Source organism: Paenibacillus vini (assembly GCF_018403325.1).
Lineage (GTDB): Bacteria > Bacillota > Bacilli > Paenibacillales > Paenibacillaceae > Fontibacillus > Fontibacillus vini.
Genome location: NZ_BOSL01000009.1, coordinates 1 through 230,686 on the forward strand (window position 1 = coordinate 1; position 230,686 = coordinate 230,686).

Here is a 230,686-nt window from a genome sequence, read left to right on the forward strand (position 1 = left end):
GTCCTCTTCGGTAAATCTCTTCTTGCTCATGCAATCCCCCCCCCCCGATGCTTATTCCAGTATACAAAAAGGTACCCACAGCCTGAACACCTTTTTTCAAAGTGTCCAAACTATGGGTACCAGTTTATTATGGGGGAGGCTGTTTTTTTCATGCCGTTGTTATGTCTCGCTCAGATAGCCGCTATCCGATGGTTTGCCGCCAGTAATCGTACAGCATGGCAATGCCTGTCCGTATTTCATCCGGTTCGAGGTGTCCGTAACCCAGCAGCAGTTTGTCTGCGTGTTTTCCGGGGGTGAGGGAATACTTATCGACAACGGAGATGCGGATTCCCCGATCTCTCGCCCCTTGAATAAACCTCTCGTCAAAATGCCCCTCCGCAAACTGCAAAGCCAGGTGCAATCCGGAAACGTCCCCCCAAACTTTCACAACGTCCCGCCCAAAAATCTTATTCACCTCTTCAAGCAAAACTTCACGCCGTTGTCCGTACAGTTTGCGCATGCGGCTAATATGGCGATCCATCTTGCGCGTCCGTAAAAATTCCGCCAAAGCAGCCTGTTCAGCGACAGGGCATTGGACATCGGCATACACACGTAAATGCTTCCAAACCTCCTGCAATGCCTCCGGTAAAATAGAAAAGCCCAGACGCAGCGCGGGGAACACGGTTTTGCTGAACGTCCCTACATAGATCACCCGCTCCGGATCGAGCGCATACAGCGGAGTTACCGGTGCTCCTTGGTAGCGGAATTCGCTGTCATAATCATCTTCGATAATGTAAAAAGACTTCGCCCGTGCCTGCCGGATCAGAGCCGTGCGGCGATTCGCCGGGAGTATGCCGCCGAGCGGAAACTGATGGGATGGGGTCACGTACACGGCGGAAATGTCCCCGGCATCCCAGTCCATATCTGTTCCTTCCAGAATCAAGCCTTGGTCATCCACCGGGGCGGACCTATAGGAATAACCCCGGTTCCGAAGCAAGGTGGGCACCGCGGTATGACATGGATCCTCCAGAACAAATTCCCGGTCATCGCGGTGCAGCAAATCCGCCAGCAAGCTTAACGACTGGGTTGCTCCTGCGGTAATGAAAATACTCTGCGGATCCACGCGCAGCCCCCGGCTCCGGAAAAGCCAATCCGCGATTTCCTCCCGAAGCGGCGGGTAACCGTCCGGCCCGCTGTACCCGAGCAGCTCTGAAGGTAATTGGCTAAACGCCTCCGAATGCAGCCGGCTCCAAACATATTTGGGAAAAGGCCGCAGGTCGGGGCGCCCGGTTTTGAAATCGGCCGTGATCCGGGTCGCAGGTGCTTGCAGTTCATTCAGGACAGGCTGGTGCCCGACCGCGCTGGACAGGCCTAGGCGGAGATTCCCTGCCACGCGGGTCGGTGCTCCTTGCCTGCTTACGACATAACCTTCCGTAATCAGCATATCGTAGGCTTCGCTGACCGTATGGCGGGACACGGCCAACGCTTTGGCAAGCTCGCGCGTCGAAGGCAACGCCTCATCCGGAGGAAGGGTCCCATCCAGGATAGAGCTGCTAATCTGTTGAAAAATTTGGCGAGCCAACGAGGGACTTCCATCACCTCGCTGTAAATGAATTCCCCACATACTTCCTCCTAACTGGACTGGTATTAATGCCGCTAAACCGGCACTTGGATGGATCCAGTTATCGAATAAGATTATATCATGATCATTTTCAGGAATTAAAGGAGGGAGCATCCAAATCATGAATCAACAGCAACAGGGAAACATTTTTTTGTTTCTGGCTTTTTCATTAGCCGGGACTTCCGTAATTGCGGCACGCCTGGTGTCGGACCGGCTCGGCTCTTTTACGATTACCGCGCTTAGCTTGCTGCTCGGGCTGCTCATTCTGGTTCCCTTATACGGTGCCCGGCTGATTCCTGCAATCCGGCAGATGAAGTTAGCCGATTGGAAGATGGTAATTTTACAGGCCTTTTTCGGAATCTTTTTGTTCAGAGCGCTGCTGCTTGGCGGGCTGAATCTGACCAGCGCGGGAGAGGCGGGCCTATTAACCGGTGCGGCTCCGGCAATTACTGCCCTGTTAGCCTGGCTGGTGCTGCGTGAAAGATTGACAGCCGGAATCGCGGCCGGGACGACTTTTACCGTGGCGGGGATATTCCTGATTCAAGGGGTGGCGAACTTTGGCGGAGGCTTGCTTTCGGCAAGTCATCTCGCTGGGAATTTGCTAGTCTTGGCGGCAGCGGCCAGCGAATCGACGTTTAATATGTTGTCGCGGCTAGGGAACCGTTCCGGTAACACTGACTCCGGTCTGGATCCCGTTGTACAAACGACGCTCGTCACGATCGCCGCATTTGTCTTTTCAGTTGTGCCGGCATGGATAGAGCGCCCGATCTCTTCTCTGTCGTCCCTGGGCTTAACCGGCTGGCTTGCCTTGGCTTGGTACGGGTGGATTGTCACAGCACTCGCCTTTATTTGCTGGTATGCGGGAATAAAGCGCTCATCCGCTTATACTGCGGCTGCTTTTTCGGGAATGATGCCTTTGACCTCGATGGTATTGTCCTTCTTCTTGCTGAATGAGCATGTAGGCTACGGGCAGACGGCGGGCGGGTTAGCCGTAATTATCGGCATGTGGCTCATCGGCCGCCGCCCTGAAAATTCTGTGGCACAGACAATATAATAACGTGCTATATCTATATAGGTAATAGGGTATGCTTCCTCCTGCCCGACTTTGAGGTTAGAACGCTCGAATTCTAAGTTCTTTGGACAGGGGGTGCGACCTTAAAAGCTGGTTTTTACTGGGGCCAAATGCGGCCGCCGCCCGACCTATTCACAACCCGCGAAAATTGTGGTTTTCTGGATAATGGTAACTATATTGCTGCGTACGCAGCTTGCCATTATATAATGCAGGAGGCCTAATTAATGAAAGAAAAAAAAGATAATCAGCTTGGACCGGTTGTCTTAACATTTCGGATCATGCTGTCGCTTTGCTTGCTAACCGGCTTGTTCGGACAAGCTTTGGCAGCGGACGTGAGAGCGGCGGGGGCAGTATTCACCGACATCAAGGGACACTGGGCGAAGCCGGCGATCGAGGAGATGGTGCGCCAAGGTATTTTGGACGGATATCCCGACGGCAGTTTCCGGCCGGGCGAACCGGTTAAAGTGGATCAATTCGTTAAAATGCTGATCCTGTCCTACAGCGAGCAGCACCCCAATCAGGAAAGAAGCTGGCGGAACAGCTTTCTGGATTCGCTGACGGAGGAAAACCGGACGATTTTAAAGCAGGACTACCGTTATTTTGACTTCAAGCCTTCATTAACCGGTTATTGGGCCAAGCCATACATAGACGTCGCAAGTGACTTGAACTTCCTGAACAAAAGCCGCTATAGCGATTTTCAATCGGACATGACCCGCGAAAACGTAGCGGAAATTCTGTTCTACACATTGCAGGAAACGGAATATTTGGAGGACGCGGATTTTAGCCGTTCCGTGGCACAGTCGTATGGAGATCTGACCAGCGCCAATGAGCGCGAACAGAAATTTATCGCGGAATCGCTCATCAAAGGTATCATGGAGGGTTACCCGGACGGAAACTTCGGGGTGGGCCGGTACGTTACACGGGCCGAGGCGCTTGTCATCCTGAACCGTTTGACGGACAAGACGAAGAGGCTTCCGGTTCAGCCTGAGAAAGAGAAGCTGCAGCGGCTCGTGCCGACCATTGGCGGCGGGCAAAAGATCGTCGCATTCCCGGATCAGAAAATGTGGGATGCCTACGATACGCTGAAGCAGGCCGGACAGCTTCGCGGAACGAACTATGATTTGCTCGATACGACGCTGCGCCTGTATAAGGACGAGAAGGAGAAAAAAGCGGTCCAGCAGGCGGCAAGCGCCGGAGCATTGGGAGCCGGAGCAAGCGCGAACGCGGCAAAAGAAGAAGTCGCGATCTGGCTGGATCCGACTTACAATACTTACGGCATCACGGTCCGGCTGCGCGAAGGAACGCTGGCTCGCAACAAGGAGCCGATCGAGCTGTTTGCGAATCAGCTGTTTACTTACGACGCCATCGCGTTCCACCGCTGGTTCGACGCCATCTGTACGGAAGTGGAGGCGGACAGGCCGCTGGCTTCCAAGCAAGCGACCCTCGGGGATTATACGGTCAATGTACTGGTGGACAACGCAGCCAAAACCGTCGTCTTCTCCGTAGCGGCAACAAAATAAGGGGCGAGGAGCGACTTAAGAATTACGTAGTACGGAAATGCAAATTTCATTAGAGCATGATTGATGTTCCGGAAATGTATCCGGAAATGAATCAGGAACTGAGATCCGGGAAATGGAATAACCGTTAGGGCCGATATTTTATCGCCTTGGCGGTTATTTTTGTTTAGTCATTCGGCCGACTCTGTGTATCCTCTAACGGACATGAGAGACCTTATTCCTCGAAAATAAGCCCTTTTCAAATTCTAACGGTCACCACGGCCGTTATTTGAGCATAATGAGCTGGTTTGAGGCCTAAAATGGCAAAATAGCGTCTCCTGTGTCCGTTAGCTGTAAAAAGTCGAAGATTCACGCGGTTTAAGGTCCGTGGTGTCCGTTAGCTGGCGGGTGATGGAGGTGATCTGTTGATCTAGCTGATAGAGAAGATCGGATGATTGAGACGATTGAGGTGATCCGGGTGAACGAGGTATCGGGTGATCCGCTGAAAGGTGAACGAGGTAACAGTGGTGATCGAACTGATCGAACTGATCGAACCAAACGGATGCTCAAGGTGATTAAATTGATCGTCATGTTCGTGACGACCATGATGAACGCTTGATCAAGCAGATCCCTCTCACCTAGAGAATATCTACAGAAGCCCAACTGAAACGGCCGGAGCTAATTGTAAAACTTTATGCAAATTTTAGCGTCTATTAAATATAGCATCTATGGAAAAAAGAGGGGGCTGCAAGGATGAGACCGAGTGAACGCATGGAGAAGACGTCCGAAACCATCATTATAAATAATCAAGCGACACGGTACGCGTGGATCCGCCGATTAAGTATAGGAAGTTGTGGACTTGCCTCGCTGGCCATTCTATTGTTGACGCCAACTGCGTCAGCTGAGGTTATAAAGGAAGCTACCGGGAAAGCACCGGGACTAACCATCCCCGAACTTGGCACGAGGGGACTTGCCGCACCGGGAAATGCCGCGCCAGAAAGCATCCTGAAGGACACGCCACTGATCCCTGGCTCACCGGGAGCTGCCAGTGGGATCGGGGCCTTGGCCCAATCCGGGTTGTTTCGCACACTGCCGAAGCAGGGCGACTCCATCGTCATCGGACATCAAGCGCCATTATTTTCAGGACCTCTTAACGTTAAAAGCAATCCGCGAGACATGCAGGTCATGTATCTCGGCCAGTCCGGAGAAAAAATAACGGTCAAATCCTTATCCGGTGAGATGCTGTCCTTTCAGACGTACGATAAAGGGACGCTCTGGATTCCGCTCTGGTATGTTTCGGAAGCTTCCGCAAAGGCCGTGAGCCTTGCACCGCAATATGTAACGCTGCGTCCTACTGCCAAGCTGTCGCTAGCTCCGTCCAGTTCGGTTCAGTGGAACCAAGCGGACAAGGCTGCTTCAGAGTCAAGCCAAATGGTGGCGATGGCCAAGTGGAATGACTGGTACGGGGTCGTCGTGGCTCCGTCGGTTTGGCATGAGGGATATGAAGTGTACCGCCCGACCCTGCTATGGGTCCGGGATAAAGATGTAACCGGTGTGACGCCGGTACAGACTCCCTTGTTTGGGGCGGATCCCCAAGCTCCGCTAGATACAATCCGCGGCATCACTGAACATTCTCTAAAGCTCGGCGATGACAAGAAAACGGTAGAAAAGCTGCTTGGCGCTCCGACGTTTACGGAAACTTCCGAAGATTTGCAAACGGTGGGCGGAGACCCGATGATTCTCGGAGAGGCCTGGAGATATGAGCGTAAAGATGCTCATTATATAGTTACATTTTCTCCTTCGGGCAAGCTGGTCCGTACGCATTGGATCATTCCCGCTGAAGGAGAGCCATGGAACCGACTCTATGCGGGAGACGATTATTTGTTCTCTCAAGATTATGTCGTAACGCCGCTTCCGCAGACATTTGATATAAAACCTGAGTGGAGAAATCAGGGAACCCTTGGTTTTACTTATTTACTCGGCGCGGGAACAGATACGCTGCTCATCAAAGGAGATGACGGAGGATTTAGCGGCATGCATTATGCTTCTTCCTTGTATGCCGTCGGCCGTTCGGACGGAGAGACGCGTTGGCAAGTGGATGCGGGATTCGGCGTCCTGAACGCAGTACCGGAATCCTCCGGCGACTATGCGTACGTCTATACTTCCTATAATCCCGCTGAACAGAAGTATGTCAACCAAATCCGGCGCATCCGGATGTCCGACGGTAAAACGATGTGGGAACAAAAATCAGGCGACGAAAACCAAATGGGCATGTGGGCGGCCAAAAACTCGGTCATCTTGGTGACCTGGAAGGACACAGGGGAGGAAGACACCTCCGTTCCCTCGGTATTAAGCGTGCTCGACAGCGAAACCGGCAAAGAGCGTTGGCGGAGGGACGTAGCTAGGGAGGCTCAGATTCTGAATCAAGGTTCCGATGACCCCTATGTGTTAATTCGGGACAAAAACAAGCTTGAAGCTCTTGACCTCACGACGGGAAAAACGGCATGGCAGGTCAAGGCCGAAGGCGATCGAACGGGCGACCCTAGCTTCGAGCCTTATTTTGCAGGCGGGCCCCAAATCGACCCGTTCGCGGGTCCCGATTCCGATAAGCGCTGGATTCTAACGGGCGATGCTTGGCAGTTGCTGGAGTTAAAAACGGGCGCAGTCCATGGCGAATACAAATCATCGCCCGGAGAGCGGTTCGAAGTGCTGAATGAGCAGTATTTGCTTGTTCAGCATCCATTGGACAACAGAGAATATTGGAGCGCGACGCAGTTCGAGACAAGGCTGTACGACTTAGCGACGAAGAAGACGAAGCTTACGATTCCGGGAAAAGGCTCCAAAGGTACGATCCAAGATGGGACACTTTACCTTGCCGTAGACGGAATACCGGCCGCTATCAATACGAATACGGGAACTTTCCTTTGGCGCATGTCCAATACCTCGGCGAAAGATGTGGATTTGTCACGATATACGGCCGGAAGCTTTGCAGTGCTGGATCATATCCTGCTGTTTCCGCATGGTTCGGACTTGCTGATTCTTGGCAAGCATGACGGCTCCGTGATCGGAAGACTCCGGGACGCAAGAACGGGATATGCCGAACTGCGCGAACTGGACCACCGGAACGGGACCGTGAACCGGCATGGCGACGAGCTGTATATCGGTACGGCGAACGGCGGATTTTTCAGGTATGATGTTGGGGCATTTACCGCTGTGGTACAATAATTTTATATTTTGGCGGGATGCGGTGGAGGAAGTTATGGAAGCTAAACGAAGAGTACTGGTGGTCGAAGATGAAGCCGACATGGCTAGGATTATGCAGGATTATATTAGAGTCCATGGGTACGAAGTCCATGTGGCCGGCGACGGAAAAACAGCGGTACATTTGATCGATGCGGTGCAGCCGGATTTTATCATCCTGGACATTATGTTACCCGACGCGGACGGAATCGAGCTGTGCCGGCAAATCCGCGAAAAGCTGGACACGCCGATTCTGATCCTTAGTGCCAGAGGCAGCGATACGGACAAGGTGCTGGGACTCGGGTTCGGGGCAGATGATTACATGACTAAGCCATTCTCCCTCAGTGAACTGGTAGCCAGAATCAGCGCGCATTTGCGGAGAAACGAGCGTTTGATTCATGCCGCTGCCCGGCAAGAAGATGTATTGACCTTTGGAGATCTTGTGATCGACAAAAAAGGGTACCGGGTCGCGGTTGCGGATCGGGAAGTTTCGTTCTCGGCCAAAGAGTTCGAACTGTTGTTTTTTCTTGCAAGCCATAAAAATCAGGTGTTCTCCAAGAGCAGATTATTGGATGAGCTATGGGGATATGGGGCATACGGCGATGAGAACACGATCACGGTATACGTCCGCAGAATCCGAGAAAAAATCGAGGCCGATCCGGCTCATCCCGTTTATATCAAGACCGTTTGGGGCGTGGGCTACAAGTTTAGCGACGAACAGGTTACGGGAGCGAGTGAAGCTTAGATATGGATTTGAAAACTTGGACAAAACGATGGATTATCGCCGCGATGGTATGTATGGTCATCATTACCGCATGCGGCGGTTATTTGCTTATGGGGCTGCTGCGTTCGGAAAATCCCGGCGAGACCGCGGCTATTAATCAGGCCCGTTTGACCGTCAGCGATTTGATGGTTTATCTGGAAAAGAATCATGAGCAGCTGTCCCGGGACGAGTCGGTTCGGGAATCTTTGAGCGACTTATCGACCCAGCGCGGTGTGAGCCTTCTGTTTGCCGGGCTGGACGGCAGCGTGATTTTTAACTCCTCTCAGAGCGGATCTCCTACCCGCATTAATCCGAAAACTTCGGTTCATTTTGATTTATCCGCTGCCCGGAGTGGGCAGGGCACCTACAAGATCGCTTTCCCGGTCGTGGATCCCGACAGACAAACTCAAGTCGGCAATGCCATATTTGAGTTGCAAGCGCATGAAGCCTTACTTACGAAAAAGGTCTCGCACGCGATATTGCCCGGCGTAATAATGCTGCTGGCTTTTATCGTGCTGTCAGGCCTGCTGTTTGTATTACATAGACAAATAAATCGCGGAATGATATCACCTGTGACCAGGCTGAAGGATTACAGCGAAGCTATTCTCACAGGGGACTATGGCCAAAAGGTGGAGTATGACCAGGCTGATGAAGTCGGCGAAATGTATGCGGTATTTGATCAAATGCGACTGGAGATTATGGACCTGCACCGCCGAAGGGACGAGGGGGAACAGTCCAGAAAAGAATTGATATCGAATATCTCGCATGACCTGAAAACACCACTGGCTACCGTGAAAGCCTATATCGAGGCCATCAGGGACGGGGTCAGTCCGGATATGGAAACCGTACGCGAATATGCTGATGTCATGCATACCCAGAGCGATAAAATGGCCAAATTGATTGACGATCTGCTCCTCCATGCCTTAAGGGAGCTAGGTCAGATCTCGATCCAACTGACAGAGCAATACAGCGGGCAAATGTTTGAAGAGATTTTGCAGCCTGCCCGGCATCTTGTTGAAACGCGTGGCATCACGTACGTTGGTCCTGCAACGATCCCCGACGTTCTGATTTCGGCGGACGCCCGCCGGATGGAGCAGGTAATCTCCAATCTCATTGTTAATGCGCTAAAAGCTACCCCCGCAGGCGGCCAGATAAGCATAAGTATCGAGCTTGAACCCGGGCAACTGCGAGTTTCCGTAGCGGACACGGGAGATGGTATTCGGCCGCAGGATATGCCCTTTATTTTCGAACGTTATTATCAAGGTAAGAGCGGGCAAGAGGGAGGCCATTACAGCCGTACGGAAGGCGCGGGGCTAGGTTTGTCAATCTGCAAAACGATTGTAGAAGCGCATGGGGGGATGCTTTCTTTTCGCAGCAACAAAGGACAGGGGACGGAGTTTCATTTTACCCTCCCGGTGGATTAGGAAGAGGCAGTAATACTTTATTCATAAATCGATAAGAGGATGGTAAGAAATGCCCTCTACAATGGTTGTATAACCACGAAATAGCAGCTGTTCGTAGCAAGATTGGGAGGGTGTCTATTGAAGAAGCAAGCGATTATTGAAGCGGTGAATTTGTGCAAAACCTATTCCACCGGAAGCGAACAATACCATGCTATCCGCAATTTAAGCCTGGAGATTTACGAAGGCGACTTTACGGTGATCATGGGCAATTCCGGATCGGGGAAATCCACGCTGTTGTACATGCTCAGCGGACTTGATACCGTGACCGCCGGTGAGGTTCATTTCCGCGGAGAGCGGATCGATACATTTAACGAGAAGAAAATGGCGGATTTTCGCGCCAAAAGGATCGGTTATATTTATCAAAGCATCAATTTGGTCCCGGATTTAACCTTGTTCGAGAACATCACTCTGCCGGGACATATCTCGGGTAATCCCCCAAAAGAAGTAAATGGCAAGGCAGAGACTCTTATGGGCGCGATGGGCATCGGGGATTTGAGGGGCCGTCTGCCTTTCCAGACCTCAGGGGGGCAGCAGCAGCGCGCGGCGATTGCAAGGGCGTTGATCAATGCTCCGGAAGTGGTTTTTGCGGACGAACCGACAGGGAGCCTGAATTATGAGCATGGCGTCGCTGTGCTGAACATTTTGACGGAATTGAACCGGAAGGGACAATCGGTCGTCATGGTCACGCACGACATTCAAGCGGCTTGCCGCGCTGACCGGCTTATATTCATCCGGGACGGGCAAGTCGGCGGATTGCTGGAATTCGGTAAATTCGATGAACGGGATATGGAAACCAGAGAGTCCGTCATCTTTTCCCTTGTTTCGGGAAAGGGGTGAGGAAATGAAACCGATCTGGATCATTTGCCGTTCCTATTTGCGGAGGAAGAAGATTCAAAACGGACTTATTGCTCTGCTCATTATGCTGTCCACGCTGCTGCTGACGACGGCGTCCCTTGTTTTTGCCAATACGGGGAACCTATATAAGGATATGCATAACAAGACTGCCGGCGCTCATCAAATTTTAACGATGGGGGATGAGCTTCACGATCCAAGGCTGGTTCATAAGTGGTGGGATGAGCAGTCCGATGTTCAGGCGACCGCACTGATACCGTTTCGAAATCTTGACGGATTAACCTATAACGGACAAGAGATTTCCAATATCTATATGTTTATGATGAATACGCCGGAGCAACCCGCTAATGTGGATAAATTGATTTTTGCCCAAGGTACCGAAACGATGACTCCCGCCAAAGGAACGATATGGATACCCACCTCCTTGGCCTACACTCACGGCATTACAGAGGGAGATATCTTGACCTTTCAGTCAGGCAGCCGCAGCTTCGAATTGTCGGTGTCGGGTATCGTGGTTGACCTGGCCTTTGGTTCGCCGTTCACGATAAATGCCCGGATTTGGATGAACAGCGAGGATTACGACCGGGAACTGGCTTCTCTGCCGGGGAGCGACAAATATATGATGGGGCTGAGATATGAGAATTACAGTCAAAGTCCGGTGATCTGGGAACGATTCGAATCTTACCTCGGCACGCCCTATCTGGAGACCAAAAGCGAATTCGAGGAACTATCCTCATTTTATCTGATTATTAATAAAGTCATCGGATTTATCATGATATTTCTCGGATCGGTTATGATGCTCGTAGCTTTGTTTACGGTCGCATTTACCGTTTCGGAGGCGATTATGACCCATTATCGGACGATCGGCATTGTTCGTTCACTGGGTCTGACTTCGAAACAAACCGTAGCGGCTTACGTGCTGCAATATGGCCTGATTGCTTTGGCGGCCGTTATACCCGGAGTTTTGATCAGCAGGCTGCTGGCTGTCGGCATTGTGAGCAGATCGCTGCAGTATTTGAAAACGGGGGATAACTTATTACAAATACAAGGATTGTCCTTGGGATGGGCTGTCGGTTGCTTTATTTTCCTGCTTGTCTTGATCAGCGTATGGTTATACGCCCGGAAGGCCCGTAAGGTACAACCGGTCCAGGCAATCCGGTACGGGATGTCCGAAGCAGAATACAGCCGGATGGCAAGACGCCTGAATCCCCGGAACAAGAACTCCCGGCTCAGTTTCGGGAGAATACCGGTGACCGGCGTAATTGCGCTGCGGAATTTAAGCGGCAACCGAAAGGCAGCCGCGGTGATGCTGCTGCTGACAACCGTTAGTTCAGCCGTGCTTGTATTAGGGTTTGTCCTTCTGTATAGCATTATTAACATCGGACGGACCTCAGCTTTGTGGGGTTATGACGATGCGCCTGCCGTTGTTACGGTGTTTAATCAAGCCGCATTCTCCGGGGAGCGTTTCGAAGCGGATATGAAGTTGGACTCCAGAGTGAAATCGATCGGCTGGAACGACGATATGACCGGGGTATTTCCGCTGGATGAATCGGAGGTGAAGGATGACCCATCCCGGTCGCTGAACGTTTATGTCGGCGTACTTGAAGGCGGGTATGAGGAGTTCGGTTTCGCCTCGATTCAGGGAGATAACCCGCGCAACGGGAATGAAATCGCCCTAGGTTTCAACTTGGCGCGAACACTGGGGAAAGTGCCGGGAGACATGGTCGAGATTTACCTCGAAGGACACAAGCTCACGCTTACGGTGAGCGGGATTTACCAAGCGATTTCCAATATGTCGTTTTCCGCCAGAGTAACCGCGGACACGGTGAGAAGTTACCAGCCGGATTACCGTGAAATGGAGATGGGTTATCTAAATCTGTACGACAAGTCACAAGCCGACGAAATCGTGCAGGACCTGAACCGGAAGTATGGCGACTCGTTGTCGGCCGTGACTCAACAGACGCTGCTGGATTCGGTTTACAAAGAGGCGGAGGTTGTTTTGATCGCTCCAATGGGCTTTATGGGACTGCTGTTTTGTCTGGTCACCTTTCTGATCATTTATAGTTTCTGCCGGATTCAAATCAGAAAAGAGAGCAAAACGTACGGAATTTACAAATCGCTCGGCATGACTTCCTTTAAAATCAGAGCCGCCGTCAGTCTGGGGATTGGGGTCCTTTCACTGATCGGAGCATTTATCGGCTCAGTATGCGGCGTATATCTGCTTCCTCGGCTGCTTGAGCAAATTCTGGTCTCCTACGGCCTTGTCCGCCTTCCGCTTCTTTTGAATGGTGGAGGAATTGCCGTTGTTGCTCTCGTGAGCGTAATAGTAGCCCTCCTGGGATCTTGGTTGTCATCAAGAATTGTAGTCACTACCTCAGCTAGGGATTTGGCGGCCGAATAAAAAGATCTGAAGCTTGAAATAAATGTATGAGCCCGCATCGCCGTACCGGCGGTTATCCGTAATTGGAGAACCTCCGGTAATGGCGATGGGGGCTTTTTTTGCACTATAAATTGCGGAGAAAATTTTAGATGCTCACGGTTATGTAAGCGCTTCAAAAAATGCTTGTTATTTAAAATAAGGTTTGTTATACTGCACTTGAAAAGCTTTTCAAAAAAGGAAGTAGACATAATGAAACCAACCATTCGGGATGTTGCCAAGATGGCGGGAGTCTCCATCAGCACGGTATCCCGCGTAATGAACGCACCGGAAACCGTAGTGGAGAGCAAGCGTCTGAAAGTGCTCGATGCGATCGAGGAGCTGAAGTATCAGCCGAACTCTTTTGCACGAGGTCTTATTTATCGAAAGTCTTTTACGCTCGGCTTGCTTATTCCGGATATTGAAAACATGTATTACGCCGGCATGATTCGGGGGATGCAGGATGCCTGCATCAAGCTCGGGTACAGTCTCATGATCTGTAATACGGATCGGGATCCGGAGCGCCTGTTGTCGTATATCGATGCTTTTCATGAAAAGCAGGTCGACGGTATCGTATTCGCCAGCGATATGCTGTTTCCCGAATACTACGACAAGCTGGTGGGCTGCCGGATTCCCTTTGTGATGGTCTCGTCGCATTCCGACGAGTACGACATTCCCAGCGTCGAAGTGGACGACGAAGCCGCAGCTTACGATGCGGTCAAGTTTTTGATCGAGTTGGGTCACAAGCAAATTGGAATGCTCGGCTTCAACGATGTGAATTCAATTGCGGGACCGCCCCGTATTGAAGGGTTTGCCAGAGCGCTTAAGGAATTCGGTTTGGAGCACAACCTTGAGAAGGTCAAATACGCGAGTCACCGGTTTGAACATGCTTATGAAGCGTCCCACGAACTTTTTTCAGAGTATCCCGATACCACCGCCGTATTCTGCGTCGCCGACGAATTTGCTATGGGTGCAATTTCGTACTTGAAGGACCGTAATGTGCTGGTACCCGGTCAAGTATCCGTCGTCGGATTCGATAATGTCCGTATGGCCGGCATGTTCATTCCGAAGCTCACGACGATCGCCCAGCCCATTTACGAATTGGGCTACCGTTCCGCGGAACAGCTGCATGAACTGGTAACGACGGGAAGCGTGAAGGTCACCCGGGAGAAGATGAAGCATAGACTGATCGTAAGGGAATCTACCAGGGAAAGATGAAGCACCTCGCCTCTTTTCCGTAGAGTTTGAAAAGCTTTTCACAATGAAGCTGGATCTAATCTATATCCTGGCGGAAATGCAGAGAAGCTTTTAGGAATAGATCAAAATGCAAACGCATACATAGTATGTGGCGACAGGATGAGAAGAAGAGGAAGTAACAGAAATGCACAATTTTTCATGAAAAATAGAGATTGATTTGTTATTTTGAATAGCTTTGCAAGCTTTTAAGGAGGTGATTCGCCTTAGCATTGCCGGGACATCAAGACCCTCAGAGGATGGCTGGAAAGTTGGAACTGCTTCTAAAAAATCAAAGGGGATGTTGAAAAGATGAAAAAGACTTCTGCACGCAAATGGTCACTGCTGCTCGTACTTTGTCTTTCATTCACGATGGTTCTCAGCGCCTGCGGAGGCGGAAATAATGCCTCGAAGAACGAACCGCCTGCTCCTGCTCCGAGCAACAACGAGGCTTCGGGCAATAATCAGGACGGAGCGAATAACGGCGGTGACGGCGGCGGGTCCCCGCTGGATTTGGCAATGAAGGGCGAATATAAAGGCACCAAGGTCACGATGTTCGGTCCGTTTGTGGACGCAGACCAGGTGAAGTTTGAGAATAGCATTAAGGAATTTGAAGAGAAAACAGGCATCGATATTCAATATGAAGGCTCCAAGGAGTTTGAAGCAACGATTAACATTCGGGTGGATGGCGGCAATGCTCCTGATATTGCGGATTTCCCGCAGCCGGGATTGCTCGCTTCGATTGCCAAGACCGGCAAAGTTATTGATCTGACCAACATTCTGGATCAGGAAAAGTTGAAAGCCAACTACAATCAAAGCTGGCTGGACATGGGGACGATGGACGGCAAAGACGGCAAAATCATGGCCGGCATCTGGAACCGCAGCAACGTGAAGAGCTTGGTATGGTATCCGAAAAAGCAGTTTGAGGAAGCCGGTTACGAAGTTCCACAAACCTGGGATGAAATGATGGCTCTGACCGAGCAAATCGCCAAGGACGGGGACGCGGCTTGGAACATCGGAATTGAGAGCGGCGCGGCCACCGGCTGGCCTGCTACCGACTGGGTGGAAGACATCATGCTCCGCACCACGTCGCCTGAGAACTATGATAAATGGGTAAAAGGGGAACTTCCTTTCACCTCTCCTGAAGTGAAGCATGCGGTAGAAGTCATGTCCGAAATCTGGTTGAACAAGGACTATGTATACGGCGGCACCAAATCGATCGTGACAACCGCCTTCGGCGACGCTCCGTCACCAATGTTCGATAATCCGCCGAAATCCTGGTTCCATCGTCAAGGTAACTTTATCACCAGCTTCTTCCCGGAAACGGCCAAAGTGGACGTGGACTATGACTGGTTCTACCTGCCGCCGATCGATGAGCAGTACGGCAAACCGGTGCTCGTAGCAGGCGACATTTATGCGATGTTCAACGATCGTCCTGAAGTTCGTGCGGTAATGGAATTCTTTACGACCGGCGAATCCATCAAAACCTGGGTTCAATCCGGCGGCGTAATCGCGCCAATGAACGACGCATCGCTGGACTGGTACAGCTCGGAATCCGACCGCCGCATGGCGAAGCTCGTTCAAGAAGCTTCCACGCTGCGCTTTGACGGATCGGACCTCATGCCAGGCCAAGTCGGCGCAGGGACGTTCTGGAAAGGCATGACAGACTATGTGAGCGGAACGGCGACTTTGGATAAAGCGCTTGAGCAGATCCAGGCAGGCTGGAAGAATTGATTTTTGTGCGCTGGGCCTGTGGTTTGACCGTCGCGTTTGGCGGTAGGTCACGGTCGACGGGTGGGCACGCGGGGGATCCCGGACGGCGGCTCGTCTCATCTAGAGGTTCGTCTCAGATAGTTCGATCTCAGCCACATTGGTCTCGTCCGCGATTGGTTCCTCCGCGTTAATCTCGGCCGTAGTTTCGGCTAACGGACACCACAGCCCTTAAAACGCCGAAAACACAGCATTTCAAATTCTAACGGACATGACGGCCCTTAAATGCTGGTTTAACGCCTGTTTTCGGGTCAATGGAGTGAGTTAAGGGCGCGTGTGTCCGTTAGATTTACAAAGCAGCCATTTTCGGCTCAATAGAGTCCCTGGTGTCCGTTAGATTGGGGCTGAGAGGGGAATGGGACTGGTGAATGGGATTGGCGAAAGGTTCCGGAACTACCGAAGGGCAGTGAGTGTGCCGAAAGGTACCGGAACCGGAAAAACAGGAGAGGGGCTGACTTAAATTTGAGCGGGCCCCTCTTTTTTTCATCAAAGCCAACAGATTATTGGCGATTGCTTATGAAAATCAGATGTCAGTTTTGCTCCGCAAAACGAAGTGAACGCTTACGATGTGAGTTTTGCTCCGCAAAACTTTGAGGAGGAGCCATTATGAGTGCACAAGCGAAGCAGGGAGTTAGCCTGAAAGCCGTGCTATTGTCGGTTGTTATCCTTTTGGGCAATCTCGTGGTTCATGGCGCGATCTTTATGTTTTTTCGCGATTCGACGTTGAATCCGCTGGTGACGGCCGTGCTGGCGGTCATATGGGGCGTGCTGGGCGTATATCTGCTGTACTTTACGCTGAATCTCGCGGCCGAACAATACCCCGAACGGGTGCGCCGAAGAATTCTGCCGTATATTTTCATCGGGCCGGGGGCGATCTTGCTGGGCTGGCTGCTGGTCTTGCCCGCACTGCGGACGCTGTACCTGAGCTTTTTCAATGCATCCTCGGAAAAATTCGTCGGCCTCGCGAATTACGCAGCCATCTTCAGCGATCGCTTGATGGGCATTGCGCTGCGCAATAATTTGCTGTGGGTGTTTGTCGGCACCTTGGCCTGCGTTAGTCTCGGTTTGCTGATTGCGATTCTGGCCGACCGCAGCAGCTTCGAAAAACTGGCCAAATCGATCATTTTCATGCCGATGGCCATTTCCTTCGTGGCCGCCGGGGTCATCTGGAAGTTTGTCTACTACTATCAGCCGGGTGACGAGCAAATCGGCATGCTCAATGCGATCGTTACTTTTTTCGGGGGCGAACCGCAGGCCTGGACGAGTATGATTCAGCCGTGGAACAACTTTTTTCTCATTCTCATTCTGATCTGGATGCAAACCGGTTTTGCCATGGTGATCTTCTCCGCGGCCATTAAAGGGGTTCCCGAGGATATTCTGGAGGCGGCGCGTGTGGACGGGGCTGGGGAAGTGAAAATCTTTTTCGGCATCATGATTCCTTACATCTCCACGACGATTCTTACGGTAACCACCACGATTATCGTCTTTACACTGAAAATATTTGACGTCGTCATGGTCATGACAGGAGGTCAATACGATACGGAAGTCGTTGCCACGCAGTTTTACCGGCAATTTTTCATGTACCGCAATTTCGGATACGGTTCCACCCTGGCGATCGTGCTGCTCATTGCCGTCTTGCCGGTGATCATCATTAATCTGCGCCAGTTCCGCAAACAGGGGGGATTCTAATGGTCGGGCGAAAAAAGAGAAAAGGCAGCAAAACGCTAGTTAATATCATTCTCGGATTCATTTGCCTGCTATGGCTGATCCCTACGCTCGGCTTATTCATTTCCTCATTTCGGCCTGCGGCGGACATTCTCCAGACCGGCTGGTGGAACGTGTTCCCTCACCAGGATTGGAAGAAATCCGGCGAGAGTGTCCAGCTACCCAAAGAGACGGATTTGCGGCAGCCGATCGAAGTGGGCGGTAAAACGTTCACCGACGACCAACTGAAATCCGGGGTGACTGTGGACGGCGACCGTCTGATGTGGGAGAACCGCAGAGCCCGCACGCTAAGCGTGATGGAGAAGGGCTGGGAGTTCAAGCCGGCGCTTACGCTGGACAACTACAAAAACGTACTCTCCGGCAAGGAGTATAAGCTGAAAAATGCCGACGGCAGCGAGACGGTGCAAAAAGGCAGCGGCTTGTCCCAGGCATTCTGGAACACACTGACGATCGCGGTTCCTGCTACGGTGATTCCGGTGCTGATCGCTTCTTTTGCCGCTTATGCATTTGCATGGCTGCGATTCCCGGGCCGTAAGACGCTGTTCGTCGTCATTATCGCGATGCTAGTTATTCCGCTTCAAGTGGCGTTGATTCCGGTCCTCAAAGATTACACGGCGCTCGGGCTCAACGGGAGTTACTTAGGAATCTGGCTGGCGCACACGGCCTTCGGCCTGCCGCTCGTCATTTATTTTATGTATAACTTTATCAGCCAACTGCCGAAGGATTTGTTCGAATCTGCTTTTATCGACGGGGCGAGTCACTTCACGATCTTCTCCAGGCTGATCTTGCCGCTGTCCGTACCGGCTTTGGCTTCTATCGGTATTTTTCAATTCTTGTGGGTGTGGAACGATTATCTCGTTTCGCTCATTTTTATCGGGAACCAGCCTGATGTACAGGTCATGTCGATGAAAATCGCCGATCTCGTCGGCTCGCGCGGGAACGACTGGCACTTGCTGACCTCGGCCGCGTTCATTTCGATGCTGATGCCGCTCGCCATCTTTTTCCTCCTGCAAAAATATTTTGTCAGAGGGCTTATGGGCGGTTCGGTAAAGGGTTGAATTCGTTGTTTGTACGAGAAACCAGTTTCGTTTCGGGAGGAGCCTCATAGCGATGAAAACCAAGAACAACATGGAGCAGGGAACGCACTCGGAAGCTTTGTATCCTTACGAAGCGTGGCATATCCGGGAAGAGGAATATTCGGAGAAAAACCACCAGAGAAATGAGAGTGTTTTTGCCCTCGGAAACGGTTATATCGGAATGCGCGGCAATTTTGAAGAAGGGTACCATGGAACGGAGGGCGGCTCGGTTACCGGCACCTATTTGAATGGATTTTATGATTCCGAGCCGATCCATTACCCTGAAGGTGCTTACGGATATCCGGCGCGCAACCATGCGATGCTGAATGTGCCTGATGCCAAAATCGTGCGGCTTGAGATTGAAGGATACCCCTTCAGCTTGCAGAGCGGGACCGCCCACATACACAGCAGGGTGCTGGATATGAAGGGGGGGCAGCTGCATCGGCAGGTGGAATGGGAATCGCCGGCCGGCCATCGGGTCATGATCAGGATCCGGCGTCTCGTCGCCTTGCAGCGCAAGCATCTGGCTGCGATCTGTTATGAAGTTACGGCGCTCAATTTTGATGGAGAGCTGAGGTTGATCTCGCTGATTAACGGAGAGGTCGCGGGAGCGGAAGGAGGTTCTCCGGGCGATCCGAGGGTAGGGGCGCGGCGCCTGGAGCCGAGCCTGCTGCTGGAACAGAGCGGCAGGGAAGCGGCCGGATGCTGGATGAAGCATCGGACGAGGAACACCGGATTTTCGCTGGTGACGGGAATAAGACACTCCATGGATGCTCCGGGAGAAGTGGAAAATAGAGTGGTCGCGGATGGTCCACGCAAAGGAATACAGTATGTGTTTCCGCTCGAAACCGGGGGGACGGCGCGGCTCACCAAGTATATTGCTTACCACACCTCCAAGGACTACCCGGAGGAGGAACTCGTCCCCCGTAACATCAAGGTGCTGACGGACGCAGAGCAAGCGGGTTTTGAGGCGCTAGCTGCTGAACAGCGTGTCTTTTTGGACCGGTTCTGGAGCCGGGGAGATGTGGAGATTGAAGGCGACCCCGCGCTTCAGCAGGGAATGCGGTTCAATGCCTACGGCTTGCTGCAGTCGGTGGGGCGGGACGGGGTTACCAATATCGGGGCCAAAGGGCTGACCGGCGAAGGGTACGAGGGGCATTATTTTTGGGATACGGAAATGTACATGCTGCCTTTCTTTACGTTCACCCAGCCGGAGATTGCCCGGGCATTGCTGGAGTTTCGCTATGTGACACTGGACAAAGCGCGGGAACGCGCGGCGGAGATGTCGCAAAAAGGGGCGCTATATCCTTGGCGTACGATCGCCGGTGAGGAGAATTCGGCTTATTTTCCGGCGGGAACGGCGCAAGCGCACGTTAATGCGGATATCGCTTACGGAATTCGGCAGTATGTGCTGGCGACGGGGGATTTGGATTTTCTAGCGGAGAAAGGTGCAGAGATTCTGTTTGAGACGTCCAGGTTCTGGGTCGATCTCGGTCACTTTAACCCGGCTCGGGGCGGGGCGTTTTGCATCGATGCCGTAACCGGACCGGACGAGTACACGGCCATCGTCAATAACAACGCCTACACGAACCTGTTGGTCCGGGAACAGTTGAATTATGCCTGCGAAACGGCGGACCTGCTGCGGAAGAGCTATCCGGAGCATTACGCTCGTCTGCAGCGGGAAATCGGACTTACGGACACCGAGATGACGGAATGGAAGAGAGCGGCGAATCTTATGTTTGTTCCTTTTGATGAGGAACTCGGGATTTATGCGCAGGACGATACGTTTTTATCGAAGAAAAAGTGGGATTTTGCGGGCACGCCAGCGGATAAATACCCGCTGTTGCTGCATTACCATCCGCTCGTGATTTACCGCCATCAGGTACTGAAGCAAGCCGACTTTGTGATGGCGATGTTTTTGCTCGGAGACCGGTTCACTTTGGCCGATAAAATCCGGAATTACCGGTATTACGAGCCGCTGACCACTCATGATTCCTCCTTATCGCCCTGCATTCATAGTATCGTGTCCGCTGAGATCGGTGATCTGGAGGAGGCTTACAAATATTTTAACCGCACGGTGCGGATGGATTTGGACGACGTCAATCGGAATGTAAAAGATGGTCTCCATACCGCCGCGATGGCGGGCTCCTGGATGTCGGTCGTCAACGGATTCGGCGGTCTGAGGCTGTACGGGGACGGCATCCTTTCGTTTTCGCCTGTACTGCCGCCGCAGTGGAAGAACTGCCGGTTCAAAGTGGCGAACCGCGGCAGATTGCTGGAGGTTTGCATAGGGCACGATGAAGTGGCGTACACGCTGCTTGAAGGTGATGCTTTTACAATTCGCCATAAGGGAGAGCTGGTCCATTTGCCGCCCGGGAAGAAAATTGTAATGTCCCTGGCCGCGCGGCTGGAGGCAGTAATTTTTGACTTGGACGGCGTGGTTACGGACACGGCGGAGTATCATTACCTTGCCTGGAAGGAGCTTGCGGACGAACTTGGCATTCCATTTGACCGGAACGTCAATGAGCGGTTAAAGGGCGTTAGCCGGAGCGAATCGCTGGACATCCTGCTGGAGAAAAGCAGCCGTTCCTGGACCGCCGCGGAAAAGGAAGACGTCGCTGCGCGGAAAAACGATCGCTACCGCGAGCTGATCGGTCAGCTGACGCCCGGCGATCTGCTGCCGGGCATTGGTGAGCTGCTGACCGCGTTGCGCGAGCGGGGGATCGCCGTTGGGCTGGCCTCGGCCAGCCACAACGCCCCGCTGATCCTGGAGCGGCTGGACGCCGGCTCCTTGTTCCAGGCGGTGGCGGACCCTGCGGGCGTCCGCAAGGGCAAGCCGGACCCGGAGATATTTCTCCGGGCGGCGGAGCTCCTCGGCGTACCGCCGGAGAACTGCGTCGGCGTTGAAGATGCGGCCGCAGGCATCGCGGCGATCAACGCCGCCGGGATGAAGTCGGTCGGCATCGGAAGCGCCGACCGGCTCGGCGAGGCCGACTTGCTGCTCGCGTCGACCGCCGAGCTAAGCGCGGAACAGCTGCTGGCGCTGTTCCGCTAGCCTGGCACGCGTGCTGCGACCTTGCAGCGCAGCACGCCGAGGGAACCCTTGCGCAGCTGCCAGTCCGGCTCGCATCACTTCAAAGGCCGCTTCGTCCGACAAGTTGTCGGCTGACGAAGCGGCCTTTGACTTTGACTTCGCTGAGCGCGAAATTTTGCGCTTCACAGGATAATTAACTGTAAAACCTACAGTTAAATTGTGCTTTAAATCGATTTTTTAAGAATTAGCTGTAAAACATACATCTAATCAGACCGATTTCTCCCGATTCGTCAAATTGGTCCCGAAATAGCTGCAGTTTTTCCAGTTAAATCGTGCAACAATGCCTTATTCGATAAATTAACTGTAGTTTTTCCAGTTAATTTTACCATCCGGGCGCTAATAGATTTACTCTTAGTTAAAGTTACTTCCACTCCCCAGCAACCCGCATCCATCCACCTCACCCGAGCGACACCGCCGAACAAGTAACTAGTGCTCTGATGCTTCTATGCACCCGAGCTCACACGAGCTGCACCGCCAAACAAGTAACTATCACCTCTGAGCTTAAGCTACTCCCACTACCCGCAGTCCCATCCATCCAACACACCCAGCCTCGCCGAACAACCCAACCCTACTCAGAGCCCGGCCCTATTCGTCCAGCCCCCTAATTACTTCGTCCTCTCGCACCTCACCGCTCCTCCCCTTAGGGAGCGGAGCTATTGATGACCACCTTGCCGGTATCGGTGAAAGGGGGGACGGTTTCGCCCCGGGCCGCTTGCAGGAGATGGTCGATCAGGAGTCGGCCCCAGCTTTCCTCGTTCTGAGAGAGAACCGAGGTGATCTGGCCGTTGCGCAGGCTCTCTTTCATTTCGGGCGTCATGTTGAAGGCGGCGGCGTAGCGGTTCAGGCCTTTGGCTTTCCAGACCAGGACCGAATTGGAGCTGGAGATGAGGTCTACGGATACCAAGGCATCAAAATGCGGATGAGCATCAATCATGGCTTCAAGGTCGGTTAGCGCTTTGTCGCTGTCGCCTTCGTTATGCCGGACTTCAAGCACTTGAATGCGGGTTTCGTCACGCAGATAATCCAGAAGTCCTTGAAGGCGCCTCTGATGAAGCTCCATCCGCTGCACGCCGGATTCCACCAGAATCATGCCCTTGTTTTTTGTCATTTGCTTGATGATTTTGCCCATTTGAACCCCGGCATCGACGTTATCCGTACCGATGTAGGATGACCGCTTGCTGTTCGGTACGTCCGATTCGAAGCAGATGACGGGGATACCGGCTTGAACCGCCTTATCGATCACAGGGCCCAGCGCTGATGAATCGATAGGCGAGATGGCGATAGCGTCCACTTTTTGCTGGATCATCGTCTCCATCATATGGATTTGCTGCTCCAGGTTTACGACTTCCGGCGCTTTGACGACCAGCCGGACCCTCTCCGGGGAAGCGGCTTCTTCCGTCAAGCGGGTGATCTCTTCATAAAAAGGATGCGCCATCGGGTAAATGATGCCGAAGGTATATAGCGGCGTCTGGTCCATGGACGCTTCCGAAGGAGACTCGGATAAGCGAGCCGAGTTGGCGGCCGGAGTGGCGACTGATCCTGGGAGGCCTTTAGAAGATAACCTTAACTCCGTTTCCGAAGTTATGCCTCCTCCTGTCCCAGAGCCTCCACCAGAAGAACCCGACGTATGCATCGTTATCTGCTTCCCTTCGGAAGCAGACTGCCCTTGGCATCCAGCCAACGCTATCGTCAATGCGACGATCAGTCCCAAAGCCAAGCCAAATAACTTGAAATTACGCAAAAAACGAAGCGCGTTCATCTTGCTCTCCTTCCGCCAGACCGAAAGACACCGCGGCCGTAGACGATGCGCCTTGCTTGCGGAATTCCGTCGTCGTCATCCCGGTGACCCGCTTGAACAGGTTGGAAAAATAATGCGGATCGCTATAACCGACCTGAAAGGCAATTTCATAGGTTTTGGCTTGAGTAGATTGAAGCAGCTCCATCGCTTTATTGATGCGTGTCTGCGTCAGGAACTCGATAAACGTCTGTCCCGTTTCCTGACTGAATATTTTGCTGAGATGGCTGGGACTCATGTTGATGGATTCAGCGGCATCCTGCAGTGAAATATGGTCCTTATCGTAATTGGACGTAATGTATTCCTTAACCCGGAGCAGCAGATGAGCATAGCGGTCGGAAGAATGAGAACGCCAATGCCAGAATTGCTCTACCAGCCGGATTAAATAATGACAAGCCTCACCCCAGTTGCGGATCGATTCGATCGATTGCTGAAAATCAACAAGCCGTTGTCCGTCAGCTTCAGATCCCCGGTACCATTCCTCGGCGGTTTTAAATACCTCGAGCGTAAGATCGTTTAATAGATAATAGCCGGTGAGCGAAGCGTTCCAGTCGATCGGAGCAAGCGCGGAAGCAAACTCGGGAATGAATGATTCCAACTGACGGGGAGTTCCGATTTTGAGAAACCGGATAAACGCCTGACGGTCTAGGAAAATGCTGTGATGGATCGAACTCCGGGTCGCTTCCAGCAAATTCTTCCGATTTTGCCGTGAGAGGCGCTGCCAGTGAAGACCTTCCTCCGCCTCCAGAAAAGAAAGATGAATCCCCTGAAGGCGCTCTTGCGCCGATCCGATTCCAAGGGATATCTCACAGTAATGAGACTCTGTCTCAAGCTTGTTCTGCATCTCCCGGAATGGCCGCAGGAAAAGCTCCAACGTTTCCTTGTTGTCGCCTTTTACGATCCAGACCGTCTTCGTGAGACTGGAGCGGTATTCCAAAATTTGCTCGCGTCCGTCTTCGACATACTGTTTCAGCGCCGATAAAGGGACATCCAGATCATGACTATTCTCCGGGGAAAGACGCAGATCCATAAGGACGACGGCATACCAGCGTGCCACCAGCCGGAGGGATAAGGCCTCCGCGGTTTGGATCGCCTCCGTCGTTGACAGCAGCCCCCCGCACAAATCGTTAAGCAGCTTTTGCCGGGAAAGTTCGGTTTTCTCGTGCTCCCGCTGCATCAGGCCCGCCAACTGTTCTTTTTCGCTTCGTTCCTTGTCGATTTTGTCGCTAACCCGGCGAAGCAGCCTCATCAGATCCGAGGAGCTGATCGGTTTGAGACAATATTCCACGACACCCATGCTGAGCGCCTTCCTTGCATATTCAAACTCCCCGTGCCCGCTTAAAATAATGATTTTCACGTCGGGCATCCTGCTGCGTACGATTTTGCTCAACTCAAGCCCGTTCATGAACGGCATCTTGATATCCGTGATCAGAATATCGGGCTGCATCTGCTCGATCATCGGAAGGGCCACTTCGCCGTCAGAGGCGTCTCCCAAATACTGAAACCCTTCCCGTTCCCAATGAATGCAGTCCCGAATCGTTTCTCTGATGAGAATTTCATCGTCGACGAGCAGTACTTTCTTCATCCGTTAATCCCCCGCTTTCATCGGAATTGAAATGGTTACGATCGTACCCTCTTGCGGAACGCTGTCGATCCGCACCCCGTATTGATCTCCGTAAAAAAGCTTGATCCGCTGATGCACATTATGGAGCCCGAATCCGCCCGACACCTCTTCTCCGGTTTCCGCAGGCATCCGGCGGTTAAGCAAATTGCGCTGCAGCTGCTCCAATTTCTCGGGTGTCATTCCGCAGCCATTGTCCCGGACTGTGAGCAGGAGCTCGTTCGTTTCCGTCTTCCTGGCGCTGACCTTGATCAGTCCTTTGCCGCGTTTGTTTTTGATACCGTGGTAAAGCGCATTTTCTACGATTGGCTGTAGCGTCATTTTGAGGACAGAACAAGACCGTAGCTCCGGGTCCGTTTCGATTTCATAATCGAGAATGTCGCGGTACCTCATTTGCTGGATGACCAGATAGCTATGCACATGCTCGATTTCTTTTTCCAGCGTGATCCAGTCCCGTCCTTTGCTGAGGCTGATCCGGAACAGCCGGGAGAGCGATTCCACGAGGGTGATGACCCGGTCGTTTTTTCCCGCTTCCGCCATCCAGAGAATCGAATCCAGCGTATTGTAAAGAAAATGAGGGTTGATTTGGGCTTGCAGCGCCCGTAGCTCCGCCTTTTTGATTTCCTCCTGCTCCCGTATGTTTTGTTCGAGCAGGCTTTTTATTTTTCCAAGCATAATGTTGAAGCTTCGTCCCAGATCGGCGATTTCATCCTTGCCCGACGGCGTGACCTTCGATTCGAGAAAACCGGACGCCGCAAGCTTCATTTTATTCTTCAGGAGCTTCAGCGGACGAGTGAGCCGGGAGGATATGAAGAAATGCAGCGATACGGCAAAAAGAATGCTGAGCGCCACACTGACGATAATGAGCTGACGGATCGAATCGGCCTCTTTGACGATTTCTTGCAAAGGAACCTGACCGATGATTTTCCATCCGGTGGCTTGTGAGGAAGAAGCGAAAATGAACTTCGGGACGCCCTTCGATTTATCGACGTAACTGCTCAAAGTGCCGGAGGCCAAGGAGGCGAGCATGTCGCTATCCGGAAGAATGTTGTCCCGGTCCAGCCGGGAAGGGGTGAATATCGGACGGCCGCTGGCATCGATTACATAAAAAAATCCCGTTTCGCCAATGATCACCTCGTCGCAAAACCGGCCCACCTCGGAATCGTCCAAGTCAATAATGATAAAGCCGATTACCTCATGCGTAATCCTTTGTTTTACGGCAGCCATAATGGAGATCCCCGGCTTTTCCTGCAAACCGTCCACCCGGTCCAGCGGCTGAGAGTCAAGCGGAGGAATGTTGAGCACGGAATCAGGGTGGTTGATCAAATAGGTGAAGTGAGGATTGCGCAGCGGATTTTTGTCGAGTTGGAAGACGCCGCGCCGTTCGCTGATGCCCCGTCCGTACAAATTGATCATCGTAATGTTGAGAACGCTCTCATATTTGTAGGTTTGGCGGTACGAATCTATCGTTCTCAAAATCTCTTTGGCATCTTCATAGGTATCATTTTGCGAATATAGAAAATGGAGCACTCTCGGGTGACTCCCGAGTTCCAGCAATTTGCCGCTGTCGATGAACAGGGTTTCCAGGTTTTGAGCCAGCTGGTCTGCGGTGAGCACGGCGCTGGCTTTACTATTTTCATAAACGGTATTGTACGATTTCTGATAAGAAACCAACCCGATTCCAATTAACGGGATGACGGTTAAGCACAGGAACATCATCAACAGCTTGGCGCGCAGGCTGGAGGAGATCCAGTTGATCAGTTTCATCGGACGTCTGCCTTTCGAAGGAGGATGTCGGCATCGGCAATGCAAAACCTTCTCTTTTGTTCCAAATTATGAAGGATCGCCTATGAAAACGCAATCATTAATAAAAAATTGAACTATTGGCGCAAAAAAACAAACCAAGATCATGTTCTGTAAGAAAATCCGCCCAAAAAAGGCCATCGACAAGCGATGAAACTCCGTATCCTCCTAAATTGGAAGCGTTTTATAATCGAGTCACGCCAGGCTATGGTGAACCAAAAAAGGGGAGGAAACAAGATGAATTCATTTAGAAGATCGGGCCTGATCCTGGCCGCTTCATTGATGCTGCTGTTCTCGGCAGCTTGCGGCGGGGGGAACGGGGCTGGAGGAAATGACAAGGAGCCTGCAAACGGGGGAAATCAGGTAAAGCAAACCAATGCGGAGAGCAATGGGGAGCAAAAGGATACGTCATCCAATAAGAAAATCACGCTCGGATTCTCGCAGGTAGGAGCCGAAAGCGGCTGGAGAACGGCCAACACGAAATCGGTCCAGGATTCGGCCAAAGAAGCCGGATTTGACCTGAAATTCTCCGACGCGCAGCAAAAGCAAGAGAACCAGATCAAAGCCCTTCGTACATTCATTCAGCAAAAAGTGGATGTCATCGCCTTTTCTCCGGTCGTGGAGTCCGGTTGGGACACCGTGTTGAAAGAAGCGAAGGATGCGGGCATCCCGGTCATTTTGACCGACCGTGCCGTAGATTCGGCCGACACCTCGCTGTATGAAACGTTCATCGGTTCCGACTTCGTTGAAGAAGGACGCCGTGCCGGCCAATGGCTAGTGGATCAATATAAGGATTCCACGGAAGAAATTAATATCGTTGAACTGCAAGGGACGACAGGGTCCGCGCCAGCCATCGACCGGCAAAAGGGCTTTGCCGAGGTGATTGCGTCGAATCCGAATCTGAAGGTGATCGCATCGCAAACCGGCGATTTCACTCGGGCCAAAGGTAAAGAAGTTATGCAGGCGTTCCTGAAGGCTAATAAGAAGATCGACGTGCTGTATGCACATAACGACGACATGGGTCTTGGAGCGATTCAGGCCATTGAAGCGGCCGGACTTAAGCCGGGCGTAGACATCAAGATTATTACTGTCGATGGAGTAAAAGACGGATTCGTTGCAGCCAGCGAAGGCAAAATCAATTTTATCGTGGAATGTAATCCGCTGCTCGGTCCGCAATTGATGCAAGCGGTGCAGGATGTGGTTGACGGCAAGGAAGTGGAGAAGCGGATCGTTACGGAAGAAGGCGTATTTACTTCCGAGGATGCGAAACGGGAACTGCCGAATCGCCAATATTAAGAAATTGTTTGTTCGAAATGGTTCTGCATTAAGATATGGCAAGTAACAGGAGGAGGGCAGCTTCGCGCGGGCGTTTGGGCTTCGCCGGGGCTGCCTGTTCTCTTGGAGGGGAGAAGAGCAGAATGAAGGAACTGCAACCGATATTGCAAATGACCGGGATTCAAAAGCAGTTTCCCGGAGTGAAAGCCTTGAGCGGAGTGGATTTTCGTCTGTTTCCCGGAGAGGTGCATGCCTTGATGGGCGAAAATGGAGCGGGCAAGTCGACGCTGATCAAAGTGCTTACCGGCGTCTATACCGCCGATCAGGGAAGCGTGGAGATGGAAGGACATGCCATTGCGGTGCACAGTCCCCAAGAAGCGCAGCGGGCGGGGATCAGCACCGTATACCAGGAGGTGAATCTGTGCCCGAATCTGTCCGTCGCGGAGAATATTTATATCGGCAACGAACCCTGCCGCTTGGGCCGGATTCGCTGGAAAGAAATGAACCGGAATGCCGAACGGCTGCTGCAGGAAAGGCTTCATCTTCAGATCGACGTGACCCAGCCTCTGGAATCCTATTCGGTGGCGGTGCAGCAGTTGATTGCGATCGCCAGGGCGCTCAGCATATCCGCCAAGGTACTGATTCTGGATGAACCGACTTCCAGCTTGGATCAAAGCGAGGTCCGGCAGTTGTTTGACATCATGAGAAAGCTGAAGCAGGATGGGCTGGCCATTCTGTTCGTCACACATTTTCTGGATCAGGTGTATGAGGTTTCGGATCGGATTACGATTTTGCGGGGCGGAGAATTCGTCGGGGAATACCTCGCTGCGGACTTGCCGAGAATCGAGCTGGTCTCGAAGATGATCGGTAAAGAGCTGGTGATGCTGGAGAAGCTTGAGACGCTATCGAATGAGTCGGACAGCAACGATAAGAAGGATGACGTCGTAATGCTGGAAGCGGAAGGGCTTGGCCGGCAGGGTGCGATTGAGCCGTTCGACTTGCGGATCCATCAGGGGGAAATTCTCGGCCTGGCCGGACTGCTGGGCTCGGGGCGAACCGAAATGGCCCGGCTGTTCTTCGGGGCGGACCGGCCGGACAAGGGCAGTCTCCGTTTAGCGGGAAGCGGTGCCGGGAGTATTCATACGCCAAGGCAGGCGATCGATCAGGGCATCGCCTTTTGTTCCGAGAACCGGAAGACGGAAGGTATTATCGACGACTTGACGGTTCGGGAGAATATCGTGTTGGCGCTGCAGGCCTCCAAAGGCTGGTTCCGGAGAATCCCGCGCAAACGGCAGGAGGAGATTGCGGAGGAGTATATTTCCTTGCTGAACATTAATCCGCGGGACTCGGAGCAACTGATCCGTCATCTCAGCGGTGGGAATCAGCAAAAGGTACTACTCGCCCGCTGGCTGCTGACGGAGCCGAAGCTGCTCATCCTGGATGAGCCGACCCGGGGGATCGACATCGGGGCGAAGGCGGAAATCCAGAAGCTGGTGCTCTCACTTGCGCAGAAGGGAATGTCGGTCATCTTTATTTCTTCCGAGCTCGAAGAAGTGCTGCGGGTGAGTCATCGGATCGCCGTGTTGAGAGATCGCAGGAAGGTGAAGGAAATGACGGGAACGGAAATGAACCAGCAGCTGGTGATGCAGGCGATTGCAGGAGGGGATAAGGGATGATGAAGCATCGTTTGTTTTGGCCATTGATGGTGCTTGTGGTGTTATTGTTATTTAATTTGATCTATTCGCCGGATTTTTTCTCCATTAAAATGCGGGATGGCCACCTGTACGGTAGCCTGATTGATATATTGAACTTTGGCTCACCGCTCATTCTGGTAGCGATCGGCATGACACTGGTGATCGCTACCGGCGGGATCGACCTGTCTGTCGGTTCGGTCGTGGCGATCACGGGAGCGATGGCCTGTCTCAGCATCAGCCGCGCAAACGATCAAAACGGCCTGGTCGCCGTGCTTGGAGCGGTAGGCATTGCGCTTGTTTTATCGGCTGCGCTCGGCCTTTGGAACGGATTTCTCGTGGCCCGCATCGGCATACAACCGATTATCGCCACTTTAATCCTGATGGTGGCCGGACGGGGCATCGCTCAATTGATTACGAACGGGCAGATCATTACTGTACTCAGCCCGAAATATCAGTACATCGGGGCCGGCTCGCTGCTGACGCTGCCGTTTTCGATCTTTATCGTCGCGGCGATGTTCGTGATCGCCTCGCTGCTCACCCGGAAGACCGCGCTCGGGCTGTTTATTGAAGCGGTCGGCTGTAAGCCGACGGCCAGCCGGCTCGCGGGTGTCCGCTCCCGGACGGTAATGCTGGCCGTGTACATGTTCTGCGGCTTGTGCGCAGGCATCGCCGGGCTGCTTCTCAGCTCCAACGTTTCCAGCGCTGATGGCAACAATGCCGGGCTCTGGTATGAGCTCGACGCGATTCTGGCCGTTGTCATCGGAGGGACCTCCCTGACCGGCGGGCGCTTCTATCTCGCGGGTACGCTGGTCGGTGCGTTAATCATTCAGACGTTGACGACTACGATCTACATGGTGGGCGTTCCGCCGGAAATTACGCTGGTGGTTAAAGCGTTGGTCGTGCTGGCCGTCTGCCTGGTTCAGTCCGAGAAGTTCCGCGGGTTGCTGCGCGGTAGGCCGAAGGCCGGTCCTTTGCAAACCGCGAATCCGGAGGTGAAACGCCATGCTTAAACGACAGTACATTCCGCTCTGGGTAACGATCGGCCTGTTTCTGTTGATCTTTATCGTCGGTTCCTTCCGCTATACGGGTTTCTTTTCGATGCAGGTGCTGCTTAACCTGTTGATCGACAACGCCTTCCTACTGATCGCGGCTGTCGGCATGACCTTCGTGATCGTTTCAGGTGGAATCGACTTGTCCGTAGGCTCTATGATCGCTTTGACGACGATGGTATCCGCGAGCCTGCTGCAGCAAGGCTGGCCGCCAATGATCGTTATCCTGCTCGTCTTGATCATCGGCGTATTGTTCGGAACCGCCATGGGGGCGATTATCCATTACTTTAACATCCAGCCGTTCATCGTAACTTTGGCGGGGATGTTTCTCGCACGGGGGCTCTGCTATGTCATCAGCATTAACACGATAACGATCGATAATGCTTTTTACACGTCGGTTGCTCAGACGAAAATCAAACTGCCGGGCGGAAGCTTCATTTCGATCAGCGTCCTGATCGCGCTGGCCGTGGTAGCTATGGGCATCTATCTGGCCCACTATACGAAATTCGGTCGCAACACCTACGCCGTCGGCGGCAGCGAGCCGTCCTCGATGTTAATGGGATTGCCCGTGGCCCGCACGAAAATGATGGTGTTCGGCTTTAGCGGCTTCTGCTCTGCGCTGGCGGGCATCGTGTTTACCTTCTACATGCTGTCCGGCTACGGACTGCATGCCAACGGCATGGAGCTCGACGTTATCGCGGCGGTCGTGATCGGAGGAACACTCCTCACCGGCGGCGTCGGATACGTGGTGGGCACCTTCTTCGGCGTCCTGATCCAAGGCGTCATTCAGACGATCATCAGCTTTGAAGGGACGCTCAGCTCCTGGTGGACGCGGATCGTGATCGGCGTGCTGCTGCTGCTGTTCATCCTGCTGCAAAGGCTGCTGGGCGAGCGCCGCCTGACGGGGCGAAGCTCGGGGTGAGGATGGAAGTTTGCGCTAAGTTGGCTAAATATGGGGAGATACTGGCGCAAAGTATAGGCTAGATTTGAGGAAATTGGGGTAAGTATGGATTCGGAATAAGGTAGGTATGGGCGGATATAGGCAATGGGTGGATTAGGAATAGGCTGATTTCGGCAATGTCTGGTCGAGGGTGCTAGGTATGGATTCCAAGGTATTCAATCGATGATTGGATATTATCCAATGAAATTAGCTCGAAACTAAGGAATCCCTTCGTTGATTGGACTTTTTCCAATGACCGGAGCCAAGATTCCCCCAAAACACCTCTCTTCGGTGATTCTCATTGGAAATTATCCAATGAAAATCCACTTAGCTGCCCTTTTCCATTATTCTTATTGGAAAAATTCCAATGAGACTTACAAATAGGGAACTGCAACAGCCTGGGGAAATCGACTAAGGGTGAATATTGGTGGCAACGACCAATCCGGTCCTGGTCAACCCCGACCGAGCTCTACGGATACCCCGGTTTACCGATAGAAAAAACCTGATGCTCCAGTCTCAGGTTTTTTCGCTCTTTTCTCCAAGGCTGGCTTGTGGTAAGAATGGCTTATAGATACTTGATCAGGGAGGCGAGCGGCTTGAGCGAACAGAACCCGAAGCAATATATAGAGCATTATTCAATACTATTCACAACGCAATCCCAAGCGCATTCCCATAAGCCTTCCATAACGCAACATACTAGACGTTTCCAAGTACATATCCTGCTTCCTCTTTTTACGCTGCTCATATTGGCTGGATTTGCCATTTTGGCGGGCTGCGAATCGCCGGGGACTCCGGCTTCACAGACAGGGGCCGGTACCGGCGGTGTCGATTCACCCCTTACTCCTACGGTCGGAACGGTGCCGGCGGAGGGGCAGCTCACTACGGGCAAACGGCAAATTGTGCTCGGTTTTTCTCAGCTTGGCACGGAGAGCGACTGGCGCAACGCCAACAGTCAATCGGTCAAGGAGGCGGCGGAGGAGGCGGGAATCGAGCTCATTTTTGAAAACGCGGAGCAGTCGCAAAAGAAGCAATTTGAAGCGGTCCGCGGCTTTATTTCCCGTAAGGTAGATGTGATTGCGATCGCCCCTGTCGTTCAATCGGGCTGGGATCCGATTCTGGATGAGGCGCAGCAGGCGGGGATTCCGGTCATTATTGTGGACCGGGCGGTTGATGTGGAAGACGCGTCGAAATATGTGACCCTCATCGGTTCGGATTTTTATGAAGAAGGGGAAAAAGCAGGGAAATTCCTGGTGGACAAAATGGCCGGGACGGAAGGGCCTGTCGGCATTGTGGAGTTGAAAGGGACAGCGGGCTCCACCCCCTCCATCGACCGGGGACGAGGGTTTGCGGATACGCTTCAGGGGCACGCCAAGTTTAAGGTGCTGCAGAGCGAATACGCCGATTTTACCCATGAGCAGGGAAGGGAAGTTATGAAATCGTTTCTGCAAGAGTTCGGAGACGGCATCGGGGTGTTGTATGCCCACAACGATGATATGGCGCTGGGCGCGATTGAAGCGATTGAAGCATACGGACTGAAGCCGGGGAAGGACATTGTAATTACTTCCGTGGACGGTACACGCAGGGCGCTGGAGAGCATGATCGCAGGCAAAATTAATGCAGTGGTGGAATGTAACCCGCTCCTGGGACCGAACCTGATGCAGGCGGTGAATGAATTGATGGAGGGACGCACGCTCCCGAAAAAAATCGTCACCCCGGAAAGCGTCTTTACCGAAGTGACCGCCGAATTGGAGGTAAACAACCGCAAATATTAGATATGGAGGGCACGGGGCGCTATACTATTTTCAGGAACCATTATAAATATCGTCTGGAGAGAGTAACCCTATGGCAAATATCCATGAAATCGCCAGGCTGGCCGGCGTATCCGTATCTACCGTCTCCCGTGTGCTGAACCATCACAAATATGTATCGGAAGAAAAGCGGACCGCGGTCCTGAAAGTCATTGAAGAAATGAACTACACACCCAACCGGAATGCCGTCGATTTAATCCGCGGAGAGACGAAGAAAATCGGGGTCATTATCCCCTATACGAATAATCAGGCATTCGATCAACTTTTGCACGGGGTGCTCAACCGGTCCGTGGAGAACGATTACGCAATCATGGTGCTGCCCACCAAATATAATCCGGATAAAGAAATCGAACACTTATTTATGCTGAAAAATAAATTGCTGGACGCCATCATCATCACGTCGCGGGCCAACCCTTGGGAGAATATCCTTCCTTTTACCGAGTACGGATCGGTGATTTCCTGCGAATATACGGAACATCCGGAAATCGGCTGCTCTTATATGGACCGGTACGCCGCGTATCTTGAAGTTTTTCAATTGTTAAAAAAGATGGGGCACCGGAACATCGCCTTTACCACCGCACGGGGCACCGAAAGCGTCAGCACCCGTCAAACGATTGCGGCCTATGAGAAGGTGTTCGGACAGTTTGATCCGGTTTACCGGCAGTCCGATTGCTTCAGCTTTGAAGACGGAATGGCGGCGGGCCAGCGGCTGCTCGGAATAAATCCGAGACCGACGGCAATATATGCGAACGGGGATGAGGTTGCCGGCGGAATCTACAAGTATGCCAGATCGGTTGGCTTGAGTATCCCGGAAGATCTGGCCATTATCGGGCAAGAAAATCAGCCGGTCGGCGTCGGACTCGACATTTCTACCTTAGATCATCAACTGGTTAAGGTCGGGGAACAAGCTTTTGATCTGGCCATGATCAAATCCAAAGCCAAAGTGGAGACGCCTTATAAAATGATCCTTCGCTCCTCTATTTAGGGATTGACCTGAAATCCATTTCATCTTTTATGCTGGAATAGGTTTGAAGGAAGGCATACCAATAGCGGGAGGATGAGAAAAGATGTACACATCTATTATTTATGACGTTGACGGTACTTTGATCGATACGGAACACGCTGTTCTGGGATCGCTGCAAAAAATGCTGTCCCTCGATTACGGGATCGAGATGGATACGCAGGATCTGAGGTTTGTCCTGGGCATCCCGGGAGCTGTAGCGTTACCCAGACTCGGTATCATCAACATTGAAGAGGCTAATGACCGCTGGAACCGTTACATGAAGGATTTCTATTCCACCATGAGCGTATTTGACGGGATTTCTCAAGTGCTGAGGACGCTGAGTCAAAGGGATTTTAAACAGGGAATCGTAACTTCCAAAACGGGCGAGGAATTGAGAGATGACTTTATACCGTTCGGGCTGATGGAGTATTTACCCTACAAGGTCTGCGCCGAGGATACTGAACAACATAAACCCAATCCTGAGCCTTTGCTAAAATATTTGGAGATTTCAGGTTCGGATCCTAAAAGCTCCATTTATATCGGTGATACGATCTATGATTGCGAATGCGCCAGAGATGCGGGAGTTGATTTTGCCCTGGCTCTGTGGGGGTGTAACAATCACGAGTCTATTCCAGCTAAATATAAATTGATCCGGCCCGAGAGCCTACTGGAACTCCTGGTTTAATTGCAGGAATTCGTAGGCCTCAGGCCTTTTTTTATGCGTTGGGAGGGTTAATCCCGCTTTAATCTTCTTCCCAGAACAGATCATTTAACGTCCTGGACAGTGCCTTGCAGATAGCGACGCATAAACTGAGAGACGGGTTGTACTTGCCGAGTTCGATAAGACCGATCGTTTGCCGGGACACGCCCACCAGCTGGGCCAATTCATCCTGGGACAGATCTTTTTCTACCCGGGCCATCTTTAACTTGAGATTTTTCATAAGGCTATATCCGATCCCTTTCTTCAAGAATCCAGCAGATCATCATCGGAGGCTTTTTTGCTTGCTTTGTTAGCTAAGGAGTGAGAGACGGCAAGAAAGCCGATAAAGAACGGCAGATAGATCATGAGCGAAGCCATAAAGACAATGAAGAAATACCAGGCTTGGTTCAAGAAGGTGCCGTCTGCGTACAGAATCGCACTGCGGATGCCGAAGAACAAGGAGATCGCAAGGCCGATGCCGAGGCCGGTCAAAATATTTTTGAGACTGTAGGACATTTTACTCCGGTTATCGTGAGCCTCGACCTCGTCAGAATAGATCCCGAGCATGACGGTACGGATCGTGTAATACAGATTGCCCGCCGACACAATCACGAGTTCGGTTATAAAGGACTCCCAACCGCTCTGGAATACCAGCACTTTCAAGAATAAGGAAAGATTGCATATGACCATTACCACCAAGTAGGACTCTTTGAAAATTTTGTTTCTAAGATGGAGAATGCGCTCATCGACCAGCTTGTTTTTGGCGAATAACTTCATCGTGATCAAAACCCCTTTCATGGGTATAATTCCTTTTTTGAAGGTTATGGTTGAATTATAATAATATAATCACCAAAATGCAATATATATATTGCAAAATAGTTAATAAAAGTTGCAGTGTTCATTACGCGAAGAGAAGATGCCCAACTAATGCGGCAGGAATCCAAGGGTTTTTGCAGAATTGAAATAATGGAGCATCATAACCCTGTAACAATACAGGCTTGAGAGGAGACCATGGCAGTGTTGAATATCGACTTAACGGGAAAAATCGCGCTGATTACCGGAGCCACAGGACAGCTTGGCAGAATCATGACCCGGACATTGGCTCAGTGCGGAGCGAAAGTAGCCATCCATTATATGAGCAACGCAGGAAAAGCACGCGAATTGCTTCAAGAGATTGAAGAAGCCGGTGGACAAGCCATGATCGTCCAAGGCGACATTACGAAAAAAGAGCAGATCGAGAACATGAAGGCACAGATTCGCGAGCAGCTTGGCGATCCCGATATCGTGGTTGCGAATGCCGTTGTGCAATACGGATGGACTTCCGTTTTGGAACAGTCGCCGGAAGATTATGTGAGCCAGTTTGAATCCTGCGTCATGCAGAACGTATTTTTGGCCAAAGCTTTTATTCCGGGGATGATCGACAAAGGTTGGGGACGAATGATCGGGATCAATACCGAGTGCGCTATGCAAAACTTCCCGAGCCAATCCGCCTATACGGCAGGCAAACGGGGGATGGACGGCGTGTATCGCGTCTTGGCCAAGGAGGTAGGCGCGCATCAAATTACCGTAAACCAGGTTGCTCCGGGATGGACGATCAGCGAAAAAGATCGCGGTGCACACGACCTGAATGACGCCGCTTATGTGGAACAGGTACCTCTGAAGCGCAGAGGTGAGGATCAGGATATCGCGAATGCGGTCGCTTTTTTGGCATCCGATCTGGCCGGATTTATTACCGGGGCTTACATTCCGGTCAATGGCGGAAACGTAATGCCTGCGATCTGATCCAACTAAAATGACATAAAATTGTAAAGAATCTTTGACTTCCGTATCGGCGGGAGTTCAAAGGTTCTTTTTTTGTTGGAAATTTTGCAGGTGCCAGCATTCGACAAAATCACCTTATTTCCACCTCTTCCTTATATAGTAAAAAATTGCTATCATGAAGCAAATATAGGATTTGGCCAAGCCAATACTGTCGGAAACCATTAAAGAGCGGGATCAACGTGAGGAGTGAGAATATGATAAACTCTGCCAGCCAAGAGGAACAGCTCAGGGACTCAGTTGTCTGGATCAAGAAATTGTCGAATTCCGCTTTTGAGATCGATTCGAAGGGAATCATCCTAGCCTGGAATGGGGGGATGGAGCAGTTGACCGGGATTGGAGCCGCCAAAACACTTGGCATGCCGTGCAGAGAACTTTCCTTGTTTTGCGATGCCCAGGGCCGCTGCGTTTGCGATCAGGATTGTCCGATCCATCAAGCGGCTAAAACGATGGGAAGTTATCTGGGAAAGCGCCATGTCTATTTGAATGCTCGCAACCGGGCGATCCCTGTATCCAAAACAGTATTTATCAGCCGAGGATCGGAGTCGACGGACCGGGTGGTTCATGTGGTGTTGGAGCGAGTGCAGGAGATGTGGCCGTCTTTCGGGCTCACCCCTAGCGAGATGCGGGTTTTAAGGTATATGTGTCAAGGGTATTCGACGGAAGAAATTGCTACCGGCATGAACATCACCTATAACACGGTACGCACTCATATTCGCAATGTGCTTAGCAAACTTGGTGTTCACAAAAGGATGGAGGCCGTTTCCATGGCCATGGGGGAATATGCCAAGCTGCCTTTGGAAAGAGAAGGGTAGAGTTAAGGCTGCTGGAAAAGGAACCTAAGCTGAATATTGCTTTATCACACTGCCGCGGCGCTTGGTATGATTTTTAGGGTGTACTCTAGCTGCGAGGTGTTTTAAATATCTCGCTGTGTTTTTAACCGCTAGATATGCTTTATACGTAGAGATGTGCTTTAAACGTGAGACGTACTTCGAACATAGCGATGTGCTTTTAAACATGGGATATGCTTTACCCATGAAATGCGCTTTAAACATGAGATATGCTTTAACCACGAGATGCGCCTTAACCAAGAGATGTGCTTTAACCGTCTGTGTGTTGTGGTCGCATGACCTTTTTGCCACAGCCTTAATTCTAACGGACACAGGAGCCGTTAAACGTAACAAATCCGGACTTTTGAACCGCTAACGGACACAGGTGACCTTAATCGCTCAAATTGAGTCAGAAATTGGCCGATTTAGCGTATTTAAGGTCTTTGGTGTCCGTTAGAATTCAAAGAGAGCAATTTTGGGCATTTTAACGTCCGTGGTGTCCGTTAGAAATACATGGGATAGTCCGACGCTACACCAAGTAACTAGTTTTTGGATATCGCCCCCGTAACACCATCCTTCACTCAACTGATCATGTTACCACCTAGCTCCATCAAACCTTCGCCTCGCACCTTATCCCCTCGCACATTCCCGCATACCTCCATCAAACCTTTGCCTCGCACATTCCCGCATACCTCCGTCAAACCTTTGCCTAGCACCTTATCACATATCTCCATCAAACTTTCTTCTCGCACCTTACCGCATACCTCCGCCAAACGTCCTCTTACCGTTTTTAATTACCTCTCACGCCCACCATATCTTCTTCCCACAATATAACCCCCATGGAACTCCCCCATTTCGTTTTCGCATATTCATCCGTTCTTCCGGCATATTCCGTTTTCGCCTATTCTTTCGTTCTCCCCGTAACATTTTGATTTGCGATTTTTCACTCCTATCTACTTCAAATGGACGATGAGCGGAAAAAGAAGGTGTGTTACTTTGAAATCAGCTGGATCAGGGTTGGAGAAATATGGCAGTCATCTGACGGAAGGAGGATAAGTGTGTGAGTGTGCTTGCAACGATTCAAGACGAATTCAAAGCCCCTTTCTACCTGGTATGGGAAATTACGCTACGGTGCAATGCCAAGTGCGTGCATTGCTATTCCGGAGCCGGACTGGCTCATCCCATGGAGTTTTCGACGGAGGAGGCGTTGTCCGTAGTCGATCAGCTTGCGGACGCCGGTGTTTTGATTTTGGGATTGTCCGGAGGGGAGGCGCTGCTACGCCCCGACTGGATGCAGATCGCTTCACGCGCAAGCGGTCGCGGCATGATGGTGTCTGTCGGAACGAACGGTGCCGTCATCAACGACACGATGTGCGGAAAACTGAAGCAAGCGGGAATCCAGAGCGTTTGCGTCAGCATCGACGGTGCAACGGCGGAGGTGCATGAACAGGTCCGCGGAGTACCGGGATTGTTCAACAAAGCGGTAGAGGCCGTGGCATGCCTGGTACGCAACGGAATCAGCGTGACCGTAGGTTATACGCCGACGAAGCTGAATTTCCGGGACGGCAGAAACGTAGTGAAGCTGGCGGCGGAGCTGGGAGCCAACGGCGCGAATCTGTCGGAATTTATACCGACGGGCCGGGGAGACCGCGATTTGGCTCTATCGCCGGAGGAATTAAAAGGCGTGATCGAGGAATGGATCGAGATGCAGGAGGAATATGCCGGCAGAATGAAAATCTACTGGCACGACTGCCGGGTCGCTTTGATGCTGCCTCCAAAAGAAGGCGCCATGTACATCGGCTGCGGAGCCGGCCGGGTAACGGCGAGAATTACGGTGGAAGGCAATGTGACCCCATGCGTAACACTGCCGATGGCGGCGGGAAACTTGAGGGAATCTACGTTTGACGAGATATGGAATCATTCCCCGCTGCTTGCCGGTATTCGCGACCGCAAGTCCAAAACCGAGGGGAATTGCGGAACTTGCGAGCACAAATTTGTTTGCGGCGGCTGCCGCTCGGCCTCGCTGGCCTATTATGGAGACCCGGCGCTCGGCGATCCGTATTGCTGGATCGTACCGGAAACCGCCGCGGCATTATAGGAGGAAACCGTGATGAGTATTATCAACTCGAACAGTGTAGTCAGCCGCACTCCGGGGGTTGTTACCCGGAAAGAGGAAAACCGGAAATTCATCGTATACAATCCCGCGACGGATGAAATTCATTTGCTGCAGCCCGTGGCCCATGCCATTTTGAAATTATGCGAATATTCCTGCGAGGTTGATAAGCTGGCGTCGATCGCTTCCGAAGAAATACCCGCTTTAGGCTGTGAAGAAGGAAAGATGGCGGTCTGGAAGCTTTTGGAGCGACTGGAGCAACGGAAACTGGTTACGATTTCGAACTAATCCTCTCTCGGCTGGGAAAGGAGGTGAGATCATGGAACAAAATAAAGAATTGCTGCTGGAAACGGCTAGGGCTTCATTATCCGAAATGAAAGAATGCGACCTGCTTTCGGCTGTGGACTACATGGATATTGTGGATTTGGGCGAGCTGTCGCTGATTGCCTGGCGGGTAATCTGACCGGCGGAAGGAAGGGACCTTTCTTCACAGGGAGGTCCTTTTGTCTCCATCTATTTCAAGGAGCGATGGCCATGGAAAATAGCGGCTTATTTTTGCGGCGGTTGACTAACGGATTATCTGTAATCGCGATGCCGCAAGCAGATGTAGAAACCGTTTCGGTCGGTTTGCTGACAGGCGCCGGCGCGAGACTGGAAGAACCGTGGGAACTGGGCAGTTCAAGGATTCTTGAATATTGGATTTGGGACGGCCTTTCCACCGAACTGGCCGATCTGGGAATCCATAAAAAGTCCGCTCCGAACATAGAGTGGACCCGATATTGGGTCACGGCTCTCGCTCCGTATTTTGCGCAGACGCTGCGGACGTTGCTTCAAGCGGTATCAGCACCGGGCTTGCAGGAGCGTTCCTTTGCCGCGTTTCGATCTCTGGCGGCTCATCAGGCCGCGGCCCGCGAAAATGAGCCTCAGGCATGTACGGCCGATTTGCTCAGACAAGCCATGGGCGGTACGCAGCCGATTTCCAGGTCGGCGTATGGCCGAAGCGACGGTTACGGCATTTTGGACCCCGGGACTGTCCGAAACGTTTACGAGCGGTTGTATCAGCCGGCTAATTGCGTACTCGCTATTGTCGGGAACTACTCAGAAGATCATTTAGAAAAACTGCTGGATGATTGCCAAAATAATTGGAAAGGTAGTACGTCTTCGGCCTGCTTCCCGTCCGAGCAAGCTCCCTTATGGACGCCGGGAATCATCGCCAAGGAACGAGATGCGAATCAAGCGTACCTGACGCTGGGGATTCCCGGTGTTCCGTATGACGATGCCGATTTTTTTCCGCTCGCTGTCCTGGTTCAGATTATCGGCGGTGGGGACGGATCCCGGCTGTATGAGGAAATCCGGCAGCGCCGGGGGCTCGTTTATCAGATTCGCAGCAGCCTTACTTCTTTCCGCGACGCCGGCCTGATGACCATTCAACTGGGTTCCCGGAAGGAGTCGGCGCTGGAGGCGCTGGAACAAATCATTCTGGAGCTGTGGCGTCTTGAACGCGATGGAGTGACGGAACGGGAAGTGCAATCCGCCAAAAACCAATTGATCAAGCAGATGGTGATGCGTTCAGAAAGTACGGTTGCCCGGATGAATACTTTGCTTACCTCGGGTTGGTATCCCAAATATCCGAGTACGCTGGAGGCTATGCGCCGATCGATTGAAGGAGTGACGACAGGGGCGGTCTCGGAGGCGATCTCAAGGCATGCGCTGACGAATTCCCTAGGTATTGCCAGCATTGGCCCGTTGGCGGCAAGCGATCTTAAGGCGGGAGCGATTCATTGAGGAGGAGATTCCATCATGGAGCAACGATCGGTTACGCTGCCGAATAATCTTCGGGTATTGCTGCACCGGATGCCTTCCATGGCAACGGTGTCGGTCTGTTTTTACGTTTTGAGCGGGGCCCGCGACGAGAGTCCAAATCAAGCGGGGGCCGCTCATATGCTGGAGCATATGCTGTTCCGGGGCTCCGAAGCATTTTCGGAGGAAGACATCCGGCGGGCGATGCGGGAAACCGGCTCGGACATGAACGCTTTTACGGCTTGGGAAGGGACATGCATATACGCCCGGATGCTGCCCGAGTATTTCGGCAGCCTGTTTCCGGTGCTGGCGGATATGGTGCGTCATCCCAAGCTGAATGCAGCCGACTATGAAGTGGAGCGAAGTGTGGTTCAGGAGGAATTGGCGAGGCAACTGGATGAGCCGCGCAGCGTAATGCTCCATGAGCTTCACCGGTTAAGCTTCGACGACAGGATAGGCGGCATCCTCATCGGCTCGAAGGAACAAATTAGAGATCTGGAACTTCAGGAGTTACGCGCTTTCCATCGAAGTCATTACGTCCCCGACAATACGCTCGTCATTATTACGGGCGCCTACGAAGAGAAACAGATTGATGAGGCGCTGACTTCGCTGGAGGATTGGCGGCCGGGCGCAGACGGTCTTCTGTCCGAAGCGGTCCGGCAAAAGCGAAGCATGGGAGGATCGATTGCCGGGCCGGAAAAGCGTACCTCCAAACTAATGGCCCCTCTTTTCCGCAAGGGCGCGGGAATTTGGGGATGGCGGCTTCCGCCGCTGCAAGGTGCGGATCATTATGCCGCCCATCTTTTGTGCACGCTGCTCGGCGACGACAATACGCTGGGCTCAAGATTTGAAACGGTGCTGGTGCGGGCGCGGATCGCGGAGCAGGCAAACGCGGTATATACCTCTTTTTCCGGAGGAGGCATGTTGAAAATTTACGGTACGTTTCCTGCAGAACAAGAGGAGAAGGTCCAGGGTATCGTGATGGATGAACTGAGGCGCTTGCATGAAGGAAAAGGGAATCCTGGCGAACTCCGGCGGGCTAAAAATAAAATCAAGACCCAACTCGCGGTAGATGCTTCCACTACGGATAGCAGAATGATCTCGATGGCGCAGGCCTGGCTTCCAGGGCGGGAGATGGTTCCCCTGCAGGAAGTACTGGAAAGGATCGACGCCTTGACGGATAGGCAGCTCACAAAACTGGCCGGCCGCCTGCTGGCAGAACCGCCATTCCGGGTGATTGCCGGACCGCCGGAACACGCGAAACTATCATAAAGAAGAGGAGGGGTTTCATGAGTCTCATACTCCGCTATCCGCTGCATATGGTCTGGGCGGTCACAAATCTCTGCAATGCCCACTGCGTTCACTGTTCCTCCAGCGCGGGCTGCCGCTTGCCCGGGGAGTTGGACACGAAAGAGGCTCTCGGTCTGATTGACCAACTGGCCGAATTGGGCGTCGTGGATTTGGCTCTGTCGGGTGGCGAGGCTCTGCTCAGGCCCGACATTGACGAACTGATTTCCCATGCGGTGAAAAGAAACATGCAGGTCGGACTCGGTACCAACGGCTGGTGGATTCAAAAGGAACGGGCGCATGAACTGAAGCGGCTCGGTTTGCACCGCGTCCAGATCAGTCTTGACGGACTGGGACCGGTCCATGATCAAGTGCGCGGTTTGCCGGGATTGTTCGAAAGGGCAACCGCAGCAATGCATGCCTGCCGGGAGGCGGGGCTGCAGACGCATGTTTGTTTTACTCCGCACCGGGACAATGTGCAGGATTTGGAGCATGTTATTCAATTCGCCTACGAGCAGGGCATTCATTTGTTCAATCTGTCCCAATTCGTCCCGGTCGGCCGGGGCAGCCAGGCCATGGATCTCTCGGCCGAGAAATGGAAGGAGATTGCCCGCCTTTGGGCGAAAAAACGCCGGGAGTATGCGGGCAGGATGAAGTTTACCAGCCATTTGGCGCAAATGGCTTTGGTCGATTCTTCGTTGGCGCGCCAGGAAGCATTCCGCGGCTGCCAGGCGGGGACGGGCCAGGGGTATATTGCCCCGGACGGCACGGTTACGCCTTGCGTGATGCTGCCGGTAGGCATCGGGAACGTGAAAGATAAGCCTTTCCGTGAAATATGGGACGAGTCCTCCGTCATCTCGGATTTACGCGATCGCAGCAACCTCGGGGGCAAATGCGGAAGTTGCCGGATCCGCGAGCGCTGCGGCGGTTGCCGGGGCGTGGCTTACGGTTATTATCAGACCCATATGGCGGAGGATCCGCATTGCTGGCTTCCTCCGGAGGCGGCCCAGGCAAAGGAGCGGATCGATAGCGGTCTTTTGGCCACGTGATCTTGAAGGCAAGCTCCAGAAAATTAAAAAAAGGAAGCGATCTTCATGTATTTAACCAGAGAAGAGGATATTCGTTACGTCATTTTGTTGTCCGTGATTCCCGGCAAGGAAATGTCGGAAGATTTGATCCGGGCTCATGTCGGGCATTTGAAGGAGCTGGACCGTCAAGGCAAGCTCGTGCTGTGCGGCCCGTTCACCGATTACCGAGGCGGGATGGTCATCATTAAGGCAGCCAGTTACGAAGAAGCAAAGGCGGTTGCCGAAAAAGACCCTTACGTGCAGGCCGGGGTGGAATCCTACGAGCTGAGAACGTGGGAATTATCCTGCGAAGGCAACAATCATATGGGAATGGGTTAAGATGAAACGATTCTTTGCTTCTCTATCCCAATACAATGCCGTGATCTGGATACGGGTGTTCGGAACCGCTTTATGCGCCACGACTACCTTTATGCTAAGACCGTTTTTCGTTTTTTATTTATCGGATAAGCTGAATGGTTCGATTCTGCTCCCGCTGTTGATCGTGGGTTTACAGCCTCTTGCCGGCATACTGTTGAGCTTTTGGGGCGGGGGAATCGCCGATCGATACGGGCGGAAGCCGGTGATGTTGTTTGCCCTGCTGATTCAGGGGGCCTGCATGCTCGGCTTCGTTTTTACCGACCAGGTCTGGGAGTTCGCCGTGTTGTCCGTGATTAACGGAATGGGCATGCCTATGTTCCTGCCGGCCGCCAATGCACAGGTCGCTGACGTGGTCCCTCCCGAGAAACGGGGGGAAGTGTTCGCCCTCATACATACCGCGATAAATGTAGGGGGAGCGGTCGGTCCATTGCTGGGGTTGCTTATTTACTCCTGGGATCAGAGTACCGTATTTTCGGTTTCGGCGGCTTCATTCCTGTTGTTTGCCATGCTGGTGTGGTGGAAGGTGCCGGAGACGGTGCCCGCTCGTTCAGCTGAAGGCAGTCTGCCGCAGAAAGCGGCAATACCCAAAGTTACGTTCCACGACCACCGCTTGCTGTACTGGTTTACCTTGTTCACGCTGCCGGTGGGCGTGCTGTATTCCCAAGTGGAGACGACATTTCCGCTGCATTTGAAAGAACATTTCGCCAATGCATCGTCCCTGTTTGCCATTTTGATGACGATTAATTCGGTAGTCGTCGTGGCGGTGATGGTGTGGGTTGCCAAAAAAACAGAGCGGCGTACTCCGCAGATGATGATATTGCTGAGCTATGTCCTGTTTGCCGTCGTTGGTGTCGGTTATGGCTTTGCCCGTCATTTTTATATTCTGATATTGATTGAACTTATATTTACGGTAGCGGAAATCATCGGCATGACCCATTTGCAAAAATACGTCTCCGTAATCGCTCCGGCCAACATGCGCGGAAAATATAACGCGATCTTCGGGATGTACATGTCGATTCCCAAACTGCTAAGCCCGCTGCTATTCGGTCTGCTGTTTGAATATTACGGCGGCGGCGTGATGTTCTCGGCGGTTGCCTTGCTGCTGCTGTTGGCCGGTCCGGCGCAATTCCGGCTGATTCAGAATCATCGGAAGAGGGAAGATGCCGTTCCGCTTCCTGCGGACAAAAAGCCCGTGCTGGCAGAAGCTTCACAAGGTTAAACACGAGTCAGTCATAGACCGTAGGAACGGAGGAGATGGATGGTGCTGACATTATTGTCGGTCAATATCGGACAGCCGGCTAGGCTGGTGTATGAAGGCAAAGAGGTCATTACGGCGATTCAGAAATATCCGGTGCAGCACGATCTCCAACTGACCAAACTTATTCTGGAGGGAGACGCCCAGGCTAACCGCCTTCGTCACGGCGGTCCGAATAAAGTGCTCAGCATGCACTCGGCGGAGCATTACCGCTATTTTTCCAAGGTGCTGAATCAGGAGTTGAATTACGGGGACTTCGGCGAAAATATGACGGTCGAAGGAATAACCGAACACGATGTATGCGTCGGCGATATCCTGACTTGGGGCGAGGCCGTGATTCAGGTTTCGCAACCGCGCCCGCCGTGCCACAAACTGGCCAAGCGGTTTGCATCTCCGCAGCTGCCTCTGTGGTTTCAGGAAACCGGCTTTACCGGTTTTTACCTGAGGGTGCTCCGGGAAGGCAGGGTGAGTATCGGACAACCGCTGGCTCTAATGGAGAGGGATCCGGCGGGAATCACGCTGGAAACGGTCAACCGCGTTCTCTATCATGACCGGATGAATATGGAGCTGATCTCCGCTATTTTGGCGGTGGAGGCCTTGTCGGCAAGCTGCAGAATCACGCTGGAAGAACGGCAGAGAGGAATCGACAACGATACCGAGCGGAGATGGATCGGCGGCTGAAGAGGCGTGATATGACCATGGCCTGATTTGAATATTAAAAGGGTTGCTCTTACGGAAATGACGTTCCGCGGGGCAGCCCTTTTTATGTGTAACGATGCGGAATCCATAATAATGCACCTTTTTTCCATACAAACGCACACCGGAGTGAAAGCGCTTTTAACTTAAGATGGAGAAGAAAATACCTATAAGATAAAGGAGGTCAATGCAAATGAAAAAAATCAGGCCGATGATTGCGGGATTGCTTGCCGTATTGTTGATATGGTCCGCATTCCCCGCATATCCGGCACAAGCGGCTGCAGGCGGTACGGGAGCCGGAGACATTCCCGCAGGAAAAGTGATGATCAAGAACAAATGGAAAAGCAATTATTTGTACGAGGATTCGAACGGTATCGTTCGGTATGGGCTCACCAATCCCAGCGACGAGTCGGCTCACTGGATCGTGGTGACGGAAGGCGGCATTTCGCGAATCCAGAACAGCAAGACTGGCAACTACATATCTCTGGCTCGCACGACGCAGCGCAATCAGCCGCTAACCACAACTGCATCGTCGGATACCGCTGCGGAACAATGGATCATAGACAAATCCAACCGGGACGGGTTCATGGTTGTCCGCAGCGCAAGCGTGCCGGAAGGAAATCTGGTCATTCACGAAGAAGACCAGCTTGGCTTTGCCGAAGCCAGTTCGGACATTAACATTACGTTTGAAAGCCCGCAGTGGGCTTTTATCTCCGTCGATGATGCAGCGGTTCGTATCGAAAGTTTGATGCGTCCCGGGAGTGTCATTTTTGAGCAGGACGGACAAGTCAAACACGGCGTTAAGGCGGCCGATGATCCATCCGCCCAGTGGCTCTTCGAACAGAACGACAGCGGGAAGATCACCATCCGCAATAAGGCGACCGGACATGTAATTTTGCAGAATGAAACGACTTGGGCCGGGATCTTAACCGGTGATCCCTTACCGGATAAACCGGGCTTAAGTTTGTGGAATATGAGGGATGCGACCGGCCAGCCGGGGTTCGTCGTGTTCGAGAACGCAGAAATGCCCGGAAACTATATGAATCCGCAATTCCCGGACGATGATGACGTCCGCTCTAACGATTGGGCGGGCGGAGCCGACGGCGTAAACGCCTTATGGAAGGTCAAGCCGGTGTCGGAGTTACCGGCGGTCCGGATCGGGGCTTATAGTGATGCCAAAGCGGCCACCGATTTTCTTTATGAGGATAATGGAACGGTGAAGCATGGCGCCATTAGCGGCGGAAGCGGGTCTTCCGACGACCGGTATTTATGGATCGTGGAGGATTATGATACAAGCAAGCGAATCCGGAATGCCGCCAGTAATCATTATTTAATCACCGACGGTAATCACCTGCTGACCGGTCCCGTCAGCGTGACGGATGCGACGTATACATGGTCGCTTACGGCATCGGAAGATTACGATGATTATCGAACGATCGAAAACAAAGGACTGCCCGGACAGTATATTACACTCGGAGCTGGCGATAGCGTGATTGTCAGCGGAGATGCCGGAAGCCTTGGAGCGCAATGGGAAATGATTGATCCGTCCCTGCCGGTGGATGGGTCAGACGCTTACATTCGCATTCAAAATTCCTGGCAGCCTTTTTATCTCTATGAAAACCAGGACGGAACGCTGAAATACGGAAATTCCCGGGAGGACGACCAGCGTGACCAGTGGCTTGTAGTCAAGCATCAGGGACGCAAGCTGTTCCAGAACCGGGAGACCGGACATTACATGAATATTGCCGATATGCCTGACGGTCATATCCAGGTAACTGCGCTCGCAGATCCCGGAAACGTACCTGAATCCTATATTTGGAGCGCCAAAAACCTCGGCGGCGGTACTTTTGTAATCAGCAGCGTGACCGATAAAGTGCCCGGGGAACCTTTCAGCAAATTCATTTCGCTGCAAAATCTGACCAAGTATGCGGAGTACAGCGTCATTAATCCGAATTGGGGCAGCCCGCAGTGGAGATTTATCCCCGTAACGGAGCAGACCAATCCGTATTTCCGTTTCCAATTGAAGAATAGCGGTGGGCTCTACTTAAAAGATTCGGAAAGTGCCCAGTCCGTTGCCGATGCGACATATGGGGCGCCGGACGACTATTCGGTCTGGTTCTTGCAGCAGTCAGGGGGCAGCGGTGCGGTCATCATGAAAAATAAAGGCAGCGGGCGATCCCTGTCCATACAAAATCTGGCCGATGCGCAGGTGGAAGCCGAGGACGAGCCGACGCTTCCGGTAGAAACCCGAACCGAGGTATACGAGGTCTGGGGAAGCATTAAATGGGTGGTCGAACCCAAGCCGGGAACGGATGAAGTGACCATCAAAAGCGGCTGGACCGGACATTACCTGTATGCAGCCGAAAATGAAGAAGGAAGTCCGGTTTTCAAAGTGAGCAGGGCACCCGGAGCGGGTGAACGGGCCGAAGCTGCTTTTATCGCCGAACCCGTGACGATTCCGGAGCAGCCTATTCCGGATACGCCGGTAAGGATCAAGAGTGTAACGGGCGACTCCTATTTGTATGAAAACCCGGGAGGCGTGGTGCTGTACGGGAATTTGGAGGCGGACAACGGGTATTCCCATTGGACGATCCTTGCACAGGATAACGGTACAATGCTGATTAAGAACCGGGCGACGGGTCATTATCTAACCTTGACCGAAGACTATACTTTTTTGGAGAGCAGCTCCGATTCTCCAGCAGTTGACGGCGCGTCATCCTGGTCGGTGACGCGGGCCGAAGACGGCGTTAATGTGACGATGCGCAGCCAGTATGGCAATTACGACGACGAATATATCCATGTGCAAAATAATACCGGATATGCGGAACGCGGGCTTCTCCCGTCCTCATGGGGCTCGGTGCAATGGAGTCTCGTCCCGGCGCCGGAAGAATTCGAGACGCCCGAGATGGCGGAGCCGCGTAATCTGAATACGGCTACTCCAACACAGGACGATACAAACAAAATCATGATTTCGCCCAAGGATCAAAGCGGTAAAGTCCTGGCCGACTCAGGCGGTAAATTGGTCTACGCCGACGCGGCAAGCGCAAAGACGTCCGGCGAATGGCTGATGCAGGATTTCAATGGCCGCCATTTGATCAAGAACATCGCCACGGGGCATTATCTGGCGCTGAATGATAAGAACGCGCCAGCAATTGCCGCGTCCGGCAAATCCTTGGATTCGCAATGGGTTGTCGAGGAGAAATTAGGTTACTTCACATTATCGAATTCAAAAGCCTCGGGGAAATTGCTGGACACCGCGCAAGGAGCGGATTATGGAGAAGGCGCATCCCAAGCGGAAGAATTATGGCGGTTTGAAGCCGTGGCTTCGGACGTGAAGTATCTTGCCTCGGATGCCTTTAACGGCGACAATGTTCTTCGCTTTGCCGTCCATAGTGATCAAGCCGGGGAATACGACGGCATTATCCGCTACCGAAATGTCTCTGGTGCAGAGGGGCGGCTTCAACTTGTCGTCAACGGCTATCCGCAGCAAGAGTTGTCTCTCGCGCAGGAAGGCGGGTGGAGAACGGCCGGGGTGAAGCTGAATTTGCGCAGCGGCATGAACTCGGTTTCGCTGGAAGGTACGCAGGGAGGTCAAGACATTACAGCCATCGACTCCCTAACGGTGAAAAATAGCGTGAACAAAAAATATCGCGGAGCTACTGTGTCATATACCAGTTATGAAGCGGAGGATGGTGAGAGTAACGGCACGATCATCAAGCCTTCGCGTAAATTCCGCAGCATCGCTTCCGAGGCTTCCGGACGTCAGGCTGTGAGCTTGAATCGGAGCGGCGATTTCGTCGAGTTTTCACTCGCCAAACCGGCCAATTCCCTGGTGCTCCGTTATTCGATTCCGGACAGCGCCGACGGGCAAGGCGCGGATGAAACCTTGTCCTTGTACGTGGACGGCGTATTCAAACAAACTCTGCGTCTGACTTCCAAATATGCCTGGGAATACGGCAGCTATCCTTGGTCGAACGATCCGCGTCAAGGCAGCGGACACCGCTTCTTTGATGAAATTCATGCGCTGATCGGGGACGTCCCTGCTGGTGCGGTCATCAAGCTGCAAAAAGATGCAGGTGACCGGGCGGAATCCTACGTCATTGATCTCGTGGAAATGGAACAGGTAGAGGATGCGTATGGAATGCCTGCGGAAGGATTCTTGTCCGCAACCGATTTTGGGGCGGTTCCGAATGACGGCATGGAGGATACTGCGGCATTTAAAGACGCCCTGGCGGCTGCGGCGAGCCAGGGGAAAGGCGTCTGGTTCCCGGAAGGCACGTTTGATTTCGGCGATGAACTGCTGGATCTGGAATCGGCGGTGATCCGTGGTGCGGGAATGTGGCATACGACTTTGAACGGGGCTAAATTTATGGGGCATGGAGGCAAGGTTGAGGTCTACGATTTGCTGATCGACGGCGGTATTAACGTCCGCGATGACGAGGCTATCACGAATGCGTTCCATGGGGCGTTCGGTCCGGGTTCGGTCATCCAGCATGTATGGATTGAGCATACGAAAGCCGGTCTCTGGCTGACACAGCCGATCGGAGAGGCCGCTCGCACGAACGAATTGTACATGATGGGACTTCGTATCCGCAATCTGATGGCGGATGGCATCAACTTCGCGGTAGGTACCGGAAACAGCATGATGGAGCAGAGCGACATCCGTTACCCGGGGGACGATGGCATTGCCATGTGGTCGTTCACCGACCCGAAGCTTAGCGAAGTGAACGGGGCGGAGCGGACGCCTAGCGTAAACAATACGGCGCGCTTTAATACGGTTGCCTTGCCGTGGTTGGCCGATAATATCGTCATATTCGGCGGTAAGGACAACAAAGTACAAGATAATCTAGTAAAAGATACGGTAACGAATGGGGCGGGCATCGCGGTTTCGACCCGATTTAACGCGGAACCGTTCGAAGGAACCACGGTAGTGGAGCGCAATACGCTAATCCGCACCGGCAGCTACGATACCGGATATGGCGTTAGCCTGGGGGCGTTGTGGTTATTTGCCGGGGAAAGCAATATGAATGGAAAAATCGTCGTTCGTGACAATGTGGCGAAGGACAGCACGTATTCCGGTCTGATCGCGCATGGGGATTTTGCGATGAACGATGTGTTGCTGCAAAATCTGGTCATCGACGGTGCGGGCACCCATGGCGTTGAGGTAACGCCGAACCTGAAAGGCTCCGCCACGGTCGACAATGTCATCGTACGCGGCGACCGGATGAAGATGGTGTCTAATCCGGCGGGGGGATTTTCGTTCAAGGAGATCAACCAGGGCTTTGCTTCCGCTAAGAAGCCGGACATTGATCCGGGCGGTCCCGAGCAACCGGGAAACCCGGGGAACAACGGCGGAGGCAACGGTAGTGGGGGCGGGGGTGGCAGTTCAGCTACGACGCCATTAACAACCGGGACCACTTCCTTTGACGACCAATTGAAAGCAGCTCTTGCATCCGGCCAAAGCCGGATTGAAATTAAGACGGACGATCAAGGAAATGTAAGCTTCAATGCGGGCGCTCTTCTTGCAGCAGTTTCTTCCCGTCCGGACGCTATTCTGTCGGTAGTCGATACCGCAGCGAAGGCGGAGGTTCGCTTTCCGTTAAGTTATGTGGAAGGCATTTTGAACCAGGCTGGGGTTGGCAATGCCGATCAGGCGGTCGTGAAGTTCAGCTTGACGAAGCTTACGGATATTGAGCAAGTGCAATCAGGCATTACTCAAGCAGCAATCAAACAAGGCTTTAAGCTGCAGGGAAATGCCGCTGAATTTAAGGTTTCTGTAACTGAGGGCGTAAAAGAAACGCCGATCTCCCGATATGCTCCCGGATCTGTCCAACGTCTGCTTACGCTGGAAGGAACCTGGAATCCGCAGACCGCGGTCGGTCTTCGCTACGATCCTTCCACCGGTACGCTCCGTTATGTGCCGGCCTTGTTCCAGGCCAACCCGGACGGATCTACTACGGTTACGTTCAAGACCGACGCGAACGGAATATTTACCGTGGCGGTGAACGAAAGGACGTTCTCCGACCTGACCGGCCACTGGGCAGGCGGGGATATTGGGAAGCTTGCTTCCCGGATGATCGTAAACGGCTTCCCGGACGGCCGCTTTGGACCTGGGCAATCCGTGACGCGAGCCGAGTTTGCGGCGATGCTGGTACGGGCGCTGGATCTGCGCAGCGATCCTGACAGTGGCCGCTTCGGGGATGTGAAGCCGGGCGACTGGTTCCAGGAGGCAGCTTCTGCGGCCGCCGAAGCCGGCCTGATTCAGGGATATGCCGACGGAACCTTCCATCCAAACGCCGCAATTAGCCGTGAAGAGATGGCAGTCATGGCGGCGCGGGCCTTGAAGCTGCTTGATGCGAATGGCGATTTGCCACCAGCCGCCCGTCCTGGCAGCTTCCAGGACGCTGCCCGAATTCACGATTGGGCGCGCGAAGACGTGCAGACCTTGCTTGATGCAGGAATTATGCAGGGGCAATCGGAGGAACGGTTCGCACCGCAAAGCATCACGAGCCGTGCGGAAGCGGCAGTCGTATTGTCGCGCCTGCTGGTGCGGGGACAGTATATGAATCCGTGACAGGGCGGAAAATCCATCCGCCGTCGCCAAAAATGAAGAAAGACCGCCGGAGCAACCTGCTCCGGCGGTCTTTTTGTTAAGTATCTGCTAAGTTTGCGGAGCAAACTAACATCTCTCAATCCCAATCTAACGGACACCAGGGCCGTTATTGGATCGAAAATGGCTGCTTTGCAAATCTAACGGACACAGAGGCCCTTAACTCTCTCCATTGCCCCGAAAATAGGTGTTCAACAAGCATTTAAGGGCCGTCATGTCCGTTAGAAATTGAAATGCCTTGATTTCGGCGTTTTAAGGGCCGTGGTGTCCGTTAGCCGAGGCCACGCGGAGGAACCAACCGCCATTAGGGATTGACACTTACTTTCCATGCCTTTCGGCTGCACCTTGCACTCCCAGCGCTAATCTCAATCTAACGGACACCAGGGCCGCTAATGGAACGAAAATGGCTGTTTTGCGAAGCTAACGGACACACAGGCCCTTAACTCTCTCCATTGCCCCGAAAACATGCGTTCAACCGGCCTTTAAGGGCCGTCATGTCCGTTAGAATTTGAAACGCCGTGATTTCGGCGTTTTAAGAGCCGTGGTGTCCGTTAGCCAAAAAAGTCTGTTCAAGCCTCACTCGGTCAATTGGCCTGGATTATTCGTAATTGAGCGGAACGAGTTCATTGCGAAATTGCTCCAGTGATTCCGTGAGTTTGTATTTGTTCTTTGCTGCTTCATCCATGAAGGCCTTCAGCTCATCCAACAGCGGACTAGATCCGGAAGCGGCTTCTTTAAGCGCCGATTCGTAAGCTTTTTGAGCGTCCGGTTCCATTTGTTTATTGTCGTACCCGAATAACGGGGTATTGTTCGCACCGTAAAATACGGTCGTCGTGTAATTGATAAGCATGGCCTTCACTTCTTTAATTCGCTTGGAGTCCGGGTATTGCTTGGTGAAGTTTTCGGCGGCAAGTGCCCGGGTCAGGAGTTCATCCCAACCGATGACAAGCGCGGCGTCCCGAAGCGAACGCTCTCCGGATTCCTTCGCCTTTAACTGCAAATAATCCTTTACATCTCCGGTGGCTTTGTTGGCGTACGCCGCGGCTACTCTGTAATCGGGATCCGGATTGAACATGCCTTCGGTCGGATCAAGCTGGTAGCCGCTGTTCTTGGTCTCCGTAAACAGGGCCTTCAGTTTTTCGTCAGTTGCCTTGCCGATCAATTCGTCCAAAGAATCGCCGATCTCGAATATTTTTCCAATCCTCTCCTGAGTATCCCCTTCGTAAAAACGGTCCGCGAGGCCTCCCAGCGCCGCAATCTGGGCATCTTCCACCGACAACAACAGATGGGAAACCCGCTCAGGGGTTAAGCTGTTCACATGCTTTTCAATAAACTCGAAAGCTTCCGGAAGCTTGTTGCCTTCTTGTTGGAGCAAGGCGTCAAATTCGGCGACCAATTGATCCTGCGCCGCTTCCGATTCCTCCCCGGCAGCACCGTTATTTCCTGCTTTGTCGGAATTGTCGTTTGGAGCGGATGGGGTGTTTTCTTGAAGCGTATTTGTGTCGTTGTTTTTTGTTTCCGATTTATCCCCGCATGCACTGAGGGTAAGCGCGGCGGAGAGAATCAAGGCCGCAATGAGCTTGCTTTTTTTCAAGTTGGTCATGTTGAAATTCTCCTCCTTGGGTGTTGGTTTCTTAAGTATTCTTTAAACGCATTACGGATAATAAATGTTTCAAAGTTTATTTTATATATGAAAATATAGCTCACTATTAGTGACACAGAAACTATAATGAACTATAATCAAAAGGAATTATTCGTTATAACAGTTTTAAAAATTAATAATACAATTATCTCTGGAAAATGTGGTGAGGTGTATTGCATGATTTCGCTTCATGAAGTCAGTAAAAGCTACAGTTCCGGCGAGGGGATCTTTAAAGCCGTCGAATCGGTTTCCCTTACGATCCGTGAAGGAAGTATTCACGGAATTATCGGCCCCAGCGGTGCGGGCAAATCGACGCTGCTGCGCATGATGAATGTGCTCGAGCCTCCCGACAGCGGAAAAGTAATTGTCGGCGGACAGGACCTGACCCGGCTTCCGGAAAGTCAGTTAAGGGTGGCTAGACGATCCATGGGCATGGTATTCCAGCAGTTTCATCTGCTCCATAACCGGACAGTAAGCGGAAATGTTGCCGTCCCGCTGGAACTTGCCGGGATGAGCAAGCGGCAGCGGAAAGAACGGGTAGAGGAATGTCTGCAATTTGTCGGTTTGCAGGATAAGGCGAAGCAGTACCCGGCCCGACTCAGCGGCGGACAGAAGCAGCGTGTAGCGATTGCCAGAGCGCTCGCCCATCGTCCCGCCGTGCTGCTTTGCGATGAACCGACCTCTTCCCTGGATTCCGTCACGACAGGAGAAATTCTGAATGTTCTGAGACACATCAATGAAACGCTGGGGGTAACCGTTGTTATCGTCACCCACGAAATGGATGTCGTGAAAGAGATCTGCCATGAGGTGTCGGTAGTGGAGCAAGGGCGGCTAACGGACGGCTTCGCGCTGGAGGAGCGTACCGCAAGGAATGTCCCACGCCATAAGCCGTCCTACCGGGAGTTGTTGCTTGGGAAGGCAGGGGTGTCTGATGTTTGACTTTTCCTTGATGCTTGAGAAGTTCATGGACTTTCGAATCCAGATTGCCGAGGCGGTCGGTGAAACGTTTCTTATGGTCGGAATCTCGGTCATGGCGGCCATATTGCTGGGACTTCCGCTGGGAACCATGCTGTATCTTACCGCCAAAGGCCAGCTCCGCGAAAACGCGACCTGGTCCATGATTCTCAATGGGTTCGTGAACATCGTTCGGTCGTTTCCGTTTCTGCTGCTTGTCGTTTTTATGATTCCCTTCACCAGATTCCTGGTGGGAACAGCGATCGGGACGATTGCAGCCTCCGTGCCCTTGGCAATCGTGTCGATTGCAATTTATGCGAGGCAGGTGGAGCAGTCGCTGTTTGAGGTCCCTCGCGGGGTAGTGGAAGCCGCTCAATCGATGGGAGCCTCGAAGCTGAAGATCGTTTATAAATTTCTCTACGTCGAAGCCCGTTCCGGCCTGGTGCTGGGACTCACAACATCGACTATCAGCTTTATTTCATACTCGACGGTGATGGGCGTTGTGGGCGGAGGAGGAGTCGGCGATTTTGCCATCAGGTACGGGTATCAGCGATTTGAGACAGAACTGATGGCGGCGGTCATCGTGCTGATGATCGTTCTGGTTCAATTGATCCAGTTTACCGGCAGCCTGATTTCGAGATGGCTGGATAAAAGATAAATGGTAAAAGACAAAAGATAACTAAACCATTGGAAGGATGTTGGAGATGCTGAAAATGAACAAAAAGTGGATGTTAGGACTGTTAGTTCTGGTAATGGTAGCCGTAGCCGGTTGCGGTAACGGAAATACCAAGGGGGCGGGGAACGCAGAGCAAAACGGCGACACCTCTACGGCTCAAAAAGGGGACGGCAAGGAGGTAACGTTGAAGGTAGCTACGCTGATCCCGCCGATGACGGATATTCTGGAATTGGTGAAGCCGCTCCTGAAAGAGGATGGCATCAATTTGGAGCTGGTGGTGCTTTCCGACAATGTTCAGCCGAACGACGCGCTTGCAAACAAGGAAGTGGACGCGAACTTTTTTCAACATGTGCCTTATATGAATCAATATAATGAAAGCACGAACAGCGAGCTTGTAGCGGTACAGCCTGTCTATCATGCGGTCTACGGTGCATACTCGAAACGCTATAAGAAGATGGAGGAACTTCCTGAAGGAGCTACGATCGTCATTGCGAATGATGCGACCAACGCCGGACGCTCGCTCGTCATGTTGGAGAAGGCCGGTATCATCAAGTTAAAAGAAGGCGTGGGAATTAACGCTACCGTTGCCGATATTACTGAAAATCCGAAAAAATATAAATTCGAGGAAGTGGATCTGTTGATGCTGGCCCGGATGCTTGATGACGCCGATATGGTGCTGATGACTCCGGCCTATGCGAGTCCGATCGGCCTGACGCCTAAAAAGGATGCATTGCTGGTCGAAACGACGGAATCGGAATTTGCGATTACGATGGTTGCCCGTGCGGACAATAAAGATTCCGAGCCGATCAAGAAGTTGGCGGAGCGCTTGTCCGGTCCTGAGGTGAAACAGTTCCTGGAATCACAATACAGTGAAATCGCCATTCCGGCATTTGAATAAACCAGCTCACTTTCAAAAAAATAGTGGGTTACAAAAATAAATTATAATGCTATAATGGTTGCAAATAAGGGTTATTTTCATAAAATAAGTCATATATATTTTCAATGTGATGATTGTTACAGAGAATGAGGATATGGTGCAGTAATATGAAGGCAACCTTTGAAATTTAAAAAATAAAAATACAATGAATATGGATCTTCGGGGTAAGGTGAAATTCCTGACCGGCGGTGATAGCTATTTTGAACGATAGCTTTAGCCCGCGACTCGCTATTCCTTTTGGAACGGCGACTGACTTGGTGAAATTCCAAGGCCGACGGTAAAGTCCGGATGGGAGAAGATCATTAATGAGCATGCGGCATAGAATATGCATTCCGCAAGCTTATTTGATCAGCCCCCGTTTATGTTGACCTATGTCAATTGGCGGGGGCTTTCTGCGTAGACCCCATATTCGAGAAGGAGTCGGGAATATGGAAAATGCATCAAGTGTAAGGGTACAAGTCAAGCCGCTCGCTAAGGCGCAAGGGACCTCTGCAAAAAGCGGGTTCTGGCTGGTCGTATTGGGGGCCGCTCTTTGGGGCGTTGACCCGTTGTTCCGTCTTATTTTGCTCAAATCGATTACTTCGGCCCAGCTGGTCCTGCTGGAGCACATATTGATTGCACTGGTGGTAGCTCCGATCTTGTGGAAAAACCGCCGCGAACTTCTCGGCGTCGGCTGGAAGCAAGTTGGGGCGCTGCTCTTTATATCATGGGGCGGTTCCGCGATCGCCACAATCCTGTTCACGATGGGGCTGGCGAACGGAAATGTCAATGCGGTTCTGCTGCTTCAGAAGCTTCAGCCTCTGTTCGCCATCATCATGGCCAGATTTTTGCTTAAGGAATCCCTGCCGCGTCATTTCTCGCTGTTATTCATTTTGGCGCTGGGCGGCACCTACTTGCTGACCTTCGGCTTCTCCATCCCGTTTGGACACTGGAACGATTTTATCCAGGTCGGAAGCTTGTTATCGATGGGCGCTGCGGCGCTCTGGGGCGGATCGACGGTTATGGGGCGCTTGATGGTCGGACAGATGAAATACGAAACGGTTACGTCGCTTCGCTTCATATTGGCTCTGCCGCTCTTGCTTGTTGTGACATGGAATGAAGGAGCTGCCTGGCATTTGCCGGGGAGCGCATCCGGAATTACGGCCTTTTCCTTGAATCTGCTCGGGCAGGCGCTTTTACCGGGATTGCTCAGCCTCTTGGTTTACTATAAAGGATTAACAACAACCAAAGCATCCGTAGCTACGCTGGCCGAACTCAGCTTTCCGATGGTGGGCGTGCTTCTTAACTGGATCGCTTTTCAACAAATCATCACCCTGGCCCAAGCGGTTGGATTCATTCTCATCTGGGCGGCATTATTCGCCATTTCCAGACAAAATAATTCTTCACCGGCATAATGGGAATCATATAAGGTTAAGCAAGGCTTTCGACAGGAAAATTGTCGGAAGTCTTGTTTTTTATTTATACTGGTTATTAAAAAGAAGGACTTTTCCTGTATTATAGCGAAAGGTTTGGGTATTATTTCCGTTTTATTTGCATAAACTTCCGACTTGGATAAGAAATGGATGATCTGAACATTATGCCTTTAAATTTAGACATGAAAACCGTGTTCATTTTGCTTGCTCTTGGTCATTTATTTACGGTAGTGCTCATAACCGCATATAGGCACAGGCAGCCGAGAGATACGGCGGTGAACACCTTTTATGCGGCGAAATGGTTCCAAGCGGCCACATGGGGAATTCTCGCTATTCCGGTACTCGGCTCTCAAATGCTTTTTATTTCACTGGCCAATTCGATTTTTCTGCTCGGTACAGCTTTAGAGACGATGGCGCTGCTGAAAGTAACGGGCGGATTCGGCAAAAGGTCCGGACGGTATTATTTGATCCTTACTTTGATATCCATTCTGAGCTATAATTTCGTGGTTCTGTTTTACAATACGGAAGGTCTGCGGATTTCGATCGTTTCGGTGGCGTCAGCGGCGTTCCTCTACCCGCCCGTTTACCGAATGATCACTTCGCCGGAGCGATCGTCCCTAAGCATTCTCATCGGTTATATATATCTTCTCATGACCGTCGGACTGCTTGTCCGAACCGGCATGTCCTGGTTTTCCGTCGAAGCGGTGACGATGTTTGAACCGAACTTTTATCAAAGCTTGTCGTTTCTGTCCTTGTATCTCATTATGACCCTGGGAAATGCGGGGTTTGTTCTGCTGTCCAAAGAAAGATCCGACAGGGAATTGCTTAAGCTGGCCAGTTACGATGATTTAACGGGAGCGTTGAACCGTAGAACGTTTATTTTGGAAGCGAAGCGGAATTTATCCCTATATGAGAAAAAACAAATGCCCGTATCCTTCATCCTGCTGGATCTTGACGATTTCAAAACGATCAATGATACATACGGCCATGATATAGGCGACGAAGTGTTAAGGGATTTTTCGGATAAAATGCGAGGCCAACTAAAGGAAGCCGATTTATTCGGGAGATACGGTGGCGACGAGTTCGCCATTCTGCTGCCGGGAGCGGATGAGCTGAAATCCGATGAGGTGGCGGAATCGTTGAAGCTTTCGGTGGAACAGGCCTCTTGCGGGGGCCGGCCATTCGAATACTCCATCAGCATAGGAATCATTACCGTGATGCCAGGGCCGGAGGTGCCGCTGGAAAGGCTGTATCAATCAAGTGACAAGGCGTTATACAAGGCCAAACAGGCAGGAAGAAACCGCGTGGCTCGCACCCGGCTTGAAGCTGAAGAAAACCAGAAGGGTACGGAAGAGTGGGCAAAACGATAAACCATAAGCAGGGACCGGTCCAGTCATTGTGATGACTGGGGATCCGGTCCCTTTTTTATAGTTATTTCATATTCATTTCTATAGTTGATAGTCCGTTAATGACCCGGTTGTTCATCCAGCCATAGAATGGCGGTTACACCGCGGGGATAATACCGGCTGCCGCAGATAACTCCGGCGAGCATCTGGTCGCTCCAGCTCCAATAAGCGTTCGAATCGGATGTCAGCCATGCGGCATGAGCGGCATCGGCGGCTGCCCCTTGCTCATCCCAAGGGAGTCCCAGAATGTGGCGGGCGATGAACTGGCACAGATAGATTTTGCTGAGCCAGGAATTGTTGCTGGTCGAGGACAGCTTCCAACCGCCGTCTTCGAACAGACAGCTGCCGGGAACCAGCACAGTCTGAAGATGCTGTTTCAGTGCGGCGATATAAGTCCCGAACCGCCCGTTTGCGTCAAGTGCTTCTTTGCATCCTGTATATAGTGGAAACACAAGGCCTTCGATCGCCGGGATAATCCGGGAGTCGTTATTTTCCCCGATCACCGCAGGAATGTAGCCGCCCGGCAGCAGATGCGCGGAGATCGTGCCGGCGCAGCGCTCGGCTTGTTCGCCGGCAAGCTTGGCGTGATCAAGACGCCCGGTTTCCAGAAATAGCTTCTCCATCGCAACATAAGCCGCCCAGCTTTTGCCCGCCAAATAAATGTTGTTACGGGCTTGGCCGAGCGAGACGTCCAGGCTGTCGTAGGTCGTAATTTCCGCGCCGCCCATCGTCCGGGAGCTGTCCAGCCCCATAATACCGCTGCGCTGCGCCGGGTCCGGATGGTCCCGGTTGACCATGCTGTCCAGACATTGCTCGAAAATACCCAAATTGCGGTCCAACCATTCTTTATCCCCGGTTTGTTCCACATAGACGGAGGCGCACAGCACCCAGTTGACCAGCTGCTCATGAGTCATATGGGAGAAGCAATCCTTAATCGCATGCAATTCATAGGACGAATAGCCGGGACGCGAAAAAGAATTGGCCACTCCCATATCATGCGTGAAGCTGATGCCGCCGGGATAAATGGCGTCGTCGCCCGGAAGGGAGACGGTGTCCTCATAGCTGTAACGGTTCACGAAGAGATCGAGCTCGTTTTTAACCGTCCACGGATTCATTTTCAGTTCATAAAACAGCTGATCCACCGTCAAATCGAACGTGTTCATCATCCGGTATTCGCCCTCATTGACGATCCACAGCGCCTTGCCCTGATGGTCCAGGAGCTCCGTCGAACCGTAGTAGCTGCGGATGGCATGGGTCAGCATAAAACGCTGATCCTCATTCAGATGGGATGCTCCGGCGATTAATTCATCACTTCTGCGGGCCGACTCCACTTTTTCCTCAAAATGCTCTAACGCATAGGCTGCCACTTCTTCGATGTTGGCGAAATAACGGGTGTAGTAATAGGAAGCATCCAGTCCTGTAGTCACGTAACCGGCTCTATAGAAGCAAAGCGCAAAGCGGTAGGTGGCTTTTTCGCCTGCCGGCGTATCCATCAGCAGGGCGCCCACGGGTCCCAGTCCGAACCGCAGGTTCTCCTCCGTTTTAGGCTCGAGAATGGCTTCCATCGTGAAAAATCCGGCGCTCTTCACCCGTCTGTCGTTGGTCGCAATCGCGGTATGCCGGCCTTGACCGACGCCGACAATGTCTCCCCCGGTCGTATCTTCCAGTCGTCTGACGGAGGAATAAGGGTCGTTGCCCTGGAAACCGAAGAAGGCTTTGCGGTCAGACGTTCCGCGAGTGTTGTCGACCGTGATTTCCGCCAGTATGGCGGGCATCAGCGCGAAAGCCAATTCCTTATCGTCCGCGGAAGCCGGATCGGGAACGCTGCCGAAAGGCGAGTACAACCGGAAGGTCAAATCATCGGCCTGCCATTCGTCCGTGGCCGCGCCGAACCGGCGTGAAATGGACTCGCGGGGAAAAGGGAGGATCAAAGCGTCGTCTTGATTGCTGCCGTTATCATCGGCATCGTCGTGTTCCGAGGTATAACGGTCACGTTCGTCCTGGCCTTCCCCATAAAAAGGCAGGGCCCGATACCGCTGCTGCCCCTCCTCCTGAAGCCCGATATATATATTCTGGTTTGGCGGGCTGCCAAGCTCCAGATCAAAACCTCCGCTCTTGCCCGGATAACCCAGCGTAAAGCTGGCAAAGGCTCCAACCGGGGAGTGGTGGGCGTTGAAAAAATTATTTTTACCCATCTTGATTACCTCCTGTTCTAAATGTAAGCGTTATGATAACTTGATTATATCAAGGGTAATTATGAAGTCCTATGTCCAAAGCGTTTATCAATTTATCCAAATCGTTCAGATTAATTAATTTATCGGATACAGGAGGGGCGGGATTATGAATATTTCGGAGGAACATCACATTGCTGAATTTATGCTGCCGGACATGGATTCCACCTTTCGGATTTTTGCGGCTCATTTGCGCACCGTGACACAGGATTGGTCTTATCCGCGTCATACCCATCCGCTGTTTGAAGTGAATTTACTTCTGTCGGGCAGACAGGAAATGATCGTAAACGGACAGCGTTTCGTACAGGAACCTGGCGATCTTATGCTTCTGCGGCCGGAGGATGTGCATGAGAGCCGTGCGGCGAGTTCCGAGAGGATGACCTATTATTGCCTGCATTTTAATGTGGATGATCGCGTGCTTCGCGAAATGCTCTGTCAGGGAGGAAGATTTCACTTCGAGGAAAACAGTCCGCTGGTCAAAACGATTCGGCCCAGCCTGGATAAATTAATACAGCTTACCTCCGGCGAAGGCACGGTGAAGCTCTCCAATAGAATGCGAGCGCTGTCCGCCGTATTTGAATTGTTTGCGGGCCTTGGCGAAACGCTTGTTGAACAGAATCGGGTGGAAACTCCTAACGGCAGGATGGCGCGGATCGCTGCCGAGATAGCGGCGGGACTGGAGAAAAGCGTGGAAGCGCCGGAATCGGAGTGGCATACCGATGCCGATGTCGATGGGGAAGAACCTTCCGACCCCTCGCGGGAAACCGTGGCGGCCGTGACCGAAGGCTTGGGATACAGCGCTTCTTCCTGCAACCGGATGTTTCATCGGGTGTACGGCATGTCCCCGCGCCAATATTTATCCGCGCTGAAGCTCAAAAAGGCCAAGCTGCTGCTGATGGAATCGGCGCTCTCGGTGGAGGCCGTCTCCGCGCGGCTAGGATACAAGGATATCGCTCATTTCAGCCGCCAATTCAAACGCTGGACCGGGGAGCCGCCGGGCAAGTTCCGTGCCAGATTCCATATTTGATAGTCGCGGAAAACGAAGTGAAGTAAAATGAAATTCAACTGATTTAATAATTTTGGAGGCGTTGACTATATGATGCATACACCCGATGACCAATTGAAGGTCCCGGAAAGAAAACGAATTGTATTTTTAGGCGACAGCATTACGGAAAACGGAGCTTACATCCGTTATCTTGACGCCTATTTTCTCAAGTATTTTCCTCGTCACAGCCTGGAATTGATCAACCTGGGCGTCAGCAGTGAAACGGTGGCCGGCACGCATGAACCGAGTCACCCGTTTCCGCGTCCATGCTTGCATGAACGGCTGGAACGGGCGCTCGAGGAGAGTAAGCCGGATTGGGTGTTTCTGTGCTACGGGATGAACGACGGGATTTATCATTCGTTTTCGGAGGAGCGTTTCGCGCTATTCCGGAACGGAATGAAGAAGGCGGTCGAGCGGATCGGACAGACGGGGGCCAGGGTGATTTTGATGACTCCGCCGCCGTATGACGTGCTGTCGATCAACGGAGAGGCGCAGCCGGACGGATTGCAGGAGTATGCTTTTGAAACGCCTTACAGGGATTATAACGGTGTGCTTGGAAAGTATGCGAACTGGGTGACGGAATACGGAGCGGAGCAAGGCTATACCGTGGTGAATCTCCGGGAGCCGATGATGTCCTTTATCGCCGGACGGAGAGAAGCGAATCCGGCATACAAGTACAACGACGGAGTCCATCCGGAAGATGACGGCCACTGGGTAATGGCCCGCGCGATTCTTAGCGACGTCTTCGGTATTGAGCCCGAGCGTACGCCGGAATGGGCCAAGAGTATGGACGGAGATTTTATCCGTGCCGTATCCCGCCGCAGGGATGTGCTGAATGCGGCATGGCGCGAGCATGTGGGCCACAGCAATCCGGATAAATTCGAGGCGTTGCCGTTGGCGGACGCCTTAAGGCTGGCGGATTCCATCCTTGAAGACATCCGTATGGCAGCGGAGCAAGCCTAAATACCGAGGATTGACTTGAATGTAATTTCAAGCAATCCTCTTTTTTACATAAGTCCTTGATAAAAAGGAAGTTCCGATAACATTCCCCCGGTACACTCAAGGTTAAAATCATACGAATATGGGGGAATGGTTTTGAAATCGAAGACGGTTAGCTTGATTTCGCTGCTGCTGGCTGCGGAAATGATTCTGGGATCACTGGTACCGGGTATCGTTCGGGCCGAGGCGATACTGCCGGCAGCTTCAGAAGCGGGACCCGGAGTGATTTCCGGTGATATGGAGACTTCTGCGTTTGCTCTTGTAGATACCGATGCGGATGCGGCTGCCGAATCAGGCAATGAAGGACAGGCAACCCAGGATTTCGGATTATCCGACGTTGCATTGCCTGCTGCTCAGGCAGCGAAATTCTATAGCGTCACCCTGGACGTTTATGGAGGACAGGCTCCATACAGTTATGAGGCGGAAGGGCTTCCGACAGGCCTGATTTTGGGAGCGGCCGAAGGCAAGCTGGAGGGAACACCTGAGCCGGGAACGGAAGGAACTTATCCGGTTACGGTTAAAGTTACGGACGCTTCCCTTCCCGCCCGCAGCTTCAGCAGCACGCTGGTGCTGGAAGTGAAGCCGGAGGAGACCGGAAGCGTCCTTCAGCCGGCTATCGATACTTTGCAAATCAGCAAGATCGCCGGATATGCTGTCGGAACTACGAATAAAGACGGCGGAGTAGCCGAAATTGTGAGATTCAACCGGGATAACGGAAAGTTTTATCTGGTGAACGGATCCACGACCCCGCCATCCATCGATATCGTTCCGCTTACGGGGGACGGCACGCTCACAAAGGAGACAAGTATTGACGTCAAGGCGCTCGCTGAAACCGGAGGCTTTCAGTTTGGAGACCTGACCAGTCTGGACATCAATTCCGCGACAGGGACAATTGCTGCGGCGGTGCAGGAAGCCGCGTATGACAAGAACGGGAGAATTCTGCTGCTCGACTATGACGGGAATTTCTTGCAGTCCTATGAAGCCGGGGTTCAGCCCGATATGGTGAAATATACGTCAGACGGCCGGTATATTTTGACGGCGGATGAAGGGGAACCGCGCGAAGAGGGTGTAGACCCCGAAGGCAGCGTGACGATCGTCGATACGCAAGAGGGTAAGGTTACCCGTGTTAAATTTGATGATCCAAGCGTGATTGAAGATCTCGTACACATTCGCGGCACATCGGATGCGAAAGGGAAGATTACCGGAAGCGGAGATAAGGCCGACGCTGTGCATGATCTTGAGCCGGAATATATCGCTCTTTCCGCCGATGAGTTGACGGCTTATGTGTCGCTTCAGGAGAACAATGCAGTGGCGATTATCGACATCCCCTCCGGTAAAGTGGTCGGTGTTCACGGACTAGGGTACAAGGACCTGAATGATCCGCGAAATGCGCTCGATCTGGTGAACGACGGAGCGATCAAGCTTGAAAATGTGCCTTTCTATGGCATGTATATGCCTGACGGGATCGCTTCTTACACGGCGAGTGGACAGACTTATCTGTTGACCGCCAATGAAGGAGACGTTACCGAATGGCCAGGCCGTGAGAACGGCAGCAAAATTTCGAAGCTGGTCGACTTGAATCCGAATTCGGAGGCGGCACTCTTTTTACAGGGAAAAGAGGCTGTCTATGGCAAGACCGAAGTCGCCGGGGATATGGGAAATGACGGGGTTTATCTCTACGGCGGACGTTCGTTCTCCGTTTGGAATGCGGGTGATCTGACCCAGGTTTATGATAGCGGAAACGACTTTGAACGAATTACCGGGGAGCGCTTGCCGGACTATTTCAATGTCAGCAACAGCAAGGTGGAGAAGGACGACCGCAGTGCCAAAAAAGGGCCTGAACCGGAATACGTTGCCGTCGGGGAGGTCGGAAGCAAAGTCTTTGCGTTTATCGGACTGGAGCGGATCGGCGGGGTGATGACTTATGAAATTACCGATCCGGAACATCCGGTATTCGTGAATTATACCAACACGCGCGATTTTGCCGCCGGCCTGAACACGGATTCGGGTCCTGAAGGACTGGAATTCATTCCGGCTTCCGACAGCCCGACGGGCCGTCCGCTTCTGCTTGTAGCCAATGAGGTTGGCGGAACGGTAGCCGTTCTGGAACTGAAAGTTACGAAGGTTTCGCTCGATAAGACGGCTTTGTCGCTGACGGTCGGCGGTCCCGCAGGCAAGCTGAATGCTTCGGCGGAAACCGGTGACGGTGCCGGTGCGGAGGTTCGGTGGAGCTCGGCGGACCCGCAAGTGGCTGAAGTTGATAACGAAGGAAACGTAATGCCAAAGGCGGCAGGGCAAACCGTGGTCACAGCGCGGAGCGAAGATGGTTATGGAATGGCGGAAGCCGTCGTTACGGTAAGTGAAGCTGACGCGGATACATGGAAGCTGACAGTGATGCATACCAACGATACGCATGCTCATTTGGCCGAGGTGGCACGGCGTGCGACGCTGGTGAAGCAGATTCGCGGCGAAGGGGGCAACAGCCTGTTGCTGGATGCCGGGGATGTTTTCTCGGGGGATCTTTATTTTACGAAGTGGCAAGGGTCCGCAGATTTGACCTTTATGAACTATTTGCAATATGACGCCATGACGTTCGGAAATCATGAGTTTGACAAAGGAACCGGGGTGCTGGCCGAATTTGTGAAAAATGCACATTTTCCGCTGGTCAGCTCAAACATTGATTTCAGCAAGGATAAGAATATAGCGCCGCTGCTTAAAGAACCTGTCTCGTTCGGCGCCGGTAAGGATGGATCGGGTGTCAAATCGGGGGTATATCCGTATGTCGTTCTGGAGGTTGACGGGCATCGTGTCGGTGTGTTCGGCATGACGACCGAGGATACCAAAGAAACGTCCAGTCCCGGAAAAGACGTAGTGTTCCGCAACGCCGAAATTGCGGCGGAAGAGACGGTTCGGGCTATGGAAAAGGAAGGAATCAACATCATCATCGGACTATCGCACTTGGGATATGCGCGGGACAAGGGATTGGCCAAAAACGTAGAAGGCATTGACCTGATTGTCGGCGGCCACACGCATACGAAGCTGGATACTCCGGACGTAGTCATCGATGAAGTTCATCAGACGCCTACACTGGTTGTTCAAGCGAACGAGTGGGGGAAATTCCTCGGTCGCGTCGACCTGGTATTCGATAGTCAAGGCAACGTATTGACGGGCCCGGGGCAAACGGGGGGCGGTTTGATTACCGTTGACAGTAAAGTAGAAGAAGATTCCATAGTCAAGGAAATGCTGGCCCCATACAATGCGGAGCTGGAGGAATTGAAGAAGCAGGTTGTGGGGGTCGCGGCTGCCGTTCTGGACGGGGAACGCGCTCAGGCTCGGTCGAAGGAAACGAACCTCGGCAACCTGATTGCTGACGGAATGTTGGCCAAGGCGAAAGCGTTGAAGGATGCGGATATCGCTCTGATGAACGGCGGAGGAATCCGCGCTTCGATCGATCAAGGGGATATTACGATGGGCGAGCTGCGGACGGTCATGCCGTTCGGTAATACGCTGTATGTGCTGGATGTGACCGGGCAACAGCTCAAAGACGGCCTGGAGAACGGGATCAGCGGCGCCAAGTCGGCCGATCTTCCGGGGAAATTCCCGCAAATCGCAGGCATGAAGTTTAAGTGGGATCCGGCTCAGCCTGCCGGGGCGAAGGTGTTCGATGTACAAATCAAACAGGGACAGGGATTCGTGCCGCTGGATTTGAAAGCAACCTACCGGCTGGCTACCAACAGTTTTGTAGCTAACGGGGGTGACGGATATACTTCCTTTGCACAGGCGATCGAGCAAGGTGCTTATCATGAGGATCTCGGGTACCCCGACTACGAAATATTTATGGAATATGTGGCAGCACTGGGCGGTACGGTCACGCCGAAAGTGGAAGGCAGGATCATCGAGCAGGCAAAGCCTGGAGAGGTCGGCGGGAACCCGGGCGGCTCCTCGCCAGGCAGTGGCAGCGGTACAGGCTCTGTGACATCCCCGGGAGCGGCGTCGCCGTCGGCGGGCCAGGAGCCATCCGGTTCCCAGGAGTCCGTGAGTGCGGCTGAGCTTGCCGGAGATTCGCTGAAACGTTCGGAGACGGTAAATGCGGCCGGACAAAGCATCACGCGGGTGAGCGTGATGTCGACGGAGATATTACAGTCTGCTCTTGATGCAGCTTCTTCAAATCCGCAGGGCGAGCTATTGATTTCACTTCCGGAGTTGAAGGGCGGAGTGGAACTCCAACTCCCGCTTCAAACCTTGGCGGCCGGAATCAAAAAGGGCAGCCAGGTCGCGCTCGTGATCGAGACTGCTCTGGGGACTTATCGTCTTCCGCTGGGGACGCTTGGACAAAGCTTGAACCGGGGAGGAAACCTGTCCATTTCGATCGTTCCGGTAACGGCCTCCTTACAGAAAGAGTTGAATCTTAAAACGGCAGCTTTGGGAGGTTCCGTGATAGATGCTTCGGCCGTTGACTTCCGCGTATCCGTCGGTTCGGACGGACAGGAGCAGCAAGTTGTTGATTTAAACATGAATTATATCAGCCGCGTCGTTTTCCTTGAGGGGGCGGGCGCTAATGTCATCGCGGTGAGATACGACGAGCGTGACGGGAAGCTGTATCCCGCACCGGCCGTAAGCAGAAGCGAGAACGGAAAGGCGCGTTTGGAAATAAAATCTCCGGAAAATGGAGTCTTTATGGTCATCGGGTTCCGGAAACAATTTAATGACGCCAACGGACATTGGGCGGAACGCGAAATTGAAGCTATGGCTTCGAAGCTCATTGTCCAAGGGATTAATGACAGTCATTTTGCGCCTGGACGGGAGATTACGAGAGCTGAGTTCACGGCCCTGCTCGTAAGAAGCTTGGGACTTTCGCCCAAGGCTTCCGGCAGAGGATTCGGTGATGTTGCGGCAGGCGGCCCTCTATCCGGAGAAATCGGCGCTGCGGTCGCCTCCGGCTTGGTGAACGGTAAAGGAACGAACGTATTCATGCCGGACGACCGTATCACCCGGGCCGAGATGGCGGTTATGGTTTCGCGGGCTATCCGGCTCCTTGAAACCGGCCGCACGGAAGCAGCAAACGAGCTGAATGCGTCACAAGCGTTGGCCCGTTATTCCGATAGTGCAGCCATCCCCGACTGGGCGGTTTCCAGTGCCGGATTGCTTACGCAACGCAGCATCGTGCAAGGGGATGCGGACGGGGAATTCACTCCTTCAGGATTTACAACCCGCGCCGAGGCCACGGTCATCCTGCTAAGAATGATGCAAGCTTTGGAGTTGGCGGATTAGGAACTCCGCGTATCAAAGAATTAGAGTAGTCATTAAGTTATAAGAAAAAGCGCGAGCGTATGGGTGGTGACTTAACCCATACAACTCGCGCTATTTGATTTCTATTTGCTGCTGAAAATTTTATTTCACAAAATGGGAGACCACGAAGACGGCGGGGGAGTTCCAGTAAATCGTCACCTCATTGCCGGCATAGCTAAGCTCGTCGTCGATAAAGCATTCGGCGGGCGCTTTGCCTTGCAGGTGCTCCATCATGCAGTCATCGTTCAGCCCGCGGTTCGGACCGCCGGCTACGAGGCCAGGCACAGGGTCGGCCACGCTGTCGCCGACAGAAGGACGATGGTGCGGATGCATGACCGGGCGATCGCCATAACCGGTCACATAGCTGATATCAAGCGGATTGCGGCCCATCAAATAATGAATATGGTCCAGCGCCATAGCTTCATACTTATCGTTGCCGCTAAGATGGTAGGCGATCAGCAGCAGCATGGCTCTATTCATAACGACCATATTGCTGCCCCAGATATAATCCGCCGAGGTCAGCGAAATGCCGTATCCATCAGCGGTGCAGATCGCCGCCAGCTTGTCGGCTTCCTCCAGCAGTCCGTCTTTAAGCCAGTTAAGCAAAGCGTTATCACCCTTAGCGGAATCCTGGAGCAGATAAGCGAAGGTTCCATAACCGCCCATATCGGCCCAACCCAATTCATATTTCGGGAACTGCTGCGCAGCCAGCGCTTTGAAATGCGTATGATAGGTTTCGTCGCCGGTCGTCCGGAACAATTCGGCAGCCGCCCAGTAACGCTCATCCAGATCCTGTTCATCCCCGTATTCCCCAGTACCGATATCCTGCGGGTTTTTAAAGCCCGGAACTTCAGGATGATCCAGCAACCACTGCCAAGCCCGCTTCGCGGCTTCCAGACAGCGGTCCGCAAAGACTTCGTCAAACGGGCGATAAACCCGCGAAGCCATCGCCATGACGCCGGCCAAGCACCCGGTAGCCGTTGCTGAAACAGGGAGGAAATACAAATCCGCCAGATCGTCTTCCGGCATGACATTCAAAGCCGGAAATTGCTTGGTCGTCAATTTGTGAAACGCGCCGCCGGTACGGTCATCCTGCATTTTGAACAGCCATTCCAGTTCATAACGGCATTCATGCAGCACATCCGGCGTGATGCCGTCCGTTTCCGGAATCGGAAGCGGGGACCGGAACGCCTGTGGGTTTAGTTCGAAGGCAAGCAGCAGGTCAGCAACCGCTTTGGCGCCAGGGCCGGTGTATTGGCCGTAGTCTCCGGCGTCATGCCAGCCCCCCGTGCTGTTCAGCTTCACTTCGGAATCATCGTATACGGTTCCGTCCGCCAGATGGCACGCTGCATGACTCCAGGGTCCGGCATATTCTTCACTCAAATCGCATCCGCAGCGGAAAAGATAAAAAGCTTTTAAAAGACCCTGATGGAGCTCCTTATACGGGTTATCCGCAATGACAAACGGAGCGGAAATCTCATCGCCCAGACTGACATAATAGCTGCCGGGTTCTGCAAGCGCCGAGAAGTCGCCTGAGCAAACCGCCGTTCCCGCGGCCTCGTCAGGTTGCAAGGGTCCGGTTTCTCCCTGAAAAACCGGCTTGCCGGTAACCGAATGGATAACTTCGAATGTTCCTGATTTGCCTGCGCTGATGACGGATTTTTTGGCATTTAACGGGTATCCGATCTGGTCGACGGTTAAACAGCGTTGTTTTGCTTGAGTCATTGGGAATCCCTCTTTTCCTGGTATAAAGTGTATTATCCGCTCTTCGGAAAACGTTTTCCGAGATATGTTCCATTATATCAAAAAAACAAAAACTTTATAGTGATAAATTGATGAATGCTATCAATAAAACATCTATTACAGGGCGAGAAATGAATTCTTCCGCTGATGTCGGCACTTATGCTACCATATAACTAATATTTGAAATGATGGAGCTACCTTGTAAATGAACTCACCGATTAGCATCTTTATTGTTTTGGCGGCATTGTCAGGTGTACTGAGTGTACTGCTTGCCATTTATGCGTTTGTGAACCGGAACAAGTATTCCGGAATCAACCTGTTTTTCTGGATCACCGGGCTGTCGGCCATTTATGCGTTCGGGTTTGCCTTCGAATTGACAGGGAACACATTGAAGGAAATTATGTTCTGGGCGAATGTGGAGTATGTAGGGATGCCCTTTATCGCTCCGCTTAGTTTGATACTGGTCATGTACTATGTGGGGCTGGAGAAGTTTATAACTGGCCGTAAGCTTGTTCTGATGCTGATCATTCCGGCCATTACGCTGGTGATGATTACGACGAACGAGTGGCATCATCTGTTTTACCGAGACATTTATTTGAATCCCAATGCCCCCAGACCCATGATGGATATCGTGATGGGGGAGTGGTATGTCGTCCACGGAAGCTATACTGTCGGCTGTCTGCTGGTGGGTACTTTCCTGCTGCTGCGTTATTGGAACCGGAGAAAAAACGTGCTGAGACGCCAAATAGCGGCTCTGTTAATCGGATTCGTTTTGCCGGGATTTGCTTCTTTTCTGTATTTGATGAAGCTGACTCCCTACGAGATGGACCTTGTACCGATCATCATGTGCGTGACTTCCTTCTTTTATATATGGGCTATCCGAACCTCCGGCTTGATGATCGTTGCGCCCGTGGCCAGAGAATATATTTTTGACAGTATGCGCGACGGTGTTCTGGTCGTCGATCCGGCCGGCCTGCTGGCGGACTTCAATCCGGCAGCGGCGATGATGATTCCCGGACTCAGTTCCGCGAATATCGGCAAGCCCGTTAGCGAACTCCGTTTGTCCGAAAACTTTGATGAGCCTGTCTTCGATTTTCATTCCGATCACAATGTGACTGACGAAAAAGAATTCAGCTGGAGCATCGGGCAGGAAACCTGTTATTATCATATTCACTCTTCTCCGGTCATTAACCGCAGAGGACGGTTCGTGGGGAAGACGATAACGGTGATGGATGTTACCGAGCGCGCCCGCATGGAGGAGAAATTGACGATGCTGGCCTCTTACGACGGGCTGACGGGGATTTTCAACCGGACCTTCTTTATGGAAACGGCGCGCGTTATACTTGCGGAGGCCGAAAATGCTAAGGAATCTTTTTCGCTGATCGTTTTCGATATCGACTTTTTCAAACATATTAACGACCGGTTTGGGCACGGAGTGGGGGATCAGGCGCTTCGTCATATCGCGGCCCTCGGTGAACGGTACCTTATGGCCGGCGGCCTCCTCGGCAGATACGGAGGAGAGGAATTTGTCATTGGCCTCCCGGGGATTGATCTCCCTGAAGCGGCAGCAGCTGCTGAGAAATTACGCCGGGAAATCGAGAACACCCCGCTGAACTCGGCGGAAGGGCCGATCAGGATTACAGCCAGTTTCGGAGTCGCTGAATTCGGGTTGTCCGGACAGTCGCTGGAGGAGCTCTTTATGGAGGCGGACAGGGCGTTATACCGTTCCAAAGAGAACGGGAGAAACCGGGTGAGCACGGCGAAGGATGATTTGGTGCTCCAACGATAAAAGGGGGATTCTATGAAGGAATCAGCATCCGTTTTTTCTTCCGGGCAAGCGCCGGAATTTATATTCTTTTCCCCGTCCCATCTTATCTGGATCGGTCTGCTGATTGTGATGATTCTGGGACTTTATGCGGCCAGAAAAAGAATTCGATCCCGGAGAGCCTTGCGCCTTGGGGTGAGATTCGGATTACTGGGCTTCCTCCTGATTTCCGAGGCCACTTTAAATGTATGGTATTGGACGCAAGGAGCCTGGAATGTTCGTCATACCCTTCCGCTTGAGCTGTGCAGTATAACGCTGCTGCTGTCGATCATTATGCTATGGAGCCGAAGCAGATGGCTGTATGAAGTCCTCTTTTTTGCCGGCATCGGCGGGGCGCTTCAGGCTATACTCACGCCGAATCTGGGTTACGGGTATCCGCATTTCCGGTTCTTTCAGTTTTTCATAGCTCATTCGCTGATCATTCTAGCTCCGTTATATATGACCTGGATCGAACAATACAGGCCTACCTGGAAATCAATCGGGAAAACGATGCTGTTCTTGAACGGCTTGGCTCTGATCATTGGGCTTCTGAATTATGTCATCGGAGCAAATTATATGTTTCTGCTGCGTAAGCCGGATACGCCTTCCATCCTGGATATGCTTGGACCGTATCCTTACTATTTGCTGGCCGAGGAAGGGATTGCGCTGCTTATATTTATTGTAATGTACGGTGTTTTCTTTGCCCTCACGGATAGAATAAAAGGCCGGAGCCAGGAGGCGGCAAAGTTATGAATAATGAGCTGAGCGAAGTGTCGGATCATCTCGATTTCGGCTTGTCCATCGTCTTTATCGGATTCAATCCTAGCATCCGGTCCGGGGAAGCCGGGCATCATTATGCTAATCCGCGCAACAACTTCTGGCGCATTTTGCATCAATCCGGGCTTACCCCGCGTTTGTACGATGCCTCTGAAGACCAGGATCTACTCAAACTGGGTTACGGATTTACGAACATCGTTGCGCGTCCTACCCGCGGCGCGGAAGATATAACGCGCGAAGAATATAAACAGGGTCGGCTTATACTGCGGGACAAGCTAAGAGAGTATCGGCCGCGAATCGCCTGTTTTGTCGGCAAGGGCGTTTATACCGAATACAGCGGCCGACCCCGGGCGGATTGGGGGTTCCAGAGCGAATCTATCGTGGATGGGGTTATCGATTTCGTCGCCCCGTCTTCCAGCGGCCTGGTGCGGATGAAAATGGAGGAAATCATCGGAATCTATCGCGAGCTAGCCCTATTTGTGACAGATTAAGATCAGTTTCTGGAAAACTTTCATTTCTCTCGACTCTTCTTTGGTAGTATGGTATCATGAGAATCTGATAACGTATTAACGAACTAAAGCGTATAGAGCTTTTGTCAACCAGATGGGGGAGAAATTCAGATGAAGAAAAGTGCAATTCTGATAGTGGTATTGGGTATGATGTTAATGGCTCTGGCCGGTTGCTCCGGCTCAGGCAAGGACGATAATAAGCTTGTGATCGGAATCGACGACAAGTTCGCTCCGATGGGCTTCCGGGACAGCGATAATGAGCTTGTCGGATTCGATATCGACTATGCGAAGGCAGCTGCAGAGAAAATGGGAATGGAAGCGACTTTCCAGCCGATCGACTGGTCGGCCAAGGAATCCGAGCTGAACAGCGGACGAATTGACTTGATTTGGAATGGCTACACAATTACCGATGAGCGCAAAGGGAAAGTTCTGTTTACTAAGCCATATTTGAAAAACAGCCAGGTGGTTGTGACTTTGGCGGATTCACCAATATCCGCAATCAGCGAACTGGCTGGTAAGGTCGTTGGCCTTCAATCGCTTTCCTCAGCGGCGGATGCTCTGGATTCGAACCCGATTAAATCCGAGGTCAAGGAAGTATCCGCGTTTCCGGACAATGTGCTCGCTTTGAGTGATTTGAAGACGAAACGTCTGGATGCGGTCGTGATAGATGAAGTAGTGGCCCGCTATTATATGTCCAAAGAAGAAGGAATCTTCAAATTGCTTGATGAATCGCTTGCTCCCGAGGAGTACGGCATCGGCGTGAAGAAGGGCAATGATGAGCTGCTGGACAAGCTGCAAAAGGCATTGGATGAGCTGAGCCAGGACGGGACAGCTGCACAAATCTCCGAGAAATGGTTCGGGGAAGACAAGGTGCTGAACTAGATTCCATTTCAGTGACACTAAGAAAAACCGGATTGAACTCTAAATCCGGTTTTTAGTTTTCATATGAGGAGAGTTACTTATGAGTCTGGATTATTTATGGGATATTACGGGGCCGATGCTGGAAGGTGCGAGAACGACGATTCTGCTGTTCTTTTTGGCGATTTTAACCTCCATTCCGCTCGGTTTTGTCTTTACGTTAATGGTCAAGAGCCGCGTAAAACCGCTGGCCTGGATCGCCAATGTTTATATTTATGTCATGCGCGGAACGCCTTTGCTGCTGCAGATGCTATTTTTCTGTTTTGGACTGCCGGTCATTCCGGTGATCGGGGAATATCTGGTTATGGACCGTTTTGCCGCCGCCTGTCTGGCGTTTACTTTAAACTACGCCGCCTATTTTGCTGAAATATTCCGGGGCGGACTTCTGGCGATAGACAAGGGCCAGTACGAAGCGGCACAAGTGCTTGGACTGGGGCGTTGGCATACGATGACCCGGATTATTCTTCCGCAAATGTTCCGGATCGCGCTTCCGGCGGTATCGAACGAAGCAATTACCTTGGTGAAGGATACGGCGCTTTTATATGCGGTCGCGGTTCCCGAACTATTGCATTTTGCTCAAACTGCTGTCAACCGTGATTTTACGATTATGCCGTTTGTCGTTGCCGGTGTTATTTATTTAGCGATGACGTTGGTGCTGACGTTCTTCTTTAAGATGCTGGAGCGGAAATTTAAATTTGATTAAAGGAAGACTTGCGATGACGAACAATGCCATTATTGAAGTAACCAATATGCGAAAATCTTTTGGAAAGCTGGAAGTGTTGAAGGACGTGTCCTTTCGCATAGCTCCGAGCGAGGTGGTAGCGGTGATCGGTCCTTCGGGCTCCGGGAAAAGCACGATGCTTCGCAGTCTTGCACACCTGGAAGAGGTGAATGGAGGAAGCATCCGGATCGGAAATGAAGAACTCGTTCATAACGGTGTTTATCCTTCCGGGGGAAAGATCAAGGAAATTACATCCCGGATGGGGATGGTGTTCCAGCACTTTAATTTGTTCCCCCATTTGACGGTAAGAGCCAATCTGGAATTGGCTCCGAAGCTGATGAAGAAATATTCGGCCGAGGAAATCCGGAGCAAGGCTTCGAGCCTGCTGGAAAAAGTGGGATTGCAAGATAAGGGGGATGTCTACCCATCCAATTTGTCCGGAGGCCAGAAGCAGCGTGTAGCGATTGCCCGGGCGCTTATGATGAGCCCGGAAATTATGCTCTTTGACGAGCCGACCTCGGCGCTCGATCCGGAGTTGACCGGCGAGGTTCTGCAGGTCATGCGCCAATTGGCAGATGAGCAGATGACCATGATCGTCGTGACCCATGAAATGAGCTTTGCCCGTGAGGTGGCCGACCGGGTCATGTTCATGGCGGACGGCGAATTCATCGAATCGGGAACGCCGGAGCAGTTGTTTGGAAGTCCGCAGCATGAGCGGACCAAAGCGTTTTTAAACCGGGTGCTGTAGTCGCAGCCCCGGTTTTTTTGTACAATAGTTCGAGGAGATGAAAGATTAGGATGAGGAGTGGCAGTATGAAACAGAAAGAAATGCAGGACATGCCGGTTCAAGATCTGGCCTTGATGAAGGAGTATGGCTCTGCAACAGTCGTATCGACGGCTTCCAACTTTATTATGGATCGCGAAGAGGCGTTTACGCATACATACCGGACATATGTCCGGCTTCGGGAGCAGGGGAAACTGGAGCTTCGGTTCTGGTTCAGTAATGCAGTGGATTCCACCTGGGACCAGGGGGGCGTTGCCAAGGGAGGACAACCCGGCGGCAACTGGCTGATCGAGGCTGCGTTCGTAGCCGACGGAGGGACCGGAAGAAACGGCGAAGTTTCCGGTCAATCGCAGGTCCCCGTTACTTTTGGCGGCAGCCTGACCCGGCTGGTCCGACCGGGAGAGACGTTTTGGAGCGATTCCGTTGAGATTGAATTGCCGCAAGGCCATGACTTGGCCTTCAGTTGGACTATCGCTTCCGGCTCCGGCCGATCGGTCCCTTACAATACCGAGCAGATGCTGGTAACCGCTTATAATACCCCCGGCAAACATGCGGACGAACCGGAAGGGGATTTATTTGCGCTTTCCGAGAATTTGCTGGTGATGCCTGCTTGGATCGGATATAAGAAACAAAGTCACCTGCGGATGGTTTTCTTTGGAGATTCGATTACCCAGGGCGTGAGAACCGCAAAGGACGGTTACGATTATTGGGTGGCTCGGATTGCCGATGGGCTTGGCGCGGATTATAACGTCTGGAATATCGGTTCGGGATGGGCGCGGGCCTATGACGCCGCAGCGGATGGCCCTTGGCTGCATAAAGCCAAACAGGGGGATCAGGTTTTGATTGCGCTGGGTGTCAACGATATCGATATCGGCGAGCGAAGCGCGGAGGAACTGCTGCAGGACCTGACAAACATCGTATCGACCCTAAAAGCAAACAACAGCGAGGTCGACATCATACTGTTTACGGTGCCTCCGTTTAATTTCAGCGGGAACCGAGAGCATATATGGCGGAAGGTGAATGAAGTGCTGAGAACTGCGCCTCCTGCCGGAGTGAGCCGGGTGTTCGATATTGCGGCCGTACTGTCTCAGCCGGCACCGCATGAACACCAGGTCCGGCCGGAATTTATGAGCCCGGGGAATGATCCTCATCCAAACGGTCTGGCGGGCAAAGCGGTGGCGGAAGCTTTCTTGCAATGGTATGAGCGTAAGGAACTCCGGTAAACAGCAGGGCAGGACAAGGTTAAGCCATGGATATTCGGTACATCTTGTGGGCATGTCGAAAAAGGCCTGCTCACCGGATGAACGGAATAAGGAGTAGACCGGATGTGCGAAGAAACTCTGAATATTTGTGGGTGCCTCCGGTAATCTTGTGCGGAGTACCAGGGTATGAAGCTTCTTCTGAAGCTTTTTCTGTAATTTCTTCTATAGTTTCTTCTGTAGTATCTTCTGGAGCTTCTTCCGGAGCTTCTTCCGGAGCCTTTTCGGGGTCCTGCTTTTTGGAATCTCTTTGGAGTCCTCCTTTTCCAGGCTAACGAACCTGAGGAAGCTTATTTTCACGAAATCAGCATGTGTTGGAACCTAACGAACTCCAGTAACGTTATTTGGGCGCTAAGAGGTGAATTTTCGCCTTTTTGCTGTAAATAACGTGTCTGGAGTTCGTTACATTTTGAAGAGGCTACTTTTAGGCCCAATAAGAGTTACTAGGTTCGTTAGCCATCCCGCACCGCTGTCCAACACCATCACGGGCCACAACTCCACCGTCCACACCACTATGGGCAACAGCACCACCGTTTAAACTCTAATCCAGCACCCTCACCCACTACCCTCATCTAGCACCATCATCCAGCTCCATCGCCAAACTCCCGCCGTTACCACGTCCACACAATATCATCAATTAAAAAACAAATTTCCAACTAGTGTTACTCCCACCACACGCCCCGCAGCATGCAATGCATCTCCACACTGACCTGCTTAATGAGAATTGGTTACTATAACCGACGAACCGCACCAAGCACCTATATTGATCGCACTCATTTGCTCCGGTACTCCCGCGGCGATTCACCTTCCTGCTTCTTGAATACTTTGCTGAAGTATTTCACGTCATTGAATCCGACCATCTCGGAAATTTGTTGGAGTTTCAGATCCGGGTTCAGCATCAGCTTTTTGGCTTTGTCGATCCGGTATTTAGTAAGATAATCCGAGAAGTTGATCCCGAATTCTTGCTTGAATTTGCGGGAAACGTATTCGCGGCTGACATAGAAATGACTGGCGATCTCCTGGAGAGACAGCTCGTTACGGTAATGCTGTTCGATATAGGTAATAATTTCGCCGGTCATCCGGTTCTCCCTGGAATGGCGAGCCGAGATTTCTCCGGCAAGGCGGGTCATAAAAGCCCTGGACCAATCGCGCCACGCGGAGGGAGAGAAGGTATAGCTGCTCGTCAGGGGAGGGGTCAGGCTCGATTCGTCGTGTTCGGATTCGGACACCAGGTTATCGGCTTCTTTACCCAGCGCTTCCCGCAGCAGTCTGACTCGAAAAGACAGGATGTCGCTTTCCCAAGCATCAAGCAGCTCGGATGATACGTAGCCCGAACGGCATAATTCGTCGATCCACTGTTGGGCGGCTGAAGAGATTTGGCCAGCGTCTCCGCTCAGAACCGCAGTTTTCCACTCCTCCTGCACACTTTCAAAGGATAATGACGCAGCGCCTTCGATCGTATCCTGCTGAGCAGACTTAAGTAGATGGACATATTGATCCGGCTGCAGCAGATTCCTCCGGCGGATCGCAGTTTCCGCTTCGTCATACTGATGGGGAAGACTTTGCGGAAGTTCTCCCGCCATCCCCATACCGACATGAACTCTACGTTGCAGGGTATGGAACAGCCCGTCATTAATCCTTGCTATCAATTCCGGCGCGCGATCCGACGGACCCCATGTCAAAATTACGATTTCCATCGGCGCTCCCCAATACTTGAACGCAATCCCGTGCCGCCCCGGGAGTAGAAACTCATTGCAAATATTAATGAGCGAAAAATGCAGCAATTCGCTATCATACCCGAACCGTCGCAGTAAGGCCGTGTCCCCGGAATCGATCGGGATCAGCAGCAGCCGGCCCTTGTCCGCCTCTTCGGGAATCACGCCCTCCATCCGGAGCCGTCTCATTGCGGACTCCGAGGAGCCCGGATCGTCGATGAGCGAGAAGAGAAGCTTCTCACTGTACACCGGCCTGAATTCGTTTAACTGGATGCTCTTCTGCTGATGTTCCCGGCGTTCCTGTTCTTCTTGCCGCCACTGGCCGACAGCTTTGCCAACGGCAGCATTAATCGCCTCGGGATCGATCGGCTTCAAAATATAATCAATGCCCCCGTGCCTTACCGTGCTTCGGACAAATTCAAAATCGTCATGTCCGCTGATCACGATGAATTTGAGGCTCGGCGCATGCTCGCTCACCCAAACCATAAGCTCCATCCCGTGACCGGATTTCATCATCATATCCATAATAACGAGTGCCGGCTTGAATTCCTTAATCATCGCGATGGCTTCGGTGCCGCCGCCGGCTTCCGCGATTTCCTCAATTCCGTGACTTTGCCAATCAACCAGCAGGCGTACCGCCTTCCTCACTCTCGCTTCATCGTCAACGATCAGTGCTCTCATGATTTCTTCACTCTCCGCTTTCATCTTGGACCTTGAATTTCAAGGTAATCCGGACTCCGTCCGGTTTTAAATTAGCTACGATCAACTCGGCATTCTCTCCGTAAACCAAGCGCAGCCGGGTCAGGACATTGATCAGACCGATGGAGGACGTCTTTCCATCCGGCTCATCCTCTCCGGGCTTGACCTGTTCCGCCCCCGATAGGGCAAGGCCGCTCTGCAGCCGGCGAAGCTTGTCATCCGGAATCAAAGCCCCGTTATTTTGAACAATAATCGCCATGTTTCCTTCCGTATCCTTCGTGGCGGTCAGTGAGATCCAGCCCCCGGATTCCGAAAGGTCGATGCCGTGCTTGAAGTAGTTTTCCATAATAGGTTGTAAGATCATTTTCGGCATCGGCACCTGCAGAAGTGAATCCTCGATTTCATAATGAAACGCAAACCGGTTCTCAAACCGTTCTTTTTGCAGTTCTATATAAGCCTTGGCATGCTCAAGCTCGTCCTTTAGGGTCACGGTTCGTTCATCATTGTTCATACTGTAACGCATCATCTTCCCGAGGGAAGAAATCAGGGTATATATTTGCGGTACCTTCAGTTCCAATGCCAAAGTACCGATGATCTGCAGCGTGTTATTCAGAAAATGAGGGTTAATTTGCGCCTGCAGTGCCCGAAGCTGGTTGTCCTTGCTGCTAAGCTCCAGTTTGTACTCCCTCAGGATCAAGTTGTTTAACGTGTCCATCATATCGCGGAACCGCTCCGTCAAAACACCGACTTCATCATTTCCCGCAGGAGCTACGTCAACCTGAAGGTTTCCGATTTTCACCTGATTCATATAAGTCGAAAGACGCTTGATCGGAGAAGTGATCCGGATCGAAATCAGGACGATGGCCGTGATGATGACAAGCAAAGCAACTCCGAATAAAACGGCGTTGATCTTAGCGGCCTGATTCGCTTCGCCGAGCAGGTTCGATACAGGAATTTGCTTGACCAGTGTCCAGTCCGCCCCCGTGCTTTGAATGCGCTGATATATAAATACGGCCCCGTTCATTTCAAAAGAGCCCTGATCCCCTGTAAAACCGGCAGCCGGTTTGCCGTACCAATCGTCTTGGAGCGGCTTCCCAAGCAGCGTCTCGTCCTCGGTATACACTAAATTGCCCTCGGCATCAATAATGTACAGATTCTCTTTACTCTTGTCATAGAGCTGGTTGATGATGCCGAAGAGAGCCGACAGCTTCACGTCGATAGATAAATACCCGATGGCTTGATTGGTCGGGATCTTTTCAATCCGCCGGTGCAGGGTAAAGACCTGCTCCTTGGTCGCCTGGGGAAAAGGAGACAGAAGACCGTAATGATGACTTGGGTGCGTAGTCTGGATTTGCAGCAGCTCTTTTTCGGGCAATGCGGAGGCGGGGTAAGGGGCGGGATCCTGCCAACGCTTCGGAGTTTCCTGGGTGATCATCGTGGCTTTGTTGTCCTTGATGCCATATAGATAAACCTGATAAGCGCCAGGTATCGCTTTGTACATATAATTGAGCGACGAATAGATGCTGATATTGGCGGAAATATCGTCATAACCGGCGTCGAGCTGTCTGTAAAACTCGGCATCCGAATACACGCTGAGGGATACCCGGTTGATCTCCTGCAGCATACTGTCGATATTGCGATAGCCTTGATAGAGAAGGTTCGTATTTTCTTCTACCGCCCGCGTTCTAAGCGAAGCTGTTGTATGAGAATAGCTGATGATCATAGCAGCTACGATACATATGACAATCGGCAATAACATAAAAACAATCATTTTGGTGCGAATGCTGTTCCATTTCATTTAATCCACTTCCGATCAATATTTTACACCTTAGTGATCACCTCTGTCGGTGTAAGGGGAATCAAAATAATTACATAATAGCATTATAAGACACATAACGACAAAGAGAGACATTGAAAGGGGGGCCAATATGCGTAGCAGAAAGTTATCGCATTATGGACAGCAATTCTTTTTCGTCGGCCCGGCCGTACTATTCTTCACTCTGGTCATGATTATTCCATTTTTAATGGGGATGTATTATTCCTTTACGGATTGGAATGGCGTATCGGGCGAGGTTACTTGGGTCGGCTTCGATAATTTCGCAAAAATATTTTCCGGTGACCCGGATTTCTGGAAGTCCTTCTGGTTTACGGTTCGCTTCACGGTTTTGGGTGTTGTGCTTACCAACCTGGTCGGATTCTTCCTGGCTTATTTCCTTACCAAGCCTTTGAAATCACGGAACGTACTGCGTACCGTGTTTTTTATGCCTAACATCATCGGTGGCTTGCTGCTCGGATTTATTTGGCAGTTTATCTTTATTAAAGGCTTCTCAACCTTGGGCGATATGACGGGCTGGTCCTTCTTCCAGCTTCCTTGGCTCGGCGATGCTACCACCGGTTTCTGGGCGATCGTCATGGTATTCGTATGGCAATACTCCGGTTATTTGATGGTTATTTATATCGCTTCGCTCAGCAATGTTTCCAAGGAAGTGCTGGAAGCCGCTGAAATCGACGGGGCCAGTCATTTCCAAGTGCTGCGCAGCATCATCGCTCCTCTTATTATGCCGGCGGTAACCGTCAGCTTGTTCCTGGCGATTTCCTGGTCCTTTAAAATGTTCGACCTCAACCTGTCCCTGACCAAGGGTGGTCCGTTTAAATCGACGGAATCGGTTGCTCTGAACATCTACAATGAAGCTTTCTTGAATAACCGGTATGGTCTCGGTACGGCGAAAGCATTGCTGTTCTTCGTTATCGTAGCGATCATTTCCCTGATTCAAGTTCGCATCACGAAGAGCAAGGAGGTTGAAGCCTGATGGAGACTAGATCGCGCGGAAGAAATTTCGTCATTGAGATTATCATGGCTTTGGTGGCGCTTGTGTTCCTGGCCCCGTTCTATTTCCTGTTTGCGAACTCGGTCAAATCGTTCGGTGAAATTTTGTCCAACGCGGCCTCCTGGCCGTCTAAATTCAACTGGGACAACTATTCGAAAGCATGGGAGCTGGCCCGCTTTTCAGAAGCTTTCCGCAACTCGGCGCTGATCACCATAGTCAGTGTGATTCTGATAACGCTGTTCAGTGCCATGGCCGCTTACAAAATGGTTCGCTCTAACACTAAATTCAATCGCATCTTGCTGATGCTGTTTGTTATGTCCATGGTCGTACCTTTTCAAACGATCATGATTCCGGTACTTAAAGTGGTAAACACACTTGGAGTCAACAACAGCATTTGGGGATTGCTCCTGACGAACCTGGGACTCAGTCTACCGCTGGCGGTGTTCCTCTTCCACGGATTTGTCAAATCCGTTCCTTTGGAAATTGAAGAGGCTGCGACCGTCGACGGCTGCAACCCGATTACGGTATTCTTCCGGATCGTGCTGCCGCTGCTCAAGCCGATGATGATGACCATTATCGTGCTCAACGCGCTGGCAATTTGGAATGACTATTTGCTACCGTCGTTGATATTGCAAAATCCTTCGCTGCGGACGATTCCGCTGGCGACCTATTCTTTCTTCGGACAGTACACGAAGCAGTGGGACATGGCGCTTCCGGCGCTGGCCATCGGCATTCTGCCGATCGTCATCTTCTACCTGCTGCTGCAGCGTTACATTGTTGAGGGAATTGCGGCAGGCTCGGTAAAAGGTTAATATCGGACAAGCCTGGCGTTCCAAATATAAAGAGGTTGGGAATCAAAAACTTCAAGAAAAATGACTAGGGGGAAATGAAGTTATGAACAAGAAACGTTCTATGGTTATCCTGTCCGTATTGCTCGTGATGAGCATGCTGCTCGCAGCTTGCGGCGGGAAGAACAACGCCAATAATGCTGCAAACGGTAATTCCGGCAACTCCGGTAAGAGCGGAGCAGTCAAGACGGTTAAAGTGTTCCAATTTAAAACAGAAATCGTTGAAGGCCTGAATGAATTGAAGGTCGAATTCGAAAAAGAATATCCGAACATCAAGCTGGACATTCAAACCGTTGGCGGCGGTGCGGACTACGCAGCAGCGCTGAAGACGAAATTCGCTTCCGGCGACGCGCCTGACATTTTCTCTAACGGTGGTTTTGCCGAGCTGGATATGTGGCAAGATAAGATTGAAGACTTGTCCGACCAAGCATGGGTTAAAGACCTCGTGCCTTTGGCAGCCGAGCCTATGACAAAAGACGGTAAAGTATACGGCATGCCGATGAACCTGGAAGGGATCGGTTATGTATACAACAAAGATCTGTTTGCCAAAGCCGGCATTACAGAAACTCCCAAAACAATTACCGAACTGGAAGAAGCGGCCAAGAAGCTTCAAGCTGCCGGAATTACGCCTTTCGGTAACGCTTATCAAGAATGGTGGCTGCTTGGTAACCAAGGGATCAGTACCGCGTTTGCGAGACAGGACAACGTTGATGAATTCATCAAAGGTCTGAACGAGGGAACCCAAACGATCGTAGGCAACCAGCAGTTTAAAGACTGGAGTAATTTGCTTAACCTTACAGTGAAATATGGTCAAAAGAACCCGTTGACCACGGATGCCAACACTCACCTTGCCTTGTTCGCCAACAGCGAAATCGGTATGATGCAGGAAGGCAACTGGGCGCAAACTTTGATCGACAATATTACTCCGGGCATGAACATCGGGATGTTCCCAATGCCGATTGACGACAATGCCGAGAAGAACGACAAGTTGACTGTAGGGATTCCTGCAAACCTGGTAGTAAACAAAGATTCCGCTTCTAAAGAAGAAGCAAAAATCTTCTTGAACTGGCTCGTAACTTCCGATATGGGTAAAGAGTATATCGTTAAAAAATGGAAGTTCATCCCTGCTTTGACGACGATTCCTGCATCAGCCGAAGATATCGGCATGCTGGGTGCGGACGTGAAGAAATATGTAGACGAGAATAAAGTTTACGGTCTGCAATCTTCGAAATTCCCGGATGGGGTAACTCAAGAATTCGCCAGCGCCATTCAGGAGCTCATCGCGGGCAAAACCGATGTAAACGGCTGGATGACCAACATGCAGGCGGCATGGGATAAGTTGAAGAAGTAATTAACTGAATAATCAATCTACTTGTGTCAGGCAGACTGCTTCCGCGCGCTCTCGTTATAGAGGGCAGACGGGAGCAGTTTTGCCGTTTTTTGCAATAGGCGTTTCGGATAAGGAGGAGAGGTAATGGATAAGAAGCGAAAATTCGCCAGTGGAGTAAAAATGGGAGTGGATTATTATCCCGAACATTGGGACAGCGAGCTCTGGGAACAAGATATTCAATTAATGAAAATAACGGGGATTCGAGTCGTCCGCATGGGCGAGTTTGCTTGGAGCCGGCTTGAACCTTCATCAGGCGTTTATGAATTTGACTGGCTGGATCAAGCATTGGATTTGTTTCACAAGTACGATATTGAAGTGGTGCTCGGGACGCCGACGAACACGCCGCCGCGCTGGCTAACGGATTTGAGACCGGATATTTTACCCGTGTTTGCCGACGGGAGCGTCTATCATCCCGGGGTACGGGGCCATCGGTGCTACAGCAGCGATTCGCTGAACATATACGGTTCAAGAATCGTGGAGCGAATGGCGGAGCATTTCGGAAAGCATCCGGCCGTCACAGGGTGGCAAATCGACAACGAGTTCGGTATGATCGATTGCCATTGTCCCGGGTGCAGCAGAGGGTTCCGCGAATGGGTAGAACGGAAATACGGGACCTTGGAAGCGGTCAACCGGGAATGGGGAACCGTGGTTTGGAGCGGGGAATATAGCGATTGGTGCCAGATCGGCCCTCCGCATGGAGGATCACCGCATCAGAATCCGTCCTATTTGCTGGACTACGCGAGATACCAATGGGATGAGGTCGTAAAGTTTCAGCATACCCAAATCGAAATCATCCGGAAACATGCTCGCGGTCAATTTATTACCCACAACTTTCACAGTTATCCTCAGCGCCTGGATCAGTACCAGATCGGCAAGGAGCTTGATTTTGCCGCCTTTGATTATTATCCGAACACTTCTCCGGACAAACAGGCAACAGGCCCTTACAGCGGCGCATTATCGCTGGACGTCACCCGGGGCATTAAGCGGCGGAACTTCTGGATCATGGAACAGCTTAGCGGACCGCCCGGGTGCTGGTTTCCGATGTGGAGAACTCCGTATCCCGGGTTTATTCGGGCCTTTGCCTGGCAGGCTATTGCGCGGGGAGCCGACACGGTCGTGCATTTCCGCTGGAGAAGCGCGGTCGCCGGAGCGGAGCAGTTCTGGCACGGACTTATCGATCACAGCAACATTCCCGGACGTAAATTCGAAGAATTTGCCGCGCTTTGCGCTGAAGTGAATACGCTGTCAAGGAAGCTCCGGGGAACCGAGCTGCGGCATGATGCTGCCATCCTCTTTTCCCATGAACAGCTGGAATCCCTCCGAATTCAGCCCCAGGTCGAGGGTATGGACTATTATGAGAATATCAAGGATTACCACCGGGCCTTGACCAAGCTTGGAATCGGCTGCGATGTGATCGATTGGAACGAATCGCTGGACCGATATAAGCTGATTGTGGCGCCCAGCTTGTATCTGATGAACGAAGAGATAGCGGGCAAATTGGAGCGATTCGCTACGGAAGGGGGAACACTGATTCTCACTAGCCGTTCCGGAGTGAAGCATATGAACAATCAATGCGTCATGATGCCGCTGCCCGGATTGCTTGCGAAATGCGCTGGAGCCGTTGTTCAGGAATATGACCCGATCGGTGGCGATGTCCATGAGATTGTGGATAATGAGGGCCGGACGTTTGCGTGCCGTCAATGGTGCGATATTCTTTCGCCGAATGGGGCGGATATTGTGATGAGGTATGGCGGGGATTTCTATGCCGGCATACCGGCGGTTACCGTCAATGCCTTCGGGCAAGGGCAGGTTTATTATCTGGGGACCCACCCGGAGGAGGCCTGGTTGATGAGTCTGTTCAGTGAAGTGGCTTCCAAATTAAAGATAACGATGTTCCCCGGACTGCCCGAAGGGGTCCAGGTTACGGTTCGAACCGGTAGAGACAGATCGTTTTTGTTCGTACTGAATTTATGTCGTGAAGCGCGCAAAGTTACGCTGCCCAGCGCGTATCCAAGTTTGCTTTACGGCGAATCCAGAGGGCTTGAGCTTGAGCTGGAGCCGTACGGCGTTGATATTTTGGAAATGAGATAGACGGGAAATCCGATGTTAGGTAATATGTTCTTGTGAAAATATGGCTTACTCAGGAGCAGACAACATGGACATAAACGTAACCAAACGGCTGAACGTCGGAATCTTTGCGCACGTCGATGCGGGAAAAACGACGACAACCGAGCATATATTGTTTGAGAGCGGACGGACACGGACGCTGGGAAGCGTGGATGAGGGGACGGCGTTGACCGATTCCATGGATATTGAACGTCAACGGGGGATTTCCGTCCGGGCCGCCATGACCTCATTTAGCTGGAAAGGAGTCCAGGTGAATCTGGTCGATACCCCGGGGCATGTCGATTTTCTCTCGGAGGTAGAGCGTTCGCTCCGGGTCATGGATTGTGCGGTGCTCATTCTTTCTGCTGTGGAGGGTGTTCAGGCACAGAGTGAAATGATCTGGAACGCTTTGCGAAAGCTTGCGATTCCTACTTTGGTTTTCGTAAATAAAATGGACCGGGTCGGGGCAGACCCGGAAACCTTACTGTCGGAGATCCATAAATTTCTGTCGCCCGATATCGTTCCTGTTCAACTGCCGCTAGGCAGAGAGCAGGAGTTTACGGGGGCTATAGAGTTGCTTGAGGATGCTCCAATGGATGTAGCGGGGAACAAAGCGCGGATTCGGCTGTTTGAACACTTGGCCGAACGGGATGAAACACTGCTGGAGTCTTATTTGAACGGCGATGCCATTTCTCTGGCCCAGTGGCGGAACTGTGCCGTCGAGCTGGCAAAATCGGCCAAGCTGTTCCCCCTGATCTATGGGGCGGCCGCGAAAGGCATCGGGATCGAATCGTTGCTGGACCCCATGATTCATTACCTGCCCTTGGCGGGAGGGGACGCCGAGGCTCCTTTATCAGGCATCGTGTTCAAAATCGAACGCGACAAGAGTATGGGCCGGATGGCTTATGTCCGTTTGTATCAAGGGAGTTTGCGCAACCGGGATAACGTACATAATTATACCCGGGACATTCAGGAGAAAGTGACGCAAATCCGGAAAGTCGAAGGAGCCCGCTCGGAGGATCTCGGATGGCTGGCCGCAGGGGATATCGCCGCAGTTTGCGGACTCTCGCATGTAAGGATTGGGGATATTCTCGGAGTGCCCGACGCGATCCCGCCGGAAGCGAAGCTGGCCGTTCCGCTTTTGACGGTCCGTGCTTACTGGAAGACTGAGGCGGACTATCCGCATGTCGTCCAAGCCCTTCAGGAGCTGTCCGATGAAGATCCGCTGCTTGATGTGCAATGGCTGCAGGATGAACGCGAACTGCATGTCAAAGTGATGGGTCCGATTCAATTGGAGATTTTGCACAGCCTTCTTGAGAACCGTTATGGATTAACGGTGACGTTCGGGAATCCGTCTGTCATATATAAAGAAACCCCCAAGCAAATCGGTGAAGGGTTTATCGCCTACACGATGCCTAAGCCGTGCTGGGCTATACTCCGCTTCCGGATCGAGCCGGGTCCCCGAGGCAGCGGGCTTGTGTATGAAGCCAATGTGAGAACGGAGGATTTGCTTCCACAGTACCAGAAGGAGGTCGAGCGGCGCGTACCGGAAGCCTTGCAGCAGGGCCTCTGCGGCTGGGAGGTGACGGATCTGAAAGTCACCTTGACCTATGGACAGCATCACGTGTGGCATACGCACCCGCTGGATTTTGCCGTGGCTACGCCTATGGGAATTATGGATGGGCTAGCTAATACCGGAACCGCCCTGCTCGAACCTTTGCTTCAGGTTCGAATCGTTGTTCCGGAGGAGAATGCAGGGCGAGTAATCAACGATTTCGCACTGATGCGCGGAACGATGGAACCGCCGGTGCTGCAGGGCGACCGGATGCTGATCGAAGGCCGGCTACCGGTTGCAACCTCGATGAATTATCCGGTTGAGCTGAGTTCCTATACGAAGGGCCGCAGCACCTTTTCCTCATTTTTCGCGGGATATGAGCTCTGTCCGGTCGAGGTTTCGGCCGAGCGTCAGCGCCGGGGAGTCAACCCGCTGGATCAGGCGAAATATATCCTTAGCGTGCGGAAAGCTTTGCAGGGATAAAATTTGCCAAAGCACCGACTCGCCGATGCGGGTCAGTGATAGTAGTTTCCGAAGTTTCTTATCTTGGACTTGGCGTGGACACGGATTTCCATCTTGGCGTACATTTCGTCCCAGGGGGAGTCCTTCCACGCTTTATAACTCATTTTATTGCGGACGTGCTGCCCGATCCCAATGCTGTCGGTGCGATGCTTCTGCAATTTTTTCACGACCTTCTCACATTGCTGAACTACATGCTCGTTCAATAAATTCTCCAGCTTAGATCTGTCCGCAGAGCTGGTCAAATTCATATCACCCACATATTCCAGTACCGATCCATTGAATTTAATGTAAATATCGGCGATATAATTTCCTTCCTCGTTTTTTCTGATTTTAACCTTCTTGCGGCTGTTAATTCCGTCCAGGGTGACAGACTTCATTTCCGGTTTATCCGAAGTGACGGTAAATTCGCCCTTTCCATGGTCATGGTACATGATTGAAAAATAGAAGACCTCGTCCGGCGTTAACTTGCCCATGTATTTGTCATCGTGAAAGAGAGCGACTCCGGCGTATTCGAGATCTTCTCCGCTTTTTCGGATCATGTTCGCAATTGGATCCTTGCCGTCGTCATAATAATCGCGGAAAAATTCGTGCAGCAAAATACGGGGAATCGTCTGCATATCGAATTCCTTTTTCAGAAGGCGGTCGATATACTGGCCTGTCCGGGGATGCCCCTTGTAAGTGCGCGACAGAATGTTATGGACCGATTCATCGACTATTACGAGCTCCGTCCGTTTGGAAATCGTGGGATCCCTCTGCAGGGTGTCCATAAAATCCCTCAATCCCTGTCTCGCTATATTCGTATTGTACATGATCGTCCGGATTTGTCCGCTGAGCAGCTTTCTGCTCGTTTTTCGAGAGAGCGTGATTCGAGCCTCTTTCCCGCTTTTGGCGGTCGCGGTCAAAATTTCATCCGTAAAACGCGTCTGATTGGCCTCCGTAAGAATCAGGGGAATGCTAAGCGTAACTCTGACCCGATTTTCGTTCTCCCGATCAAAGCCTACGGTACGGACATAACCGACCCGCTCAAGAATATGCTGGTCCTGACTGCATGAAGTGGTGAGCAGTAAGAGACAAATGAAGCTGATTAGTATTCCCGCTCTTTTAAGCATGACGTTTCCTGCCTTTCTGTATCAGCAGTGCCAATAAAGCCAATAGAGGAATCACGATAGCGACCCCAAGCTGGAGATAGATCAAAACATTAAACCAATCTTCTACCTCAATTAGAGATTTGGGGATAAAAGCTACGATGAAGGTGGATGCCATCACGAAAAAGAGAACCCATTTCCACGGAAGCCGGGGGATCAACTCGGTGAATACGGCCTGACTGGACCAGTAGTACATCCCGCCGGTAATAAGGATCGACACCAGAAAGAGGCTGTACAGAAAATTTTGCACCCGTTCGACAAAGGGGAAATACAAGTAACCAAACATGTCCAGTAACGGGAAAGACAGATGGACCAGTTCTTTGTAGTTGAAAAAACCGTAGCATATCACCGTTACTAGCAAATAGACAAGAACAGTCATACTATTGCCCAGATGGATGTATTTGAGCCACTTCTTTCCCTTTTCGGCATATGGAAACAGAAATAAGGATAACTCGTACCCCATAAAGGAGCCGTATACTTTTATGAACCCCTGTCCGAAATCCTTCCCTTCTTTGAAAAAGAACGAAGACATTCGTGTTATATCGAAATCTTTCATAAAGATAAAGCTGAGCGGAACCATAGTGATCAGCAAGGCGACGAAAAACACATTAGCCTTGGATATATTATAGATCCCTTTGGTCACCAGCAAAAAAACGATGATATCGACAACCAGTTTCAATACGATATCGGGGGTTTGCGGAAAGATGAGCAATTGATAGATCATGACGTACTGCTTGATTACTAGACACCCCACCATTGCCAACCCGCTGCCCATGACGAGATATATTGGAAATAGCAAGAAGCGGGGGATTCCGGACTTTAGAATCGCAAATATGGACGCGCCGCGGCCAAGCCGGTAAACCGATGTGATCAGCAAAATGTTCAATGTGATCGGCAGGAACATGAAGATTAACGCGATCCATCCGTTCGTGCCGAAATAGGTGGCTACTGTACGCGGAAGAATAAATAGGACCACACCAGTTTGCGTGTTGAAAATCAATAAGGCAATTTGAAACCGGTGTAGCTTTTCATGTGACAAAGGAAATCACCTATTTCTTCATCTTGTTTGGATTCTTGTTCGGAGAGGCCGATTGCGACGGGCGCTGGTGAAATGACCAAAACGGTCCCCGGATGAAAATGTCTTTCCAATCCATCGGCTTGATCGGTGCAGCCGGAATCGTATAGGGAGTTCCGAGGCTGGTCAGCTTGGACAAGTGAATGATCATGAGCGCAATCCCCGCGATGAATCCGAAATTACCCAGCATGCCGGATAAAATGATAAGTCCGAATCGAATCAATCGGATCGATCCGCTCATGACGTAACTGGGAATCACGAAGGAAGCAATCGCGGACATCGCTACCGAAATGATTAGGATGTTGCTGGTGAATCCGGCTTCCACGGCTGCGGTTCCGATGACGATACCGCCGACGATGCCGATCGTCTGTCCGATTTTTGTCGGCAGTCTGGCCCCGGCTTCCCGAAGCATCTCTATGGTCGTTTCCATTAGCAAGGCCTCTATGATGGGCGGAAAAGGCACCCGGCTCCGGGATTCGGTAAGGGAGACCAATAGATTCTCGGGAATCATTTCATAATGATAGGTGGTAATGGCAACATACAGGGAAGTTAAAGAAATCGTGATGATAAATGCCAAGTAACGCAGCAGCCTCAGTGCAGTGCCGACTGCCCAACGGTTGTAATAATCGTCGGGCGTGGTGAAAAATTCAAAAAATGAAGACGGCGCAATGATCGCCGAAGGGCTTTGATCGGCTAAGACGACGATCTTTCCTTCATTCAGCTTGGACACCGAAATATCGGGCCGTTCCGATGTTTGAAACAAAGGGAATAGAGAGTTGGGAAAATCGTCGATTAACTGTGTCAGCATCGTACCGTCATACAGACTGCTATATTCGATGGATTCAATCCGGCTAGCCATTTCGTCGACATATTCCTTGGAAGCGATCCCGTCGATGTACAACAAGCAAACCCTAGTCTTGGTCAGTTCTCCTACCTCGAAACGACGAACTTTTAAACGATTGCTCTTGAATTTCTGGCGGATCAGCGATAAATTGGTTTCCAGTGATTCGTTAAATGCGTCATGCGGCCCCGTAATGGCGCTTTCGGTTTGCGATTGCTCGATGCTCCGTTTCTCGGGGCCATAGGCATCGACAAGATACACGCCCTGGGGGACAAACAGGGCTACGCTGCCCTGCAATATCTTTTCGACGACCTTGACCGTTTCAGTAACGGACTCGAACTGGGATTGGCTCAACAGGTTATCGAGCTCTTCCTTCCGAATGTTTAATAAAGGCCGAAGAACATCGCGTTCATAGATTTGCATATCGATCTGATGCTCGAAGAGAAGCAGTTCGGCTTGCAGCTGAGGGAAGTTGTATCGGGTCAGATCGCTGCATTCTTTGAACTCCTGAAGAACGGTATCCAGGGACAACGGGCCGGAAACCTGCTTTGTTCCTTGAGGGGATTGCTCTTGTTGGTTTTTGCCGGAATCAAAAATTTGAGCGATCTTGCTGAATATCGACAAGATGTCCTCCTCCTGCCCATGGATTTTTAAGTATTATGTGATTTCGTTGGAAAAATATGCAGCTTCCTCATGAAACATCATGCTTTAGAAAAGGGGAAAAGGTCTCTTAGGGGGCATAGAAAAAGCCTGCTTCCCGGCAGATACAGGGAGCAGGCTTTGTTACTTCTTACAGGTTAACCGTGCAAAAGAGATTCGGCTCCGTCAATGTATACTTCGGTGCCCGTCAAATGAAACGACTCATCGGATGCGAGGAACAGGACGAGATTGGCCACCTGTTCGGGTTTGCCGGGACCCTTTTCCAGCGGTTGGTCACCTTCAGGAAATTCCACCGGAATTTTCACTTCCTTGATGTCATCCGTAGGGAAGGTATTGTCCCCGATATTCGTCTCGATGGCACCGGGGCAAATCGCATTCACCCGGATACCGTACTGGGCCAGCTCAAGGGCGGCCATTTTCATAAAGGCGACCTGAGCCGCCTTAGAAGAGGCATAGGCAGAGAAGCCGATATTGGAGAAGACCCGGTTCCCGTTAATGGAACTGGTAATGATGATGCTGCCTCCATTTTCCTTCATGTAGGGGATAGCGTATTTTACGGTAGCGAACGTACCCCGAAGATTAATGTCCATCGTCTGGTCCCAGTCGCTGATCTCCATAGTCTCGATCGGGGCCATAGTCCCGTTGATACCGGCATTCGCGAAGACGACCTGAATGTTTCCCGCTTCTTCTGCAATTTGGCGGAATCCCTGTTCGATCATTTCCGGCTTGGAAATATCGCACTGGATTACAGCAGCCTGCCCGCCGGCGGATTCAATGGTCCGTTTGGTTTCTTCGGCTTCTTCCGGCGTCCGGTCCAACATATATACTTTTGCGCCATGCTGCGCCATACGGATCGCGGCGGCTCTGCCGATGCCGGAACCGCCTCCGGTTACGACAGCTGTATAGTCCTTCAATCTGTATTGGTTCATGGGATAGCTCCTCTCTGAACAGTGCAGTATTGGGATATCAGTAGTTTTATACCCGTACGATACTTGGTGAATCAAAAGAACGAGCTTCAATGTCGGGGTTGATAATTACCGGGTTTATCCAACATAATTGGAGGTAGAGAGGAGGAGGCTCATGATTTGTCCGAATTGCCGTCACAGCCAATCGAATGAAAACGCGAAGTTTTGCGAGGATTGCGGAACGCCGCTGCTTAAGACCACCGGGGAGGGGCAGCAGGCCAACGCATATTTGGAAAATGCCAAACAGGCTTCCAGGCTGTATTTCAAATTTTTTGCGTCCGCATTAAAAAGCCCCGCAGCCTACGCTAAAGGCGTAGGCAGGGAGCAGTTTATCAATGGAATCATCACGATAGTCCTTTATTCCCTGGTCGTACCGCTAATTATCTATTTCGGCTTCCACCGCCTGGCTGGTTGGATAGACTATCCTTTTTTGGACCTCGTGCTGCGGCCGGCACTGGCTTTCGCCATAATGTCGATCTTGACGGTAGCCTATTGTTTTTTAGCCATTAAGTACGGAAAAGGAAAAGGGAACTTTCAAGAGGTTGCTGCCCGTTTTGGCGTTTATCTTGTACCCTTTACGGCATTGCTGCTGCTTGCCCTGCTGATGGCGATCCTGCAAGTCAACATGCTCCAGTCACTGCTGCTCATGGTCGGCCTGTTCGGGGCGATGTTTGCAGTCCCGGCATTCGTTATTTCAAGCTTGATGCCTGAAGAGGGCGGGATGTTCGACAGGCTGCAAAGCACAATCCTGGTATACATCGCATCCTCGATTACCGTAGGATTGTTGGGTAACGTCCTGTTCGGCCGGATCGGCCGGCTATTGGGAGACGGGATGTCCCTGTTTTATTGATCGGCAGGGTAACTTATTTCTGCGCCTGCCCAGCGGCATCCAGAAGAATTTGAGCGATGTCCGCATAGCTGTCCACCTTGAAATGGGGGCTGTGTGATGATTCGGGCTCCGCGCCGCGGTGATTGAACCAAAGGACGTTCCAATCGGCCTCCAAAGCGCCGACGACGTCATTCCGCCAGGAATCGCCGACATAATAACAAGCAGCGGAGGTCAAATTCAGCGCGTCGGTCACATGATCAAACAACTTGCGGTCCGGCTTGGTGATTCCGACGGCCCCCGAAATAAAAATCCGCTCCGGAGGGATGAGTTCACTCAGTCCAAGGGCGCGGATTTTTTTCATTTGATGCTCCGGGGGACCGTTCGTAATCAAGCCGACAATAATTCCTCGGCCGATCAAATCGTCCATTAAAGGACGGGCTCCGTCGAACAGAGTAATATCAAATTGGCGGTTCAGGTATTCGGATTGGACTTCTTCAGCTTGAGAACCGGTCAGCAGAATGCCGAATTCGGCCAGCGAAAGCGAAAACCTGCGGGTACGCATCTCGCTGAGCTCGGAGCCATGCGTTGGAGTGCCCCCGGCTTCTGCGGAGAGTTTATCGCTATAATAACGCATGCGGTGATAGGCGGGGGCATAAGGGAAGTCTTCGCCGGTGCCGAGCACACGCTGCAGAGCCTCGCGGAACGGAATCAGGTGATCGTAGAGCGTATCGTCCACATCAAAAAATACGGCCTTTTGCGACAGTGAGGTAATGGGATCCATATTCAGTAGGTTTCTCTCCTTTGGCTAATATCCTATGGATATTATACCGGGAGTTGCCGCGTTGGGGTAGCCGGACTTGCCGTGAATCAGAATCTTCGGCTTGCGCCTCCGCCTCCCGAGGAGCCCCCGCCGCCTCCGCGGAAGCCGCCACCACCACCGCCGAAGCCTCCGCCTCCGCCGCTGCCGCCTCCCCGACCGAGTATCGAGATCAGGAACATCGTCATCATTCCGCGGAAGAAAATAAAATCTACCGCCAGAAAAGCGATGATGAGAATGATCCAGCCGGAAGATAAGCGGCCGTCTCCGCCATTCCCGGCAGGCGCTTCGGGAACCGCAATTTCCTGCGGCGTTAAAGTTCCCTCCACACCATATTCTCTGGCAACTTCGTTGTATAGCGTTTTATAGGTTTCCACGATCGCTTCACCAGGATGGTTGTTCACCAGATAAGGGATGGTGACCTGATCGAGGATTCTGCCGACCTTGCCGTCAGGCAGAGCCCCTTCGAGGCCATAGCCGACTTCGATCCGCAGCGGTCGGTTGCCCGGCTCGCCATCCTCCATCGACAGCAGAAGCAGCACTCCGTTATTCAATTTCTGGTCCCCCAGTCCATATTTGCGGAGGGCCTGCAAAGCGTACTCTTCCACGGTGTAGCCGTCCAGAGTTGGCACAGTCAATACGGCAATTTGAGCCTTGGTCCGATCCTCCAGGGCCCTTCCCAAGCTGTTTAATTCCCGGGCCTGTTCAGCCGTGAGCAGGTTCTCGAAATCCTGAACATAAATATCGCCTTGCGGCTCCGGAATATTCGGTGCGGCAAAGAGGGGAGCAGGCCCTCCCAGCAGAACACAAGCCAGCAGGAGGAGGGACACAATTCTTAAGCAAGCGGACCCGGTGCCGGAACAAACACGGCCACCTGAAGGTTTCATGCTCCAGCCCCCGCCCGGGCTTCTTCACCCGGGAACTGAAGCAATGGATTTACCGGGTTCAAGGATGAAGTTGAATCCGTGCCGAAGTCCACCTCCGGATTGGTCCGCGATTCCGGCGTGGTCTCAAAATACTCCCGTTTATCAAAGCCCATGATGCCTGCGAGCAGATTGCCCGGGAAGCGTCTTCGCATATTGTTGTAGGTGGCGACGGCTGCATTATAATCGTTCCGGGCTACAGCGATCCGGTTCTCCGTGCCGGCAAGCTCGTCCATCAGCTGCGTGAACTGCGCGTCTGCTTTGAGCGTCGGATAATTCTCCACGACAACCAGAAGACGACTGAGCGCGCCGGACAATTGCTGGTCGGCCTGAGCCAGTTCATCCGGAGTTCTTGCTCCGCCGAGTGCGGCACGGGCGTCGGATACTGCTTTGATTACTTCCTTTTCATGGGAGGCGTATCCCTTTACCGTATTGACCAGATTCGGAATCAGATCATATCTCCGCTGGAGCTGAACGTCGATTTTACTCCATTCCTGGTTCGCGTTTTCGTCCGCCGCGACGAATTTGTTGTAATTTCCGGCAAACAGAGCAATGAGAATAACGACCACCGCAATGACGATGATCAGCGGGATCAAGCAGCCTTTTCCTTTGAGATTCATAGAATATGTACCCTCCTTGTAATATTGCGCAATGGTCCATCTTCTGTTATTACTTATCTCTTTACCCTTTGCTCTATACAAGGAAACTCCATCCAATCGGTCGGTGCATGGTACCAGGCTTATGTTCCCGACAGAAAGTTCGATCTGGTCGGGCACCTCCGGGACCATCCCGAGGAAACCGGACCATCCGGGAGGATATGGGAGGAAGTTTACGGCTGGATCGCATTACAGTAGGGTAGTGATAGAGCATCCTATCTCATCAAGGCTTAGGTAAAGACATCCGGTTTTCCCTCCCGAATCATAACGTCTATACTAATAGATGTGTGAAAATAACGTTATTACAACGGATTTAGGAGATGACTTTACTTGGCTTATGATGAAATGTTGGAACGCCGGAGTGAAATGTTGAAACGACGGATTGGCGAGATGATCGCCAGGGAGAACCAATATGGATTAGGAAAACAAGAGGGTCTATTTCTAAGACGAATGATTAAAGAATGGCATCAAATGACTCATGAGATGAACGGAAAGCCGGTAATCTAAAAGCGGCCTGATTTGTAAAGCAGGCGTGGAAACTCAGGATGAAAAAAGAAGAGGCCAGCGACGGAGGAAATATCCGTAGCTGGCCTCTTGGCATTTGAGCTTTACCCCACATATTTCGCAAGGGAGATTAATGCCGTGATGGTTACGATATTGAGCAATGTGGAAATCAGCACGGTTTGCGATGCGAAATCCGGTTCATTATCGTATTCTTCAGCAAGGATGGTGCTGTTCACACCCGTAGGCATCCCGGAAGCGATCAGAAGCGCCTGGGCGGGCACACCCTTGAGCCCTAGGAGGAAGACGAGTAATAAACCGATGGCAGGACCGATCAGCAAACGCAAAAGAACGCTGACATACACGTCGAGGCGGTCCAGCCGCAGCGGGTATTTTACAATTTGCGCTCCCAATGTAAGCAGAGCCACGCTGACCATGGAATCGGAAATGTAGCCCAGCGGTTTGGAGGCAAACTCCGGAAGAGGGAGCTTCAGGACATGGAAAACCAGGCCGAGTACGAGCGCATAGGGCACTGGCATCTTGAGAAAACCGATCAGGGCAGCCTTCAAGGTTCCGCCGGACTTGGCCCGTTGCACCGACATTACGCCGTAAGTAAAGGTAACCAGGCTCTGAAACGTCATAATGAGCGCCTGGAGGGAGGATGCCAGCGGATCTCCTTTGAAAGCGAGCTGATTGATCGGCAAGCCATAATTCCCGGAATTATCCAGAATCAGGCTGTTCGTAAAAGCGGCTTTCATTCCCCGGCTGAATTTCATGCGGCGGCTGACGATCATGCTCACGACATAGAGCAGCAGTACATATAACGCATAAAATAACGTAACATTGCCGAGAAGCGCAGGCGACATTTCGGAATGGTACATGCTGAGAAACACGACAGCCGGCGTAATATAGTAAAAATTAATTTTGGCGAGGGTGTACAAATCGAGTCGAAAGGCCCGCTGCATCAAGGCTCCGAGCCCGATCAGCACGAAAATGGGCAAAACGACATCCAGCAAAATTTGAGCTATCATCTTTGATGTTCATCTTCTTTCTTGCCGGCTTATTTGGCGCGGACTTTTTTGGGGCGGGGCATCCGGATTTTGCGGATAATTTGATTGAGCACCTCGGACAAGACAAGCCCGATGGCGATGGAACCGGAGATCAGAAATGCTTGCGCCGCAAGCTGAATCGCCGTGTTATATTCCTTTTCTACGAAATTCCGCATGGCGTCGTAGGCCATGCCTCCCGGCACCAGCGGAATGATTCCCGATACGCTAAAGATGATTACGGGCTTCTTGTAAGTACGGGCGAAGATTTGGCTGACCACACCGACGATGATCGTCGAGGCTACGGTCGCGTATATGGTATCCAGCCGGTAACCCAGCAAAATGTAAGCGGCCCAGCCCAGCATGCCGGAGAATCCGCATTGCAGCAAGGTCCGCTTGGGGGCGTTAAACAGGATGCCGAAAGCCGCAGAGGCGATAAAGCTGGTAATGAAATGCAGAACCAGGTTCATAGCAGGATAAGTCCTCTTTTCCGGATTATAAAATGGTAAATACGAAGGCGATGCCGGCCCCTATGGCAAAAGCGGTCAGGAACGCCTCGGCGCCCCTGGACAATCCGGAGACGAGATGGCCGGCCATCAGATCCCGGACCGCGTTGGTGATCAGGAGTCCGGGAACAAGGGGCATGACGGACCCGATAATGATTTTATCAAGCTCCTTGCCGATTCCGGCCATCACCAGCACCGAGGCGACGATGCCGATCAGAAAGGAAGCGCTGAATTCCGCGAAAAACTTCACTTTGACGAGACGATGGAGCAGGATGAACGCCAGAAAACCGAGTCCTCCGCATACGACGCCGGGGAGAAAATCAAACAGGCTGCCCCGGAACATCAAGGTGAAGCACCCGCTGGATATCGCAGCCGCGGCGATTTGAAGGCCAACCGGGTAGGCATGCCGCGAAGTGTCGATGTCCATGAGAAGGGCCCGGGCTTCCGCAGCCGTGACATCCCGGCTGGACAGCTTGCGTGAAACGTCGTTCACGGCAGCCACCTTCTGCAAATCGGTAGTGCGTTCCACGATCCGGATCAGCTTGGCCCATCTCATGTCATCGGATTGAAACATGATGCCTGTGGGCGTGACGTAACTGTGGGATCCGGCAAGGCCCAGGGCCTTGGCTATCCGGGTCATCGTATCCTCTACCCGGTAGGTTTCCGCTCCGCTTTGGAGCATGATTTTCCCGGCTAACAGGCACACTTCAATAGGCTCCTGTTCATCGACAGCCGCCGTGTCGTTCATCGTCTTGCTCTCCCTTCCAACAACTTAAGCCCATTATATCATGTGCAGAATCGAAAGCGGAATCCATTGATAATCGCCGTGAAAGATGTAGAAATTTGTCGAACAATAGCGAGAAATAATCGAAAATATAGCGAATATGTGAGTCCTTTACCTAAATTTTGTGATATGCTTACCTAGTCCGGCATTGATCTCTTGTCGGATGATTACAGTTGAGAGGTAAAATAGGATATGCTGCAAAGTCTAATCAACAACTTTACTGTTTTGACTACCTTTTTGTTTTTTGGAAACATGGTCTGGGGCAAGTGCCAAGCCTACAATCTTCACAAAAGCAATCAAACCAAATTAATACTCGGACTGGTCCTCGGACTATTCGGGGTTGCTTTAATGTATTACACATTCCCGATTAACACCTACGTCTTTGCCGACTTCCGGCAGCTGCCGATATTAATTTCCGTCTCTCTCGGCGGATGGATAGCGGGCTTGGTCGCCACAGTCATTATTTTTGTATACAGGCTAGTATTCTTAAGCGGTGTGAGCATGGCTTCGATTTGGGGAGCCGTCAATGCGCTGGGAACCTTTATCATTGCGATCCTGATTTTAAAAGACTACAAGCTGTCGCTGCAGAGATGGGCCTGGACACTGGGGTTATCCGCCGGGCTATCCGTAGTGGTCTTCTCCATTATTCTGGTTGAGAACAAATGGGTTCCGATCGGAACGTTTTGTCTTGTCTTTATCGTGGGAGGAATGTTTACTCTCGCAATGCTCCTATATTTGAAAAGATCAGACGATTCATTAAGAATTATGCGCGAAGCGGCTCATCGCGACTTCCTGACAGGTTTGTTTAATGCGAGGGCTTTTGAAGTCATTATGGAGCAGCGCATCGCATCCTCGACCCGGTATCGCGTGCCCATTACCCTATTGCTGATTGATATCGACCATTTTAAACAGGTAAACGATACATTCGGCCACCCGGCCGGTGACGCGGTTTTATCCCAACTGGCTATGGTCTTGAGGGATACTTTTCATCCAGGAGATCATATTGCCCGTAAAGGAGGAGAAGAGTTTGCCGTGATCGTGGATGATTGCGATTCCGAACGCATTGAGATTATAGCTGAGCGGCTTCGGCGAAATGTCGAGAACCAGATCTTCATTCTGCCGGACGGAACCGAACATAAAATTACGATCTCCGCCGGGAGCGCCACCTATCCGGATATCGTCGAGGAACTATTGTTCGAGAGAGCGGATCAGGCGCTTTACCAGGCAAAGACGTCGGGCAGGAACCGCGTTTGCCGGGCATCTTCTATTTAAAGGACTTCACCGATAAGGTGAGGTCCTTTTCTTTTTTTCTCGCTCAGCCTCCCCTTGGCCGTCCGCAAAATGAATGAGAATCGGGAGTTATTGGCAAAATAGGCTCAGCTAAGGAGTTAATATCGGATGTGAGCTGGAGGGATCGGAATTGGGCAAGAAGCAAGGTGAACAGGGAGCTGCATGGCTATCTGAAAAAATGTCGGGACAGGTTGATTTTGAGCAGCGGTCTCTCGGCTCTTCCGATGAAATCGGGCTGCAATATCTTAGCAGCTTAACGAACTCGGATATGATTAACCGTTATATCGTCATTCCAAGCTATGAAATGGAAAGCCTGCAAGCTTTCGAGAATTATATCGCTTCTTTTCCGGGTACCGTTCAAGCTGGGGAACGGCAGCAGATTATTGAGTTTGTGCTTAAAGGATTCGTGTTGATATCGATCGGGAAAAGCGGTTATTTATTCAATGCGGTCAAGGTGGAGTCGAGCGGAGTCGGTGAAGCGGTGAACGAGGCCATCGTTCAGGGACCGCGGGATGCGTTCAGCGAAAATATCGAGCTGAATATAAACCTGATCCGGCGAAGATATCAATCGGAAACTTTAAAGATCGATATGTTGACCGTAGGAAAGGTTTCCCGAACTTCGGTGGCTATTCTGTACGATGACGAGCGAGTGGACCGGCAAGTGCTCAAGGAAATGAAAAAGCGGATCGAAAATGTAAAAATCGATATATTGCAATCCGCAGGGGAGTTGGAGAAATATATCAGTCCCGAACGGGTACGGATTTTTCCGACAATGATCGTTACGGAAAGACCGGACCGGGTAGTGTTCAATATTGCGGAGGGCAAGGTCGCGGTGCTGATTAACTCCAACGGGTTTGCCATTCTTGCTCCTTCGATTTTCAGTGACTTTTTCACGGCGATGGATGATAAAATCCAGGTCCCTATGGTCGGCTGGTTTCTGAAAACCATCCGGTACATCGGTTTGCTCTTGACGTTGACGTTGCCGTCTCTCTATGTCACTTTTGCCTCTTACAATCCCGAGATATTAAAGATACAGATTTCGCTGCTGATCGCTGGAAGCCGGGCCGCGGTCCCCTATCCCTCCTTCATGGAAGTCTTTCTGATGCTGTTGATGATGGAATTTCTGACGGAGGCGAGCTTGCGTCTGCCTAAGGCAATTGGGCCTACCGCTACGACGGTCGGCGGTTTGATTCTTGGGCAGGCAGCGACCCAGGCCGGACTGGTCAGCAATATTATGATCATTTTAGTGTCGGCCGTCGCGATTTCCAATTTTATCATTCCGATAAGTATGATGGGGTACACCATACGTGTTATCAAATACATTATGACCTTGTTCGCGATTACCTTCGGTCTGTTGGGCGTTGTCGGATCGGTGGTGGGATTAATCATGTATTTATCGGGAATCCGCAGCTTTGGCCGGCCATATATGAAAATGTATGCGCTGGAAATCAAATCAAAGGGTGGGCAATAATCATGGTAAGCAGCAAATATATATATTATTTATTTCTGGTGAACGCATTGATGAACATTATCAACTTTGTTCCCAGGGTTCTAATTTTCACAAGATTTCAAGGGACCTTGCCGTCGATCTTTATATCGACCGCCATCGGAGCTTTGCTGCTCTACGGATTTACGAAAGGTATCGCCGGTTTTAAGGGGCAGGGGTTGCCGGAAATCTTTAATGCCAACTTGCCCAGATTCTTTTCATTTTTTCTATTAATTATGTACGCTTGCTTCTGGTTTTCTGCCGGCATCATTACGATGCTGTCGTTCGTAGACATCACTGTTCGTTATATCAGTCCGGATATTTCTCCGTATGCCGTTATTATAGGGTTTCTGCTGCTTTCGGCCATCTGCTGCCGCCTATCCTCCGAGTCGATCCTTTACGGATTGGAGACGATTCTGTTTCTTTCAACGCCTGTCATTATATACATGCTCGTTAAGGCCTTTTTGAACCCGAATTTTAGTTGGGACGCGGTCTTGCAAATCGTTACTTACATGTGGACCAAGCCCAAATATGTGACTGTGGCCGGCGCGACGTTCATCTTTTCCGGCTTTTTTAATCTCGCAATTTTCAACCGGAATTTCAAAGAACTGAAAACGAGATACTTATGGACCATTCCGTTGTTTGGTTTGGTTATTTTGTTAATTACTTTTGTGGTACCTATCGGATATCAGGGGACTGTCGGTGTGGAAAATCATGTATATAGCTGGTTTTCAACGGCTGATTCCATCCGAATGGAATTATTTATTATCGAGCGAGTGCTCTTTTTGTTTTATACGATCTATTTGATGATCTCCATGCTAAGCACGGTTGTTCATTGGCATGTCGGGCTGGAGCTGTTTAAAGGCGCATTTCAGTCTAAGTCCGGAAAACTCCCCGGAAAAAAGGCCGATTGGTGGGTGTTGATTCCTTTTTCCATAGCGACGATCGTAATTATGAACTTCCTTAACCAGGTCCGACTGGGTCAAATAGGACAGTGGTTTTTGAATATTCGCCTCATAAATGAGTTCGTTTTGCTGGCTATATTGTTTTATGCCAAGAAAAGGAGCGCGAAAAAGACATGAAAAAAATAATCTGTTGTCTGCTGGCGATCGCGATGCCCTGGACCATTTCCGGTTGTCAGTTCAAGGATATCGATAAGAGATCCTTCGTGCTGGCGATAGGAATCGACCGTCCGGAGGATAAGGATAAGAAGAACCAGTTTGAGGTGACGCTCAAGATGGCAATTCCTGAAGGCGATCCGACGAAACGAAGCCAGGAACCGGTCGTCATTACCGAGATTGCGGAGAGCGTTCCCGAAGCAGTGCGCCTGGCTAAATCGAAAACGGACAAAGAACTGGATTTCAGCCACTGCAAGGCGATGATCTATGGGGAATCATTAGCAAGGGACAATATTATCCCCCTGGTTGACTGGTCATCCCGTCGCCGGGATATCCAGTTGATTATGTTTGTTGCGGTAGGACAGCCGACTGCCAGGGAAGTCGTTAAAATGCAGACCAAATCCGAGAGATTGCCGGGAAATGCCCTGATTCTGGGGTTAGGCAAAGAGGGGACGGAATCCCCTTACATTAAGTCCGCATATTCTTTTGATTTAAGCAGGAGGACGACGGAACACGGGCTTGATCCGTTCATGCCGGTTGTGAGGACGAAGCACCCGGATATGCTGATCATAGACAGGGTCGCACTATTCAACAAGCAAAAGCTGGTCACCATACTTTCGCCGGACGAAACCCGGATGCTGAATCTCTTAACCTCGAACCACCTGCGCTCCAGCTTCAAGGTGGATGCCGAGGGAAACTCCTTTGACTACAATCTGGAGAACTCCAAAGCCAAATACCGTATCAAGGCAGACAAAGAAAAGAAGGCGATCGTGGAATACCATTTATCCGGTAAAGCTTCGCTGGAGGAGAATATGAAGGGGACGCCGGTCACGGGTCCGGTGCTGCGGGCTATCTCCAAAGCGGCAAGCGAAAAATGGGAAAGGGACAGCGTGAAATTGTTTAAGAAAATACAAGCTTCCGGAGTGGATCCGTTTGGCTGGGGGCTTCGATATTATTCAAGAAATTGGAACAACTCGACCGAGCGGCAGGACTGGGAGCGCCTTTTTCCCGGCCTGGAATTCCAGGTTAAAGCCGATCTAAAAGTTAAATACACGGGGATGATCCGGTAAACTCATTAGAATTTTTATATAAACCCCATTAATTGTCAATAAATCGTCAATGTTTTGCTGCCGATATATAGATTACGATGTAAATCCATATATCTGCAGAGAGAAGGCGGCGTCATGAGAAAAAAATCTTTATCGATCCGGATGCGTATGATCGTTTCCTACACGATTGTATTGCTTGTCCCGAGCATCATTATCGGCTCGATTACCTATTCGGCTGCGAGCCATCGTGTAGAGCAGGACTTAATGATGAGTGCGCTGCAAAGCGTCAGCTCGGCGGACGCGATTATCACGAATGAGATCAGTCAGAAAATGGTGGATCTCAACTATTACGGCGAACAGATTCCGGGGACGGGGGTAGATCAGGAAGTTGCGGCCGGGAGCAGCGCAATCAAGAATAAACTGCAGGAATACCAGGCCATCCACAAGGATGTCCTGAACTTGTATGTGGGGACAAACAAGGGAAGCATTTTGCTGTCTTCCGATCTGAAGCTTGACGATGACTTCGACCCGCGTACCAGAGATTGGTATGTACATGCGCTGAAGTCCAAAAAGGCGGTTGTGTCGCCTTCATATTTGTCGGTTGACGGCAAGCCGGTCGTGTCCATCTCGCAAGTGTTGGCCGATGGGAGCGGCGTGATTTCTCTAGATCTGGATTTGAGCGCGGTTGCTTCCATGACGAATATGAAGGTAGGGAACGATGGCTATATCTTTATCGTCGACAGCACCAAGAAGCTGTTGGTTCATCCTACGGCCCAAATCGGTTCGGAGTATAAAGAAGAGTTCGTTAACCGGATGTTCCAGAGCGACAGCGGAAAGCTCGACTATTCCCAGCAGAATAACCATTATAAAATGGCATTTATGAAAAACGAGGCCACGGGCTGGAGAATCGGGGGAACGATGAGCGAAAACGAAGTTGCGGAAGGGACGGAAGGAATTCGCAATACGACGATTCTCGTCGTAGTTCTGTCTGTACTTGGCGCTGCGGTTATCGTCTTTATGAATGTCCGTTCGGTTATCCTTCCGTTGCAGAAATTAAATGAAGCGACAAGCATATTGGGAAAAGGCGATTTGACGAAACGTCTCGATTCATTCCGTCAGGACGAAATCGGCGAATTGGCCGGCAACTTCCAGCTTATGGTGGATAACCTTAGAGGAATGGTAGAAGGCGTTCAGGATATGACGAACAGTGTATCCGCTTCTGCAGAACAACTCTCCGCCGGGGCAGAACAAACGACGAAGGCGATCGAGCACGTGACGGTCGCGATTCATGACGTGGCTGCAGGAAGCGAGCAGCAGCTCCGGAGTGTCGAAGGCGGAACCAGCACTGTCATGGAAATGGCGCGAAAGGTGGAGGATGTCTCGGTTCAGATGCAGGAAGTTACCAGAACGATGACAGAAACAACCGAATCAGCCAATTTAGGAGCACAAGCCGCTGCGGGTACGGAGAGTACGATGCAGGGAATCCATCACACGGTAGAGGGATTGGCCGAGGTAGTCATATCTTTGAACCGGCGTGCAGAGCATATCGGTGAGATTATCAATGTAATTGCCGGCATTTCACAGCAAACGAATTTGCTTGCCCTTAATGCCTCTATCGAAGCGGCCAGAGCCGGAGAACAAGGCCGCGGGTTTGCGGTCGTCGCTTCGGAAGTCCGGAAGCTTGCCGAAGGTTCGCAGCATTCCGCCGATCAAATCAAGGAGTTGGTCGGTCATATTCAACTGGAAATGGAACAGGCCGCTACTACGATGGAAGAGGTTAAGGAGCGGGTGAATGAAGGATTGGATGCCGTGGAGAAATCCGGCAAATCCTTTAGCCAGATTCGTGATTCCGTTGTAGGAGCAGCGGCTACGATATCCCAGGCATCAGTCACCATGGACGGAGTGGCCTCGGAAGCCGCAGAGGTAGAACTCGTGATCGGTCAGATCCGTAATTTATCGGAGGAGACGGCAGGGAATACGGAGACGATATCGGCAGCGGCGGAAGAACAGCTTGCGTCACTGGAGGAGATGGCTTCTTCCTCCGCCGATCTTAGTAGTATGGCTGAACAACTGCAGCAATTGGTCGGACAATTCAAAATATAATAGTAAGAAAAAGGGGGACTAACCGGAATCATTAAGGTCAGTCCCCTTTTTCTAAAAGGTATTATCGTGTTTATTCCGTTTCGTCCCCGTCAAAGCCGTTAAGCAAATCGGTGCCATGCATGGCATCCGGGTCGGGAGCGGCTTGGTCTACCGGGCTCCCGGGTTGTATTTCATCTGCATCGGGAACGTCAGGCAGAGAATCCTCCATCTGGAGCTCGTCAGTATCGCTAACTTCTTCGGCAGGTTCGCTCAAGCTTTGGGTAATCCGCGTATCGTGAGGCAGCAAATCGTCGTCCGGAATATCATTTTCGGCACGATAATCGCCTAACAGTTGATAGCGTTCATAGGCTTGATCCCCTTCAGTCTTCGGGTAGTCCGGCATAAAGGTTCGCCTCCTTGATCTTAGTGTACTTACATGGAGTTTACCCTATTTCCCGTATTTCAAACGGAAAGCAAGAACCGCCCGTAGAAGGGCGGTTCTTGCTTTCCGAACGGTAATATGGTCTTAAAATTTAGGGAACACGTATTTGACAAGGAAGTAAAGAAACCCGAAGAATAAAACAATGTAGGCCGCATACTTAATGAAGGTTGCCGCAACCATGCTGGGTTCCGATTTATGCTGGACATCTCTTCGTTCCACATCCACATTGCTTACTTCATTTCTATCACGAGGCTCGTACATGGAAATCCCTCCTTATTATCATCCTGCTCAGGAATGCTTACTCTGTGCTGACTAGGACGGCAGGTCCGTTTGACTACTTTTTAAACGGTTCGGCGTACGGTGAAACAAGGAGGAGACAGCGAGCGTGATGGTGACATCTGTGGTTGACTTCATTCTTGTGGACGGCTAAAATTCTCATGAACCCCTATAGGTGGTCTGATCAAGGGCAGGAGATGAATAGGCAAGTGATCACGATTTATGATATTGCAAAAACAACGGGTTTTTCACCGACCACCGTTTCCAAGGTGTTTAATGACTACGCCGATGTCAGCCCGAAAACCCGGCGCAAAATTTTAGAGACGGCCGAGCAACTGGGATATTTGCCGAATGCTCATGCCCGTTCCTTGACGACCAAGCGCTCCTGGACGATCGGAGTGCTATTTAACGAGCCTTCCGGAGCCGGAATTCTGCATCCTTACTTTGCCGGGGTAATTGAGGGATTCAAGAAAGTATCCACCTCCAGGGGATATGACCTGATGTTTATATCTAAGGACATCGGGGGGAAGAAAAGCAGTTACCTTGAGCATTGCAAAATCCGCGGCGTGGATGGGGTAGTCGTCATCTTGCCTGATTTTACGGATCCTTATTTTCTGGAGCTGCTGGAATCAAACATCCCGTGTGTTCTGCTGGACCAGGAATCGGATACGAAGAGCACGATCTACTCGGACAATATTGCCGGAGGCATCCTGGCAGTGAATTATTTGCACGAGCTCGGACACCGGCTGATCGCCCATATCGGCGGCGGGAATACCTTTGCGGGGGAGAAACGGCTTCAGGGATATTTGCAAGCGATGGAAGGACTGGGATTGCCCGTAGATCCGGAGCATGTTATTCAGGGAAGCTACGATTATACGGTTGAAAGCGGACGGATCGCCATGGAAGAGCTGCTCAAAGCCAGCGTACTGCCTTCGGCCGTCTTTGCTGCAGGGGACAACCTGGCCGTAGGGGCGATGATGGCGGTTAAAAATCAGGGTCTTCGCGTTCCGGAGGACATTTCCATCATCGGGTTCGATGATATCGAAATGGTCAAATTTTTGACACCTGCTTTGACGACGATTCGCCAGGATACATATGCACTTGGCAATAAGGCGGCCGACATGTTAATCTATACGATAGAAGGCGGGGAAGAAGTTCAATCGGATATGCTTCCGGTCGAGCTGGTTATCAGGGAGTCTTGTCGATCGCTATAATGATCCCTGTTTTTTTTTAGGCAAATCGAAACCGGTTTCGAAAGGTTTCACTGTGAAACTAACATTTGTTTAAGGAGCGGATCAAAATGGCAAAATGGTCTAAAGTGTTGACATCCCGTGATACCGGAGAACGCTTGCAGTTGCAAGGGGAATTGACGGCTCAGGCAGGATCGGCGGAAGGAAAGGACAAGGTTAAGGTAACGACCGAGCAAACTTATCAAACCATCCTCGGTTTTGGAGGCGCTTTTACGGAAGCGGCGGCCTATACATTGTCCCGTATTAGTCCGGAGAAGAGAGCGGAAGTGATCCGCAGCTATTTCGACCCGGAGGAAGGACTCGGATATACGATCGGCCGGGTACACATTCACAGCTGTGATTTCGCGCTGGGCAATTATACTTATGTGGAAGAAAACGATGCTGAACTGAAAACGTTTGATATTTCGCGTGATCGAAAATGGGTGCTGCCGCTGATTCATGACGCGGTGAAATCAATCGGCAAGGATATTACGATGCTGGCTTCCCCCTGGAGTCCGCCGGCCTGGATGAAGACGAACGGGGAAATGAATCATGGCGGCCAATTGAAGCCGGAATTCCGCGAGGCCTGGGCATTGTATTATACCAAATTCATTAAGGCATACCGGGAAGAGGGCGTACCGATTTGGGGGATTACCGTCCAAAATGAGCCGGCGGCCGTGCAAACCTGGGATTCCTGCATCTTCAGCGGCGAAGAGGAACGTGATTTTGTCCGGGATCACCTCGGGCCTACAATGCACCGTGAAGGATTTGAAGACGTTAATATCCTCGTTTGGGATCATAATCGCGACCTTATCGTTGAACGGGCTTCCGCGGTTCTGTCTGATCCTGAAGCGGCCAAATACGTCTGGGGAACAGGATTCCACTGGTATGTGAGCGAGGCGTTTGAAGAAGTCGGCAAGGTTCATGACCTGTTTCCTGACAAGCATCTTCTCTTTACAGAGGGATGTCAGGAAGGCGGAGTCAAGCTGGGCGAATGGTTTACCGGAGAAAGGTACGGCCGCAATATGATCGGCGACTTGAACAATTGGACGGAAGGGTATCTCGACTGGAACCTCGTTCTTGACGAAACCGGAGGACCCAACCATGTCAACAATCTTTGCGACGCCCCGATTATAGCTGATACGGTAACAGACACCGTCCATTACAACAGTTCGTACTACTACATTGGTCATTTTAGTAAATACATTCGTCCGGGTGCTGTCCGTGTAGGACTGTCCTCGGAAGCTTCCGGGCTGCAAATGACGGCATTCAAGAATACAGATGCGAGCGTAGTAGTGGTCATCCAGAACGAAACCGACGAGAAGCGGGAATTCGCGATTCAATTGGGTGAAGAAACCGTCACCGATACGCTGCCGGCCCATTCGATCGCAACTTATATTATTCAATAAACCAATCTCAAGACATTTCAGATGTGGAGGATAATACAATATGCCGAATTACAGTTTTGAAAAAGAGGAATTCATTATTGAGCAATTTGATCAGGCCAAGCCATTCTCCAGCTTTTTGCCCGGTTTGGCGGGTTTGAAGGGAATCCCGATGTGGACGTTTTATGCGAACCGGGGGCAGGCGGTCTGCAGCTTCGGAATTCGCGACAAGAACAGTCCGATTATGGAGTTCTCCCCGGCTAACATTATGTATCAATCCGTATCGATGAAGGGTTTCAGAACCTTCGTTAAGCTGGAAGGCGCTGATACGATTTACGAGCCGTTCCAAAATGCTTACCCAGACCCGGCGGCACGGCGGACGATGCGGATTTTGGCTAACGAAATCGGGATTGAAGAGATCAACGAAGCCAAAGGGTTGCGCACGAAAGTTACTTATTTTCATATACCGAACGATGACTATGCGGCACTGGTTCGTAAAGTGGAGATCACGAACATTACCGGAAAAGCGCTGCGCATGGAGGTACTGGACGGACTTCCGGAAATTTTACCGTACGGGGTAGAGAATGCCGGATATAAAGAGATCGGAAACCTGCTCCGCAGTTGGATGGAAGTGGATAACCTGGAGAACGGAATTCCCTATTACCGGAATCGCTCCAGCACCCATGACGAGGCGGAGATCAGCGAGGTCCGCAGCGGGCATTTCTATTTGTCGTTTGATGAACAAGGCAGCCGGATCAAACCTTTTGCCGATTTTGAGCTGGTCTTTGGCAGCAATACTTCGCTCGGGTATCCGGAAGGGTTCGCCGGTACGCCGCTTGAGGAACTGGCGGGTCGGCCGCAATACTGCACAAACAAGGTGCCTTGCGGGTTCACGGGAGTTACGGCCGAACTGGCGCCGGGGGAAAGCAAGCAGATTTACACTCTCATCGGGCACTTTGATAGTGTTGAGCGCCTGAACGAGAAGGCAGACTGTATTTCATCGCCGGCCTATATAGAGCAAAAACAAATAGAAGCACGGGAATTGACGGAAAACTTGACCGCCGACATCGCCACCAAGACGTCGATGCCGCTGTTCGATGCTTATAGCAGACAGAGTTATCTGGACAATTTCCTGCGCGGCGGATATCCGTTTATTTTCGAGAATGGCAAGGAGGGCTTCGTAATCCATCTGTATTCCCGTAAACACGGCGATCCGGAGCGGGATTACAACTTCTTCTCGCTGGCCCCGGAATATTATTCGCAAGGGAACGGGAATTTCCGCGATGCGAACCAGAACCGCCGCAGCGACATTTACTTTAATCCGCGGGTCGGAACCTTCAATATCAAAACCTTCTTCAGCCTGATGCAAGCCGATGGATACAATCCGCTCGGCGTCGAAGGTACCAGCTTCCGGGTTCCCGAAAGCCGGGCAGGCGAGCTTACGGATTGGCTGAAGGGCGCAGTGGCCGATCACAGGGAAGAGCTTCAAAGACTGTGTCTCGGCAAATTTACGCCAGGCAAGCTGATCTCCTATATCGCCGCCAATAATGTAACGTTGAACCTTGGCGAAGAACAGTTTCTGACCGGCGTTTTCTCCCTTGCAGAGCAGGGGATCGAGGCGGCCTTTGGAGAGGGATATTGGTCGGATCACTGGACTTACAACATGGATTTGATCGACAGTTATCTCGACATTTTCCCGGATCGTAAAGACGGGCTGCTCTACGGAGAAACGGACTATACTTACTTTGACAGTCCGGCGAGAGTTCTGCCAAGAAGCGAGAAATACGTTCTGAACGGCGAGCATGTGCGTCAATACGGATCGCTGGTGCACGATGAAGAGAAGATGCAGCGGTTTGGGGTCACCGCCAAATCCACCAATTGGCTGAAAACCGGACATGGTAACGGTGAAGTATACCGCACCAATTTGTTCGTCAAGCTGCTCTCCCTGTCCCTCGTTAAATTCGCTACGCTGGATCCATACGGAATGGGCGTTGAAATGGAAGGTAACAAGCCGGGCTGGAACGATGCGATGAACGGATTACCGGGATTGTTCGGCTCAGGGATGAGCGAAACGTTCGAATTGAAGCGAATTGTGAAGTTCGTGTTGGAAGAAGCGCTTGACTCCGGGACAAGAGAGGTTCTGGTGCCTGAAGAAATTGCCGATTTGCTTCATGAGGTTAACGGACTGCTGTCCCGGCATCTGGCAGGGGAGCTTGATTCTTTTGAATATTGGGATCAATCGGCTTCCGCGCGCGAAAGGTATCGGGAAGGGATTCGCTTCGGAATCAGCGGAGCGGAGCAAACGGTTCAGTTGTCCACATTGGTTTCAATTTACGAAAACATGCTTCGCAAGATTGATGCCGGAATAACTGAAGCCATTTCACTTGGCGGCGGGTTGACGCCGACGTACTTTGCTTTCGAAGCGGTGGAATACGAGCCTGTTCTTGATGAACAAGGGAATGCGGTTATTAGCGGCTACGGGTTGCCCAAGGCGAAGGTCAAGAAATTTGCGGCGCGTCCGCTGCCTCATTTCCTGGAGGGTCCGGCCCGCTGGATGAAGACGCTGGAGAACCCGGAGGAAGCGAAAGAAGCTTACGAGAACATTCGCCGCAGCGATCTTTTCGATCAAAAATTGCAGATGTACAAGACTTCGGTCAGCTTGAACGAGGAATCCCATGAAATCGGCCGGATCCGCGCGTTCACACCGGGTTGGCTGGAGCGGGAATCCGTATTTCTTCATATGAGCTATAAATACTTGCTGGCGCTATTAAAGACCGGCTTGAAGGAACAGTTCTTTGCGGAGATCCAAACCTCGCTGATTCCATTCCTGGATCCGGCGGTTTATGGCCGCAGCACGCTGGAAAACTCGTCCTTCATCGCTTCCAGCGTAAATCCGGATCCTCAGGTGCACGGCCGGGGCTTTGTAGCCAGACTCAGCGGTTCCACCGCCGAGTTCATCGGGATGTGGATTACGATGATGGCAGGCAAGCACGTATTCCGGGTTCAGGAAGGAGAACTTCAACTTCATTTGAATCCTTCTCTTCCGGGCTGGCTGTTTGATGCTCAAGGGCAAGTATCGTTCAAATTCCTGGGTAGCACGGAAGTGACTTATCATAATCCGGAGAAACGGGATACCTTTGGACCGCAGGCAGCGACGATCCGCAGCATCACCGTTCATAAAAATGACGGTACGACCTTGCGTGTGGACGGTTCCGTTATTGCCGGCGGGATTGCGGAAGATATCCGCAGCGGGAAGGCGAAGAAAATGGAAATAGAGCTTGCCTAGATTGATCTAGTTCCCTTAAACGTGATAAAGTTCGTAGCCCTGATCTCTCAGAGTTCAGGGCTATTTTCTATTGAGATTCTATTTCGCATCGTAATTGTAGAGTATTTTTCAATATTTGACAAAACTATTCATAGATTAAACTTGTTAATAACGGTAAAATGTTTCTGGTACGCGTACTGATTTAAATCATTCTTTATTTTCCATATTATTGAAGGTTTATCGGTTTATTGTATCGAATTAGATAGATTAGCTCTTATATTATTGGCAGGGGTGCTGGAATGAAGGGGTTTTTAAAAGCGTTTGCCATCTTGATTGTGCTTAGTATTGTAGCGATTAGTGCATTTCTTATGGAAAGCCCGGATCGGGAAAATGCGGACGAGCAGGCGATTACCGCATGGCAGGTTAAATGGACCGATGAATTTGATCCTGAAATAAATATAGACCGGTTGGAATCGACCGAAAATTGGGAGGACGTTACGGCGGTAGGCTTGGATCCGGAACGTCCATTAGAAGCAGACGGACAGTGGGTCAAAATCGACATACCTACCTTCGAAGCAGGTTCCCCGGCGCTTTTGTTTGAGAAGATTTACGGGCGTCAAGTTGTGATCCGATCTCATGACGAGGTCATTTACGAATCCAACCGGTCTTATAATTACTCGATTAATACCATCTTGTTGCCGATGGACCATTCTTATGAAGGTGAGTCTATTTATATCGGAATCAAGTCGGGAACGCGCATTGGATTGCAAAGTAGAGTTCTTGTAGGGGACTATAAGGAATTACAGAATACGTTCATTAAGAACAATATGACTGATTTTATTATCGGCAGCGCCTTGATTTTCATCGCAGTAGTTATGTTGATCTGTTCCCTCTTCCTGAAGAATGAAAATATGTCCAGCTGGTTTTCCTTGTGTTTGGTCATATTATCCAGCGGAACTATAGTTATTACATACTCTTCGTTTTTATACTCGCTCTTCGGCAAATACGGAAACGTGTATGTTCTATTGTTCGACTTGTCGCTCTTTATGCTGCTTCCTTCTTTCACAAGCTTTTTTGAAAGTATATTCGGCAAGGGCTACAAATCAATCATCACTAAATTTAGGAAGTTTCAGGTTGGGTATTCCCTATTTTGCATTCTTTTCATGGCGATCAATCTGTTAAGCAATAATCAGATTTATGATCAGTACAGACTTGCTTCCGGCACATTCATGGGCTTGTTGATGATCATCCAATTTATTTTACTGGTTTCGATTGCGACGATTTACACGATCCGGGGGAATCAAGAAGCGATCATATTTACGATCGGATTTGCTATTTTTGCTTTGCTGGGGTCAGGAGAATTGTTGTGGTTTTATTTTAAATCGGCTTACTATGATCTCTTTCTGTGGAAATGGGGCGTAGTGTGTTTTCTGATAGCCCTAATCATTATTCTCGGTAAAAGATTTGCCCGTAATCATGAACAGGTGGTGGAGTATTCCAAACAATTGGAGATGTTCAACAATGAGCTTCAACGTTCCGAGAAAATGGAGATTATCAGCGAACTGGCTGCTTCCGTAGCGCATGAGGTGCGCAATCCGCTTCAAGTGACCCGGGGCTTCCTGCAATTACTGGTAGCCAAGCAAAACTCCACGGATAAAGTCTATTTAAGCATGGCTCTTGAAGAACTTGACCGAGCCTCCGCGATAATTACGGACTTCCTAACATTCGCTAAGCCGGAAGTCGGCAAAGTAACTACGCTCAACGTACTCAATGAGTTCATCCATATTGAAGGTATCTTGATACCGATGGCCAATCTTCAGGGAGGCAAAATTTCCGTACACATCCCTCAGGATCTGCATATCAAAGGGAATTCCTCAAAGTTTAAGCAGGCGTTTATTAATATTATCAAGAACAGCATCGAATCCCTGCATGGTGAAGGGGAAATCCATGTTTGGTCGTATGAAGAAAATGGGGAAGTATGCATTCATATTAAGGATACCGGCGAAGGGATGGATGAAGAAGTGCTGGCCCGTTTGGGAGAGCCTTACTTTTCCAACAAGACCAAAGGAACAGGACTGGGGCTTATGGTGACGTTCCGGATAATAGAAGTGATGAACGGAAAAATTCAATTTAAAAGTGAAAAAGGAGTAGGGACGGAGGTTATGGTCCGGTTTCCCGCAGTGAAAAACGCATAAGAAACCGGAGCATTGCCTCTCGCCGCTACTCCTGATTATGAATAACTAGAAGTTTAATCTCCCCAAACCGCGTTTGGTTTAACTTCGGACTTAATAACATTAGCTGGACTAGGAGGCAGTACGAGGTAGAATTCGTCGGAATTCTCTTCTACTGTCTTTACTTTAATGTGATCCGGGAGAATTACACCTAGTGCCTCCTGGATTGCTGCTTTTGGATCGGCGAGTAATTTAGCCTTGAAACTTGGATCTTGCCATGCTTTTTCAATAACTTGTGTTTGAAGGAGAGCCCCTGATGTCATAAAATCACCCTTTCTCAATAAAATGGTTATATTTTCCTTTCTAGTATACCATGAATCTTGTAGGAAATCTAGGAATACTAGATATTCTTGGATAGCCAGTATCCAAGACCGCCACCTTGCAATAAACTCACTTTCGCTTCGATTTCCCGGGCCCCTTCTTCAAGGTTACTCCGCAGAAAATCATGAAATTCGTAAAGATCGGGTGCAAGGTCCCGAATAGCGACCAACTCCTCGTGATTGCGCCGGGCATGTTCCGACAGATGATTAAGCGTACCATGAATCGTAATGGCCTGCCTGATTTCTTCCGGTTCGGGCCTGCGCTCCCCCGGGATTTGCAAGTCAGTCTGGACGATCGAAACCAGAGAGTTGTAGCTTCCCTCGGCGAGGTCCTTCTCCCAGTCCTGCCAATCGTCCAGCAGTTGTAGCGTCACCAGAACGGTATCTACAGCCTGCTCCAAGCGGGGAATCTCTGCTTCCCGATCCGCGATAGACATTATTCCGGCAATCGCCAGCTTTACCTGGGCTGCCTTATGGCCCATTCTAACTGGATTCTCATGGTAGAAATCCGAACCCGTCTCACTGGATACGGCCTCGGCCCATTGGTTTACGTATTTTTTATAATAGGACCAAAAGAGAGGATTTCCCGAAAAACAGCTGCTGTACAATTTTACGAATTCCAGATGAATCAATTCGGCCAGCGGGAGTTGACCGGGCATCAGCTTGTCCGGTTCATCCATGCAGGCATCGATCAGATGGTAGTACATCATTCCGAAAATGTTGGCGACCGCAAAGCGGCGGCTGATTTCCGTATCTATGCCGGCCAACGGTTGTAGCCAGAAAGGTACCAGATAACATATGTAGTTTTTGGAACGATTGTCCTTCAGGGCATGGAATTTATCGAGATAATCCAAAGCCGGTTTCCGGAACGGTTCGGGAAGATCTCTCAGAATGGATTCCGCTTCGGCAAAAGCGAGACTAAGTTCCTGTTCGTAGGGTGTAAGCCACTTCAAAGACATGCCTCCTTTCATACTATCTTTGAACTAAGTCATGATTATATAGATTCCTTTATAGAATAACATGGAACCCGATAAAACCTAAAGCCCGGGTCTCAAGAGGGATTACACTGAATCCATAGAAATGTATAGTATAGCCGACTGACCGGCAGATAATTGTACAAGGGAGGGAACGGGATGCAAGGAAAGACGGTAATCATCACTGGGGCAAATTCGGGGATGGGGCTGGCCTCCACCATAGAATTGGCACGGCGAGGTGCGCATGTTGTGATGGCTTGCAGAAGTCCGGAACGGGGCCAAAAGGCGTGGGAAGCAGCCATCCGGGAAAGCGGATCAGACCGGCTGGAGTTGATGCTGTGCGATTTGGGCTCCCTGGACAGCATACGGAAATTTGCCGGGGAAGTGACGGAACGATACGGCGCGATTGATGTGCTGTTGAATAATGCGGGTGTAGTATCCTTGAAAAGGGAACTGACGAAGGATGGCTTCGAGTCTATGTTGGGAGTCAATCATCTGGGTCATTTTCTTCTCACCAATCTGCTGCTGGATTCGCTAAAGCGCGCCGAAGAAGGACGAATCGTCAATGTGTCCTCAGGCGCTTACAAAATCGGAAAAATTCATGAGGATCCGTCGCTGGTGCGGGGCTTTAATGTCGCGAAGGGCTATGCGCAATCGAAACTGGCCAATATTCTGTTTACGAAGGAGTTGGCTCGCAGACTGGAAGGAACCCGGGTAACGGCGAATTGTCTGCATCCCGGAGCGGTCGCTACCAATATCGGAGTTGACCGGAATACGGGGTTCGGCAAATCATTGGTTGGCTTATTGCGCCCGTTTTTCCTGACGGCTGAGCAGGGGGCGGAAACGGCGATATATCTGGCAAGTTCTCCTGAAGTAAAGGGGGTCACGGGACAATATTTCTATAAGAAACAAGCCAGGCCGCTTACCGCGAGGGGCGAGAACCCGGATTCCGCCCGCAGGCTGTGGGAATGGAGCGAGGAACAGGTCGGATTGAAACGATGATCGTCCTCATTAAGTAGGGAGCCGGAGAGATTCGGCAATGATTGAGTTAAAAAAGACGGTGACCGGGAGATGGATTATCTCCTTGGTCACCGTCTTTTTGTAATTTCTTATATGCGAGATGATTGGGGATCCCGGCTATAAAACAACCAGGTCCCGGGTCAGCTTGTTCAGCCGCTCGTTCCCGTTCCCGGTGATCAGCAGCATGTCCTCGATCATGACTGCGCCGACGCCGTAGCCATAATAAGGCGTTTCGATGCAGACAACCATGCCTGGCTCGAGCACGGTGGTATCGGCGGCGCTGAAGAACGGCGCCTCCTCGGTGGCGAGAGCCAGGCCGATGCTATGGCCGAGGTGGCCCCGGTTGTAGTCCGGTAAGCCGGAGCGCCGGATGACCTCCATGCCCTCGGCGAACACTGCGTCCATCGGCACCCCGGGGCCGGCGAGCTCCAGCATGCGGTCGTGGCCCGGCCGCAGCGCCGCATAGGCGCGCTTCGCGGCATCGCCCGGCTCGCCTAGCGAGAACGTGCGGGCGATGTCCGCGCCGTATCCCTGCACGTCGGCGCCGACATCAAACTTGATGATGTCGCCGGGAGCCGCACGGTGCGGCGCGTAGACCGACGCCGGCGCGAATTGCGGGCCGACGGAGATCGTGGTGAAGCGCTCGCTGAAGCCGAAGCGGCGGCGCGTCACCGCGATCCGGAACGCGGCCGCGAGCTCGGCCGCGGTAACGCCTGCGGCGACGGCCTGCACGGCAGCGCCGATCGCTTCTTCCGAAATCGCGCAGCTTTCCCGCAGCTGCGCGATTTCGAAGCCGGTTTTACGCGCGCGAAGCCGCGTAAACAGCGGGGCGGCTTCCGCCCAGCGCAGCTGCGGAAGCCGATCGGCGAGCAGCGCGCGCGTCCCGCCGCGCATGCCGCCCAGCTCGGCGGCGACGGCTGCGCCGGCCGCAAGGCCGCTGGCGCCGAGCGCCTCGGCCAGCGCCGAAAGCGCGGCGTCCGGCCCAGGAGCAGCCGGACGCTCGCCGCGGAACAGATCCCTTCTCATGCCGAAGGGATCATCCAGGTCAATCCATTGCGGGTAGGTAAGAATGTCAAAGCCCGGGATGCGGTCCGGCAGTCCCGAGGCTTCGAATTCGCTCATGAGCAATATGGATTTTCGGCCCGGATCACGGAACACGATGGCAAAAGCCGCCTCGGTCATCCGGAATGTATACATAAACATGCTGGGCTGGCCGGACAGATAGTAGACATTTTCGGCGCTGGAGGCGACGAGAGCGTCCAATCCTTCCCGTTCCAGCATTTCCTTGGCTCTTGAGGCCACGTCCAGCAAATGTTCTTCTTTAAGGTTCATACGGTTTCAGCTCCTTGGTAGGGTCGCCAATACATTCATTCATTAAATCTCGTAGGCTTTGGACAATCGTTTTTCGATGCGGTTCAAGATGATCGACAGGCCCGTGCTCATAATCCAGTACATCAAGCCGATGGCCAGAAAGAAAGGCATCGCCACGTAATATCTGGACACCAGGATTTGGGCCGCGCGGAACAACTCAACGACAGTAACGACAGATACCAACGAAGTTTCCTTGAGCATCCCGATGAATGAATTCCCAAGCGGTGGAATTGCGATTCGTGCCGCTTGAGGCAACACTACAAAACGCATTGTCTGCCAAGGGGTCATTCCCAGAGATTGAGCCGCTTCAGTCTGTCCGTGATCGACGGACATGATAGTGGCTCTAAACGTCTCGGAGAGGTAGGCGCCGATATTGATGCTCATCGAAAGGTAAGCCGACATCATAGGACTAAGATGTATGCCCCAGTCGGGGAGACCGAAATAGACAATGAAAATTTGCACCATTAACGGCGTGCCCCGGATAATCGACACGTACACCCGGGCGATATTCCGGATCACGGCATTCCCTTTTAACCGGGCGACGGCTACCACGAGTCCTATGATCAGTCCGAAGAACATGGACACCAAGGTGATTTGTAGCGTGTAATAAGCGCCGGTCAGCAAATATTCAAGATTATCGAGCACGAGTTTCATCGGGTTACCTCCCCAGAGCAGGATGAACTATTTATATAGCTTAAAAGTTAGGATCTACGTCAAACCATTTGTTGTACAACGTTTTAAGCGTACCGTCATCTTTAATTTCTTGAAGCGCCTTGTTGACGGCTTCTTGCAGATCAGGGTTATTCTTCGGCATAGCAACGCCGGCAAAATCGGATTTCAAAGGCTCGCCCACGGTTTTCAATTTCAGGTTATTGCTCTCGATGAGCGGCTTCAGAGCGAACACGTTATTGATCGTTGCGTCAATCCGGCCGTTGTTGAGATCCATCAGTGCGTTCAAATTGTCGTTGTAAGTCACGATTTCAAAATCGCCGATTTTCGGAAGGACTTCGTCGCGCAGGTAAGCTTCGTCATTCGTTCCGAGCGCCACGCCGACCTTTTTCCCTTTAAAATCTTCAACCGATTGAATGCTGTCGTTATTGTCTTTTACGATGATGCTTACATCATTTTTTACATAAGGCTCTGAGAAATCAATCGATTTCTTGCGATCCTCGGTGATTGTGACTTGGCTGACGAGAGCGTCGTATTTTCCTTTTTGCAGTCCTTCGATCAATCCGGAAAATTCACCGGTCACAAAGTTCGCCTCGACACCGATCCGCTTGGCAATTTCCTTGGACAAGTCGGCATCGTATCCGTCGACCTCATTGTTTTCATTGACGAAATTATATGGTGCGTACGTGCCCATCAAACCGATGGTAATTTTGCCTTTGCTTTTAATTTGCTCCAGCAGTTTGCCGCCGGAAGCGTTGCTTTCGTTTTGCGCTTGATCGTTGCCGGCCGGAGGTGTTTGGGAGGTGTTATTCCCGGCGTTGTTGCCGCAAGCGGACAAAACAAGGGTTAGCGCTGCAATCAGGGTCATGAAAAATAGGGATTTTCTCTTTCTGGATTTCATAGTGTGGTTCTCTCCTTATTTATATAATGTTGTTTGTGAGTGAAGTTTCTTATCAGCCAGGTTCGCCGATCAAACCGTAAAATTCAAAACGCGCGGCCGCATGGGCCATTTGCTCCGCCGTATAGACCGGGACGTAATCGACGTCATGCTCCGGCCCGAACAACCATTTGGAGATCGTACCTTCAATCAGGGAAGAGAGAAGCAGGGTTCGAAGCTCCACTCCCGGAGAATCGGGAAGCATTCCAAGCTCGGACGCTCTTTCGATATTGGTTCGAAAGGCTTGTCCAAAAGCCTGCCAGGTTTGCGAGACGGCTTCCTGGACGGCAGGATCGGCGCCTTGGCCCTTAATGAGCAGTAGTACCATCAAATGCCGTTCGCTCTCCGCGAACCTGAACAGCTCCGTCAGCAGTTTGCGCGTGGACACTTCCATGTCTTCGACCGTGCCAGGCTCTTTGCGGTAACCCGTCGCAATCGTTTCGACTAATTTGTCCTTACCGCTGCGGATCAATTCAAGCGTCATCTTTTCCTTACTCTCAAAATACCAGTAGAAGGTTCCCTGCGAGACGCCGGCAGTTTTTACGATATCCGAAATTTTGGTGTTGTGGTAACCTTTGCGGGCAAACCATTCCAGCGCGATGTCTTTCAATTGTTGCTTTCGCTCCGGATCAGGGGTGTTCGCTGATTCCAACCATGGCACCTACTTTCCTAATTGACTCGTCAGTCAGTTAATTCCGATAAGTCTAATAGTATTAATTAGTTTTAATTTTGTCAATTGGTCGTTGAAGTTTTTTTTAGAATAATTTTCTTCGATAAACCCAACATAGCCCCTTTCACAAATGGAAGGGGCATTAAGGAAGACGGTTGACGTTTATAAAATTTGATGCAGACCGATGATGATAAGCAGCAGGCCGGAAATGACGGTAGCCCGGTTGCCTAGCTTTTCGGCGGCGTATTTTTCACCGAAACCTGCGCACAGGGCCAGAAGCAGAAAGCTGAACACACCGACCGACAGAGAGGTGTAAAATACATTTAAATGGGTAATGCCCGCATTAAATCCGCCCGCCAGCGCGTTCATCGCAAGTGCGATGCCGAGCAGCAATGATTCTCCGAGGCTGAGACTCTTGGAGCTGTCTTTGTCCGCTTCCTCCGGATTGCGGAGCAGGCGGGTCAGAATCGGAGGATCGTCCTCCGTAGCAACGACCGGTTTCTTTTCCACAAAGGGTTGAAGAAGCACCCACACTCCGACAGCCACAATCACAATCGTGCCGATCCATTGACCGACCCAAGGATGAACCCACAAGGCGATCATGTTACCGAACAATCCCGACAATAGCGTAGCGATAAATGAAATGAGCGCGATCGCAAGGTTGGAATACCACGGAATATGGATTTTTCGGACACCGTAGGCGATGCCGACCCCTGCATTATCCAGGTTGGAGGCCAAACCGATGGCGACGACAGCCCAAAGGCTGATCATGTTCATGATGCTCGCTCCTTTGCAACATTGATGCCACAGCATATGCCCAGAAGCCGGTTTTGGTTTCTTCCAGTCCGAAGACAATTCAGGAATGTGGAGAAATTTAGCGAATCCTTATAAATAGTTTTCCTTTCTTCCGAATAAAGTAGTATAATTTTAAAAAAGATAGCCTAAAGAGGTGATATAAGTGCTTGAAAATTTGTTGCGGCCCACACATCTGCTGTTATTGGTTATCGCCGCACTGTTATTGTTCGGTCCGAGCAAACTGCCTGAATTGGGACGCAGCTTCGGGACGATGCTGAAGGAGTTTAAGAAAGGCGCTCGCGGGGACTTTGACGATGAGAAACCGAAGGAGATCCAAACCGCCGTACAAGAGACCAATAAATCCTAACATAAATAATCCCTGTTAATGCGGGGAGAACCTGTTTGCACAAAAATGAAGGGCGCCCGGTGGGCGCCCTTTTTGTGTGTCTAATGTATCTTTATTATAGAATTTGCAAGTTTACTATAAGAGAGCCCGAGATCACCCTTGTATAAGCAGCAGGATGATTGAGGACAGTCCGAGACAGGTGCTGATGAGGTACAGGAACATTACGGCCTGCTTATGGTTTAAGCCGGCGCGCAGCAGCCGGTAGTGAACCTGGCTGGCATCGGCCTGATAAATGGCTTTGCCCTGCAGGAAACGTTTGATGACAACGAACAGGTTGTCAAAAATCGGAACCCCCAACGCCAGCACGGGAATAAACAGGGAGAGTACGGTCGCCTGTTTGAAAGCTCCGTCCAGTGCGATCACGGCAAGCATGAATCCGAGGAACGTCGCTCCTGCATCGCCCATAAATACTTTTGCCGGCGGTTTATTATACCTGAGATAGGCAAGCGTCACACCGATAAGCGTAATGGATAGCATCGCGGATGTGGTCTGACCCTTAGTCAAAGCGACCACAAACAAGGTTACGGCCGAAATCGCGGACAAGCCGCCAGCCAATCCATCCAGTCCGTCCGAAAAATTAATAACGGTCGTTACGCCGAAAATCCAGAGAATCGTCAATATAAACTGCAGCCATACCGGCAAAAGTACATAGTCCCCGCTGAACGGATTGACGAAGCCGCTGAAAGAAATTCCAGAGGCGAACACCAGCACGGCAGCCGATACTTGTACGATCAGCTTCGGTAGGGCAGGGAAGTCTTTACCTTTGGTTTTGAACCAGTCATCGACGGTTCCGATCACAAGCAGCAGAATACCGCCCAGGAACAGAGCGCCTGTCTGCATCGAGAAATCCCGTGTAAAAAGGAGGTACGAGATAAAAAATCCTGCAAAGATCGCATAGCTGGCTGTCAGCGGGATCGGATTGCGATGGATTTTTCGTTCGACATCCTCTCTGGGCTTATCCACGAAATCAAGCCGGAACGCCAGTCTCCCCAACGGGGGAATCAGAAAATAGACAATGAGAAACGAGAGCAAAAAAGAATAGATATATAAGATTGTAGTCACCACCAAGGCCATTTTTACTTTACTTGCTAAGTCTTATTATAAAAAGAAACATGAATTCTGTCGAACAATTAAATCACGAATGGCCCGGTTTCGCTTGCCGGGGCTTAACCCGCATCCGTTGAACGGAGACGAGCAGGGCCAGCAGACAAATGCCCATCGCCGTCCAAAAAACCGTATGCAGCGCATGCAGCGCGGCTTCGGGCTCTCCGGATGACAAAGGCCTTAAATAGCTGAGACGTGAAGAGTAAATCGATATGGACAGGGAAGTGCCGAGCACCATGCCAATATTTCTCACCAACGCATTCAATCCTCCGGCGGTTCCCAGCTTGTCCCGGGACACCGAACCCATAATGCTGGAGTTGTTCGGGGATTGGAACAAGCCGCCGCCCAGTCCGAATAGTCCGAGATGTAGCCCTACCATCCATGCGCTCTCATTCGTCGACAGCGTGTTCAGCAGTCCGAAGGCGAGTGCGTTGACAATGAGCCCGGCGGTAGTCAGGGAATACGAGCCGATCTTGTCGGACAGCCAACCGGAGATGGGAGCGACAACGGCCATGACTAGCGGGTAGACCATCATCGTGTATCCGGTTTTGGCCGGAGAGAACCCGAGAACGTCATGCATATAGAACGGCATCAACACATTGGTAAAGAACAGGGCGACGAAGGAAAGGAGCGCCGTAATATTCCCGATCGCAAAGGCCGGAATCCGGTAAAGACTGAAATCGAGCATCGGGTAGCGGGTTCTTTTTTCCCATAAGTAGAACAAGATCAGCACCACAAGGGATAACCCTCCGCCGATCCAAACGGTAGGGGAGAGCCAGCCCCAGTCTTGTCCGCCCGAAATGACGTATAGAAACGCCACCATGCCGACCATGAAGAGCGTGGAGCCCGTGTAATCGAACGGCTGCTGTTCCTTGCGGTTGCGGTCCTTGGGCAGAATAAACCAGCCCGCGATAAATCCGAAGATCCCGATAGGGACGTTAATCCAGAAAATCGACGTCCAGCCCAGATGCTCGACCAGAATGCCGCCGATCCCCGGTCCGGTCAACGAGCCGAGCGATACCATGGTTCCGGTGATCCCCATAGCTCGCCCGCGTCCTTTGCTGGAGAACACCTCGGCGATAATCGCCTGGCTGTTGGACATGAGGCACGCGGCTCCCAGCGCTTGGAGTATTCGGGAGCCGATCAAAAGGCCGAGTGAGCCGGATATTCCGCAAAGGGCCGAACCGATGGCGAATATCAGAAAGCCGTAATTGTAAATTCTGCTGCGACCGAACATATCCGAAATTTTGCCCATGATCGGTAAAGTTGCGCATATCGTTAGCAAATACGCGGTAAGTACCCACTGGACGACATGAATGGGAGCGCTGAGTTCCCCGGCGATCGTGGGCAACGCCACATTGGCGATGCTTCCGTCCAAGGTCGACATAAAGGTGCCGAGAGAAACATTGGCGAGTATCACCCACGGGCTGGTTAGCCAGGTGGATTTTGCAGGTTTGTTATGTTCTTGTGCCAAGATGATAACCTCTTTTCAACTGCCGCTTTGGTATAATTTCGCTTTTTGTATTATATCATGGGGAGTGTAGGTTTACTCTGCGCCGTCATTGCGTCGAAAATCCGATTTAATTATGATACATTATATAGGGTATTAATAATGAAAAAATGTAAGCTTTAGGGTATGGAGGGATACTCATGCAAGATGAATACTCGCGCAAGCTGGAGGACCAGAAAGGACTGTTCCGGCAACTGGGCATCAAGCTGGATGCGCTCGCTATTCACGAAAAGGATTTCGACGTTAAGATGCGGGGCTACGAAAAAGAAGAAGTCGACCGTTTCCTTGATGACGTGATTATGGATTACGAACGTTTTTACGATATTATTACGGACCTGCTGGACAAATATAAAGAAATCCAGCGCCGCCAGGCTTACTGGGAGGAAGAGAAAAAGTCTCTGGCCGCCCGCAAGCCGCAGATCGATACGGAAAACTCGGTCGACCGCCGGATTGTGGAGGATGGCATCCGCCAACTGGAACGCAATCTGGAACAGTTGAAATTGCATATTCGTGGATAAAATCATAATAAGGAACCGGCGATTTTGCCAGGTTCCTTATTTTTTAGATATCAGAAAGTATAAACTTCGGAGCATTAGCTGCCTGATATCGCAAGAAAAACTTCCGCCAAACGCGGTCTGGCTTCCATGAAAGTGCGTCGATAGACGTTTTTCTTATGTTTCTTAATGAATTTGAGGATGTAATTCCTTGCGCAGGTAAGTGCAGGCGAATAAACAGCTATCTTTTTACGCAAACTTCTAAAAAGAAATCGGAACGAAAAGACCGGAAGGCGATCTTCACGGGATGTTCATGTTTTAAACGTTGCACTATGTACGGTATGGTGGTATGATTATAACAATATTTAGAATTAGTCTAAATTTAAAGTATCTTTCTAGTGCTGCTATCTCTACTTTAACATTATATTTTAATTGGAGGGAATTGAAATGACAAATCAAAACTTGACCCAAAACGAACTGGCTCTGGAAAAGCAACTGAACCTGCAAATTGCGAACTGGACTGTCCTGTATACGAAGCTGCACAATTTCCACTGGTTTGTGAAAGGTCCAAACTTCTTTACTCTGCATGAAAAATTTGAAGAGCTGTACAATGAAGTTGCCGCAAATATTGACGAGCTTGCAGAACGTTTGCTGGCCATTGGCGGAAAACCGGTAGCAACCCTTCGCGATTCCCTGTCCGTCGCTTCCTTATCCGAAGCTGCCGGCGGTGAAGCTCCAGAAGCTATGGTCGCTGCGATCGTTGCGGACTTTACGACGCTGCAAGGCGAATTGAAGCAAGGCATGGAAGCTGCAGAGGAAGCGCAAGACGAAGCTACTAGCGACCTCTTGTTGGGGATCTTGTCTTCGCTTGAGAAGCATAACTGGATGTTGAACGCCTATTTGGGCAAATAATTATCCACTGTTGGTTTAGCTATAATGGAGCAGGCCCCGCCATTGGTGGGGCTTGTTTTTTTGCGTTTTAGATTATTTATAGGAGATTTGAGTTAATTGGAAAATGTGATTCCAGTGATCATTTGCGCAAAAACCTCCTTGCCAGTCGCACTCGCATCCGTGTACACTATGGTTAGGAATTGACGGAGTGAAGAACACGCCGTTTCATTGCATTTGCCTATTGCGGGCGATGTCATGGAACGGCTTTTTTTATTTTTCGAGAGGCGGTGGAATCATGTTCGATCAAAAGTATGAAGAATGGATTTCTTTGAATCTGAAGGAGGAGGAGAATCCTAGGCGACGCGAACTGCTTGAGAAAGGATTGGGGCATGGGACGGTCGAGTTTTTACGCTCAGTTTGGTATCCTGCGGTGGGTAATTTTAATTACTTGTATCCTGAATGGGAAGTACGCGATTTTAACAATGGTTATCGGTATCTGGACCTTGCTTATATGCCGGGCGGTGCAAAAGGCGGGATTGAAATCCAAGGGTACGGACCCCACGCGAGAGACCTTGATGTCAGACGGTTTAAGGATCTATGCATGCGACACAGCATGCTGGCCCTCGATGGATGGGTGTTTCTGCCTATCGCCTACCTATCCATCAAAGAGGAACCGAAACAATGCCAGCAGCTCATCCTCTCCTTCGTCGGTAAATTTCTTTCGACCGATGTGTCGGTATCGGCCGAGATGGGGTGGGCGGAAGCGGAAACGATGCGTTTTGCGCGCCGGTTGCTGCGTCCTTTTTCCCCATCCGAACTCGCACTCCACCTTCGACTGTCGGATCGCCACACTCGCCGCATTTTGCACCGTATGGTTGAGTTGCAAATTTTGCGCGTCGCAGGAGAGGGCAGCCAGCGCTATCGCAAATATCAACTGCGATAGCAGATGGGCAAGAGGCGGAAACCAAGGTGGGTGTAAAGGCGTCGCGGACTACAGTTTGACGTGAAATGTACTCGTTGTGAACTCACCAGAACTACCTAAAAGTACTTGCAAAGAACTCGAAATAACTTGCAAAGTGCTCGCAAAGAACTCGCAAAGTGTTCGCAAAGAACTCGCAAAGTAGCTCGTCCAACGTCTAACGGACATAGGAGCCGTTAAACCGTGCAAAAAGGTAAGTTTGAAAATCTAACGGACACAGAAGACGCTAACTCACGAAAATCGCTCAAAATCTGATGGCGAAGCCCCATTTAAGGGCTCTGGTGTCCGTTAGATTTAGAAAGGAGCCAAATTTGAGGGAATAACGTCCCTGGTGTCCGTTAGAGAACCTACTAGTGTTGAGCCGACTTTTAACGGACATAGGAGCCGTTAAACCGTGCAAAAAGGTAAGTTTGAAATTCTAACGGACACAGAAGACGCTAACTCACGAAAATCGCCCAAAATCTGATGGCGAAGCCCCATTTAAGGGCTATGATGTCCGTTAGATTTAGAAAGGAGCCAAATTTGAGAGAATAGCGTCCCTGCTGTCCGTTAGAGTAACAACACTGGTGATGGATCCGACTTCACATTGCACGGAATCATACTATTGTCCCTATATGCCGCAAATTTCTAATTTACTTGTTCTACGAGACGCATTGGCCAGACTACTTTACTCACAGCTATACGACGAGCGAGAAACATACTACGGTTGGTTAATTGCATCATTAGTAAAATGCCGGAAAAAGTTTACGCAAATTGAAGCTCTCAATTGGTTGGATACGTTTGGTTAGAAATGTGCTTGCTTGCCTGGTATGTCGATAGGAATAGTTGTTTTGTTTTCTGAAGGGGGGGTAATACAATAGCGTACCGATGAACGGTACCATCCAAACAAACGATAAGGAGAGATTTCAAATGGCAAACAACAACCGAGATGGGAAAATGAGCCGTGAGGAAGCTGGTCGTATGGGCGGAGAGGCAACGGCCAAAAACCACGATAAGGATTTTTATCAGGAGATCGGTAAAAAGGGTGGGGAAGCCACTTCCCGCAATCATGATAAAGACTTCTATCAAGAAATTGGCCAAAAGGGCGGGGAGGCTACTTCACGCTCGCACGATAAGGATTTTTATCAGGAGATCGGACAAAAAGGCGGCGAAGCGCGCAGCGATTCAGATGGCAATAACGGCAAGATGAGCCGTGAAGAGGCTGGTCGCAAGGGCGGCGAAGCAAGAGCACGTCAGCGGAAATAATCTAGCGGAAAAGCGTTCGGTAGAGAATGCGGCGCTGAGGCTGCAGCGTTAAATTATAATTGAAACGCCCCTCATCCTTAGGATGAGGGGCGTTTTGCGATCAGTGCCGCGTATTAGACTTTAAAGCGGTCGATCAAAGTGTGCAGCCTTTCCGATAGATCGGAGAGGAAGGTAGCGGAAGCATCGACTTCCTGCATGGCTGCAAGTTGTTCCTCGGAAGCCGCGGACATGGTCTGGGTTCCGTCGACAGTTCCGTTAGCCACGTTTACAAGCTGCTCCATTGCTTCCACCAGCACTTTGGAGTTCACGGACAATTGACGAACCGTTTCGCTGACATTTTCAACGGCTTCGGCGGAATTCTTGGTCGATTGTTGAATTTCAAGGAAGGAGTTCCCTGCGTTTACGACAAGCTCGGTCCCAAGCTTCACTTCAAGAGTTGCCTCTTCCATGGTATCCGCGGTCGCTTCCATTTGTTTAATAATAAAGTTAATGAGTGAGGCGATCTGTTTGGCCGAGTCCGCGGACCGCTCGGCGAGCTTCCGGACGGAGGAAGCGACGACCGCAAAGCCGCTGCCATGCTCGCCGGCCCGGGCGGCCTCGATGGCGGCATTGATCGCAAGCAGGTTTGTTTCTGCTGCAATCTCTGTTATGATGTCGAGAATATTCTGAATTTCCCTCGAATGACTGCTTAGCTGTCCTATGTTGGAGGAGAGGCTTACGATCTTGTCTTCAATTGTATTCATTTGCTTAACGCCAAGCTGAATGGAGGTTCCACCATCCTTGGCGGCTTCAGCGGAAATCCGGGCTTCCTCCGATACATGGTCGGCCGTATTTACGATCTGGCTGATAAAAGCGGACATTTCCTGAAGGGCTGCCGAGCTTTGCTCCAGATTTTGCAGCTGTTTCTCCGCGCCTTCAGCCAGCTCTTGAATTATGTATACTGTTTGCTCGCTGGCCTTTCCGGTTTCCTCGGCACTGGCCGACAGTTCCTGGGAAGAGGAGGCCACCTGCATGGATGTTTCATTTACCTCGGTAATCAACTGGCGTAATTGTAACGTCATGTTGCCAAAATCCCGAGATAAGGTTCCCACTTCATCTTTGCTGGAGATAGATAGTGGCTCTACGGTCAAGTTGCCTTGGGCGACCAGGTTGACCTGTTTCGATAATTGCTCGATCGGACGTATCATCCGGTGAATAAAGAGATAGACGGCAACGATAGCCAGCAGGAACACTGCTCCTCCAATAATAAAAGGTAGGGCAATGATATCCCAAACCCGCTCATGAATGATGGAGGCATCGAAGTTAATCGCCATCAGGCCGACGATTTCTTTGGTCGGGTCATGGTCTTTATAAATCGGACCGTAGCCTGTCAGAAGCCCAACGCCATCATAGGTGTAGATTTTTGTATAAACGGAATGCTTGCTGTGCATAATCATATCGCGATCATCTTCGCTGAAGTAAAAATCGTCTCCGGCTTTATATCCGCGCTGTTTCAAATTTTGATCCGCGGCCAGGATTTTACCGTCCAAAGAAAGAATAAACACTTCCTTGAAGAGCGATTTGTGGTTTACGGTCCAGTTTAAACGTTCCTCCAGGGCTCCAAGATCGGAAGTATCCCCTTTAGCGAGTCGTTCAATGATTCCAGGATCCACAAGGCCAGTCGTGATGTTGGCACAGCCTACCGTTTCGATTCCGACAGACTCTTCCACTTGTCTGTAGGCCGTCTGGTAGCTGAAGAAGCCGATGAGTGCGCTCACAAGCAGGAGCACCCCGATAATGCCGGCAGTTATTTTTCTAGCGAATCCCATACTCATTCCCCAATCATAATAGGTTGCTGTTGTACAAGGTGTGAAGTCTAAATCACATTATATAGTAGTAATGTTTTGAGAATTTATTAGCTTAATCATTCAAAGTGTGACAAAATAGTGAATTTTCATATAAATTGTGACAAGTGAGGCGATGTTTGTGTCAAAAATTATCGATTCCTGGAGGGTTTTCATTGCGGTACCCCTTCCTAAATCCATAAAGGAGGCATTATCTGCTTGGACTGAACCGCGCAAAAGCGATCTGGCCTTCTCGAAATGGGTTCATCCTTCGGACTATCATATTACCGTCCAATTTCTCGGAGATATATCGCCGACCCGGATCAATGACCTTCAAGCAAACCTGGAAAGCATTACGGCGGGCCAAAAAGCATTTCAATTAAATGCCAGGAAAGTAGGATTTTTTGGACGTGCTTCGAACCCCCGAGTTCTTTGGGCAGGGGTGGAAGGGGACATGGAACATCTTAAGTCACTGCAGAGCGCCGTGGCGGAGGGCAACCGGAAACTGGGCTTTATCCCGGAGGACCGTCCTTATAGCCCGCATATCACTCTGGCGCGAAAATATGCTGAAGATCGCCGCCTCTCGCCGGAGCAATTAGCCGGAACCGGATCCCCTCCCGAATTCGGAAGCTGGACCGCAGACGCCATCGTCGTTTACCGAACTCGGATGAATAAAGCGCCTATGTATGAAGAAGTGGGTAGAATTTCACTTTTATCATAGTAATAATCTTGAGTCTTCCGTCCTTCGGAAGGCTTATTTTGTTGAAAAAAACATTTTTTTGTTATTCAAACGTCTTTTTTTCGGTTACATAGATGAAAGAATATATCATCATGCGTAAAGTTCTTCGGAAAGAAGAGCCATTTACTAGAGAGAAATGTCGGGTAGGAGGTCTATTATGTATATTTTTCGGCAAAGCCGTTACGTCGCGCTCCTAATAGGAGCCATTTTGGTTAGTCTTGGTGCGATTTGTCTGCTTCAGCAAAACTTGGGGAAGGAGAGAACAGGGAACCGCAATCTTTCTGCAATGCCTGCGAATCCCGAAACAAAACTTATCATCTCCGCATCTCCGTTGCAGCAGCATCATGCGATATCGATCCAGGGAGAGAGGCTTGGCAAGCCGATCCTCCCGAATTTAACGACTCTTGAAATAAAAATCCAGCAAACTGATTTCGGCATAAGCCGCTCGGAGCATAATGAACTGCTGGCAGAGCAGATTTGGCTGCGCAAACAGGCGCTTGAGCCAAAAATAACGGAGCCTGCTCCCCCGGACAAGAACCATCCCCCCGACCAATTATTCTTCACGCGCACAAAGCTGCTAAACCATGAAGACAAGGAAGACGCTACATGGAGCTACGCTTTGGGCGAGGAAGAACTGCTTCTCCTCCAAAAAATCGTTATGGCGGAAGCAGAGGGCGAACCGTACGAAGGCAAGGTGGCAGTCGCCAACGTTGTCTTAAACCGGCTGCGGTCCGCTAATTATCCCGATACCATAAAGGAAGTTATATATCAAAAATCTCAATTCAGCCCTGTTCGGAACGGAAGATTAAAGAGAGTTAGCCCGAATGAGGACACGATTCATGCCGTGAATGAGGCATTGAACGGACGAAGAGAGGTATCGGACGATACCTATTATTTCTTGTCGCTGAAACTGGCTAAAGATCTCACAATTGCCCGGACAAAGGATAAAGCGAAAGTAATCGGAAATCATACTTTTTATAAATAGTCATGGTAATTTACCGCTTGGCCTACCGCCTGTCTGCTCAGTTCCAGAGCAAGCGAGGATTCCGCGGGGTCTTCCAGCAGATCGGCGATATTTCTGGCGCAAAGGTCAGGTCGGTAAAAGGAAGTGTCCGGACTTCGACGGAGCTCGGTATAACTGCCGGTGTAAGCTGTGCGGTCACTGCTTATTTTGGCGAACCAGAAATCCAAAATTTCTGTGGAGGTCAGTTCATTTCCGCAACCTATTTTTATAAAATAATCGCGGTTCTTATCCTCCTGGCCGGGAATGCATTCATAGAACAGCATAGGTATACCCTTGGCCAACCCTTCCGTACAAGTCATACCACCGGGTTTGGTAATTAGCAGATCAGAGGCGTCCATCCATTTGCTGATTTCACGGGTGTAGGCAAGCACCCTGATATTGGAGTGCTGAAGCCCGGGATGATTACGCAGTTTAGCTACCAGCTTCTCGTTGCTGCCCATGCAGCAGACAATTTGGACATTCTTTTTCCATTGAGATAATCTTTCGATTAACTCATCTTTCAGAATGCCCCAACCGCCGCCCATAATGAGCACGGTCGGGATATTTTTGAGTCCCAGCTCGCGCCTTACGGAAGCTTTGTCCTGCCGGATCCAGAATTCGGGATGAACGGGAATGCCGGAAACCTGAATGGCTGCCGGTTTTACACCGCGTTGGATGAGCAGGCTCCGGACTTCGGGAGTTGAGACAAAATAGCGGTCAACTTCCGGACTGATCCATGATCCATGGGCATCATAATCCGTAATCAGCGTATACAGAGGAACATCCAGCCCTGAAGCCTTCAGCCTCGATATTATGGCGCCGGGAATCGGGTGCGTACAAATAATCAAGTCCGGCTCCATCTGCCCGATCACCCCGGCGGCATGATTATAAAACAATTTATGGAGCGCCAGCCGGGTAAGCCGTCCGACCGGCTTTTCGTATTTTTTGCGATAAAAAAGGCCTACCAGCGCAGGGCTAGTCGTTACTGTGATCCGGTAAGCGGATAGAATCCAGGGGGCAAGCGTAGGATTCAGCACCGATCCGAGCTCCAGCACCTTGGCCTGTATATGCGGATCTACTTTCTGCAATCCGGCCGCAAGCGCATGAGCCGCCTGGGTATGGCCGCTGCCAAACCCTTCCGATAGGATCAGCACTCTTTTGAACGGCATAAGATCACCCTTTTCATAATCTGAAATTGCGAAGAGATTATTTCACTCGTAACTTCAGTTTATTTTTTTTACGGCTTGGAAAAAAGAGCCTGCGGACTGGTCTGAAGCTGGACTTTAGTCGGGGCGCCCTTCTAATGAAGTATGATGTAAGTCACTTTGAAATTTCCTGAAAAAACATCTTGCAAAGTGGAATTAGACGTGATAAAGTGTTGATTGACCAAATGACCGAAATTGAATTTTAGTCATTTTCTTGAGAGCAAGGCATTTGACGTAAAAGGAGGTGCTCGAAATGGCTGTGGTAGATCGCCGCAAACAAGTCATCGAGGCAGCGGAGAAATCCTTCGCGTTGTTCGGATATAAGGCAACGACGATGGACCACGTGGCGAAGATCGCTAATGTTGCCAAGGGGACGATCTACACATTTTTCACTAACAAGGAGGAGCTCTTTGACGAGATTCTCCGCTCGGTCATCCTGGATATGAAGCGGATTGCGGAACGGGAAGTCCGGGAAGACAGACCTTTTTTCGAAAACCTGTATCAAAGTATGGATTCGCTGCTTGAATACAGAGCCGAGCATGAGCTGTTGATCAAACTGTTTCAGGAGGTCCGTGATTTTGGGACACCGCAGGCCCGGGAGGGGCTGGAGAAGATTGAACATGCGATTCTGGGCTATTTGGAAAAGCAAGTGGATCGCGCGGCGGGGCGAGGGGAGATTAACGGTCTTGATCCGAAGGTTGTCTCATTTGTCCTCTTAAAGCTTTACATCGCGTTGACGTCGGATTGGAACAAGATTCACGATCCTTTGAGCAAAGAGCAGATCAAGGAGTTTACTCGCCGATTTTTGTCGGGTGGTCTTTCACTGGCATAGGACCCGGGCCTTGAAGGAGCCTGGACTGCAAAAAAAATAGAAATTAGACATCAGAGGATACAAGGAGAGAAAACGAATATGAAATCAATGTCGGTGTTTTTCAAGGACTTGGCTGCATCCTTCAAAAAGCCAAAAGTAATTATCCCGATTATCGTCGTACTGTTTATTCCCGTGCTGTATAGCGGAATGTTCCTGGCGGCGTTTTGGGATCCTTACGGCAAAATGGATGAGATTCCCGTTGCGGTAGTTAATCAGGACACGGGCGCTGAATATGAAGGGAAATCGCTTCAGGTCGGTAAGGAACTGGTGGAAGAGTTGAAGAAGGGAAATGACTTTTCGTGGCGGTTCGTTACCCGTGAAGAAGCGGAAAAAGGGATGGACTCCAATGAGTATTACATGACGATTGTAATTCCGGATAACTTCTCTTCGCAGGCAACGACGCTGATGGATGAAAATCCTCAGCCGGCACAAATCATTTATGAACCAAACGAAGGCTATAACTTCCTGGCTGCCCAAATCGGCGGTACGGCGGTAAAAGAAATCAAGGCTAAAGTTTCCGCTAAAGTAACGGAAGCCTATACGGAAACCCTGTTCGATCAGGTTGAGAAAATTTCCGGCGGCTTGAACGATGCAGGCGACGGTGCAAGCACCATTAATGATGGAGCTGTTCAACTCGATACAGGCGCTAAAACATTGAAAGAGAACCTTGCCAAGCTGGCGGCCGGTACAATCGAACTCAGTAACGGCATCGCTCCGCTTCAAGAAGGAGCCAGCTCGCTTAGTAAGGGAGCTGCGGATCTGAAGACCGGGGCATCTACATTGGCAAGTGGTCTAAATCAATTGTCCGCAGCGGAAAAACAACTGGAAAGCGGAGCTGTAAAAGCCCATGAGGGCGGCGTGCAGTTGAAAAATGGATTGGATGCTTCCGTTCAAGGAGCCGATAAGCTTCAAGCGGGTCTCACCGCTTCTGAAGAAGGCAGCTCCAAACTGGTAACGGGCCTCGAGTCATCGCTTCAAGGCAGCACTAAAGTGGCTGAAGGAGCGAAAGGGGTGGCCCAAGGCTTGGAGCAGCTTACTAAAGCAAGCCCTGAGCTGGCGGAAAATCCGACTGTTCAGCAACTGCTCGCAGCCAGCAAAGCTGTGGCTCAAGGCAGCGAACAATTGCAGCAAGGCCAACAGCAGCTGCTGCAAGGCAGCAAGGATTTACACAGCGCTCAACAGCAATTGCTGCAAGGCAGCCAGCAGTTGGCGCAAGGACAGAAGCAACTCGCCCAAGGTGCTACCCAGTTGACCGCAGGCCAAGAGCAATTGGCTGGCGGGCTGAAGCAATTCGGCGGTAAATTGGCCGAAGCGGCAACAGGCGGCGAACAGCTGGCAGCCGGTGCAGGCAAGCTGAGCACGGGTGCCAAGCAAATCGAAGGCGGCATGGGCCAAGTGTCCGGCGGCGTGCAAACTCTGGCTGACGGTTCCAAGCAATTGGATGCAGGAGCAGGCGAGCTCAAGAACGGAATGGATAAACTGACTGAAGGCTCCGGAGAGCTGGCAAGCAAGCTGAATGAAGCTGCCGATCAAACTTCCGGTGTTAAGAAGTCCGATAAGCTTGTAAATATGTATGCCCAACCTGTTGAAGTAAACGAGCAAAAAGTGAACGAAGTGCCGAACTATGGTACAGGTTTCGCTCCTTACTTCCTGTCCCTCGGTCTGTTCGTCGGAGCGTTGATCTCGACGCTGGTCGTTCCGCTTCGCGGAACTTCGGTAGAGGGCGCCACCGGTTGGAACCGGTTTGTCAGCCGGGCCCTTGCGTTTACCGGCATGAGCTTGGTACAATCGCTGCTCGCATCAGGACTGACTCTGTATGGCTTGGGACTTAAAGTTCAAAGCGTTCCAATGTTCTATCTGTTCAGCTTCATTACTAGCTTGTGCTTTATGTTTATCATTCAGGCTTTGGTCACATGGCTTGAGAATCCGGGCCGCTTCCTGGCGATCCTGATTCTGATCTTCCAATTGACCACAAGTGCAGGAACATTCCCGCTGGAATTGATCCCTAACTGGATGAAAGCCTTCAACCCGATTCTTCCAATGACGTACAGCGTCAGCGGCTACAAAGCGGTTGTTTCTACGGGCGATTTCAGTCACGCTTGGCAGCAGCTTGGCGTACTGGCCGGCTTCGGCGTCGTCTTCCTGGCGATTACGCTTCTCTACTTCGCCACGCATAAACACAGTGAGGATGTAAGCGCGGAGGCGAGTCTGAACGCCTAAGCTTAAGCTTAAGAAATTCATAGTTTAATCTAAGAACCTGCAAGACCTCTTAATGAGGTTTTGCAGGTTCTTTTTTTTGAAGTCTATTTCTTTGTAAAAACTTTTTAAGCATTTGTGCAAAAGAAAGAGAAAATAGTGCAAAAACAGCGGACGCGTTTTCCGGTAGAATAAAAATACTAAATAAAACCCGTTGTTTATAAGGTGACTCACTTTATTTATAGAAAGGTTGCGCTGAATATGAAGCACACAATGATACCACAAAAGCAGGGACTATACGATCCTGCCTTAGAAAAAGACGCCTGCGGGATGGGGTTTGTAGCCCATATTAAAGGCAAGGCTTCGCATGAGATCGTCAGCCAGGCGCTTACGATGTTGAGCAATATGGAGCATCGCGGAGGGCAGGGAAGTGAACCGAATTCCGGTGACGGCGCAGGTATATTACTGCAAATCCCGCACCGCTTTTTGGCCGCGGAAACAGAGAAACTCGGGTACATTCTTCCGGAAGCCGGGCAGTACGGAGTAGGGATGCTGTTTATGCCGCATGACGATGCACTTCGTAGCGAACAAGAGGCCGAATTGACGCGGATCGTGGAAGAAGAGGGGCAGACCGTGCTCGGTTTTCGGACCGTTCCGACACGGGACGATATGCTAGGGAAATCGGCTAGAGAGGCCAAACCTTTCGTAAGGCAAGTATTTATTAGCCGCAGCAATAATCTGGTGAATGACCTGGATTTTGAACGGAAGCTATACGTCATCCGGCGCCGGGCGGAGCTGGCTATCCGTTATGGCGGTGCGGAAGGAGGGGATGCTTTTTACGTGTCCAGCATGTCCTGCCGTAAAGTCGTATATAAAGGAATGCTTACGACGGAGCAGGTCGGCCAGTTCTATGTCGATCTGAAAGAGGAGAGTCTGGAATCGGCCATCGCCCTGGTTCACTCGCGCTTCAGTACGAATACGTTCCCGAGCTGGGAACGGGCGCATCCGTACCGCTTCATGATTCATAATGGTGAAATCAATACGTTGCGCGGCAACGTGAACTGGATGCATGCCCGGCAGGCGCTGTTCGAAACGGAAGCCTTCGGCAGCGATCTTGAAAAGGTGAAGCCGGTCATTAATCCGGACGGTTCCGATACCGCCATGTTCGACAATACGTTTGAGTTTCTGTATCTGAGCGGCCGTTCTCTCCCGCATGTCGCCATGATGATGGTGCCGGAGCCATGGAACAACCATGCCGAAATGGATGAGGACAAAAAGGCATTCTATGAATATCATAGCTCATTGATGGAGCCGTGGGACGGGCCGGCGGCGATGGGCTTCACCGACGGGATTCAGATCGGAGCGATGCTTGACCGGAACGGACTCAGACCTGCCCGTTATTACGTGACCAAGGACGATCTCATCGTACTTTCCTCCGAGGTAGGCGTACTGGACATTCCTGCGGAAGATGTTCTGTATAAGGATCGGTTGCGACCTGGACGCATGCTCCTCGTCGATACGAAAGAAGGACGGATCGTTTCGGACGAGGAGGTTAAAGCGTCGATCGCCAAGGAAAATCCGTACCGCGAGTGGCTGGAAGAGCACCGGATCTTGCTTGAAGATCTTCCGGAAGCTCCGGAGCTTCCGGAGGAGCAGCTTGAGAATATTGTGCATCGACAGATGGCATTCGGATACAGTTTTGAGGATTTGCGCAAAGTGCTTGAGCCGATGGCACTGACGGGCGAGGAAGGTCTCGTCTCCATGGGATACGATGCTCCGCTCGCCGTACTGTCGGACCGGCCGCAACGGCTTTACAACTACTTCAAGCAAATGTTCGCCCAGGTGACGAACCCGCCGATGGATGCGATCCGTGAGGAACTCGTAACCTCCACGGCGACCATGATCGGACCGGAACGGAATCTTCTGTTGCCGGAGCCGGAGAGCTGCCGTCAAATTCGGCTAGAATCTCCGATTCTCTCGAATGAGGATTTGGCCAAACTTCGCCATATCCGCCGTCCGGGATTCAAGGCGACGACCCTTCCGATTCTGTTTCCGGCTGGGCAAGGTGCTGAAGGGCTCCGTCAGGCTCTGGATTCGCTATGCGAAGCGGCCGACCGCGTGATCACCAAAGGCCATAACCTTCTGATCTTGTCGGACCGCGGTGTCGATACCGAGAACGCTGCAATCCCTGCGCTGCTCGCTGTCTCTTCATTGCACCATCACTTGATCCGGGAAAAGACGCGCACGAAGGTCAGCATTTTGCTGGAGTCCGGCGAACCGCGGGAAGTGCATCATTTCGCGCTGCTGCTCGGATACGGCGTGAGCGCCGTAAATCCGTATCTTGCCTTCGAAACGCTGGCGGATATGATCGATCAGGGCATGCTGCAAGGGATTTCGCCTCAAAAGGCAGTAAGTAACTTCATTAAGGCGGCTATGAAGGGCGTTGTGAAGACTTTGTCCAAAATGGGCATCTCCACGATCCAATCGTATCGGGGAGCGCAGATTTTTGAAGCTGTCGGCCTGCGGGAAGATTTTGTGGACCGCTACTTCACCTGGACGCCGTCCCGGATCGGAGGAATCGGTCTCGAGGGCGTAGCCAAGGAAACGCTGAGCGACCACTTCCGGGCTTTCTCTCAACAGGACGGCAACGACAAAGTGCTGGATTCGATCGGGGAATATCAGTGGCGCAGCGACGGAGAGGAGCATCTGTTCAATCCGCAAACCGTTCACTTGCTGCAGCAGTCGGTACGAACCGGAGATTATGGACTATACAAAAAATTCTCATCCCTCGCTCAAGGGGAAAATGAAAAACACTTGACACTGCGTTCGCTGCTTGATCTGAAGCCGATCGGACCAAAGGTGCCGCTGGAAGAAGTGGAATCGGCCGCATCGATCATGCGCCGTTTCAAAACCGGGGCTATGTCCTTCGGATCTATTAGCAAAGAAGCGCATGAGACGATTGCCATTGCGATGAACCGAATCGGCGGCAAGAGCAATACCGGTGAGGGGGGAGAGGATCCATCCCGTTATGTTCCTGACGCGAACGGCGATTTGCGTCGCAGCGCTATCAAACAGGTTGCTTCGGGCCGGTTCGGGGTTACTTCCCACTATCTGGTTAATGCCGATGAAATCCAGATCAAAATGGCGCAGGGGGCTAAACCGGGTGAAGGCGGTCAGCTTCCGGGGAAGAAGGTTTACCCATGGATCGCCGAGGTTCGCGGTTCTACGCCGGGCGTGGGCCTGATTTCCCCGCCGCCGCATCATGACATCTACTCAATTGAGGATTTGGCTGAATTAATCTTCGATCTTAAAAATGCAAACCCGAGGGCCCGCATCAACGTGAAGCTGGTATCCGAAGCGGGCGTCGGTACGATCGCAGCCGGCGTGGCCAAAGGGCGCGCAGACGTGATTCTTATCAGCGGCTACGACGGGGGAACCGGGGCATCGCCGCAAAGCTCGATCCGCCATGCAGGTTTACCTTGGGAGCTTGGCCTTGCTGAGACGCATCAAACGCTGATGCTTAATAACCTGCGCGACCGGGTCGTGTTGGAGACGGACGGCAAAATGCTCACCGGCCGGGATCTAGCGGTCGCGGCTCTGCTGGGCGCCGAGGAATACGGCTTCTCCACCGCACCGCTCGTCGCCGTCGGATGCATCATGATGCGGGTCTGCCAGCTGGATACCTGTCCGGTCGGCGTGGCGACGCAAAATCCGGAGCTGCGCAAAAATTTCATGGGCGATCCTCAGCATGTCGTCAATTTCATGACCTTTGTCGCCGAAGATCTTCGCGAGTGGATGTCCGAGCTCGGCTTCCGCAGCCTGGAGGAAATGATCGGCCGTACCGATTGCCTGGATACGTTGAAAGCGATCGACCATTGGAAGAAACAAGGTGTCGATCTGGCTCCGTTGCTGCACATGCCGGAGGTACCGGAAGGAACCAGCCGGTACTGCACGCGGCAGCAAAACCACGGCCTGGAAGAGACGCTGGATCTCACGCATCTTCTCGACCTGGCGGCTCCGGCGCTGGAGCGCGGCGAAGCCGTCGGCGCAGTGCTGCCGATCTGCAACGTGAACCGGGCAACGGGTACGATCCTCGGCAGCGAAGTGACGCGCCTTTACGGAGCGGCCGGCTTGCCGGAGGATACGATCACGTTCCGGTTCGAGGGATCGGCCGGGCAAAGCTTCGGCGCCTTCGTGCCAAGGGGCATGACGCTGTCGGTGGAGGGCGATGCCAATGACTACACCGGAAAAGGCTTGTCGGGCGGCAAGGTCATCGTGAAGCCATCGCCGCAGGCTACGTTTGCTGCCGAGGAGAACGTCATCGTCGGAAACACTTCGTTCTACGGTGCGACCGGCGGAGAAGCCTACATTCGCGGCATCGCCGGCGAACGATTCGCGGTCCGGAACTCCGGCGCGAGCATCGTGGTCGAAGGGGTAGGCGACCACGGCTGCGAGTACATGACCGGCGGACGCGTCGTCGTCCTTGGCGGCACAGGCCGCAATTTCGCGGCCGGGATGTCCGGCGGCATCGCATATGTGCTCGATATGCAGGGGAACTTCGTGGGCCGCTGCAACCAGGGGATGGTGCTGCTGGAGCGGGTCGAAGACCGGGCCGAGGCCGACGAACTTCGGTCGCTGATCAGCCGCCATGTCCTGTACACGGAGAGCGCTGCCGGACGCCGCGTGCTGGACCACTGGAATGAGCTGCTGCCGAAATTCGTCCGCGTCATTCCAAAGGACTACAAGCGGATGCTGGAACAAATCCGCAAGGTGGAGAATGATGGCCTGCAGGGCGAGGCCGCCCTTCTCGCCGCGTTCGAAGCCAACACGCGCGAGCTGGCACGCTCGGGCAACTAAAGCCACGCCGCAGCCATCGCCCCTGGTGGGCCCGCGCCCAGTGATGGCGGGCGCTCAGCGACTTCAGCAAAACAAGCGAGATCACAAATTTATGTGATCCCGCTTTTTTTTTAAATGGACCTCCATTTGGTTGGAAAATATCCAATCATATTGACAAGTAAGAGATTTTAATGGGCCTTCATTGGAAAAAATCCAATGAGATTCTTGGATTACGGGTTAATTGGCGTAATTGTGATGTTTTTATTGGAAAAAATCCAACCAAACTTTAATCGAGTGGCTACAAGGCAAATCTCATTGGAAATTATCCAACGAGTAAGTTGCGCTAAATTAAGAAGTCATGAATTTATACCAATAGTAACCAGGGGGGAGTCGGATAAGTGTGAGAATTAGTTGGGGTTTCCAGTTAGGGTGACTGGATAGATCCGCCAAGGCGCAAGACCCCAAACTCTGCAATACCGTCACTGCCGGGCAGCCAGCCCCACCAGCCCCACAGCCCCACCAAACCCACCAAACCCACCAGACCGCCAAACCCACCAGACCGCCAAAAGCAGAACCCCAGAGCGCATGCAGCAACTAACTTGGGTTGTAACAAACTATAGCTCCAGCATTCGCTAATTATCCAAAATGTAACTCATATTAACTAAAGCTAGCCTAAATAGGAGTATGTACTAGTCTCTAGTTCATAGTAGTTGACAGGTCCATTATGGGTGTGACGTATAGGATTTAATAGACCCTTTTCAGCTAGGGATCTAAGCCATTTGCGTGCTGTACGAAAGTCTAAGTGCATTAGTGAAGTTACATCCTTCGGACGAATCTTTCTGCCCAAACTCCAGGCCATCCGAAGGATTTCCTTCTCCATAGGATGTAGTGTTTGCGAGGCTTCGACACGTATAATATGGGGGCTGATGACCAGTTGGAGCAGCATCCGGCATACTTCAGGGCGGTTCTGTATATCATCAAAAGCAAAATGAATCATCTTCCATCCCATTCCGGTTAGAAAAGTGTCACGATTAAGAGAGTAACAGAATTTCTCCCGGTCCATGTCTTTGACGTGGCTTTGAAAGCCGTCGCATTCCAACCCGAATTTACCGAACGGGGGAAGGAAGGCGAAGTCGAGAAATTGTGATTTTCTGTTCCAGTCATACATCTCGTATTCCGGATGTAAATTTTCGAATGTCCCGAAAAGTGGCCACCATACATTTTGCAGCATAAGTTTCTCTGCATAGCTATGTCCCCGAATCAATCTTCCTCTTCTTTCACCTGTTCGGCGAGCGATATGACTTTCCAGCATAGCCCGATGAGCCTCTTCAAAATTCATCTTCTACACCTCTTCCTGTAATAAAAAAACGCCCTTTCACCAACTTGGTCAAAGGACGTTCTTCGTCTGCTAAATTATAACACTCTACAACTTTCTTTCCAATATATTTCCAGGAGCACTTATTAAGTTGTTCCGTTCTGCTCGAATCTAACCCATCCTACTCGAATCTATTCTCTTCAACTCAAGCCTCCTCCATTTACTTCTCCCCCCTTCCCAAGTGCAGTTTCGTCCCCGCCACCTACCTATGGTAAAATAGGGAAAACGCCGAAACAGGCGGGCGTATGGTTAGGAGAGTGGAGGTATGGTACAGGAACCTGTGGTCCGGATACAGGGCGTCAGCAAAAAGATCGGCTCCAAGACGCTGATCGATAACTTGACGCTCGATATTCCGCCGGGTCAGGTGTACGGATTTTTGGGACCGAACGGGTCCGGAAAAACGACGACGATCCGGATGATGGTCGGATTGATGTCGATAACGCAAGGCGATATCCTGATTCAGGGCTCGAGCATAAAGAGTGATTTTGAACGGGCGGTTTCCCATGTCGGGGCGATCGTCGAGAATCCGGAAATGTACAAATTTTTAACCGGGTATCAAAATATGGTGCATTACGCCCGGATGTCGCCGGGGATTACCCGCGAGAGAATTATGGAGGCGGTAGAGCGCGTGGGAATGCAGCATCGCATTCACGACAAGGTTAAGACGTATTCTCTCGGGATGCGGCAGCGCCTTGGCGTGGCCCAAGCGATCCTGCACCGGCCCAAGCTGCTTGTGCTGGACGAGCCCACGAACGGGCTGGATCCGCAAGGTATCCGTGAACTTCGTGATTACCTGAGGATTTTGGCGAAGGAGGAGGGGACGACGGTATTCGTGTCCAGTCATCTTTTGTCCGAGATGGAGCTCATGTGCGATACAGTCGCGGTCATTCAACAAGGCCGGCTGATCGACGTAAAGGAGTTGAACCACGGAGACGCTCCCGCGGACGGGCAGCGTGAAACGGCGTTCGATGTGGATCATCCGGCCCAAGCGCTGGAATTGATCGGAGCGGGGCGGATCGAAGGCAGCAGCCTGATCGTCGCCGTCGACCGGAGTGCGGCAGCGGCGATTAACGCCAAGCTGGTCATGGCGGGTATATCGGTATACGGCATTCGTGTGGTAACCCGTTCGCTGGAGGATCAATTTTTGGAAATGACGGGAGGCGGGCATATTGGGTGATTTTCTGAAGCTGGTCCAAAATGAAAACATGAAAATATACCGCCGATTGCGGACCTGGATCATGTTCGCCATTCTGGTGCTGTTGATGATGCTGTTCGGAGTGCTGTTTTACATGGGGAGTTCCTCTTCCCCGATAGGAGCCTGGGACGCGGTGGATCAATTGTCGTTCCTTTATTTTCTGGTCTCGATTTTCTCGGTAGTCGTTGCTGCCGATATCGTGGCCGCGGAATTTACTTGGGGCACAATTAAATTGCTGCTTGTCCGGCCATGGACACGGACCAAAATATTGGTATCCAAGCTGTTGGCCGTATTGCTGTTTACGCTGGCGATGTCGGCGGTCTATCTCCTGGCAAATATGGCTGTTTCGTTTCTGTTGTTTCCGGATATTCAGTCCGGCGTGTTCCCCAAAGGCTCGGGAGGGCCACTCGGCTATATCATGGAGGATTTGCTCTACAATTATATCGATCTGCTCGTAATTACGATCTTTGCGTTTATGGTGTCGACGGTATTTCGCACGAGCGGCCTTGCGATCGGCTTGTCAATGTTCATCTTGTTTGCGGGCAATATCTTTACGATGCTGTTTCATCCAACACGATATGCTTGGGCTAAATATATGCTGTTCGTCAACATGGACCTGGGCCAATACCGGGGCGGGCAGGTCGGACCTGCAGGGATGACGCTGGGCTTCTCGGCCGCCGTGCTTACCGGGTATGTGCTGGCGTTCCTCCTCATTGCCTGGTTTGTTTTCAAAAAGAGAGATGTTGCAGCCTAGTCTATCCTAATCTAATCGTCATCCGAAACAAAAAGTTCCCGTTCGCTCCAAAGAGCAGGCGGGAACTTATTTTATCAGGTTCACAGTGATTACCCCGCTTCAGGACGCGCCGACTTTTTGGAGGACTTCACTTTGCCTTCCTTAACGGGAAGCACGGCGGGAGAGGTCTTCTCCATTTGGCTGGAGCCGTTCAGCAGTCCGCCTTCCACAATAACCAGCTTGGCGACGTTGACATTCCCGTCAACCTGACCGCTTCCGGTAATCGTCAGACGTCCGTGGCTGATAATATCACCGATAACTTTTCCGGCTACCACGATGTCGGCGCCTATGATGTTGGACCTGGCTTCACCGGTTTCCCCGACAATGACCTGACCTACACATTCGATTTCTCCGTTGAATTTTCCCTCGATCCGGAGATTGGCTTCGCATTCGAGCCGTCCTTCGGCAGAGCTGCCCTGGCCGATAAGCGTGTCCGTGCCTACCGGCGATTTATTATCCTTGAACATAAGCGATTTCATCCTCCATCAACTTGGTAATATTAATTGGTCTACTCTACTCCAAATAAGGTAACGGATCTACGGCCTTTTCCTGCTTGACGATCTCGAAATGCAGGTGCGGCCCGGTGCTGCGGCCCGTGTTGCCCAAACTGCCTATTCGTTGTCCCTTGGTCACGGTATCCCCTTCGGAAATGCTGATTTTGCTGAGATGAAGATACCAGCTCTGAAGACCTCCGGGATGTTCAACGACGATGTATTTGCCGTGGGAACTGTCTTTGGCGGCGGTGATCACCTTGCCGGCTCCGGCCGCGTAGACGGGGTCTCCGATTTTTCCGGCAATATCGACCCCGGCATGAAAAGAGGCCCGTCCCGTGAACGGATCGGTACGATAGCCGAAGTTGGAAGTCAAGCGCTTGGACAATGTCGGCCATTCCGTAGGGGTGCCCGAGAGCGTATATTGGGTTTGCCTGGCTTTTTTTAGGGTGACCGGCACGTTCTTCTCCATTTCATCAAGCAAAGCGCTCATTTCCGTAAATTGATCCTTCGTATCCAAGGCCAATTGTTCGATTTCGTTCTCGTGAACCGCGATAAATTCGCCGCCGACTCCAAGCGAATCATCCTCGTCCAATGACATGGAGGACAACCTTCCGAGTTCCTCGCCGCCCCCGTATTTGTCGATGAACTTTTGCAGCTCGGTTTCAAGCTCGGTTACCCGTTCCATCCGGTTCATCATCTCCTGGGACTGCCCGGATAGAGCGATGACTTCGTTCTGCAGACGTTCGATCGCAGCATCTTTGTCGGTTACGACGGCTTCAAAACGAAGGTCCTGGCTCTGAATCTGCTTCTCCAGCTTGCTGATCGTTTGACTGGACTGAATTTGCAGGCTGATAATAAGGCCGGAGATAGATAACAGGGCGATCAGCGGAACGGCTATAACCAGCGGCTTGGATACATGGAGCTGTTTGACGGGCTGGTTCGCATCCCGGAGGACGAGCAAGGTCATCCGATGGGGGTTGGGTAAGCCTATGCTGGCGGTTTTCATGGCGTCTCCTTTCCTCTCAATATGAGATCGCAAATGCAAGCTTTCTATAATTTATCTATTCCTATGACTCTTAAATCATGTCAAAAAAAGTGTCTTGTCTGATATATCTGTCTGTGCCCCTGATGAATAATTTCTTAGCAGGATGGTTAATGCTGATTGAAGGGAAGGGTGAGGGTAATGGCTTGGCTGGTTATAGTTTTGTTTGCTTTTATTTTTCAGATCGCTACGATTCTTGTGCTGGAATTCCGCAGTCCCAGCAAGGCGATTGCCTGGATGTTCATCCTCTTCGCGGTTCCACTGGTCGGGTTTATTCTCTATTATTTCGTGGCCCAGGACTACAAGAAGCGGAGAAAGCTGCGCCGCCGAGGATCTCGTTTGTTTCAGGAGATGAAGGCCCGGCTTTGGCAGCAGTCGGAGATCGTAAATGATATCGGAGAGATGCACAACCGGGAATTTGAGGGCCATGAACGATTGTTCAGCCTGTTGACCCATCTTTCCGAAAGCCCGATTACGGGTTGTAATGAGACGCAGGTATTTAATAATGGCGAAAAAGCCTTTCATGCCATGCTGTCGGAGATGGAAAAAGCCAAGGATCATATACATATCGAATTTTATATTTTCCGAAACGACGGTATCGGCACGCAGTTCCAGGAAATGATGATTCGGAAAGCGCGGGAAGGAGTACAAGTCCGGCTGATTTGCGACGGTCTCGGAAGCTATAAACTGCCGCGTTCATTCGTACGGAAGCTCGAAGAGGCTGGGGTAGAGGTGTTTTTCTTTTTACCGCCGTTGATCGCGACCTTGGACCGGCGCGTGAACTACAGAAATCACCGGAAGATTATCGTAATCGACGGAACCGTCGGATTTGTGGGCGGACTGAATGTAGGAGACGACTATCTTGGTCTGTATGAAAAAATGGGCTATTGGCGCGATACGCATCTGCAGATCAAAGGGGATGCCGTTTACTTCCTGCAAAATACGTTCCTCGGAGACTGGAGGCTTGCCTCGGGACAACGTGTTAGCGATCCGGAGCTGTTCCCGGAGCACAGCTGCCGGGGGAATGAGCAGGTCCAAATTTTGACCAGCGGCCCGGACCAGCATTGGAATGCGCTTCAGGAAATGTGCTTTGGCGCCATTTCCGTTGCCAAGCGGCGGATCTGGATTACATCGCCGTACTTTATTCCCGATCCCAGCATTTATGCCGGGCTAAAGACTGCGGCGGTCAGCGGGGTTGAGGTCAAGGTGATTATTCCTTATCAATCCGACAGCCGACTGGTAAAGCTGGCCTCGCTCTCTTACGTGGAGGAACTGATGCAGGCGGGCGTCCAATTTTATGAATACACCAAAGGTTTTGTACATGCCAAAGTGCTGATCGTGGACGATCTGCTCGCTTCGGTCGGTACGGCCAACATGGATATGCGCAGCTTTTTCTACAATTTCGAGATGACGGCATTGCTGTTTGACCGGAATTCCATTTCCCGGCTGTCGCGGGATTTTGAAGAGGATTTGACGGATAGCCGCATGATCGTGCCGCGGGAATTTGCCCGGCGTTCCCGCCGGCAAAAAGGGGCGGAAATGCTGGCCAGACTGCTTTCCCCTCTGCTGTAAGGGTGGCGCGCAGGATTGCGCGCCGCGGCGGGCTACTTCTTCCCGCCCGGCTGCCGCAAATGCTGCAGGATCATCTCAACGGATTGCGGAGCAACCGTCTCAAGCAAATCGCCTTTTTCTTTTAAGCGGTCGCCGATATTGAGGAGATGATAGTCGGACGGAGCCGGACTGCGCTGCACTTCTTCCCAAGTTAGCGGAGTGGAGACGCTGGCAGCCTGACGAGCTCGGGGAGTATAAGGCGCGGCAAGCGTCTTTCCCGCATAATGCTGAAGATAATCGAAATAAATTTTGTCGCCCCGGTCCTTTTTAAGCCGCTCTATCGTAAAGAGGCCGGGGTGTTTTTCCGTCACGTAGCGGGCTACGAAATGGCCGATCAGACGGAGGTCATCGAACGTAACGCCGTATTGGATCGGAACAATGATCTGTACGCCCGTCGCCCCCGACGTCTTCGGAACGGAAGACAGGCCCAGGGAGCCGAGGATTTCCCCTACATAGAATGCGGCCTCCATGATCCGGGGCTCCTCCTCCAAGGAAGGATCCAGGTCGATCATCCATTCGCAAGGCAGTTGTTCGCCGACATAATGGAGCGACGGGTGAAATTCGATCGCCGCCAGATTTCCGAGCCAAAGCAGCGCGGGCAGACTATCCAGCACTACATACCGGATGCCGTCATGGACGGAGGTCTGAACGAATGGAGGCAGGGGATCCGGGGCGTTTTTTTGATAGAAAAACTTGCTATGAATTCCCCCGGGGTAGCGGATCGTCGTCAACAGCCGGTTCCGGCAATAACGCAGCAAAAAAGGCGAAAGCTCCGCGAGTTTTTGCAAATACATCATTTTGGTGATCCCGGCCTCCGGCCAAAGCAGCTTGTCGGGGTTGCTCACGGGTACCTCTTCGCCTTCAATAACAATACTTCCTTTGATACTGCGGGGCATTAAGAACCTCCTCCCTTCCATATTATCCTTGCCCGATTCGATAAAACTATAAGTCTTGCCCGGAATGACGATCCATTGCTAGGGGTAGACTTGGAAAAGATACATCCGGCAAAGGAGGGGCAGCACATGGAATTGGAGCCGGTAATTCCGTTTGAACCGGTCCGGGCCCATGACATTCCAACGGGCGACCAGTGGATTGCACAGGTAAAATGGGACGGAGTCCGGATGCTTACCTATTATGATGGACGAGAGGTTCGTCTGATTAACCGGAAGGGGAATGACCGGACCAAGCAGTACCCGGAATTTACCGATGTTCCGGCTTATTGCAGCGCGAACTCGGTGATCCTGGATGGAGAAATGATTGCGATCGCCGGCGGGAAGCCTTCGTTTCATGAAGTGATGCGGCGCGACAGCTTGCGGCGGGACCAGGAAATCCGCTTTGCGGTTTCGCGGGTTCCGGCAATATATATGATATTCGATATTTTATATTGCGATGGAGAGTGGGTTACCGATCGTCCGCTGAACGAAAGGCAGCAGCTTTTGCGGGAGATCATCACCCCGTATGAGAGACTTCAACTCGTCCCTAATGTGGCGGAGGCCGAAAGTCTGTTCGCGGTGATGAAACAGCAGGGCTGGGAAGGGATTGTTTGCAAGCAACTGGACAGTACATACCGGATCGGCGGAAAGGACGGGCGCTGGTGCAAGCTCAAGCTGGCTCATGACCTGCATGCGGCAATAGGGGGAGTTACCTACCGGGACGGCAGGGTGAATGCGCTGCTGCTGGGCGTGTATGATGCTGAAGGAAGGTTTATATACATTGGCCATGCGGGCACGGGTAAATGGAAGATCGGAGAATGGACCCGGTTGACGGAAATGGTGCCCCAGTTGCGGATATCCGGACGTCCGTTTATCAATACTCCCGAGCGGATCAAGGGGGCGGAGTGGGTTAAGCCGCAGCTTACCGTAAAGGTGCAGTTTTTGGAGTGGACCCCCGGGGGCACGATGCGGCATCCCGTCATTCAGGGATGGAGCAATATGCCGCCGGAGGCTTGTGTTTTGGCGCAAAGCATTTAACGGGTCAGGGTCGAGGTCAGGAAATCGTCTTTTTCGCGGTCTTAGTGCTCTTGCGTTTGGGTTTCGGAACGGTGACGGTTTCCGCTGCACTTGTACCGGCATCATTTGCCCCGGATCCAGATTTAGCACCGGCTCTCCCGGTTTCGGTGTCCGCACCGGTCCCCGCTGCTGCACCCGCAGCGGCTTTTCCTTTTTTGCCGCCGCTTCCCGAAGCCGCCGAGGCACCCCGGGTCCGTTTGGCTTTGCTTGGGCCGGGATCGGTCGTAATGGCCGCCACGGGCTTGACCGCCTCGATACTGGCCTGGAGCGCGGCCATCAGATCGATCACATTGTTCTCCGGCTTGGCCGGTGCCAGGCTGATTTCTTCCCCGGCAACCTTTTGCTCGATCAACTGCAGGAGATTGTCCCTATAATCATCATTGTATTTTTCCGGCTCAAACGGGGTGGACAGCTGTTCGATGAGCAACTTAGCCATCGTCAGTTCCTTGTCGTTGATCGTGATGTTCTCGGGGAGATTCGGCACCTGGCTGATCGGGCGGATTTCATCCGGATAGAATATCGTTTCAACCGCGAGGCACCCCTCCATGACGCGAATCGCCGCCAGACTGCTTTTGGAACGGATGGCGATTTTCGCGATACCGATCTTCCCCGATTGCTTCATTGCCTCCAGCAGGAGCTGGTAGGCGTTTGATCCGGCCTGGTCGGGCGATAAATAGTACGTTTTTTGAAAATAGATCGGGTCGATGTCTTTCAGGTCCACAAAATCAAGAATGGTGATCGTTCTTTCGGATCTGGCGGACAACTGCTCCAGCTCCTCTTTTTCAAACAGGACGTATTTTCCCTTTTCGTATTCGTAGCCGCGGGAAATTTCCTCCCAATTCACATCCACGTCGCAGGACGGACAGCGCCGGACATAAGAGATCGGGCTGCCGCATTCCTTATGGATATATTTCATGGAAATATCTTTGTCCTCGGTAGCGGAGAACATTTTGACCGGAACATGGACAAGCCCGAAGCTGATTGCCCCTTTCCAAACCGTATGCATCTGTCGGTGGACTCCTTTCGCCGGACAGCGGATGCTGCCGGTTGCCTTTTCTCATTAGTATGGATAAAAAACTATTTTAATAAACTATAGAGCCGCCTGGGTTCATAGGTGCGGGATAGCAGACGGAGGAACGCTTCCGTGTTGCGGGTGCCGGGACGGACCGATATAATGGGGACATACGTTTGTTGGACATGAAGGAAGGGTACCCATGGAATGGATTTTTGATAAAGCATCTTCAGGTTATGCATTTAAGGCGGCCGATCTGGACGATACGGACAAGCTAGCCGCTTATTTGGCCGGAAATTCCTCTCCCGGAACGGTGATCGCATTGGATGGTGACCTTGGGGCGGGGAAGACGGCCTTTTCGCAGCGGTTCGCCAAACATTTGGAAGTGAAGGATACGGTCAACAGTCCGACGTTCACGCTGATTAAGGAATATGAGGGCAGGCTGCCTTTTTATCATATGGATGTGTACCGGTTGTCGCTGGAGGAAGCCGAGGAGCTTGGGCTGGATGAATATTTTTACGGCCGTGGCGTTACCTTGGTGGAATGGGCGAGCATTATTGAAGACCTTTTGCCCCCGGAAGTGCTGTACATTTACATAGAATCGGGCGAGGGGACGGAGCGTACCTTTTATTTAAAAGGCTGCGGACAGCCTTATGAGGCCTGGATCAACACCTTGAGAGAGAATGGAGTCCTTTGAATATGAACCAAGAACATGAACGGAATGGAGACCGGGCGCAGGGGCGGATTTTGGCGTTTGATACATCAACCTCTTCCCTGGCGGTAGCGGTTATGGAGAACGGCAAAGTGCTGGCTGAGCGCAATATTCACGCCGAGCGGAACCATTCGGCTTATCTGGTTGAAGCGATCGGGGAAGCTTTGGCCGCTGCGGGAGTCGCTAAGGCGGAGCTGGACGGGATCGCCGTCGGGGTAGGTCCGGGCTCTTATACCGGCGCCCGGATCGCCGTTACAACGGCGAAAACGCTGGCTTGGGCGCTGAGCCTGCCGGTATATGGCGTCTCGAGCCTGGAGGCGATCGCCTTGGGCGGATGGGCCCGGGGAACGGCGCAGGATGCGGCCGAGCTGGGCCGTGCGCTTAGCGCCGGGCCAAGCGGAACTCTGCGGGAAGATGCTCCAGGCCAGGCGGCTGACAGCACACGCGAGCCTCAAGCGAAGGAAGGCTCAAGCGGCGGCAGCGGGCACTGGATTGTCCCGCTGGTAGACGCGCGGCGCGGGCAAGCGTATACCGCGCTGTTCGGCGCGGAGGCCGGCATGATGCCGGAGCGTCTCGAGCCGGATGGAATCCGGCTCATGTCGGTCTGGACGGAGCAGCTGTCCGGCCTGCTGGAGGCGCTCGCGCCGGAGGATCGTCCCTCCGGCGTATGGTTTGTGGGCGAAACGGCGCTGCATGAGCCTGCGGCGGAGGCGCTTCGCCCCTTGCTCGGCGATGCGCTGCATCTGATCCCCTATGAGCTTGAGGGGACCTGGATCGGATTGACCGGCACCCGCCGGGCCGGTCTGCGCGGCGGAGACGATGTGCATGCGTTGGAGCCGAACTACACCCAGCTGGCCGAGGCCGAAGCCAAGCGGCTGCGCGAGCGATAGGGGGAACGGCGATGGACATGTGGAGAGAGGCAGATGCCGGGCGCGTGCAGTTTCGGACGATGAAGCTGGAAGATATTCCGGATATTATGGTCATCGAGCATGAATCTTTTACGCTGCCGTGGAGTGAAGAAGCTTTTCGCAATGAGTTGACGTTAAACCATTTCGCCCGTTATATGATCCTGGATGTCGACGGCCAACCGGTCGGTTATGCCGGGATGTGGACGATTGTGGATGAAGCGCATATTACGAATATCGCTGTCCGGACCGCTTACCGCGGACGGCATTTGGGAGAACTGCTGCTTCGGCGGATTATGGAATGGGCCATGGAACTGGGTATGGAGCGCATGACCCTCGAGGTACGGGCCACCAACCGGGTGGCTCAATCGCTGTATGCCAAACTGGGGTTTGTTCCTGCCGGTGTACGCAAGGGCTATTATTCGGATAATAATGAGGATGCTATCATCATGTGGTGTGAGCTGCCGGAATTAGAAAACGGGAGCGGAGAAGAGGAAGGAAGCGAACAAAATTGCTGAATCAGGATTGCTATATACTTGCGGTGGAGACCAGCTGTGACGAGACTTCGGCCGCCGTTGTCAAGAACGGAACCGAGGTGCTGTCCAATCTGATCGCCAGCCAGATCGAAACCCATAAAGCGTTTGGGGGCGTCGTTCCGGAGGTGGCTTCCCGCAAACACGTTGAGAGTATTACGTTGATGCTGGAGGAGGCGGTGAAACAGGCCGGGATATCTCCAGGTCAGTTGTCCGCTGTAGCGGTAACCGAAGGCCCCGGTCTGGTCGGAGCGCTGCTCGTCGGCATTATGGCCGCCAAGAGTCTTGCTTTTGCGTTGGACAAGCCGCTGATCGGCACCCATCATATCGCCGGACATATTTACGCGAACCGCCTAGTGGGCGAGATTCATTATCCTTGCCTGGCTCTGGTCGTGTCCGGCGGACATACGGAGCTGGTGCATATGGAGCGTGAGGGGCGTTTCGAACTGATCGGCCGCACCCGGGACGACGCCGTAGGCGAAGCTTATGACAAAGTCGCCCGGGCGCTGGGATTCCCTTATCCCGGAGGACCGCATGTCGATAAACTTGCGATGGAGTCGGATGAGGCGGAGGAGCTTCCGCGCGCCTGGCTGGAGCAGGATTCCTATGATTTCAGCTTCAGCGGGCTGAAGTCCGCCGTGCTGAATGCGGTGAACCGGCACCGGATGCGCGGGGAGGAAGGATTCGAAGCCGCGATTGCTCGCGGATTCCAGGAATCCGTCATCGATGTGGTCGTTGAAAAGGCGATCCGTGCGGTTAAATCAACCGGAGCCGTCCAGCTACTGCTCTGCGGCGGGGTGGCCGCCAACCGCGGTCTGCGCGCGGCTTTGAGCCAGCGCTGCGACAAGGAAGGGATTCCGCTGTCGATTCCGCCGCTGAACTATTGCACCGATAATGCGGCGATGATTGGTGCGGCCGCTTATCTGAAATGGAAGAACGGCGAGTTTTCGAATCTGGAACTCAAAGCGGAACCGTCCCTCTCTTTGGAGTCATGGTCGGTTAAGGAAGATCAATAGGATAAGCTGCAACAAGGCCGCTTCCCGGGAAGGGTCATGAGACATATGCTGTCCATGATATTCCGGGATGCGGCCTTTATTGTGCTTAATCAGTTTCAGCCCTATTTCTCTGCTATCGCGGCGGATTGCTTGTCCGCAAGCGTTATCGTCTGAACCGATGCAGAGGAGGGATCTTGGGCGCCCTCCATTCGGCTTGTCCCTTCGAAGACGCTTCCTTCCTCAATCGAGAGAGAGGCGGCGGAAAGGTTGCCGTACAGCTTGCCTTTGGCGGTGATGGTCAGCTTCTGCTTGGCCTGAACGTTGCCGTTTACGGTACCTGCGATAATGATGTTTCTGGCGATAATCGTGTCGGAACGGATCATTCCCTTTTCCCCGACGGTTACGTCCCCCTCGCAGTCGATATCTCCGATAACCTGTCCTTCAATTCGGATGCTGGCGCCCGAGATGATCTTCCCCTCGAATGTACTGCCCTCCCCAACCAAGGTATCGGTGGTATTCGGATCGAGCTTTACGGCGGTTTTATTCTTGAACATTACTGATTTTCATCCTCTCCGGGAATAGTTAGATAGATTAAGGGATCGACGGTAACTCCGCCCTTAATGACCTCGATATGGAGATGCGGACCTGTGCTTCTTCCCGTTGAGCCGAGCAGCCCGATTTTATCCCCCTGTTTAACAACATCGCCTTTGGCTGCGATCGTTTTTTTCATATGCATATAGATGGTTTGCAGGCCTGATGGATGTTTGATCGTAGCATAATTGCCGCGCGCGGAGCTGTATCCGGTATCCGTGACCGTACCGTCGGCAGCTGCGAAGATCGGATCCCCGGTTTGCCCGCCGATATCGAGACCGCTGTGAACCGTAAGTCTGCCGCTAAACGGATCGCTGCGTTTCCCGAATTGGGAAGTGACCCGTGCGGAATCCGTAGGCCAATAGGTCGGCAAAATTCTCATCATTTCCTTGTACTTTTCCACGTTGATCTTGGTCTGCTCCAGCCTTGATTGCAAATCGGGCATTTCATTTAAGGAAGCCGCGATGCTGTCCTTCGTCTCGTTTATTAAGGCAAGCACATCTTCTTCGCTCAAAGGAATAGATTCGCCGCCAACCCCGCCTTTCTGTTCATAAGCTTCTCCGGGACTATCCGCAGCTACGGCCACGGTAGGAGCAAGTCCTCCGGTTTGCCGATTGCCATTTGTAATAGCTTTCAACTCCGCCTCCAGCTGTTCCAGCTCGAGCATTCTCGACTCAATGGTTTTGGATTTCTCCGATAGATCGAGCAGCTCTGTAAGCAATGTATCAATGGCTTGTTCCTTGTCATCGACTGTACTTTCATAATAATCCTTTGACGAGGATAGCTCCGTCTCCAAAGCTACTATCCGGCTGGAATGGCTCTGGTTCGCCACGATAAGGACCAGTACCAGCCCGATTACGACTATTGCCGAGACCAATAGGGACAATAGCAGAGCCAAACGCGTTCTAAACCGGAATACGGGGCTTGCGCCCTCAGGTACGACAAGTATTGTAAATTTCCTGTTTGCAGGCTTGAATCCGAATTTCATGCGATCCTCCCGAGTATGACAAAATCTTTGAAAAATAGGCCAAAAGACATTTGTTTTCAGCACCAAAGCTACTAATTCGGCAAAACATTCCAAAACCCTCCCGCAAGTCACAATTTACTGTATAAGATGATAGGAAACTCTCAAGCTTCAATGTCGGATACGCAACTGGATGCACTATGTGATCAAAAGATTGCTTATGAACAACCTGTCTCAGGTTAAATGTGCAGGATTGCGAAAACTGAGTATAATATTGGTAACTGCGACGTCAATTTGGCAAGAAATTGTATTTGGGGGGATCCCTTTGAAGCCAATCCCGAGATCCAAGACAAGAGTATGGCTGGGAACAAAATATTATCGCTTGAGACGTTACTGGACATGGTGGGTTGATGGTCAAAAGATCTCCAGAATCCGGGAGAAGGAGTCTCTTCCCCACAAGTTGGCGGGTCACCAAACGATTTTGCTGCGTCAGCTCAAGGATGTGGATATGCAGCTTCAGCATAACAAGATTGTTAATTTGAAGCTTGCCGTCCAGCGGATTAACGGAGTAATCATCCAGCCCGGTGAAACCTTTTCCTTTTGGAGATTAGTTGGCAAGCCCACGCGCAGGAAAGGATACGTGCCGGGAATGGTGCTGCATTACGGAAAATACAAGCAGGGAGTTGGAGGCGGGCTATGCCAGCTAACCAATCTGCTTTATTGGATGGCGCTTCATTCTTCTCTGGAAGTCAGGGAGAGACATCGCCATAGCTACGACGTGTTTCCGGATTCGGGCCGAACCCAGCCCTTCGGAAGCGGAGCAACCTGCTCTTATAATTATTTGGATCTTCAGCTGTATAACCCGACGGATGCTCCGATTCAGATTCTTGTACATGTATCGGAACATGATCTGATAGGCGAGCTAAGATCGGTCAACCGACCGCTGCACCGCTATGAGGTATATGAGCAAGCGCACAGGATTACCCGGGAGTATTGGGGCGGGCATATCCGGCATAATCTGATATTTCGGCGCGTCTTTAACTTAGAGGGTGAATTGGTCAGGGATGAGTATGTGACGGAGAATCATGCTCTGATGATGTATGAGCCTTTGCTTGAATCCGGAATACGAGAGGGAGTTGGCGAATGAGTTATACAAATACGTTTATCCGGGTTTCCCCGGACTGTCCTGCTGAAACAGGCATCGTCCCAGTATCGGCAAAAGAGAGCAAGCCGGTTCATGTAATTCAATATGAACTGCTGACCGAACATCCTTATAAATTTGACTATCCTGCGTTATTATTTGAGACGCATATCCGGCACAAACAGATTTCAGCGGAAGTAATTCAGGAGCGCGAGCAGGAAATCAGGGACGATTTGTTCTCCAAAAAACACGCCTGCCTTCGTGCATCCGCGCTGCCCAAGAAGTACGGTTGGGGTGTCCATTACGACGAGAATGGGAAAATTGCCATCTACGGCATGGATTCTCACGAATACAAGCGCTTTACGGAATCGGCCGATGGGAGCATCCAAGTGTTGAACGGAATGCGAAGCCGGAGGGACTAAGAGATATTTGGGAGGGAACCTGATGGGAAAAAGATTTGCGGCCATGCTGCCTCAGCATATAGAGTTCATCTCCAAGCAGCATATATTTTTTGTGGGTTCCGCACCTCTCAGCGGGGAGGGGCATGTGAACCTGTCGCCGAAGGGATACGATTCGCTGCGAATTCTTTCGGAATCGGAGGCGGTGTATCTGGATTTGACCGGGAGCGGCAACGAAACGGCGGCGCATTTGGCGGAGAATGGAAGAATAACGCTGATGTTCGCTGCGTTTGAAGGCCAGCCGCTCATATTACGGTTGTACGGGAAAGGACGGGTTATTCTTCCCGGCAATGAGGAATGGGAGAAGCTTGAGGGATATTTCCCCCCGCTCCAGGGTGCGCGTCAAATGATCCATATTTCCGTTTACGAGGTTCAAACCTCCTGCGGCTTCGGTGTTCCGCTGTTCCAATACGAGGGAGACCGGAACACCTTGATCCAATGGGCGGAGAACAAGGGAGAGGCGGGACTGGATGAATACCGGCAGCAGAAAAATGCCGTAAGTCTGGACGGTTTGCCATCTTCATACGGGGAACAGGCTTAAGTTAGAAGAAGTAGATAGAGAAAAGGGGAAGCTGTACATGGAACTTATGCAAGGAAAACTTATTACTGTGGAAACGCTGCGGTCCGATCTTACCGCCCTTGGCGTAAGGGAAGGGATGACGCTGCTCGTCCATTCTTCCTTTAAGTCGCTCGGACAATGGGTGGCCGGGGGACCGGTCGCAATGATTCTGGCATTGGAACAAGCCATAGGCGATACTGGAACGCTCGTTGTTCCGACGCATTCGAACGATCTGAGCGATCCGAGCGGATGGGAGAACCCTCCCGTCCCGACCGAGTGGTGGGACACGATCCGGGAGCAGATGCCGCCCTATGATCCGGACTTAACGCCACTGTGGCATATGGGCGTCATTCCGGAATTGTTCCGCAAGCAGAGCGGCGTGAAACGGAGCGGACATCCGCATGTCTCTTTTGCCGCAAGAGGAATTCATGCCGATTTCATTACCGATCACCACGGCTTGGATTACGGGCTTGGGGAGCAGTCTCCGCTGGCCAGGATCTATGAAACGGAAGGCTGGGTCCTGCTGCTTGGCGTAGGCCATGCCAGCAATACCTCGCTTCATTTGGCTGAATACCGTGCTGATTTTCCCGGAAAAAAAGAAATCAGCAGCAGTGCGCCAATGATCCTCCAGGGTGAGCGGCAATGGGTCAAGTTCCGTGACATTGAAATCGACTCCGAAGATTTTGAGAAGATCGGTGCCGACTTTGAACGGGATACGGGCAAAGTGCTGCGAGGCTGCATCGCAGGCGCACCCGCCATGTTAATGCCGCAAAAGGCACTGGTTGATTACGCCGCAGAATGGATGACGCATACGAGAAAATAAAGTCCTGAAGCGCCCGTTTATCGGTTAATCGAATAGACCCATGCTCAGGTATCTTTCGCCGGTGTCCGGAGCGATGCATAATATCCGCTTTCCTTTACCGAGTTTCCGGGCCAGCTGCATCGCCGTCCAGACCGACGCACCTGATGACGGGCCGACGAGGATGCCTTCCAGAGCGGCAAGCCGACGCGCGGTGTCGAGAGCGTCCTTATCTTCAACCTGGACGATTTCGTCGTAAACTCCCGTATTCAGAATGGGAGGAATAAAACCGGGACTGGTGCCTACCAGCTTGTGTGGACCGGGTTGTCCCCCCGACAGGACAGGGGAGCCTTTCGGTTCGACAACGACGATTTGGATCTCCGGCAAATGTTCACGCAAATATTCACCGGTGCCGGTTATCGTGCCGCCGGTTCCGGAGGTGGCGACAAATGCATCCAGTCTGCCATCCATTTGCGAGATAATTTCCGGACCCGTGGTCAGCCGGTGGACATCCGGATTCGCCGGGTTTTGAAACTGCTGGGGGATGAAGCTGCCCGGAATTTGCGATTGAAGCTCCAGCGCTTTCTCGATCGAGCCGGGCATACGCAGAGCTGCAGGAGTTAATACGACCTCCGCGCCGTAGGCTTTAAGGAGGTTGATCCGCTCCAGGGTCATGTTGTCGGGCATGACCAGGATCGCTTTATATCCCTTCGCCGCAGCATTCATCGCAAGCCCGATACCAGTATTGCCGCTGGTCGGCTCAATTATTGTGGCCCCCGGCTGGAGAAGGCCCGCTTTCTCCGCCTCGGCGATCATATGAGAAGCGGCGCGGTCCTTCACGCTGCCGCTAGGATTGAAATACTCCAGTTTGACATAAACATCGGCGTCTTGTTCTCCGGTCATACGTCCCAACTTGACCGCCGGAGTATTGCCGACGAGTTCGGTGATGCTATTAAATGCTTTGCAGGTCATAGCAGGTAAAGCCCCACTTTCAGTACGGCTGATAAGAGCCGGGTTTTCTGTATATTCTACCCGTGTTGCCGATCACGTTCAAGCTAAGCAATAAATCAGTATCATGCGGGATTATCCTATGGTAAAGTAGGAATAACAACGAAGATGAGGCCACCAGCGGGTTTCATCTTTTTTTATATTAATTAGTGATGAATTTCACAACTTGAAACGAGGGGATGTTGCAGATGGTTGAAGCAAGGAAAATGCCGTTCTCCGTGAAGCTGCTGATTGCATTGCAGGGCTTTTTAGGAATAGGGGCAGTGTTTGGAGGGGGGGCTTTAATTATAGATCCCAGCGGGCAGTTGCTCGGAATGCCGACGGAAATGATGAAGATCCCGCTCTTTTCCGACTTTTTGTTCCCCGGAATGATTCTGCTGCTCGTACTGGGGATCGGCCCGCTGGGAATTATGGTGTCACTGCTTCGCCGGCAAGCGTGGTCGCTGGGAGAGAGGCTCAATTTATTCAGGCCCATGCACTGGTCCTGGACGTTCTCCCTATATACGGCATTTGCTTTGATTATTTGGATTATGGTGCAGCTCTATATTATCAAAGAGACAGCAGTGATTCACCTTGTTTACATGATGCTTGGTCTGGCGATTCAAATCGTAACGCTGCTCCCGTCCGCAAGGAATTTCTATGAGCTTGAGGACGGCAGCGGGGATGGCATTACCATGACTTAAGCTCGGTCCGCTTCCAGGTGTCTTTCGCTACGCAGATGTACATATAGTTTTCGTCCCAGGCGATATCCCCCTGGTTGCCCGGAGAATTGGCCGATTCGGGAGTCTTCGATTCCCGGATGCGTATGCTGTCGCCGGCGACGTCAAGTTTGCTCTCGGGGGCATTGGTTCCAATGCCGACGTTGCCGTCGCTGCGACTTACGGTCACTGCACTCTCAATGGCTTCACCTTTATCGTCATAACGGATAATGTTGAAATCAGCGCCGCTATTCCCGCCTTTTTCCCCGCTGTTTGTACGCAGGCTCCAAAGCGGAGTGGTCGCATTGTCCTTGCCCGTTTTGGCAAATTGGATATCCCGATTGCCTTCAGCGGCTACTCTGAGAATGCCGTCCATGACGTTGAAGTTGGAAGAGTGGGTGCGTATCTCCGCTACATCGGTGTCGTAAGGAATTTCAAAGCGCGTAAACAACTGGTCTTTGTTCTCCCCGTCGGGAGACATCGTAGTTTCGAATGATATATGCTTGTGGTCATGTTGTTCCGGATTGTTTGCTTTGTCATGTGAGACGATAGCCGTTTTGTCGTTTCCTTTTTCATCGGCCCATGAGATAGCCGGCTTGGCCCGTTCCGCGGTCCATTGCAGCCGGATGAGATCGGACAGATGACCTTCGGAAGCGACCCACTTTTGATCCGTCGACAGATGAATCCGTTCATTTTGCGGGAACGCTAAACCACCGCCCGGCAAAGAGGATTCTTGAAAAGAGGGCGCGGAAGAGGATGATGAACTTTCAGCGACGCCAAACAACTGGCATCCTCCTACAAAAGATAAACTAGCCCCTAACGCCGTCAGGGAGACAATTTTTATCAGCTTCATTTCATACTCTCCTTTTTTTTACAGGATTTGATTGAATTCCTATAGAGATAATTGTATTTTTTTGTTGAAATGACAATAGGTAATTTGAATGGAATCCTTGGGGAAATTCATCAGCTAATGGGTTTGATCCGCCTTGTGGGAAATTAGTACGAGAAACGAGGGACGTGAAATCGATGGAGAATTCAACGGAAAATCAATCTTTTGTGAAGTATGTGATTTTACTTTCGATGAATCCGGGAAGGAGCTTCAATGAGGAGTTAATCCGCAGTCATGTCGCCTATTTAAGGGAATTACAATCGATGGGAAAACTGGTAATGTGCGGACCCTTTGTCGATGTTCCCGGAGGGATGCTCATTATTCAGGCCGCCGATTTGGAAGAAGCCAAAGCTTTGGCGGAGCGTGACCCGTTCGTGAAATCAGGAACTGAGAACTATGAACTAAGGGCCTGGGAAATTTCCTGCGAAGCGAACAATCATTTGGGAATGGGGTAAAATAGGGGGCCTGTCAAGATGTGGACAATATTAACCGCAATTTGAAAGGCTATTGTATGAAAAATGCTTGAAAGCTTGCCTGACAACGGATGAAGACGGATTCCGAAAATCGAGTCATTATTTTCTGAAAAATGTGGATAATGTGCATAACCTAGTGGATAAATTCTACAATTTCAAAAAAAGCCCGAAAAAAACGACCTCAAGGGTCGCTTTTTTTGGAAATGCATCTTCAACACTGTGGATAACGATGTGTATAAAGAGATTATAAAGAATTTGAATTTTTTTTGAGAATTATTCTGCGGCAAGGGATTCCCATTCCTCATAAGCCGAGGACAATTCTAATTTGTTACTGTCAATTACCGATTGGCGCTCCTGAAGGGCAGTATAGTCCTGATATATTTCCGGGAGCATTAATTCCGCTTCTAGATTGGCGATTTCGCCCTCCAGCCGGGCGATGGTCTCTTCCAGCTGTTCCAGTCTCCGGAGACGAGCCCGTTCCTGACGCTTAGCTTGTTTATCCGCTTCATAATTGGCGGCCCCCGTCTTTCCGGTTGAAGCCTCCTCAACGGAACTTCGATCCTGGGGACCCGGTTTCGAGGCTTCACTGTTTGCCTGTTCCGCGGCCAGCTCCTGCAGTTCCTGTTTTTTCGCCAAGTAATCGTCATAATTACCCAGGAAATGTTCGGCACCGCCGGGATGAAGCTCCTCAATGCGTTCCGCCATCTTGTTCAGGAAATAACGGTCATGAGATATGAAGAGCAAGGTTCCGTCATAATCAATCAGCGCCGATTCCAGCACTTCCTTGCTGAACAGATCCAGATGGTTGGTCGGTTCGTCTAGGATCAGGACGTTAGCTTTTTGCAGCATCAGCTTGGAAAGGGCGATTCGGGCTTTTTCCCCGCCGCTTAAGGCAGAGATTTTCTTGAGCACATCCTCACCGCTGAACAAAAAGTTGCCCAGCACGCTGCGGATTCGGGCCTCTTCCATATGGGGAAAGGCGTTCCAGACTTCCTCAAGCACGGTGTTTTGCGGGTTTAAATGACTTTGTTCCTGGTCATAATAACCAACCTTGACCTTGGTTCCCCAGGTGATCGAGCCGGCGGTCGGCTTCAGATCTCCGGTCAATATTTTCAACAGCGTGGATTTTCCGATTCCGTTCGGTCCGATCAGGGCAACCGTTTCTCCGCGCCGCAGGCTGAAAGACACGTTCTTGAATAAAGGAGATGACCCGGGCTCAAAGGCATAACTCAACCCATCGACTTGAAGTACATCTTTACCGCTTGTGATTTCTGCTTCGAAGGAAAAGCTGGCCTTCTTCAGATCTCCTAACGGACGGTCCATGACGTCCATCTTCTCTAGGGCTTTCCGGCGGCTCTGCGCACGTTTCGTGGTTGAGGCCCGGACGATATTTTTCTGAATAAAAGTCTCCATTCGGGCGATTTCATCCTGCTGTTTCTCGTATAGCTTCATTTGGCTCTCGTACTCCGCAGCCTTCAGTTCGATATAACGGCTATAGTTACCGGTGTATCTGCGGGATTGATGCCGCTCGATTTCGACAATTGCCGTAACGAGCCGGTCCAGGAAGTAGCGGTCATGAGAGACGACAAGCAAGGCGCCGGAATAGTTGCGCAGATAATCCTCCAGCCAGGTCAGCGTCTGAATGTCCAGGTGGTTGGTCGGTTCGTCGAGCATGAGCAGATCCGGAGCCTGAAGCAGGATCCGTGCCAGGGCCAGCCGGGTTTTCTGCCCGCCGCTCAGCGTGGAAATCACGGTGTCCGGCGAAAAAGAGCCGAACCCCATACCATGAAGTACGCTGCGGATGCGGGTTTCGATTTCATAGCCGCCTTGATCCTTGAACCAATCTGATTTTATTGCATAGCGTGTCAGTAAATCCTGGTAAGCTTTATCGTCATGGGCCAAGCCCGGATCGGCGATCTGAATTTCCATCCGCCGGAGCTCCTGTTCCGTTTCCGTCAGATCGGAGAAAACATCGAGCATTTCCTCCCAAATGGTACGGTCCGATTGCAAGCCGCTATTTTGCGCCAGATAACCGACCCGCGTTTCTTTAGCTTTGAATATTTGTCCGCCGTCCGGAGTCAGCTCACCCGCCAATATTTGCAGCAGGGTCGACTTCCCGGCGCCGTTCACGCCGACGAGACCGATCCGGTCCCGTTCAAGAACCTGAAGTCCGATTCCTCCGAGTATAGTGGTTACGCCGTATAATTTAGTAATATCAGTAGCTTGAAGCAGCATATCAATTTCGATCCTCCTATATAACTCCCTCTCTATGAACAGTGTACATGAAATAACGTTCAAATGCACCGCTCATTCCTGTAGGGCAAGGGTTTGAAGTGTCCGGTTCAGTTTTCATTTTGCCTCAACAATGATACACTAAGGAAAGGTATAGCATGTCCCGTCCCTAAGGCGGAAAAGGAGTTATCGCATGAGCATCGGGGAAAGCAAAAGAGAGCTTAGAGCGGAGATGTCCCGAGTTCGTTCCGAGATCTCCGGGGAGTCCCGGAGTGCGCAATCGCTTGCTGCCTGTATGCATGCGGAACATGAAGTGATCGGACCGCTTCGGAATAAGCGAGACTCCGGGCTGACGGTGTTTACATTTTTGTCGTTCCGCGATGAACCGGATACTCGCCCGCTTCTGAGGAGTTGCCTGGAACGGGGCGATACAGTCCTGGTTCCGAGAGTGACCGGAGACGGTATCATGACGCTGCATCGTATCGGTGGAGAAGAGGATCTTGCACCCGGAACCTGGGGTATTCTTGAGCCGGGAGAGGAAGTCCCTATATGGCCTGCCAGCCGCTACGGTGAGATTGATCTGGCCATAGTCCCAGGCTTGGCTTATGATCGGTGGGGAGGCAGGATCGGCTTTGGCGGAGGTTATTACGACCGCTTTATGGCCGAGTGGGCGACTTGGAGCGAAAGGGAAGCCAAGCGAACGGGTTTTGCGCTAAAAGCTGCGCTTGCCTTCCGGGAGCAAATTGTTTCGGGCCTCATTCCCATGGAAGAACATGATTTTAGACTGGATATGCTGTTTACGGCAACCGGTACCATATATATAGAAGGAAAGTAGTGAAGAACATAATGGATTCGGCAGAAGTCCAAGGCAAGATGACTCATTTTAACGAACAGGGAAGAGCCCGTATGGTAGATGTCTCCGGCAAGGAGTCCACGGTGCGTATCGCAGTTGCGGAAACGACGATCACCATGCTGCCTTCAACCCTGCTGGCCATCAAGGAAGGCAAGGTTGGAAAGGGCGACGTGCTCGCCGTGGCTCAAATTGCCGGAATACAGGGCGCCAAACGAACTTCGGACTGGATTCCGATGTGCCACCCATTGGCGCTGACCGGGGTGAATCTTGCATTCACAGACAATGGAGTCGACGAGCTTCATATTGAGGCTACCGTAAAAACGGAAGGAAAGACCGGAGTGGAGATGGAGGCGCTCACCGCGGTATCCGCCGCCGCGCTTACCGTCTATGATATGTGCAAGGCGCTGCAAAAGGATATGGTGATCGGACCAACGCAGCTTCGTTCGAAGAGCGGCGGAAAGAGCGGGGATTACATTCGGGAGAGTTAGGTACGACCGGACACAGGCGAATGATTAATCCCTGATTCATATATAAGAGGTGGATAAGGAGGGTGACTCATGGTTTGGAAGACTGCGATCCTAACGGCAAGCGACAAAGGAGCCAGAGGCGAACGTGAAGACACGAGTGCCCAGGTAATCCGGGAGCTTGTGGAGGAAGAACTTGGGGGCGAAATTGTGGAATATCGGATTGTTCCCGATGAGCCCGATGAAATTATTGCCGCCCTGATCGAGATGACGGATTATTTCCAAGCCGATCTGGTGTTGACCACAGGCGGTACGGAACTCGCGATTCGCGATGTAACCCCGGAGGCGACGCGGCGAGTCATTGAACGGGAAGTGCCGGGAATGGCCGAAGCGATGCGCTATACGTCGATGCAAAAGAACCGGGGTGCGATGCTGTTCCGCGGCATTGTCGGAATCCGCGGACGTACTCTGATCGTTAATTTGCCGGGAACGCCGAAAGGCGTGCACGAGAACCTGGCAGCCATCATGGATCAGCTTCCCGAAGCGCTGCTGATGGTCACGGGTCAATTCCGGCTTTAATCCGTACGGACTCCGGACCGGAAATGGATGCAAGATTGTCAGGCGGATGGACTAATTTTGTGATATAGGTTATGGTATTGTTAGGTATGTGAAAGGAGAGTCGGGGATGACAGCCGGATTTCTGTTAATCGTTATTGCAGCATTGCTTCTGTTTGGACCGAATAAATTGCCTGAACTGGGACGGGCGGTCGGACGTACGTTCCGGGAGTTTAAGAACGCTACCCAGGATATCGTGGATGATCATGATCAATCCGAAGCAAAGAAACCGGAGGCAGCCGCGGCTTCGACTCCGACTCCGCAGCCTGATAAAGCCGATCATCGTAGGCTTCCGGAATAGTAGTTGTCTTTATTAGCTTAACTATGTGAAATAATTGAACTGCTGTCCCTTCCTTGCCGGGAGGGATTTTGTGTGTGATATTCGTACCTGGATGGCGGGGAGGCAGGCCTATGGCTGAACAAAAAGATACTCAAAGCGTGGTCGATCATTTATCGGAACTGAGACGCAGATTGGTTTATGTCCTGTCCGTCTTTGTAATCGTTCTGGTCGCCGCCTTCTTTGTGGTGGACCCTATTTATCATTATGTAACTGTGAACGCCCTCTCCGGCGTCCGAATTGATCTAAACGCCTTTTCCTTCTGGGACGGGGTCGGCGTATATATGAAAATTTCTATGGTAGTAGCGCTGGGAATTACTCTGCCGTTTACGCTGTATCAGCTTTGGGCTTTTGTGAGCCCTGGACTGAAGCCGGCGGAACAGAAGGCAACGCTCAGATATATTCCGTTTGTGTTTATTTGTTTTTTGGCGGGACTGGCCTTCGGTTATTTCGTCGTATTTCCGCTTGCTATGTCCTTCACGGGTTCGCTCAACAAGCAGCTTGGACTGATTGAGACGTACGGAATGGCGGACTATTTCAAGTTTCTGATGAATATTGTCCTGCCGATTTCCCTGTTATTTGAGCTTCCGCTCGTCATTTTGTTCCTGACCCAAATTCGGCTTCTAAACCCGGTACGGCTCAAGAAGATGCGCCGGGTCGCTTACTTCATTCTTGTGGTGATCTCGGTTATGATTACCCCGGCCGACTTCTTTTCGGCGTTTTTGGTACTGATTCCGCTTATTTTACTTTATGAGCTTAGCGTGTTGTTGTCCAAACGTGTATATCGCAAGCAATTGGCTGCGGATGCAGAACGGGAACTGAAATATAAATAGGTTGGATTAAGAGGGACATGTCCGCACTTTGCGGCGTGTCCCTCTTGCCGGTTCAAGATTTGTCCGCTCGGTTCGGGCGAATAGGATGGAATATTTTTACGTGGCGGAGGATAAAATGGTGAGGGTGTGTTCGTCCGTATTTTTTTCGGAAAAGGAACAAAAATTGGATCAGGGACTTGAAATCTGACCTTAAGTTGAGTATCATAAAAGTGGTTATTAGCACTTGAGGATGTCGAGTGCTAATACATAGTTTACTTCAATCCATTAACACAAACATATTTAAAGGAGGCTATTTTTTCATGATCAAACCTTTAGGTGAACGCGTATTGGTAGAACCGATCGAACAAGAGGAAACAACAGCTTTTGGCATCGTGCTCCCGGACACGGCTAAAGAAAAGCCGCAGGAAGGTAAAGTAGTCGCTGTCGGCAGCGGCGCGCTGAAAGACGGAGTACGTGTACCTCTGGAAGTGAAGGAAGGCGACCGCGTGTTGTTCTCCAAATATGCCGGTACGGAAGTTAAATATGAAGGCAAAGAGTATTTGATTATGAAAGAAAGCGACATTCACGCGATCGTCGGCTAAGTCGGGTAGTCTTTTATAATGACCGAATCTTATAAGCAGTAAGCATAGCATCAAACCTATTCTTTACCATTCATTATTAACCAGGGAGGTAATTCAACAATGGCAAAAGAAATCAAATTCAGTGAAGAAGCCCGCCGCTCGATGCTTCGCGGGGTCGACACTTTGGCTAACGCAGTTAAAGTAACGCTCGGTCCTAAAGGCCGTAACGTGGTATTGGAAAAGAAATTCGGCAGCCCGCTCATCACAAATGACGGCGTGACGATCGCTAAAGAAATCGAACTGGAAGACGCTTTCGAAAACATGGGCGCTCAACTGGTTAAAGAAGTAGCTACCAAAACTAACGATGTTGCCGGTGACGGAACGACTACGGCAACGGTTCTGGCTCAAGCGCTGATCCGCGAAGGCCTGAAGAACGTAACTGCAGGCGCTAGCCCGATCGGACTCCGTAAAGGGATCGATAAAGCGGTTCGCACGGCAGTAGAAGAATTGAAGAAGATCTCCAAAACGATCGAAGGCAAACAATCGATCGCTCAAGTTGCCGCAATTTCCGCAGCTGACGAAGAGGTTGGCGAATTGATCGCTGAAGCGATGGAAAAAGTGGGCAAAGACGGCGTAATTACCGTTGAAGAATCCCGCGGCTTTGCTACGGAGTTGGAAGTTGTTGAAGGGATGCAATTCGACCGCGGTTATGTATCTCCTTACATGATTACGGATACCGACAAAATGGAAGCCGTTCTCGACAACCCTTATATCCTGATCACAGACAAGAAGATCAGCAGCACGCAAGAAATTCTGCCGATCCTCGAGAAGATCGTTCAACAATCCAGACCGCTTTTGATCATTGCTGAAGATCTCGAAGGCGAAGCGCAAGCGATGCTGATCGTGAATAAACTGCGCGGTACGTTCAGCGCGGTAGCTGTTAAAGCTCCTGGCTTTGGCGACCGTCGCGAAGCCATGCTGCAAGATATCGCTGCTCTTACTGGCGGCCAAGTCATCACCGAGAAATTGGGTCTTGATCTGAAGAGCACTTCCGTGGAGCAACTGGGTAACGCTCGTCAAGTTATCGTTACTAAAGAAAACACCACAATCGTTGACGGCAGCGGCGACAAGAGCGACATCAGCGCTCGCGTCAACCAAATTCGCGCCCAACTGGAAGAAACTACTTCCGAGTTCGACAAAGAGAAACTGCAAGAGCGTCTGGCTAAATTGGCCGGCGGCGTAGCGGTTATCAAAGTCGGCGCAGCTACCGAAACCGAACTGAAAGAGCGCAAACTGCGCATTGAAGATGCCCTGAACGCTACGCGTGCAGCGGTTGAAGAAGGTATCGTTTCCGGCGGCGGCGTAGCCCTCGTGAACGTATACAGCGCTGTAGCTGGCTTGAGCCTGGTAGGCGACGAGAAAACAGGCGCAGAAATCGTACTGCGTGCTCTGGAAGAGCCGGTTCGTACGATCGCTGCCAACGCTGGCGAAGAAGGCTCCGTCATCGTTGACCGTCTGAAGAAAGAACAAGTAGGCATCGGCTACAACGCCGCTACCGGCGAATGGGTCAACATGTTTGACGCAGGTATCGTCGATCCGGCGAAAGTAACCCGTTCCGCATTGCAATATGCTGCTTCCGTTGCAGGCTTGTTCCTGACTACTGAAGCTGTAATTGCCGACAAACCGGAACCTGAAAAACCAGCAATGCCTGACATGGGCGGCATGGGTGGTATGATGTAATAAAGGGTTCTACAACCCCGTAATACCGCAAGATGAAAGGCTCCCGAAAGGGAGCCTTTTTTGCATAAAATCATGTTCCCCACACGCGCTAGATGAAAAACGGAAGCAAAAACAAGCTGGTGATAAAAGGAAATGGTATGCGTCTGGAAAAAAAGCGGCGGCGTGGGAAAAAACCTGGATGGAATCCGAATTGTCTGTACGTAGATGCATTGGCCGGCATCCCCGCCATTTCTGATGAAGGAATGGCAAGAGTAATGTAGTCATCGCCAACATGTGCAATGAATCCGTCATAAGACTGTCCGTCAGAAGTTGTTATACCCACATATTTATTCATGCAGCTCAATGCGATTTGTTGATAATTGGTATCCATGAATAACCTCCTCGATATTTTTACTCGACTACAGTCTATGGACTTTTACCTATAACGCTCGCGGCAAATGCCCATTGCTCAAAAATATAATGGGTCCCTGGCCTGTTATTTTTCTTTAAAAATTACCAGCTTTACCGGAGGAGATATTGGATACCATACCTTCTGGGAAGGACATGAAGAACGACCAGTCGTTTTCACTAAAATGGATGGTGTGGTGACAAATGATCAGAATCATAAAGTTGCTTTTATGTTTTTCAATTTCGATTTCCGGTTGTTTTTGGTGTGGGGAAGTTCATGCAAACGACAGTAAAGCAGAAGAGGATATTGAGGTTTTTATAAAGCGGGTATATGAAAAAAGAGCAAAGGCAATGATCCACCAGAACGTAAAAGTTTTGGAGGAAAATTACTTGTCGGATAAAGCAAGTATAAATGCTCTTCATAATGAAAAAAGACGGATTAAATACATCAATACATGGGCTGACAAAAGATCGATCAAATTAGTTGATGCCCGAAGTGAAGTTAAGATTGTTCGATTAAAGGCTATGGATGAAACAGCTACAGTTTCCGTAGTGCAGTCATTAAAATTAAGTTACGATTACCTGAATAAAATCGTCCCGATCCAGTCCTTTGGAATAGGAACTCGTCATTTTATGACACTGAAAAAGTTAAATGGCGAGTGGATGATTTCGCGTGAATGGTATTTAGATCCGCTGGATGAGAATCCCGACACGATTGCGGAAACTCAAGACGGAGCAGCGCCGTCCGTTCCTAACCCTAAGAGTATAAGTAACGGTAAAAGGTATAAAAGACAACAAGCAATAGCGTATGCTGACAAATACGCGGGAACGGCATGGGGAGCCGGAAATAATCGCAGATACAACCCGGATTATAAGGATTATACAGGCCGGGGAGGGGACTGTACCAATTTTGCTTCTCAAGTGGTTGGGGACAAAAGGGGAGGCGGCCTTCCCATGACGAGCCAATGGCGGTACAACAAACAATCGGGTGGAACCCAATATTGGGTTAGAACGGATTCCTTCAAACATTTCCTAGTCAACAGCGGGTACGGAAAACAAGTTTTTAAAGGCGGGTATGAGCAAATTGTAAAGCCGACAAAGGAAGATCCTAATGGTGCGATTGCGCGGTTGCAGCCTGGCGATCTGATCGGTTATATCATTCACGGGAACGATATAGACCATTTTTCGGTGCTTGTTGGATATGATGAATATGGATACCCGCTCGTTAATTCGCATACCACAGATCGGTATAGAGTCCCGTTTGATCTCGGTTGGGACAGAAATACAAAATATGTTCTGGTCCATATTAAAGATTAATACAGTGCTTGTCAGCATAACTGAATTTGAAATGTAATAAAAATGAGGTATGCACATTGAGTCCTTGGGGGCGAATATGAACAAACCTCATTTATTATTACAATCTGCAATTAGAGCCAGTGCAATGGCATTGGTAAAGTTGCTTGGCTTAGTGGGCCGAATCATTCTTGCCAGACTTGTTGGTGCAGAAGGAATTGGCTTGTACCAAATGGGTTATTCGTTATACGGTTTCGTTATTATGCTTTTTGGAGGGCTGCCAACTGCTTTGGCGATTATTACTGCAAAGAAGCCGGGGCAAGGGTGGCAACTCCTAAAAATACTATCATTCGGCATAATCATTTCTGGCGGTATTCTTAGTCTAACTGTATTCTGGAAATCTCCACAGATCGCGGTGTTGCTTGGCAATCCGGATTTGAACGGCGCGCTGAAAAGTATTGCACCGGCCATCTTTGCTGCTCCTTTACTGGGACTATTGCGGGGATATCTGCAGGGACTCGAAAGGTTTAGCATGATTGCTGTTTCGGAGGTTGTTGAGCAAGCTTCCCGAGTGTTTTTGATGCTGTTGATTATATACTATTGTCTGCCTTCGGGATTAGGGGCTGTTGTTGGAAAAGGGCTATATGCTACATTTTTGAGCGTTATTATTTCTTTTATATTGCTTACATTCTATATTTCTTATTACGGTTTATATTCTTCCGGTTCGCAGCACACCAAATCAGCACTTCCTATCAGGTGGTTATTTCGGGCGTCAATCATGATTTCGATTACCCGGTTATTGGTTCCCGCATCTGAATTTATAGATTCAGTTCTAATTCCTAATCGCTTAATAGCCTCGGGGTACAGTTCTTCGGAAGCTATTTCAATCTACGGCATTATAACCGGGATGGCGGTTACTATGGTGTATACACCTACGCTAATCACAGGGGCACTCAGTCACACTTTAACCATGAGGATCGCCTCACAGTGGCAGCAAAAGGAAATAGTGAAATTTCATGAGCTTCTACGCATCGCCATAAAATTAAGCTGGTTATGGGGGTTAATTTCCGCTTCATTTTTATTTGTTTATGCAAGAGAACTTTCATTTTACATATTTCATACCGAAAAAGCCGGTGAGTTAATCAAGTATTTAGCGGCCATTCCTATTATTGTGGGGTTGCGAGAAATGACGACCAGCATACTTTGGGCTCAGGATGTTAAGAAGGTTCCTTTCCTGGGGCTTGCAATTGGAATATGCTCTTCCACGATCATTCAGTTTTTTACATTGGCGATCCCTGGTTATGCTTACGTTGGAGCAGCAGCTGGCGTGTTATCCATGGAAGTAGTTCCATTTATATTGAATATAGCGGTTTTTAAAAGAAACCTGAATATGAGCAAAGTTTTACCTTCAGCATTGCTGGACGTTCTGGTAATCGGAGGAAGTATCGCGGTATTGGCACAAATTAAACCTAATTCAATCATAAGCTTCCCCGACTTTTTAATGAGCATTGTTTTCTTTTTTTCTTTAACGGGGATTTATATGATTTTGCGGTGCAGAGACTTGAGAAATATGAGTTCAAAATAATCCGTAGTAGGTTTTTGCAGATATTTGAGAGCCAGCAGGAACTTATTAACGCGGAAACCAGTTCTTAGGACTTATAAACATATAGGAATTTAGACCTAATAAATCTCGTTGAATTAGCCGATATACCTACTATAGTCTCAAAAATATATTACATCATAGGAGAGTCACACATTATGAAGGTCTCGGTAAGGAAAAAGATTTTGTTGGGCTTTTTAAGCGTCGTATTGTTGTTAGGATTAACAGGCGGTATTTTTTATTTCGAGGTCAAGAAGATGGATGAATCTTATTCCGATTTGGTTGATCGGAGGGCGGAAATTCTTTCCCATGCCAAAGATGTGCAGAATTACGCTTCACGAGAAATCAGCAGCCTTAGAGCTATTTTGTTGAGGGAAGAAGGGGCTTACGATTCATTGAAAGAAGTCATCTCCGGGTTGGAGTTCTCCGTTCAACAAATGGAAGGCTTGGTGCAGCTTCAAAACACTAAGGATGAGATACAGAAAATCACCAGCCTGAACATGGAATTCGTAAATAAGGTCGAGCAGGTTGTAGAGATGCTCAGAACTCGTCCCGAAGAGGCGTCAAGAATAGCTATAGAAGAAGCCATGCCCTTGGCCCGGAGTATTAGAGATGACGTAGATGCATTGGTGTCCGATCAGGATCAACGCATGAAAGAAGGCAGCAAGGCGAATTCGGAACTGGTGGATTCCATTAAATTCACTATTATCGTATTAAACTTGTCGGCGCTTCTATTAGCCCTCGCGATTAGCGCGCTTGTCGCGCGCATGATCTCCAAGCCGATATCGGCAATGGCGTCAGCCGCGAAATCGATCGCGGATGGGAATTTGAATATAGCGGATATTTCCGTTAAAAATAGAGATGAGATTGGCAGTTTGGCGGAATCTTTTAATCTAATGAAGAGAAACCTGCACGATCTGATCAGCCAAATCGGCTGGAACAGCACCCAGGTTGCCGCTACCTCAGAACAGCTTTCCGCCAGTGCGGAGGAGAGCACCAAGGCAACGGAACTAATTTCAAATGAAGTTCAAGAAGTTGCAGCCGGTGCGGAGAAACAAATGACATTGTCGGATGAATCCGCCCAAGCTGTCGTTCAGATTCAAGATCAGATGAATCAGGCTGCTTCTACCATCCATGCGATGGCTAGCTATATGGAGTCGACCAATAACAAAGCGATATCCGGCAACCAAGTTGTGTTGAACACCGTTGATCAGATGAATGCAGCTCAAGCATCGGTAGGCGTGACAGTGGAAGTGGTCCATGATCTGAACCGGAAGCTGCAGGAAATTGGCCAAATCGTCAATCTGATGACCGATATCGCAAGACAGACGAACCTGTTGGCGTTGAACGCGGGAATCGAGGCTGCCCGGGCGGGAGAACACGGCGGAGGCTTCGGGGTTGTGGCAAAAGAGGTACGGGGCTTGGCGGCCCATTCCAACGATGCCGCAGAACAAATCAAGTCGCTGATTCAGGAAGTGCAAACGAAATCGGAACATGCGGTTCGGGCGATGAACGAAGGAGCGGCCACCTTGGATAACGGCATCCAATTGGTACATAGAACGGGAGATACATTCCAAGAGATAGCGAATTCGGTAGAACGGTTGACCGAAGGATCCCGGAACATATCGGAGATGTTCGAACAAGTTACGCAAAGAGCGGTAACGATGACGGAATCGATAGAGCATATGGCACGGATTTCCCGGCAATCCGCGGCAAATACGCAAAACGTTGCGGCTTCGGCCGAAGAACAAAATGCTTCAATGGAAGAAGTGTCTGCCGCTGCAGAATCTCTGAGCAGCATGGCCTTAGAGCTTCAGGCAACTATCAAGAAATTCGCAGTATGATCTATTTGCTAGATATATAGTATCTTAAAAAGGACTCAAGTAAGGGCAAAGTGACCTTGCTTGAGTCCTTTTTTTATTAGTTTCTTTCGACTCTGTCGAATAATTTGAAAAAAAAGGTGAATTTCGTCATTTTAATACTATTCATATGGGACAGGTTATAATATAGTTTTTTTAATAGGCATTTAAAATTTGTGCATTTAAAAATTTAGGAGGTGAGGTATGTTACAACGGAGACAACTATTTATTCCAGTCCTTTTGTTTTTTGTGTTATTTTCTTGGCTATCACCGCAAGCATCCGCGGCAACAATCGATTTTGGAACTGCCCGAGTAGATGTGGAGACTAATGACGTCCAAGATGGGTATGCGCCTCTAAAGCCGGTGCCATTGGGGGACGATCTTCTGTTGTATTGGCAGGACTATACGACTGGGATAGATTATCAAACCCTAATACATCCTGACGGTTCATTCAGTTCGCTGCCCGCTCCGACGATTAGCCCGAGAACGAATAATCAGAGCGATACGATTGTTTACGAGGGGCTATCGAACGGCAATATTCTTGTGTATTGGTATAGCGGCAGTTCGGGTACAGGGCTTACGGATACTTATTTTAAAATCATCAATCAGAATGGAACCGAAGTTGTTGGAGCTACAAAGATAAATTCGAGTCCGGGCAGCTTGAATCGGTTCACGAAAGTCGCTGAATTGTCCAATGGAAATTTGGCGTTTGTCTGGGCGACAGACGGCAGCAATTACGCTCTGAGAAGATTCCAGCCGAATGGTACCCCTGTAGATGCTGCACAATTGTCGGTAACTTCTCTGGCGGGGATTTCGGGGTCGCAATACACCCATGATATTGCAGCCCAAAAGAACGGCAAGTTTATGATTATGATTGCATATTATAACCCCAACTATGTTGGTATGATTTTTAATAATGATTCACCGACGCCGATTCAGGTCAATGGGCAGAACTCTTTCGTCATTTCAAACCGGGGTGAAAACGGGGATGAAGCTCAATGGCTGAAAGCTATGCCGAACGGAAGGTTCTTGGCCGTTTATCGAAAGAAGACGGGGGGCGATACCAGCTCCAGGAGCGCGGTATACCAAATTTTCAATTCCGACGGCACCGTATACAAAGCGGAGACCTTAATTCGGAATCTAAATTCATGGGGAGGCATATCAGAACCGGTCTTACTTCCTGAAGGCGGGTATTTACTCGGAACTTCATATTTGGACTACAATACTGAACCTGATACATATCATTCTTATTTAGAAATTTATGACGATTCGGGAGTGCTTCAAGGCGATGCATCGCCCAGCTTGCCTGTGTTGAATGATGAATACGGCACAAGTATTCCCTTTTTGGATGTGGACGGGAAGCTTTCTCTTCTGATTAACGATAAGGAACCGAATCGAGCTACTTATGACGTTTGGCTTTTAAGGCACAGCCAAGCAGCGAGCTACGAGGTGACTTTTGAAGATTGGGACGGGACCGTGTTGAAGACGGAGACGGTGAACCGCGGAGAGGATGCCACCGCACCAGCGGCCCCTTCGAGAACCGGCTACACATTTACGGGCTGGGATGTCGGGTTTACGAACGTAACTTCAGCTTTGACGGTAAAAGCGCAATACAAAGTAAACCAATATACGGTGAGCTTCGATAGCAATGCAGGCAGCTTGGTAACGGCAATAACGGCGGATTTCGGTTCGAAGATCGTCGCTCCGGCGCAACCGACGTTAGAAGGCTTCACCTTTGCTGGCTGGTACAAGGACGAGGCATTGACGCAAGTATGGAACTTCGCCACGGACACGGTTCCGCTGAACGGAATTACACTATACGCGAAGTGGAACATCAATGTTTACCAGGTCACGTTTGAAGACTGGGACGGAGACGTCTTGAAGACGGAACCGGTGAACCACGGAGCAAATGCTACGGCACCTGCGTCGCCTTCGAGACCCGGCTACACGTTTACAGGCTGGGACAAGGGCTTCTCTAACGTAATTGGAGCCTTGACGGTGAAGGCGCAATACGAAGCGAACCAATATTCGGTGAGCTTTGATAGCAATGGAGGCAGCCCGGTAGCATCGATTACGGCGGAATTCGATTCATTGATCGTCGCGCCGACTGAACCTACGCTGGAAGGCTTCACCTTTGCTGGCTGGTACAAGGACGAGGCATTGACGCAAGTATGGGACTTCGCCACGGACACGGTTCCGCTGAACGGAATTACACTGTACGCGAAGTGGAACATCAATGTTTACCAGGTCACATTTGAAGACTGGGACGGAGACGTGTTAAAGACGGAACCGGTGAACCACGGAGCAACTGCTACGGCACCTGCGCCACCTTCGAGACCTGGCTACACGTTTACGGGCTGGGACAAGGGTTTCACCAACGTGACAGGAGCCTTGACGGTGAAGGCACAATACGAAGCGAACCAATATACGGTGAGCTTCGATAGCAATGGAGGCAGCCCGGTAGCATCGGTTACGGCAGATTTCGATTCATTGATCGTTGCGCCGACTGAACCAACGCTGGAAGGCTACACCTTCGATGGCTGGTACAAGGACGAGGCATTGACGCAATCCTGGAACTTCACCACCGACACGGTTCCACTGGATGGGATTACTCTGTATGCGAAGTGGAACATCAATGTTTACCAGGTCACATTTGAAGACTGGGACGGAACCGTGTTGAAGACGGAACCGGTGAACCACGGAGCGGATGCTACGGCACCTGCGTCGCCTTCGAGACCCGGCTACACGTTTACAGGCTGGGACAAGGGCTTCTCTAACGTGACTGGAGCCTTGACGGTGAGGGCGCAGTACGAAGCGAACCAATATACGGTGAGCTTTGATAGCAACGGAGGCAGCTTGGTAACGCCTATTACAGCGGATTTCGATTCATTGATCGTCGCTCCGGCAGAACCGACGTTAGAAGGCTTCACCTTTGCTGGCTGGTATAAGGACGAGGCCTTGACGCAATCCTGGAATTTCGCCACGGATACTGTTCCGTTGGACGGAATTACTCTGTATGCGAAGTGGACGATCCAATTGCCATCGGTACCCTCAAATCTAAGGGTAACGACAGGGGATGGCCAGGTCACATTAAACTGGGACTCCGCATCTGGTGCAACCTATTATGACGTATACATGTCTACGACGCCGGGACTGACCGGCAAAACCTCGATTGCAACCGTAACGGAGGCAACCTATCAAGTATCGGATCTGAGTAACGGTACCACTTATTATTTTGTAGTTAAAGCCGGAAATGCCGGCGGTTTGAGTGCCGAATCCAATGAGGTGAACGCTACTCCGCAGATTCCTGCACCGGGAGCACCCGTATTGCAGCAAGCAATCGGGGGGAATGCCAAGGTACAATTGTCATGGAGTCCGGTTCTTGGTTCTACGGGATACCAGATTTACCAAAGTACTGAATCCGGCATTTATGGTTCAGAGACCGCTACGGTTACTGAGTCGGTATACAGTTACGAAGTGGACGGATTAGCCAATGGTAAGGTTTACTACTTCGTGGTCAAAGCAATTAACGAAGGCGGCTTAAGCGCAGAATCTAATGAAATGAGCGCAAAACCGGCAACCGTTCCATCTGCTCCAAGAGATGTTACTGCGGTGGCTGGAAACGGTCAGGCAACGATCACCTTTACTTCTCCTGCCGACAATGGCGGCAGTTCTATTACAAGATATGAGGTGACATCATCGCCAGGTAATATTGTAGCGACAGGAGTAGGAAGTCCGATCGTCATTACCGGTCTATCCAACGGGACAAGTTATTTCTTTACCGTAAAAGCAATAAACGAACAGGGCGGCAGCGAGTCGTCCGCGTCATCCAATACCGTGACGCCGTTTGTTTCTTCAGGGAATAATGATCCTGGTTCTTACAGTCCGCCGGCCCAAACGACACCTTCGAATCCGGCAGTAACGACGGAGAACAAGAACGTAAATATTCTCGTAAACGGCAAAGTTGAGAATATCGGGACGCAATCGTTGGACGTAGTGAACGGGCAACAAGTTACTACCATTCAAGTTGACGAAGCGGAATTCCAAAAACGTCTTGAAACGGCGGGTAACGGGGCAGTCATTACTATTCCGTTTGACGGGGAGAGCGACATCGTGATCGCCGAACTTAACGGCCGCATGTTGAAGAACATGGAGGATAAGCAGGCGACAGTGGAAGTTCGTACAAACGGGGCAGTATACACGTTGCCTGTGCAACGCATCGACATCCAGTCCCTGGCCAAGCAGTTCGGGAGCAACTTGGAAATTCAAGATATTATGCTCCAAGTTGAAATTGGAATCCCGTCTAAAGAAAGTATCCAAACAGCAGAAAAGGCTGCTTCTGCCCAAGGACTGCAGATGATAGTTTCTCCGTGGAATTTTAGTGTTAAGGCAGTCTACGGTGGCCGCACGTTGGAAGTGACGAAATTCGATTTCTTCGTTGAACGCTCCATTGCGATTCCGAATAGTGTGGATCCGAACAAAGTCACAACTGGCGTAGTAGTGGATCCGGATGGGTCTATACGCCATGTGCCAACAAAAGTTATAAATCAAGAGGGGACCTATTATGCGCAGATTAACAGTCTAACGAATAGTATGTACTCTGTTGTATGGCATCCTGTAGAATTTGCGGACGTGGAGAATCACTGGGCAAAAGATGCGGTAAACGACATGGGATCAAGAATGGTCATCAACGGAACAGGAAACGGGATGTTCGATCCGGATCGTGATATTACCCGTGCCGAGTTTGCATCCATCATAGTACGCAGCCTGGGGCTTAAGCAGGAAAATGCTCCAGAGTCGGCGACATTCTCTGATGTATTCACGTCGGATTGGTTCAACGGTGCAATCAATACGGCATCCGCGTACCAGCTGATCAACGGCTTCGATGACAGCTCATTCCGTCCGAACGACAAAATAACCCGGGAGCAGGCGATGGAGATCATCTCCAAAGCGATGAAGATCACGGGCTTGGAAACAAAAGGTTCGACCTTGGACTCGGATTCGACGCTTCGTCCATTTGCGGACAGCGAAGACGTATCCCATTGGGCAATGAATGGCGTAACAGCTAGTGTTCAAGCGGGCATCGTATCCGGAAGAAGTGTAAACGAACTTGCACCAAAATCATTTATTACTCGTGCCGAAGTATCGATGATTGTGCAGCGTTTGCTTCAAAAATCCGATTTAATTTAAGCGTAACGGTTAGTTATAGTTATAATAAAATTTGGCCGCTCCAAAAGCAGATATTTGCTTGGGAGCGGCCATTTCATTTATAGAGATTTACTATTCAGATCAACGCGATTGCGAGCAGGGTAAACAGGCTCAGGGTCAAAATGTCATTACCGTACCAGCCTGCACCGCCGTATGGGCCAGGGTAAAATGCGGACGTTTGGACAATTCCACCGCGTTCCGGACGCAAATATACGTTGTTACGATCAACATCGACAATAGTACCCGTATATTGCTGTCTATCAAACGTCATGATGCGAACCTTCCGATTTTTTAGGCGCAAACAATTGTAATAGGCATCCACTTGGGCATTCCTCCTCCTTTTCTATAAATTATGAGGAATAGGGCTAGGGAGTCACGGCGAAGGGCTATATGCCAAACTTTATATAAATGATTCAGATCGGTTATTAGTCGGTTTAATAATACTTATTGGCTTTACAACGGATTTCGGCCGGGAGGAGATGATGCTGTCATGGCGAAATTACTAATTGCAATCACGAAGTCTAGACAAGACGCAGCCTTGGTCATTGAGGATTTAAAGCAGGCGGGGGTTAAAAAAGGAAGTATTTCGGTCGTAGCCAGAACCGAGCAGGAGTTGGGACTAATTAGCCAGGATACCGGGCTTTCGAAGCCGAAGCGAGGCGACGGGAACCATGCGTTGTTCCATCCGCTTATCGAGGTCGCCGCCATCCTCGAGGATGAGCCGGCAAATGTGGCCGTGATCGGACCAGCAGCAAAATTGTTGGCGGGTGCGGAGATCGGGAAGGGCAGCGACGACTTCGTCGTCGGTCTAGTGGGAGTGGGCATTCCGGAGAAGGATGCGAAAGAAATTGAACGGGTCCTGGTAAAAGGGGATTTCGTGATTTTTATCGAATCCGAGGAAGAGGAGGCCGGAAAACTGGGAGAAATAATAGCTTCGCGGGAAGATGTCAGACCTTTTTCGTCTCCTTTGAAACCATAAATAAATTAATCTGTTTTTCAGGTTTCCGTAAGGTTGTATTAAGGAACTGTTGGTACATTATATATACTCCCTCTTCATTAATATAGATGCAGTAAAGAAACCATCCCAGCCAGAGGGATGGTTTCTTCGTTTTAATCGTGAATTATTTCAAATCTTCGATCGAATTAACATCGACATAGGCAGGAACGACCAGCCCGGTTTTTACGCCGGTCATGTTTGGACCGAGGTCCTCCAGCTTATCGCCGTACTCTGTCCAATAATCGGCATGTGTCAATGGCAGCCATGCGGCAGGAGAGGCATCGACATCCCCGCTGGCAACGCCGGTCCACATTGGGCCCGCTTCAACCTGAAGCGCGGTAACGTCATACCCAAGCTTACTTTCCAGCACGTATTCCAGTAGGTTGGTGCTGGCGATTTCCGAATCCCACGCTACATAACTAAGCTTGAGTTTATCGCCGCTGACAGGCTTCAAATCCTTCGTCCAAGTGTCCACACGGTCGCCATGACTGTCAGCCCATTCTTTGGCTGCATCCGCCGGATCTTTCCCTTCCTGGATGGCGGTCATAATTTCACCCATCTCATCGGAACTCCATTCGAAGCGGTCAAGAAACTCATAAGCTACAGGATGATCTTCTTTTAAGCCTTTCCGTGCGACGGTATGGATTTCTTCGGCTTCCCCGAATACTTTTTTCGGATCTTCAAGATACTTCAGATCGTATTTCGAGAACATCCAGTGTGGGGTCCAGCCGGTAATGATGATCGGCTTTTCAGCCTTTACCGCTTTGTCGAGCATGGCGGTCATAGCCGCTCCCGAACCTTCGATCAGCTTCCAGTCGGTGAGACCGTACTGGTCTATCGCAGCGGCGGTAGCTTTCATAATGCCGGCCCCAGGGTCGATCCCGATGATTTCATGTTTAACCTGATTCCCGAACGATTCAGCTGTACCGGTTTCCCCTTTGTTCCCGGTATTGGCGCCTTTACCTGAATTAGAGCCGCAAGCGGACAGGGCCAGAACCCCGGCTAAACCTGCAAGTACTAGTAGTTTCTTCGATATCTTCATTCTTTAACCTCTCCCTTTGTTCGATTTGAAAAGATTTTGCGTAAACCGGTCAAGTACGATAGCCAGCACGACCACAGCAAGGCCGGCTTCAAAACCTTGTCCGATTTTAAGCTGAGTGACGGCGCGGTAGACGGTGGCGCCGATCCCCTGGGCCCCGATCATCGAAGCGATGACGACCATGGACAAAGATAGCATGATCGTTTGGTTGATTCCGGCCATCATGGTCGGCATGGCGAGCGGAAGCTCAACCTTGATCAGCTTCTGCCACGAAGTCGAGCCAAAGGCGTCGGCCGCTTCGGCCAATTCGCCGGATACCTGCTTGATACCGAGGTATGTCAAGCGAATGGTTGGCGGAATCGCGAATATGACGGACGCAATAACGCCGGGCACAACGCCGAGACTGAAGAACGTTACCGCAGGCAACAGATACACGAATGCCGGCATCGTCTGCATGAAATCAAGCAGAGGCGATATGATCCGGTGCGCCGTTTTGCTGTAGGCACTCCAGATTCCGATCGGAATGCCGAATACGATGGATATGAGCCCTGAAGTAATGACCAATCCAAGCGTGTTCATCGTTTCTTGCCAGTAGCCGAGATTATCGATGAGCAGGAAGCCGATCACCGTAAACAGGGTCAATCTCCATTTTCCGACCAGATAGGCGAGAATTCCGATAATAACGATGAAAAGCAGCGGATGCGGAAGCAGGAACAGTCCTGAGAAGAAGCCTACGACGGCTTCGATTACGTCGGAGATTCCATCAAACAATCCTTCGAGATTGGTTGCCATCCAGTCGACGATCGCTTCTATCCAGTCTGCGAGCGGAAGCTTAGGAATGAAGTCCATGTTCGCTCACCTCCTTGTTATCCACTTCTCCAGCAAGAGCGCCGAGAACGGCTCCTCTAACAATGACGCCGAGCAACCGCTCCTGTTCGTCAACGACCGCCAGCGGTACCTTCGCGGAACTGGTCACTTCAAATAGCTCATTCAGCAAAGTTTCAGGTGGCACCTTCGGGCCGTCTTCGATCAGAATATCGCGTAGGGAAGCCCCTGTTTTAAGCGCTTGAGAGGCGTCCTCGGCCGTAATGACCCCAAGCAGCCGCTTGGCCCGGTCGATTACGAACAGATTGGAAATACCTCTTTCCCGCATGAGCTGTAGAGCGACCCGTGGTCCGCGGTCCAATGTTACTGTTTCTGGCCGGCGCATTACCCGCGATGCCGTCAGGACTTTGGACAAGTCGACATCTTCGATAAAGCGTTCGACGTAACGGTCCGCAGGCTGGGTCAACATTTCCTCCGGCGTACCGATTTGCACGAGCTCCCCGTCCTTCATCAGGGCGATCCGGTCGCCGATGCGCAGCGCTTCATCCAGGTCATGGGTAATAAAGACGATCGTTTTCTTCATCTTCTCTTGCAATTCGAGCAGTTCATCCTGCATGTCGCGACGAATAAGCGGATCCAATGCGCTAAATGCTTCATCCATCAGCAAAATTTCAGGATCGTTGGCCAGTGCCCGCGCCAAGCCTACACGCTGCTGCATGCCACCGCTCAGTTGATCCGGCAGAACATGCTCCCAGCTCTTCAGACCGACCAGTTCCAGCGATTTCTGGGCTTTTTCCCGGCGCTCCGCTTTATTTACCTTCTGCACTTCCAAACCGTATTCGACATTCTCGAGGACGGTCCGGTGAGGAAAGAGAGCAAATTTTTGAAACACCATGCTTATGGTTTTGCGGCGAACTTCTCGAAGCTGAGACTTATTCATCTTTCTCAAGTCCTGTCCATGGATCAGCACTTCGCCTGAAGTAGGTTCGATCAGACGGTTAAGCATGCGTACCAAGGTGGATTTACCGCTGCCGGACAGTCCCATGATCACGAAGATTTCACCTTCATTAATACTGAGGCTTACCCGGTTTACGCCGACCATGATGTTTTTTTCCTTAGCGAGCCGTTCTTTCGTATACCCCTGCTCCAGGAGTTGAATGCCTTGCTCGGCACCGGGTCCGAATAGTTTACTTAGTCGATTGACTTTTAAGATTTCATTTCCCATACATTCACCCCTTTTGAATTCTGCAAATTTCATTTCTCTATATAGACACAGTTAATTTCCACCGTACCGTGCCAATCCATGCTCATAGTGTAGCAAATAACCAAGCTTTTAATCAATTCTTAAAACCGTACGTATAGAACGTACAGAAAAAACTGTACGTTAAGAATCTTCGTATACCTTCCGAATGCTCCAAAATGCTACCCGGTTCACTTCTTTACTTTTGGGCATCCTTTTCTTAAGATAGAATAAGTATCCGTCCGCCTGCGGAAATGGGTGCTGGATTGCGCAATGATAGGAGGTCGCACGCATGAGCTTGGACCAGCTCACAACGGAACAACATGCCGAGTTATTAAAAGTGCGTAAGCGTGTTATAGAAGCGATTGGCAGAAACATGGACTTATATGGAATATCATTGTCGACGGGCCATTTGTACGGGCTGCTTTTTTTTGCCGACAAGCCGATGACCCTGGATGAAATGGGATTGGAAATGAAAATGAGCAAGACAAGCATGAGTACGGGAGTGCGTACCCTGCTTGACTTGAAGATGGTTAATAAAGTGTGGGAGAAGGGCTCCCGCAAAGATTTGTACGAAGTGGAATATGATTGGTACCAGACGTTTACCGACTATTTTGCAATTAAATGGAGAAAAGCGGTGGAAACTAACATTCTAGTGCTTCGCCGTGCGATTCAGGAAATCAATAAGTCGTTGGCGGGAGAGAACAGCCCGCAGGAACCGTTCCGTTCTATACTTGAGGAAGACCGCCGCAAGATGGGCGAGGCCGTCAAATATTACGAATGGATGGATCGATTAATCGATGTGATGGAGAGCGGCGAGATCTACGATCTGGTGCCAAAGGAGTAACAACAGAAAAAGGCGGAGTTCCGTTGGGGAACTTCGCCTTTTTTATTTTCGGAATCCGACGCTCACAAAATTTAACGGACATGAGGGCCGTTATTCGGCGATAAATGAAGTGTTTTGGAATCTAACGGACACCAGGGACCTTAATGAGGTAAAAAAGCTAGCTTAGACGGGGAATTGAGGCAAATAAGGTCCCATGTGTCCGTTAGAATTATAAAACCGGGGATTTTGCAGGAATAAGGTCTCCTGTGTCCGTTAGAGCTACATCTAACGTCTGTCGTGCCACAAATCACCGCTCAAACACCCAACATACAGCGTTCAAATCCAACATACACCGCTCAGCACCCAACGACCAGCGCCTACGATCCGCTCTTCACCATCCATCACCACGGACCACAATCGACCCATGCATCTCCGTCAAAGGCCAACCGCCCAACGCCCCAGATCAACGCTCATCGCACAACACCTGCAACCAAGCATCCTCCGACTACCCACCTCTGAAGCGGAGGATTGGCTCTTTAAAGAAGAACTCTGAGCCTAGCAGTTCAATACACCCCGATATCGTCCAGCATCACCCGTCCGGGTCCGTTGGTTAGACGGAAGGTGAGTCGCGAGATGCCGGAGGCCGCGTTAAAGTTCGGGTCTTCGTCGCTGAAGGCCGATAGCGGCAACATGTAGGTCTGAAAAACGGCCTCGGTTGGATTTTTGTATTTGCCGTCGGACAAATGCAGGTCCAGCCAAGGGTGGAGGGTGTAGTTGGTTTCGGGTAACGGCAAAATCGGCATGAACTTCGAAAGAGGTAGTCGTACGATGACCCCATCCAAACTCTCCAGCTCCACTTCAATATCTAATTTTTTTACCTGGCTTATTTCATAGCTCCGATCCGACAGGGAAAAGGATAGAAATTGTGCCGATGCCTTGCTAGGCGACGGTGCTGCTTTATCCCAGCTCAAACTGTAGGTGGACACCGTCTCGGATTGATCATCTCTCTCCAGCACTGCACCGCGCGTGCCTTTGCCGGACTGGCGGCGGTTTTTGGCCTCTTCTTCCTTCCAAAGGATATCTTGGCCTTCGGCTACGCCTCCGCCCGGAACGGTCATCCGGTTCATATCCTCGTCGAACTTGGCCCAAGAGGTCATTTGTCCGCTTTCGAACCGGTTAAAATAGGTGGTCTCGGGCAGCCAATCCAAGCCGGTCCTGTAGTCGCGGAACAATGGAAGGTACTGATCCTGCCGGTGGAGCGTGGCCTCCAGAAATGCGGAAATATAAACCTTTGCTATCGTTCGTTGTTCTGCGGCGGGCAGCAAGCCTTTTCGGCTCAGCAGAATACCTTTTGGGTAACTGATATCCCGGCCGCCCCAACCGGTATTAAACTGGCTATGGTTGGCGTCCGCAATATAGAGGGAAGCTTTGAAAGAAGCCTCTCCCTTCGAAAAAGAGGTCCGAGCGTACTGTCGCTCTCCGTCGAAATCATTGACGTCGCCGTCCCGCGCGCCTTGCAGCGTCAAATAATTGACATCCTTCAGCTTGGCATAATTGCCGTCGACTTTTTTGTCGGTCGGGGCAATGGCTGCGATCGCCCGGATCTGATACTGATCAATGCCTTCCAACGTTTCGTCGGCGGCGAACCACCGTTTATATTCGGAAGCCATCGATACGGCCTGACCGCCCCGGGAGTGCCCGATCAGAGCGATTTGCTCAAAGTCGACCCGCCCGTAGAACGGCGTCTCAGGATCCTCGGCGAACTTGCCGATTTCCTGCAGATGTTTGAGCAGAATCCACGCCCGAACCTTCATGTCATTGTCCGGGATACCGGTCCACACGGAATAATTGAGAAAATTCTCGTCCACAGACACGGCAACGAATCCCCGGCTTGCTAGCAAATTCCCCAGATAAGAATAGCCATCATCCGAATAGTCTTCCATTAAATGATTCCCATGAACGATCAGGACGAGCGGAAAAGGACCGGAACCTTTAGGCATCCATACCCGCCCGTTCAAAGGCAGTGCTTTTTCATTGAATCCCCAATAGAACGTTCTGAAATCAGACCATTTTTTAATGTAAGCGGAGGCATCCGCCGAGCTTGAAATCAGATCGGCGCCTACGCCGTATTCCGGCTGCCAAATATCCTTGCCGCTTCCGTAATAGAAGGATTCGACTTGGTAATTGCCCGGTTCGCCGGGATTCAAGGCGTTGATTTCAGGAAGGTCAGAAACATCCACGGAGACCGCGGATTCGGTTGGATCAGGCCATACGGCAGAGGACAAGCAAGCCAGCACCAATACGGCGGCCACACTGGCTTTAATCCGCAGCGTAATTTTACGGGAAGCAAATAACCCCACCAACAGACCGATAAGCACCCCGGTAAGCGTTACAGCCGAAGATACGATGGCCGAGATCGCGAACGCTTCATCTTCCTGATAGAAAATGAGGAAAATGGCTACCAGATCAAAAATGACAGTGCCTATAAACAGGCGGGGAGCGGGTAGGCCGGTTAAAGCCAGAATGATTGCGATGAGATGGGCTATCAGAAACAGTGCCGCTGTTCCGGCAAAGGCGAAGGTCATGGTGTCAAAGGCGGTACCCAGCCCTGTCGGCATTCCCAGCGCGGCAAGGATAAACGCGAAGATGCCGGCCCCCCAGGGACCGGCTATACTGATCCGCCAGAACGCGGTATCGTAGCGATACGTCTCTCGGATGCGCTCGCGCAGCTTTGAACGAAGCGGTATTTTCGGTTGCTTGATGACATACTCTGTCCGGATTTCAAGTTCCATGGCTTCCCCCAGCTATTCTCTATATATAATGTCTGAAGATTGTGCGTCGTAACAACCTTCATTGTAACATGCACAAAGGAGGGAGAGGTAATGGAGAATACCGGGTCTTCAATTTCAGGTTCATAAATACCGACTTTTGATTACCGGCCCCGATTCGGTTTGAAGCGGATGAAGGACCAGATGAACAGGACGAGCATAACTGCGAGACAGACGCCGATGCTAATCCGGTTTTGCTCGTCAAAGAGGAAGAGAACCGCGATGACGGATAAGCAAATGACGGTCAGAATCGTGATGTAAGGATATCCCCAAACCGTAAATCCCGGCTTGGTAGGGTAAGTTTTACGAAGTTTCCATTCCGACAGCAGAATGCTGATCCAGACCAGCAGCACCACAAAACCGGGCACAGCCATCAGCAGTCGGAATACGTTGTCCTGAGCGACATAAGCAATCATGGATCCCAGAATAAGCACGACGGCACACAGCTTAAGGCTGTTCACCGGTATGCCCTTGGAGGACAGACGTGCCAATCCGGATGGGGCTTCTCCGTCTGTAGCCATCGAATGCAGCATCCGGGTTGCACCGTAAATTCCGGAATTTGCCGCGGACAGCACGGCAGTGATCAAGATGAAATTCATCAGATGTGCGGAGCCTTGCAGACCTGCGGAAGTAAGCACCTGCACGAATGGGCTGGTATGCTCGTTCAACGAATTCCACGGTATCAGGCCGCAAATAATCAGGATCGGTAAAGTGTAGAACAGGACTACGCGCAATATAAAGCTTTTTACTACTTTAGGAAGTACTTTTTCGGCGTCCTGCGCTTCCGATAGAGTCAGGCCGATCAGCTCGGAGCCCCCGTAAGAGAACATGACGATCAACAAAGCGGGGAAGATGGCGGTCCAGCCGTTCGGAAAAAATCCGCCGTAAGCGGTAAAATTATGACTCCATGAGGCGCTTGCCCCCGGAAGAATTCCGAACAGGATACAGGCACCCAGCACAATGAACACGATGATCATAGCGATCTTGATTCCTGCCAGCCAAAACTCGAATTCCCCATAGCCTCCGACGCTCATCATATTGATCGCCAGGATAAATCCGGCGCTGGCCAAGCTGAGTACCCATAGCGGAACATCCGGGAGCCAGAACTGCAGGAAGCTTCCCGCGGCGATCACTTCAATTACGCAGACGGCGAGCCACATGAAGCAGTACAGCCAGCCGACGACAAAAGACAGCCGTTCGCCAAACGCTTTGCGAATAAAGTCTTTCATATTGAGACCCGGGTACACGGTAGCCATTTCGGCAATGGCCCCCATTACGACCAGGAGCAGCAAGCCGGCGAGGATATAGGACAAGACGACACCGGGTCCGGCCACGCTGACCGTTTCGGCGCTTCCTTTAAATATGCCGGTACCGATTACCCCGCCCATCGCCATAAAGCTGATGTGTCTCGGCAGTAATTTTTTTTGCAAAGTATTCTTGTTGGAATTCAACGATCATAGCCTCCTGACCTAAGGTCAATTTTAAGTGTATTGCATTATATTACAATAAAAACAGGATGAATTGTAATGCAATAGATTATAATTCCCCATTGTTGATTAGTATCATATTTCGTTGATTGCTCTGATAGTAAGCGGTTTCCTGTTCTATTAGAATGTAAATAGACGGAGAAAGCAGTTTGGGGAGGAAAGACAGATGACACAGCTATCCGTATCAAAACCGGTGGAGACGCCGGGGAAAAAGCCAAACGGGGTGCAGCGATTTTTTAAACAAATCGATTTGCAACTGATGGTTATTCCGGCGCTCATCCTCATTTTTATTTTTAGTTACATACCGATGTACGGCATCCTGATGGCTTTTCAGGATTACAAAATCGGAAGAAGTTTTTCCAGCAGTCCGTGGGTAGGGCTCAAGCACTTCACTTATTTCTTCCATGCACCGGAATTTAAAACCGTGATGAGAAATACGATTGTTATCAGTTTTCTGAAATTTCTCATCGGATTCCCGGCCCCGATTGTTCTGGCTCTCATGCTAAATGAAGTTAGAAAAATGGCCTTCAAACGGGTTGTTCAGACGATTACTTATTTGCCTCACTTTATGTCCTGGGTTATCCTGGGCGGTCTGGTCAGCGCATTGCTTGCGGTGGATAACGGCAGCATCAACATGCTTCTGGAGAAGCTGAGCTTCATAGACAAGCCGATTAACTTTTTGTCACTACCTCAATATTTCTGGGGGATTCTCGTAACGACGAACGTCTGGAAGGAAATCGGATTTGGCTCTATCGTCTACCTTGCGGCAATCGCCGGTGTGGATCCAAATACATATGAGGCTGCATCGATCGATGGTGCGAGCCGATTCAAGCAAATCTATCTGATTACGCTTCCATCCATTATGCCTGTTGTCAGCATCTTCATGATCTTGGCTATCGGCAACCTGTTAAGCGCGGGTTTTGAGGACATTTTGATTCTCGCAGCCAACCCGGCCATCCGGGATGTATCCGATGTATTGGATACGTATGTGGTGCGTGTCGGGATCGACAATTACCGATACTCCTATGCAACTGCCGTTGGGGTCTTCAAAGCCGTAGTCAGCGTGGGTCTGCTAAGCTTGGCCAATTTCATAGCACGGCGGTCGGGCAACAGTTTGTGGTAATCCGGATATAATCAGAGGAGGTTGCTTGATATGAAGGACACCTTGGGTGATCGCATTATGATGCTTTTTATCTATTCATTTCTTATTTTGCTCGCGGTATCTACGCTGTATCCATTCTTGAACGCTTTAGCGGTATCTTTTAACCAGGGGCTTGATACTTCCAAAGGCGGAGTTACGCTATGGCCGAGAGTATTCACCTTGGAAAACTATAAAGTCGTGTTTAAGGATGACCGTTTGATGAGCGGATTCTTCATCTCGGTTCTACGTACCATCATTGGTACGGCATCCGCGATTCTGTGCACAGCGATCTTTTCTTACGGCATGTCCAAAAAGGAACTGATGGGCCGTAAATACTATATGGTTATGTGCATTATCACAATGTATTTTGGCGGCGGGTTGATTCCTACCTTCATGCTGATTCGCAACCTGGGTTTGATGAACTCGTTCTGGGTCTTCATTATTCCTTCGCTGATCGGCGTGTGGAACATGATCATTTTCCGAACCTTCTTCCAAGGGCTTCCGAATGGATTGGAGGAGTCGGCAAAAATCGACGGCTGCGGCAACTGGGGGACCCTATTCAGAATCGTTCTCCCTTTGTCGGGACCGGTTATCGCCACCCTGGCGCTGTTTACCGCCGTGTATCACTGGAATGAATGGTTCCTCGCCGGGATTTATATCTCCGATCAGAATAAATACCCGATCCAGACGATTTTGCGGCAGATTCTGTTATCCAATATCGTCTCCGAACAAGGGGGAGGGGGGCTGGATGCTTCATCGCTGGCCCACATGCAGCGGGCCAAAACGATAACAAGTAAATCGCTTTCGATGGCGACGATGATCGTTGCTACGCTTCCAATTATTTGCGTCTATCCTTTTGTACAAAAGTACTTTGTCAAAGGCGTACTGGTCGGTTCACTGAAGGAGTAGGTAAAGTGGATAAACGATATTTCAAGCGGGTTTAGAGCACAAGCTTTAACCATAGATCATATCATTTGTATTTCAGAAAGGGGAAAGCAACGCTATGATGAAGAGGAGAAATTGGCTGGTTACCGTTTTATCGGTCCTGACGATTATTGCACTGGTTGCCGGTTGCTCCGGCAAAAACAGCAATAGCGCTAAACCGGCTGAACAGAACGGCAACACTGCGGAGACGCCAACGACAGAGGCGAACTCAGAGGGGCCGAAACTCTACGAACTTGGGAAAGAGCCGCTCAACATTACATTGTTCGGAAATTATGACTGGTATACGATGCCTAAGTGGGGCGATGATCCAACCACGAAATGGGTTCAAGAGAACAAGAAAATTACGGTGACGGAAGTACCAAACGGCGGCAACGCAGCTCAGAAGCTGAATACGATGATTGCATCCGGCGAATTGCCTGACATCGTATGGGGCGAACGGGGAACTGACGTAGAACGGCTGCGTGAAGCAGGATTGCTTGTTCCGCTTGATGATTATATCGATAAATACCCGAATTTGAAAAAATGGCTCGACCCGAAAGCTCTGAACATGCTTCGTTCACCTGACGGTAAGCTGTATCAGTTCCCGAACTGGTATACGAACCGGCCGAACGGGAACGCCGGCTGGGTTGTAAACAAGGAGTACTATACGGCGCTTGGTTCGCCTAAGCTTGAAACTACGGATGACTTATACGCCTATTTGAAACAGGTTAAGGAAAAGTATCCGAACGTAATTCCGTTTGAAACGGACCTTGCCACTGAAGGACATGGTCTGGACCAAATTTACTCCGCGTTTAAGGAAGATAACATGGGCTTCGGCAGATTCTTTGCCGTACCTGACGGTGACGACAAGATGAAATCAATCTATAAGGATGAACCTTACCGTGAGTCCGTTGTATATGCTGCAAAATTGTTCCGGGAAGGCTTGATGACGCAGGATGCATTTACACAAACTCGTGACCAGGTCGATGAGAAGTTGATGAATGGCCGGGTAGCGGTATATGCGACAGCGAACCCGACGGTTTACGCGATGGCTGCGGATACCGAGCTTAGAAAAAAAGATCCGTCCAATCCTGATCTTGGCTACTTCATGATATGGCCGATTCACAAAGAAGGGCTGGATAAGAACAAAATCTATCCGGGTACCTACAACAAATTGGGTTGGAATGCGGCAGTAATTACTACAAGCGCTAAAGATCCGGAAGCCGTCTTTGCATTCCTGGATTGGTGGACCGGTCCGGAAGGAACGACGCTGCAATTCTGGGGCGTGGAAGGCGAGTACTGGCAAGGACTTGAAGCGGATGGCTACACACCGAAATTTACGGAGAAATACGGTACGGAGAAAGACAAACTGGCTGAGTATCAGAAGTTCATGGATCCGTTGATGTGGGTCGGCAACACCGTATTTGCCGATGATACAAAAGGTAAATACGAGTCAACATTGGCTGAAAACGAGCGTAACTGGGCGACTTACTGGCAGTATCAAATTACCTGGAAAACGCAAGGGGACGCTACGGAGTTCGTTAATATGCCGCCAAGCCCGGACAGCGAAGCAGGCATTGCGTTCCAACGCGCTAAGGACATTTGGGATCAAGTGAGAGCTCAAACGCTGTTCACGAAGAGCGACGCAGAAGTGTTGGCTCTGTTAGACAAGGCTTATGATGATACGATGGCTGCCGGATTCCAAGCAACATTGGACCACTTCGCTAAGAAGTGGGGCGAGAACAAAGCAATGATTAACGGTAATTAATTTTTTATGAAAGGGCCTGGTTCGTTCGGGCCCTTTTTTCTATCACTGCCGGATGAATATGTGCCTGTTCAAGGAACATATTGGAACGGTATACTGGATTAAAGAGCCTATCCTAGGAGGATTCTCATCATGTATAAAGTGTTGTTGGCCGATGACGAATTGCTTGATTTGGAAGGAATGAAGCGTTTTATTCCGTGGACAGAGCTGGGATTGGAAGTGGTCGATGCCGTAAACAACGGATTTATGGCATGTGAAGTCATGGACCGCCATCCGATCGACATTCTCGTTACGGATGTCAATATGCCGAATATGTCAGGACTGGAATTGGCCAAGATCGCCATCGAAAAGAAACCGAATGTCAGAATCATTTTTGTAAGTGGTTATCAAGACTTTCACTACGTGAAGGAGGCGCTATCGTTAAAGGCATGCAGTTATGTGCTTAAGCCGATGGATGATGAGGAATTGATATCTTCCCTTCTCGGGATTACCGAGGAGTTGAAGCTGGAGGAACAACAGCGGGAAAATGAGGAGAACTATCGGCATATGAAGCCGATGGCGCAAAATGATCTGCTCGTGAGATTGCTGGAAGGAGAACTGATCTGGGACCATTCCGATAGCTTGATGAAGCTTGCTGCTTCCTACGGCCTTGATCATTTGGAGGGACCGCTTCGCGCCGCGGTGCTTGAAATAGACGATTTGCATTGGCTGAAATCTAAAGAAGTGGAAGATGATGTCCAGGATAAGCTTGAAAATCATCTCAAGCAACTTTACGAGATTATTTACAGCAACGAGCTCTACACTTGCAAATTGACCCGAAACCGGATGGCTATCGTTCTCCACGGCAAGGGCTTGCGCCGAAGCTTGGAAGAGATTCGCGGATCGATCGATTCAACGATCTCCATGTCCATAACGGTTGGATTGGGAGAAGAAGTACAGCATATCTCCGAGCTAACGCAATCCTATAAGCAGGCGCTGGAAGCGCTGGACGGCAAAATGTTTTTCGGCCGCGGTCAAGTCATCAATTATGAGGATGTTCGAAGAGCGCCTGAGTTAAACGACGCCAAGACGCTGGATATCCGGTTGGACGCCTTGTTTAAAGCGATGTCGAATTATGACCTGGTCCGGGTTCATGACGAAATTGATAATTTGTTTAAATCGGTCTCCACGTTGAGGTCGAAATTCACGGTGTATAACCTGGCGATGTATATCGTGTTCAAGCTTGATCATTACTTGCAGGAGCTGGACGAGGATTTGTTCGAGATGCTGGGAATGGAGCTACACAGCCTGGACGTTATACTTAAATTTGAAATGATGGGTGATATCCGCTCCTGGCTGGTTCGTAAAGTATTTGAAATATCGGAGAAGATTCGAAAGAAGAGAGCTACCAAGAACAGCCGGCTCATTCGGGAAATTTTGAAGACGATGAAGGAACGTATGAACGAGAACATCACACTGAAGGACATCGCGGAGCAGTTCTCATTTTCTCCGAATTATCTGGGACATTTATTTAAAGAAGAAATGGGCAAGAACTTCAGCGAAATGTTGATCGGCATGCGAATGGAGCAGGCCCGTGAATTGCTCAAAAATCCTACGCTGAAAATCTATGAAGTTGCCGACCAGGTCGGTTATCGTTATATTCCTTACTTTAGCCGGCAGTTCAAGGAAACATACGGGATAACCCCGATGGAATTCCGTAAGGGAGACCAGTGACGGAGGAAATGAATATGCCTACTTTAGGGGAGAAGCAAAAGCATAAATATATCCCGTTCGGTTATAAACTGATGATTACGTATATGGTGTTTATTATTCTGCCGGTCATCGCGATCGGTTACTTTTCCCATTCGATGTACCAGGATTCTATCCGTCAACAAACGAAGAACAATATCCAGGGGACGCTGGTGCAAATGAAAGATAATATCGAGTACAAAATGGGGGAAGTGGACCGGATATCCACGATGCTGTATGGCGACTACTCGTTGATCACGCAGCTTAGAGTTTATGGAAAAGGGTGGGATAGCTTCGAGCGGACCACTAAAATTATTATGCCTAAGTTTTCCATCGCCCTGAATTCCACCGGACTGAACATCGCGATGTTTTTGTTTTTGGAGAACGACACGTTTCCCGAGATTTATTACGGCTCTATCGATAACGAACGGCCGGAGGATTTCGAAGGAAGCTATAATATATACCATTTGTCCCGGATTCAGGACAAGGCGTGGCATATGGATTTTCCTCCGGAACAATTCGGAAAGACGAAGCTGTGGCAGCGGGTGGAAAAGGATAGGGAATTCAAACGCATCTCCTTTTTGCGGCGGTTAGTGGATTATGAGAAACCGCTCGAATTGAAAGAGATCGGGTTTATGCGGATCAGCGCCAGGACGGAGGAACTGTTTCAGGCGGTGGATTATCAGAAAATTGGAGTCGGCAGCGCACTGCTGATCAAGGATGAACTAGGCAGGGTTCTATACCAGTCCGGAACCGTTCCTAAAGAAACCAGCGGCAAGCTGAGTCAGAATGCGGAGTTTTTGACCATTCGGGAATCGGTCGGAGAGCAGACGTGGCAGCTCGAGGCCTATGTCCCCCTGACGGTTATGGAGCAGGATTCGGCTAAAGTACGTATGTTCATCATCTTGATTTGTTTTTTGTGTTTGGTAGTCTTTACCTTTGCGGGGGTATTCATTTCGAGATACTTCTCGGTTCGGATGAATAAAATTGTCTTCGTACTGAACGCATTCCGGGAAGGGGACCTGAGGAAACGGATGGGCTACCGGGGGAAAGATGAGTTCTCGCAGATTGCTTCGGCTTTAAATGAAATGGGCCGCAATATCGATAATTTGATCGAGCAGGTGTACGTGACCCAAATCGAGAAAAAGGAAGCCGAGCTGGAATCGCTTCAAGCCCAGATCAACCCCCATTTTCTATATAATACGCTATCCTCGATCAGCCGCCTGGCACAGTTTGGGGAGGTGGATAAGCTGCAGCGGATGGTGCTGGACTTGGCGAAGTTTTACCGGCTTTCCTTGAATGAAGGACGGACGGTAATTCCGATCCGCAGCGAATTGGAGCAGGTTCAGGCCTACATGAATATCCAGACGACCAAATTCGGCGACTCGGTGTCGGTGTTCTACGATATTGATCCGGAGATTATTAAATACGTGACCGTGAAGCTGATTCTACAGCCATTTATTGAGAATGCCCTGGAGCACGGCTGGTTCGGAAGCCCGATTCATATCCGCGTCTCCGGCAAAATGGAAGACGACAACATTGTATTTAAAATTATCGATGACGGTATCGGTATGTCCGAGGATTTAATCCGGCAAATTTTTGATCCGGTGGAGGGATTGAACACCGGGTTCGGCATCCGGAACGTCAACAGCCGCATCCAGCTCCATTTCGGAGCGAAGTACGGAGTTACGATCGGAAGCAGGCCGGGCATCGGCACAACGGTGCAGATCGTCATTCCCGCCGAGCGGGCCGAATGTCCTAATCACGGGACAAAAGGGAAGCAAGGCCCCTGTTAAATCAATGCAATATGGAACTTAATCCCTGTTTTGGTGCGAAGGTGTTTGCGGGAAGGGCAATGAGGGTAAGAGATCAAAGGTACATCGTGCCGGATACCCTTTTGTAAAGGAGTCTATGACATGAATCTCAGCGTACATAGCCCCGTGCCTTATCACTCCCAGTATCCCAAGTCATCTGCGGCTAATAGGGAAAAAAGAAATGAAAGTCAAAATACGTCTCTCAGCTTCCATGATATTTTACTTGAGAAAATGAAATCGAGCCGGGACCGGCACAATTCGGGACCGAATCGGATGTCTGCGCCAAGACAAGTCTAGTGGCCATTTAAATTGTCCCCCCCTAGTCCAAACTCATCGTCTGTTAGTAAAACAGCGACGGGTTTTGGACTTTTTTTCTGTTCCTGCAATTTTCTTGACAGATTTCGGCATCTCGGTTTTAATAATCCAATAGTTTTTATATCCGGATCAGGAAAGGCAAATTTTATGAACTCATACTTGAGACAGATTCATCCGTTATCATGGACCATTATCATCGGGACGATCTTCGGCCGGATGGCCACTTCCATGAGTATTCCCTTTCTCTCGATCTACCTGATCAACCGGCTGGGCTCTTCGCCGACGCAGGCTGGTACCGTGGTTGCCGTAAGCTCGCTGATCGGCGTGTTTGCAAGCTTTTATGGCGGGTACATATCCGATGTTATCGGACGCAAGAAGGTGCTCTTTATTTCGATTTTCGGTTGGGCGGTCGTGTTTGTCGGCTTCGCCCTGGCGAATCAAATTTGGATGTTCTTCGTTATTAACGCGCTGAACGGACTTTGCCGGGCGATGTTCGAACCGACGTCCCGCGCGCTGCTGGCGGATATCACTCCGCAGGAGAGCAAACTTCTCGTATTCAACCTCCGCTATGCGGCCATTAATCTGGGGGTCGTGGTCGGTCCGATTCTTGGATTGCAAATGGGCAATTCCAATTCGGGATTTGCGTTTTATATTGCGGGTCTTGTTTATTTTTGCTACGGGATAGTCTTAGTCTTCCAGTTTCTTTTGCATAAAGGGATGGGCGGAGCGACAGGGCAAAGCGCGGACAGGCTTTCGCTTAAGGGAGCGCTGCGGGTCACCGGAAGGGACCGGACGTTTGTATACGTTCTGATCGGAATGATCTTCTGCGTGCTGGGGTACGGACATTTCGGTTCGACGCTGGCCCAATATCTGGAGTTAAGTCCAAGCTTTACGGACGGGGCAAAATGGTTCGGTTACATGCTGTCGCTGAATGCGATTGTGGTGTTGGCGGTTCAATTCCCGCTGGTCCGGTTCTCCAGCCGCTTTTCTCCCATCGTTCCGCTAATTGCGGGTAATCTGTGCGTAGCCTGCAGTCTGCTTATATTCGGACTTTTTCCGTATATATGGACGATGGTGCTTGGTGTTGTTCTCTTCACGATCGGTGAGGTGCTGATGTTCACCATGACGGATGTGCTCGTGGACCGGATCGCTCCGAACGAACTGCGCGGGACCTATTTCGGCATGTTCGGATTCAACAACTTGGGGAATGTCATGGCCCCTTTGCTGGGAGGCTTTCTACTTGATGCGCTCGGAGTGAACCGGCCCCTGCTCATTTTCGGGATCATCGCGTTGACGACGGCGTTCGGTCTGCCATTCTTGCTGTTGGCGCGGCGGCATTTGCCTGAGGAACAGGCTCGTGTAGAGTAACCGGAAAAATTGTGAACGATGTTATATCCTTTTTTTGGAATATGGGAGATACTATTGTAGAGATTCAGATGGAAAGGAGGATCCTGAAAATGGTTTGGGTTATCGATTTCGTACTCGCTGAGCTCCATGCAAAGTCTGCAGAATCGACTGGGGCGATAACTTGCATGGAGCGTTAAGGAATATCGCCTTCTAACGGAACGACAATATCCGAAGTGGATTACCGCAGGCTTTGCTACCTTAAATTCAATTGAATTAAGGAGCGGGCTAAAATGAAATATATGAAAGCGGAAGTCATATTGCCGGAAGATCTATTGAGAGAACTTCAGAAATATGTTCAGGGAGCTACCCTATACATTCCAAAGTGTGAAGGAGTACGCAAAAAGTGGGGCGAAAACTCCGGAAGCCGGGATTTTCTGAGTCATCGAAATCAGGAAATCTGCAATAAATTCCGGGAAGGTCACTCCATAGATGATCTCGCCGAAACTTTCTGTCTCTCGTATGACAGCATTAAGCGCATCGTCTATTCGAAAAAAAGATAAATCTTAGCCCGTTCGCCGTTTCCTGGCGGCGGGCTTCTTTGTCTCTCCGTCTTTTGTGTCATAAACAAATAGAAACAGAACTTGATCTATCAGCCGCGTATTTGATCATTTATGGTTATTTATATACCTGATACACAAAAGGAAAGATGGATATGATTTCTCCGGAAATAACATTATTACTCGATAAGTATCTCCATAAAATCAAAGCGGTCGGTATACATCATGAGAAAATAGCGGAGCTAAGGCGTTTATTGAATCATGGGACTAATGGACAGCCCGGGTTGCGTTTTGCTGCCGAAGGGATGTGGTCGCAGCAAAAACTGCTGTCGGCGGGGCTGACAATCCACTCGTTCTTTTTCTGTCCGGATTGCGCCTATAGCCTAGAGGCGGTACAGTTGGCCGAGAAAATGATCCACGCAGCCGGTGAAGTATACCTGATTTCTAAAAAGGTGCTGGAAAAGTTGGGTGACCGGGATAAACCTGATGGCTTCCTCTCGATTTCCGAAATGCCAATAATTACGGCACAGGAGCTAATTTTGCCCGATAATGCGATGGTTATGGTACTGGACGGACTGGAATCGCCAGGGAATATCGGAACCATTCTGCGAAGCTGCGACGGCGCAGGGGTAGATGCCGTATTGATCTGCAACTCCAAAGTAAGACTGACCCACCCGAAACTGATCAAAGCTAGCATGGGGGCGGCATTTGTGGTCCCGTTGGTTTGTTTTGCAGCCGCAGAGCACTGTGTTGAATGGTTGGTGTCCCGGGGTTACGAAATCTATTTGGCGGATTCATCAGCGGAGGACAGCTATACAACAGTGATCTATCGTCGCTGTAATAAAGCCCTCGTTGCTGGCAGTGAGCGGTATGGACTTTCCGAAGCATGGAACAGGACCCGAGCGGGAATCCGTAAAGTTTCGATCCCAATGCATGGAATATGCGATTCCTTGAATGTCGGGATCGCGGCCTCGATCCTCATTTATGAGATAAGTACAAAATGCAGTAAAGGGTGACAGAGATATGAAACCAAGATTAAGGGAATATGAACCCGACGATATGATGAAGGTGCGGAATTTTATAATCAGAACGCACAGCTTGCTGGGACAACCGAATAGTTGGGGGATAGACAGGTGGGAATTCGTTCCTTACTGTCAGGAGAAGAAGAATGGAACCTTGGAACAATGGCTGAGCAGAATCGGAATATGGGAGCGTGAGAACGGGGAGATCGCAGCGGTCGCTTGCGATGACGGGGATGCTTATTTTTTGCTGGATACCTGGGAACCCGGCGCCGCGCTGATGCATGAGATGTTTGAATATGCGGCAAATCATCTTTTATTTAGTGAACCGGGGCGGCGTATTACGCGAAATGCACTGGCAATCACGGCGGGGATGAAGGGGATGGAGCATATTGCGGCAAGCAGAGGGTATGTACGGGAGCCGCAGGCAGATATCATGTTGTCGATGGAGCTCGACCGTCACTATGATGTAATCTTGGCTCCAGGGTTTGTCATAAAAGACGGCAATGAAGTGAACGATCAAAAAAAAGCGTTGGGGCACATTCGAGCCTTTGACTATGAGGGAACGGATGAAGCGGTAGATACGATGATTCATTATGGAAATATCCGGAATGCTCCTGATTACAGGGCCGAACTGGATTTGTTCGTTATGAATCCTTCAGGCGAAGTCGTTTCGTTCTGTGGTCTCTGGCACGATGAAATTAATCATATAGCGATTTTGGAACCGGTGGGGACCCACAAAGATTACAGACGCAAAGGTCTAGGGAAAGCTGTCATCTACGAAGGCTTGAATCGTTTAAGACGCCTTGGCGTCCGCGAGGTTTACGTGGGATCCGACCAACCATTTTACCGTAGTATAGGGATGCAAAAGGAACACCTGTTACACCGCTGGGTTAGGCACTTTTAGAGGATTGGATTCCATAAGCAACTTTCCGGAACAAAAATAGTGTGACGTCCCGATGAGTCGAGGCATCTGCCCAATCTTTCGCTGGGTTTGACACGTATACTGTGTCATGACCTAGAGGAGGTGGGGGATTTTGACGATGAAAGCACGGGGGAATCTGGCCCGGAAGTATCTGGGGAAGAAGGTTCGGATCAAGACCAAAACCGGTGCAATCTTCTACGGTAAAATCGTGAAAGTAGGAAACGGCAAGGTGTATCTCAAGACCGACGCGGTTCATAGCAAGGACAGCAAGGCACATGCGACCTTTGCTCCGTTTATTTTACCTCTGGTATTGTTCGATTTGCTGGCGATTGTGCTGCTGGAAACGAGACCGAGACGGAGAAGAAGAAAAAGAAGATGGTAAGCAGAAAAACGGTTGGGGCAATGAAGATCATGCCCAACCGTTTTTTTTTGATTACGAATAACTGTATTACCTACAGTTAATTAGGGACTTGAAGCTCTTTATTGCGTATTAACTGGAAAACCTGCAGTTAAATAATAGATTTATTCAAGTGTCGGCCTGAAATGGAAGAAATAACTGTAGGTTATACAGTTATTATCTACCATGAGCCGTAATATGAAAAATTAGCTGTATAAAATCCAGTTAATCTTCTTCAGATGGTCTTCACATGGTCCGAAAATAGTCCAGTCCCATCGCTTCACGCACCTCGGACACCGTCTCGCGGGCAACCTCCCGGGCCCGTCTCGTCCCCTCTATGAGGATCTCGTCGATGGTCCGGGGGTTGACCGCATATTGGGAACGGCGTTCGCGCATCGGCTCCAGCAGCGTGTTGAGCGAGGATTCGAGCCGGTGTTTGCATTCGCTGCAACCGATCGAGCCGCGTTCACAGGCTTCGTGAATTTCCGCGGCGCCGGAAGGCTCGAATACTTTGTGGTATGCATAAATCGGACATACCTCCGGATGACCGGGGTCATGTTTTCGGACGCGGGCCGGGTCGGTAACCGCCCGGCGGATTTTGTGGGCCAATTGTTCCGGAGAAATGTCCAGCTCTATGGCGTTGCCGAGGCTTTTACTCATCTTCGCGTTGCCGTCGGTACCGACCAGCCGCGGCGTTTCGCTGATCAGCGCTTGCGGCTCAGGAAATACGGGCCGGTACAGCTCATTGAACCGGCGTACGACCTTCCGGGCAAGCTCCAGATGAGGAAGCTGATCGTCGCCTACTGGTACAATAGAAGCTTTGCAGAAAGTAATATCTGCCGCCTGGCTTACGGGATAGCCCAGGAATCCGTAGTACAGCTCGTCAAGGCTGCTGCCCTTCGATTCGGATTTGATCGTAGGATTGTGGCGCAATGCATTTACCGTGACGAACATGGAGAAGAAAACGGTGAGCTCGGCGATTTCCGGAACCATGGATTGAACGAAGATCGTAGCCCGGTTAGGATCGATTCCAACCGCCAAATAGTCGAGGGTCACCTCGCGCAAATGCTCCCGGATGGAGTCCGGTTTGTCAAAATGGGTTGTCAGCGCCTGAACATCGGCGAGCAGAATATAGGAGTCATACTTGTCTTGCAGCATTACGCGATTTTGGAGACTGCCGACGTAATGGCCGAGATGAAGTTTTCCGGTTACGCGGTCGCCCGTAAGCATCCGTTCTTTGTTTTTGGGGTTCATTTGATTTCCTCCTTAAATTGGGGACCTGGTTCCCCGATGAGAACAGGTCTGTGTAATCTAGAACTGCACAACATAGCAAAACGTGCCACCACCAGCCATCATCCACGGCCATCACCTCCTTAAAAAATAAAAAAACCTCGTCCGTATAAGGACGAGGTTATCGTGGTACCACCTTAATTAACCATCCGCCTCCGCATAATGGGGGGAATGGCCTTCTCGACCGGTACGGAGAATGCATCTGAATCTTAAAATTCAATTTCGATATTCTCGATACCTGTCCCTTGATAACGGCGGGAACCCCGGCTTTTCCTACTATGCCCTCCGCGGACAGTTCGGCCAAGCAACTCCAAAGGCCATTCGATCAAACGCGGGATACCGGTTCACAGCGGCCACCGGCTCTCTGAGAATCCCTGCATGTCTGTCTACTTACCCTTCATCACAGTTGTTCACAAATATAGATACAATATTACAACCGCTGAGATGCACGGTCAACATGAAATGTACACGGTTGCCAGCCTCTTTCGTCCAAGCCGGAACTCGTCTGCATAATCGGCCAAGTTCCCTCATAAACATGTATCAGTTTAGGAAATCAAACTGCAGAGGGGATGATCTCATGCGTCGGATCGCAAAGATGCTGACTATTTTGATTGTGTTAAGCATCGTACTTGCCGCATGCGGGAAAAAGGATGCCGCTGGCGTCGTCAAGGATTTGGACAAAGTGGTTACCAAAATGGAAAGTTATCAGGGCACCGGCACCATGACGCTGTTTACCGGCGAGAAGCCCCAGGAGTACAAGGTAGAGGTGTGGTATCAAAATCCTTCCTTTTACCGGATTGCGCTTACCAATGCCGAGAAGGACGTGACTCAGATCGTTCTCCGCAATGAACAGGGTGTATATGTTTTAACGCCGAGCTTGAACAAGAGCTTCCGCTTCCAGAGCGACTGGCCTGAGAACCAGGGCCAAGTGTATCTTTACCAAACCCTGGTACGGAGCATTCTGAGCGACGGCTCCCGTCAATTCGTGAGCGACAAAGACAGCTATGTATTTGAAGTAGCGGCCAATTACAACACGCATGCGCTCGTACGCCAGAAAATTTGGCTGGCTAAGGACAATTATGCGCCAAAACAGGTACAAGTCTCTGACGCACAAGCAAAAGTGGTCGTAGAGGTCAAATTCGACAAATTCGATTTCGATGCCAAGTTTGAGAATAACTCCTTCGATATGCAGCATAATTTGGATGCCGCGGCCAAGGATGCCAAAGGCACGCTGCTGGAAGTCGATGAGAACGGCATGCTGGTCGAGAAGGCGCCGGAGGCGAGCCAGAATGATCCTGCAGCTGAGGACACTGCCTCGGCCGTAGATAAAGGAGATGCCGCACTTCCTGCGTTGTCCGATCCGTTCGGCGTAATTATTCCGACCTATCTGCCTGATGGGGTTGTTTATCAGGATGATAAAATCGTTGATGACAGCGACCGGAGCCTAGTGCTGCAGCGCTATGGAGGTACATATCAATTTACGCTTACGGAATCCAGGTCTCCGGACCGGACGGCCTCGCTGGTTCCCGGCGAATTGATCGACCTTGGCTTTACTTGGGGCTTATTAACAGGAGATGAGCTCCAGACTCTGACCTGGACTACGGATGGTTTGGAGTTCCGGATCACAAGCGATAATCTTCCGCTTAATGAAATGGTGAAAGTCGCCGCTTCTATGCAGGACCAAACGGGTAAATAATTTAGGACAATAGGCGGATTACGGTTATTCCGGAGTCATTTGCACTTCGGAACCCGTCTATTCGCCTCTTTCTTTATTTCTCAGCTCCCGGATTTGACAGCCGCTCCCCGGGACATTACCATTAGTGTATTGTTTGAGAAATGTATTATTTGAGCATGGACTTTCAATCATTAGAGAAGGTGACCTAGAAGTGCAAGTGAAGTATCGACCAACCCAGGCAGTCATTGATTTGGACGCGTTGTATTCCAATTATACGGAGCTGCGGCAGGGACTGCCGTCTGACATGAAACTGCTCGCATGTGTAAAGGCTAATGCCTATGGGCACGGCGCAGCGACTGTGGCAAAGGAGCTTGAACGGTATGGAGCGGATTATCTCAGCGTAGCTTTTTTGGATGAAGCGCTGGAACTGCGCCGTGCCGGAGTTAAGATCCCCGTATTGATTCTTGGATACACGCCGCCGCATGGCGTAAGAACTGCATGGGAGCACGACATCACGCTGACCGTGTTCAGCTGGGAAGTGCTGGAGACGATCAGAGATCTGGATCCTTCGGAATTTCCGCATAAACTTAAGGTCCATATCAAAATTGACTCAGGAATGGGTCGTCTTGGCCTACTTCCCGGAGAAGAGGCGTTTTTGTTCATTCGCAATGCGCTGCAAATTCCGCATGTGGAAGTGGAGGGGATGTATACCCACTATGCCACGGCGGACGAAGAAGACAAAAGCTATACATTGGAGCAGTACCGGCGTTTTCAGGAAGTGGTGGACGCGCTGCGGGAACATGAAATTCATATCCCGATTATACATACGGGTAACAGCGCCGTAGCTATTGATATACCGGAGCTTTCTTGCCGTATGGTGAGAATTGGCATCGCTTTATACGGTCTTTATCCTTCGGATGAAGTACGTAGGGATCGTATCAAGTTAAGACCGATATTATCGCTGACAACGGAGCTGGTAAGGGTTAAAACAATGCCACCGCACTCCGCCATTAGTTACGGGGCGAAATACGTAACCGACCGGGACGAAAGAATCGGAACGATTCCGATCGGCTATGCCGACGGTTATTCACGGTTGCTTGGCGGCAAGGCGCAAGTATTGATACGCGGACGCCGCGTTCCTGTAGTCGGAACCATTTGCATGGACCAATGTATGGTGTCGCTTCAACCTTTGGCTGAGGAAGCCGAAGAAATCCAAGCCGGCGAGGAGGTTGTACTCATCGGCCAGCAGTCCGGCGGCGAAATTACCGCAGACGAACTGGCCTCCATGCTTGGAACTATCCACTACGAAGTGATTTGCATGCTTGCGCATCGGATCCCCCGTTTATACGTTAGTACCGGGAAACCCGATATTCTGGTGAATCCCCTGTTGTCATAAAAGCAAGGGACGACAAAAACCTACAAAACTTTTTTCCTGTATGAAGGAATTTATGACCGGGCAGCGAATGAATAACACATGGAAATCTTCTGGTATGTACGGCATAGTCATTTTTGTTTATAATGATATGCAGCATACTTGATATACTCTCGGCATATATTTCTTTTGTATATATTTCCTTGAATAATGCTATACTGAATCACAAGGTCAGGGGAACAGGGTCGACAAGGTTTTGGGGGTGGAAGTTAGGGATGGCCAACATGCATAACACCAAAAGAATCATGATTAGTTTACCGGATCATCTTTTGCAGGAAGTGGATGGAATCGTCGCGATGGAGAACTCCAATCGCAGCGAGCTGATCAGGCAAGCCATGAAGCTGTATTTAAATGAGCGGAAGAAGAGATTCATCCGTGAGTCGATGCAGCGCGGCTATATGGAAATGGCTAAAATTAATTTATCCATGGCCTCTGAAGCATTCCATGCGGAGGAAGATGCAGACATCACTCTGGACCGCCTAGTAAGCGGGGTGTAACCATTGATCGTAAAGCGCGGCGACGTTTTTTTTGCAGACCTCTCCCCTGTAGTCGGTTCTGAGCAGGGCGGGGTAAGACCGGTGCTTATTATCCAGAACGATATCGGCAACCGATTCAGCCCGACGGCGATCGTTGCCGCTATCACGGCACAAATCCAGAAAGCGAAGCTGCCGACTCATGTGGAGATTGAGGCGGCTACGCATGGTTTTGACCGTGATTCCGTTATTTTGCTGGAACAAATCCGCACGATCGACAAACAGAGACTAACCGATAAGATTACGCATTTAGACGAAGAGACGATGAAAAAAGTGAATGACGCTTTGTTGATCAGTCTTGGTTTAATTGACTTTTAAGCATACAGCCAGACGGGATCTTCGATCCTTGTTGGCCGGGCGCTCCGAACAGGTTGTTCGGGGCGCTTTTCTTTTTTAAAGGATAAGAAAAACAGTGATTTGCCTCAAAATGCTGGAAGCGAATCACTGCCGATATTCAGAGCAAACCCGGGTACTAAGAGTCAATCTGTGCGTAAAGCGTAGATCGGCCGGAGTTTGGCTGCCTTATTGGCAGGAATCATTCCGAACACGATGCCGATGAATAAGGAAAAGCCGAAGGCGATCAGGACGATCGGGACGGAAACCGAGGTGGAGAGGGAAGAGTAATGGCCGATCATTGCGCTGGCGCCGTATCCGAGTCCAACTCCGATTAAACCGCCAAACCCGCTTAAAGCGGTAGACTCGACCATGAATTGTAGCAGGATGTTCCTCTTCTTTGCTCCGATCGCTTTACGTATTCCGATCTCCCGTGTTCTTTCGCTGACGGAGACCAGCATGATATTCATGATGCCTATGCCGCCTACAAGCAGTGAAATGCCGGCAATGCCCCCGAGTGCGAGCGACAACATTTGCGTGGTGGAATTCAAGGTGTCCAGCATTTCCTGCGAATTAAACACAGTATAAGCATTGTCCGCGTTCATGAATTTTTTATCAAGAGCGGCTTCCAGCGATGACTTGACTTGTTCGATTTGTTTCGTGTCTTCCACCTGTACGGTGATGGAACGAACTCCCCGGCTTCGCAGAAAGCGTTCGGCCGTGCTGATCGGAATCAGGATTTTGTTATCGTTTGAACCGGTCAGACTGGACCCCTTTGACTCCAGCAGGCCGACAATTTTGAAGCTGGTGCCGTTCAACTGGATACTTTCCCCAACGGGATCGGCCGTGCCCAGAAATGTGCTGGCCGTTTCGGTCCCGATTAACGCCACCTTCATTCTGAATTCATTGTCCAGATCCAGGATATAGCGGCCCGACTGGACGTGAAAGTCCTGCACCTCTTCATATGACGGAGCAATGCCCTCGATGGATACGGAATCATTGACGGTATCTTTTTTGGCTGTAGCTGACCCGCTTACGACAGGAGAGACCGCCTTGATCCCCTCAATGTCGGCAAGCTGCATTGCTTCTTCATAAGACAAAGAAGTCGTATTTCCACGCCCCGTAATGTTTACGGTCAATAAGTCCGTGCCCAAGCCTTCGAGCTGCTCCGTAATCTGCGAAGTAGTCCCCTGGCCTACCGATACGAGCGTGATAACCGAGGATACCCCGATAATAATTCCGAGCATCGTGAGCAGGGAACGAATCTTCGCCCCGATGATGCTTTTCCAGGCCATTTTTACGCTTTGCAGCAGATTCATACCGCAAGCCTCCGATCCTCGACGATCATGCCGTCCTGAATGCTGATGACCCGTTTGGCCTGCTCCGCGATGGAGAGATCATGGGTGATGATAATAATGGTATGACCGAGACGGTTAAGCTCCTTCATCTTCTCCATAACCTCTACGCCAGTCTTGCTGTCCAGTGCGCCGGTGGGCTCGTCGGCCAGAAGCAGGGGAGGATTTCCCGCAATCGCTCTTGCTATGGCCACCCGCTGCTGTTGTCCGCCGGACAGCTCGGAAGGTTTATGATGCATCCGGTACGCCAGACCGACCAGTCTCAAGGACTCTTCGATCGCCTTTTTTCGCTCCTTGTACGGGACATTCCGGTAAATGAGGGGAAGCTCTACATTTTCGAATGCCGTTAGCTTGGGCAAGAGATTGAACTGCTGAAATATGAACCCGATCTTTTCATTGCGAATTACGGCCAGTTTATTATCCGACAATTTCTTCACATCCTGGCCATCAAGAAGGTAGATTCCTTCATTGGCTACGTCCAGGCAGCCTAGCATGTTCATCAAAGTGGATTTGCCGGAGCCGGATGGGCCGATAATCGCCACAAATTCTCCCTGGTGGATCTGAAAGCTAACGTCCTTGAGGACCGGCATGAGTTCTCCGGCCATGTTGTATCCGTGTCCCAACCCGGAGACGTTGATCAGAGGCTGCTGTAAATCAGACACTATCTGCCACCTCCTGTCCGACTAGCTCCGCCGCCAGGTGTGCCACCGCCCGAGAAGCCTCCACCGGACATGCCTCCGCCAGGCATGGCGCCGTTCGGATTGACACCGCCTCCGCCGAAGCCTCCAAAGCCCCCAAAGCCCCCAAAGCCCCCGGCTTGGTCCATTTGCTCCTGCTGCCGGGTTGAATTAGAGGAGGAGGAACCCATCACTGTAGGAATGACGACTTCGTCGCCTTCTTTTAAACCGCTGACGATTTCAATGGAAGTTTCGTTATGAACGCCGATTTCAACCTCTTGCATGTTCGTTCTGCCGGTAGTTTTAGTTCTTTGCCTGTCTTGTCCTGAATCGCTTGAGGGCTGCCTGTTATCTTCCGATATTTGGGAAGGTCTCGCCGGTGGTTCGCCGGAGGTTCCGATTGGCTGCTGCAGATCGCCTTCCGGAACGATTCTTCCGCCATTCCGGCTGCCGGCCGCGGAGGCGTCGGTAGTCGGAAGAATCACGAAGTAAGACTCGCCTCTTTTTTGCACGGCTTCAACGGGGAGGGTCAAAATATCTGTCTTGTCGGAGAGAACAATGGATGCTTCAGCCGACATGCCGACGCGGATCCCGTCCGATTGCTTCAATTTAATCGTGACATCGAATAGGGATACTCCGCCCGAAGCGGTGCCTTCATTCGCAATTTCGGATACTTCGCCGTCGATCGTTTGATCCGGCAGCGCATCCAGTTGAACGGAAGACTTCATCCCGGTTTTCACCTGCGGGATATCCAATTCATCCACTTGAATTTGTACGCTCAAATTCTGATAATCCTGGATGACGAACAATTCGCTTCCATTGTTGGCCTTTTCGCCGGCAGTGATATTTACCGAAGTAATCGTCCCGTCCATAGGTGATGTTAATGAGTCGGGTGGAATCATATCTTCTTTTATTGAGGCGATTTCATTCTCCGTGCTTTTAATATTCAGTTCTTGCTTGGTGATGGATTTCCGGGTGTTATTCAAATCTTCCTCGGAGGCGCCATCATAAACCTGACGCTTGTACTGGGCCTGAAGGTCAATCAAATCCATTTTCTGCGATTCCAGAGAAGTTTCCTTTGTCTCCAGACTGTCCGATAAGTCGTCGGCCTCGAAGGTAAGCAGGGTTTGCCCCTTTTTCACAATATCTCCGGCTTTGACCATTACCTCATTGACTTTGCCTTCATCCTTGGTACGTACGCTTTGGCTATCCGTCGATATTACCGATCCTGATCCCGACACACTGACGAGGATATTGCCTTTGACAACCTGGGTTGTCCGTTGGACAGGCGCGGCTTCTCCGGTTTTTTTATCCGGCAGGATCAACATCGTAGCCGCCAAGGCAATCAAAATGGCGCCGACAATTCCGACTCCGATCCATAACCATTTCTTTTTTTTCATTCGCTCACTCCAACTTCCCACGGGTATTTTAAAGATAAAGGTATGTATCAGGTCATATACTAAGGGGCCAATATTAAAGGGGTCTGAAACGAAACTTAAAGTTGTCTGAAACGTAACTTAAAGTTAGCTGAACGTTTTCCGGTACGAAAGCAAGCCCAAAAGCCAAAAATGGTTGGCGCCCGACCCGGAGATGAAGTACAATAATCATAGTTTATGGAGGAGGTACTTTTTTAATGGATCAGAATCCGTCAGATCAGTATCAATATACGACATTCAATAATTATCCGCAGGGTTATCAGCCTGCGCCGCCAGGACCGCCGACACCGGCCAAGACGAACGGCAAATCGATCACATCGCTCGTACTGGGCGTTTTGTCCATCGTAGTCCCGTACATAGGTTTCCTTTTGGGAATTGTCGCAATCGTGTTTGCCAGCCTGTCCTTCAAAGAGTTGAAGCGCACCGGGGAGCAGGGCAAAGGCTTATCGATAGCCGGATTAGTTTGCGGAATCGTCGGGACGGCGATTTACGGAATAATTCTATTTATTCTTGTTTTGGCAATTATTATGTTTGCATCGGCAGGGGTGGAGAATTACTCCACATTTTAATGCACAAACAGAAAGCACCGCAGCCTGGAAGATAATTCGGGCCCGGTGTTTTTCTTCTTTAATCCGCGATGCCTGAAAACTACCATTCGTCCTGCGGTGGAAAAGACGCGGGAAGTTTGTGATAATAAAGGAATCATGGAATTTTTGAATGAAAGAGGGATTTCTTTGTCGCAATCGGAAGCTAACGCAACGTATGAGAAGAATGAGAGCGGAGACCGGGAACGGATTGTACAGCAGGTAGCAAAGGAACTGAGCCTGTCCCTGAAACAGGTGCGGACTACGATTTCGCTGCTGGATGAAGGCAATACGATTCCGTTTATCGCCCGTTACCGGAAAGAAATGACCGGAGAACTGGACGAGAACCAGCTTCGCGATATCGAAGAGCGCACGAATTATCTTCGTAATTTGGAGGAGCGTAAATCCGAGGTAATCCGGATCATCGCGGAGCAGGACAAATTGACGGGCGAACTGGAGGCGGCGATCCGAAAGGCGGTCAAGCTTCAGGAAGTGGAGGACTTGTATCGCCCTTACCGTCAGAAGCGCAAGACCCGGGCCAGCGTGGCGAAGGAAAAAGGACTCGCCCCATTGGCCGATTGGCTGCTCTCCCAGCCTAAACAGGGCGCTCCGTTGACGGAAGCCGCCAAGTACATTCAACCGGACAAGGGCGTGGAGACAGCGGAGGAAGCGTTGCAGGGCGCTATGGATATCGTGGCTGAAGGCATGGCCGACGAAGCGGCGACCCGGGCTTGGGTCCGCAAGTATACGATGGATCATGGCATGATGACGTCCGAAGCGAAGTCACCTGAGGCCGAGTCTGTATATGAGATGTATTATAACTACCGGGAAGCGGCCAAGAAAATGCCGTCCCACCGGATCCTCGCCATGAACCGCGGGGAGCGGGAAGAGATACTTAAAGTCTCGCTTGAAGTGGAGCCAGAGCCGATCCACCGTTTTATTGCCGGCCGATGGATCAAGGGCAGTTCCGTTGCGGATAGCGTGCTGCATGCCGTTGTGGAGGACGCCTACAAACGGTTGATCGCGCCTTCCATCGAGCGGGAAGTGCGCGGCGAGCTCACGGAAAGAGCCGAACAGCAGGCGATTTCCATCTTTGCCGGAAATCTGCGCAGCCTGCTGCTGCAGCCGCCGGTGCGGGGCAAGCGGGTGCTGGGCGTCGATCCTGCATTCCGGACCGGCTGCAAGCTCGCCGTTGTGGACGATACGGGCAAACTATTGGAAGTTGCGGTAACATATCCGACGCCGCCGAACAACAAGAAACGGGAAGCGGCCGCCAAGTTTAATGAGCTGATCGATCGCTACGATATAACCCTGATCGTTATCGGCAACGGTACGGCATCGCGCGAAACGGAACAGTTTGTGGCGGAAGTAATCGCGGAACGCAAGTCTCAGGAACTGGCCTACCTGATCGTCAACGAGGCTGGAGCAAGCGTGTACTCCGCATCCAAGCTGGCTGCGGAGGAGTTCCCCGATCTGGATGTCGCCGAGCGAAGCGCGGTATCCATTGCCCGCCGGCTGCAGGATCCGCTGGCGGAGCTGGTTAAGATCGAGCCGAAGGCGATCGGGGTTGGCCAATACCAGCACGACGTCTCGCAGAAGCACCTCGACGAGAGCCTGACCACCGTAGTGGAATCGGCGGTAAACCACGTCGGTGTCGACGTCAATACGGCTTCGCCTTCACTGTTATCGTACGTGTCCGGCGTGAATGCCACCACGGCGAAGAACATCGTCAAATTCCGCGAAGAGAATGGACGCTTCCGCAACCGGAAACAGCTGCAGAAGGTTCCGCGCCTCGGCGCGAAGACCTATGAGCAATGTATCGGTTTTATGCGGATCGCCGAAGGCGAGCATCCGCTGGATCGTACACCGATTCATCCCGAGTCGTATGAGGTGGTAAACCGGTTGTTCGCCGAGCTGGGCGTAGGCTTGGATCAGCTTGGCTCTAAAGAGCTGGCGGACAAGCTTGCAGCGTTAAACGCCGAGGCACTGGCGGAACGGCTGGAGGTCGGCGTGCCGACCCTGCGCGATATTCTGGACAGTCTCCAACGGCCGGGGCGCGATCCCCGCGAAGAGCTGCCGCTTCCGATTTTCCGCACCGATGTGTTGAAGATCGAGGATCTGGTGCCGGGGATGGAGCTGCAGGGCACCGTCCGGAACGTGATCGATTTTGGCGCCTTCGTGGATATCGGGATCAAGAACGATGGCCTCGTCCATATTTCCCAGCTAAGCGAGGGCTATGTCAAACATCCGATGGACGTCGTATCGGTTGGAGATAATGTTACCGTTTGGGTGCTGAATGTAGATCTGAAAAAAGGACGCGTCGGATTAACGATGCGGAAGCAGTAACGAACATAAGGACATTAACTACAGATAAGCCCGCCGATTTCGGCGGGCTTATTTGCACTAGGCTACGTGCCCGAAAGGTGCTTGTTCTTATTGCAGGTTGCTGGATTCGTTATTCGCGCCCTGGCGATTGTAATAAAAGAACCAGCAATCATTGAGCAAAACAATCTGGCGGCGGTCGCGCTTATGGAAGGCGCGCATAATTTGGTTGCTGAGCCATTTGGGCAACAGGGTCTCCTCCTCCGGCATTCTTTGTAGGTAGCATATGGGTGAATGCCGGAAACCGTGCAGGTCCAAGAGGGTTCCGCAAAATGAAAGAATGAATTAGACGATGCCTTCCTCTTCGTACCACTGCTCCAATTGAGCTTGCAGGGCACGAATTTCCGTGAGCAGGGAGACGAGAGGGTAATTCTCTTCCCGGATGGCGGTGAATGCCGCCTCAAGCTCGTTAATATACTCCAATCCGCTCGTGATTTGCAGCGATTCCTGGAGCAGATCGAGACGGTCGCATTCCGCGATCGCCCGCGGTAAAACCGGCACTTGCTCCGCCGTAAGCTTATCGATCTCTTTGTTAAGGCGCAGATTCAGCGCGCTCAGCTGATAGGCGTAATCGCCGGGCATTTCCACGAACAATAGTTTCTGATCCTGCTGTAAAATGACGTATCTCATAACGGCCATGTCAAGATATTCTCCTTTTCGTTCTTTACCTACTTGACAGTGTAGCGTAAGGAGAAGTTAAAATTCAAGTACATCCTAAGAAAGGAGAACGATGAAGACATGAACGACAAGCAGCTTCAGCAATGGGTCGAGGAGATTTCGCTGCGAAGTTTCGGGGTGCCGTTCCGCCATCAGGCGAGGTTTAACGGACGACTTAGAACGACCGGCGGAAGGTATTTTATGAAAACCCACCATATCGAAATCAACCCGGCCCAATTGGAAGCTTACGGAACGGATGAGGTTGAAAAAATAATTAAGCACGAGCTATGCCATTACCATCTGCATCTAGCCGGAAGAGGGTACCAGCATCGCGATCCCGAATTTAAGGCCCTGTTGAAAAAAGTCGACGGAAGCCGCTTCTGCCAATCCCTGCCGGGCCAGGCGAAGCGCAAAAGCCTCCCTTACCGGTATAGGCTGGCTTGCTCGGACTGTGGAATGGAATATCTTCGCAAACGCCGGGTGGACCCGGACCGTTACCGTTGCGGCAGATGCCGGGGTGTCTTAAAACTGAATATGTTATAATGAAGTGGAATGTAAATTGTAAGGAGTGAGATCATTATGGCCAAATCGCATGCCCAAAAAATGCGCCAAAAGCTGGTCCGGGAAGGGAAACGCAATCCGGAGCTGAGCCGTAGTCCATTCGCCTTCGCGGATATGAGAATGAGAAAGACGAAGAGCAAGCATGAGCAAATGAATAGCAGCAAGTACAAGAACCGGATTTCCTCTTATGGAGATGATGGTTCTTTTTTATTTTCCCCGGAATGCTCCGGGCCCTGGTTTTTGGCTATGGTGAAAAAGACTTCATAGTTCTCGCGAGGCGCGGACGTGTCGTTGTGCTGATGCTTTTCACAGAATTCAGTGATCAAAGCTGTTAGTTCTGCGGCTTCCTCTTTGGTCAAAAAAACATCGTGAGTCATCAGCGTCCCCTCGGGAGAAGGACCTTGGTTGGCCCGTAAAAAGCGCTTCTTGCTTTCTTCGAATAGATTGAACAGCAGTTTTTGAGTTTCGGATTGAAAAACTTGTTGCACTGCTTCGTCAAACTCGCTTTTCTTAATGGCAATCTGACCTTTGAACGGCGCATAATATTTGGCGGTGATCCCGTTCACCAGTTTGGTATCCACGATGGACACAAGTCCGATGCTCTCCAGTTTTTTTACGTGGTAATGGACCTTGGCCGGGACTTCGCCCAGTGAGTCGGCAATCTCTTTAACAGTTGCCGGACGGCCGAACTTTTGGAATTCATTCATAATTTGAATGCGGTACGGATCGGAATAAATGCGGATTTCTTCCAATGATTTGAGTTCCTTTTTCATGTTCCTGCCCCCGAATTTGATCCAAAGCTGATGATTTGGAGTTGTTGAGTTTAAGTATAACGCATGATCGGGACGACATACAAAGAGAAACGGTTGTTTATAGCTTCATAAAGCTTCGGTGTCTCATCAGAAGGAAGCCCGGTATGATCAGGAGCAGTCCGAAGCACAGATAGAGCGCATGGATTTGAATCTGTTCCCCCATCACTCCCGCCAGCAAGCTTCCAAGCGGTATTGCACAACTAGATATCATACTATACAATGCGCCAACTCTCCCCAACAGTTCTTTCGGGACCGTCTCCATAAAATACGTTGTTGAGGGCGTACTAGCCAAAGGGACTGCTATGCCCATCCCGAAGCTGAACAGTGGGGCCAGGTAAAGCGGGGGAATCGGTAAGTAAGCTGGCAGGTAAAAAAGGGCATAGCTTGCGCCAAGCAGCATATACCCGGCGATAATAAGCCGACTTTTTTTGTAAGAATCGCCTTTGCGGCTGAGCCATATTCCACTGACAACCATGCCGCTTAGGAGCGTAATTCCAAGCAAGCTCAACCCGACGGGGCCCGATTTCAATATTTCATCGACATAAACAGGATTGAGTACGTTATAGGGGGATAGACAGAAATTTACATAGGCGGCTATAAGCACGATGGTGAGAATTAACTTATTAGCAAAAATGAATTTAAAACCGATCCGGATCTCCTGCAGCAGACTCGTCTTCTCGATGACCTTGGAAACAGGAGTTTCGGCAGTTTCGGCTGGAACTTTAATCATAAAGATGAAGGCTGCCGCTGCAAAAAAGGTCAATCCGTCAATTAAAATGGCGCCGGATATACCGGCAATAGCAATGATCCCCCCGGCTACAGCCAGGCCGGCGAGCTCCGAAACCCGTGAAACCGTTGTGCTGATGGAATTACCGCTAAGCAGCTTTTCTTTAGGAAGAAGACGCGGGACCAGCGCTATTTCAGCCGGTGCGGTGAAGCATTCCAGAGTCGAGATGAGGAAGGTAAGCACGTAAAGATGCCAAGGCTGTAGTAGAGACAATCCATATAAGACAGCGGTCAGAATAACCAGCAGGCCCCGGCCCAGGGATGTAAACAAAACGACATGGCGTTTGGACCAGCGGTCCACGAGAGCGCCCGTAAAAAAGCTGAACATAATGCTGGGTACAAAGTTCAGAGCAAACAGCGACCCCATCATCAATTTGGACCCGGTCAACGTATAAACCATCCAGCTATAGGCAATGGAATCGATGGAATCCCCAAACCGGGAAATGGTTCTTGAAATCAGTAAATACATAAACGACTTATGTTTGGTAAGTCCCGATAATCCATTCGTAATACTTTTTCGTTTAGTTAATGCTTCCGCACGCATCACAGCAGCTCCTTTGATTGGAATTCGTTAAAATAATTTTAACGTTAAATATATTTTAACGTTGAGATCGAAATTTTCAAGCCCTAAATGAAATTTTTTTTAGAGTTTGTGACGGTTACTCAGAGAGCATTTTAGGGCTGCATTTGTTGACTTTGTTGCAGAAACGTGTTAAATTTAATCATGTTCTGATCTTAATTTTCTCAATGTTCCCTGATAGCTCAGTTGGTAGAGCACTCGACTGTTAATCGAGTTGTCACAGGTTCGAGTCCTGTTCGGGGAGCCATTTTCTTGGAGAGATACCCAAGTGGCTATAAGGGGACCCTCTGCTAAGGGGTTAGACTGCGTAAGCGGTGCGAGGGTTCGAATCCCTCTCTCTCCGTTCTGAAATACAACGACAAAACAGCCTGCTGATGAAATCGGCGGGCTGTTTTTTTGCATAGGGATGAGAACCCTCATAGGAGGGGGCGCCGGAGCATAGACATCGTGAGGAATGGCTTCGCAGTCTCGACCAACGGGAGAGTATCCCTCTCTCTCCGTTCTGAAATACAACGACAAAACAGCCTGCTGATGTAAATCGGTGGGCTGTTTTTTTTGCATAGGGATGAGAACCCTCACAGGAGGGGGCGCCGGAGTATAGACATCGTGAGAAATGGCTTCGCAGTCTCGACCAACGGGAGAGTATCCCTCTCTCTCCGTTCTGAAATACAACGACAAAACAGCCTGCTGATGTAAATCGGTGGGCTGTTTTTTTGCATAGGGATGAGAACCCTCATAAGAGGGGGCGCCGGAATGGGAGCATTAACTGCTGCTGGATTATTAACATTAGGGACAAAATGGGTCTTATATCGGAGAAACTCGCTATTTTGAGAGCAATAGAGGACTAAAAGGACGCTATTTTGCCTTAAAACAGGGCATTGTCCCCCTTTCTCCTGCAATCTAAAGAAATAAGACCCAAAAAGGCGCTATTTCTGCTTGAAACCGTGATTTGGCTTAAATAGAAGCCTGAAAGTCCCCTATTTGAAATACTTAGCGTACAAATAAGTTAAGAAGGCCGGGCAAGGGAAGTGAGAGAATCCCGGTTCGGCGACCTTATCCTAAAATTGAAAGAAAAACTGGCAGGTTTCGTTAATACTGCTCAAACAGTTTATTGCTAGACTAAAGACAGGACAAGACAAGAATCATAGGGCAGGTGGGAAAATGAGACATTATCCAATCATCGCTTCGGTAACGAAGGAAGAGCAATTTGTACAAGTGTTGCAAAGCGATGTGAAGCGCGTCAATCTGATGATCGGGCATATCGGGAATATTGAGGAGTATATCCGCCAGCTTCATGAGGCGGACAAACAGGTCTATGCCCATATCGAGATGATCTCGGGACTTGGGAGAGATGCTCATTCCATCGCATATTTGTGCGATAAATTCAAAGCAGATGGCATCGTTACGACCAAATCCAGCGCCATTACGGCAGCGAGGCAGGCTGGAATCAAGAGCATTCAGCGCATCTTCGCGATCGATACTGCGGCCATGACAACAGCTGTAAGGATGATCAACAGTACGAATCCGGATGAAGTAGAGCTTATGCCCGGCTTAATGCCCCGGGTGACTCGCGAATTAAAAGCCTTGATTAAACAACCCCTGATCGTTGGCGGGCTCATCCGTCATGAACATGAAATGGTCGAGGCTTTGGAAAGCGGCGCGGACTATATCTCCAGCGGAGACCCGTTGATATGGCAGCATGCGGAGGCATCATTAAAGGTAGGGCTGCATTAGTAAAAAGCAATAGTAGCGTTTTACATTAAAATAACAATGGCTTGATACCCCCTTGATATTTCGGTTATATACTAATCTTGTACCATAGTTACTGCGATAATCGGGTTGAGACCAGGAGAAAACCCTTGTTCGGTAATGATGATACGGTAAGGCCGCCAGATGGTCTGCTTCCGTATCTCATTTTTCGGGCAAGGGTTATTTTGTTTGAAAGGAGCAGCTTGGGAAACAAATGCAGCAGATCCCTTTGAGTGATTTTTCCAGTTATCTGTTTGACCTCGACGGCACCATTTATGTAGGGAATCGGGTTTTGGAGGGCGCGGCCTCCACGATCGAAGGCTTGCGGGAGCGGATGAAAACGGTCCTGTTCGCCACGAACACAACGGTTTACACAAGAGAAGAAGTGAGGGACAAGCTCGGGCGCTTCGGCATTGCCTGCACCGCGGAGGAAGTGATCACCGCTCTGTCCGTTGCCGGGATGTACTTCCGGAATTATGCTTCAGGCGCAAAAGTACTCCTTCTCGGAGATGAAGCCATGCGCGAGGAGATGACCCGCAGCGGGATTGCCGTCACCGGCGAAGCGAGCCACGCAACTCATGTTCTGGTAGGGCTGGACCGCACCTTGGATTTCGATAAACTGACGGCCGCCGTAAACGCCGTAAGGAACGGGGCATTTCTTATCGCCGCAAATCCGGATCCGTATTGTCCGATGGAGGACGGGGTAATCCCCGATACCTGGGCGCTCGTCAAAGCGATCGAAACGGCAGGTAACCGGTTAGCCCACGACACCGTCGGAAAGCCTTCAGGGCACTACGCTGCTTACGCTTTACAGAAGCTGAAATCGCCCCCCGAGCAATGCCTGATGGTTGGAGACAAGCTGGAGACGGATATCATGCTCGGTAAAAGTATCGGCATGCGGACAGCGCTTGTCCTCTCCGGAGTAGACTCCCGGGAATCCGTTCGGACAACGGGAATTCTCCCGGATTACATTTGTTCTTCCATTAATGACATTTTGGAAAAAACCCGGTTGGAAACCATTTGATGTTTCACCCAGGCAATAACCTTCGTCCTTCGATGAAGGAGCAAATATAAGCTTTATATAAATAGGAGGGAATAACGTGAAGAAGTTTAGTCTTCTCATCATTGCCGTGATGCTTTTGCTTTCGGCCTGCGGCAATGCCGGAAACACCAAAGGTGCCAGCAGTAACAGCGTTGCCTCGGCAGCGGAACAAGAGAAAGGGAACAACAAATCAACCGGAGGCGGGGAGGAAAAACCGGTCGAGCTGAGCTTCTATTTTCCAGTAGCGGTCGGTGGGCCGATTACAGGCTTTATCGATAAGCTGGCTGCCGATTTCCACGAGGAAAATCCGTCGATTACCGTGAAGCCCATCTATGCGGGCAGCTACCAGGATACGATGACGAAAGTCGTGACGGCGGTCCAAGGCGGCAATTCGCCGGATTTGGCCGTGCTGCTCTCGACAGAGCTGTACAGCCTGCTGGAAATGAACGCACTCGAAGAATTGACTCCTCGTTTTTCACAGGACTATTTTAACGGATTCTATGAAGCTTTTATGAGCAACACCAAATCCGGCGACCAGATCTGGAGCGTACCTTTCCAGCGCAGCACGATTGTCATGTACTACAACAAAGATATGTTTAAGGCGGCGAACCTGGATCCGGAGAAAGCGCCGGCCAATTGGAACGAATTAAAGGAATATGCTCAAAAGCTGACCGTCAAAGATGGCGCGGGCACGGTAAGTCAGTGGGGTCTGGAAATTCCGAGCACGGGCTATCAATATTGGATGCTTCAAGCGCTGTCCCTGCAGACCGGCACCAACATCGTATCCAATGACGGCAAAGAAGTTTATTTCAACAAACCGGAAGTAAAAGAAGCCTTGCAATTCTATGCTGATTTGGGCCGCAAAGACAAAGTTATGCCGGAAGGTATCTTGGAGTGGGCCACTGTCCCTTCCGACTTTATCAGCGGCAAAACAGCAATGATGTTCCATACGACGGGGAATTTGTCCAAGGTAAAATCCGATGCGAAATTCGACTTCGGGGTTGCCTACCTGCCTGCGAACAAAAATTACGGTTCGCCGACGGGCGGCGGAAACCTGTATGTGTTCAAAGACATTCCTGAAGAGCGCAAAGCAGCAGCCGTGAAGTTTATCGAATTCCTTACGCAGCCGGAACGCGTAGCACAGTGGTCCATCGACACCGGATATGTAGGAACGACCAAAGCCGCTTATGAAACGGAGCTTCTGAAGGACTATGTAGCCGGCTTCCCGCAAGCTGCGGTGGCTCGTGATCAGATGGAATACGCTTCAAGCGAGTTGTCGACCTATCAAAACGGTCAGGTAACGAAATTGTTCAACGATAACATCCAATCCGCGCTGCTTGGAGAAATGACACCGGAAGAGGCGCTTGAGAAATCGCAGCAGCAGGCGGACGAGATTTTGAAGAAATATCGCAAATAAGAAACCGGGGAACCGATGAACGTAAAACGTAAAGAGAGAAGTGAGACTTTGTGACACGGCACTTGCTGCAAGCATTCCGCAGGTACAGTTGGAAAGACAACATTCTGGCCTATGCCTTGCTATTTCCTTCGCTTATTTTTCTAGTGATTTTTACATTCTACCCCATGATAAAAGTGTTGGATTGGAGCTTTTATGAATCCGTCATGAACGTAAGACACTTTGTCGGTTTGGAGCTCTACGGGCAAGTTCTTCGGGATGAGGTGTTTTTAAAAGTACTTCGCAATAACGTGCTGCTTGCGCTTGTGACCGTGCCGGTAAGCATTCTGCTTGCGTTATACATGGCGGTTTGGGTCAACGGTAAACTGCGGGGAAGAAGCTTGATCCGGGCGGCGTTCTTTTATCCGACACTGATTCCCATGATTGCTATTGCGAACATCTGGCTGTTTATTTATACGCCGGATTACGGACTGCTCGATAAATTTCTGGGCTTGTTCGGTGTGGATGGTCCGAGCTGGTTGGGGAATCCGTCATGGGTGCTCATTTCCATGATGGGGATGCTGATCTGGAAGGAAGCCGGATATTTCATGATCTTTTTCCTGGCCGGTCTTCAGTCCTTGCCAAAAGAGGTCTATCAGGCCGCTGAATTGGACGGAGCCGGACCGATCCGGAAATTCAGAACGATTACGCTGCCGCTGGTCATGCCGACCACCTTGTTTGTCCTTATTATTGCGACGACGAATTCCTTCAAGCTGGTCGACCATTTGTACATCATGACCAAGGGCGGCCCGAACAATGCGAGCAATCTGCTGTTATATCATATTTATGAGACGGCATTCAGCTTCTGGGATATGGGCAAGGCGTCTGTATTGACTGTGATTCTGCTCGTCATTCTGCTGGTCATTTCGATCTTTTATTACGGATATTTGGACAAGCGGATCCATTATTAGAGAGGAGTCAAAGCGATGCATCGCCTTTTAAACCAAATCGCCATATCCATACTTGCGCTCATTTTCGCAGTTCCCTTGGTCTGGGCTGCAGTAACCTCGATTACGCCGGCCGGCGAAATGCTGACCCGGTCCAATCCGTTTGCCGTGACGCAGCCGACGTTTGCCAATTACACGGAGGCTTGGCGGACAATACCGTTTCCAGTGTACTACTGGAACACGTTGTTGATCGTCGCAGGCGTATTGATAGTACAGCTGCTGACGGCCACACTGGCTGCATATGCATTTGCCAGACTGCAATTTCTCGGCCAAGGCTTGTTATTCATCTTGTTTCTCGTGCAAATTATGATTCCGCCGGATATTTTGATCTTTCCTAACTATACGATTATGAAGGAGCTTCATCTTATCGATACGAAATGGGCGATTATGATTCCGTTCTGGGCTTCTTCCTTCGGCATCTTTCTGCTTCGGCAAACCTTCAAGCAGATTCCTTACGAGCTGGATGAAGCGTCCAGAGTGGACGGATGCAGGTGGTGGCAAAGCTTATGGCATGTTTACCTGCCCTCCGCGAGGCCGACTTATGTCGCTTTTGCGCTAATCTCGATCAGCACCCATTGGAGCAATTTCATGTGGCCGCTCATCGTGACGGATTCGGTTCATAACCGGCCGCTGACTGTGGGGATCGCCATCTTCGCCCAGTCTTTCGAGACCGGGGCGCAATGGGGGACGGTTACTGCAGCTACAATGATGGTCATTGCGCCGTTGCTGATCGCATTCTTCTTTTTTCAGAAACAGTTTGTCGAGAGCTTCATGCACGCCGGTATCAAGTAAACCAAACCGAATAAACCGGGGTAGGAGACGTGGAGAAAACCCTTTATGCAATGAAAGATCGCTTATTTGCGCATTCCTTTCTGTTGGATGAAGGGTTTTTCTCGTTACTGCCCGCGAAAAAGAAAGGAAGAAAGCCGATGAGAACACCTACAAAGTATTTGAGTATCTGTTTGCTTACTGCACTTCTCGGGAATACCTTCATGTCCCTGGTCCAGCCTCCCTCAACAGCCGCAGCGGCGGAAGCAAGCCGAAAAGAGTTGAATGTTTCCAAGACGCTGACTGCGCCGGTGATTGACGGCAAGTTCGATGAATCGTTTTGGTCCCTGACGGAGACGCTCGAAGTTCCATTAGGAGAAGGACTGAATACTGCGGCCAAGCTGGGTCTGCTTTGGGATAATCAGTATTTATATATTGGAATGGAGATGCAGGATGATGCCTTGATGTCGGACGCGGCAGGCTCCTGGTTCGAGCAGGATAGCGTGAGTCTGTTCTTTGACCCGAGTCTTCATCAGTCGGCTCCGTTCCAGAACAGCGACATGCAGGCGGGCTTTGTTTACAAGCCGGGTTCGGCCACGCCTCAGTTTCATTTCGGGGCAGCGCTAGGGAACCATGGAGCCAAGGATGAGAAGAACGTCCTGAGAGCCATTCGGACGACCGATCACGGCTGGTCATTGGAAGCCGCTGTACCCTGGAGCATGCTGGAGATGAATCCGGTGATCCAGAAGCAGTTGGGCTTCGAAGCGACCGCAACCGACCGGTATGGGGCAGATACAACCCAGCAGCGGGTGAATGCCTGGAGCGCGTATCAATCCAGCTCCTTCTGGAACAATACGCAAGGCTACGGGGTGCTGACGCTAACCGATGATCAGCCGGTTTCAGGGATCGTGAATCCGGTGCTCCTTGAGGAGAACTTCGATGCCTATGGAAACGGAGAGATTCCATATGGTTGGATTTCGGACGTGAACGGAGGCAGCACACCGTTTTCGGTCGTTCAGGATACGTACGGCAACGGCAGAATGACGTTTTCCGGGACGGCGTCCAGTCAGCAGGGGCGCATCAGCGCTCCAGTTCAATGGGACAATTACACAGTCGAAGCCGATGTCCGCTTTGACAGTGTGCTAAATTCCGCCCGATGGGCTGCCCTTATGTTCCGGGGCGCGTCGGATGGCAAAGCTCCTTATAATCAAATGGCTGTCCGGCAGAACGGCACGTATGAGGTTGCTTACCGGAAGCCGGATAACAGCTGGTCGGTCATCGCCAGCGGACCTTCGGAAGCTTTGGAAGTTGGAAAGGACTATAGCTTCAAGGTTCGGGTGTTTGACAATAACGTGAAGGAATATATCAAAGCCAAAGAGGATGAGGATTACAAGCTTCTGGTCGAAAAGAGCTTTGCTACGGACCTGTTGGCCCGAGGGAAAGTGGGGTTCCAGGCCGACCAAAGCACGGTTTCCTTTGACAACCTGAAGGTTACCCGCATTACGGCGGATGAGCTGCGTCTACAAGTGCCTGCTTCCATTGAAGCATTGACAGGGCCTTTAACGGTAACAGGCAGTGTCTACTATTCCGATGGTTTGACAGAACCGCTGGAGGCCGGGAAGCTCCGGTTCTATTCCTCGGACGAAAGCATTGTAAAGGTAAGCGATGGCATGCTGTATCCGGTAAAAGAAGGAACGGTGACGCTAACGGCAGTTTACGCTAATGCGGATTGGTCCGGTTCAGTAACGGTTACGCCAAGCTCGAAAGGAGCATCCGTAACCTCCCTTGCCCATGAAACCGGATATACGCTGGCCGAAACGGGCAAGGAGCTTGACCTGTCCGAATTACAGTTTGAGGCCAAGTTTAACGATTTTACTGAGAAGTCCATAACCGGCGCTGAGCTAGAATGGACTTCAAACGAGAGTAATGTGGAGATCCGTGACGGAAAGCTGGTTCCTCGTCAGAAAGGAATCTATTCCATTGTCGGCAAGAAGGATGAGGCCGCAGTGAAGCTGATGATTGTAGTGAAAGACGAAGGAGATGCCGAGTACGTACTCTATGAAAATAACTTTGATCAGGAAACGGAAGGCGAGCTGCCGTCCGGATGGTCGAGAGTCGAAGGGACCACGAAAGCCAATGCGGCCGTAAAAGCCGGAGCTTTCGAGATCCGGGCAAGCGCCTCCCCGGACAATCCTTCCAGAGTGCTGCTTCCGGATTACTTATCGCTGTTTGGAGATTACAAAATCGAGGCGGATGTGACGCATCTCGCAGCCAATGATCCGGCAAGGTGGCACTCCATCATGTACCGGGTTCAGAGCTCGCAAGGCGGCGGGTACCCTTATTATCAAATGGCTGTCCGGCAAAATGCAACGGCGGTCAACGGAGTGGAATTCGCGGAAAGAACGCCGAGCAATGAATGGAACGTCATGAATAAAGCCGCTTTTTCCGAAAAGATTAGTCCGGACAAAATGTATCATTACTCCGTTACGGCCTATGGCGACAGAGTCATGCAATCGATCAATGATAAAGTGCTGATCAATACGGCGAATGCCGGGGCTTATCTGAAAGGCGGTATCGGATTGCAGGCGAACGGCAGCGTCATGAAGGTTGATAATCTCCGGGTCACGCTGCAGTTGGAAGAGTTGCCTCCGCTGCCCGAAGAACGTTTCGTTTCCGTAGCCGAGACCGACACCAGGATTGCGCTCGCTCCATCCATCATCACAGAACTGGAAAGTGTGGAGCAGCTAAACGGGTTAAACGGCGATCAAATGCCTGCGACTCTCTTTATTCATGTGAACAAAGACCTCAACGTGACGACTCCAGGCAGCAGCAAAGTCATAATGAGCCTGCAGGAAGCCATTGAGAAGATTGGAACGGTAATGATTCCGGCTTTTTACGTCAAGGACGAACAAACCGTAACCGCCTTGACGGATTACTTAAAAGACATCGATTTGGAGGATGCTTTTATCGTATCCGATAACCCCGATCTAGTGAAAAAGGCCAGGGAAGCGTACTTGATGATCCGCGGGATCGTCGATTTTAGCGGGGTGAAGGCGGCTAACGAGAAAGAGCTGATGGATTTGCGGAAACAGGCCACCCTTAGCAAAGCAAAGATTGTGATTCTGTCTCAGGCCGCGGCAACTAAGGACAATGTCGCATATCTTCAGCAGCGGACCATGATGGTTTGGGCCAAAGAAGGGAAGGGGACAGGAACTCAGGAGGAATATGTAAACCTGCACCGCCTGATAACGGCAGGAGTCAATGGGATTGTAGCGAAGTCACCGGCGGAGATCAGACGGGCGCTTCAGGTGTATTCCCATGAGACTACGCTCATTCGCAAGCCCTATATTATCGGACACCGGGGAATGCCTTCGGTTGCTCCCGAGAACACGATCATCAGCAATGAGCTTGCCCTGGATGTCGGCGCGGATTACATTGAAAATGATATTTACCTGTCCAAAGACGGACACCTGGTCATTATTCACGATAGCGTAGTAGATACGACGACCTATGGAACGGGTTTGGTAGAAAACATGACTTTGGAAGAGCTGCGGAAGCTAAAAGTGAAGCAGGTACCGGGTACCAATTATCCCGATGCAAGAATAGCGACGCTGGAGGAACAGATCGATCTGGCCAGGGAACGAGGCGCCATGGTTTACGCCGAAATCAAAACCGGTACGCCGGCGGCAGTGGATGCTTTTGTGAAATTGGTGAAAGAAAAAGATGCCGAGGATCTGATCAATGTCATGTCGTTCGATACGAACCAATTGACCCGGCTTGCCGAGCAGCTGCCTGATATGCCGCTTGGACTGTTGACCGGCGGATACGCGAATGAGAACCGGGTGAACGGCGCGCTTCGGGAGACGTTTAAAGTGATGCAGCAGTATGACAGCACGTTGAACACCAGCTATGGCGGCCTCGGGCCGAAGTTCATGGAGGCGGCTCATCATCGCGGTCTGATCGTTTCGCCATGGACTTACAACAACAATGCCGATTTTAAATCGATATTTATGTTGGGTGTGTTCGGCATCACGACGGATTACGCGTTTTGGGCGAAGGACTGGGACATTTTGCTGACGCCTCAGCAAACCGAGGTAACGCTTAAACAGGGAGAGAGTATTCAGTTATCGGCTATCGTAGAGAGTTACAGCCGCAACCAAAAAACGGTCAGCCCGGAGATCGTGCTTCTGGATGACAGCGGAGTCGTCAAGCAGGATGAAGATGATCGCAGCCGGATTACGGCGAACAAGCCGGGCCGGACGTATGCTTTGCTGCGGTACACAGCCTCGCTGGATGCCGAGAAGGTTTACGATATTTACACGGAGCCGGTGTTGATTCAGGTATCCGGTAATGGAGATGGCGGCGGAGCTCCGGGCGGGGGCGGAGACGGAGGCGGCAACAACGGGAACAACGGAAACAATGGAAACAATGGAAACAATGGAAACAATGGCAATAACAGCAAAAACGGAAACAATAGCAATAACAGCAACAACAGTAATGGTAGCAATAATGGAGGTAGCGGTGTAAACAACGGAAGCGCCGGTTCCGGCAGCAACACTAACGGCGGAAATGGGGGCCCGGTAACTCCTTCGCCTGTGTTCGCGGATGTGGCCGGACACTGGGCTTCTGCTTCGATTCAACGTCTGGCGGAGCAAGGTCTCATGACCGGTTACGAGGACGGCACGTTCAAACCGGACCGCCTGGTAAGCAGGGCGGAGTTTGCGGCCATCATTTTCCGGATGCTGGGACTAGAGAGATCTTCGGCCAACACCGGCTTTAAGGATGTTCAGGCAGGCGCTTGGTATGCCGAGTACGTAAACGGGCTGCAGCAGGCCGGACTCATCAGCGGATTCCCGGATGGAACCTTCAAGCCCGGCCAACAGATTACGAGAGAAGAAGCGATGGTGATTTTGTACAAAGCGATCAAATCGGACTTGATGATGCAAAATGACAAGACCGGTCCCGATTTCAAGGATAAGGGACATATATCGGCCTGGGCATCACAGGCTGTACAAGCTTTAACCGCAGCCGGAGTAATTTCCGGCTATCCTGACGGCACGATGAAGCCGAAAGCGAATATTAGCCGGGGGGAAGTAGCGGCTATTATTGCCCGGTATATTAAATAACCTGTTTAAATTTAATAAGCATTCCGTCACTCAATATGGAGAGGCGGAATGCTTATTATTACATTCGAAAAAAAATACAAAAAAAGTGTTGCAAGGTATATTGGTATTTGGTATACTCAATCTTGTCGCTGCTTCAGAGCGAAATTAAATAAGGCCCGTTGGTCAAGGGGTTAAGACACCTCCCTTTCACGGAGGTAACAGGGGTTCGAATCCCCTACGGGTCACCAATTTGCGGTCGTGGTGGAATGGCAGACACGCTATCTTGAGGGGGTAGTGGGTGTATACCCGTGGAGGTTCGAGTCCTCTCGACCGCATACAAAACTTGAAAGCTCCTGCATATGCAGGGGCTTTTTTGTTACATTCAGCATACATAGAACCGGCATAAGAATGGCGGATATTTCCCGGACATATTTTCTGGACAGGGGAACCTCGTTATGGTATCTATATGATAATGATAACCATTATCAATAAGGTGGAATTAATTTGCTGACCAATTATAATACTGACGGCCCTGGAGCTCGGCAATCCTCCGGCGGAAATGCTTGGACCATCCGGTTATGGGAGATGGGAATCTATGGTGGACAAGAACTGCCTTTAGATCCATGCCTGACTTGGAATATGGTACTGATCATCCTGCTTGAAGGAGAGGCCAGTATGGAAAGGAACGAGCAGGTTACCCGAATGGCCAAAGGAACCGCCTGCTTTTGTCCTCCGAACAGCACTTTCGGAATCCGTGCCGTTTCCGGGGCAAATGTCAGCATCGCGGTGTTTCAATTCAGCGTGTTCCAGACGGGAGACTCATCCGACCATGCATTATGCGAAGGGGTGCCGGCAGGAATATTTCCAGAGGGGATGATAGGCTTGGCTTCGGCAGAAGACCGGGTACATCATTGGGCCTTTTCGATTTATCAAAACTCCCGTCACCAAAAACTTCTAAAGCAGTGGAGAGCCCAGGTCGATTTTCAGGAAATGCTGTATGAAATTCTGGAGACGAGCGGGCAAAGCTTCAACAATCAGGATAAAACTCGGATTCTGGAGAAAATCAGAATATATATGGAAGAGCATTACGGCGAAGATTTAACTACGGAACAGCTTGCCGGAATCGCCGAGCTGAGCCCAAAGTATTTTGCCGAGGTGTTCAAGAAGACATACGGTTCCGGCGTCATGGAATTCTTGACTCAAATCCGCATGAATAAGGCGAAGCAGCTTATGCTGGGCACGGACCGTTTGCTTCGGGAGGTCGCCCATCAGGTGGGATACAGGGACGAATTTTATTTTAGCCGGAAGTTTAAAAAAGAGTTCGGTCTATCGCCGTCAGCCTATATGAAGACGCACAAAAATAAACTTGCCGTGTACGGCTCCTCATCGATTCTCGGTTATCTGATCCCGCTTGAGGTCACCCCTTATGCCGCGCCGCTTCATCCTAAATGGTCCCGTTATTATCATCAGTCTCTCGCGCCGATCGTTCCTGTTCACCTCAGTGCCTATCGGCAGAACCACAACAAGGAAGAAAACTTGCAAAAACTCGTCGCTTCGCAACCCGATTTGATCCTGTGCGCCACTGGTGTCGAGCCACGGGAGAAAGAACGTCTAAAAGAGATAGCACCTATATATGAAATGAAGGAAGATGTCATTGGCTGGGAAGCCCAGCTTCGTGAATTAGCAGAGCTGCTTGGGAGAATGGAGGAAGCCGATCGATGGCTCGAAGGATACAACAGGAAACGGGCGGACGTTTGCCGGAAGCTCCGGAATGAGCAGGATATGAGCTTGAACTCTCGCATGTTGCCGCTCCGTTTTCATAGAAACGAGTTATGCCTGAATCAAGGACCGGGGATCAACGAGGTGTTGTTCGGGATTTTAGGTTTTATGCCTTCATCTTTAATGGACAACAACGCTCATACGAATCCCTTTACAATTTCCCATCTGGTCGATTATGATGCGGACCATTTATGGCTGCTGATCCGTCAAGACACGGAAACTCTGGAATACTGGAAGACGCTGCAGTCCTCTCCCGAATGGATAGGCCTCCCTGCGGTTCGGGCCGGAAGGGTGCATGTACTCTCGTCTTATCCTTGGCGGGAATATTCTCCTGTCGCTATATTGCAAATGTTGGAGGAGATCGAAGATATCATTTCCGTAAATAATCCATGAAAGTTCCGGTAATATTCCATGGCGAAAAATGCCGATTCTCTTTACGATATAAATGATAATAATTATCATTATCAATATATTGGAGATAGGAAGGGAGTAGCAGGTATAAATGAAACAGACGAAGTGGATCGTGGGGTTGTTATTAGTATTTATGCTAGCATTAACGGCTTGCGGAG

The 230,686-nt window shown here is 50.9% G+C and carries 185 protein-coding genes, 4 tRNA genes, 1 pseudogene and 1 riboswitch (1 of these 191 cut by a window edge); of the genes and pseudogenes, 131 read left to right on the forward strand and 59 right to left on the reverse strand.

Annotation, left to right across the window (positions count from 1 at the left end; all coding sequences use genetic code 11):
- Window positions 1-181: 181 nt before the first annotated feature.
- On the reverse strand, window positions 182-1,561 hold the full coding sequence (gene pdxR, locus KJS57_RS14500; protein WP_244861551.1) for a MocR-like pyridoxine biosynthesis transcription factor PdxR: 1,380 nt from the start codon (window positions 1,559-1,561) through the stop codon (window positions 182-184).
- Window positions 1,562-1,721: 160 nt separating this feature from the next.
- On the opposite strand from pdxR, the gene KJS57_RS14505 reads away from it, so the two are divergent.
- From KJS57_RS14505 to pgmB, 13 genes are all read left to right on the forward strand, one after another.
- Window positions 1,722-2,654, forward strand: a complete 933-nt coding sequence (locus KJS57_RS14505) for a DMT family transporter (RefSeq protein ID WP_213655363.1) — start codon at window positions 1,722-1,724, stop codon at window positions 2,652-2,654.
- A 242-nt stretch (window positions 2,655-2,896) separates the two neighbouring features.
- Entirely contained in the window at window positions 2,897-4,192 is a 1,296-nt protein-coding gene (locus KJS57_RS14510; protein WP_213655364.1) for an S-layer homology domain-containing protein, read from the forward strand.
- Between the two features lie 427 nt (window positions 4,193-4,619).
- Window positions 4,620-4,787, forward strand: coding sequence for a hypothetical protein (locus KJS57_RS14515; protein WP_213655365.1), 168 nt, complete (start codon window positions 4,620-4,622; stop codon window positions 4,785-4,787).
- Window positions 4,788-4,921: 134 nt separating this feature from the next.
- On the forward strand, window positions 4,922-7,393 hold the full coding sequence (locus tag KJS57_RS14520) for an outer membrane protein assembly factor BamB family protein (protein WP_213655366.1): 2,472 nt from the start codon (window positions 4,922-4,924) through the stop codon (window positions 7,391-7,393).
- A gap of 34 nt (window positions 7,394-7,427) precedes the next feature.
- A complete protein-coding gene (locus KJS57_RS14525) occupies window positions 7,428-8,153 on the forward strand; it encodes a response regulator transcription factor (protein ID WP_213655367.1) in 726 nt (241 codons plus the stop codon).
- A 2-nt stretch (window positions 8,154-8,155) separates the two neighbouring features.
- The gene (locus tag KJS57_RS14530) at window positions 8,156-9,595 is read left to right on the forward strand and encodes a sensor histidine kinase (protein ID WP_213655368.1); all 1,440 of its coding nucleotides are present in this window, start codon (window positions 8,156-8,158) and stop codon (window positions 9,593-9,595) included.
- Window positions 9,596-9,712: 117 nt separating this feature from the next.
- The gene (locus KJS57_RS14535; protein WP_211021546.1) at window positions 9,713-10,471 is read left to right on the forward strand and encodes an ABC transporter ATP-binding protein; all 759 of its coding nucleotides are present in this window, start codon (window positions 9,713-9,715) and stop codon (window positions 10,469-10,471) included.
- 4 nt (window positions 10,472-10,475) lie between these two features.
- On the forward strand, window positions 10,476-12,887 hold the full coding sequence (locus KJS57_RS14540; protein WP_213655369.1) for an FtsX-like permease family protein: 2,412 nt from the start codon (window positions 10,476-10,478) through the stop codon (window positions 12,885-12,887).
- Between the two features lie 228 nt (window positions 12,888-13,115).
- Window positions 13,116-14,120 (forward strand): LacI family DNA-binding transcriptional regulator, encoded by a 1,005-nt coding sequence (locus KJS57_RS14545; protein WP_213655370.1) that lies wholly within the window; start codon window positions 13,116-13,118, stop codon window positions 14,118-14,120.
- 327 nt (window positions 14,121-14,447) lie between these two features.
- Complete coding sequence (locus KJS57_RS14550) at window positions 14,448-15,869, forward strand: ABC transporter substrate-binding protein (protein WP_213655371.1); 1,422 nt, start codon at window positions 14,448-14,450, stop codon at window positions 15,867-15,869.
- Between the two features lie 642 nt (window positions 15,870-16,511).
- The gene (locus KJS57_RS14555; protein ID WP_211021550.1) at window positions 16,512-17,594 is read left to right on the forward strand and encodes a carbohydrate ABC transporter permease; all 1,083 of its coding nucleotides are present in this window, start codon (window positions 16,512-16,514) and stop codon (window positions 17,592-17,594) included.
- Window positions 17,594-18,688 carry a carbohydrate ABC transporter permease gene (locus KJS57_RS14560; RefSeq protein WP_211021551.1) on the forward strand — a complete coding sequence of 365 codons (1,095 nt, stop codon included), beginning with the start codon at window positions 17,594-17,596 and terminating at the stop codon, window positions 18,686-18,688. The genes KJS57_RS14555 and KJS57_RS14560 overlap by 1 nt, the downstream gene beginning before the upstream one ends.
- Window positions 18,689-18,740: 52 nt before the next feature.
- Entirely contained in the window at window positions 18,741-21,761 is a 3,021-nt protein-coding gene (gene pgmB, locus KJS57_RS14565) for a beta-phosphoglucomutase (protein WP_244861553.1), read from the forward strand.
- Between the two features lie 679 nt (window positions 21,762-22,440).
- Here the strand turns inward: pgmB and KJS57_RS14570 are convergent.
- The 3 genes from KJS57_RS14570 to KJS57_RS14580 are packed head-to-tail and all read right to left on the reverse strand — an operon-like array spanning window position 22,441 to window position 26,983.
- Window positions 22,441-23,559 carry a sugar ABC transporter substrate-binding protein gene (locus KJS57_RS14570; RefSeq protein ID WP_244861554.1) on the reverse strand — a complete coding sequence of 373 codons (1,119 nt, stop codon included), beginning with the start codon at window positions 23,557-23,559 and terminating at the stop codon, window positions 22,441-22,443.
- Window positions 23,534-25,180 carry a response regulator gene (locus KJS57_RS14575; RefSeq protein ID WP_213655372.1) on the reverse strand — a complete coding sequence of 549 codons (1,647 nt, stop codon included), beginning with the start codon at window positions 25,178-25,180 and terminating at the stop codon, window positions 23,534-23,536. Before KJS57_RS14575 ends, KJS57_RS14570 begins: the two co-directional genes overlap by 26 nt.
- A 3-nt stretch (window positions 25,181-25,183) precedes the next feature.
- Window positions 25,184-26,983, reverse strand: a complete 1,800-nt coding sequence (locus KJS57_RS14580; RefSeq protein ID WP_213655373.1) for a sensor histidine kinase — start codon at window positions 26,981-26,983, stop codon at window positions 25,184-25,186.
- Between the two features lie 273 nt (window positions 26,984-27,256).
- On the opposite strand from KJS57_RS14580, the gene KJS57_RS14585 reads away from it, so the two are divergent.
- The 7 genes from KJS57_RS14585 to KJS57_RS14615 all read left to right on the forward strand — a co-directional run bounded on the left by KJS57_RS14585 (window position 27,257) and on the right by KJS57_RS14615 (window position 35,473).
- Complete coding sequence (locus tag KJS57_RS14585; protein ID WP_211021554.1) at window positions 27,257-28,315, forward strand: ABC transporter substrate-binding protein; 1,059 nt, start codon at window positions 27,257-27,259, stop codon at window positions 28,313-28,315.
- A gap of 122 nt (window positions 28,316-28,437) precedes the next feature.
- Entirely contained in the window at window positions 28,438-29,970 is a 1,533-nt protein-coding gene (locus tag KJS57_RS14590; RefSeq protein WP_213655374.1) for a sugar ABC transporter ATP-binding protein, read from the forward strand.
- Window positions 29,967-30,998 (forward strand): ABC transporter permease, encoded by a 1,032-nt coding sequence (locus KJS57_RS14595; RefSeq protein ID WP_213655375.1) that lies wholly within the window; start codon window positions 29,967-29,969, stop codon window positions 30,996-30,998. The genes KJS57_RS14590 and KJS57_RS14595 overlap by 4 nt, the downstream gene beginning before the upstream one ends.
- Complete coding sequence (yjfF, locus tag KJS57_RS14600) at window positions 30,991-31,959, forward strand: galactofuranose ABC transporter, permease protein YjfF (RefSeq protein ID WP_213655376.1); 969 nt, start codon at window positions 30,991-30,993, stop codon at window positions 31,957-31,959. The genes KJS57_RS14595 and yjfF overlap by 8 nt, the downstream gene beginning before the upstream one ends.
- Before the next feature lie 614 nt (window positions 31,960-32,573).
- A complete protein-coding gene (locus KJS57_RS14605) occupies window positions 32,574-33,749 on the forward strand; it encodes an ABC transporter substrate-binding protein (RefSeq protein WP_244861555.1) in 1,176 nt (391 codons plus the stop codon).
- 70 nt (window positions 33,750-33,819) lie between these two features.
- Window positions 33,820-34,770, forward strand: coding sequence for a LacI family DNA-binding transcriptional regulator (locus tag KJS57_RS14610; RefSeq protein WP_213655378.1), 951 nt, complete (start codon window positions 33,820-33,822; stop codon window positions 34,768-34,770).
- Window positions 34,771-34,852: 82 nt separating this feature from the next.
- Window positions 34,853-35,473 (forward strand): HAD family hydrolase, encoded by a 621-nt coding sequence (locus KJS57_RS14615; protein ID WP_213655379.1) that lies wholly within the window; start codon window positions 34,853-34,855, stop codon window positions 35,471-35,473.
- A 58-nt stretch (window positions 35,474-35,531) separates the two neighbouring features.
- Here the strand turns inward: KJS57_RS14615 and KJS57_RS14620 are convergent, their stop codons facing one another.
- Window positions 35,532-35,729 (reverse strand): helix-turn-helix transcriptional regulator, encoded by a 198-nt coding sequence (locus KJS57_RS14620; protein ID WP_211021561.1) that lies wholly within the window; start codon window positions 35,727-35,729, stop codon window positions 35,532-35,534.
- Between the two features lie 23 nt (window positions 35,730-35,752).
- A complete protein-coding gene (locus KJS57_RS14625) occupies window positions 35,753-36,286 on the reverse strand; it encodes a DUF6773 family protein (RefSeq protein WP_244861557.1) in 534 nt (177 codons plus the stop codon).
- 222 nt (window positions 36,287-36,508) lie between these two features.
- Between KJS57_RS14625 and KJS57_RS14630 the strand changes: the two genes are divergently transcribed.
- From KJS57_RS14630 to KJS57_RS14685, 12 genes are all read left to right on the forward strand, one after another.
- Window positions 36,509-37,270, forward strand: coding sequence for an SDR family NAD(P)-dependent oxidoreductase (locus KJS57_RS14630; protein WP_211022150.1), 762 nt, complete (start codon window positions 36,509-36,511; stop codon window positions 37,268-37,270).
- Window positions 37,271-37,503: 233 nt separating this feature from the next.
- Window positions 37,504-38,121, forward strand: a complete 618-nt coding sequence (locus KJS57_RS14635; protein WP_213655380.1) for a helix-turn-helix domain-containing protein — start codon at window positions 37,504-37,506, stop codon at window positions 38,119-38,121.
- A 1,075-nt stretch (window positions 38,122-39,196) separates the two neighbouring features.
- Window positions 39,197-40,234: a radical SAM/SPASM domain-containing protein gene (locus tag KJS57_RS14640; protein WP_213655381.1), complete on the forward strand. Its 1,038-nt coding sequence runs from the start codon at window positions 39,197-39,199 to the stop codon at window positions 40,232-40,234.
- Window positions 40,235-40,246: 12 nt separating this feature from the next.
- On the forward strand, window positions 40,247-40,537 hold the full coding sequence (locus KJS57_RS14645; RefSeq protein WP_213655382.1) for a hypothetical protein: 291 nt from the start codon (window positions 40,247-40,249) through the stop codon (window positions 40,535-40,537).
- A 31-nt stretch (window positions 40,538-40,568) separates the two neighbouring features.
- The gene (locus KJS57_RS14650) at window positions 40,569-40,712 is read left to right on the forward strand and encodes a hypothetical protein (RefSeq protein ID WP_211021566.1); all 144 of its coding nucleotides are present in this window, start codon (window positions 40,569-40,571) and stop codon (window positions 40,710-40,712) included.
- A gap of 71 nt (window positions 40,713-40,783) precedes the next feature.
- On the forward strand, window positions 40,784-42,034 hold the full coding sequence (locus tag KJS57_RS14655) for a M16 family metallopeptidase (RefSeq protein WP_213655383.1): 1,251 nt from the start codon (window positions 40,784-40,786) through the stop codon (window positions 42,032-42,034).
- Between the two features lie 15 nt (window positions 42,035-42,049).
- Window positions 42,050-43,321 (forward strand): M16 family metallopeptidase, encoded by a 1,272-nt coding sequence (locus KJS57_RS14660; protein ID WP_213655384.1) that lies wholly within the window; start codon window positions 42,050-42,052, stop codon window positions 43,319-43,321.
- 17 nt (window positions 43,322-43,338) lie between these two features.
- Complete coding sequence (locus KJS57_RS14665) at window positions 43,339-44,385, forward strand: radical SAM/SPASM domain-containing protein (protein ID WP_213655385.1); 1,047 nt, start codon at window positions 43,339-43,341, stop codon at window positions 44,383-44,385.
- Window positions 44,386-44,430: 45 nt separating this feature from the next.
- Window positions 44,431-44,742 (forward strand): YciI family protein, encoded by a 312-nt coding sequence (locus KJS57_RS14670; RefSeq protein WP_244861558.1) that lies wholly within the window; start codon window positions 44,431-44,433, stop codon window positions 44,740-44,742.
- 1 nt (window position 44,743) lies between these two features.
- The gene (locus KJS57_RS14675) at window positions 44,744-46,000 is read left to right on the forward strand and encodes an MDR family MFS transporter (protein ID WP_213655386.1); all 1,257 of its coding nucleotides are present in this window, start codon (window positions 44,744-44,746) and stop codon (window positions 45,998-46,000) included.
- Window positions 46,001-46,039: 39 nt separating this feature from the next.
- Window positions 46,040-46,717 carry an MOSC domain-containing protein gene (locus KJS57_RS14680; RefSeq protein WP_211021571.1) on the forward strand — a complete coding sequence of 226 codons (678 nt, stop codon included), beginning with the start codon at window positions 46,040-46,042 and terminating at the stop codon, window positions 46,715-46,717.
- A 208-nt stretch (window positions 46,718-46,925) separates the two neighbouring features.
- Complete coding sequence (locus tag KJS57_RS14685) at window positions 46,926-53,306, forward strand: S-layer homology domain-containing protein (RefSeq protein WP_213655387.1); 6,381 nt, start codon at window positions 46,926-46,928, stop codon at window positions 53,304-53,306.
- Window positions 53,307-53,940: 634 nt separating this feature from the next.
- Here KJS57_RS14685 and KJS57_RS14690 read toward each other — a convergent pair.
- Window positions 53,941-54,945 carry a hypothetical protein gene (locus KJS57_RS14690; protein ID WP_213655388.1) on the reverse strand — a complete coding sequence of 335 codons (1,005 nt, stop codon included), beginning with the start codon at window positions 54,943-54,945 and terminating at the stop codon, window positions 53,941-53,943.
- 216 nt (window positions 54,946-55,161) lie between these two features.
- Between KJS57_RS14690 and KJS57_RS14695 the strand changes: the two genes are divergently transcribed.
- From KJS57_RS14695 to KJS57_RS14715, 5 genes are all read left to right on the forward strand, one after another.
- Window positions 55,162-55,923, forward strand: coding sequence for a methionine ABC transporter ATP-binding protein (locus tag KJS57_RS14695; RefSeq protein WP_213655389.1), 762 nt, complete (start codon window positions 55,162-55,164; stop codon window positions 55,921-55,923).
- Entirely contained in the window at window positions 55,916-56,596 is a 681-nt protein-coding gene (locus KJS57_RS14700; protein ID WP_211021575.1) for a methionine ABC transporter permease, read from the forward strand. The genes KJS57_RS14695 and KJS57_RS14700 overlap by 8 nt, the downstream gene beginning before the upstream one ends.
- A 55-nt stretch (window positions 56,597-56,651) precedes the next feature.
- Window positions 56,652-57,512 (forward strand): MetQ/NlpA family ABC transporter substrate-binding protein, encoded by an 861-nt coding sequence (locus tag KJS57_RS14705; RefSeq protein WP_213655390.1) that lies wholly within the window; start codon window positions 56,652-56,654, stop codon window positions 57,510-57,512.
- A 190-nt stretch (window positions 57,513-57,702) separates the two neighbouring features.
- A riboswitch (FMN riboswitch) is annotated at window positions 57,703-57,855 on the forward strand.
- 124 nt (window positions 57,856-57,979) lie between these two features.
- Window positions 57,980-58,945, forward strand: coding sequence for a DMT family transporter (locus KJS57_RS14710; RefSeq protein ID WP_211021576.1), 966 nt, complete (start codon window positions 57,980-57,982; stop codon window positions 58,943-58,945).
- Between the two features lie 182 nt (window positions 58,946-59,127).
- The gene (locus tag KJS57_RS14715) at window positions 59,128-60,333 is read left to right on the forward strand and encodes a GGDEF domain-containing protein (RefSeq protein ID WP_213655391.1); all 1,206 of its coding nucleotides are present in this window, start codon (window positions 59,128-59,130) and stop codon (window positions 60,331-60,333) included.
- 95 nt (window positions 60,334-60,428) lie between these two features.
- Here KJS57_RS14715 and KJS57_RS14720 read toward each other — a convergent pair whose 3' ends face one another.
- Window positions 60,429-62,564 carry a glycoside hydrolase family 52 protein gene (locus tag KJS57_RS14720; protein ID WP_213655392.1) on the reverse strand — a complete coding sequence of 712 codons (2,136 nt, stop codon included), beginning with the start codon at window positions 62,562-62,564 and terminating at the stop codon, window positions 60,429-60,431.
- 145 nt (window positions 62,565-62,709) lie between these two features.
- Here KJS57_RS14720 and KJS57_RS14725 point away from each other — a divergent pair, with 145 nt between their 5' ends.
- The 3 genes from KJS57_RS14725 to KJS57_RS14735 all read left to right on the forward strand — a co-directional run bounded on the left by KJS57_RS14725 (window position 62,710) and on the right by KJS57_RS14735 (window position 69,915).
- Window positions 62,710-63,627 carry a helix-turn-helix domain-containing protein gene (locus KJS57_RS14725; protein WP_213655393.1) on the forward strand — a complete coding sequence of 306 codons (918 nt, stop codon included), beginning with the start codon at window positions 62,710-62,712 and terminating at the stop codon, window positions 63,625-63,627.
- Window positions 63,628-63,696: 69 nt separating this feature from the next.
- Window positions 63,697-64,608 carry an SGNH/GDSL hydrolase family protein gene (locus KJS57_RS14730; protein ID WP_213655394.1) on the forward strand — a complete coding sequence of 304 codons (912 nt, stop codon included), beginning with the start codon at window positions 63,697-63,699 and terminating at the stop codon, window positions 64,606-64,608.
- A gap of 126 nt (window positions 64,609-64,734) precedes the next feature.
- Window positions 64,735-69,915: a choice-of-anchor I family protein gene (locus KJS57_RS14735; RefSeq protein ID WP_213655395.1), complete on the forward strand. Its 5,181-nt coding sequence runs from the start codon at window positions 64,735-64,737 to the stop codon at window positions 69,913-69,915.
- A gap of 120 nt (window positions 69,916-70,035) precedes the next feature.
- On the opposite strand, the gene KJS57_RS14740 is transcribed toward KJS57_RS14735, so the two are convergent.
- On the reverse strand, window positions 70,036-71,658 hold the full coding sequence (locus KJS57_RS14740) for a glycoside hydrolase family 9 protein (RefSeq protein WP_213655396.1): 1,623 nt from the start codon (window positions 71,656-71,658) through the stop codon (window positions 70,036-70,038).
- A gap of 223 nt (window positions 71,659-71,881) precedes the next feature.
- On the opposite strand from KJS57_RS14740, the gene KJS57_RS14745 reads away from it, so the two are divergent.
- The 7 genes from KJS57_RS14745 to KJS57_RS14775 all read left to right on the forward strand — a co-directional run bounded on the left by KJS57_RS14745 (window position 71,882) and on the right by KJS57_RS14775 (window position 78,412).
- Window positions 71,882-73,465, forward strand: coding sequence for a histidine kinase N-terminal 7TM domain-containing diguanylate cyclase (locus tag KJS57_RS14745; RefSeq protein WP_213655397.1), 1,584 nt, complete (start codon window positions 71,882-71,884; stop codon window positions 73,463-73,465).
- A 12-nt stretch (window positions 73,466-73,477) separates the two neighbouring features.
- Window positions 73,478-74,233 carry a YwaF family protein gene (locus KJS57_RS14750; protein WP_213655398.1) on the forward strand — a complete coding sequence of 252 codons (756 nt, stop codon included), beginning with the start codon at window positions 73,478-73,480 and terminating at the stop codon, window positions 74,231-74,233.
- Entirely contained in the window at window positions 74,230-74,748 is a 519-nt protein-coding gene (locus KJS57_RS14755; RefSeq protein ID WP_244861559.1) for a mismatch-specific DNA-glycosylase, read from the forward strand. Before KJS57_RS14750 ends, KJS57_RS14755 begins: the two co-directional genes overlap by 4 nt.
- 129 nt (window positions 74,749-74,877) lie before the next feature.
- Entirely contained in the window at window positions 74,878-75,648 is a 771-nt protein-coding gene (locus KJS57_RS14760; RefSeq protein ID WP_213655399.1) for an amino acid ABC transporter substrate-binding protein, read from the forward strand.
- 79 nt (window positions 75,649-75,727) lie between these two features.
- Entirely contained in the window at window positions 75,728-76,387 is a 660-nt protein-coding gene (locus KJS57_RS14765; protein WP_213655400.1) for an amino acid ABC transporter permease, read from the forward strand.
- Window positions 76,388-76,400: 13 nt separating this feature from the next.
- Complete coding sequence (locus KJS57_RS14770) at window positions 76,401-77,153, forward strand: amino acid ABC transporter ATP-binding protein (RefSeq protein WP_280520385.1); 753 nt, start codon at window positions 76,401-76,403, stop codon at window positions 77,151-77,153.
- A gap of 65 nt (window positions 77,154-77,218) precedes the next feature.
- Window positions 77,219-78,412, forward strand: coding sequence for an SGNH/GDSL hydrolase family protein (locus KJS57_RS14775; protein ID WP_244861560.1), 1,194 nt, complete (start codon window positions 77,219-77,221; stop codon window positions 78,410-78,412).
- Between the two features lie 809 nt (window positions 78,413-79,221).
- Here the strand turns inward: KJS57_RS14775 and KJS57_RS14780 are convergent.
- On the reverse strand, window positions 79,222-80,844 hold the full coding sequence (locus KJS57_RS14780; RefSeq protein ID WP_213655401.1) for a response regulator transcription factor: 1,623 nt from the start codon (window positions 80,842-80,844) through the stop codon (window positions 79,222-79,224).
- A 7-nt stretch (window positions 80,845-80,851) separates the two neighbouring features.
- Window positions 80,852-82,660: a cache domain-containing sensor histidine kinase gene (locus KJS57_RS14785; protein ID WP_213655402.1), complete on the reverse strand. Its 1,809-nt coding sequence runs from the start codon at window positions 82,658-82,660 to the stop codon at window positions 80,852-80,854.
- Window positions 82,661-82,790: 130 nt separating this feature from the next.
- Between KJS57_RS14785 and KJS57_RS14790 the strand changes: the two genes are divergently transcribed.
- The 5 genes from KJS57_RS14790 (at window position 82,791) to KJS57_RS14810 (ending at window position 90,072) form a co-directional block, all read left to right on the forward strand.
- A complete protein-coding gene (locus KJS57_RS14790) occupies window positions 82,791-83,672 on the forward strand; it encodes a carbohydrate ABC transporter permease (RefSeq protein ID WP_211021589.1) in 882 nt (293 codons plus the stop codon).
- Entirely contained in the window at window positions 83,672-84,502 is an 831-nt protein-coding gene (locus KJS57_RS14795; protein ID WP_213655403.1) for a carbohydrate ABC transporter permease, read from the forward strand. Before KJS57_RS14790 ends, KJS57_RS14795 begins: the two co-directional genes overlap by 1 nt.
- An 82-nt stretch (window positions 84,503-84,584) precedes the next feature.
- Complete coding sequence (locus tag KJS57_RS14800; protein ID WP_211021591.1) at window positions 84,585-85,889, forward strand: ABC transporter substrate-binding protein; 1,305 nt, start codon at window positions 84,585-84,587, stop codon at window positions 85,887-85,889.
- Window positions 85,890-86,012: 123 nt separating this feature from the next.
- A complete protein-coding gene (locus KJS57_RS14805; protein ID WP_213655404.1) occupies window positions 86,013-88,019 on the forward strand; it encodes a beta-galactosidase in 2,007 nt (668 codons plus the stop codon).
- Window positions 88,020-88,083: 64 nt separating this feature from the next.
- A complete protein-coding gene (locus KJS57_RS14810) occupies window positions 88,084-90,072 on the forward strand; it encodes a GTP-binding protein (protein WP_213655405.1) in 1,989 nt (662 codons plus the stop codon).
- Window positions 90,073-90,104: 32 nt separating this feature from the next.
- Here KJS57_RS14810 and KJS57_RS14815 read toward each other — a convergent pair whose 3' ends face one another.
- The 4 genes from KJS57_RS14815 to KJS57_RS14830 form a co-directional block, all read right to left on the reverse strand.
- Window positions 90,105-91,220: a Ger(x)C family spore germination protein gene (locus KJS57_RS14815; RefSeq protein ID WP_211021594.1), complete on the reverse strand. Its 1,116-nt coding sequence runs from the start codon at window positions 91,218-91,220 to the stop codon at window positions 90,105-90,107.
- Window positions 91,213-92,295, reverse strand: coding sequence for a GerAB/ArcD/ProY family transporter (locus KJS57_RS14820; RefSeq protein WP_211021595.1), 1,083 nt, complete (start codon window positions 92,293-92,295; stop codon window positions 91,213-91,215). The genes KJS57_RS14815 and KJS57_RS14820 overlap by 8 nt, the downstream gene beginning before the upstream one ends.
- Before the next feature lie 10 nt (window positions 92,296-92,305).
- The gene (locus KJS57_RS14825) at window positions 92,306-93,796 is read right to left on the reverse strand and encodes a spore germination protein (protein WP_244861561.1); all 1,491 of its coding nucleotides are present in this window, start codon (window positions 93,794-93,796) and stop codon (window positions 92,306-92,308) included.
- A 173-nt stretch (window positions 93,797-93,969) separates the two neighbouring features.
- Window positions 93,970-94,761, reverse strand: coding sequence for an SDR family oxidoreductase (locus tag KJS57_RS14830; RefSeq protein WP_213655406.1), 792 nt, complete (start codon window positions 94,759-94,761; stop codon window positions 93,970-93,972).
- A gap of 151 nt (window positions 94,762-94,912) precedes the next feature.
- Here KJS57_RS14830 and KJS57_RS14835 point away from each other — a divergent pair, with 151 nt between their 5' ends.
- A complete protein-coding gene (locus tag KJS57_RS14835; protein WP_213655407.1) occupies window positions 94,913-95,647 on the forward strand; it encodes a zinc ribbon domain-containing protein in 735 nt (244 codons plus the stop codon).
- A 13-nt stretch (window positions 95,648-95,660) separates the two neighbouring features.
- Here the strand turns inward: KJS57_RS14835 and KJS57_RS14840 are convergent, their stop codons facing one another.
- The 3 genes from KJS57_RS14840 to KJS57_RS14850 all read right to left on the reverse strand — a co-directional run bounded on the left by KJS57_RS14840 (window position 95,661) and on the right by KJS57_RS14850 (window position 97,986).
- On the reverse strand, window positions 95,661-96,407 hold the full coding sequence (locus KJS57_RS14840; protein WP_211021598.1) for an HAD family hydrolase: 747 nt from the start codon (window positions 96,405-96,407) through the stop codon (window positions 95,661-95,663).
- Between the two features lie 86 nt (window positions 96,408-96,493).
- Window positions 96,494-97,330, reverse strand: a complete 837-nt coding sequence (locus KJS57_RS14845) for a TPM domain-containing protein (protein ID WP_211021599.1) — start codon at window positions 97,328-97,330, stop codon at window positions 96,494-96,496.
- The gene (locus KJS57_RS14850; RefSeq protein ID WP_211021600.1) at window positions 97,327-97,986 is read right to left on the reverse strand and encodes a LemA family protein; all 660 of its coding nucleotides are present in this window, start codon (window positions 97,984-97,986) and stop codon (window positions 97,327-97,329) included. The genes KJS57_RS14845 and KJS57_RS14850 overlap by 4 nt, the downstream gene beginning before the upstream one ends.
- A gap of 366 nt (window positions 97,987-98,352) precedes the next feature.
- On the opposite strand from KJS57_RS14850, the gene KJS57_RS14855 reads away from it, so the two are divergent.
- Window positions 98,353-98,529 (forward strand): hypothetical protein, encoded by a 177-nt coding sequence (locus KJS57_RS14855; RefSeq protein WP_211021601.1) that lies wholly within the window; start codon window positions 98,353-98,355, stop codon window positions 98,527-98,529.
- Between the two features lie 101 nt (window positions 98,530-98,630).
- On the opposite strand, the gene KJS57_RS14860 is transcribed toward KJS57_RS14855, so the two are convergent.
- Genes KJS57_RS14860 through KJS57_RS14870 form a run of 3 tightly spaced genes read right to left on the reverse strand, consistent with a single transcriptional unit; the run spans window position 98,631 to window position 100,823 of the window.
- Window positions 98,631-99,554: an AEC family transporter gene (locus KJS57_RS14860; RefSeq protein WP_211021602.1), complete on the reverse strand. Its 924-nt coding sequence runs from the start codon at window positions 99,552-99,554 to the stop codon at window positions 98,631-98,633.
- 29 nt (window positions 99,555-99,583) lie between these two features.
- The gene (locus KJS57_RS14865; RefSeq protein WP_211021603.1) at window positions 99,584-100,039 is read right to left on the reverse strand and encodes a threonine/serine exporter family protein; all 456 of its coding nucleotides are present in this window, start codon (window positions 100,037-100,039) and stop codon (window positions 99,584-99,586) included.
- A 25-nt stretch (window positions 100,040-100,064) separates the two neighbouring features.
- Window positions 100,065-100,823, reverse strand: a complete 759-nt coding sequence (locus KJS57_RS14870; RefSeq protein ID WP_213655408.1) for a threonine/serine exporter family protein — start codon at window positions 100,821-100,823, stop codon at window positions 100,065-100,067.
- Between the two features lie 228 nt (window positions 100,824-101,051).
- Here KJS57_RS14870 and KJS57_RS14875 point away from each other — a divergent pair, with 228 nt between their 5' ends.
- From KJS57_RS14875 to KJS57_RS14895, 5 genes are all read left to right on the forward strand, one after another.
- Entirely contained in the window at window positions 101,052-102,131 is a 1,080-nt protein-coding gene (locus KJS57_RS14875) for a GGDEF domain-containing protein (RefSeq protein ID WP_213655409.1), read from the forward strand.
- Window positions 102,132-102,279: 148 nt separating this feature from the next.
- Window positions 102,280-103,620, forward strand: coding sequence for a spore germination protein (locus KJS57_RS14880; RefSeq protein WP_244861562.1), 1,341 nt, complete (start codon window positions 102,280-102,282; stop codon window positions 103,618-103,620).
- 2 nt (window positions 103,621-103,622) lie between these two features.
- The gene (locus KJS57_RS14885; protein ID WP_213655410.1) at window positions 103,623-104,717 is read left to right on the forward strand and encodes a hypothetical protein; all 1,095 of its coding nucleotides are present in this window, start codon (window positions 103,623-103,625) and stop codon (window positions 104,715-104,717) included.
- Entirely contained in the window at window positions 104,714-105,823 is a 1,110-nt protein-coding gene (locus KJS57_RS14890; RefSeq protein WP_213655411.1) for a Ger(x)C family spore germination protein, read from the forward strand. Before KJS57_RS14885 ends, KJS57_RS14890 begins: the two co-directional genes overlap by 4 nt.
- Before the next feature lie 114 nt (window positions 105,824-105,937).
- Window positions 105,938-107,905 carry a methyl-accepting chemotaxis protein gene (locus KJS57_RS14895; protein WP_213655412.1) on the forward strand — a complete coding sequence of 656 codons (1,968 nt, stop codon included), beginning with the start codon at window positions 105,938-105,940 and terminating at the stop codon, window positions 107,903-107,905.
- A 70-nt stretch (window positions 107,906-107,975) separates the two neighbouring features.
- On the opposite strand, the gene KJS57_RS14900 is transcribed toward KJS57_RS14895, so the two are convergent.
- Window positions 107,976-108,287, reverse strand: a complete 312-nt coding sequence (locus KJS57_RS14900; RefSeq protein ID WP_244861564.1) for a hypothetical protein — start codon at window positions 108,285-108,287, stop codon at window positions 107,976-107,978.
- A 123-nt stretch (window positions 108,288-108,410) separates the two neighbouring features.
- Window positions 108,411-108,587, reverse strand: a complete 177-nt coding sequence (locus KJS57_RS14905) for a hypothetical protein (RefSeq protein WP_211021609.1) — start codon at window positions 108,585-108,587, stop codon at window positions 108,411-108,413.
- 224 nt (window positions 108,588-108,811) lie between these two features.
- Between KJS57_RS14905 and KJS57_RS14910 the strand changes: the two genes are divergently transcribed.
- The 4 genes from KJS57_RS14910 to KJS57_RS14925 all read left to right on the forward strand — a co-directional run bounded on the left by KJS57_RS14910 (window position 108,812) and on the right by KJS57_RS14925 (window position 116,676).
- A complete protein-coding gene (locus KJS57_RS14910; protein ID WP_213655413.1) occupies window positions 108,812-109,816 on the forward strand; it encodes a LacI family DNA-binding transcriptional regulator in 1,005 nt (334 codons plus the stop codon).
- Between the two features lie 86 nt (window positions 109,817-109,902).
- Window positions 109,903-111,240, forward strand: coding sequence for a glycoside hydrolase family 30 protein (locus KJS57_RS14915; RefSeq protein ID WP_213655414.1), 1,338 nt, complete (start codon window positions 109,903-109,905; stop codon window positions 111,238-111,240).
- Between the two features lie 40 nt (window positions 111,241-111,280).
- Complete coding sequence (locus tag KJS57_RS14920; RefSeq protein WP_213655415.1) at window positions 111,281-114,502, forward strand: cellobiose phosphorylase; 3,222 nt, start codon at window positions 111,281-111,283, stop codon at window positions 114,500-114,502.
- A 278-nt stretch (window positions 114,503-114,780) separates the two neighbouring features.
- Window positions 114,781-116,676: an ATP-binding protein gene (locus KJS57_RS14925; protein WP_213655416.1), complete on the forward strand. Its 1,896-nt coding sequence runs from the start codon at window positions 114,781-114,783 to the stop codon at window positions 116,674-116,676.
- A gap of 53 nt (window positions 116,677-116,729) precedes the next feature.
- On the opposite strand, the gene KJS57_RS14930 is transcribed toward KJS57_RS14925, so the two are convergent.
- Window positions 116,730-116,975 carry an NHLP leader peptide family RiPP precursor gene (locus KJS57_RS14930; RefSeq protein ID WP_213655417.1) on the reverse strand — a complete coding sequence of 82 codons (246 nt, stop codon included), beginning with the start codon at window positions 116,973-116,975 and terminating at the stop codon, window positions 116,730-116,732.
- A gap of 77 nt (window positions 116,976-117,052) precedes the next feature.
- Entirely contained in the window at window positions 117,053-117,991 is a 939-nt protein-coding gene (locus KJS57_RS14935; protein WP_244861565.1) for a hypothetical protein, read from the reverse strand.
- 174 nt (window positions 117,992-118,165) lie between these two features.
- Here KJS57_RS14935 and KJS57_RS14940 point away from each other — a divergent pair, with 174 nt between their 5' ends.
- Window positions 118,166-119,008: an SDR family oxidoreductase gene (locus KJS57_RS14940; protein WP_213655419.1), complete on the forward strand. Its 843-nt coding sequence runs from the start codon at window positions 118,166-118,168 to the stop codon at window positions 119,006-119,008.
- A gap of 135 nt (window positions 119,009-119,143) precedes the next feature.
- On the opposite strand, the gene KJS57_RS14945 is transcribed toward KJS57_RS14940, so the two are convergent.
- The 5 genes from KJS57_RS14945 to ytaF form a co-directional block, all read right to left on the reverse strand.
- Window positions 119,144-120,358 carry a M24 family metallopeptidase gene (locus KJS57_RS14945; protein WP_213655420.1) on the reverse strand — a complete coding sequence of 405 codons (1,215 nt, stop codon included), beginning with the start codon at window positions 120,356-120,358 and terminating at the stop codon, window positions 119,144-119,146.
- Window positions 120,359-120,400: 42 nt separating this feature from the next.
- Window positions 120,401-121,051 carry an amino acid ABC transporter permease gene (locus KJS57_RS14950; RefSeq protein WP_211021617.1) on the reverse strand — a complete coding sequence of 217 codons (651 nt, stop codon included), beginning with the start codon at window positions 121,049-121,051 and terminating at the stop codon, window positions 120,401-120,403.
- A 40-nt stretch (window positions 121,052-121,091) separates the two neighbouring features.
- Window positions 121,092-121,967: a substrate-binding periplasmic protein gene (locus KJS57_RS14955; RefSeq protein WP_213655421.1), complete on the reverse strand. Its 876-nt coding sequence runs from the start codon at window positions 121,965-121,967 to the stop codon at window positions 121,092-121,094.
- Window positions 121,968-122,019: 52 nt separating this feature from the next.
- Complete coding sequence (locus KJS57_RS14960) at window positions 122,020-122,655, reverse strand: TetR/AcrR family transcriptional regulator (RefSeq protein ID WP_213655422.1); 636 nt, start codon at window positions 122,653-122,655, stop codon at window positions 122,020-122,022.
- 180 nt (window positions 122,656-122,835) lie between these two features.
- Window positions 122,836-123,486: a sporulation membrane protein YtaF gene (gene ytaF, locus KJS57_RS14965; protein ID WP_211021620.1), complete on the reverse strand. Its 651-nt coding sequence runs from the start codon at window positions 123,484-123,486 to the stop codon at window positions 122,836-122,838.
- A gap of 145 nt (window positions 123,487-123,631) precedes the next feature.
- On the opposite strand from ytaF, the gene tatA reads away from it, so the two are divergent.
- A complete protein-coding gene (tatA, locus tag KJS57_RS14970) occupies window positions 123,632-123,835 on the forward strand; it encodes a twin-arginine translocase TatA/TatE family subunit (RefSeq protein WP_211021621.1) in 204 nt (67 codons plus the stop codon).
- A 132-nt stretch (window positions 123,836-123,967) separates the two neighbouring features.
- On the opposite strand, the gene KJS57_RS14975 is transcribed toward tatA, so the two are convergent.
- The gene (locus tag KJS57_RS14975; protein WP_211021622.1) at window positions 123,968-124,948 is read right to left on the reverse strand and encodes an MraY family glycosyltransferase; all 981 of its coding nucleotides are present in this window, start codon (window positions 124,946-124,948) and stop codon (window positions 123,968-123,970) included.
- A gap of 61 nt (window positions 124,949-125,009) precedes the next feature.
- A complete protein-coding gene (locus tag KJS57_RS14980) occupies window positions 125,010-126,452 on the reverse strand; it encodes an MFS transporter (RefSeq protein ID WP_244861570.1) in 1,443 nt (480 codons plus the stop codon).
- A gap of 176 nt (window positions 126,453-126,628) precedes the next feature.
- Here KJS57_RS14980 and KJS57_RS14985 point away from each other — a divergent pair, with 176 nt between their 5' ends.
- From KJS57_RS14985 to KJS57_RS15000, 4 genes are all read left to right on the forward strand, one after another.
- Complete coding sequence (locus KJS57_RS14985; protein WP_211021623.1) at window positions 126,629-127,006, forward strand: DivIVA domain-containing protein; 378 nt, start codon at window positions 126,629-126,631, stop codon at window positions 127,004-127,006.
- A gap of 423 nt (window positions 127,007-127,429) precedes the next feature.
- The gene (locus tag KJS57_RS14990; RefSeq protein WP_213655423.1) at window positions 127,430-127,894 is read left to right on the forward strand and encodes a Dps family protein; all 465 of its coding nucleotides are present in this window, start codon (window positions 127,430-127,432) and stop codon (window positions 127,892-127,894) included.
- 274 nt (window positions 127,895-128,168) lie between these two features.
- A complete protein-coding gene (locus KJS57_RS14995) occupies window positions 128,169-128,816 on the forward strand; it encodes a transcriptional regulator (RefSeq protein ID WP_213655424.1) in 648 nt (215 codons plus the stop codon).
- 945 nt (window positions 128,817-129,761) lie between these two features.
- Window positions 129,762-130,097, forward strand: a complete 336-nt coding sequence (locus tag KJS57_RS15000; protein ID WP_211021626.1) for a KGG domain-containing protein — start codon at window positions 129,762-129,764, stop codon at window positions 130,095-130,097.
- 113 nt (window positions 130,098-130,210) lie between these two features.
- On the opposite strand, the gene KJS57_RS15005 is transcribed toward KJS57_RS15000, so the two are convergent.
- Window positions 130,211-131,905: a methyl-accepting chemotaxis protein gene (locus KJS57_RS15005; RefSeq protein WP_213655425.1), complete on the reverse strand. Its 1,695-nt coding sequence runs from the start codon at window positions 131,903-131,905 to the stop codon at window positions 130,211-130,213.
- A 157-nt stretch (window positions 131,906-132,062) separates the two neighbouring features.
- Between KJS57_RS15005 and thpR the strand changes: the two genes are divergently transcribed.
- Window positions 132,063-132,641, forward strand: coding sequence for an RNA 2',3'-cyclic phosphodiesterase (gene thpR, locus KJS57_RS15010; protein WP_213655426.1), 579 nt, complete (start codon window positions 132,063-132,065; stop codon window positions 132,639-132,641).
- 175 nt (window positions 132,642-132,816) lie between these two features.
- On the forward strand, window positions 132,817-133,644 hold the full coding sequence (locus KJS57_RS15015) for a cell wall hydrolase (RefSeq protein ID WP_213655427.1): 828 nt from the start codon (window positions 132,817-132,819) through the stop codon (window positions 133,642-133,644).
- Here the strand turns inward: KJS57_RS15015 and KJS57_RS15020 are convergent.
- The gene (locus KJS57_RS15020) at window positions 133,635-134,831 is read right to left on the reverse strand and encodes an MGDG synthase family glycosyltransferase (RefSeq protein WP_211021630.1); all 1,197 of its coding nucleotides are present in this window, start codon (window positions 134,829-134,831) and stop codon (window positions 133,635-133,637) included. The two genes, KJS57_RS15015 and KJS57_RS15020, sit on opposite strands and share 10 nt — an antisense overlap.
- Before the next feature lie 289 nt (window positions 134,832-135,120).
- Here KJS57_RS15020 and KJS57_RS15025 point away from each other — a divergent pair, with 289 nt between their 5' ends.
- From KJS57_RS15025 to gltB, 3 genes are all read left to right on the forward strand, one after another.
- On the forward strand, window positions 135,121-135,699 hold the full coding sequence (locus KJS57_RS15025) for a TetR/AcrR family transcriptional regulator (protein WP_211021631.1): 579 nt from the start codon (window positions 135,121-135,123) through the stop codon (window positions 135,697-135,699).
- 78 nt (window positions 135,700-135,777) lie between these two features.
- Complete coding sequence (locus KJS57_RS15030) at window positions 135,778-137,958, forward strand: YhgE/Pip family protein (protein ID WP_213655428.1); 2,181 nt, start codon at window positions 135,778-135,780, stop codon at window positions 137,956-137,958.
- A gap of 237 nt (window positions 137,959-138,195) precedes the next feature.
- Window positions 138,196-142,791, forward strand: coding sequence for a glutamate synthase large subunit (gltB, locus tag KJS57_RS15035; RefSeq protein ID WP_213655429.1), 4,596 nt, complete (start codon window positions 138,196-138,198; stop codon window positions 142,789-142,791).
- Window positions 142,792-143,437: 646 nt separating this feature from the next.
- Here gltB and KJS57_RS15040 read toward each other — a convergent pair.
- Entirely contained in the window at window positions 143,438-144,109 is a 672-nt protein-coding gene (locus tag KJS57_RS15040) for a PDDEXK family nuclease (protein ID WP_213655430.1), read from the reverse strand.
- A 301-nt stretch (window positions 144,110-144,410) separates the two neighbouring features.
- Here KJS57_RS15040 and KJS57_RS15045 point away from each other — a divergent pair, with 301 nt between their 5' ends.
- Both KJS57_RS15045 and KJS57_RS15050 read left to right on the forward strand, forming a co-directional pair.
- Window positions 144,411-145,322, forward strand: coding sequence for an ABC transporter ATP-binding protein (locus KJS57_RS15045; protein ID WP_213655431.1), 912 nt, complete (start codon window positions 144,411-144,413; stop codon window positions 145,320-145,322).
- Window positions 145,315-146,094: an ABC transporter permease gene (locus tag KJS57_RS15050; RefSeq protein ID WP_213655432.1), complete on the forward strand. Its 780-nt coding sequence runs from the start codon at window positions 145,315-145,317 to the stop codon at window positions 146,092-146,094. Before KJS57_RS15045 ends, KJS57_RS15050 begins: the two co-directional genes overlap by 8 nt.
- Before the next feature lie 89 nt (window positions 146,095-146,183).
- Here the strand turns inward: KJS57_RS15050 and KJS57_RS15055 are convergent, their stop codons facing one another.
- A complete protein-coding gene (locus KJS57_RS15055; RefSeq protein ID WP_211021636.1) occupies window positions 146,184-146,600 on the reverse strand; it encodes a bactofilin family protein in 417 nt (138 codons plus the stop codon).
- A 46-nt stretch (window positions 146,601-146,646) separates the two neighbouring features.
- Window positions 146,647-147,633, reverse strand: a complete 987-nt coding sequence (locus KJS57_RS15060) for a M23 family metallopeptidase (RefSeq protein ID WP_244861572.1) — start codon at window positions 147,631-147,633, stop codon at window positions 146,647-146,649.
- A 177-nt stretch (window positions 147,634-147,810) separates the two neighbouring features.
- Here KJS57_RS15060 and cls point away from each other — a divergent pair, with 177 nt between their 5' ends.
- Entirely contained in the window at window positions 147,811-149,241 is a 1,431-nt protein-coding gene (cls, locus tag KJS57_RS15065) for a cardiolipin synthase (RefSeq protein ID WP_211021637.1), read from the forward strand.
- Window positions 149,242-149,273: 32 nt separating this feature from the next.
- On the opposite strand, the gene ligD is transcribed toward cls, so the two are convergent.
- Window positions 149,274-150,176, reverse strand: coding sequence for a non-homologous end-joining DNA ligase (gene ligD / locus KJS57_RS15070; RefSeq protein WP_211021638.1), 903 nt, complete (start codon window positions 150,174-150,176; stop codon window positions 149,274-149,276).
- A gap of 126 nt (window positions 150,177-150,302) precedes the next feature.
- Between ligD and KJS57_RS15075 the strand changes: the two genes are divergently transcribed.
- Window positions 150,303-151,250: an ATP-dependent DNA ligase gene (locus KJS57_RS15075; RefSeq protein WP_213655433.1), complete on the forward strand. Its 948-nt coding sequence runs from the start codon at window positions 150,303-150,305 to the stop codon at window positions 151,248-151,250.
- Between the two features lie 16 nt (window positions 151,251-151,266).
- On the opposite strand, the gene ku is transcribed toward KJS57_RS15075, so the two are convergent.
- Window positions 151,267-152,295, reverse strand: coding sequence for a non-homologous end joining protein Ku (gene ku, locus KJS57_RS15080; RefSeq protein WP_213655434.1), 1,029 nt, complete (start codon window positions 152,293-152,295; stop codon window positions 151,267-151,269).
- Between the two features lie 208 nt (window positions 152,296-152,503).
- Between ku and tsaE the strand changes: the two genes are divergently transcribed.
- From tsaE to tsaD, 4 genes are read left to right on the forward strand one after another with little or no spacing between them, the layout of a single operon-like run.
- On the forward strand, window positions 152,504-152,998 hold the full coding sequence (gene tsaE, locus KJS57_RS15085; protein ID WP_213655435.1) for a tRNA (adenosine(37)-N6)-threonylcarbamoyltransferase complex ATPase subunit type 1 TsaE: 495 nt from the start codon (window positions 152,504-152,506) through the stop codon (window positions 152,996-152,998).
- Window positions 152,999-153,000: 2 nt separating this feature from the next.
- Window positions 153,001-153,903: a tRNA (adenosine(37)-N6)-threonylcarbamoyltransferase complex dimerization subunit type 1 TsaB gene (gene tsaB, locus KJS57_RS15090; RefSeq protein WP_213655436.1), complete on the forward strand. Its 903-nt coding sequence runs from the start codon at window positions 153,001-153,003 to the stop codon at window positions 153,901-153,903.
- Window positions 153,904-153,920: 17 nt separating this feature from the next.
- Entirely contained in the window at window positions 153,921-154,436 is a 516-nt protein-coding gene (gene rimI, locus KJS57_RS15095; RefSeq protein WP_373316826.1) for a ribosomal protein S18-alanine N-acetyltransferase, read from the forward strand.
- Entirely contained in the window at window positions 154,430-155,467 is a 1,038-nt protein-coding gene (gene tsaD, locus KJS57_RS15100; RefSeq protein ID WP_213655437.1) for a tRNA (adenosine(37)-N6)-threonylcarbamoyltransferase complex transferase subunit TsaD, read from the forward strand. Before rimI ends, tsaD begins: the two co-directional genes overlap by 7 nt.
- A gap of 101 nt (window positions 155,468-155,568) precedes the next feature.
- On the opposite strand, the gene KJS57_RS15105 is transcribed toward tsaD, so the two are convergent.
- Window positions 155,569-156,000 carry a bactofilin family protein gene (locus tag KJS57_RS15105; protein ID WP_213655438.1) on the reverse strand — a complete coding sequence of 144 codons (432 nt, stop codon included), beginning with the start codon at window positions 155,998-156,000 and terminating at the stop codon, window positions 155,569-155,571.
- A complete protein-coding gene (locus KJS57_RS15110) occupies window positions 156,000-157,025 on the reverse strand; it encodes a M23 family metallopeptidase (protein WP_213655439.1) in 1,026 nt (341 codons plus the stop codon). The genes KJS57_RS15105 and KJS57_RS15110 overlap by 1 nt, the downstream gene beginning before the upstream one ends.
- A gap of 301 nt (window positions 157,026-157,326) precedes the next feature.
- Here KJS57_RS15110 and KJS57_RS15115 point away from each other — a divergent pair, with 301 nt between their 5' ends.
- Genes KJS57_RS15115 through KJS57_RS15130 form a run of 4 tightly spaced genes read left to right on the forward strand, consistent with a single transcriptional unit; the run spans window position 157,327 to window position 159,982 of the window.
- On the forward strand, window positions 157,327-158,148 hold the full coding sequence (locus KJS57_RS15115) for a VanW family protein (protein ID WP_244861573.1): 822 nt from the start codon (window positions 157,327-157,329) through the stop codon (window positions 158,146-158,148).
- Window positions 158,145-158,564, forward strand: coding sequence for a DUF6157 family protein (locus KJS57_RS15120; protein ID WP_213655440.1), 420 nt, complete (start codon window positions 158,145-158,147; stop codon window positions 158,562-158,564). The genes KJS57_RS15115 and KJS57_RS15120 overlap by 4 nt, the downstream gene beginning before the upstream one ends.
- A 22-nt stretch (window positions 158,565-158,586) precedes the next feature.
- Window positions 158,587-159,141, forward strand: a complete 555-nt coding sequence (locus KJS57_RS15125; RefSeq protein WP_213655441.1) for a pyridoxamine 5'-phosphate oxidase family protein — start codon at window positions 158,587-158,589, stop codon at window positions 159,139-159,141.
- A gap of 37 nt (window positions 159,142-159,178) precedes the next feature.
- Complete coding sequence (locus KJS57_RS15130; protein WP_213655442.1) at window positions 159,179-159,982, forward strand: AAC(3) family N-acetyltransferase; 804 nt, start codon at window positions 159,179-159,181, stop codon at window positions 159,980-159,982.
- Window positions 159,983-160,006: 24 nt separating this feature from the next.
- Here the strand turns inward: KJS57_RS15130 and cysK are convergent, their stop codons facing one another.
- Entirely contained in the window at window positions 160,007-160,930 is a 924-nt protein-coding gene (gene cysK, locus KJS57_RS15135; protein ID WP_213655443.1) for a cysteine synthase A, read from the reverse strand.
- Window positions 160,931-161,154: 224 nt separating this feature from the next.
- Between cysK and KJS57_RS15140 the strand changes: the two genes are divergently transcribed.
- Window positions 161,155-161,649: a hypothetical protein gene (locus tag KJS57_RS15140; protein ID WP_244861574.1), complete on the forward strand. Its 495-nt coding sequence runs from the start codon at window positions 161,155-161,157 to the stop codon at window positions 161,647-161,649.
- Here the strand turns inward: KJS57_RS15140 and KJS57_RS15145 are convergent.
- Window positions 161,636-162,517, reverse strand: coding sequence for a hypothetical protein (locus KJS57_RS15145; RefSeq protein WP_211021651.1), 882 nt, complete (start codon window positions 162,515-162,517; stop codon window positions 161,636-161,638). The genes KJS57_RS15140 and KJS57_RS15145 overlap by 14 nt on opposite strands.
- 173 nt (window positions 162,518-162,690) lie before the next feature.
- On the opposite strand from KJS57_RS15145, the gene KJS57_RS15150 reads away from it, so the two are divergent.
- Complete coding sequence (locus KJS57_RS15150) at window positions 162,691-163,008, forward strand: YciI family protein (RefSeq protein WP_211021652.1); 318 nt, start codon at window positions 162,691-162,693, stop codon at window positions 163,006-163,008.
- Window positions 163,009-163,299: 291 nt separating this feature from the next.
- Here the strand turns inward: KJS57_RS15150 and KJS57_RS15155 are convergent, their stop codons facing one another.
- On the reverse strand, window positions 163,300-165,261 hold the full coding sequence (locus KJS57_RS15155; RefSeq protein ID WP_211021653.1) for an ABC-F family ATP-binding cassette domain-containing protein: 1,962 nt from the start codon (window positions 165,259-165,261) through the stop codon (window positions 163,300-163,302).
- Between the two features lie 190 nt (window positions 165,262-165,451).
- On the opposite strand from KJS57_RS15155, the gene KJS57_RS15160 reads away from it, so the two are divergent.
- From KJS57_RS15160 to groL, 7 genes are all read left to right on the forward strand, one after another.
- Window positions 165,452-166,093 (forward strand): 5-formyltetrahydrofolate cyclo-ligase, encoded by a 642-nt coding sequence (locus tag KJS57_RS15160; RefSeq protein WP_213655444.1) that lies wholly within the window; start codon window positions 165,452-165,454, stop codon window positions 166,091-166,093.
- A 38-nt stretch (window positions 166,094-166,131) separates the two neighbouring features.
- Entirely contained in the window at window positions 166,132-166,599 is a 468-nt protein-coding gene (gene moaC, locus KJS57_RS15165; protein WP_211022165.1) for a cyclic pyranopterin monophosphate synthase MoaC, read from the forward strand.
- Window positions 166,600-166,668: 69 nt separating this feature from the next.
- Window positions 166,669-167,154, forward strand: coding sequence for a MogA/MoaB family molybdenum cofactor biosynthesis protein (locus KJS57_RS15170; protein ID WP_213655445.1), 486 nt, complete (start codon window positions 166,669-166,671; stop codon window positions 167,152-167,154).
- Between the two features lie 106 nt (window positions 167,155-167,260).
- Window positions 167,261-167,491, forward strand: a complete 231-nt coding sequence (locus KJS57_RS15175) for a twin-arginine translocase TatA/TatE family subunit (protein ID WP_211021656.1) — start codon at window positions 167,261-167,263, stop codon at window positions 167,489-167,491.
- Window positions 167,492-167,601: 110 nt separating this feature from the next.
- The gene (gene tatC, locus KJS57_RS15180; protein ID WP_211021657.1) at window positions 167,602-168,360 is read left to right on the forward strand and encodes a twin-arginine translocase subunit TatC; all 759 of its coding nucleotides are present in this window, start codon (window positions 167,602-167,604) and stop codon (window positions 168,358-168,360) included.
- 299 nt (window positions 168,361-168,659) lie between these two features.
- The gene (gene groES / locus KJS57_RS15185) at window positions 168,660-168,941 is read left to right on the forward strand and encodes a co-chaperone GroES (protein ID WP_114496573.1); all 282 of its coding nucleotides are present in this window, start codon (window positions 168,660-168,662) and stop codon (window positions 168,939-168,941) included.
- Window positions 168,942-169,040: 99 nt separating this feature from the next.
- The gene (gene groL, locus KJS57_RS15190) at window positions 169,041-170,660 is read left to right on the forward strand and encodes a chaperonin GroEL (protein ID WP_211021658.1); all 1,620 of its coding nucleotides are present in this window, start codon (window positions 169,041-169,043) and stop codon (window positions 170,658-170,660) included.
- A gap of 88 nt (window positions 170,661-170,748) precedes the next feature.
- On the opposite strand, the gene KJS57_RS15195 is transcribed toward groL, so the two are convergent.
- A complete protein-coding gene (locus KJS57_RS15195; protein WP_211021659.1) occupies window positions 170,749-171,030 on the reverse strand; it encodes a phosphatidylinositol kinase in 282 nt (93 codons plus the stop codon).
- A 221-nt stretch (window positions 171,031-171,251) separates the two neighbouring features.
- Between KJS57_RS15195 and KJS57_RS15200 the strand changes: the two genes are divergently transcribed.
- The 4 genes from KJS57_RS15200 (at window position 171,252) to KJS57_RS15215 (ending at window position 180,989) form a co-directional block, all read left to right on the forward strand.
- Window positions 171,252-172,364: an amidase domain-containing protein gene (locus KJS57_RS15200; RefSeq protein ID WP_213655446.1), complete on the forward strand. Its 1,113-nt coding sequence runs from the start codon at window positions 171,252-171,254 to the stop codon at window positions 172,362-172,364.
- 76 nt (window positions 172,365-172,440) lie between these two features.
- Window positions 172,441-173,925: an oligosaccharide flippase family protein gene (locus KJS57_RS15205; RefSeq protein ID WP_213655447.1), complete on the forward strand. Its 1,485-nt coding sequence runs from the start codon at window positions 172,441-172,443 to the stop codon at window positions 173,923-173,925.
- Between the two features lie 173 nt (window positions 173,926-174,098).
- Window positions 174,099-175,784: a methyl-accepting chemotaxis protein gene (locus KJS57_RS15210; protein WP_213655448.1), complete on the forward strand. Its 1,686-nt coding sequence runs from the start codon at window positions 174,099-174,101 to the stop codon at window positions 175,782-175,784.
- A gap of 219 nt (window positions 175,785-176,003) precedes the next feature.
- Window positions 176,004-180,989, forward strand: a complete 4,986-nt coding sequence (locus KJS57_RS15215; RefSeq protein ID WP_213655449.1) for an InlB B-repeat-containing protein — start codon at window positions 176,004-176,006, stop codon at window positions 180,987-180,989.
- A 94-nt stretch (window positions 180,990-181,083) separates the two neighbouring features.
- Here the strand turns inward: KJS57_RS15215 and KJS57_RS15220 are convergent, their stop codons facing one another.
- On the reverse strand, window positions 181,084-181,329 hold the full coding sequence (locus KJS57_RS15220) for a hypothetical protein (RefSeq protein ID WP_211021669.1): 246 nt from the start codon (window positions 181,327-181,329) through the stop codon (window positions 181,084-181,086).
- Between the two features lie 168 nt (window positions 181,330-181,497).
- Here KJS57_RS15220 and KJS57_RS15225 point away from each other — a divergent pair, with 168 nt between their 5' ends.
- Complete coding sequence (locus tag KJS57_RS15225) at window positions 181,498-181,986, forward strand: hypothetical protein (RefSeq protein WP_213655450.1); 489 nt, start codon at window positions 181,498-181,500, stop codon at window positions 181,984-181,986.
- A 142-nt stretch (window positions 181,987-182,128) separates the two neighbouring features.
- On the opposite strand, the gene KJS57_RS26505 is transcribed toward KJS57_RS15225, so the two are convergent.
- From KJS57_RS26505 to KJS57_RS15235, 3 genes and pseudogenes are all read right to left on the reverse strand, one after another.
- Window positions 182,129-183,046, reverse strand: a complete 918-nt coding sequence (locus KJS57_RS26505; RefSeq protein WP_247681733.1) for a glycine betaine ABC transporter substrate-binding protein — start codon at window positions 183,044-183,046, stop codon at window positions 182,129-182,131.
- Between the two features lie 14 nt (window positions 183,047-183,060).
- Window positions 183,061-183,892, reverse strand: a pseudogene (locus tag KJS57_RS26510) (ABC transporter permease); the annotation flags it as partial.
- On the reverse strand, window positions 183,876-185,093 hold the full coding sequence (locus KJS57_RS15235; protein WP_213655451.1) for a quaternary amine ABC transporter ATP-binding protein: 1,218 nt from the start codon (window positions 185,091-185,093) through the stop codon (window positions 183,876-183,878). The gene KJS57_RS15235 and the pseudogene KJS57_RS26510, both read right to left, overlap by 17 nt.
- A 307-nt stretch (window positions 185,094-185,400) precedes the next feature.
- Here KJS57_RS15235 and KJS57_RS15240 point away from each other — a divergent pair, with 307 nt between their 5' ends.
- A complete protein-coding gene (locus KJS57_RS15240) occupies window positions 185,401-185,955 on the forward strand; it encodes a GbsR/MarR family transcriptional regulator (RefSeq protein ID WP_211021672.1) in 555 nt (184 codons plus the stop codon).
- Between the two features lie 542 nt (window positions 185,956-186,497).
- On the opposite strand, the gene KJS57_RS15245 is transcribed toward KJS57_RS15240, so the two are convergent.
- Both KJS57_RS15245 and KJS57_RS15250 read right to left on the reverse strand, forming a co-directional pair.
- Entirely contained in the window at window positions 186,498-188,726 is a 2,229-nt protein-coding gene (locus KJS57_RS15245) for a poly(ethylene terephthalate) hydrolase family protein (protein WP_213655452.1), read from the reverse strand.
- Between the two features lie 140 nt (window positions 188,727-188,866).
- On the reverse strand, window positions 188,867-190,213 hold the full coding sequence (locus KJS57_RS15250; RefSeq protein ID WP_213655453.1) for an amino acid permease: 1,347 nt from the start codon (window positions 190,211-190,213) through the stop codon (window positions 188,867-188,869).
- Window positions 190,214-190,415: 202 nt separating this feature from the next.
- On the opposite strand from KJS57_RS15250, the gene KJS57_RS15255 reads away from it, so the two are divergent.
- The 10 genes from KJS57_RS15255 (at window position 190,416) to KJS57_RS15300 (ending at window position 202,166) form a co-directional block, all read left to right on the forward strand.
- Complete coding sequence (locus KJS57_RS15255) at window positions 190,416-191,372, forward strand: ABC transporter permease (protein WP_211021675.1); 957 nt, start codon at window positions 190,416-190,418, stop codon at window positions 191,370-191,372.
- 30 nt (window positions 191,373-191,402) lie between these two features.
- A complete protein-coding gene (locus KJS57_RS15260) occupies window positions 191,403-192,299 on the forward strand; it encodes a carbohydrate ABC transporter permease (protein ID WP_211021676.1) in 897 nt (298 codons plus the stop codon).
- 94 nt (window positions 192,300-192,393) lie between these two features.
- A complete protein-coding gene (locus tag KJS57_RS15265; protein ID WP_213655454.1) occupies window positions 192,394-194,082 on the forward strand; it encodes an extracellular solute-binding protein in 1,689 nt (562 codons plus the stop codon).
- A gap of 129 nt (window positions 194,083-194,211) precedes the next feature.
- Window positions 194,212-195,792: a response regulator gene (locus KJS57_RS15270; protein ID WP_213655455.1), complete on the forward strand. Its 1,581-nt coding sequence runs from the start codon at window positions 194,212-194,214 to the stop codon at window positions 195,790-195,792.
- A gap of 14 nt (window positions 195,793-195,806) precedes the next feature.
- Entirely contained in the window at window positions 195,807-197,603 is a 1,797-nt protein-coding gene (locus KJS57_RS15275; RefSeq protein ID WP_244861576.1) for a sensor histidine kinase, read from the forward strand.
- A gap of 480 nt (window positions 197,604-198,083) precedes the next feature.
- Window positions 198,084-199,304, forward strand: a complete 1,221-nt coding sequence (locus KJS57_RS15280) for an MDR family MFS transporter (protein ID WP_213655456.1) — start codon at window positions 198,084-198,086, stop codon at window positions 199,302-199,304.
- Window positions 199,305-199,573: 269 nt separating this feature from the next.
- Window positions 199,574-199,843: a CD3324 family protein gene (locus KJS57_RS15285; protein ID WP_211021680.1), complete on the forward strand. Its 270-nt coding sequence runs from the start codon at window positions 199,574-199,576 to the stop codon at window positions 199,841-199,843.
- Between the two features lie 251 nt (window positions 199,844-200,094).
- The gene (locus KJS57_RS15290; RefSeq protein ID WP_211021681.1) at window positions 200,095-200,856 is read left to right on the forward strand and encodes a TrmH family RNA methyltransferase; all 762 of its coding nucleotides are present in this window, start codon (window positions 200,095-200,097) and stop codon (window positions 200,854-200,856) included.
- Between the two features lie 7 nt (window positions 200,857-200,863).
- Complete coding sequence (locus tag KJS57_RS15295) at window positions 200,864-201,766, forward strand: GNAT family N-acetyltransferase (RefSeq protein WP_213655457.1); 903 nt, start codon at window positions 200,864-200,866, stop codon at window positions 201,764-201,766.
- Between the two features lie 136 nt (window positions 201,767-201,902).
- Window positions 201,903-202,166, forward strand: a complete 264-nt coding sequence (locus tag KJS57_RS15300; protein ID WP_213655491.1) for a hypothetical protein — start codon at window positions 201,903-201,905, stop codon at window positions 202,164-202,166.
- 261 nt (window positions 202,167-202,427) lie between these two features.
- Here the strand turns inward: KJS57_RS15300 and trpS are convergent, their stop codons facing one another.
- Window positions 202,428-203,435, reverse strand: coding sequence for a tryptophan--tRNA ligase (gene trpS, locus KJS57_RS15305; RefSeq protein WP_213655458.1), 1,008 nt, complete (start codon window positions 203,433-203,435; stop codon window positions 202,428-202,430).
- A gap of 613 nt (window positions 203,436-204,048) precedes the next feature.
- On the opposite strand from trpS, the gene KJS57_RS15310 reads away from it, so the two are divergent.
- From KJS57_RS15310 to KJS57_RS15325, 4 genes are all read left to right on the forward strand, one after another.
- Window positions 204,049-205,167 carry an outer membrane lipoprotein-sorting protein gene (locus tag KJS57_RS15310; RefSeq protein WP_213655459.1) on the forward strand — a complete coding sequence of 373 codons (1,119 nt, stop codon included), beginning with the start codon at window positions 204,049-204,051 and terminating at the stop codon, window positions 205,165-205,167.
- Window positions 205,168-205,357: 190 nt separating this feature from the next.
- Window positions 205,358-206,542: an alanine racemase gene (alr, locus tag KJS57_RS15315; protein ID WP_213655460.1), complete on the forward strand. Its 1,185-nt coding sequence runs from the start codon at window positions 205,358-205,360 to the stop codon at window positions 206,540-206,542.
- Window positions 206,543-206,793: 251 nt separating this feature from the next.
- The gene (locus KJS57_RS15320; RefSeq protein ID WP_018750966.1) at window positions 206,794-207,075 is read left to right on the forward strand and encodes a CopG family ribbon-helix-helix protein; all 282 of its coding nucleotides are present in this window, start codon (window positions 206,794-206,796) and stop codon (window positions 207,073-207,075) included.
- A 3-nt stretch (window positions 207,076-207,078) separates the two neighbouring features.
- Complete coding sequence (locus tag KJS57_RS15325) at window positions 207,079-207,429, forward strand: type II toxin-antitoxin system PemK/MazF family toxin (protein WP_211021686.1); 351 nt, start codon at window positions 207,079-207,081, stop codon at window positions 207,427-207,429.
- Between the two features lie 161 nt (window positions 207,430-207,590).
- On the opposite strand, the gene KJS57_RS15330 is transcribed toward KJS57_RS15325, so the two are convergent.
- From KJS57_RS15330 to KJS57_RS15340, 3 genes are read right to left on the reverse strand one after another with little or no spacing between them, the layout of a single operon-like run.
- Entirely contained in the window at window positions 207,591-208,763 is a 1,173-nt protein-coding gene (locus tag KJS57_RS15330) for an ABC transporter permease (RefSeq protein ID WP_213655461.1), read from the reverse strand.
- Entirely contained in the window at window positions 208,760-209,404 is a 645-nt protein-coding gene (locus tag KJS57_RS15335) for an ABC transporter ATP-binding protein (RefSeq protein ID WP_213655492.1), read from the reverse strand. The genes KJS57_RS15330 and KJS57_RS15335 overlap by 4 nt, the downstream gene beginning before the upstream one ends.
- Before the next feature lie 56 nt (window positions 209,405-209,460).
- Window positions 209,461-210,876 (reverse strand): efflux RND transporter periplasmic adaptor subunit, encoded by a 1,416-nt coding sequence (locus tag KJS57_RS15340; protein ID WP_213655462.1) that lies wholly within the window; start codon window positions 210,874-210,876, stop codon window positions 209,461-209,463.
- 233 nt (window positions 210,877-211,109) lie between these two features.
- On the opposite strand from KJS57_RS15340, the gene KJS57_RS15345 reads away from it, so the two are divergent.
- Window positions 211,110-211,481, forward strand: a complete 372-nt coding sequence (locus KJS57_RS15345; RefSeq protein ID WP_211021690.1) for a DUF4190 domain-containing protein — start codon at window positions 211,110-211,112, stop codon at window positions 211,479-211,481.
- A 165-nt stretch (window positions 211,482-211,646) separates the two neighbouring features.
- A complete protein-coding gene (locus tag KJS57_RS15350) occupies window positions 211,647-213,842 on the forward strand; it encodes a Tex family protein (protein ID WP_280520387.1) in 2,196 nt (731 codons plus the stop codon).
- Between the two features lie 87 nt (window positions 213,843-213,929).
- Here KJS57_RS15350 and cmpA read toward each other — a convergent pair whose 3' ends face one another.
- Together cmpA and KJS57_RS15360 are read right to left on the reverse strand one after the other, a co-directional pair.
- A complete protein-coding gene (cmpA, locus tag KJS57_RS15355; protein WP_213655464.1) occupies window positions 213,930-214,067 on the reverse strand; it encodes a cortex morphogenetic protein CmpA in 138 nt (45 codons plus the stop codon).
- A 96-nt stretch (window positions 214,068-214,163) separates the two neighbouring features.
- Complete coding sequence (locus KJS57_RS15360) at window positions 214,164-214,517, reverse strand: hydrolase/acyltransferase (protein ID WP_211021703.1); 354 nt, start codon at window positions 214,515-214,517, stop codon at window positions 214,164-214,166.
- Window positions 214,518-214,616: 99 nt separating this feature from the next.
- Between KJS57_RS15360 and KJS57_RS15365 the strand changes: the two genes are divergently transcribed.
- Window positions 214,617-215,078, forward strand: coding sequence for a SprT family protein (locus KJS57_RS15365; protein WP_213655465.1), 462 nt, complete (start codon window positions 214,617-214,619; stop codon window positions 215,076-215,078).
- Window positions 215,079-215,114: 36 nt separating this feature from the next.
- Complete coding sequence (brfA, locus tag KJS57_RS26515) at window positions 215,115-215,363, forward strand: ribosome rescue factor BrfA (protein WP_244861577.1); 249 nt, start codon at window positions 215,115-215,117, stop codon at window positions 215,361-215,363.
- Here brfA and KJS57_RS15370 read toward each other — a convergent pair.
- Together KJS57_RS15370 and KJS57_RS15375 are read right to left on the reverse strand one after the other, a co-directional pair.
- Complete coding sequence (locus KJS57_RS15370; protein ID WP_213655466.1) at window positions 215,282-215,869, reverse strand: ArsR/SmtB family transcription factor; 588 nt, start codon at window positions 215,867-215,869, stop codon at window positions 215,282-215,284. The genes brfA and KJS57_RS15370 overlap by 82 nt on opposite strands.
- A 97-nt stretch (window positions 215,870-215,966) precedes the next feature.
- Window positions 215,967-217,238, reverse strand: coding sequence for an MFS transporter (locus tag KJS57_RS15375; RefSeq protein WP_213655467.1), 1,272 nt, complete (start codon window positions 217,236-217,238; stop codon window positions 215,967-215,969).
- A gap of 207 nt (window positions 217,239-217,445) precedes the next feature.
- On the opposite strand from KJS57_RS15375, the gene KJS57_RS15380 reads away from it, so the two are divergent.
- The 12 genes from KJS57_RS15380 to KJS57_RS15435 form a co-directional block, all read left to right on the forward strand.
- Window positions 217,446-217,521 (forward strand) — tRNA-Asn (locus KJS57_RS15380).
- A 7-nt stretch (window positions 217,522-217,528) separates the two neighbouring features.
- Window positions 217,529-217,617 (forward strand) — tRNA-Ser (locus KJS57_RS15385).
- Window positions 217,618-218,435: 818 nt separating this feature from the next.
- Entirely contained in the window at window positions 218,436-219,008 is a 573-nt protein-coding gene (locus tag KJS57_RS15390) for a glycerol-3-phosphate responsive antiterminator (protein ID WP_213655468.1), read from the forward strand.
- A gap of 229 nt (window positions 219,009-219,237) precedes the next feature.
- Window positions 219,238-220,047 (forward strand): HAD-IIA family hydrolase, encoded by an 810-nt coding sequence (locus KJS57_RS15395; RefSeq protein WP_213655469.1) that lies wholly within the window; start codon window positions 219,238-219,240, stop codon window positions 220,045-220,047.
- A 109-nt stretch (window positions 220,048-220,156) separates the two neighbouring features.
- On the forward strand, window positions 220,157-221,482 hold the full coding sequence (locus tag KJS57_RS15400; protein WP_213655493.1) for an ABC transporter substrate-binding protein: 1,326 nt from the start codon (window positions 220,157-220,159) through the stop codon (window positions 221,480-221,482).
- 50 nt (window positions 221,483-221,532) lie between these two features.
- The gene (locus KJS57_RS15405) at window positions 221,533-222,429 is read left to right on the forward strand and encodes a carbohydrate ABC transporter permease (RefSeq protein WP_244861579.1); all 897 of its coding nucleotides are present in this window, start codon (window positions 221,533-221,535) and stop codon (window positions 222,427-222,429) included.
- A 15-nt stretch (window positions 222,430-222,444) separates the two neighbouring features.
- A complete protein-coding gene (locus tag KJS57_RS15410; protein ID WP_213655470.1) occupies window positions 222,445-223,257 on the forward strand; it encodes a carbohydrate ABC transporter permease in 813 nt (270 codons plus the stop codon).
- 137 nt (window positions 223,258-223,394) lie between these two features.
- Entirely contained in the window at window positions 223,395-228,359 is a 4,965-nt protein-coding gene (locus KJS57_RS15415; protein ID WP_213655471.1) for an S-layer homology domain-containing protein, read from the forward strand.
- A 152-nt stretch (window positions 228,360-228,511) separates the two neighbouring features.
- A tRNA-Glu gene (locus KJS57_RS15420) sits at window positions 228,512-228,586 on the forward strand.
- A 4-nt stretch (window positions 228,587-228,590) separates the two neighbouring features.
- Window positions 228,591-228,673: transfer RNA gene (locus KJS57_RS15425), tRNA-Leu, on the forward strand.
- Window positions 228,674-228,842: 169 nt separating this feature from the next.
- Window positions 228,843-230,510: a helix-turn-helix domain-containing protein gene (locus tag KJS57_RS15430; protein ID WP_213655472.1), complete on the forward strand. Its 1,668-nt coding sequence runs from the start codon at window positions 228,843-228,845 to the stop codon at window positions 230,508-230,510.
- Window positions 230,511-230,619: 109 nt separating this feature from the next.
- Window positions 230,620-230,686, forward strand: partial view of an ABC transporter substrate-binding protein gene (locus tag KJS57_RS15435; RefSeq protein ID WP_213655473.1) — the beginning only. It continues 944 nt past the right edge of the window; only the first 67 of its 1,011 coding nucleotides appear in the window; the start codon lies at window positions 230,620-230,622; its stop codon lies beyond the right edge, outside the window.

Bases quoted from the DNA above. Each gene is read 5' to 3' on its own strand.
- KJS57_RS15280 (WP_213655456.1), top strand. From the start codon at position 198,084: ATGAACTCATACTTGAGACAGATTCATCCGTTATCATGGACCATTATC.
- groL (WP_211021658.1), top strand. From the start codon at position 169,041: ATGGCAAAAGAAATCAAATTCAGTGAAGAAGCCCGCCGCTCGATGCTT.
- KJS57_RS15210 (WP_213655448.1), top strand. From the start codon at position 174,099: ATGAAGGTCTCGGTAAGGAAAAAGATTTTGTTGGGCTTTTTAAGCGTC.
- trpS (WP_213655458.1), bottom strand. From the start codon at position 203,435: ATGAACCCCAAAAACAAAGAACGGATGCTTACGGGCGACCGCGTAACC.
- KJS57_RS14610 (WP_213655378.1), top strand. From the start codon at position 33,820: ATGGCAAATATCCATGAAATCGCCAGGCTGGCCGGCGTATCCGTATCT.
- KJS57_RS15145 (WP_211021651.1), bottom strand. From the start codon at position 162,517: ATGAAGCTGATAAAAATTGTCTCCCTGACGGCGTTAGGGGCTAGTTTA.
- KJS57_RS14560 (WP_211021551.1), top strand. From the start codon at position 17,594: ATGGTCGGGCGAAAAAAGAGAAAAGGCAGCAAAACGCTAGTTAATATC.
- brfA (WP_244861577.1), top strand. From the start codon at position 215,115: ATGGCCAAATCGCATGCCCAAAAAATGCGCCAAAAGCTGGTCCGGGAA.
- KJS57_RS15155 (WP_211021653.1), bottom strand. From the start codon at position 165,261: ATGCTGCTTCAAGCTACTGATATTACTAAATTATACGGCGTAACCACT.
- KJS57_RS15140 (WP_244861574.1), top strand. From the start codon at position 161,155: ATGGTTGAAGCAAGGAAAATGCCGTTCTCCGTGAAGCTGCTGATTGCA.
- KJS57_RS14510 (WP_213655364.1), top strand. From the start codon at position 2,897: ATGAAAGAAAAAAAAGATAATCAGCTTGGACCGGTTGTCTTAACATTT.
- KJS57_RS15030 (WP_213655428.1), top strand. From the start codon at position 135,778: ATGAAATCAATGTCGGTGTTTTTCAAGGACTTGGCTGCATCCTTCAAA.
- KJS57_RS14955 (WP_213655421.1), bottom strand. From the start codon at position 121,967: ATGAAATCCAGAAAGAGAAAATCCCTATTTTTCATGACCCTGATTGCA.
- KJS57_RS14865 (WP_211021603.1), bottom strand. From the start codon at position 100,039: ATGAACCTGGTTCTGCATTTCATTACCAGCTTTATCGCCTCTGCGGCT.
- ytaF (WP_211021620.1), bottom strand. From the start codon at position 123,486: ATGCTGTGGCATCAATGTTGCAAAGGAGCGAGCATCATGAACATGATC.
- KJS57_RS14735 (WP_213655395.1), top strand. From the start codon at position 64,735: ATGGTTTTGAAATCGAAGACGGTTAGCTTGATTTCGCTGCTGCTGGCT.
- KJS57_RS14845 (WP_211021599.1), bottom strand. From the start codon at position 97,330: ATGAAACCTTCAGGTGGCCGTGTTTGTTCCGGCACCGGGTCCGCTTGC.
- pgmB (WP_244861553.1), top strand. From the start codon at position 18,741: ATGAAAACCAAGAACAACATGGAGCAGGGAACGCACTCGGAAGCTTTG.
- KJS57_RS15150 (WP_211021652.1), top strand. From the start codon at position 162,691: ATGGAGAATTCAACGGAAAATCAATCTTTTGTGAAGTATGTGATTTTA.
- ligD (WP_211021638.1), bottom strand. From the start codon at position 150,176: ATGCCCCGCAGTATCAAAGGAAGTATTGTTATTGAAGGCGAAGAGGTA.
- KJS57_RS15170 (WP_213655445.1), top strand. From the start codon at position 166,669: ATGGTTTGGAAGACTGCGATCCTAACGGCAAGCGACAAAGGAGCCAGA.
- KJS57_RS15415 (WP_213655471.1), top strand. From the start codon at position 223,395: ATGAGAACACCTACAAAGTATTTGAGTATCTGTTTGCTTACTGCACTT.
- KJS57_RS14990 (WP_213655423.1), top strand. From the start codon at position 127,430: ATGACAAATCAAAACTTGACCCAAAACGAACTGGCTCTGGAAAAGCAA.
- KJS57_RS14525 (WP_213655367.1), top strand. From the start codon at position 7,428: ATGGAAGCTAAACGAAGAGTACTGGTGGTCGAAGATGAAGCCGACATG.
- KJS57_RS14540 (WP_213655369.1), top strand. From the start codon at position 10,476: ATGAAACCGATCTGGATCATTTGCCGTTCCTATTTGCGGAGGAAGAAG.
- KJS57_RS15390 (WP_213655468.1), top strand. From the start codon at position 218,436: ATGAGACATTATCCAATCATCGCTTCGGTAACGAAGGAAGAGCAATTT.
- KJS57_RS14795 (WP_213655403.1), top strand. From the start codon at position 83,672: ATGGAGACTAGATCGCGCGGAAGAAATTTCGTCATTGAGATTATCATG.
- KJS57_RS15200 (WP_213655446.1), top strand. From the start codon at position 171,252: ATGATCAGAATCATAAAGTTGCTTTTATGTTTTTCAATTTCGATTTCC.
- KJS57_RS15245 (WP_213655452.1), bottom strand. From the start codon at position 188,726: ATGGAACTTGAAATCCGGACAGAGTATGTCATCAAGCAACCGAAAATA.
- KJS57_RS14615 (WP_213655379.1), top strand. From the start codon at position 34,853: ATGTACACATCTATTATTTATGACGTTGACGGTACTTTGATCGATACG.
- KJS57_RS14730 (WP_213655394.1), top strand. From the start codon at position 63,697: ATGATGCATACACCCGATGACCAATTGAAGGTCCCGGAAAGAAAACGA.
- KJS57_RS14950 (WP_211021617.1), bottom strand. From the start codon at position 121,051: ATGAAACTCGTGCTCGATAATCTTGAATATTTGCTGACCGGCGCTTAT.
- KJS57_RS14625 (WP_244861557.1), bottom strand. From the start codon at position 36,286: ATGAAAGGGGTTTTGATCACGATGAAGTTATTCGCCAAAAACAAGCTG.
- tsaE (WP_213655435.1), top strand. From the start codon at position 152,504: ATGGAATGGATTTTTGATAAAGCATCTTCAGGTTATGCATTTAAGGCG.
- KJS57_RS15105 (WP_213655438.1), bottom strand. From the start codon at position 156,000: ATGTTCAAGAATAAAACCGCCGTAAAGCTCGATCCGAATACCACCGAT.
- KJS57_RS14890 (WP_213655411.1), top strand. From the start codon at position 104,714: ATGAAAAAAATAATCTGTTGTCTGCTGGCGATCGCGATGCCCTGGACC.
- KJS57_RS15110 (WP_213655439.1), bottom strand. From the start codon at position 157,025: ATGAAATTCGGATTCAAGCCTGCAAACAGGAAATTTACAATACTTGTC.
- KJS57_RS14945 (WP_213655420.1), bottom strand. From the start codon at position 120,358: ATGAACCTTAAAGAAGAACATTTGCTGGACGTGGCCTCAAGAGCCAAG.
- KJS57_RS14725 (WP_213655393.1), top strand. From the start codon at position 62,710: ATGAATATTTCGGAGGAACATCACATTGCTGAATTTATGCTGCCGGAC.
- KJS57_RS14765 (WP_213655400.1), top strand. From the start codon at position 75,728: ATGAGTCTGGATTATTTATGGGATATTACGGGGCCGATGCTGGAAGGT.
- KJS57_RS15215 (WP_213655449.1), top strand. From the start codon at position 176,004: ATGTTACAACGGAGACAACTATTTATTCCAGTCCTTTTGTTTTTTGTG.
- KJS57_RS15300 (WP_213655491.1), top strand. From the start codon at position 201,903: ATGAAAGCACGGGGGAATCTGGCCCGGAAGTATCTGGGGAAGAAGGTT.
- yjfF (WP_213655376.1), top strand. From the start codon at position 30,991: ATGCTTAAACGACAGTACATTCCGCTCTGGGTAACGATCGGCCTGTTT.
- KJS57_RS14690 (WP_213655388.1), bottom strand. From the start codon at position 54,945: ATGACCAACTTGAAAAAAAGCAAGCTCATTGCGGCCTTGATTCTCTCC.
- KJS57_RS14920 (WP_213655415.1), top strand. From the start codon at position 111,281: ATGCCGAATTACAGTTTTGAAAAAGAGGAATTCATTATTGAGCAATTT.
- KJS57_RS14860 (WP_211021602.1), bottom strand. From the start codon at position 99,554: ATGATAGCTCAAATTTTGCTGGATGTCGTTTTGCCCATTTTCGTGCTG.
- KJS57_RS14995 (WP_213655424.1), top strand. From the start codon at position 128,169: ATGTTCGATCAAAAGTATGAAGAATGGATTTCTTTGAATCTGAAGGAG.
- KJS57_RS15075 (WP_213655433.1), top strand. From the start codon at position 150,303: ATGGAATTGGAGCCGGTAATTCCGTTTGAACCGGTCCGGGCCCATGAC.
- KJS57_RS15395 (WP_213655469.1), top strand. From the start codon at position 219,238: ATGCAGCAGATCCCTTTGAGTGATTTTTCCAGTTATCTGTTTGACCTC.
- KJS57_RS15040 (WP_213655430.1), bottom strand. From the start codon at position 144,109: ATGAATTTTGAAGAGGCTCATCGGGCTATGCTGGAAAGTCATATCGCT.
- KJS57_RS14670 (WP_244861558.1), top strand. From the start codon at position 44,431: ATGTATTTAACCAGAGAAGAGGATATTCGTTACGTCATTTTGTTGTCC.
- KJS57_RS14695 (WP_213655389.1), top strand. From the start codon at position 55,162: ATGATTTCGCTTCATGAAGTCAGTAAAAGCTACAGTTCCGGCGAGGGG.
- KJS57_RS14785 (WP_213655402.1), bottom strand. From the start codon at position 82,660: ATGAAATGGAACAGCATTCGCACCAAAATGATTGTTTTTATGTTATTG.
- KJS57_RS15045 (WP_213655431.1), top strand. From the start codon at position 144,411: ATGGTACAGGAACCTGTGGTCCGGATACAGGGCGTCAGCAAAAAGATC.
- KJS57_RS15055 (WP_211021636.1), bottom strand. From the start codon at position 146,600: ATGTTCAAGGATAATAAATCGCCGGTAGGCACGGACACGCTTATCGGC.
- KJS57_RS14835 (WP_213655407.1), top strand. From the start codon at position 94,913: ATGATTTGTCCGAATTGCCGTCACAGCCAATCGAATGAAAACGCGAAG.
- KJS57_RS14700 (WP_211021575.1), top strand. From the start codon at position 55,916: ATGTTTGACTTTTCCTTGATGCTTGAGAAGTTCATGGACTTTCGAATC.
- KJS57_RS15195 (WP_211021659.1), bottom strand. From the start codon at position 171,030: ATGGATACCAATTATCAACAAATCGCATTGAGCTGCATGAATAAATAT.
- KJS57_RS14665 (WP_213655385.1), top strand. From the start codon at position 43,339: ATGAGTCTCATACTCCGCTATCCGCTGCATATGGTCTGGGCGGTCACA.
- KJS57_RS14840 (WP_211021598.1), bottom strand. From the start codon at position 96,407: ATGGATCCCATTACCTCACTGTCGCAAAAGGCCGTATTTTTTGATGTG.
- KJS57_RS14885 (WP_213655410.1), top strand. From the start codon at position 103,623: ATGGTAAGCAGCAAATATATATATTATTTATTTCTGGTGAACGCATTG.
- KJS57_RS14975 (WP_211021622.1), bottom strand. From the start codon at position 124,948: ATGGCCTTGGTGGTGACTACAATCTTATATATCTATTCTTTTTTGCTC.
- gltB (WP_213655429.1), top strand. From the start codon at position 138,196: ATGAAGCACACAATGATACCACAAAAGCAGGGACTATACGATCCTGCC.
- tatC (WP_211021657.1), top strand. From the start codon at position 167,602: ATGGCTGAACAAAAAGATACTCAAAGCGTGGTCGATCATTTATCGGAA.
- KJS57_RS14940 (WP_213655419.1), top strand. From the start codon at position 118,166: ATGCAAGGAAAGACGGTAATCATCACTGGGGCAAATTCGGGGATGGGG.
- KJS57_RS15060 (WP_244861572.1), bottom strand. From the start codon at position 147,633: ATGAAAACCGCCAGCATAGGCTTACCCAACCCCCATCGGATGACCTTG.
- KJS57_RS15020 (WP_211021630.1), bottom strand. From the start codon at position 134,831: ATGCCGTTCAAAAGAGTGCTGATCCTATCGGAAGGGTTTGGCAGCGGC.
- groES (WP_114496573.1), top strand. From the start codon at position 168,660: ATGATCAAACCTTTAGGTGAACGCGTATTGGTAGAACCGATCGAACAA.
- KJS57_RS14595 (WP_213655375.1), top strand. From the start codon at position 29,967: ATGATGAAGCATCGTTTGTTTTGGCCATTGATGGTGCTTGTGGTGTTA.
- KJS57_RS14555 (WP_211021550.1), top strand. From the start codon at position 16,512: ATGAGTGCACAAGCGAAGCAGGGAGTTAGCCTGAAAGCCGTGCTATTG.
- KJS57_RS14905 (WP_211021609.1), bottom strand. From the start codon at position 108,587: ATGTACGAGCCTCGTGATAGAAATGAAGTAAGCAATGTGGATGTGGAA.
- KJS57_RS14805 (WP_213655404.1), top strand. From the start codon at position 86,013: ATGGATAAGAAGCGAAAATTCGCCAGTGGAGTAAAAATGGGAGTGGAT.
- KJS57_RS15225 (WP_213655450.1), top strand. From the start codon at position 181,498: ATGGCGAAATTACTAATTGCAATCACGAAGTCTAGACAAGACGCAGCC.
- KJS57_RS15265 (WP_213655454.1), top strand. From the start codon at position 192,394: ATGATGAAGAGGAGAAATTGGCTGGTTACCGTTTTATCGGTCCTGACG.
- KJS57_RS15370 (WP_213655466.1), bottom strand. From the start codon at position 215,869: ATGAAAAAGGAACTCAAATCATTGGAAGAAATCCGCATTTATTCCGAT.
- KJS57_RS15240 (WP_211021672.1), top strand. From the start codon at position 185,401: ATGAGCTTGGACCAGCTCACAACGGAACAACATGCCGAGTTATTAAAA.
- tsaB (WP_213655436.1), top strand. From the start codon at position 153,001: ATGAACCAAGAACATGAACGGAATGGAGACCGGGCGCAGGGGCGGATT.
- KJS57_RS14770 (WP_280520385.1), top strand. From the start codon at position 76,401: ATGACGAACAATGCCATTATTGAAGTAACCAATATGCGAAAATCTTTT.
- KJS57_RS14575 (WP_213655372.1), bottom strand. From the start codon at position 25,180: ATGAAGAAAGTACTGCTCGTCGACGATGAAATTCTCATCAGAGAAACG.
- KJS57_RS15285 (WP_211021680.1), top strand. From the start codon at position 199,574: ATGAAATATATGAAAGCGGAAGTCATATTGCCGGAAGATCTATTGAGA.
- KJS57_RS14635 (WP_213655380.1), top strand. From the start codon at position 37,504: ATGATAAACTCTGCCAGCCAAGAGGAACAGCTCAGGGACTCAGTTGTC.
- KJS57_RS15365 (WP_213655465.1), top strand. From the start codon at position 214,617: ATGAACGACAAGCAGCTTCAGCAATGGGTCGAGGAGATTTCGCTGCGA.
- KJS57_RS15130 (WP_213655442.1), top strand. From the start codon at position 159,179: ATGGAACTTATGCAAGGAAAACTTATTACTGTGGAAACGCTGCGGTCC.
- KJS57_RS14815 (WP_211021594.1), bottom strand. From the start codon at position 91,220: ATGCTTAAAAGAGCGGGAATACTAATCAGCTTCATTTGTCTCTTACTG.
- KJS57_RS15345 (WP_211021690.1), top strand. From the start codon at position 211,110: ATGGATCAGAATCCGTCAGATCAGTATCAATATACGACATTCAATAAT.
- KJS57_RS15335 (WP_213655492.1), bottom strand. From the start codon at position 209,404: ATGGCCGGAGAACTCATGCCGGTCCTCAAGGACGTTAGCTTTCAGATC.
- KJS57_RS14935 (WP_244861565.1), bottom strand. From the start codon at position 117,991: ATGTCTTTGAAGTGGCTTACACCCTACGAACAGGAACTTAGTCTCGCT.
- cysK (WP_213655443.1), bottom strand. From the start codon at position 160,930: ATGACCTGCAAAGCATTTAATAGCATCACCGAACTCGTCGGCAATACT.
- KJS57_RS14505 (WP_213655363.1), top strand. From the start codon at position 1,722: ATGAATCAACAGCAACAGGGAAACATTTTTTTGTTTCTGGCTTTTTCA.
- KJS57_RS14790 (WP_211021589.1), top strand. From the start codon at position 82,791: ATGCGTAGCAGAAAGTTATCGCATTATGGACAGCAATTCTTTTTCGTC.
- KJS57_RS15120 (WP_213655440.1), top strand. From the start codon at position 158,145: ATGAGTTATACAAATACGTTTATCCGGGTTTCCCCGGACTGTCCTGCT.
- KJS57_RS15175 (WP_211021656.1), top strand. From the start codon at position 167,261: ATGACAGCCGGATTTCTGTTAATCGTTATTGCAGCATTGCTTCTGTTT.
- KJS57_RS14620 (WP_211021561.1), bottom strand. From the start codon at position 35,729: ATGAAAAATCTCAAGTTAAAGATGGCCCGGGTAGAAAAAGATCTGTCC.
- KJS57_RS14760 (WP_213655399.1), top strand. From the start codon at position 74,878: ATGAAGAAAAGTGCAATTCTGATAGTGGTATTGGGTATGATGTTAATG.
- moaC (WP_211022165.1), top strand. From the start codon at position 166,132: ATGACTCATTTTAACGAACAGGGAAGAGCCCGTATGGTAGATGTCTCC.
- KJS57_RS14710 (WP_211021576.1), top strand. From the start codon at position 57,980: ATGGAAAATGCATCAAGTGTAAGGGTACAAGTCAAGCCGCTCGCTAAG.
- KJS57_RS14895 (WP_213655412.1), top strand. From the start codon at position 105,938: ATGAGAAAAAAATCTTTATCGATCCGGATGCGTATGATCGTTTCCTAC.
- KJS57_RS15260 (WP_211021676.1), top strand. From the start codon at position 191,403: ATGAAGGACACCTTGGGTGATCGCATTATGATGCTTTTTATCTATTCA.
- KJS57_RS15160 (WP_213655444.1), top strand. From the start codon at position 165,452: ATGAGCATCGGGGAAAGCAAAAGAGAGCTTAGAGCGGAGATGTCCCGA.
- KJS57_RS14925 (WP_213655416.1), top strand. From the start codon at position 114,781: ATGAAGGGGTTTTTAAAAGCGTTTGCCATCTTGATTGTGCTTAGTATT.
- KJS57_RS14780 (WP_213655401.1), bottom strand. From the start codon at position 80,844: ATGAGAGCACTGATCGTTGACGATGAAGCGAGAGTGAGGAAGGCGGTA.
- KJS57_RS15320 (WP_018750966.1), top strand. From the start codon at position 206,794: ATGGCCAACATGCATAACACCAAAAGAATCATGATTAGTTTACCGGAT.
- KJS57_RS14680 (WP_211021571.1), top strand. From the start codon at position 46,040: ATGGTGCTGACATTATTGTCGGTCAATATCGGACAGCCGGCTAGGCTG.
- KJS57_RS14750 (WP_213655398.1), top strand. From the start codon at position 73,478: ATGAAGGAATCAGCATCCGTTTTTTCTTCCGGGCAAGCGCCGGAATTT.
- KJS57_RS15310 (WP_213655459.1), top strand. From the start codon at position 204,049: ATGCGTCGGATCGCAAAGATGCTGACTATTTTGATTGTGTTAAGCATC.
- KJS57_RS14570 (WP_244861554.1), bottom strand. From the start codon at position 23,559: ATGAACGCGCTTCGTTTTTTGCGTAATTTCAAGTTATTTGGCTTGGCT.
- KJS57_RS15025 (WP_211021631.1), top strand. From the start codon at position 135,121: ATGGCTGTGGTAGATCGCCGCAAACAAGTCATCGAGGCAGCGGAGAAA.
- KJS57_RS15205 (WP_213655447.1), top strand. From the start codon at position 172,441: ATGAACAAACCTCATTTATTATTACAATCTGCAATTAGAGCCAGTGCA.
- KJS57_RS14685 (WP_213655387.1), top strand. From the start codon at position 46,926: ATGAAAAAAATCAGGCCGATGATTGCGGGATTGCTTGCCGTATTGTTG.
- KJS57_RS14900 (WP_244861564.1), bottom strand. From the start codon at position 108,287: ATGCCGGACTACCCGAAGACTGAAGGGGATCAAGCCTATGAACGCTAT.
- KJS57_RS15005 (WP_213655425.1), bottom strand. From the start codon at position 131,905: ATGGGATTCGCTAGAAAAATAACTGCCGGCATTATCGGGGTGCTCCTG.
- KJS57_RS15235 (WP_213655451.1), bottom strand. From the start codon at position 185,093: ATGGGAAATGAAATCTTAAAAGTCAATCGACTAAGTAAACTATTCGGA.
- KJS57_RS15400 (WP_213655493.1), top strand. From the start codon at position 220,157: ATGCTTTTGCTTTCGGCCTGCGGCAATGCCGGAAACACCAAAGGTGCC.
- KJS57_RS14655 (WP_213655383.1), top strand. From the start codon at position 40,784: ATGGAAAATAGCGGCTTATTTTTGCGGCGGTTGACTAACGGATTATCT.
- KJS57_RS26505 (WP_247681733.1), bottom strand. From the start codon at position 183,046: ATGAAGATATCGAAGAAACTACTAGTACTTGCAGGTTTAGCCGGGGTT.
- KJS57_RS14515 (WP_213655365.1), top strand. From the start codon at position 4,620: ATGATTGAGACGATTGAGGTGATCCGGGTGAACGAGGTATCGGGTGAT.
- KJS57_RS14810 (WP_213655405.1), top strand. From the start codon at position 88,084: ATGGACATAAACGTAACCAAACGGCTGAACGTCGGAATCTTTGCGCAC.
- KJS57_RS14915 (WP_213655414.1), top strand. From the start codon at position 109,903: ATGGCAAAATGGTCTAAAGTGTTGACATCCCGTGATACCGGAGAACGC.
- KJS57_RS14645 (WP_213655382.1), top strand. From the start codon at position 40,247: ATGAGTATTATCAACTCGAACAGTGTAGTCAGCCGCACTCCGGGGGTT.
- cls (WP_211021637.1), top strand. From the start codon at position 147,811: ATGGCTTGGCTGGTTATAGTTTTGTTTGCTTTTATTTTTCAGATCGCT.
- KJS57_RS14720 (WP_213655392.1), bottom strand. From the start codon at position 62,564: ATGGGTAAAAATAATTTTTTCAACGCCCACCACTCCCCGGTTGGAGCC.
- KJS57_RS14870 (WP_213655408.1), bottom strand. From the start codon at position 100,823: ATGAACGACACGGCGGCTGTCGATGAACAGGAGCCTATTGAAGTGTGC.
- rimI (WP_373316826.1), top strand. From the start codon at position 153,921: ATGTGGAGAGAGGCAGATGCCGGGCGCGTGCAGTTTCGGACGATGAAG.
- KJS57_RS14705 (WP_213655390.1), top strand. From the start codon at position 56,652: ATGAACAAAAAGTGGATGTTAGGACTGTTAGTTCTGGTAATGGTAGCC.
- KJS57_RS14590 (WP_213655374.1), top strand. From the start codon at position 28,438: ATGAAGGAACTGCAACCGATATTGCAAATGACCGGGATTCAAAAGCAG.
- KJS57_RS14985 (WP_211021623.1), top strand. From the start codon at position 126,629: ATGCAAGATGAATACTCGCGCAAGCTGGAGGACCAGAAAGGACTGTTC.
- KJS57_RS15255 (WP_211021675.1), top strand. From the start codon at position 190,416: ATGACACAGCTATCCGTATCAAAACCGGTGGAGACGCCGGGGAAAAAG.
- KJS57_RS15375 (WP_213655467.1), bottom strand. From the start codon at position 217,238: ATGCGTGCGGAAGCATTAACTAAACGAAAAAGTATTACGAATGGATTA.
- KJS57_RS15275 (WP_244861576.1), top strand. From the start codon at position 195,807: ATGCCTACTTTAGGGGAGAAGCAAAAGCATAAATATATCCCGTTCGGT.
- KJS57_RS14675 (WP_213655386.1), top strand. From the start codon at position 44,744: ATGAAACGATTCTTTGCTTCTCTATCCCAATACAATGCCGTGATCTGG.
- KJS57_RS14875 (WP_213655409.1), top strand. From the start codon at position 101,052: ATGCTGCAAAGTCTAATCAACAACTTTACTGTTTTGACTACCTTTTTG.
- ku (WP_213655434.1), bottom strand. From the start codon at position 152,295: ATGCATACGGTTTGGAAAGGGGCAATCAGCTTCGGGCTTGTCCATGTT.
- KJS57_RS15360 (WP_211021703.1), bottom strand. From the start codon at position 214,517: ATGGCCGTTATGAGATACGTCATTTTACAGCAGGATCAGAAACTATTG.
- KJS57_RS14740 (WP_213655396.1), bottom strand. From the start codon at position 71,658: ATGACTCAAGCAAAACAACGCTGTTTAACCGTCGACCAGATCGGATAC.
- KJS57_RS14930 (WP_213655417.1), bottom strand. From the start codon at position 116,975: ATGACATCAGGGGCTCTCCTTCAAACACAAGTTATTGAAAAAGCATGG.
- KJS57_RS15295 (WP_213655457.1), top strand. From the start codon at position 200,864: ATGAAACCAAGATTAAGGGAATATGAACCCGACGATATGATGAAGGTG.
- KJS57_RS14585 (WP_211021554.1), top strand. From the start codon at position 27,257: ATGAATTCATTTAGAAGATCGGGCCTGATCCTGGCCGCTTCATTGATG.
- KJS57_RS14550 (WP_213655371.1), top strand. From the start codon at position 14,448: ATGAAAAAGACTTCTGCACGCAAATGGTCACTGCTGCTCGTACTTTGT.
- KJS57_RS15340 (WP_213655462.1), bottom strand. From the start codon at position 210,876: ATGAAAAAAAAGAAATGGTTATGGATCGGAGTCGGAATTGTCGGCGCC.
- KJS57_RS14715 (WP_213655391.1), top strand. From the start codon at position 59,128: ATGCCTTTAAATTTAGACATGAAAACCGTGTTCATTTTGCTTGCTCTT.
- KJS57_RS14530 (WP_213655368.1), top strand. From the start codon at position 8,156: ATGGATTTGAAAACTTGGACAAAACGATGGATTATCGCCGCGATGGTA.
- KJS57_RS14830 (WP_213655406.1), bottom strand. From the start codon at position 94,761: ATGAACCAATACAGATTGAAGGACTATACAGCTGTCGTAACCGGAGGC.
- KJS57_RS14650 (WP_211021566.1), top strand. From the start codon at position 40,569: ATGGAACAAAATAAAGAATTGCTGCTGGAAACGGCTAGGGCTTCATTA.
- KJS57_RS15270 (WP_213655455.1), top strand. From the start codon at position 194,212: ATGTATAAAGTGTTGTTGGCCGATGACGAATTGCTTGATTTGGAAGGA.
- KJS57_RS14580 (WP_213655373.1), bottom strand. From the start codon at position 26,983: ATGAAACTGATCAACTGGATCTCCTCCAGCCTGCGCGCCAAGCTGTTG.
- KJS57_RS14660 (WP_213655384.1), top strand. From the start codon at position 42,050: ATGGAGCAACGATCGGTTACGCTGCCGAATAATCTTCGGGTATTGCTG.
- KJS57_RS15410 (WP_213655470.1), top strand. From the start codon at position 222,445: ATGCATCGCCTTTTAAACCAAATCGCCATATCCATACTTGCGCTCATT.
- KJS57_RS14775 (WP_244861560.1), top strand. From the start codon at position 77,219: ATGAAACAGAAAGAAATGCAGGACATGCCGGTTCAAGATCTGGCCTTG.
- KJS57_RS15015 (WP_213655427.1), top strand. From the start codon at position 132,817: ATGTATATTTTTCGGCAAAGCCGTTACGTCGCGCTCCTAATAGGAGCC.
- KJS57_RS14745 (WP_213655397.1), top strand. From the start codon at position 71,882: ATGAACTCACCGATTAGCATCTTTATTGTTTTGGCGGCATTGTCAGGT.
- KJS57_RS14850 (WP_211021600.1), bottom strand. From the start codon at position 97,986: ATGAATCTCAAAGGAAAAGGCTGCTTGATCCCGCTGATCATCGTCATT.
- KJS57_RS14800 (WP_211021591.1), top strand. From the start codon at position 84,585: ATGAACAAGAAACGTTCTATGGTTATCCTGTCCGTATTGCTCGTGATG.
- KJS57_RS15330 (WP_213655461.1), bottom strand. From the start codon at position 208,763: ATGAATCTGCTGCAAAGCGTAAAAATGGCCTGGAAAAGCATCATCGGG.
- KJS57_RS15125 (WP_213655441.1), top strand. From the start codon at position 158,587: ATGGGAAAAAGATTTGCGGCCATGCTGCCTCAGCATATAGAGTTCATC.
- KJS57_RS14520 (WP_213655366.1), top strand. From the start codon at position 4,922: ATGAGACCGAGTGAACGCATGGAGAAGACGTCCGAAACCATCATTATA.
- KJS57_RS15000 (WP_211021626.1), top strand. From the start codon at position 129,762: ATGGCAAACAACAACCGAGATGGGAAAATGAGCCGTGAGGAAGCTGGT.
- KJS57_RS14755 (WP_244861559.1), top strand. From the start codon at position 74,230: ATGAATAATGAGCTGAGCGAAGTGTCGGATCATCTCGATTTCGGCTTG.
- KJS57_RS14545 (WP_213655370.1), top strand. From the start codon at position 13,116: ATGAAACCAACCATTCGGGATGTTGCCAAGATGGCGGGAGTCTCCATC.